187 protein-coding genes, 4 tRNA genes, 2 other RNA genes and 6 pseudogenes (1 of these 199 cut by a window edge) are annotated in these 230,686 nt (G+C 34.7%); 34 read left to right on the top strand and 165 right to left on the bottom strand.

Annotated features, from left to right (window positions below):
* Positions 1-44: 44 nt before the first annotated feature.
* The 8 genes from HMPREF1252_RS00775 to pheS all read right to left on the bottom strand — a co-directional run bounded on the left by HMPREF1252_RS00775 (position 45) and on the right by pheS (position 12,289).
* Entirely contained in the window at positions 45-1,139 is a 1,095-nt protein-coding gene (locus tag HMPREF1252_RS00775) for a M48 family metallopeptidase (protein ID WP_023059028.1), read from the bottom strand.
* Positions 1,136-1,900 carry a hypothetical protein gene (locus HMPREF1252_RS00780; protein WP_023059123.1) on the bottom strand — a complete coding sequence of 255 codons (765 nt, stop codon included), beginning with the start codon at positions 1,898-1,900 and terminating at the stop codon, positions 1,136-1,138. The genes HMPREF1252_RS00775 and HMPREF1252_RS00780 overlap by 4 nt, the downstream gene beginning before the upstream one ends.
* Positions 1,901-1,969: 69 nt before the next feature.
* Positions 1,970-3,679: an arginine--tRNA ligase gene (argS, locus tag HMPREF1252_RS00785; protein WP_023059024.1), complete on the bottom strand. Its 1,710-nt coding sequence runs from the start codon at positions 3,677-3,679 to the stop codon at positions 1,970-1,972.
* Positions 3,680-3,687: 8 nt separating this feature from the next.
* Positions 3,688-6,048: an endonuclease MutS2 gene (locus HMPREF1252_RS00790; protein ID WP_023059119.1), complete on the bottom strand. Its 2,361-nt coding sequence runs from the start codon at positions 6,046-6,048 to the stop codon at positions 3,688-3,690.
* Positions 6,045-8,345, bottom strand: a complete 2,301-nt coding sequence (locus tag HMPREF1252_RS00795; RefSeq protein ID WP_023059033.1) for a U32 family peptidase — start codon at positions 8,343-8,345, stop codon at positions 6,045-6,047. The genes HMPREF1252_RS00790 and HMPREF1252_RS00795 overlap by 4 nt, the downstream gene beginning before the upstream one ends.
* A complete protein-coding gene (zapA, locus tag HMPREF1252_RS00800) occupies positions 8,335-8,877 on the bottom strand; it encodes a cell division protein ZapA (RefSeq protein ID WP_008902495.1) in 543 nt (180 codons plus the stop codon). Before zapA ends, HMPREF1252_RS00795 begins: the two co-directional genes overlap by 11 nt.
* Complete coding sequence (gene pheT / locus HMPREF1252_RS00805) at positions 8,874-11,258, bottom strand: phenylalanine--tRNA ligase subunit beta (RefSeq protein ID WP_023059071.1); 2,385 nt, start codon at positions 11,256-11,258, stop codon at positions 8,874-8,876. The genes zapA and pheT overlap by 4 nt, the downstream gene beginning before the upstream one ends.
* 8 nt (positions 11,259-11,266) lie before the next feature.
* The gene (pheS, locus tag HMPREF1252_RS00810; RefSeq protein WP_023058988.1) at positions 11,267-12,289 is read right to left on the bottom strand and encodes a phenylalanine--tRNA ligase subunit alpha; all 1,023 of its coding nucleotides are present in this window, start codon (positions 12,287-12,289) and stop codon (positions 11,267-11,269) included.
* A gap of 71 nt (positions 12,290-12,360) precedes the next feature.
* On the opposite strand from pheS, the gene HMPREF1252_RS00815 reads away from it, so the two are divergent.
* Positions 12,361-12,867, top strand: a complete 507-nt coding sequence (locus HMPREF1252_RS00815; RefSeq protein ID WP_023059086.1) for a nucleoside 2-deoxyribosyltransferase — start codon at positions 12,361-12,363, stop codon at positions 12,865-12,867.
* A 69-nt stretch (positions 12,868-12,936) separates the two neighbouring features.
* Here the strand turns inward: HMPREF1252_RS00815 and HMPREF1252_RS00820 are convergent.
* A tRNA-Cys gene (locus HMPREF1252_RS00820) sits at positions 12,937-13,010 on the bottom strand.
* 63 nt (positions 13,011-13,073) lie between these two features.
* Positions 13,074-14,300, bottom strand: a complete 1,227-nt coding sequence (locus tag HMPREF1252_RS00825; protein ID WP_023059008.1) for an aminopeptidase — start codon at positions 14,298-14,300, stop codon at positions 13,074-13,076.
* Positions 14,301-14,374: 74 nt separating this feature from the next.
* On the opposite strand from HMPREF1252_RS00825, the gene deoD reads away from it, so the two are divergent.
* The 3 genes from deoD to HMPREF1252_RS00840 all read left to right on the top strand — a co-directional run bounded on the left by deoD (position 14,375) and on the right by HMPREF1252_RS00840 (position 15,770).
* Positions 14,375-15,082, top strand: coding sequence for a purine-nucleoside phosphorylase (gene deoD, locus HMPREF1252_RS00830; RefSeq protein WP_023058942.1), 708 nt, complete (start codon positions 14,375-14,377; stop codon positions 15,080-15,082).
* Positions 15,069-15,647: a ComEA family DNA-binding protein gene (locus tag HMPREF1252_RS00835; protein ID WP_023059057.1), complete on the top strand. Its 579-nt coding sequence runs from the start codon at positions 15,069-15,071 to the stop codon at positions 15,645-15,647. Before deoD ends, HMPREF1252_RS00835 begins: the two co-directional genes overlap by 14 nt.
* A 48-nt stretch (positions 15,648-15,695) precedes the next feature.
* Positions 15,696-15,770: transfer RNA gene (locus HMPREF1252_RS00840), tRNA-Trp, on the top strand.
* A gap of 185 nt (positions 15,771-15,955) precedes the next feature.
* Here HMPREF1252_RS00840 and HMPREF1252_RS00845 read toward each other — a convergent pair.
* The 16 genes and pseudogenes from HMPREF1252_RS00845 to polA all read right to left on the bottom strand — a co-directional run bounded on the left by HMPREF1252_RS00845 (position 15,956) and on the right by polA (position 44,457).
* Complete coding sequence (locus tag HMPREF1252_RS00845; protein WP_369756116.1) at positions 15,956-17,398, bottom strand: S-layer homology domain-containing protein; 1,443 nt, start codon at positions 17,396-17,398, stop codon at positions 15,956-15,958.
* Complete coding sequence (locus tag HMPREF1252_RS00850) at positions 17,343-22,823, bottom strand: S8 family serine peptidase (protein ID WP_023058979.1); 5,481 nt, start codon at positions 22,821-22,823, stop codon at positions 17,343-17,345. Before HMPREF1252_RS00850 ends, HMPREF1252_RS00845 begins: the two co-directional genes overlap by 56 nt.
* 25 nt (positions 22,824-22,848) lie before the next feature.
* Positions 22,849-23,898: an S-layer homology domain-containing protein gene (locus HMPREF1252_RS00855; RefSeq protein WP_023059121.1), complete on the bottom strand. Its 1,050-nt coding sequence runs from the start codon at positions 23,896-23,898 to the stop codon at positions 22,849-22,851.
* A 73-nt stretch (positions 23,899-23,971) separates the two neighbouring features.
* Positions 23,972-29,329, bottom strand: coding sequence for a leucine-rich repeat domain-containing protein (locus tag HMPREF1252_RS00860; protein ID WP_023059011.1), 5,358 nt, complete (start codon positions 29,327-29,329; stop codon positions 23,972-23,974).
* 372 nt (positions 29,330-29,701) lie between these two features.
* Positions 29,702-31,057: a thioether cross-link-forming SCIFF peptide maturase gene (gene scfB, locus HMPREF1252_RS00865; protein WP_023059009.1), complete on the bottom strand. Its 1,356-nt coding sequence runs from the start codon at positions 31,055-31,057 to the stop codon at positions 29,702-29,704.
* Between the two features lie 118 nt (positions 31,058-31,175).
* On the bottom strand, positions 31,176-32,528 hold the full coding sequence (locus tag HMPREF1252_RS00870; protein WP_023058997.1) for an MATE family efflux transporter: 1,353 nt from the start codon (positions 32,526-32,528) through the stop codon (positions 31,176-31,178).
* Positions 32,518-33,150 (bottom strand): P-II family nitrogen regulator, encoded by a 633-nt coding sequence (locus HMPREF1252_RS00875; RefSeq protein ID WP_023059093.1) that lies wholly within the window; start codon positions 33,148-33,150, stop codon positions 32,518-32,520. The genes HMPREF1252_RS00870 and HMPREF1252_RS00875 overlap by 11 nt, the downstream gene beginning before the upstream one ends.
* Positions 33,143-34,606 (bottom strand): DUF1538 domain-containing protein, encoded by a 1,464-nt coding sequence (locus HMPREF1252_RS00880; protein WP_023059020.1) that lies wholly within the window; start codon positions 34,604-34,606, stop codon positions 33,143-33,145. The genes HMPREF1252_RS00875 and HMPREF1252_RS00880 overlap by 8 nt, the downstream gene beginning before the upstream one ends.
* 1 nt (position 34,607) lies before the next feature.
* The gene (locus HMPREF1252_RS00885; RefSeq protein ID WP_023059118.1) at positions 34,608-35,318 is read right to left on the bottom strand and encodes a metallophosphoesterase; all 711 of its coding nucleotides are present in this window, start codon (positions 35,316-35,318) and stop codon (positions 34,608-34,610) included.
* On the bottom strand, positions 35,319-37,166 hold the full coding sequence (locus tag HMPREF1252_RS00890; RefSeq protein ID WP_023059080.1) for a polysaccharide deacetylase family protein: 1,848 nt from the start codon (positions 37,164-37,166) through the stop codon (positions 35,319-35,321). It lies immediately after the preceding gene.
* A 7-nt stretch (positions 37,167-37,173) separates the two neighbouring features.
* Complete coding sequence (locus tag HMPREF1252_RS00895; RefSeq protein ID WP_023059102.1) at positions 37,174-38,775, bottom strand: MBOAT family protein; 1,602 nt, start codon at positions 38,773-38,775, stop codon at positions 37,174-37,176.
* Positions 38,775-39,005, bottom strand: coding sequence for an acyl carrier protein (locus tag HMPREF1252_RS00900; protein WP_008902509.1), 231 nt, complete (start codon positions 39,003-39,005; stop codon positions 38,775-38,777). The genes HMPREF1252_RS00895 and HMPREF1252_RS00900 overlap by 1 nt, the downstream gene beginning before the upstream one ends.
* Before the next feature lie 2 nt (positions 39,006-39,007).
* Positions 39,008-39,772, bottom strand: coding sequence for an N-acetyltransferase (locus HMPREF1252_RS09135; protein WP_023059072.1), 765 nt, complete (start codon positions 39,770-39,772; stop codon positions 39,008-39,010).
* On the bottom strand, positions 39,750-41,234 hold the full coding sequence (locus HMPREF1252_RS00910) for an AMP-binding protein (protein WP_023059001.1): 1,485 nt from the start codon (positions 41,232-41,234) through the stop codon (positions 39,750-39,752). The genes HMPREF1252_RS09135 and HMPREF1252_RS00910 overlap by 23 nt, the downstream gene beginning before the upstream one ends.
* On the bottom strand, positions 41,231-41,824 hold the full coding sequence (coaE, locus tag HMPREF1252_RS00915) for a dephospho-CoA kinase (protein WP_023059059.1): 594 nt from the start codon (positions 41,822-41,824) through the stop codon (positions 41,231-41,233). The genes HMPREF1252_RS00910 and coaE overlap by 4 nt, the downstream gene beginning before the upstream one ends.
* Positions 41,811-44,457, bottom strand: a pseudogene (polA, locus tag HMPREF1252_RS00920) (DNA polymerase I). Before polA ends, coaE begins: the two are co-directional and overlap by 14 nt.
* Positions 44,458-44,557: 100 nt before the next feature.
* Between polA and HMPREF1252_RS00925 the strand changes: the two are divergent.
* Positions 44,558-44,644, top strand: a tRNA-Leu gene (locus HMPREF1252_RS00925).
* Positions 44,645-45,094: 450 nt separating this feature from the next.
* Positions 45,095-45,271, top strand: coding sequence for a hypothetical protein (locus HMPREF1252_RS09680; RefSeq protein WP_008902514.1), 177 nt, complete (start codon positions 45,095-45,097; stop codon positions 45,269-45,271).
* 120 nt (positions 45,272-45,391) lie between these two features.
* Here the strand turns inward: HMPREF1252_RS09680 and udk are convergent, their stop codons facing one another.
* The 12 genes from udk to HMPREF1252_RS00985 all read right to left on the bottom strand — a co-directional run bounded on the left by udk (position 45,392) and on the right by HMPREF1252_RS00985 (position 63,334).
* On the bottom strand, positions 45,392-46,021 hold the full coding sequence (gene udk, locus HMPREF1252_RS00930) for a uridine kinase (protein WP_008902515.1): 630 nt from the start codon (positions 46,019-46,021) through the stop codon (positions 45,392-45,394).
* Positions 46,018-47,244 (bottom strand): U32 family peptidase, encoded by a 1,227-nt coding sequence (locus HMPREF1252_RS00935; protein ID WP_023059054.1) that lies wholly within the window; start codon positions 47,242-47,244, stop codon positions 46,018-46,020. The genes udk and HMPREF1252_RS00935 overlap by 4 nt, the downstream gene beginning before the upstream one ends.
* Positions 47,231-47,884, bottom strand: coding sequence for an O-methyltransferase (locus tag HMPREF1252_RS00940; RefSeq protein WP_023059076.1), 654 nt, complete (start codon positions 47,882-47,884; stop codon positions 47,231-47,233). Before HMPREF1252_RS00940 ends, HMPREF1252_RS00935 begins: the two co-directional genes overlap by 14 nt.
* 26 nt (positions 47,885-47,910) lie before the next feature.
* Positions 47,911-49,575: a ribonuclease J gene (locus HMPREF1252_RS00945; RefSeq protein ID WP_023059050.1), complete on the bottom strand. Its 1,665-nt coding sequence runs from the start codon at positions 49,573-49,575 to the stop codon at positions 47,911-47,913.
* On the bottom strand, positions 49,565-50,032 hold the full coding sequence (locus tag HMPREF1252_RS00950; RefSeq protein ID WP_023059132.1) for a Fur family transcriptional regulator: 468 nt from the start codon (positions 50,030-50,032) through the stop codon (positions 49,565-49,567). The genes HMPREF1252_RS00945 and HMPREF1252_RS00950 overlap by 11 nt, the downstream gene beginning before the upstream one ends.
* On the bottom strand, positions 50,016-50,264 hold the full coding sequence (locus tag HMPREF1252_RS00955) for a DUF1292 domain-containing protein (protein ID WP_008902520.1): 249 nt from the start codon (positions 50,262-50,264) through the stop codon (positions 50,016-50,018). The genes HMPREF1252_RS00950 and HMPREF1252_RS00955 overlap by 17 nt, the downstream gene beginning before the upstream one ends.
* Positions 50,257-50,682 carry a Holliday junction resolvase RuvX gene (ruvX, locus tag HMPREF1252_RS00960; RefSeq protein WP_008902521.1) on the bottom strand — a complete coding sequence of 142 codons (426 nt, stop codon included), beginning with the start codon at positions 50,680-50,682 and terminating at the stop codon, positions 50,257-50,259. Before ruvX ends, HMPREF1252_RS00955 begins: the two co-directional genes overlap by 8 nt.
* Before the next feature lie 30 nt (positions 50,683-50,712).
* Positions 50,713-50,961 (bottom strand): IreB family regulatory phosphoprotein, encoded by a 249-nt coding sequence (locus HMPREF1252_RS00965; protein WP_023058959.1) that lies wholly within the window; start codon positions 50,959-50,961, stop codon positions 50,713-50,715.
* Between the two features lie 196 nt (positions 50,962-51,157).
* A complete protein-coding gene (locus HMPREF1252_RS09140) occupies positions 51,158-53,959 on the bottom strand; it encodes an S-layer homology domain-containing protein (RefSeq protein ID WP_023059004.1) in 2,802 nt (933 codons plus the stop codon).
* Positions 53,960-54,322: 363 nt separating this feature from the next.
* The gene (nifJ, locus tag HMPREF1252_RS00975; RefSeq protein WP_023058939.1) at positions 54,323-57,865 is read right to left on the bottom strand and encodes a pyruvate:ferredoxin (flavodoxin) oxidoreductase; all 3,543 of its coding nucleotides are present in this window, start codon (positions 57,863-57,865) and stop codon (positions 54,323-54,325) included.
* A 319-nt stretch (positions 57,866-58,184) separates the two neighbouring features.
* Positions 58,185-58,925 carry a class B sortase gene (gene srtB, locus HMPREF1252_RS00980; protein WP_023059063.1) on the bottom strand — a complete coding sequence of 247 codons (741 nt, stop codon included), beginning with the start codon at positions 58,923-58,925 and terminating at the stop codon, positions 58,185-58,187.
* A 20-nt stretch (positions 58,926-58,945) separates the two neighbouring features.
* Positions 58,946-63,334, bottom strand: a complete 4,389-nt coding sequence (locus tag HMPREF1252_RS00985) for an adhesin domain containing protein (protein WP_023058978.1) — start codon at positions 63,332-63,334, stop codon at positions 58,946-58,948.
* Between the two features lie 298 nt (positions 63,335-63,632).
* On the opposite strand from HMPREF1252_RS00985, the gene HMPREF1252_RS00990 reads away from it, so the two are divergent.
* From HMPREF1252_RS00990 to HMPREF1252_RS01015, 6 genes are all read left to right on the top strand, one after another.
* Positions 63,633-64,781, top strand: coding sequence for a TlpA disulfide reductase family protein (locus HMPREF1252_RS00990; protein WP_023059099.1), 1,149 nt, complete (start codon positions 63,633-63,635; stop codon positions 64,779-64,781).
* Between the two features lie 7 nt (positions 64,782-64,788).
* Positions 64,789-64,941, top strand: coding sequence for a CD1871A family CXXC motif-containing protein (locus tag HMPREF1252_RS09780; protein WP_036746696.1), 153 nt, complete (start codon positions 64,789-64,791; stop codon positions 64,939-64,941).
* An 88-nt stretch (positions 64,942-65,029) separates the two neighbouring features.
* Positions 65,030-65,824 (top strand): 4Fe-4S binding protein, encoded by a 795-nt coding sequence (locus HMPREF1252_RS01000; protein WP_369756119.1) that lies wholly within the window; start codon positions 65,030-65,032, stop codon positions 65,822-65,824.
* A 123-nt stretch (positions 65,825-65,947) separates the two neighbouring features.
* Complete coding sequence (locus HMPREF1252_RS01005) at positions 65,948-66,601, top strand: response regulator transcription factor (RefSeq protein WP_023059122.1); 654 nt, start codon at positions 65,948-65,950, stop codon at positions 66,599-66,601.
* Positions 66,598-67,914, top strand: a complete 1,317-nt coding sequence (locus HMPREF1252_RS01010; RefSeq protein ID WP_023059037.1) for a HAMP domain-containing sensor histidine kinase — start codon at positions 66,598-66,600, stop codon at positions 67,912-67,914. The genes HMPREF1252_RS01005 and HMPREF1252_RS01010 overlap by 4 nt, the downstream gene beginning before the upstream one ends.
* 10 nt (positions 67,915-67,924) lie before the next feature.
* The gene (locus tag HMPREF1252_RS01015) at positions 67,925-68,488 is read left to right on the top strand and encodes a hypothetical protein (protein ID WP_023058940.1); all 564 of its coding nucleotides are present in this window, start codon (positions 67,925-67,927) and stop codon (positions 68,486-68,488) included.
* A 328-nt stretch (positions 68,489-68,816) separates the two neighbouring features.
* Here the strand turns inward: HMPREF1252_RS01015 and HMPREF1252_RS10050 are convergent.
* From HMPREF1252_RS10050 to HMPREF1252_RS01075, 13 genes and pseudogenes are all read right to left on the bottom strand, one after another.
* Positions 68,817-68,879, bottom strand: a pseudogene (locus tag HMPREF1252_RS10050) (hypothetical protein); the annotation flags it as partial.
* Positions 68,851-69,255: pseudogene (locus tag HMPREF1252_RS01020) on the bottom strand (isochorismatase family protein); the annotation flags it as partial. The pseudogenes HMPREF1252_RS01020 and HMPREF1252_RS10050, both read right to left, overlap by 29 nt.
* Before the next feature lie 23 nt (positions 69,256-69,278).
* Positions 69,279-70,263 (bottom strand): annotated as a pseudogene (locus tag HMPREF1252_RS01025) (nucleotidyl transferase AbiEii/AbiGii toxin family protein).
* The gene (locus tag HMPREF1252_RS01030; protein ID WP_023059005.1) at positions 70,256-70,867 is read right to left on the bottom strand and encodes a DUF6088 family protein; all 612 of its coding nucleotides are present in this window, start codon (positions 70,865-70,867) and stop codon (positions 70,256-70,258) included. Before HMPREF1252_RS01030 ends, HMPREF1252_RS01025 begins: the two are co-directional and overlap by 8 nt.
* Positions 70,868-71,140: 273 nt before the next feature.
* Complete coding sequence (locus HMPREF1252_RS01035) at positions 71,141-71,947, bottom strand: CPBP family intramembrane glutamic endopeptidase (RefSeq protein ID WP_023058991.1); 807 nt, start codon at positions 71,945-71,947, stop codon at positions 71,141-71,143.
* 151 nt (positions 71,948-72,098) lie between these two features.
* Positions 72,099-73,019 (bottom strand): carbon-nitrogen hydrolase family protein, encoded by a 921-nt coding sequence (locus HMPREF1252_RS01040; protein WP_023059047.1) that lies wholly within the window; start codon positions 73,017-73,019, stop codon positions 72,099-72,101.
* 219 nt (positions 73,020-73,238) lie between these two features.
* Positions 73,239-73,790, bottom strand: a complete 552-nt coding sequence (locus tag HMPREF1252_RS01045; protein WP_008902539.1) for a hydrolase — start codon at positions 73,788-73,790, stop codon at positions 73,239-73,241.
* A complete protein-coding gene (locus HMPREF1252_RS01050; RefSeq protein ID WP_023058936.1) occupies positions 73,787-74,728 on the bottom strand; it encodes a PfkB family carbohydrate kinase in 942 nt (313 codons plus the stop codon). Before HMPREF1252_RS01050 ends, HMPREF1252_RS01045 begins: the two co-directional genes overlap by 4 nt.
* 10 nt (positions 74,729-74,738) lie before the next feature.
* A complete protein-coding gene (locus HMPREF1252_RS01055) occupies positions 74,739-76,418 on the bottom strand; it encodes a phospho-sugar mutase (RefSeq protein WP_023059077.1) in 1,680 nt (559 codons plus the stop codon).
* A gap of 9 nt (positions 76,419-76,427) precedes the next feature.
* Positions 76,428-76,895, bottom strand: a complete 468-nt coding sequence (ybaK, locus tag HMPREF1252_RS01060) for a Cys-tRNA(Pro) deacylase (protein WP_023058965.1) — start codon at positions 76,893-76,895, stop codon at positions 76,428-76,430.
* Between the two features lie 3 nt (positions 76,896-76,898).
* On the bottom strand, positions 76,899-77,702 hold the full coding sequence (locus HMPREF1252_RS01065) for a metal ABC transporter permease (protein WP_023059075.1): 804 nt from the start codon (positions 77,700-77,702) through the stop codon (positions 76,899-76,901).
* Complete coding sequence (locus HMPREF1252_RS01070) at positions 77,702-78,349, bottom strand: metal ABC transporter ATP-binding protein (RefSeq protein ID WP_023059092.1); 648 nt, start codon at positions 78,347-78,349, stop codon at positions 77,702-77,704. Before HMPREF1252_RS01070 ends, HMPREF1252_RS01065 begins: the two co-directional genes overlap by 1 nt.
* A gap of 36 nt (positions 78,350-78,385) precedes the next feature.
* Entirely contained in the window at positions 78,386-79,495 is a 1,110-nt protein-coding gene (locus HMPREF1252_RS01075; protein ID WP_023059073.1) for a metal ABC transporter solute-binding protein, Zn/Mn family, read from the bottom strand.
* 292 nt (positions 79,496-79,787) lie between these two features.
* Here HMPREF1252_RS01075 and rpmB point away from each other — a divergent pair, with 292 nt between their 5' ends.
* On the top strand, positions 79,788-79,979 hold the full coding sequence (gene rpmB / locus HMPREF1252_RS01080) for a 50S ribosomal protein L28 (RefSeq protein WP_008902546.1): 192 nt from the start codon (positions 79,788-79,790) through the stop codon (positions 79,977-79,979).
* A 157-nt stretch (positions 79,980-80,136) separates the two neighbouring features.
* Here the strand turns inward: rpmB and HMPREF1252_RS01085 are convergent, their stop codons facing one another.
* The 4 genes from HMPREF1252_RS01085 to spoVG all read right to left on the bottom strand — a co-directional run bounded on the left by HMPREF1252_RS01085 (position 80,137) and on the right by spoVG (position 84,804).
* Positions 80,137-80,625 (bottom strand): GNAT family acetyltransferase, encoded by a 489-nt coding sequence (locus HMPREF1252_RS01085; protein ID WP_023058968.1) that lies wholly within the window; start codon positions 80,623-80,625, stop codon positions 80,137-80,139.
* Between the two features lie 51 nt (positions 80,626-80,676).
* A complete protein-coding gene (locus HMPREF1252_RS01090; RefSeq protein WP_023059101.1) occupies positions 80,677-82,410 on the bottom strand; it encodes a [FeFe] hydrogenase, group A in 1,734 nt (577 codons plus the stop codon).
* Positions 82,404-84,236 carry an NAD(P)-binding protein gene (locus tag HMPREF1252_RS01095; protein WP_023058950.1) on the bottom strand — a complete coding sequence of 611 codons (1,833 nt, stop codon included), beginning with the start codon at positions 84,234-84,236 and terminating at the stop codon, positions 82,404-82,406. The genes HMPREF1252_RS01090 and HMPREF1252_RS01095 overlap by 7 nt, the downstream gene beginning before the upstream one ends.
* Positions 84,237-84,510: 274 nt before the next feature.
* Positions 84,511-84,804, bottom strand: coding sequence for a septation regulator SpoVG (gene spoVG, locus HMPREF1252_RS01100; RefSeq protein ID WP_008902550.1), 294 nt, complete (start codon positions 84,802-84,804; stop codon positions 84,511-84,513).
* A gap of 129 nt (positions 84,805-84,933) precedes the next feature.
* Between spoVG and murC the strand changes: the two genes are divergently transcribed.
* Together murC and HMPREF1252_RS01110 are read left to right on the top strand one after the other, a co-directional pair.
* Positions 84,934-86,322, top strand: coding sequence for a UDP-N-acetylmuramate--L-alanine ligase (gene murC, locus HMPREF1252_RS01105; RefSeq protein ID WP_023058956.1), 1,389 nt, complete (start codon positions 84,934-84,936; stop codon positions 86,320-86,322).
* 232 nt (positions 86,323-86,554) lie between these two features.
* A complete protein-coding gene (locus HMPREF1252_RS01110; protein WP_023059046.1) occupies positions 86,555-87,061 on the top strand; it encodes a rhodanese-like domain-containing protein in 507 nt (168 codons plus the stop codon).
* A gap of 163 nt (positions 87,062-87,224) precedes the next feature.
* On the opposite strand, the gene gatB is transcribed toward HMPREF1252_RS01110, so the two are convergent.
* The 8 genes from gatB to HMPREF1252_RS09145 all read right to left on the bottom strand — a co-directional run bounded on the left by gatB (position 87,225) and on the right by HMPREF1252_RS09145 (position 98,207).
* The gene (gene gatB, locus HMPREF1252_RS01115) at positions 87,225-88,655 is read right to left on the bottom strand and encodes an Asp-tRNA(Asn)/Glu-tRNA(Gln) amidotransferase subunit GatB (RefSeq protein WP_023058995.1); all 1,431 of its coding nucleotides are present in this window, start codon (positions 88,653-88,655) and stop codon (positions 87,225-87,227) included.
* A complete protein-coding gene (gene gatA, locus HMPREF1252_RS01120) occupies positions 88,645-90,060 on the bottom strand; it encodes an Asp-tRNA(Asn)/Glu-tRNA(Gln) amidotransferase subunit GatA (RefSeq protein WP_023059089.1) in 1,416 nt (471 codons plus the stop codon). The genes gatB and gatA overlap by 11 nt, the downstream gene beginning before the upstream one ends.
* A 7-nt stretch (positions 90,061-90,067) precedes the next feature.
* A complete protein-coding gene (gene gatC, locus HMPREF1252_RS01125) occupies positions 90,068-90,349 on the bottom strand; it encodes an Asp-tRNA(Asn)/Glu-tRNA(Gln) amidotransferase subunit GatC (RefSeq protein WP_023058993.1) in 282 nt (93 codons plus the stop codon).
* A complete protein-coding gene (ligA, locus tag HMPREF1252_RS01130; RefSeq protein ID WP_023058977.1) occupies positions 90,346-92,298 on the bottom strand; it encodes an NAD-dependent DNA ligase LigA in 1,953 nt (650 codons plus the stop codon). The genes gatC and ligA overlap by 4 nt, the downstream gene beginning before the upstream one ends.
* Complete coding sequence (locus tag HMPREF1252_RS01135; RefSeq protein WP_023059066.1) at positions 92,291-94,480, bottom strand: ATP-dependent helicase; 2,190 nt, start codon at positions 94,478-94,480, stop codon at positions 92,291-92,293. Before HMPREF1252_RS01135 ends, ligA begins: the two co-directional genes overlap by 8 nt.
* Positions 94,477-95,157 (bottom strand): ThiF family adenylyltransferase, encoded by a 681-nt coding sequence (locus HMPREF1252_RS01140; protein ID WP_023059007.1) that lies wholly within the window; start codon positions 95,155-95,157, stop codon positions 94,477-94,479. The genes HMPREF1252_RS01135 and HMPREF1252_RS01140 overlap by 4 nt, the downstream gene beginning before the upstream one ends.
* Positions 95,154-96,215 (bottom strand): S-layer homology domain-containing protein, encoded by a 1,062-nt coding sequence (locus tag HMPREF1252_RS01145; RefSeq protein WP_023059082.1) that lies wholly within the window; start codon positions 96,213-96,215, stop codon positions 95,154-95,156. Before HMPREF1252_RS01145 ends, HMPREF1252_RS01140 begins: the two co-directional genes overlap by 4 nt.
* 81 nt (positions 96,216-96,296) lie before the next feature.
* Positions 96,297-98,207, bottom strand: a complete 1,911-nt coding sequence (locus tag HMPREF1252_RS09145; RefSeq protein ID WP_023059070.1) for an S-layer homology domain-containing protein — start codon at positions 98,205-98,207, stop codon at positions 96,297-96,299.
* A 132-nt stretch (positions 98,208-98,339) separates the two neighbouring features.
* Here HMPREF1252_RS09145 and HMPREF1252_RS01155 point away from each other — a divergent pair, with 132 nt between their 5' ends.
* A complete protein-coding gene (locus tag HMPREF1252_RS01155) occupies positions 98,340-99,047 on the top strand; it encodes an NAD(P)-dependent oxidoreductase (RefSeq protein ID WP_023058955.1) in 708 nt (235 codons plus the stop codon).
* Between the two features lie 748 nt (positions 99,048-99,795).
* Here HMPREF1252_RS01155 and HMPREF1252_RS01160 read toward each other — a convergent pair.
* The 9 genes and pseudogenes from HMPREF1252_RS01160 to HMPREF1252_RS01200 all read right to left on the bottom strand — a co-directional run bounded on the left by HMPREF1252_RS01160 (position 99,796) and on the right by HMPREF1252_RS01200 (position 110,785).
* Positions 99,796-100,263 carry a hypothetical protein gene (locus tag HMPREF1252_RS01160; protein ID WP_023059083.1) on the bottom strand — a complete coding sequence of 156 codons (468 nt, stop codon included), beginning with the start codon at positions 100,261-100,263 and terminating at the stop codon, positions 99,796-99,798.
* 25 nt (positions 100,264-100,288) lie between these two features.
* Complete coding sequence (locus HMPREF1252_RS01165; RefSeq protein ID WP_023058966.1) at positions 100,289-103,309, bottom strand: type I restriction endonuclease subunit R; 3,021 nt, start codon at positions 103,307-103,309, stop codon at positions 100,289-100,291.
* A 12-nt stretch (positions 103,310-103,321) separates the two neighbouring features.
* Positions 103,322-105,160 carry a restriction endonuclease subunit S gene (locus HMPREF1252_RS09835; RefSeq protein ID WP_023059060.1) on the bottom strand — a complete coding sequence of 613 codons (1,839 nt, stop codon included), beginning with the start codon at positions 105,158-105,160 and terminating at the stop codon, positions 103,322-103,324.
* A complete protein-coding gene (locus HMPREF1252_RS01175) occupies positions 105,153-106,733 on the bottom strand; it encodes a type I restriction-modification system subunit M (protein ID WP_023059107.1) in 1,581 nt (526 codons plus the stop codon). The genes HMPREF1252_RS09835 and HMPREF1252_RS01175 overlap by 8 nt, the downstream gene beginning before the upstream one ends.
* Before the next feature lie 180 nt (positions 106,734-106,913).
* On the bottom strand, positions 106,914-107,450 hold the full coding sequence (locus HMPREF1252_RS01180; RefSeq protein WP_023059049.1) for a flavin reductase: 537 nt from the start codon (positions 107,448-107,450) through the stop codon (positions 106,914-106,916).
* A gap of 124 nt (positions 107,451-107,574) precedes the next feature.
* Positions 107,575-108,188: pseudogene (locus HMPREF1252_RS01185) on the bottom strand (class I SAM-dependent methyltransferase).
* A 448-nt stretch (positions 108,189-108,636) separates the two neighbouring features.
* Entirely contained in the window at positions 108,637-109,062 is a 426-nt protein-coding gene (locus tag HMPREF1252_RS01190) for a hypothetical protein (RefSeq protein WP_023059064.1), read from the bottom strand.
* Positions 109,063-109,216: 154 nt separating this feature from the next.
* Positions 109,217-109,831, bottom strand: coding sequence for a hypothetical protein (locus tag HMPREF1252_RS09155; protein ID WP_023059018.1), 615 nt, complete (start codon positions 109,829-109,831; stop codon positions 109,217-109,219).
* Between the two features lie 78 nt (positions 109,832-109,909).
* Complete coding sequence (locus HMPREF1252_RS01200; RefSeq protein WP_023059052.1) at positions 109,910-110,785, bottom strand: LysR family transcriptional regulator; 876 nt, start codon at positions 110,783-110,785, stop codon at positions 109,910-109,912.
* Between the two features lie 104 nt (positions 110,786-110,889).
* Here HMPREF1252_RS01200 and HMPREF1252_RS01205 point away from each other — a divergent pair, with 104 nt between their 5' ends.
* A complete protein-coding gene (locus HMPREF1252_RS01205; protein ID WP_023058994.1) occupies positions 110,890-111,924 on the top strand; it encodes a YeiH family protein in 1,035 nt (344 codons plus the stop codon).
* 439 nt (positions 111,925-112,363) lie between these two features.
* On the opposite strand, the gene HMPREF1252_RS01210 is transcribed toward HMPREF1252_RS01205, so the two are convergent.
* From HMPREF1252_RS01210 to HMPREF1252_RS01235, 6 genes and pseudogenes are all read right to left on the bottom strand, one after another.
* Positions 112,364-114,034, bottom strand: a complete 1,671-nt coding sequence (locus HMPREF1252_RS01210) for a retron Ec67 family RNA-directed DNA polymerase/endonuclease (protein WP_023059043.1) — start codon at positions 114,032-114,034, stop codon at positions 112,364-112,366.
* A 383-nt stretch (positions 114,035-114,417) separates the two neighbouring features.
* A pseudogene (locus HMPREF1252_RS01215) lies at positions 114,418-114,852 on the bottom strand (very short patch repair endonuclease).
* Positions 114,852-115,937, bottom strand: a complete 1,086-nt coding sequence (locus HMPREF1252_RS01220) for an HpaII family restriction endonuclease (RefSeq protein ID WP_023059035.1) — start codon at positions 115,935-115,937, stop codon at positions 114,852-114,854. The pseudogene HMPREF1252_RS01215 and the gene HMPREF1252_RS01220 overlap by 1 nt, the downstream one beginning before the upstream one ends.
* A 5-nt stretch (positions 115,938-115,942) precedes the next feature.
* On the bottom strand, positions 115,943-116,986 hold the full coding sequence (locus HMPREF1252_RS01225; RefSeq protein WP_023059084.1) for a DNA cytosine methyltransferase: 1,044 nt from the start codon (positions 116,984-116,986) through the stop codon (positions 115,943-115,945).
* A 6-nt stretch (positions 116,987-116,992) separates the two neighbouring features.
* Positions 116,993-117,208 carry a helix-turn-helix transcriptional regulator gene (locus HMPREF1252_RS01230; RefSeq protein ID WP_023059044.1) on the bottom strand — a complete coding sequence of 72 codons (216 nt, stop codon included), beginning with the start codon at positions 117,206-117,208 and terminating at the stop codon, positions 116,993-116,995.
* A gap of 445 nt (positions 117,209-117,653) precedes the next feature.
* Entirely contained in the window at positions 117,654-118,244 is a 591-nt protein-coding gene (locus tag HMPREF1252_RS01235) for a hypothetical protein (protein WP_023058974.1), read from the bottom strand.
* Positions 118,245-119,264: 1,020 nt separating this feature from the next.
* Between HMPREF1252_RS01235 and HMPREF1252_RS01245 the strand changes: the two genes are divergently transcribed.
* Positions 119,265-119,450 carry a hypothetical protein gene (locus HMPREF1252_RS01245; protein ID WP_238318178.1) on the top strand — a complete coding sequence of 62 codons (186 nt, stop codon included), beginning with the start codon at positions 119,265-119,267 and terminating at the stop codon, positions 119,448-119,450.
* 255 nt (positions 119,451-119,705) lie between these two features.
* Here HMPREF1252_RS01245 and guaA read toward each other — a convergent pair whose 3' ends face one another.
* Entirely contained in the window at positions 119,706-121,226 is a 1,521-nt protein-coding gene (gene guaA / locus HMPREF1252_RS01250; RefSeq protein ID WP_023058952.1) for a glutamine-hydrolyzing GMP synthase, read from the bottom strand.
* A gap of 349 nt (positions 121,227-121,575) precedes the next feature.
* Here guaA and secA point away from each other — a divergent pair, with 349 nt between their 5' ends.
* Genes secA through HMPREF1252_RS01265 form a run of 3 tightly spaced genes read left to right on the top strand, consistent with a single transcriptional unit; the run spans position 121,576 to position 126,786 of the window.
* Positions 121,576-124,314 carry a preprotein translocase subunit SecA gene (gene secA, locus HMPREF1252_RS01255; RefSeq protein WP_023059129.1) on the top strand — a complete coding sequence of 913 codons (2,739 nt, stop codon included), beginning with the start codon at positions 121,576-121,578 and terminating at the stop codon, positions 124,312-124,314.
* Positions 124,298-126,067 (top strand): bifunctional lysylphosphatidylglycerol flippase/synthetase MprF, encoded by a 1,770-nt coding sequence (locus HMPREF1252_RS09160; protein WP_023059027.1) that lies wholly within the window; start codon positions 124,298-124,300, stop codon positions 126,065-126,067. Before secA ends, HMPREF1252_RS09160 begins: the two co-directional genes overlap by 17 nt.
* On the top strand, positions 126,064-126,786 hold the full coding sequence (locus tag HMPREF1252_RS01265; RefSeq protein WP_023058957.1) for an alpha/beta fold hydrolase: 723 nt from the start codon (positions 126,064-126,066) through the stop codon (positions 126,784-126,786). Before HMPREF1252_RS09160 ends, HMPREF1252_RS01265 begins: the two co-directional genes overlap by 4 nt.
* Before the next feature lie 1,361 nt (positions 126,787-128,147).
* On the opposite strand, the gene HMPREF1252_RS01270 is transcribed toward HMPREF1252_RS01265, so the two are convergent.
* Genes HMPREF1252_RS01270 through HMPREF1252_RS01290 form a run of 5 tightly spaced genes read right to left on the bottom strand, consistent with a single transcriptional unit; the run spans position 128,148 to position 132,475 of the window.
* Positions 128,148-128,990, bottom strand: coding sequence for a YgcG family protein (locus tag HMPREF1252_RS01270; protein WP_051338873.1), 843 nt, complete (start codon positions 128,988-128,990; stop codon positions 128,148-128,150).
* Positions 128,977-129,558 (bottom strand): LemA family protein, encoded by a 582-nt coding sequence (locus tag HMPREF1252_RS01275; RefSeq protein ID WP_023059110.1) that lies wholly within the window; start codon positions 129,556-129,558, stop codon positions 128,977-128,979. Before HMPREF1252_RS01275 ends, HMPREF1252_RS01270 begins: the two co-directional genes overlap by 14 nt.
* Positions 129,559-129,568: 10 nt before the next feature.
* Complete coding sequence (gene thiI / locus HMPREF1252_RS01280; protein WP_023059067.1) at positions 129,569-130,735, bottom strand: tRNA uracil 4-sulfurtransferase ThiI; 1,167 nt, start codon at positions 130,733-130,735, stop codon at positions 129,569-129,571.
* The gene (locus HMPREF1252_RS01285; RefSeq protein WP_023059100.1) at positions 130,735-131,877 is read right to left on the bottom strand and encodes a cysteine desulfurase family protein; all 1,143 of its coding nucleotides are present in this window, start codon (positions 131,875-131,877) and stop codon (positions 130,735-130,737) included. The genes thiI and HMPREF1252_RS01285 overlap by 1 nt, the downstream gene beginning before the upstream one ends.
* A gap of 1 nt (position 131,878) precedes the next feature.
* The gene (locus HMPREF1252_RS01290; protein WP_023058949.1) at positions 131,879-132,475 is read right to left on the bottom strand and encodes an LUD domain-containing protein; all 597 of its coding nucleotides are present in this window, start codon (positions 132,473-132,475) and stop codon (positions 131,879-131,881) included.
* Positions 132,476-132,544: 69 nt separating this feature from the next.
* Between HMPREF1252_RS01290 and HMPREF1252_RS01295 the strand changes: the two genes are divergently transcribed.
* The gene (locus HMPREF1252_RS01295; protein ID WP_023059069.1) at positions 132,545-133,429 is read left to right on the top strand and encodes a ribonuclease H-like domain-containing protein; all 885 of its coding nucleotides are present in this window, start codon (positions 132,545-132,547) and stop codon (positions 133,427-133,429) included.
* Between the two features lie 47 nt (positions 133,430-133,476).
* On the opposite strand, the gene HMPREF1252_RS01300 is transcribed toward HMPREF1252_RS01295, so the two are convergent.
* The 42 genes from HMPREF1252_RS01300 to prfB form a co-directional block, all read right to left on the bottom strand.
* The gene (locus tag HMPREF1252_RS01300) at positions 133,477-134,670 is read right to left on the bottom strand and encodes an ABC transporter permease (RefSeq protein WP_023058953.1); all 1,194 of its coding nucleotides are present in this window, start codon (positions 134,668-134,670) and stop codon (positions 133,477-133,479) included.
* Complete coding sequence (locus tag HMPREF1252_RS01305; RefSeq protein ID WP_023058976.1) at positions 134,670-135,443, bottom strand: ABC transporter ATP-binding protein; 774 nt, start codon at positions 135,441-135,443, stop codon at positions 134,670-134,672. Before HMPREF1252_RS01305 ends, HMPREF1252_RS01300 begins: the two co-directional genes overlap by 1 nt.
* A gap of 43 nt (positions 135,444-135,486) precedes the next feature.
* A complete protein-coding gene (locus HMPREF1252_RS01310; RefSeq protein ID WP_051338874.1) occupies positions 135,487-136,242 on the bottom strand; it encodes a Nif3-like dinuclear metal center hexameric protein in 756 nt (251 codons plus the stop codon).
* Positions 136,205-136,891 carry a class I SAM-dependent methyltransferase gene (locus HMPREF1252_RS01315; RefSeq protein ID WP_023058971.1) on the bottom strand — a complete coding sequence of 229 codons (687 nt, stop codon included), beginning with the start codon at positions 136,889-136,891 and terminating at the stop codon, positions 136,205-136,207. The genes HMPREF1252_RS01310 and HMPREF1252_RS01315 overlap by 38 nt, the downstream gene beginning before the upstream one ends.
* Positions 136,888-137,994 carry an RNA polymerase sigma factor RpoD gene (gene rpoD / locus HMPREF1252_RS01320; protein WP_023058992.1) on the bottom strand — a complete coding sequence of 369 codons (1,107 nt, stop codon included), beginning with the start codon at positions 137,992-137,994 and terminating at the stop codon, positions 136,888-136,890. The genes HMPREF1252_RS01315 and rpoD overlap by 4 nt, the downstream gene beginning before the upstream one ends.
* A complete protein-coding gene (dnaG, locus tag HMPREF1252_RS01325) occupies positions 137,987-139,783 on the bottom strand; it encodes a DNA primase (protein WP_023058996.1) in 1,797 nt (598 codons plus the stop codon). The genes rpoD and dnaG overlap by 8 nt, the downstream gene beginning before the upstream one ends.
* Positions 139,773-140,795, bottom strand: a complete 1,023-nt coding sequence (locus HMPREF1252_RS01330) for a deoxyguanosinetriphosphate triphosphohydrolase (RefSeq protein WP_023059098.1) — start codon at positions 140,793-140,795, stop codon at positions 139,773-139,775. The genes dnaG and HMPREF1252_RS01330 overlap by 11 nt, the downstream gene beginning before the upstream one ends.
* Entirely contained in the window at positions 140,792-141,604 is an 813-nt protein-coding gene (locus HMPREF1252_RS01335) for a pyruvate, water dikinase regulatory protein (RefSeq protein WP_023059026.1), read from the bottom strand. The genes HMPREF1252_RS01330 and HMPREF1252_RS01335 overlap by 4 nt, the downstream gene beginning before the upstream one ends.
* A gap of 1 nt (position 141,605) precedes the next feature.
* Positions 141,606-142,223 carry a helix-turn-helix transcriptional regulator gene (locus HMPREF1252_RS01340; protein WP_023059088.1) on the bottom strand — a complete coding sequence of 206 codons (618 nt, stop codon included), beginning with the start codon at positions 142,221-142,223 and terminating at the stop codon, positions 141,606-141,608.
* 2 nt (positions 142,224-142,225) lie between these two features.
* A complete protein-coding gene (gene glyS / locus HMPREF1252_RS01345) occupies positions 142,226-144,292 on the bottom strand; it encodes a glycine--tRNA ligase subunit beta (RefSeq protein ID WP_023058972.1) in 2,067 nt (688 codons plus the stop codon).
* The gene (gene glyQ / locus HMPREF1252_RS01350) at positions 144,292-145,170 is read right to left on the bottom strand and encodes a glycine--tRNA ligase subunit alpha (RefSeq protein WP_008901842.1); all 879 of its coding nucleotides are present in this window, start codon (positions 145,168-145,170) and stop codon (positions 144,292-144,294) included. The genes glyS and glyQ overlap by 1 nt, the downstream gene beginning before the upstream one ends.
* Entirely contained in the window at positions 145,170-145,853 is a 684-nt protein-coding gene (recO, locus tag HMPREF1252_RS01355) for a DNA repair protein RecO (RefSeq protein WP_023059111.1), read from the bottom strand. Before recO ends, glyQ begins: the two co-directional genes overlap by 1 nt.
* Positions 145,850-146,731 (bottom strand): GTPase Era, encoded by an 882-nt coding sequence (gene era / locus HMPREF1252_RS01360; protein WP_023059048.1) that lies wholly within the window; start codon positions 146,729-146,731, stop codon positions 145,850-145,852. Before era ends, recO begins: the two co-directional genes overlap by 4 nt.
* Positions 146,724-147,122 (bottom strand): cytidine deaminase, encoded by a 399-nt coding sequence (cdd, locus tag HMPREF1252_RS01365; protein ID WP_008901839.1) that lies wholly within the window; start codon positions 147,120-147,122, stop codon positions 146,724-146,726. The genes era and cdd overlap by 8 nt, the downstream gene beginning before the upstream one ends.
* Before the next feature lie 7 nt (positions 147,123-147,129).
* Positions 147,130-147,837: a diacylglycerol kinase gene (locus HMPREF1252_RS01370; protein ID WP_008901838.1), complete on the bottom strand. Its 708-nt coding sequence runs from the start codon at positions 147,835-147,837 to the stop codon at positions 147,130-147,132.
* A gap of 1 nt (position 147,838) precedes the next feature.
* Complete coding sequence (gene ybeY / locus HMPREF1252_RS01375; RefSeq protein WP_023058951.1) at positions 147,839-148,273, bottom strand: rRNA maturation RNase YbeY; 435 nt, start codon at positions 148,271-148,273, stop codon at positions 147,839-147,841.
* Complete coding sequence (locus tag HMPREF1252_RS01380) at positions 148,270-149,292, bottom strand: PhoH family protein (protein ID WP_023059051.1); 1,023 nt, start codon at positions 149,290-149,292, stop codon at positions 148,270-148,272. The genes ybeY and HMPREF1252_RS01380 overlap by 4 nt, the downstream gene beginning before the upstream one ends.
* 174 nt (positions 149,293-149,466) lie before the next feature.
* The gene (locus tag HMPREF1252_RS01385) at positions 149,467-150,279 is read right to left on the bottom strand and encodes a nucleoside hydrolase (protein ID WP_023059029.1); all 813 of its coding nucleotides are present in this window, start codon (positions 150,277-150,279) and stop codon (positions 149,467-149,469) included.
* Entirely contained in the window at positions 150,260-151,177 is a 918-nt protein-coding gene (locus tag HMPREF1252_RS01390; protein ID WP_023058960.1) for an ABC transporter ATP-binding protein, read from the bottom strand. Before HMPREF1252_RS01390 ends, HMPREF1252_RS01385 begins: the two co-directional genes overlap by 20 nt.
* On the bottom strand, positions 151,165-151,956 hold the full coding sequence (locus HMPREF1252_RS01395; protein WP_036746699.1) for an ABC transporter permease: 792 nt from the start codon (positions 151,954-151,956) through the stop codon (positions 151,165-151,167). The genes HMPREF1252_RS01390 and HMPREF1252_RS01395 overlap by 13 nt, the downstream gene beginning before the upstream one ends.
* Positions 151,937-152,794 carry an ABC transporter permease gene (locus tag HMPREF1252_RS01400; protein WP_023059120.1) on the bottom strand — a complete coding sequence of 286 codons (858 nt, stop codon included), beginning with the start codon at positions 152,792-152,794 and terminating at the stop codon, positions 151,937-151,939. The genes HMPREF1252_RS01395 and HMPREF1252_RS01400 overlap by 20 nt, the downstream gene beginning before the upstream one ends.
* Complete coding sequence (locus HMPREF1252_RS01405) at positions 152,770-154,047, bottom strand: ABC transporter substrate-binding protein (protein ID WP_023059021.1); 1,278 nt, start codon at positions 154,045-154,047, stop codon at positions 152,770-152,772. The genes HMPREF1252_RS01400 and HMPREF1252_RS01405 overlap by 25 nt, the downstream gene beginning before the upstream one ends.
* 1 nt (position 154,048) lies before the next feature.
* Entirely contained in the window at positions 154,049-154,996 is a 948-nt protein-coding gene (locus tag HMPREF1252_RS01410) for a (Fe-S)-binding protein (protein WP_023059091.1), read from the bottom strand.
* Position 154,997: 1 nt separating this feature from the next.
* On the bottom strand, positions 154,998-155,678 hold the full coding sequence (locus HMPREF1252_RS01415; RefSeq protein ID WP_023059010.1) for a TIGR04283 family arsenosugar biosynthesis glycosyltransferase: 681 nt from the start codon (positions 155,676-155,678) through the stop codon (positions 154,998-155,000).
* Positions 155,675-156,358, bottom strand: a complete 684-nt coding sequence (locus HMPREF1252_RS01420) for a TVP38/TMEM64 family protein (RefSeq protein ID WP_036746701.1) — start codon at positions 156,356-156,358, stop codon at positions 155,675-155,677. Before HMPREF1252_RS01420 ends, HMPREF1252_RS01415 begins: the two co-directional genes overlap by 4 nt.
* Entirely contained in the window at positions 156,324-157,025 is a 702-nt protein-coding gene (locus HMPREF1252_RS01425; protein WP_023059125.1) for a TVP38/TMEM64 family protein, read from the bottom strand. Before HMPREF1252_RS01425 ends, HMPREF1252_RS01420 begins: the two co-directional genes overlap by 35 nt.
* Positions 157,022-158,467, bottom strand: a complete 1,446-nt coding sequence (locus HMPREF1252_RS01430) for a TIGR04282 family arsenosugar biosynthesis glycosyltransferase (protein WP_023058943.1) — start codon at positions 158,465-158,467, stop codon at positions 157,022-157,024. The genes HMPREF1252_RS01425 and HMPREF1252_RS01430 overlap by 4 nt, the downstream gene beginning before the upstream one ends.
* A 47-nt stretch (positions 158,468-158,514) precedes the next feature.
* Entirely contained in the window at positions 158,515-159,261 is a 747-nt protein-coding gene (locus HMPREF1252_RS01435; protein ID WP_023059062.1) for a rhodanese-like domain-containing protein, read from the bottom strand.
* A 257-nt stretch (positions 159,262-159,518) separates the two neighbouring features.
* Complete coding sequence (locus HMPREF1252_RS01440; protein ID WP_023059112.1) at positions 159,519-160,760, bottom strand: Zn-dependent hydrolase; 1,242 nt, start codon at positions 160,758-160,760, stop codon at positions 159,519-159,521.
* A gap of 210 nt (positions 160,761-160,970) precedes the next feature.
* Complete coding sequence (locus HMPREF1252_RS01445) at positions 160,971-161,411, bottom strand: hypothetical protein (protein ID WP_008901824.1); 441 nt, start codon at positions 161,409-161,411, stop codon at positions 160,971-160,973.
* 3 nt (positions 161,412-161,414) lie between these two features.
* Positions 161,415-161,894: a pantetheine-phosphate adenylyltransferase gene (gene coaD / locus HMPREF1252_RS01450; RefSeq protein ID WP_008901823.1), complete on the bottom strand. Its 480-nt coding sequence runs from the start codon at positions 161,892-161,894 to the stop codon at positions 161,415-161,417.
* On the bottom strand, positions 161,872-162,432 hold the full coding sequence (gene rsmD / locus HMPREF1252_RS01455) for a 16S rRNA (guanine(966)-N(2))-methyltransferase RsmD (protein ID WP_008901822.1): 561 nt from the start codon (positions 162,430-162,432) through the stop codon (positions 161,872-161,874). Before rsmD ends, coaD begins: the two co-directional genes overlap by 23 nt.
* Positions 162,433-162,472: 40 nt before the next feature.
* A complete protein-coding gene (recG, locus tag HMPREF1252_RS01460) occupies positions 162,473-164,485 on the bottom strand; it encodes an ATP-dependent DNA helicase RecG (RefSeq protein WP_023058999.1) in 2,013 nt (670 codons plus the stop codon).
* Positions 164,486-164,537: 52 nt separating this feature from the next.
* Positions 164,538-166,172 (bottom strand): DAK2 domain-containing protein, encoded by a 1,635-nt coding sequence (locus tag HMPREF1252_RS01465; protein WP_023059105.1) that lies wholly within the window; start codon positions 166,170-166,172, stop codon positions 164,538-164,540.
* Between the two features lie 9 nt (positions 166,173-166,181).
* Complete coding sequence (locus HMPREF1252_RS01470; RefSeq protein WP_023059036.1) at positions 166,182-166,535, bottom strand: Asp23/Gls24 family envelope stress response protein; 354 nt, start codon at positions 166,533-166,535, stop codon at positions 166,182-166,184.
* 163 nt (positions 166,536-166,698) lie between these two features.
* Positions 166,699-167,277, bottom strand: coding sequence for a DUF4342 domain-containing protein (locus tag HMPREF1252_RS01475; protein WP_023059019.1), 579 nt, complete (start codon positions 167,275-167,277; stop codon positions 166,699-166,701).
* Between the two features lie 124 nt (positions 167,278-167,401).
* Positions 167,402-168,058: a TrkA family potassium uptake protein gene (locus tag HMPREF1252_RS01480; protein WP_023059056.1), complete on the bottom strand. Its 657-nt coding sequence runs from the start codon at positions 168,056-168,058 to the stop codon at positions 167,402-167,404.
* A gap of 4 nt (positions 168,059-168,062) precedes the next feature.
* Entirely contained in the window at positions 168,063-169,400 is a 1,338-nt protein-coding gene (locus HMPREF1252_RS01485; protein ID WP_023059013.1) for a TrkH family potassium uptake protein, read from the bottom strand.
* A 40-nt stretch (positions 169,401-169,440) separates the two neighbouring features.
* A complete protein-coding gene (gene rplT, locus HMPREF1252_RS01490; protein WP_023059126.1) occupies positions 169,441-169,785 on the bottom strand; it encodes a 50S ribosomal protein L20 in 345 nt (114 codons plus the stop codon).
* 14 nt (positions 169,786-169,799) lie between these two features.
* Positions 169,800-169,991, bottom strand: a complete 192-nt coding sequence (gene rpmI / locus HMPREF1252_RS01495; RefSeq protein ID WP_008901814.1) for a 50S ribosomal protein L35 — start codon at positions 169,989-169,991, stop codon at positions 169,800-169,802.
* Positions 169,992-170,000: 9 nt separating this feature from the next.
* On the bottom strand, positions 170,001-170,555 hold the full coding sequence (infC, locus tag HMPREF1252_RS01500) for a translation initiation factor IF-3 (protein ID WP_008901813.1): 555 nt from the start codon (positions 170,553-170,555) through the stop codon (positions 170,001-170,003).
* 149 nt (positions 170,556-170,704) lie between these two features.
* Positions 170,705-171,811, bottom strand: a complete 1,107-nt coding sequence (gene prfB, locus HMPREF1252_RS01505; protein ID WP_023058982.1) for a peptide chain release factor 2 — start codon at positions 171,809-171,811, stop codon at positions 170,705-170,707.
* A gap of 315 nt (positions 171,812-172,126) precedes the next feature.
* On the opposite strand from prfB, the gene HMPREF1252_RS01510 reads away from it, so the two are divergent.
* The 5 genes from HMPREF1252_RS01510 to HMPREF1252_RS01530 are packed head-to-tail and all read left to right on the top strand — an operon-like array spanning position 172,127 to position 177,845.
* Positions 172,127-173,122: an ABC transporter ATP-binding protein gene (locus tag HMPREF1252_RS01510; RefSeq protein WP_023059039.1), complete on the top strand. Its 996-nt coding sequence runs from the start codon at positions 172,127-172,129 to the stop codon at positions 173,120-173,122.
* A 1-nt stretch (position 173,123) separates the two neighbouring features.
* The gene (locus HMPREF1252_RS01515; protein ID WP_008901810.1) at positions 173,124-174,062 is read left to right on the top strand and encodes an ATP-binding cassette domain-containing protein; all 939 of its coding nucleotides are present in this window, start codon (positions 173,124-173,126) and stop codon (positions 174,060-174,062) included.
* Positions 174,062-175,024, top strand: a complete 963-nt coding sequence (gene opp4B / locus HMPREF1252_RS01520) for an oligopeptide ABC transporter permease (RefSeq protein ID WP_008901809.1) — start codon at positions 174,062-174,064, stop codon at positions 175,022-175,024. The genes HMPREF1252_RS01515 and opp4B overlap by 1 nt, the downstream gene beginning before the upstream one ends.
* A gap of 12 nt (positions 175,025-175,036) precedes the next feature.
* On the top strand, positions 175,037-175,993 hold the full coding sequence (locus tag HMPREF1252_RS01525) for an ABC transporter permease (protein WP_023059042.1): 957 nt from the start codon (positions 175,037-175,039) through the stop codon (positions 175,991-175,993).
* A gap of 13 nt (positions 175,994-176,006) precedes the next feature.
* On the top strand, positions 176,007-177,845 hold the full coding sequence (locus tag HMPREF1252_RS01530) for an oligopeptide ABC transporter substrate-binding protein (protein ID WP_023059016.1): 1,839 nt from the start codon (positions 176,007-176,009) through the stop codon (positions 177,843-177,845).
* A 370-nt stretch (positions 177,846-178,215) separates the two neighbouring features.
* On the opposite strand, the gene HMPREF1252_RS01535 is transcribed toward HMPREF1252_RS01530, so the two are convergent.
* From HMPREF1252_RS01535 to HMPREF1252_RS01550, 4 genes are read right to left on the bottom strand one after another with little or no spacing between them, the layout of a single operon-like run.
* Complete coding sequence (locus tag HMPREF1252_RS01535; protein WP_023059085.1) at positions 178,216-180,039, bottom strand: ATP-binding protein; 1,824 nt, start codon at positions 180,037-180,039, stop codon at positions 178,216-178,218.
* Positions 180,036-180,977, bottom strand: a complete 942-nt coding sequence (locus tag HMPREF1252_RS01540) for a DNA double-strand break repair nuclease NurA (protein ID WP_023058986.1) — start codon at positions 180,975-180,977, stop codon at positions 180,036-180,038. Before HMPREF1252_RS01540 ends, HMPREF1252_RS01535 begins: the two co-directional genes overlap by 4 nt.
* The gene (gene rsmI / locus HMPREF1252_RS01545) at positions 180,970-181,770 is read right to left on the bottom strand and encodes a 16S rRNA (cytidine(1402)-2'-O)-methyltransferase (protein WP_023058970.1); all 801 of its coding nucleotides are present in this window, start codon (positions 181,768-181,770) and stop codon (positions 180,970-180,972) included. Before rsmI ends, HMPREF1252_RS01540 begins: the two co-directional genes overlap by 8 nt.
* Positions 181,767-182,456: a tRNA1(Val) (adenine(37)-N6)-methyltransferase gene (locus tag HMPREF1252_RS01550; protein WP_023059074.1), complete on the bottom strand. Its 690-nt coding sequence runs from the start codon at positions 182,454-182,456 to the stop codon at positions 181,767-181,769. The genes rsmI and HMPREF1252_RS01550 overlap by 4 nt, the downstream gene beginning before the upstream one ends.
* A 247-nt stretch (positions 182,457-182,703) precedes the next feature.
* Here HMPREF1252_RS01550 and HMPREF1252_RS01555 point away from each other — a divergent pair, with 247 nt between their 5' ends.
* Positions 182,704-182,874 carry a DUF362 domain-containing protein gene (locus tag HMPREF1252_RS01555; RefSeq protein WP_023059108.1) on the top strand — a complete coding sequence of 57 codons (171 nt, stop codon included), beginning with the start codon at positions 182,704-182,706 and terminating at the stop codon, positions 182,872-182,874.
* A gap of 145 nt (positions 182,875-183,019) precedes the next feature.
* Here the strand turns inward: HMPREF1252_RS01555 and brnQ are convergent, their stop codons facing one another.
* Positions 183,020-184,312, bottom strand: coding sequence for a branched-chain amino acid transport system II carrier protein (gene brnQ, locus HMPREF1252_RS01560; protein ID WP_023058945.1), 1,293 nt, complete (start codon positions 184,310-184,312; stop codon positions 183,020-183,022).
* 173 nt (positions 184,313-184,485) lie between these two features.
* On the opposite strand from brnQ, the gene HMPREF1252_RS01565 reads away from it, so the two are divergent.
* From HMPREF1252_RS01565 to ffs, 3 genes are all read left to right on the top strand, one after another.
* Positions 184,486-186,561 (top strand): Tex-like N-terminal domain-containing protein, encoded by a 2,076-nt coding sequence (locus HMPREF1252_RS01565; RefSeq protein WP_023059128.1) that lies wholly within the window; start codon positions 184,486-184,488, stop codon positions 186,559-186,561.
* A 69-nt stretch (positions 186,562-186,630) separates the two neighbouring features.
* Positions 186,631-186,720: transfer RNA gene (locus tag HMPREF1252_RS01570), tRNA-Ser, on the top strand.
* A gap of 2 nt (positions 186,721-186,722) precedes the next feature.
* Positions 186,723-186,988, top strand: an RNA gene (ffs, locus tag HMPREF1252_RS09450) — signal recognition particle sRNA large type.
* Between the two features lie 1,577 nt (positions 186,989-188,565).
* Here the strand turns inward: ffs and HMPREF1252_RS01580 are convergent.
* On the bottom strand, positions 188,566-189,426 hold the full coding sequence (locus HMPREF1252_RS01580) for a fumarylacetoacetate hydrolase family protein (RefSeq protein WP_023059038.1): 861 nt from the start codon (positions 189,424-189,426) through the stop codon (positions 188,566-188,568).
* Entirely contained in the window at positions 189,419-191,257 is a 1,839-nt protein-coding gene (gene ftsH / locus HMPREF1252_RS01585) for an ATP-dependent zinc metalloprotease FtsH (protein WP_036746704.1), read from the bottom strand. The genes HMPREF1252_RS01580 and ftsH overlap by 8 nt, the downstream gene beginning before the upstream one ends.
* 206 nt (positions 191,258-191,463) lie before the next feature.
* On the opposite strand from ftsH, the gene HMPREF1252_RS01590 reads away from it, so the two are divergent.
* A complete protein-coding gene (locus tag HMPREF1252_RS01590) occupies positions 191,464-192,795 on the top strand; it encodes a sodium-dependent transporter (RefSeq protein ID WP_036746705.1) in 1,332 nt (443 codons plus the stop codon).
* A 146-nt stretch (positions 192,796-192,941) separates the two neighbouring features.
* Positions 192,942-194,645 (top strand): zinc ribbon domain-containing protein, encoded by a 1,704-nt coding sequence (locus HMPREF1252_RS01595; protein ID WP_023058948.1) that lies wholly within the window; start codon positions 192,942-192,944, stop codon positions 194,643-194,645.
* 24 nt (positions 194,646-194,669) lie between these two features.
* Here HMPREF1252_RS01595 and HMPREF1252_RS01600 read toward each other — a convergent pair whose 3' ends face one another.
* Both HMPREF1252_RS01600 and HMPREF1252_RS01610 read right to left on the bottom strand, forming a co-directional pair.
* Positions 194,670-195,386, bottom strand: coding sequence for a type I pantothenate kinase (locus HMPREF1252_RS01600; protein WP_023058963.1), 717 nt, complete (start codon positions 195,384-195,386; stop codon positions 194,670-194,672).
* 889 nt (positions 195,387-196,275) lie between these two features.
* Entirely contained in the window at positions 196,276-196,875 is a 600-nt protein-coding gene (locus tag HMPREF1252_RS01610; RefSeq protein ID WP_023059094.1) for a glutathione S-transferase family protein, read from the bottom strand.
* 87 nt (positions 196,876-196,962) lie between these two features.
* Between HMPREF1252_RS01610 and HMPREF1252_RS09165 the strand changes: the two genes are divergently transcribed.
* Positions 196,963-198,081: a M50 family metallopeptidase gene (locus HMPREF1252_RS09165; RefSeq protein ID WP_023059030.1), complete on the top strand. Its 1,119-nt coding sequence runs from the start codon at positions 196,963-196,965 to the stop codon at positions 198,079-198,081.
* Between the two features lie 138 nt (positions 198,082-198,219).
* Here HMPREF1252_RS09165 and iadA read toward each other — a convergent pair whose 3' ends face one another.
* From iadA to HMPREF1252_RS01760, 30 genes are all read right to left on the bottom strand, one after another.
* Positions 198,220-199,347 (bottom strand): beta-aspartyl-peptidase, encoded by a 1,128-nt coding sequence (gene iadA, locus HMPREF1252_RS01620; protein ID WP_023058981.1) that lies wholly within the window; start codon positions 199,345-199,347, stop codon positions 198,220-198,222.
* The gene (gene nhaC / locus HMPREF1252_RS01625) at positions 199,347-200,786 is read right to left on the bottom strand and encodes a Na+/H+ antiporter NhaC (RefSeq protein WP_023059058.1); all 1,440 of its coding nucleotides are present in this window, start codon (positions 200,784-200,786) and stop codon (positions 199,347-199,349) included. The genes iadA and nhaC overlap by 1 nt, the downstream gene beginning before the upstream one ends.
* 1,123 nt (positions 200,787-201,909) lie before the next feature.
* Positions 201,910-203,583, bottom strand: a complete 1,674-nt coding sequence (locus HMPREF1252_RS01630) for an ABC transporter substrate-binding protein (protein WP_023058946.1) — start codon at positions 203,581-203,583, stop codon at positions 201,910-201,912.
* A gap of 10 nt (positions 203,584-203,593) precedes the next feature.
* Positions 203,594-204,568, bottom strand: a complete 975-nt coding sequence (locus HMPREF1252_RS01635) for an ABC transporter ATP-binding protein (protein WP_023059032.1) — start codon at positions 204,566-204,568, stop codon at positions 203,594-203,596.
* Positions 204,558-205,595, bottom strand: coding sequence for an ABC transporter ATP-binding protein (locus HMPREF1252_RS01640; protein WP_008902603.1), 1,038 nt, complete (start codon positions 205,593-205,595; stop codon positions 204,558-204,560). The genes HMPREF1252_RS01635 and HMPREF1252_RS01640 overlap by 11 nt, the downstream gene beginning before the upstream one ends.
* A gap of 12 nt (positions 205,596-205,607) precedes the next feature.
* Positions 205,608-206,633: an ABC transporter permease gene (locus tag HMPREF1252_RS01645; RefSeq protein ID WP_008902604.1), complete on the bottom strand. Its 1,026-nt coding sequence runs from the start codon at positions 206,631-206,633 to the stop codon at positions 205,608-205,610.
* A gap of 1 nt (position 206,634) precedes the next feature.
* Positions 206,635-207,564, bottom strand: a complete 930-nt coding sequence (locus HMPREF1252_RS01650) for an ABC transporter permease (protein WP_008902605.1) — start codon at positions 207,562-207,564, stop codon at positions 206,635-206,637.
* A gap of 400 nt (positions 207,565-207,964) precedes the next feature.
* Positions 207,965-208,585 (bottom strand): V-type ATP synthase subunit D, encoded by a 621-nt coding sequence (locus tag HMPREF1252_RS01655; RefSeq protein ID WP_008902606.1) that lies wholly within the window; start codon positions 208,583-208,585, stop codon positions 207,965-207,967.
* 16 nt (positions 208,586-208,601) lie between these two features.
* Positions 208,602-210,041 carry a V-type ATP synthase subunit B gene (locus tag HMPREF1252_RS01660; RefSeq protein ID WP_023059017.1) on the bottom strand — a complete coding sequence of 480 codons (1,440 nt, stop codon included), beginning with the start codon at positions 210,039-210,041 and terminating at the stop codon, positions 208,602-208,604.
* The gene (locus HMPREF1252_RS01665) at positions 210,042-211,811 is read right to left on the bottom strand and encodes a V-type ATP synthase subunit A (RefSeq protein ID WP_023058937.1); all 1,770 of its coding nucleotides are present in this window, start codon (positions 211,809-211,811) and stop codon (positions 210,042-210,044) included.
* An 8-nt stretch (positions 211,812-211,819) separates the two neighbouring features.
* Positions 211,820-212,428, bottom strand: a complete 609-nt coding sequence (locus HMPREF1252_RS01670; protein ID WP_023058989.1) for a hypothetical protein — start codon at positions 212,426-212,428, stop codon at positions 211,820-211,822.
* Positions 212,429-212,438: 10 nt separating this feature from the next.
* Positions 212,439-212,744, bottom strand: coding sequence for a V-type ATP synthase subunit F (locus HMPREF1252_RS01675; protein ID WP_008902610.1), 306 nt, complete (start codon positions 212,742-212,744; stop codon positions 212,439-212,441).
* Positions 212,744-213,163 carry an ATP synthase subunit C gene (locus HMPREF1252_RS01680; RefSeq protein WP_023059025.1) on the bottom strand — a complete coding sequence of 140 codons (420 nt, stop codon included), beginning with the start codon at positions 213,161-213,163 and terminating at the stop codon, positions 212,744-212,746. The genes HMPREF1252_RS01675 and HMPREF1252_RS01680 overlap by 1 nt, the downstream gene beginning before the upstream one ends.
* Positions 213,163-215,094 (bottom strand): V-type ATP synthase subunit I, encoded by a 1,932-nt coding sequence (locus HMPREF1252_RS01685; protein ID WP_023059055.1) that lies wholly within the window; start codon positions 215,092-215,094, stop codon positions 213,163-213,165. Before HMPREF1252_RS01685 ends, HMPREF1252_RS01680 begins: the two co-directional genes overlap by 1 nt.
* Positions 215,085-216,116, bottom strand: coding sequence for a V-type ATPase subunit (locus HMPREF1252_RS01690; RefSeq protein WP_008902613.1), 1,032 nt, complete (start codon positions 216,114-216,116; stop codon positions 215,085-215,087). The genes HMPREF1252_RS01685 and HMPREF1252_RS01690 overlap by 10 nt, the downstream gene beginning before the upstream one ends.
* 2 nt (positions 216,117-216,118) lie before the next feature.
* Positions 216,119-216,433 carry a hypothetical protein gene (locus HMPREF1252_RS01695; RefSeq protein WP_023059115.1) on the bottom strand — a complete coding sequence of 105 codons (315 nt, stop codon included), beginning with the start codon at positions 216,431-216,433 and terminating at the stop codon, positions 216,119-216,121.
* A 173-nt stretch (positions 216,434-216,606) separates the two neighbouring features.
* Positions 216,607-218,931, bottom strand: a complete 2,325-nt coding sequence (ppsA, locus tag HMPREF1252_RS01700; protein ID WP_023058962.1) for a phosphoenolpyruvate synthase — start codon at positions 218,929-218,931, stop codon at positions 216,607-216,609.
* Positions 218,932-218,981: 50 nt separating this feature from the next.
* A complete protein-coding gene (locus HMPREF1252_RS01705) occupies positions 218,982-219,521 on the bottom strand; it encodes a class IV adenylate cyclase (RefSeq protein ID WP_023059096.1) in 540 nt (179 codons plus the stop codon).
* Positions 219,512-220,192, bottom strand: coding sequence for a metallophosphoesterase (locus tag HMPREF1252_RS01710; RefSeq protein WP_023059078.1), 681 nt, complete (start codon positions 220,190-220,192; stop codon positions 219,512-219,514). Before HMPREF1252_RS01710 ends, HMPREF1252_RS01705 begins: the two co-directional genes overlap by 10 nt.
* Complete coding sequence (locus tag HMPREF1252_RS01715; RefSeq protein ID WP_023058967.1) at positions 220,189-222,474, bottom strand: ATP-binding protein; 2,286 nt, start codon at positions 222,472-222,474, stop codon at positions 220,189-220,191. The genes HMPREF1252_RS01710 and HMPREF1252_RS01715 overlap by 4 nt, the downstream gene beginning before the upstream one ends.
* A complete protein-coding gene (locus HMPREF1252_RS09170) occupies positions 222,464-223,474 on the bottom strand; it encodes a DNA repair exonuclease (RefSeq protein ID WP_023059116.1) in 1,011 nt (336 codons plus the stop codon). The genes HMPREF1252_RS01715 and HMPREF1252_RS09170 overlap by 11 nt, the downstream gene beginning before the upstream one ends.
* 40 nt (positions 223,475-223,514) lie before the next feature.
* Positions 223,515-223,691: a PspC domain-containing protein gene (locus HMPREF1252_RS01725; RefSeq protein ID WP_023059006.1), complete on the bottom strand. Its 177-nt coding sequence runs from the start codon at positions 223,689-223,691 to the stop codon at positions 223,515-223,517.
* Between the two features lie 77 nt (positions 223,692-223,768).
* On the bottom strand, positions 223,769-224,881 hold the full coding sequence (locus tag HMPREF1252_RS01730) for a C40 family peptidase (protein WP_023059053.1): 1,113 nt from the start codon (positions 224,879-224,881) through the stop codon (positions 223,769-223,771).
* 143 nt (positions 224,882-225,024) lie between these two features.
* Positions 225,025-225,354, bottom strand: an RNA gene (gene rnpB, locus HMPREF1252_RS09180) — RNase P RNA component class A.
* Positions 225,355-225,590: 236 nt separating this feature from the next.
* On the bottom strand, positions 225,591-226,166 hold the full coding sequence (locus tag HMPREF1252_RS01735; protein ID WP_023058938.1) for a hypothetical protein: 576 nt from the start codon (positions 226,164-226,166) through the stop codon (positions 225,591-225,593).
* A gap of 1 nt (position 226,167) precedes the next feature.
* Entirely contained in the window at positions 226,168-227,334 is a 1,167-nt protein-coding gene (locus tag HMPREF1252_RS01740) for a S41 family peptidase (RefSeq protein WP_023059109.1), read from the bottom strand.
* Positions 227,335-227,342: 8 nt separating this feature from the next.
* The gene (locus tag HMPREF1252_RS01745) at positions 227,343-228,521 is read right to left on the bottom strand and encodes a murein hydrolase activator EnvC (protein WP_023058944.1); all 1,179 of its coding nucleotides are present in this window, start codon (positions 228,519-228,521) and stop codon (positions 227,343-227,345) included.
* A gap of 1 nt (position 228,522) precedes the next feature.
* Entirely contained in the window at positions 228,523-229,419 is an 897-nt protein-coding gene (ftsX, locus tag HMPREF1252_RS01750; protein ID WP_023058987.1) for a permease-like cell division protein FtsX, read from the bottom strand.
* Entirely contained in the window at positions 229,406-230,092 is a 687-nt protein-coding gene (ftsE, locus tag HMPREF1252_RS01755; RefSeq protein ID WP_023058961.1) for a cell division ATP-binding protein FtsE, read from the bottom strand. Before ftsE ends, ftsX begins: the two co-directional genes overlap by 14 nt.
* A 169-nt stretch (positions 230,093-230,261) precedes the next feature.
* Positions 230,262-230,686: the end of a heavy metal translocating P-type ATPase gene (locus HMPREF1252_RS01760; RefSeq protein WP_023059127.1), read on the bottom strand. Its footprint extends 1,651 nt past the window's final position; only the last 425 of its 2,076 coding nucleotides appear in the window; its start codon lies beyond the right edge, outside the window — the gene reads right to left on this strand; its stop codon occupies positions 230,262-230,264.

Consider the following 230,686-nt stretch of genomic DNA (forward strand, 5'->3'; position numbering starts at 1 on the left):
AGATTTTGTAAAGCAAATTTAAATTTTATTTTTTTCGGTGATATTTATAGACTTTCTATATATTTATACAGTTCTTCTGAAGGCTTAATTGCATATGCTTCTTTTAATAGTTCTCTAGCTTCTTCAAGTTTATTTAAATTGACATAGATTACTCCCAAATTATATTTTAGATTGTAACTTGTGTTATTATTTTCTATACCTTCTTCTAACATATAGGAAGCTTCTTTATATTTATTTAAATTTACTAGGCATATTGCAAGACTGTTGTAATAGTCTTCTCTATTCTTATTTAGGCTAATGGCTTTTTTATATTCTTCTATTGCAAGCTCTATTCTTCCTGTGGATTGATATACAAATCCTCTTAAGAAATTCAGATAACTCTGATCTACATAGTAAATACTCACATTTTTTAGGGCTTCTTCTGCTTTGTCAAAGTCTGAATAGTTTATATATGTTTCTGCAATTTCAACATTTGAATAGTCACTTATATCTTCTATTTCTCTTCTCAAAGTATTTTTAAGCTCTTCATCTTCTACTAAATCTCCACTTTCTAAAGACTTTTCAAAGTACATTTTGCTCTTTAGATAATTTCCGATTGCCTTGTTGATAACCCCAAGCCTGTAGTTTGAATATGGAATAATCTTCTTGTCTTCTATTTTTTCATAATTTACCAAAAGATTTTTTATTATTTCAGATTGGTCTTCTTCTTTTAAATTTTTTCTATGCTCATCTAAGTAATTTTCTAGATAGATTAGTTTGTTATATTCTATTTCATCGTCTGAAATTCCAAGTCCAACAAATGAGTTCAAATAGATGTATTTGTCCAGACTATCCTCTACTTTTAATGTGTTTGTAATTACAAATGATTTTATATCTTTAATTATGGCTTCAAGGATTTCTTTGTAATTATCCTTGTATTTAAATTCTGTATCGCATCCTAAGACATAGATAATTCCTTTGGATATTAAATCAGCTCTCACTCCGATATCATTTTTTTCTATGGCAAGCTTCTTAATATCATCGACCATTATAGGAAGTGGAACTTCTTTTAAAAATTTAAAGCCTTCTACAGTTGTGTCTTCCTTTAATTCGACAAAGCCTATATTGTTTAATCTCTTTTTTATTTCTTTTTCTATCATATTATTCCCTGAAACTTTCTTTTTCTTATCGATGACCCACGGAGCATCTTGTACATATGATATCTAAATATTGCAAAGGCTGAAAGTATTACTTCAAATATAAGTATCCTTCCAATTCTTGCTGGATCTAAACCCATGCTTAGAAAACTATTTATTGAATTTCCTATGTTTTGTAAAAGCAAATTGTCTGAAAAATAAAAGTTATTTGTTCCGACCAATATTTTTTCTAAACCAAAAATAACTATCGCCGTAGGTACTATCCAATGTATGAAGTTTTCTTTCATAAATACTAATGCTTCTTGAAATGCAGAGATTCCATTGTCTCCTTCTACATATATTCCCTCTGATACTGAAGAAAATACTACATTTATAATTATTCCTAATACTATATCCAACTTGCCAAGTGTATTTATTCCCATTAAAAGATAATCTAGTATTATTAATACGAAAAATACTGAATAAACTTGGTAAAAATATCTTCCAAAAGAGCCAGGCAAACTTTTTAAATTTATTCTTTTGTAGATTATTCCATCTTCTAACATCTGAAAATAAGATGATATGAGTAGTGCATATCCCACAGGTCTTACAAATCCAATTAGTAAGTTACCTCCTGCAAAACTTATCTTTAGACTAAGATAACTAAATACTTCTATTAATAGAAAGTAAATCGGCGTTAATATTATGAGAAAAGGACAATCTTTTATGGATTTTATGGTTTTGCTGATGCTAATTTTATATACGGATAATATATCTTCTAACATAAATCCTCCTTATTTATTTCTATAGAAAAAAGGAACTTTTAAGTCCCTTTTTATTTTTCTTATTATTTTTTACATCTTCTCAGGTGCTTCTATACCAAGTAGTCTTAGACCTTCTGATATGACATTCTTAACTGAATAGCATAGCATAAGCCTTGTATTCTTAAGTTTTTCATCTTCTACATTGATGGTTACTTGGTTGTAGTACTTGTTGAAATCTTTTGCAAGTTCTACCACGTACCTACTAATAAAGAATGGTTCATATTTTTCTTTTGCATCTTCTACAACTTCTGTAAATTTGTAGAGATTTCTCAAAATATTTATTTCCATTTCGTTATTAAGTAGTGAAGAGTCTACTTCTTTATTAATATCGAAACCACCTTTTTCAAGAAGTGAACATATTCTAGCGTGGGCATATTGAACATAAGGTCCGCTTTCCCCTTCAAATGATAAGGTCTTATCCCAATCAAATGTGTAGTCTTTTATTCTTTGATTGAATAGTTCTTGGAATTTTATAGCTCCAATTCCGACTTGTTTTGCAAGTTCTTCCTTGTTTGCTATTTTTACTCCACTGGTTTCTTCTCTTTCGTTTAAGATTTCCATTATCTTTTCGATGGCTTTGTTTAGTACGTCTATTAAATATACAACCCTTCCCTGTCTTGTGGAAAGTTTGCCATCTGCTAAGTTTATCATTCCGAATGCTACGTGGGTTACTTCGTCATACCAGTCGTATTGCATTTCTTTTAGAACCGCTTTTAATTGTTTGAAGTGTAAGTTTTGTTCTGTTGCTACTACATATATATTTTTTTCTGGATGGTATGTTTCGTGTCTGTATTCTGCTGCTGCAATATCCCTCGTTATATAAATGGTAGATCCGTCAGATTTTAGGATTAGAGCTGGTGGCAGATTATATTTTTCTAAATCTACAATTTTCGCTCCTTCAGAGTCTTTTAGTATTCCTAGTTTTTCCATTCTTTCTACTTGTTTCATCATTTTATCTGAATAGAAAGACTCTCCATTGTAGGAATCGAATTTTATTCCGAGTAAATCGTAGACGATGTTGAATTCTTTTAGTGATATTTCTCTAATCCAAGTCCATATTTTAACTGCATCTTCATCACCTTTTTCAAGGCTTGCAAAGTAATGTCTGCATTCTTCTTTTATTTCTTCGTTTTGGTCAGCTTCTGTGTTAACTCTTACATATAGTTTTAATAGTTCTGGAATCGGATTCTTTTCAATCTCTTCTATATTTCCCCAATTTTTAATTGCATAGATTAGCATTCCAAATTGAGTTCCATAATCTCCTAAGTGGTTGATTGATACGACATTGTATCCTAAGAATTTGTGAATTCTCTTTAAACTATCTCCTATGATGGTGCTTCTTATGTGTCCTATATGAAATGGCTTCGCAATATTAGGGCTTGAATATTCAACTATTACGGTCTTACCTTCTCCAAGTTTGGATTTTCCATAATTTTCTTTTTCCTTTGAAATTTCTTCAACAACGGTCTTAGCTAACGCTTCTTTATTTGTAAAGAAGTTGATATAAGCGCCCTTACTTTCTACTTTTTCAAAGTATTCTGACTTTATACTTGCTGCCATTTCTTCAGCAATCATGTTTGGATTTTTTCTAAATATTTTAGCTAGAGAAAATACCGGGAATGCATAGTCTCCCATTTCATATGATGGTGGGATTTCAATTTGCATTAGAATATCTTCTTTGGTCATGCTTTCTATTTTATCTGATAATATCTTGGCTATTTCTTCTTTGAAATCTATCATTATTTACCTCACTTAAATGTAACTACCGTTACTCCGTTTCCGCCTTCGTTGTAACTTGCGTCATCAAAAGATTTTATATATTTATTCTTTTTAAAGTCCGCTCTTAATTTTTCTCTTAGAACCATAGTTCCTTTTCCATGTATTATTCTAACAGATTTTAGCCCAGAAAGATAACTGTCATCTAAAAACTTATCTACTTCTACCTTTGCGTCATCGAAATTTCTACCTCTAACATCTATTTCTGTGGTTGCTGTTCTAGATTTATGTTTAATGATGTTCTTTGTAGATGATTTACTTGACTCTTCATCATCTATTCGGATTATGGCTTCTTTCTTAACCTTCATCTTCATCATTCCCGCTTGAACTAGCACATCTCCATTTGAATCTGGTAGTTCGAGAACTGTTCCCTTTGCATTTAGTGACGCAATCATTACAGTTTCTCCAGGTTTTATATTTTCTGCAGGATTTTTAACTGCTTCTATGAGTATTTTATCTTTTTTAGATGCTTTGTTTAGATTTTCTCTTATTAGATCTTGAGATTCTTGTAATCTTCTCGCTTGGTCTTTTGAAACTTCTGAAACTACATCCTTTATTTCTGAAAGGGCAAGTTCTGACTCTTCTTTTGCACGATTTATTATCTGTCTTGCTTCTCTTCTAGCTTTTTCAAGAATATCTTCTCGCTTTTCCTTCATGGATGAGAGCTCTTCTTCCAATCTTTTGTTCTGCTTTTCTAAATCTATTTTATATAACTCTGCTTCTGAACGATGCTTTTCAATTTCCCATCTGTCTTTTTCAATATTTTCTAGAACTTTTTCAAATTCAATGCTATCTTGGGACATTTGTTTCTTAGCATCTTCTATTATATCATCCCTAAGTCCTAACCTTTTTGAAATTAAAAATGCATTACTCTTGCCAGGTATTCCTATTATTAATCTATAGGTTGGTCTAAGTGTATCCACATCGAATTCCATGGAGGCATTTTGAACGCCTTCAGTGGTTAATGCATAGGTTTTAAGTTGATTGTAGTGAGTTGTAGAGATGCATCTTATCTTTCTTTCAAGCATAAAATCCATTATGGATCTTGCTAGAGCAGCTCCTTCTGTTGGATCTGTTCCCGCTCCAAGTTCATCGAAAAGAACTAGGCTTCTTTCATCAGCGTTTTCTAAAATATTTACAATATTTACCATGTGAGAGCTAAATGTTGAAAGGGATTGCTCAATGGATTGTTCGTCTCCAATATCAGAAAATATCTTGTCAAAGATTCCAACCTGAGATCCTTCTTCTGCAGGGATAAAAAGTCCGTACTGAGCCATCAGGTTTAGAAGTCCAACAGTTTTTAAGGTTACAGTCTTACCACCTGTGTTTGGTCCGGTTATAATAAGGGATGTGAACTCTTTACCTAAACTAATATCTATCGGCACAACTTCATTCTTTTTAAGAAGTGGATGCCTTGCCTTGTATAGTTTTAAAGATAAATCGTTATTTATTTTCGGTTTTGTAGCTTCCATCTCAAAGGCAAGCTTTGCTTTTGCAAATATAAAGTCGAGTCTAGATAAGATATCTTGATTCCCTTTTATTTGCAGCGAATAATCTGACACATATGCAGATAATTCCGCAAGTATCCTTTCGATTTCTTCTCTTTCTTCAATCTCTAGAGTCTTAAGCTCATTATTTAGATTTACAACGGCTATCGGTTCAATATATGCAGTTTGTCCCGTGGCACTCATATCGTGAACTAGACCCTTAATTTTATTTTTATTTTCTGATTTAACAGGAATTACATACCTTCCCTCACGCATGGTGACTATATTATCTTGTAAGTACTTGGAGCCGGAGTTCACTATTGAGTCGAGTTTCTCTCTAATCTGTTTGTTCTTAACAAAGATATTTCTTCTAATCTGTCTAAGTTTTGGACTTGCAGAATCAGAGATTTCCTCTTCGGATATTATACATTCACTTATTCTGTCTTCGATCTGTTTAGATGTAAATAATAGAGATGCCATGTCCTCTATTATTTCATGGCTTTTGCCCTCATCGTCTTCTTCCTCGATATATTTTTTAAGAAGTCTTGAAACCCTTAAAAAATCTGCAACATTTAATAGACTTCTCGCTCCTAGAGTTCCTCCAAGATCTAGCCTTGCTGTCGCTTCCTTTATATCGTGTATGCCAAAAAGAGGAGGAGCGCCTTTTTTATCAATTATATCTACTGCTTCATCCGTCTCTTTAAGCCTATTATTTATCTCCGTTTCTGAAATAGATATATCTGTTGAGTCTGCTACTTCTCTTCCAAGATCAGATTCACATTTTGTTTTCAGGTTTTCTAAAATTTTATCAAATTCAAGGGTTTTTATTGCTCTTAGCTCTTTCATAATATTCCTCTATTGTAATGTCCTCTCGTTGCAACTATCTCTCTATTTTTGAAAAAATCTTTTAAGTCGTTAAAATCATTTTCTCTAAAGGCGTTAAGTACCATTTCCATAGTTTCTCTATCCTCTGTTGTCTGTACTATCCTTCTTCTATCTATAAAATTTACTAAATTTTTATTGTCATATAAAAGTGGGTGAGAATTATAGATTATTGTCCTTCTATTTTCTCTTCTAAATCCAAAATCTTCTCCCATCGAATCTCGCAGGTAATGAAGTCCATTTCTTCTGCACTTTTCACAGTTTAAATTATCTTTACAATTTAATTCAATGGAAATCGGACAGTGTTCCATCACCATTACATTTAAATATCCGTAAACTATGGACTCTAAATTTCCACTTAGTTTCTTCCTAATTTCTTTTATCTGACTTAAATTTAGTTCGTTCGAAAGACTAATGCAGTCCGCCTGTTTTAAAAAGAATTCTCCCGAAAGAGAGTTGAAAATATTAAAAGAACTATCCAAAGTCAGTGGAATCTCTAAGTCTTTAAAAATTTCAAGTTGACCTAAATTGTTAAGTAGTAGTCCTTCCGGTCTATATTTTTCAATATTTTCTTTTGCTTTTTCTAATTCATCGTCAGTTAAAATTTGCGGCAATTTAATATATTTCTTTGTGTTTTTAAAAGAATATAAAGATAACTTTTCTATATCTTTAAGTGGAAGATATACAATTTCTACTCCGTCTAAATTTAGTCCATCCAAAACTTCTAAATCATTTATTTCTAGAGTCAGTCCAGTATCTGAAGTCTTTCTCTTTTCATATTTAAATTCGTAAGGAGTTTTTTCACTGTTCTTATATAAAAATAATTCTTCAAGATTCTTTATAGCGCCTCTTCTCGCTTCGTTTAAACCACTTACAGGAACAAAAGATTCTCCATCAGTGATAATTTCTATATCTTTTTCATTTCTCAAGAAAAAGTCGGTATCATTTATTTTTTCAAATGATTTTCTTATGTTTTCAATTGATATAGGCATGTTCTTAGCTTTTTCAACTAAGTTTTCAGAAGTATATCCCGCTGTTTTTCCAAGAGATTTCGCTATAACTTTTATCGGATTTCCAACATTTATGTCAATTTTAAATTCAATTGGCAGCTTGTAAATATTTTCAATCTCTTTATCTATATTTTCTTCAAGCTCTCTTGAGTAGGTCCTTCTGATGTCAGAGTTTTCTTCTACTTCAAAAGGAAGTTTGATTTTATTTTTGCCTATCTTTAAATCTTCATTAATGGTAAATCCTTTGAACTTACCATTTTTTAGATTAAATTCAATTCCATCTCCAGATTTTAGTTCTCTATCCAAGATCATGGTTCCGTTTTTAAATCGTCCTACCACCACACCTCTGTTGTCCGGTCTATCGTAGGACATAAGGCTTCTTCCAAAATCTTTAAATCCAAGTCCTTTTGTAAATTTCCTATTAAATAACTGTTCTACATTTTCTATATCCGATTTTTTAAGAGCATTATCTAGTTTTTTCCTATAAGCATGGACCACTTCATAGGCATACTCAGGCCTTTTCATACGACCTTCGATTTTAAATGAATTAACACCAGCCTTTATAAGTTCATCGATGGTATCAAAACTCATAAGATCCCTTGGTGAAAGAAAATATTTTTTATCAGAAAATACAGTCTTATCAGGATTTAAAATTTCATAAGGCTTTCTACAAGCTTGGGCGCAGGCACCTCTGTTTCCTGATCTTCCTCCGATGAGTGAGCTCATGGTGCATTGTCCAGAATAGGAGATGCAAAGTGCTCCATGGATGAAGTGTTCTATATCGACTCCAAGTTTAGAAACCTTTTTAATGGTGTCCGTGCCAACTTCACGAGCCATGACCACTCTTTCAAATCCAAGTTCTTTTACATACTTAGCTCCGTAGTAATTGTTTATAGTCATCTGCGTAGATGCGTGGACTTCTAAATCCTCATACATTTTTGACAATATAAACCCTAAAGCAGGGTCTTGAACTATTACTCCATGGCACCCTGCTTTATTTAAAAAATCTATATATTCAAAAAATTCATCTAATTCGCCATCAGAAATTAAAATATTGGTGGTTACAAATATCTTAACTCCTCTCATCCTGGCAAGTTTTACAGCTTCTACTATATCTTCATCAGAAAAATTAACCGCAGAAGCCCTAGCAGAAAATCTTCTACCTCCAAGATAGATTGCATCACAGCCTGCATTTATGGATGCGATAAGTGAATCCATCTTACCTGCAGGCGCCAGTAACTCAATCTTCATTGGTTAAGTTCTCAATTCTTCTTGAAAGTTCGATTATTTGTTTTTGGTTTTCGTAAATGGTATCGTGTAGCTTCTTCTTGCTCTTTTCTTGGTTTTCTAAATCTTCTTTTAAAAGTTTAATGTCTAATTTCTTTTGGTTTATATCAGAAATCAAGTTTTTATTTTCTTCTTTAAGAGCATTTATTTCGTCTGCTAATTCTCTATTCTTCTTAAACTCAGCTCTATACTTTTCAGTAGCTTCATTGTTTGATTTCTTAGATTCTTCAAGCTCTTCAATGACGCCCATAAGTTTCTTTTCATCTTTTGAGATATTTTGAACTTCATTTAAAATCTTTTTATTCTTTTCAGCTCTGTCTAAAACATTTAACGAAGCTAGAAGAACTGCTTGCATCTGATTTAATCTGTAGTTGTTTCTCTTTACCTCTTTTATATTTTTATCTAATTCGCCAGCTAAAGATCTGATATATTTTTCATCCTCGTTCCCAACGACGTAGAAATTCATATCATCAATAACTACTTTTATTTTTTTCATTTTCCGCTCCTAAGTTTACCATCAAATTGTTTTTCAATTTCTTCCACAACTTTTTCAGAGACTTTTTCTACTTCTTGGTCTGTTAATGTTCTGTCTTCTGCTCTAAAAGTTAAGCTAAATGCAATTGACTTCTTGTCATCATCTATTCCTTCGCCAGTGTAAACATCGAATACTTTGAAATCTTCTAGAAGTTCGCTTCCGTTTTCTCTAGCTACTTCTTCGAGTTGTCCTGCATCTATGTCTCTATCGATTACAAATGCGAAGTCTCTCTTCATTGCAGGGAATTTTGGAAGTGGTTTGTATACTCTATTGTCAGAAGCAAGTTCTACAATTTTGTCGAAGTTAAGTTCTCCAACTAGACATCTATTCTTGATGCCAAAGTTTTTAAGAACTATTGGGTTTACTTCACCAAATGATCCCAAGTAGATTTCACCAGCGTATAAATCACACGCTCTACCTGGATGTAGGTATGGCACTTCTGTTCTTATAAATTTAAGATCTTCAATTGATAGACTCCAAAGAATGTTTACTATCATATCTTTTAAATCGTAGAAATCACCATGGTTATAGCTTCCAATGCAGAGTTTCAAAACTTCTTTTGGTAAGCTTCCTTCTTGTTTAATAAATGTGTTTCCAAATTCAAAACCGCTGCATACTTCGTTTGATCTTGAATAGTTTTTGTAGAGAATTTCAAGCATATTGGAGATTAATGTGGTTCTCATAACCGAGTATTCTTCTCCAAGTGGATTTAAAATCTTGATAAAGTCTAGTAGGTCTGATCCTTCTTCCAAGTTTAACTTGTCAAATACAGATGGACTTATAAAACTGTATGACATAAATTCGCTATATCCATATGCTTTTAAAATTTCTTTTACTTTGATTTCAAGATTTCTAAATCTAGGTCTGTCACCTTTTGTAAGTCCGCCGAAAAGTGGTTTTGGTTCTATATTTTCAAATCCATAAAGCCTTGCAACTTCTTCAAATAAGTCAGCTTCGATTTCAAGGTCTCCTCTATATGGAGGTACTTTGGCAACTAGACCACCTTCTACAGTCTTAGTTTCAATCATAAGTCTATTTAAAATATTTTCAATCTCTTCTATTGTGAATTCATGACCGATTAGAGAGTTTGCCTTTTCAAGTCTAAGTTTAATTTCTTTTTCCTTCGGTTCTTCTTTAAGGGTATCGTAGTTTCCTCCGACGATATTTGCAGCGCCGATTTCTTCTGCAAGGGCAGCCACTCTATTCACTGCGATCTTAGGAAGTGTTATGTCTACACCTTTTTCAAATCTTGCAGATGCTTCTGTTCTAAGTCCAAGTCTCTTTGAGGTAAGTCTTATGGATCTCTTTTCGAAACTTGCGCCTTCAAGTAGAACCCTCTTAGTATCCTTAGTAACTTCGGAGTCGAATCCTCCCATTACTCCAGCTACTCCTAGAACTCTAGATCTATCTGTAATTACAATATCTTCAGCAGTTAGAGATCTTTCTTCTTCGTCAAGAGTCTTTATAATTTCGCCGTCTTTTGCATCTCTAACGATGATATTTCCATCTAGTTTGTCTAAATCATATGCGTGAAGCGGTTGACCGTATTCAAGCATTACAAAATTTGTAAGGTCTACAATATTGTTTACAGGTCTAACTCCTGCAAGCATCAAGTAGTTCTTTATCCATTGTGGTGAATCTTCGATTTTTACATCCGTTAAAACCTTGGTGTAGAATCTACTACATTTTTTAGTTTCAACTACGGTTTCGCCGATAAAATCTGTTATATTTTCAGTTTCATTTTTAAATTCAATCTTTGGTTCAATAAGTGGTAGATCAAATGTAGCAGCAGTCTCTCTGCTCATTCCAATAATTGAAAGACAGTCTGGTCTATTTGGAGTTATTTCAATATCTAAGACTTCATCATTTAAATCTAGGATATCTTTTACATCTGCGCCGATCTTAGTATCAGAAGAGAAGATATAGATTCCGTCCCTAGCTTCTTTTGGAATAACTGATTGAGCATATCCTAGTTCTTCAAGAGAACAAAGCATACCGTTTGATTCTACTCCTCTAAGCTCTCCCTTCTTAATATGAACGTCATTTGCAAGAGTTGAGCCATCGAGAGCAACTGGCACTACTGCACCTTCAAATACGTTTGGAGCTCCAGTTACTATTTGTAGAGTTTCGTTTCCTACATCAATTTTACAAACTACAAGTTTATCCGCATCTGGATGTTTTGTAATTTCAACTATCTTTCCCACTACCACCTTTTCTATATCTTCTGCGAAGTTATTTATAGATTCAACGTGGGATCCTGTAGATGAAAGTTTGTTTGCTATTTCTATCGGTTTTTTATTTATATTTACATAATTTTTTAGCCATTTAATTGGTAGTAACATAGTTCCTCCTAAAATTGTTTTAAAAATTTGATGTCGTTGTCAAACATCAGTCTAATATCTTTTATTCCGTACTTAACCATGGCAATTCTGTCGATACCCATACCAAAGGCAAATCCTTGGTACTCTTCTGGATCGATTCCACAGTTTCTAAGCACGTTTGGATGAACCATACCACAACCTAGAAGTTCCATACTCCATCCAGTTCCGCCACATACTTCGCAGCCGTCGCCATGACAGTTTGTACAAGTTACATCCACTTCAAGGCTAGGTTCTGTAAATGGAAAATAGTGTGGTCTAAATCTAGTCTTAATATCATCTCCAAATAATTCCTTTACGAATAGGTTAAGGGTGTGAGTTAAGTTTGCTATGGAGATATTCTTGTCAACGATAAGCCCTTCCATTTGATGGAACATCGGACTATGGGTTGCATCTACTTCATCTGGTCTAAAAACTCTACCGGTACAAACCATTCTTATCGGTGCTCCATGTTCTTTCATAGCACGAATTTGTACAGGAGATGTTTGAGTTCTAAGTAATTTTTCTGCATCTAGATAGAATGTATCTGACATATCTCTAGATGGATGGTCTGCTGGAGAATTCAAAAGGTCGAAGTTATTTTCTACTGTTTCTACTTCAGGACCGTCATAAACTGTAAAGCCCATTCTAATAAATAGTGATTCTAGTTCTTCAAGAGTTTGAATAAGTGGATGAGAATGACCTACATCTCTAGTTTCTTTTTTTAGAGTTATGTCGATTCTCTCTTCTACTAATCTTTTTTGTAATTCAAAGTTTTCTAAATCAGTCTTCTTCTTTTCTAATTCACTTTCTATAGCTTCTCTAACTTCGTTGGCTATAGCACCCATAACAGGTCTTTCTTCTTTGGAAAGCTTGCCCATTTCTCTTAAAACTAGGGTTAGTTCTCCTTTTTTTCCTAAGTATGTTACTCTAATTTTATCCAACTCTTTTAGATCATTCGATAAATTAATTTCTTCTAATGCTTGTTTTTTTATATTTAAAAGCTTATCTTTCATGACTTCCTCCAATTTTTCTGTTAAAATTAATTATAGCAAATTACCAATTTCTTTTCAATTAGGAGGGATTTATGAAAGGATATTTAGCAAGCCATTTTTTCAATGAAGGTATGTTTCTATGGACAGAAAATCTCGCAAAGATTATTAGAGATGAAACTGGACTAGATTTATATGTTCCACAAGAAAATGGAGAGATAAATGATAAGAAAAATAATGACGATATAATAACAGACATTAAAATTTCTCAAGCCGACACTGCCAAACTTAAAGAATCAAATATTCTTATAGCTTGTCTCGATGGCCTTACCATTGACGATGGAGTTGCTGCAGAGATTATGGCACATGGAGTTATGAGAGAATTTGAAATGGAACAAGGAATAGATTTTCCAAGACTAATAATAGGAATCATAACGGACATGAGATATCTTGGTACCGGTGAAAATAAATTATACAGAAATCTTATGGTTGTTGGAAAAGTTAAAGAACACGGTCATCTACTGGTAGGTTATCCAAAGGATCCAACATATTTAAAAGAGCTTGTAAAAATAATAAATGATTTTATAAAAGAAAATAATTGATGAGAAGCCTCATATGAGGCTTAATTTTTTTGAATTTTTAGCATAAAAAAAGACCCGATTAACGGGTCATGGAGGCGACAACCAGATTTGAACTGGTGATAAAGGTGTTGCAGACCTGTGCCTTACCACTTGGCTATGTCGCCATAACATAAGTTATTTTAACATAGATTTTAAAATCTGACAAGCCTCTCATTTAATTATTTATCTTAAATTACAAAATCTCCATCTTTAAAGATTTGCATTTCTGTTCCGTCTTCTTTTATTCCAACGATGCTTGTAGTAGCGTCTCCCACCATAAAGTCAACGTGGATAAGTGAATCATTTACTCCAGCTTCAAGAAGTTCTTCTTCGCTCATATCTTCATTTCCTTCTAGGCAAGTTGGATAAGCTGCCCCTAGTGCAAAGTGGCAGGAAGCATTTTCATCAAATAGAGTTTCATAGAACAAAATATTGGTCATGGAAATTGGTGAATGGTATGGAACTAGTGCAACTTCACCAAGTCTTCTTGCTCCTTCGTCCATATCAAGCATATCTTTTAAGATTTCATAACCTTCTTCAGCTCCGAAGTCTACAACTTTTCCTTCTTCAAATTTAAACCAGAAATTGTCGATTATATTTCCATTATAGCTAAGAGGTTTTGTAGCATAGACTATTCCGTCCACACCCATTCTGTGAGGAAGTGAAAATACTTCTTCTGTTGGAATATTTGCAACGAAATTTTCTCCGTCCTTGTTAATTTCATCTCCGCCAGTGAAGATATATCCATTTGGAAGTTTAACGTGAAGATCAGTTCCCTTTTCTGAAGTGTAGTGAAGCTCTTTTAATTTGGCTTCATTTAAAATTTTTGAATGTTTCTTCATGGTGGCTATATGTTCATCCCAGTTTGCAATAGGATCTCCACTTGAGATTCTAGAAACTTCAAATATCTTTTCCCAAAGTTTATCTACTGCATCTTCATCATCTGGAAATACCATATCAGCCCATTTAGGAACAGATGCACCGATTACACACCAAGAATTATTATTCGCCATTATAAGATCAGAAGTTTCTTTAAATGCTTTTGATCTTGCAATCATGCTTGCATTTAATTTTTCTGGGTCAACTCCCTTTAATGAGTTTGGATCGTTTGATATTACTGATAGGAATTTATATTTATTGCCAACCATGTACTTTTGTTTGTCGATTAAGTATTGTGGAATTTCCTTTAGACATTCGATAGGAGTTCTTTCATAACCAATTCTTCCTATTTCGTCATCGTTCCATTCAACATTTACTTTATGTGCTCCAAAATCATATGCTGCTTCAACTAGCATCTTAGCAAATTCTCTAGCAGCTATGGAAATTTTGATTACAACACTGTCTCCTTCAACAACGTTTAAACCTTTTTTCATAACTACTTCTGCGTATTTTTTTAAATTTTCCGTGTTTTTCATATTTCACCTCATAAATATTATAACATCTTGTAAAATATATTTCACTGTCTTACAATGTAGCTAGGAGGTAGATTATGACACCACATATTAGAGCAAAAGAAAATGAATTTGCAAAGACGGTCCTCATGCCTGGCGACCCTCTTCGTGCAAAATATATCGCAGAAAACTTTTTAGATAATGTTGTCCTTGTAAATGATGTTAGAAATATGCTTGGCTACACTGGAGAATATAAAGGCAAAAAGATTTCTGTAATGGGTTCTGGAATGGGAATGCCATCCATTGGTATCTATTCTTATGAGCTTATAAAATTCTACGGAGTTAAAAATATTGTAAGGGTTGGATCCTGCGGAGCAATAAATGAAGATTTAAATCTCTATGATATCATCCTTGCAAATGGAGCTTCCACCAATTCTAATTTTCAATCAACTTATAAACTAAATGGAATTCATAGCGCAACCGCATCCTTTGAACTTCTTCTTTCCGCATATAAATCCTGCGAAAAGTTAGGAGTTAAACCTCATGTAGGAAATGTACTATCTTCAGATATTTTCTACCATGATGATCCAAACGATTGGAAGAATTGGCAAAAGATGGGAGTTCTTGCAATAGAAATGGAAGCTCATGCACTTTATTTAAATTGCAACCGTCTTGGCGCAAATGGACTTACCATTCTAACAGTTTCAGATAGCTTAGTTACTGGCGAAGAAACTACCGCTACCGAGAGAGAAAGATCCTTCAACCAAATGATTGAAGTTGCACTTAATATGGATGAAGCTTACTAAGTTTGAAATTATAATTATTATTCTTATCCTTGGGCTAGGAGCACTATTCCTAACCAAGGATAATCTTTCATTGGATAATGTTCCTAAGATAGAAAGTTTAAGAAAGAATAAGGATTATAAAGATAAAAATGATAAAAATGAAAATGAAAACGAAAGTGACTTTGATGAAGGCGAAATCGAAGTCCATATAGATGGCAGAGTAAAAAATCCTGGCGTCTATAAAATAAAAAAAGGAACTAGACTAAAGGATTTGATTGATGAAGCTGGCGGTCTCTTGGACGATGCGAAGACTTCAAACCTAAATCTTGCTAGAAAGTTAAAAGACGAAGAGAAGATTACGATTAAATCCTATCTCGATAAGGATGAGGAAGATTCTAAAATAAATATCAACACCGCTTCAAAAGATATGCTCACCTCCATCCCGGGAGTTGGAAGTAAAATGGCGGACAAAATAATTAAATATAGACAGGAACACCCATTTAATACAATTGAAGATCTCTTAAATATAACAGGCATCGGCAAGAAAAAATTTGAAGAAATTAAACTTTATATAACTACAGATTAAGTCTTGATATTTATTCCAATATTTGTTAATATATAATTTGTCAGTTATAGGGGTATAGTTCAGTGGTAGAACACTGGTCTCCAAAACCAGGTGCCGTGGGTTCAAATCCTGCTACCCCTGCCAAGCCACCATTGGGTGGCTTTTTTTTTATGTCCATTTTTTATCTAGCTAATTTTTCAGTTTTACATATATAAAACTTACAAATAATTTTTTTCAACTTTTATTTTTGTTAGAAAAATATTTAGATTTTTAATTAATCTTTATCTGCAATAAAAAAAGGAATGAGCATTAACCCATTCCTTTAGATTTTAATTAGCTGCCTTTTGAATATCCTTGTAAGCCCAGTGATTTTCTGGTAAGTCACCGAAAACTTTTCTAGATTCTTTTGTAGGAATATCAAAAGCGCGGTTTATCATTGCTATAATTTCAGCACGAGTTACTATTTTATCTCCGCCGAAAGTTCCGTCACTATAACCAACTACAATGCCCGCTTCCTTAGCTGCACCTGCATAACCTGCGTACCATTCATTTGCTTTCACATCTTTAAAATTTCCTACCTTTGGTGTAAGTCCTTTTAATTTTGCAATCATGGTAACTGCTTGTGCTCTAGTTACACCTTCATTTGGACGATAGTTATCGTCTCCATAACCTGTAATTATTCCTGCGTTAACTAGAGTTTTGAAACTATCGAAATACCAATCGCTAGTTTTTATGTCGTTAAATCTATTTACTAAACTGTCATTAACTTTTACAAATTTAGCTAGCATAGTTGCTATTTCAGCACGAACAACTTTTTGATCTGGTCTGAAACTACCATCTGGATAACCTTTAACAAAAGCTTCCTTCGGAACATTTACTGTGAACTTTTGCACAGAGTTTACTTTTTCTTCTTTCTTTTCTATTGGTTTAGTTGAAGTATTATTACTTCTACCAATATTTGTATATGTGTTCCATATATAGGAAGGTCTATTTGGTTCAGATTTTGGAGCTGGACTTGGTGTTGGTACTGGACTTGGTTTTGGTGCTGGACTTGGCTCTGGTTTAGCAACCTCTTCCTTAAGTCCATTAACTGCATTTTCTAGTGCTTTTTGCGCATTTTTAATGGCATCTTTGTCGTTTCCATTCAAGACTTCTTTAGCTGATTTTATTTTTTCTTCTACAGCTTTTTTGCTGTCAGCAGTGTATTCTTTGCCGTCAGTTAGTCTTGCTTCTGCTGATTTAACTGCTTTTTGAAGAGCTTCTTTTGCTTCTTTAAGTTCAGTGTCTTCTTGTGGTACAACTTTCTTTTCTTCAAGTTTATTTACTGCTTCTTCTAGTTCTTTTTGTGCATTTTTAATGGCAGTTTTGTCCTTTCCGTCCAAGACTTCTTTAGCTGATCTTATTTTTTCTTCTACGGCTTTTTTGCTGTCAGCAGTGTATTCTTTGCCGTCAGTTAGTCTTGCTTCTGCAGCTTTAATGGCTTTCGTTAAAGCATCTTTTGCTGCTTTTAGTTCTTTTGCTAGTTTTTCTTTTTCGTCTTTTGCTGCTTTATTGTCTGTATCTTTTGCTTTTGCAGCTGCTACAGCACTTTCTACTCCAGCTTTGTCTGTTGCATTATCTACTCGTTTTATAAATGGTGCTTTTTCTTCGTTGCTTAGGTTTTCTAAGTTGCCGATGGTTTCTTTGGCTGCTTCTTTTGTTCTTTTAATTCTTTTGCTAATTTTCTTTTTCGTCTTTTGCTGCTTTATTGTCTGTATCTTTTGCTTTTGCAGCTGCTACAGCACTTTCTACTCCAGCTTTGTCTGTTGCATTATCTACTCGTTTTATAAATGGTGCTTTTTCTTCGTTGCTTAGGTTTTCTAAGTTGCCGATGGTTTCTTTGGCTGCTTCTTTTGCTTCTTTTAGTTTAGTATCTTCTTCAGACTCTCCTATTGGTTTCATTTTACTAATGTCATACCTTAAACGCATAGGATCTCTGTGGGCTCCTGGTGTAGTTCCAATTAGATATTCCACTTTAATAAAATGTTCTGGTATTATTTCATTACCCATGCTAATGGTAATAGAGGTTAAATCGCCATTATTATCATAAACTTTGTCAATAAGTGGCATTGTATCTATAAGTCCGGCTTCATCAGAACTAGCATACAAGATATCTTTTAGATGACCTTCTGTGCTGCCAAATCTTAATACCTGACAATAAAGAACTACATCATAATGTACTCTGCCATTTTTAAATGTTTTCTTAATCACTTTTGCAGGAGACTTAAATACTCCAGCTGCCATTGATTCCTGTTCTTTAGATGCATGAAGAGCTTTGAAAGAAAGTTCGAATTCTTCCGTTTTAGTAGGCGCTTCTTCTAATCGCTTTTCTAAATTTCCAACGGTTTCTTTTAGCTGTCTTCTTCCATATTGTAGTGTACCTAGACTTGAATTTTCATCATTTGCAATTTCTTGAGCTCTTTTTAAGAATTCTTGGAATGTATGCCAGCTTTCAACTGTGTAATCCTCTTCTTGTAATTTAAGAGCTTCTGCAATTTCTAATTTCAAAGCTTCACGTTCATCTTGTATTAATTTTTTCTCAGTAAATTCAAGATTTTCCATAGCTTCGTTTAATTCTTTTGCTGCTTTATTTACAGAATCTTGTGAAGGGAATGTAAGTTCCAAAATTTCACGAGCTGTATCTACTGCAAGCTCTAAACGATGATAAGTTTTTTGAGTATAATCATCCTTATTATAATTTACTTTTTCAAATTTATCTATCGCATCTTGTAAAGCCTTCTTATCTACTAAAGGTTTATTATCTTTTCTCTTCAAATCATCAATAGCAAAATTCAAATCATCTTTTCTGATATCTATTAAGTCTTGATTTATTTCATTGTCAGGCTTATTGAGTATTTCTTTGGCTTTTTTTAAGGCATCACTTACTTCTTTCCAAGTATCTTCGGTATAATCATCTGCATTTAAAGCTTCTGCACGTGATATGGCTTCTTTTAACTCAGAGAAGTCATATTTAGATTCACCTTTTTTGCGAAGTTTACTCAATCCTTCATTTAAGTTGTTACAAACCTTATCTACGTCATCTTGAGTTGCCTTTTCATTTAGTAGAGTTTGCTCTGCCATAGGCAAGTAAATATCTATATATCTCCAGTTACGTTGATCTTCTTCACTTTCTGTTTCGTATAGAGATTTGTTTTCTAAAGCTTCACGAGCCTTTGCAACTAATTCACGAAGTTTATTCTTGTCTATATAATTTGGATCTATATGATCAAGTTTAGTTAAGGTCACACTCATAGCTGTTGCATTGCGATTAGCTTTCCATTTTTTATATCTTTCTGCAAGTCCAAAATAACCGTCTTCCATATCTAGAAGTTCTATGTTTGAAGGAATAAATTTTATATTAACTTTCTTTTCATTTTGTCCAGGTTCGAAATCTATATATTGTGTAGTTCTGTCTACATCTAAACCCGTAAGTTTTAGACGAAGTCTACCGTTATATCCTTTTCTATTCAGCTTTACTGTTATATCTTTGGATAAAATCTTATCAATTTTTATTTGTTTTGTCACCATACTTGAAGCCCCAACAGTAAAATCTTCTCCATCTTCAACTAATGCATAGTAGCCATCTTCAATGCCTTTTATTTCAATGGTATAGTTTCCCTTTGGTAATTTAACTAATACCTGTCCAGGCTTCTTAGCATCTACAATAAACTCTTGACCTTCCACATCTTTGTTTTTAATTACAAGGGTAGCATTGGTACTGTAAACATTGTTTACACTTATAAAAACATCTGTGGTTTCTACAGTTTCAAATCTAACTTCTAGCTCTTTTACTGTATCTTCATTTTTTATTTCAAACTCTCTTACTCTATCTCCTATTAATTTGTAGTTACCATCTTTTAAATTAATAACCAAATTATATTTTCCTGGAGTTAAGTTGTTTGGATCTACTATGTGCCCATCTAGTGTTTGAATGGTAAAATCATATGCTTCACTTGGAACTGTATCATTACCTGCAAGAGCTTTGATTCTCACACCTCTTTCACTGCCTGTACGAACACCCTTTTCCAATGGATATTTTATATCATTACGAGCTTGGTCATTAATTTCAACCTCATAATCTTTAAGATTAATATCCTTTATATCAAAGACATACTTTCCATCAAGTATTTGTGGTTTAATGGTTTCCTTACCTTTTTTAAGTAGAACAGATAAAATGCCTGATCCATTTTCTTCAATAGATTCAATGGTGTAGGTCTTCTTATCTTCACTAAAGTAAGCTTTTGTAACCCTTGGATAAACTCTATCCATAATGATTGGAAACTCTAATAATTGGCTATCGTCACCGATTTTTTTGCCTGCAGCAGCAACTTTTACTGTCATTTTATAGTTTCCATCTGGAAGAGGTTTGCTATTTAAATCATTACCATTCCATTGCCAATGTGGTTTAGTGGTCATCATATTTTCTGCAAACATATTTCCCATTCTAGGATCCACAAAGAAGTTCTTCACTCCATGGTCTTCTGGATTGTTGCTGTAGTAAACTTTATCTCCAGCTTCATTTACAATAGTTAGTTCAACTCCACCAAAGTTTCTTAAAAAAGTTGCCATAAATATAGCCTTATCACATCTGCCGTCACCATTTGGTGAGAATGCAATTTTATTTTTATCGAAATGTGGATTTGCCTTTGTTGAATCTGCTTGTGTTCCAAGAACTATCAAATTCTTTTCGATTTCTCCACCAATATTTGTGCCATAATAATCGTCATCTTTGCCCATGTTGTAGTAGTATGATCTCTTACCTTCTTTTACTAAATCATAGAGAGATTTTTCTGCTACTTCTAGTTTGTCAAAAGATCCATAAAATCCTACAAATGGTGCTGATAAATTAACTCCACCATTTTCTTTACAGAATACGAAGCCTTCTAAGAAAAATCCATTTTTCATAGCTTCTTCTAATTTAGCTTTATCTGTGATAGGAAGTTCTATAGTTACATCCTTAGTTCCATTTGGTCCTACTACTATGTTTTGTGGCTCACTTTCAGAAATTTTTGAAGGTTTTAAAATAATCTTTCCACCTTCGACTTTATCTGTATTTAAAACACCATAACATTCATAGGTCTTGGTATCATTTCCAAGGTTTACGATTTTGAAATTTACTGTAACTTTATCTCCGCTTAATGATTTTCCTAAATTGATAGAGGTTAATCCGTTTGAACCTTCTATATAGGCAGTTGCTTTTATAGCCCTGTCCACTTTCATTAGACCAGAACCTTGTTGACGAGGAGATGCATAGGCACCTGAATCTTCATATTTATAAGGTTCTGCTGTAGACATTAAAAGTTTTTTAATTAAATTATATTTTGCTTCTCCATCGTAGCTTGGATAATCTTTTTCCACACGATTTTTTACTAAAGCAACACCAGCTGCAACATGTGGTGCCGCCATCGAAGTACCATCCATTACACCATATTGGTTGTCATTTAATGCAGATAAAATTCCTCCACCAGGAGCAGCAATATCCGGTTTTAAATTTCCATTTGGTGTTAATCCCCAAGAAGAAAACTCTGAAGGTTGTCCGCCATTTTCACTTTTACCAAAGACAAATTCGTCATTGAAACGAACTTTGCAATTTATTCTACCCTTTAAGTAAAGACCGTCTTCTCTATTTACAAATGCACATGGGATAGTTGTTCCCGGTGCTTCCACTTGAATAAGTGGCATATTAGGTTCATTGTCATAAATAATAACACCAGCATATCCTCTAGCTTTAGCATTATTTATCTTTTCTGAAAAAGATAGTGGATCTCCACTAATAGGTCCTGGTTCTCCACGTTCTATTAGGGCGTAGGTTGAATCATTTCCATCTTCAGTAAAATCTTGTTTTCTACCATAACCGCAGTCTTTTAAACTTACCCATTGATCTGTAACTTTTGCATTGGCTGTAGGCTGGAAACTTAAAATTCTATCGTCTCCATCAATTTGTATTCCCTTCTTAGCAACTTCCATATTTTGAATAGATGCTACAGAAAGAGAATTGGGACTTACAGATGGGTCTGCCAACATACCTATATCAGGGTTTTCTGCTTTAGGTTTTTCATTTAAACCTGGTGAATAGCCAAAAAATCCGTTATTTCCAGCTGCAATAGCAACTAGAATTCCCGCTTGTTTTGCATTTTCAAGTGCAGTTACTGTATTTGGAAATACATAGTCTTCTGTACCTGCCGGAGATCCTATACTTATATTCATAGAATCTACACCAAGTTTAATCGCATCATCAATTGCCTTTGTGTATATTTCTGCTGATGTTCCATTTCCGAACATACCGCCACCAAATACACGCATAAACACAATTTGTGCCTCAGGTGCAACACCTTGTATCTTTTTACTATTACCAGCTACAATCCCTGACACGTGCATACCATGACTCATTGGATCAAATTCTTTTATAGAAGTTGATTTATTCGCATAGTTATAACCAAATGGAACCTTTGAATTGAAATATTGTCCTCTTGCAATATCTAAATCATCTATTAGTTTCTTAACTTCTGATTCACTTTTAAATTTTCCGCTATTGCTATCTGTTAACTTCATGCATTCATGATATGGATCTAATCCTGAGTCAATAACAGCAATCACGCTCCCCTTTCCAGCATAATTTTTTTCCCATGCCTTGGTTGCTTCTACCATTTTATTGGAAGATGCATCCATTGTAGTGTAGGTTGAACGAGGCATGATTGGTTTTTTAGGGGCCTTGAAAATTTGAGATATTTCTACAGATTCAACATCTTCCATATTTTTAATGGTATCTATATATTGGCGTTCTACTTCCATGGCAAGTCCAACGTATGCCACGTCGTAGGTTTCTACTACTTTGTAATTAATTCCTAATTTTTTTAAGGATTCATAAAAAGTTTCACGAGCTGCACGAGCATATAAAACTTTCTCATGTATTTTTTCTTGTGTTGTTAATTCTTTTGCCTCTACTGATTTAATCCCTGTTCTTTTTTCTTGTTTTCTTTCTTTTAGAGCTACAAGAAGTGTAATTACTTCAGATGGATCTTTAACATCACTTGAAGCAGCTTTCGCCGCCCCATTTGGAGCGGCTGCAAAGCCTTGATCAATAATTCCTGAAAAAAGTAAAAGAATACTTAAAACTACAGGAAGAATCGATCTTTTAAATTTAATTTCTCTACTCATTTTATGAGCATCCTCTCTTTCTCAATCAATTAGCTGCCTTTTGAATATCCTTGTAAGCCCAGTGATTTTCTGGCAAGTCACTGAAAACTTTTCTAGATTCTTTTGAAGGAATATCAAAGGCGCGGTTTATCATTGCTATAATTTCAGCACGAGTTACTATTTTATCTCCGCCGAAAGTTCCGTCACTATAACCAACTACAATGCCCGCTTCCTTAGCTGCACCTGCATAACCTGCGTACCATTCATTTGCTTTCACATCTTTAAAATTTCCTACCTTTGGTGTAAGTCCTTTTAATTTTGCAATCATGGTAACTGCTTGTGCTCTAGTTACACCTTCATTTGGACGATAGTTATCGTCTCCATAACCTGTAATTATTCCTGCGTTAACAAGAGTTTTGAAACTATCGAAATACCAATCGCTAGTTTTTATGTCGTTAAATCTATTTACTAAACTGTCATTAACTTTTACAAATTGAGCAAGCATAGTTGCTATTTCAGCACGAACAACTTTTTGATCTGGTCTGAAACTACCATCTGGATAACCTTTAACAAAAGCTTCCTTCGGAACATTTACTGTGAACTTTTGCACAGAGTTTACTTTTTCTTCTTTCTTTTCTATTGGTTTAGTTGAAGTATTATTACTTCTACCAATATTTGTATATGTGTTCCAAATATATGAAGGTCTGCTTGGTTCAGATTTTGGTACTGGACTTGGTGTTGGTGCTGGACTTGGTGTTGGTGCAGGGCTTGGCTCTGGTTTAGCAACCTCTTCCTTAAGTCCATTAACTGCATTTTCAAGTGCTTTTTGTACATTTTTAATTGCATCTTTGTCGTTTCCATTCAAGACTTCTTTAGCTAATTGTATTTTTTCTAATACCGTTTTTTTAGTTTCAGCAGTGTATTCTTTGCCGTCATTTAGTCTTGCTTCTGCTGATTTAACTGCTTTTTGAAGACCTTCTTTTGCTTCTTTAAGTTCAGTGTCTTCTTGTGGTACAACTTTCTTTTCTTCAAGTTTATTTACTGCTTCTTCTAGTGTCTTTTTGTGCATTTTTAATTGCATCTTTGTCCTTTCCATTCAAGACTTCTTTAGCTGTATTGTATTTTTCTAATACCGTTTTTTAGTTTCTTCAGTATATTTTTTCCGTCAGTTAGTCTTGCTTCTGCTGATTTAACTGCTTTTTGAAGAGCTTCTTTTGCTTCTTTAAGTTCAGTGTCCTCTTGTGGTACAACTTTTTTTCTTCAAGTTTATTTACTGCTTCTTCTAATGCTTTTTGTGCATTTTTAATTGCATCTTTGTCCTTTCCATTCAAGACTTCTTTAGCGGATTGTATTTTTTCTAATACCGCTTTTTTAGTTTCAGCTGTATATTCTTTGCCATCTTTTAGTCTTGCTTCTGCTGCTATAACTGCCTTTTGAAGAGCTTCTTTTGCTTCTTTAAGTTCAGTGTCTTCTTGTGGTACAACTTTCTTTTCTGGAGTTTTGAAGTCTACAAAGTAACTAAATGTAGTTTCAAAATTATTCTTTGATAACATCAAACGACGAGTCAATCTATAGTTTGCATTAGGATCAAGTGCCACATTGATTTCCATATTCAAACTATCTAAAGGATCTATCTCAGATAATATGCCGTTGTGTCCTTCATTCTTTATGAATTCTTCATGGACCACTGTTTTTTTATTAGATTCAACTTTTTCAATAATATTTTGAATCTTCCAATCCCAACCATCTTTATCTAAGACTTGCGCTATTCCAAGTTGGTCGTTTCCAGTACGAACTTTATATTTATTGTAAATTTTGCTTTTTACAAATTCTTTAAATTCGTTAGGATTCTTAAAGAATTTCCAATCGTTAATATCTCCTATGTTCCAGTAGAATAGTTGAAGCATATCTAATTCTTGACTTACTTTTACTTTTCCATCTGTATAGTTTGCTTGAGCATTTATTGCACTTCTTTGTGGTTGGTAATAGTTGTCATGAGTATCTTTAATAGTAACCCCCGCTTTCTTAATGATTTCCAATTCATCATCTGTCAAAGTTGGTTTTAAGTAGTTACAAGATACATCAAACTTGTTAAATCTTACCCTTTGACCGCTAGCTTTTTCTGCTATTTTTGCGAAAGGTACTTCCTTCAAAAGATTTCCCTTTACGATTAAGTTAGGATACTTAGTCGGGAATTTATTAGCATTTTCTGCAAGTCTTAACCATAGACTTTCTGGCAAGGATTCAATTTCGTTATTTGCAACATCCAATGTTGTTAAACCTTCCAATTTATCAAAGCTATTAGGAAGAGTTTTAAGCTTGTTATTGTTTGCAGTAATTTCTTCCAATTGTCTATAATTTGCAAAGACATCCGGAAGTGCATTAATCTCATTCTTATTAATGACAATTTTCTTCAAACGTTTAGCTGTTTCAGGCATTACTCCATCCAGACTTGTAAGTTTATTTTCGTATAGGAAGATACTTTCTAGCTTAGTTGCATTTCTTAAAAATCCTTCTGGCAATTTTTCAATGCCATTATTAGCAATATCTATTTCTTTCAAGTTCTTGTTATTTTTCAGTAATTGTGGATCTAAATCTTTTAATTTATTTCCAGACATCCATAAGGTTGAAAGATTTTCGTTCTTATCAAAAATTCCCTTAGGAAGAGTTTCAAGTTTATTTCCATAAATATTAATATGGGTGATACTTGTCATCTTATCAAATAGTCCTGCAGGTATTTCTGTAATATCATTACTTGAAAGTTCAATTCCAGTTACTCCAGATCCAAGATCTTTTAGCATTGAAATATCTGGTGTTTTCGCAATTTTTTCTCCGGAAAGATCTAGACGACCTGTCGCTTTACTTAATTCTTCAGGTGATAATTTACCATCATTATTTAAATCCTTAACTCCAGCTGCTAGAAGTTTAAGAGTTAAGTTGTCTAAATTTTTCTTTTTTTCTGCTTCTGGATCCTTAGCATCTTCATATCCTTCAAACCCTTTTTTGATTGGAGCTTTGAAGTGTATGTCGGCCTTGCTATAATTATCAAATTGACTGATTTGATCTCTCTTGCCGCCCATGATATCTACTAGAACTGCAATCTTTTGAACTTTGTCTAAATCTTTAACTTCAAAAGTAAATATTGCTTGACCATCTTGTAAGCCTTCTTTATTTCTTGAGCCTGATTTAAATTCATCACCTAACTTCATAGCTAAATCTAACATATTATTTTCATTTGATTTTGCTTTTAGAGATAAAAACATCTTGCCATCTTTAACTTCTAATAAACCACGATTTCCAAAGAAACCTGAGATCATCTCGAATTCTTCATTTTGTCCTTCTCTAGTTGGTGTGAAGTAAATAGTATATTTTCCTTCTGGAAGTTTATCATTCAAATCAAAATTATCTGTCTTGGCAGGTGCTTCATCTACCTTTCTGTTTTCCCATTCACTTCCATCGGAGAAGATGACTTTTATATGGGGATTTTCGCCTGCATTTTTAATTGCATTTATTAACTGTTCCCCATTTCCTTCATAGGTGTTAACTTCAAAGTTATCAGTAGATCTAGTCCAATAACCGCATACATTTTCAATAGCTTCTCCACCGTTTACGAAAAACTTAGCTTCTTTAATTGCTTTCGCAAGAGCTTTTTGTTCTTCAACGTCATTGGATTTAACATTTTTTAAACTAATCTTTAAAGATTTAGTTCCATAACTTGTTTCTTCATACTTAACTTCTTTAATTACAAAGCGTTCATTTAGTTTTCTTGTATCTTCTATTTCTTTTACTCCAGAAGTTACAAAGTAGTAGCTAAACTTATCCACTTCAAAGACAATTTTTTCACCATCAACCTTCACTCCTTGTACAAGTTCAGGAGCAGATGTGCCGTCTTTGTCATAATGATAAACCTTTAGCGAATCTTTTTCGTGATTTCCTAGAGGCAATGTTATTTTTACTTTGCAAGTAGGTTGTTGTTTTTCATTTTCTGATATAAAGCTTATATCATAAACAGTTATATTTTTAGCTTTTGATGTAACATCTTTTACAGCTTCATTTTCATTTACAAATGTATCTTTTTCAACTGCTGAAACTTTCATTTCTGTGTTTTCTTTAAAAGCTTTTGCAGGAAATTCAGCCTTAACTGTAGTTGCGCTATCGGTTCTTGTTTCCAACTTATCGCTTATAATTGCATAGGTTGTAAATGTATTTGTGTCGCATTTAACTTCATTATCTTCAATTGTAGGTGTAATTTTATCAGCACCTGTTTGGATTTGATCATCATCATCTTCATATGAATAAGCTTGGTATAGTGCCAGACTTGATTTTTCATGATCACCTACAGGAAATATTAGTTTTACATTTTTAATAGTTCTTTGATCTATGCCATTATTTACAAAAGAAACTTTATATGCAGTGAAGTTGTCCGCATCTTTTATTTCTTTTGGAGCATTTTTGTAGATTTCAAAAAACTTATCTTTTCCGATTTTTTCTACTTTAAATTCAGTTCCCTCTTTAAATACATCGGACATGTATTCAGCCTTTACTCCTGTTGCATTATCTACTTTTGTAATAAGCTTAGGAGATTCTGGTTGAGGTTTTGAAGCGTTTGGATCTTCTACCGGTTTTATGTTTACAGTTTTTGTAGCAATCGTATCGTCGCTATATGTGATTTCTACCTTGATTTCACTTTTCCCATAAAGTGCCTTTCCAATTTCTTCTGCATTTGAGATGTAGTGGTCTGTAACCATGCTGTATCCGAAGGTAGATTTATCGAATTCTACTCCGTTTATCTTAATTTTATTTATTTCATTTCCAACTTCTTTTGCTTTTTGAGGAGAGCTGAAAACTAATTCAAATTGTGGAGAGGATCCATTGATGCTAAAAATAATATCTTCAATTGTATACTCATCCTTCTTGCCGGTTTCAGGTGCCGGAGTTTCGTGTCCGCTTTCGCCAGGTTTGTTATCCCATACGGAGCCGTCGGAGAAGGTGACCACAATATGAGGATCTTCTCCTGCATTTTTTAACGCCTCTCCTAAAGCTGGTCCACCATATTCACTGGTAGAATAAGCTTCAAAACATTCAGTTAAGCCGCGCGTGATATAACCTTGAACGTTAGTTATAGGCGTGCCATTATTCACTTTGAAGCTGGCGTCCTTCATTGCTTCTTCCAACGCCACGCTTTCTGCTGAATCAGATTTAGGTGGTAAGTTTTTAAAGAAAATTTTAGGCGAGCTGTAGTCGTATTCCTTTTTCCAATTTTTAGTGAAACCGATATGGTCGATTTGGAAACGCTTAGCCAGGGTATTTTCATTGCCCGTTTCCGGCTCTTGTTTTTTGTCTTGGTCGGAGATATATTTTTTAACATCGAATTTAATTTCCTTTGGAGCTACATAACCAGCTTGAGTGTAGATTATTTTATTGCCATCTTTAAATCCAATTTCGATTTTGTGAGCCTTGTTGTCTAATAACTTAAGTCCTGTCATCGCAAATTCGAGTTTTCCATTGAATAAAGTTAAATCTCTCGTATCTTTTTTTGCATCGATAAATAAATTTGTAAAACCTTGTCTTAAATCATTTCCTTGATTATCGTCTACAAGAATGTAACGAATATTTAAGAAGTATTTGTTATACCATTCTTCTTGAGGCGTATCGCTGGAAATTTCAAGAGCATTGCCTAGTTTTTCTGGCGTTCCTACACCTGTTATTTCTAAACCCTTTGCCATTCCACCTGTATTTTCTTGGGTGAGTTTTGCATTGGGAGCTGGCTCATTGGTTTCATTGACATAACCATCTTCCGTCTTTACAACTTCCGACCCGTCCTTCATAATGATTTTAAATTCGTGGGCTGGTTTATTGTCGAAGTTGTCAACAATGGCCTTTGCATCTTTTATTTTATCCCAGGTGCAAAAAATTCCGTTATACCAGAGAAGGTTTGGATAATTGTCGCTTCCTATGCGGTTTAGAATCTTTCCGTCGATTACTACCCTTTCAACATTGTTTTTTAATAAGTAATTTAATGCTCCTCCATCAAGAGTATTGTATTCGTATGATAAACTCACACCTACATATGTTCCTTTAGGGTCTGTTGAGGATGTACCTTTTACAATAGCTGTGATTGTTAATCCATCAGCCATTTTTTCAATTTTATTATTTTGGATACTTCCTCTATAAAGTTTATAGCCATTAGATACAATCTCAATAGGATTGTTCTTTAAAACTAGTACATGGTTCTCAATAATGACCTTTCCATCTTCTGTTCGAAATTTGTAATTTGCTTCGCCAGTAGTGGTGCCTTCTTTATAGTAATATTGTTTGTTTAATTTTATGGAATTTATATTTTCCATCCATTGTTCTTGTTCCTCAGTAGGCTCATTATTTTCAAATTTTATCTCTAAGTCTCCTGAAGAAAAATCAAAATCAATTCCTTGGGGTACTTCTTTTTGTCCATTTGCATAAGTATTCCTAAATGGAATTGATGTAATTAACAGACAAAACGCTAATAGTAACGCCAAATGTCTCTTCATTTATTTTTCCTCCTTTAAAATATATAACACTAAAATGATAGCGTTTATCACTATTTTAGATAAAAAGATAAGACTTATCAATTTATTTTAAAATTTATTTTTGTTAATCAGGGTTAACTTTCTGGCAAAAATTACAATATTTTAAACTTTAAAACTAGTTTTTATCAGCCTTTGAGGAAAAATTAATCATGGTTACCCTCAAATCAATTTCAGTAAAAATTTAAAAAGTATAAAATTTATATAAGATTTTTTTCATTATCTTAAATAATTTTTTATGTGCAGTAATATTTATTTTCTTTAATTACCATACGTAAAGCACAAAATGTTGATTTTAAATTTTTGCATAAAAAAAAAGAGGCTTTCGCCTCTTGATTATTCGTTCATTTCATTTGCTAGTACAGATATTGCACACTCGATTCTCTTCTTTTCCATTTCGCAGAGAATTTCATATGGTTCTTTGATTGTTCCGTTTGAATAGTAGTTATTTGCGTGGCATCCTCCAGAACAATAGTATCTCGCCCAACATGAATAGCATTTTTCTTTTGTAAATACATTTGAACTTTTAAATTCATTTCTTAATTTTTCATTCTTAATTCCTGTTTTTACATTTCCCATTAAGAATTCTTCTTCCCCAACGAATTGGTGACATGGATAGATATCTCCTGTAGGTGTTACTGCAATATATTCTGATCCTGCTCCACATCCTACTGTTCTTTTAATTACACAAGGTCCTTGGGTTAAATCAATCATGTAGTGGAAGAATAGAAAATCTTTGTTCATCTTTCTAACTTCTAGGTAGTACTTGCTCATCTTTTCATATTCTTCTAGAATTTTATCCAAGTGTTCTTCTCTTATTGCGTAATCTTCTTTTGGATCTGTTACTACTGGTTCAATAGAAGTCTTCATAAATCCTTGTTCGTAGAAATCTTTCAAATCTTCACCGAAATCCAAGTTTTTATTTGTAAATGTTCCTCTGATATAGTAGTCCTTGTCCCCTCTACCTTCGATTAGCTTTTTAAACTTAGGCACGATTATGTCATATGATCCCTTTCCATTTATAGTTGGTCTCATATCGTCATTTATTTTTTTTCTTCCGTCGATTGATAGAACCACGTTTGACATGTGTTCGTTTAAGAATTCATTTATTTCGTCGTTTAAAAGCATGCCATTTGTGGTTAGAGTCCATCTGAAATTCTTGCCATATTCTTTTTGTCTTTCGTCACCATATTCTACAAGTTTTTTTACAAGATTGAAATTCATAAGCGGCTCTCCACCGAAGAAGTCCACTTCTAAGTTTCTTCTATTCCCAGAATTTTCTAGTAGAAAATCTATGGCTGCCTTTCCAGTTTCTAAATCCATTAGAAGTCTTTCCCCATGGAAGTCCCCTTGGCTTGCGAAACAGTACTTGCATCTAAGGTTGCAGTCATGGGACACGTGAAGGCACATAGCTTTTATAATATTTTGCGGATTGTATACTGCCTTCATAAGTCTAGGATCTTCTGTAAAAAGCATTCCCTCTTTTTCAAGCTCTTTTATTTCATTTAGAGCTGTAACAATATCTTCTCTTTTAAATTTATCTGAATATTTCTTTATTATTTCTTCTTCAGTTAAATTCTTTACATCATCTATAATCGTATAAACTACTTCTTCTACAAGATGCACTGAACCACTAGCAATATCTAGTACTACATATGCATCATTTAGATAAAATTTATGAATTGTATCCATCTTTCTCCCTCATTTGTTGTTAAAAAAAGGGCTTTAAGCCCTCATTTAAAATTATACCAGTCTCGATTATATCACTTGTTAAAATTGATGTAAACGAAAAGTTAATATAAGCTGATTATCAAATTTTAATTTCTACCCATTGTCCTTTTTTAAATCTAGTGGACATAAATACATATCTAGATGCTTGATCGGATAAAACTCCTATCCATATGCCCATAAGTCCCATACTAAGTGGAATTGTAAGGACATAGGTGACGATGGTCCTTATAAATGTTACAGATATAAGTGATGCGAATAATGTATATTTTACATCTCCACCAGCGCGGAGGCATCCTGCATAAATTATTTGAGAAATCTGCGCCATAACTATTATGGTTACAAATCTTGAAATTAATACTCCGTATTCAAGAACAGTTTCGTCTGTAAAGAATAATTTAAATATTTCCTTTCCAAACACAAGTAGTATCAAAGAAAGTGTAACAGATATTCCAAAACCTATTCTTTGACAGATGTGTCCGTATAGTTTTGCATCTTCTTTTCTGCCTGCCCCAAGTGACGATCCTGCAAGGGCAACTGCAGCTACTTGCATACCGTCTGCAAAGGCAAACCCAATTGATAGAAGTTGCATCCCTACATTGTGAGCTGCGAAGGCATCGGTACCAAGTCTCGCCGCTATAAGTGAAGTGGCAAGAAAACCTACCCTCATAGCATTCATTTCTAAAAACATATTTATTCCAAAATTTGCAATTGATTTTGCAGTTTTAAATGTAGGTTTTATTTTGTTTTTAATTATATAGTCAATTCTAACAAAAGAACTCTTCACAAATAGACTTCTTATGCTCATTATCATTGCCACAACCGTTCCTAGAACAGTTGCAATGGCAGCACCTTTTACTCCAAGGGCTGGAAAGCCATAATTTCCACCAATTAAAAGATAGTTGAATACAACATTTACTAAGTTCGAAACTAGATTCGTAGTAAAAGCTATCTTTGTATTTCCTGATCCTCTCTGAGCAGCGTTTATTGTCATAGAGATTATACTAAAGATTGAAAATCCCATGACTATGTCTAAATATTCTTTTGCAATTTGATGTGTGTCCGCATTACTTCCTGAAATCCTAATTATAGGGTCGCTATATTTTAGGATTAGTCCTGTAATAAAGATACATAGTATTATTGATGCGAAAAGAGCGGTTAATAGAGTCTCGTTGGCCGATTTCTTATTTTTTTCGCCGTACCTTCTCGCAACTATCGCTGACACAGCAACACAGATTGAAAAGAATGTGGTAAGTCCTATGAATTTTGGTTGAGTGGTAAGTCCTACTGCAGAAACTGCAGATGTACCTAATGTCGATACCATCAGTGTATCTACAAGTCCTGTCAGAGCAATGAAGAAACTTTCGAGAACGGCTGGCCAGGCAGTCTTAATCGCTCTTTTGTAGTAACTTATTTCGCTTTTTTTAACCTTCAAAAAGTCCTGTAACTTTATTTACATCAAGAGTAAATAAAATTCCAGCTCCCGGTTTTTCTATTTCCATTTCTTCTACAATGGCTTTAGTAATTGGTTCCACTTGTGACTCTAAAACAAGTGACATTACCATTTCTTTTTCCGGTTCTATAATTAAATTAAATAGCGAACTTTTTTCGTGAACTCCAGATCCTCTTCCGTGGAAAATGGTCGCTCCATTAGCTCCATTCTTCGTTGCTATATCTATGACATCTTCACCATTTCCTCTTTCAACTATGACAAATAGTGCTTTGTAATTTGAATTCATAACTTCTCCTTCTTTAAGTTCTATATGCGTTCCTTTTAACATTTCTATATCAGAAGTGTAACAATAACCCTTGTGCTTTTCGAAAAACTTCTTTGAGATTTCATGAATCGGTTTTTCCAATCCCTTGTTAAGAATAATAAGAAGTGCTTCATTTCTCTCTTCATTAAATCCAAGAGTAGTTAGGATTTTATTTTGGCTATAGGTTGTGGTAAGCATAATCGTTCCACCAGTTATTCCAATATTTTTAGCCTCTTGTAGTAATTTGGAAGCATCTCCATTTTTAATTATTGCTGTATAAAAAACATAGTTATTAAGCATCAATACCCTCCTTCTTGGATTTTAATTTAAATAATAAACCCAAAATCGAAATAGAAATTATAGGCATCATGGCAACCATGGCTATAATTCCAAAACCATCTATCAATATATCTGCTCCTTCAATCATGGATGAAGCCCCTTGAGAAAATGCTAATAAAAATGTGGCTGTCATCGGACCTGAGGCAACTCCTCCAGAGTCAAATCCAATACCTACGAAAATATTTGGAATTAAGTATGAAAGAATCATTGCAATTGAAAAACCTGGAACCAAGAACATCCAAAGTTTTATGCTACTACTTAGAATCCTAACCATGGATAGACATACTGCAAGGGCAACTCCTATGGAAAGTGCAACTACAATCATCTTCCTTGGAATACTACCAGCAGTTACATCTTCAACTTGGTGAGAAAGGATATACACTGCAGGTTCTGCAAGCACTACTACCATCCCTAGTACAAAACCTATTACAGGTAGAAGTTTATAATTATTTGCTGCGATAGAAGATCCTATCTGTCTAGCAACGGACATAAATCCCGAGTTAACACCACCCATGAAAAGAACAAGTCCAATAAAAGTATATAAAAGTCCTTTTAAAATTCTTCTATACTCTCTCTTTCTTAATTTAAAGAATAATTTATTTGTTATTAAAAATAATAATGCAACTGGAATGATGGCTATTGCAGTATCTTTAGCAGCGTGTTTAAATTCTACAATGTAATTTGCAATACCTGTTGCGTGGGCAACTTCTGTGATCTCTCCACCTTCAACATGCCCTGTAAAAAGTCCAAGCATTATTACTGCAAAGATTGGTCCAGCGGAACAGATGCCGAGAAGTCCAAACGAATCTTCTGCAGATTTTTCAGAGCCCTTCATCTTCGATACCCCAAGTCCTATTGCGAGGATAAATGGAGTGGTCATAGCTCCCGTGGTTGCACCTGATGCATCAAAAGCTATCCCCGTGAACTCTTCCATTGTGAATATAAGAAGAATAAATATTGCTCCGTAGAGAAAAGTAAATGTCTTTGCAATAGAAATTTCTTTTAATATTCTATAAAAACCTAGAGCAAGCATAATACCTACTCCAGAGCTTACAGATAGAACTATTAAATTCTTTGTAAGGGCGCCATTTGTTACATTTTGAATTTGAAAACCTAAAATCATAAGATCCGGTTCTGCAACTGTTATTAAAAACCCTAAAAATAGTCCCGCAAGTACTATTAATATGAGTGTTTTAAAATTTGCTACAAAAACTCCCAAATGGTTACCTATTTCTTCTACGCCCATTTCAGCCCCGAATAAAAATATTGCCAGACCGAAAATAATTAAAACTGCTCCTATTAAAAAGCTTATTAAATCATTTGTACTTAAATCTACAATTGTAAATGAAAGTGCCAACACAATTAAGACTATGGGAATTACAGAAAAGGAAGATTCTTTTATCTTATCTTTAAACATACTACCTCCTTGAAATTCTCGTTACCTTAGACCTATTAAAAATTCTAATAGGAAGTCTTTCTCCTATACCACTATCGATATAGAATAAATTATTATCTATTTCATATAAACCTTTTTGATTCTTGGGAAATATATTTTTATCATGATCAATTATCGCACCCACAAAAGGAATTCTAATTTGACCTCCATGGGTGTGACCGCAAATTCTTAAATCATAGCCCACTATATTTTCACAGTGGATTGGGAAATGATCTGCAAATATGCTATATTTATAATCTTCTCTTACTTTTGATATATCAACATTAGAAATTAGAGTGTTTCCTATTATTATATAGGAACCATCTAGAACTTCCACATTATATTTCTGCAAAAGCTCCAAAATTTCAAAGTAATTTTTATTTTCCAATTCGTGATTGCCACTTACAAAGATGACTTTCTTCGAATTTTCTGAAACTACTTCTAAAAATTTAGCAAGCCTAGAAAAATTATCTGTATTTCTATTTACCAAATCTCCTGTCAGGATTACCACATCGATACTATCTTTAGATAAAATATTTTTAAGTCTCTTTAAATTTACAAAAATACCCGAATGATAGTCGCTAATTTGGTAGATATTTAAACCCAGTTTAAAATCCAAATGTTCCACATAGGTAAAGCTAATTTCATAAAGAAGATAAAAAATCAAAAGTAAAAATACTACTACATAGATCATTTACTTGCCTTCGAGTAAATTTATAGTGTCTTGATAAGTTCTATGATCTGTCATATTGAATCTTCCCATACCAAGTCCTGATTGACGAAGACCTTTTAGAAGATAATTTTGATGTTCTTCAGTTAAAAATGTAAATCTATAATCGTTTTCTGAAAGTATAACCGCAGTTAAGTCAGAATAATATCCGCCAGGATATGCAAATGCCTTGGTCTTAGAAAAAATACTCTTCATAGCATCTTCTTCTAGAAATACATCCCTTCTAAAAGCATCCACAAAACTAAAATCATCTTCTCCTTCTAGTGGGATGGCAAAATTTCTAACCGGTTTTTCTTCTTCTAATTCGGTTGATTGATGCATGTCGAAGCTGTGGGATCCAAACTCAAGCACATCCATCGCATCTTTAGCTTCATCGATAGAAAAATGTGGAATTATAGGGTGATTCGTCTCTTTATAGGTGTCTTTTCCTATGGAACTTCCAATGGGAAATACCACCGCATTAAATCCATTTTCTTTTAGAATATTATATGCAAATTCCGTATTTGATCTATAACCATCATCCATGGTTATTAGTACAGCTTTGTCTGGAAGATTCTTGCCTTGTCTAATAAAATTATCTAAATCTTTTAAAGTTACAGTGCTATATCCTGCATCTTTTATAGCCTTTATTTGAGTTTTAAAATTTTCGTAAGAAATTGTATCTCCGCCATCTCCCACTTCTGCAAAATGATGGTACATAAATACAGGCAGCCTCTTCTCTGAATCTCTGTTTATTTGAAGATCGCTGTTGTACCTCTTCATAACATCTTTATAGGTTCCGTTTGTCCCAACATGTATTCCAAAATTTTTAGGTACATAGTAGTCATTTACGTAATTTTTTTCATCACCATAGATATATGAAAGCATCATCCTTCCTACATCATTTCTAAAGTGAGTTCTATCGTAAAAATATCTCGCATCGTAGGATACACTGGTCTTACAAAAATCGTAGTAATCTGTTACTTCTGCGAGTCTTTTGTAAAATTCTTCTACTTCTGCCTTGTCATAGAATTTAAAATCTTCGTGGTACATAGGAACTACTAAGACTTTTAAATCTATATTTTTTTCTTTACAAATGTCTACAATCTCTTCCATAGATTTTATAAATTCATCAATATATCCAAGGTTTGGATGATCCCCAAAATCATAGTTGAACTGATGGTAGATCTCTCTATTTTTATATTCTTCGAGGTTTGAAATAGGTTCTATATCTCTTAGAGATTTGTCATAAGAACCATCTAGTACATTAAAAACTGTATAGGATTGTTGCAAGAATTTATGTTCCCTAGATGATTTTAATTTGTCTAAACCATAGTTTGGGTTTGCCAATAGATATTTTGCATAAAACTTAACTGGATTTGTACCGTCAAGCTCATAATGCATGGCATTATTCATGGTGTCATTTCCCACGTTGTAGTAACATGCAGATGTAAGGCCAATCGGCATAATTATATTCTCTACATCATAGTGTTTCACCAGCCACTTAACAGTATTTACTGAGTCGAGCATATCCGCCCCATAGTAAAAAGTATTGTAGAAATCTTTTCCAGTGTATTTTTTTAGATCTTCACTTGGAAAAGAGCTTGCTCCAGATGCTCCCACTATAAAACTACTATATTTTAAATTTTTATTTTTCTTTAGATATTCGACTTTTGCGATTCTTGGATTTTGAGTCATATCGTAGGAGAACCAATCGAAATACTTGTCCTTAAATAATCCAAAGGGAGAAGTATAATAATTTAGTCCTGCGATTGCCACGAGCAAAATAACTACAATCAAGACAAAAGTCTTTACAAATTTTTTTGAATTCATCATTCACCTAGTACTGTCTATATATAAATTCCGTGCTCACATATGAGTTTTGATAGAATACTCCAATAAATAAAAATAATACTATTACAATTATAAAAATATAATTTATAAGTTTAGATTTCCTTTCTAAGTAGGATTTAAGATCAAATCCAATTTCAGCAAGATAATCACAGATTAAAAGTAAAGTAACTCCCAAGATTATCCTTAAATAGTCATACTTAGTAAGACTAAATGATCTAAATACTTCTAAATTAATTCCATTTAAATTGAAGTTAGAAAAACTATACTTAATCATCCTAAGAGCAACTAAAAATCCAGATGCTCTCGTGAAAAATCTGCCTATACAAACTAGAATATTTGTCCTTAAAATCATAAATATCCTGTATAATTTGCCATCTTTTATACCGAGTTTTGCCTTAGTATTTATAAAAAACTCTTCTAAAATCAAACTTATAGTTATTATAGTTCCATTCCAAATACCAAAGGCAATGTACTTAAATCCTGCTCCATGCCAGATTCCAACTATAAAGTAGATTAAAAATGTGGAGACACTTAGAGACAAGAATTTACCATACTTAGCTCCAAGATGTTTTCTTCCAAATTTATTTAATTTAAACATCGGCTTTGAAAAATTGACAGGATAGAATACATAATCTTTGAGCCAAGTTCCAAGGGTAATGTGCCACCTTCTCCAAAAGTCTGCAATGGATGTTGCAAAGAATGGTTGCTTAAAGTTAATGGATAGTTCAACTCCAAAAAGCTTTGAAACACCTCTAACTATATCGATTCCCCCAGAAAAGTCTGTGTAAATCTGTATCCCATAAAAAAGTACAGATAAGAATACAAATGCTCCAGAATATCCTGTGTACTCAGAAAATACTGAATTGACGATTACAGAAATTCTATTTGAAATCTCTACCTTCTTAAATAAACCAAAGGCGATTAAAATTATTCCATCTCTTAGATTGTCATAGTCTAAGTCTGGGATTTTAAATAAATCGTCTTTTAGCAGGTTCCATCTACCTATTGGACCTTGGACGATTTGCGGAAAATAGCTTACAAAAAGTGCAAATTTAAATGGATTTTTCTCCGCCTCAAATTTATTCCTATAAACATCTATTAAATATCCAGTAGCCTGAAAAATAAAAAAAGATATACCTAGCGGCTGAAGTATATTTAATAGTTTTGTATTAATTTCCTCTCTATAAAGAAAATTAAGAGTACCAAATTTATTTGAAATAAGTCCGATAATGGAATAGAAATATGCACTGTATTTAAATACTGAAAGCATCAGAAAGTTTAAAATAAGCGCAAAAACGAGTACCCTCTTCTTTTTCTTTTCGAGTAATTCTTTTTTATTTTTTCTTATATCTCTATCTAAATTCGATAGATCTTTTATGTTCCTATTTGTCCTATCTATTAAGATTCCGCTTATGTAGACGGAGCTGGTTGTGATTATAAGATATACAATATTTATAGGTTCATTTAAAAAATAAAATGCATAGGAAGCTACTAATAGTAACACCCATGCACACTTTCTAAATATTGTATAGTATAGACATACCAATAGTGTAACAAATACAAAGAACTGTGGTGAAACTATAGACATTAGTATTCTAATTTTTCCTTTATAAGTTCGCAGATTGAATCAACAGTTTCAAAGTTTTCTTCACTTACATCTTCTACTCCGATTTCAACGCCAAATTCTTCGTTAATTTCAAGCACCAAGTTTACAATGTCAAATGAATCCAAAATTCCATCATCAAGTAGTTTTACATCGTCACTATATTCAAAATCTGGAACTAGATCCATTAATATTTCAATAACTTTATCTTTCATATCTATCTCCTATAAATAATTGATTTTATATTTTTTTCTACAAATCCTAATGATTTATAAAAAGAAATCGCCTCTTCATTATCTTCGTTTACAAAGAGTTCAATTCTATTATATCCTATTTTATGACCATAACTACATAGTTTTTCAATAAGTTTCTTGCCAATTCCCTGTCTTCTGTATTTTTTTAAAACAGAAATGTGATTTATGATTAATGATCTCTTAGAACCCACTTTAAATTCTATAAAGCCTTTTAAATTATTTTCTTCTACTATCCCTAGAATTTCCTCGTTTTTTATGGAAATTATAAGCTCATCAATCGTCGGAACGCAGCCGTAGTACCTATCAAAACTTGAAACTATTTCATCATGTACTTCATTTAAATAACTTTCATCTAGTAATTTTACCTCTTCTGAAAAACTATCTTCAATTTTTAGCTCCATTTGAGTTCTCTTTAAAGCTTCTTTAAATCCTAGAGCATTTAAAATTCCAACGCCTTTTTCATCAAATCTTTTAAATGTGTATTCCAAAACTAAATCTTCATTAAAATCTAATTCTATAGAATCATCTCTTAATAAAAATCCGTCGGCAATATAGAATCCATCTCTCTTAAGTAAAATCAAATAGTTTTCTCTATCTTCTAATAAGTATAGACTATCTAAATTTTTCTCGTAATCAGCCTTATTCTTCATAGAAGTGGTGAAATATCTTAGGTCAAACCTTTTATTTAAGATTTCATCTAACTCATCAATTGCCTTTATTTTTTTCATAAATAGTTCTAAGCTCATTTCTATCTATCTTTCCATTTCTATTCTTGGGAAGTTTTTCTAAATGTACTATTTCATTTGGAAACATATACTTAGGTATTCTATCCCTTAAAAATACAATTATATTTCTTCTTTTTATCTCTTCTCCAGAATAGAAAAACACAATCTTTTCATCATCAAAGTCGTAGATACACGCTCCTTCTTCAATTTCCTCCATAGAAGATAAAGAAGCTTCTATCTCTCCAAGTTCTATTCTACTACCCATATGTTTAATTTGGTCATCGCTTCTAGAAAGAAATACGAGCTCTCCTCTTTCGTTATACTTTGCAATATCTCCAGTTCTGTAAACTATATCCCTAAAGAAATCCTGTCTTGGGTCTTGGATAAAAGCAGATTTAGTTCTTTCTTTATCACGATAGTATCCACAGGAAATCTTCGAACCTCTTACGACGATCTCGCCCTTTTCACTGCTTTCTTTTAAATCTTCATCCACCAAGAAAACTTCCATGTTTGGAATGGACTTTCCTATAGGGATTATCTCGTCATCACTGAGTTTTCTATCGACAACATAGTAGGCGCAGTCCACCGTAGTTTCAGATGGTCCATAGAGATTTACAAATTTTGCATCCACCTTGTCCATTAGGTAATTTAATTTTGAAGTTTGGAAACTTTCCCCTGCAAATGAAATTTTATTTACATATTTTAGATTATTTTTTTCTAAAACCTTTGAATTTACGAGTATATTTAGAGCACTTACTGCCCATAAAAGCACATTTACTCTGTTTTCATTTAAAAATTCAACCAAATTTATAGGAAGTGCAAAGAACTTTTGTGGGATTACTACGAGTTTTACACCGCAGGCTCCAAATAGAAATACATCCTTCATAGCTCCATCGAAATAAAACGGACTTTGACAGCCGAGGACGTCTTTTTCATCTATCTCAAATGTCTCCTTCAAGAATTTCACTAGTTCAAGGGTTTGGCTGTGATTTATAAGTACGCCTTTAGGCTCGCCAGTGCTTCCAGATGTCCATATGAGGTAACAAGGGTCTATGTCTATATGACTATCTCTAATCCTCTTTAATATCTCATCATCCGCGCTGAAACTCCCTCTAGTGTCTATGGTTTCAAAATCAGAGAATACACCATCTTCATTAACAGATAGATATGCCACAGGTTTTGCTCTTTCAGTCATCATCTCAAGTCTCTTCTTTGGTGTTTTAGAATCCACCGGCATGAAAAAATTGCCAGAGTACATAGCCGCATAAAATCCCACCAAAGAATATATGCTTCTATCAGATTCCACTGCCACGGCTCTATTTTTAAATCCAAGCCTTGCGATTTTCGTGCCAAGTTCTCTTGCTCTCTTTACAAAATCTCCTATGGTCATACTCTCATTTTCATCCACAAGTACTACTTTACTAGGATTTTTATTTCTATTTTCTTCAAGTAAATCTAATATCATTTCAATCTCTCTAACGCTTTTAATACATTTTCTCTAAGGCTTTCTAAGCCATCGTTGTTTTCTACTACATAATCAGCTAAGTTTCTTTTTTCTTCTATGGAAATTTGAGAATCAATGATCCTTTGTGCTTCTGCCTTACTTATATTGTCCCTTTCCATAAGTCTTTTTAGTTGTATACTAGGCTTGGAATATACAACCCATACTTCGTCATAATTTAATCCGTAAAGTTTCGCTTCATCTAAGGTTTCAAAAAGAAGTGGCACATCTAAAAAATTAATTTCGCCGTCCTTAATTCTTGAAAGTATGGTTTCATAAATCGTCCTGTGCATAATTGTGTTTAAAATCTTCAGTTTTTCTTCATCTTTAAATACTATATTCCTTACATAGCTGCGATTTAACTTGCCACCTAGAGTCGCATCGTCTCCGAAAAATTTCCTAATTTCGTCTAGGATATCTTCTCTTTCTGCAACTTCCCTTGCAACTAAATCTGAATCTATAACACTATATCCCAAATCTCTTAAAATATTTGAGACTTGGGATTTCCCTGTTGCTATGGAACCAGTTATGCCGATTATTTTACATGGTTTCATACATACTCTTACCAGTATCTAGTGATACTTTTAATGGAACATTTAATTTAACCGCATTTTCCATTATATCCTTCATCAATTCTTCTACCACTTCCAGCTCGTCATTAACTGCATCTACCACAAGTTCGTCATGGATGGTTAGAATTAGTTTAGATTTCAAATTTCTCTTCTTAATTTCACCATACACTTTAACCATTGCAATCTTAATAATATCTGCAGCAGAACCTTGTATAGGAGTGTTAAGTGCAATTCTTTCTCCAAAGGATCTAATGTTGAAATTCTTTGCAGAAAGTTCTGGAATATATCTTCTTCTGTTGAAAATCGTCTTTACATAGCCCTGTTTCTTTCCAGTTTCGATTTCATAGTCCATGTATTCTTTAACTTTTTTGAAATTATCAAAGTATCCGTCGATATATTCTTTTGCAAGTTCTCTAGTAATTCCAAGTTGCCTTGAAAGTCCGAAGTCAGAAATTCCATATACAATTCCGAAGTTAACTGCCTTTGCTCTAGATCTTAAAAGGTCTGTAACATCTTCTTTATCCACGTGGAAAACTTCTGATGCTGTCTTGGTGTGGATGTCCATTCCATGCTCAAATGCTTCAATCATCCTTGGGTCTTTTGAAAGACTCGCTAGAACCCTAAGTTCAATTTGACTGTAGTCGCAATCCACCAATGTTGAATCTTCACTTGCCAAGAATGCTCCCCTTATGAGTCTTCCCTCTTCAGATCTAATAGGAATATTTTGTAGATTTGGCTCAGTAGAACTGATCCTTCCAGTAGAAGTTCCAGTTTGATTAAATCTCGAATGAATTCTGCCAGTCTTTTCATTTATAAGGGCTTTTAATCCATCGATGTAGGTATTTTTAAGTTTTGTAAGCTTTCTATATTCCAAAATATTTTCTATAATAGGACTTTCGTCGACCAATTTTTCTAGTACGTCTTGCGCAGTTGAATATCCGGTCTTTGTCTTCTTTATCACAGGAAGTCTAAGTTTATCAAATAAAATTTCTCCCAGCTGTTTTGTGGAATTTATATTGAACTCTTCTCCAGAAATTTCAAAGATTGAACTAGTTAGATTTTCAATTCTATCATCTAAGTTTTTACCTATATCATCAAGTACACTAACTTCAGTCTTAATGCCTGTTAGCTCCATATAGGCTAGAACTTCAAGTAGTGGAAGTTCTATTTCTCTATATAAATCAACCATTTCAAGTTCTTCTAGCTTATCCATTTGGATCTCTTTTAATTTAAAACTTCCATTTAAAATAAATGAAAAATATTTGAATAGTTCATCTTTTTCTAAATCTGAGTAGGATTTCTTCTTTACGCCCTTTCCAAGTAGAGCCTCTTCGTCTTTATAGGAGCCTAAATCATACTTAGAAATAATATTTTGAAATTCAAAACTTGATGCAGTTGAATCGAGAAGATATTCTACAATCATAGAGTCGTAGGTCAAATTCTTCAAATCTATTTTATTTGAAAGTAGTATTATGACATCTTCTTTTGCATCATAACCAATCTTTTCTATCTTTTCATCTTCAAATAAAGCTCTTATATCTTCTACGATATCTTTGCTATATTCATAGAAAGAAGTCACGACTCCATCTGATAGACCGATGTAGGTTGGATCTACTCCCTCGTAGATCTTGCCATCTGTTATAAATTTAAATCCCATAAGTTTAGATTTTTTAATCTTATCAATCATCGAATTTAAATCTATAACTTCATATTTAGTAAGTTCAGTCACATCTACCTTTTCGATTTCAGGCACTTTGTCTGTGTCAAGCCTAGCTAAAAGTGTTTTGAAATCCAGTTCCGAATATAGTTTATAGAGTTCTTCGAAGTTATATTCCTCTTTCTTAAAATCATCTAGTTTATAATCTAGAGGAACTGTAGTGACAATAGTTCCAAGCTTCTTGCTCATAAATGCTTGTGATTTGTTCTCGGTCAAGTTTTCGTTTAACTTCTTGCCGCTTACTTCATCTAAATTTTGGTATAAATTTTCTATATTTTTATATTCTTTTATTAACTTAATTCCAGTCTTTTCTCCCACTCCAGGCACTCCAGGAATATTATCGGAAGAATCGCCCATAAGAGCCTTTAAATCTATAAATTCTTCTGGAGTAAGTCCGTATTCATCATATAGATATTTTGGAGTCACTTCAAGAAGTTCAGTGATCCCTTTTTTAGTTAAAAGCACAGTAGACTTATCGTCAACCAATTGAAAATAATCCTTGTCACCAGTTAAAAGATAACTTTCAAAATCATTCTTCGCTGCAAGTTTTGAAATAGTTCCAGCGATGTCGTCCGCTTCATATACCGGTGAGTCAAGAGTCTTTATATTCATAAGTTTTAAAATATCCATAATGTATGGCCACTGTTGCATAAGTTCGCTCGGAGTCTTCTTTCTAGTGCCTTTGTAATCCTTGTAAAGTTCATGTCTAAATGTACGACCTTTCTTGTCGAAGCACACAGCAACATGGGTAGGATTTATATTATCTATTGCATTTTCAACCATCATCACAAAACCATATATGGCGTTTGTATACATTCCCTTTTTATTTTTAAAGTGGAAGAGCATAAAAAGCTCTAAAGAAAAGTGATGATCCGTCTATAATTAGTATTTTATTCATAATACACCTCTAGTATATTATAGCATAGTAGAGTTAATAGAAGAACACAGCCACCTTATTATTGCAATATATAAAAAAAAGTGTTATTATTATAAAGCAAGCCGAAATGGCGGAACTGGCAGACGCGCGAGACTCAAAATCTCGTGGTGGCAACATCGTGTGGGTTCAAGTCCCACTTTCGGCACCAAAATTTTTTGAGCATTGTAATTTCAACATTTGCAGTGCATCAAACTAAAAAAAGTTGGCTACCTGTTGGCTACCCAATTCATATTTATTTAAAAATATAACCGCATTAGCGGTTTTTTATTTTTCATTTTTTTCTTTATTTATTAATTTATTTTTAAAATTTTTACAGCCTGATTTTTATAATTCCATTAAAATAATTCCACAATTTCAAATTATCAATTACAATTCAAATTTTAATAAATTTATTTTGTCTGTCAAAGGTTTTTGAACGGTTGGTGAAAATCCGGTGAAAACGCTAAAAATGCACAAAATATTTATAAAATTTTTTGAAGTTTTTTGTATTTTGTGATTGGAGTCACAGAATTAACAATCAATATCATTTATACTTAGTTTGAAGTTAAGAAATAAGACTTAAAAAGTCAGCAATAAATAAAATTACGGAGGTACACAAATGAGATTTTTTTCTAAAAACAATTCAAACGATATTAAAAACGAAAGAAGCCTAGATAGAGTTAACAGATCATATTTCTTTAGCACAAAGGAATTCTCTTACAACGCTTCATTAAATACAGAATACAAAAACACACTTGCAGATTCAATCTGGAGTGTTAACAGAAGAAATATTTAATTACCTTAATAAACTAATTTTGTCCATTAAAAAGATCTTGCATATCGCAGGATCTTTTTTATTACAATTTTACTTACATAAAAAAAAGAGGTCTTCACCTCTTTAATTCTTATATTATATTTAATTCTGTTCATTTTTTAAAATTTGTTTAATCTTTGTGTGGATTAAATCTATTGCTACCGTGTTATAACCGCCTTCCAGGATTATTATATCCGCATACCTTTTTGATGGCTCAACGAATTGTATATGAGCTGGTCTTACTGTGCTCATATATTGAAGTATTACCGAGTCGAGGCTTCTGCCTCTATCCTTCATGTCACGAAGAATTCTTCTTATTATTCTAACATCTGCATCTGTATCTACAAATACTTTGATATCTAGTAGATCTCTTATTTCTTTTTCAGCTAGTATTAGTATTCCTTCTAGTATGATTACATCCTTTGGTTCAACTCTTTTCGTTTCTTCTGTTCTATTGTGAATTGAAAAATCATAGACAGGTTTTTCTATTGCTTTTCCTGCTATCAAATCTTTTAACTGTGATACCAATAGTTCGTTATCAAAAGCAAATGGATGATCGTAGTTCGTCTTTACTCTCTCTTCAAATGGTAGGTTGGATTGGTCCTTGTAGTAAGAGTCCTGTTCTATTATAGTTACATCTTTTTCATCTATAAGTTTAATAAGTTCTTTGGTTATGGTACTCTTACCAGACCCAGTTCCTCCTGCAATTCCAATTATAACTGGTTTTTTCATGACTGAGATTTTCTCCTTATCATATATTTTTCTTCTACAGGTTCTATCGTTTTAAATTTATATATTTGTAGAGCCTTGTTGGCAACGTCTATGACATTGTCATCTTCGTCATACATTTCTTCTATTGTTTGAGTAAAATGTTTCCTCCCAGGTCCGAAGATTTCTACTTCTTCTCCAGGAAATATTCTATTTTTTTGTACTACTGTTGCGATTTTAGTATCTTCATCGTAATCAGTCACCACACCCACATAGTCATATCCGCGAATATATGAATTATCTGTGTAGACTTGTGAATCTTCCTTAGCCTTTCCATAGAAAAATCCCGTAGTCCAATCTCTGTGACTGACCTTTTTTAATTCTTCTTCATAGTATGGGTCGAATTTATAATTTTTCGGATCTCTATAATATTCATCTATCGCCATTCTATAAGATCTTATGGTGGTTGCTAAATAGTAGTCGCTCTTTACTCTTCCTTCTATCTTAAGGGATGCAATTCCCGCTTCGATAAGTTCGTCCAAGTGGGCTATCATGTTAAGATCCTTGGAGTTCATGATAAATGTACCTTCATCATGTTCTTCTATTGGGAAATATTCTCCTGGTCTCTTCTCTTCAACAAGATAATATTTATACCTACAAGGTTGGGCACAGTCTCCCATATTTGCATCTCTTCCTGTCATATAGTTTGAAAGTAGACATCTTCCTGAATAGGACATACACATTGCTCCATGGCAAAATGTTTCGATTTCTATTCCTTCAGTGTTCTTTACAATCTCTCTTATCTCTTCTAGAGAAAGTTCCCTTGCAAGGACCACTCTTTTAGCGCCTTGTGCCTTCCAGAAATTAACAGTCTGACTATTTGTCACAGATCCTTGAGTGGATATGTGTATATCTAGCTTAGGTGCAGCAGCCTTAACTAGAGAAAACATACCTGGATCGGAAATTATAACCGCATCCACTCCTGCATCTTCTAGTTCCTTCGCATACTCTTCAATGCCTATTATATCATTATTGTGAGGCACAATATTTAGAGTTACGTGGACATGAGCGCCCCTTTCGTGAGCGTATTCCACTCCCTCTCTTATCTCTTCTATAGAGAAATTCTTAGATGCCTTTCTAAGTCCAAAGGAGCTTCCTCCTAGGTAAACCGCATCGGCACCATAATCTATTGCGGTTTTTAATTTATTTAAATCCCCTGCTGGGGCTAAAAGTTCAATCTTCTTCAAATTTCCTCCTTATTAGTAGAGCTCCATCTCCAATAGGAACAATACTAGAGTAAAACCTTTCATCATCTTTTATATCTTTCAAAAATTTTCTAAGTCTTTTAACTATGGTTATCTTTCTTCTCTTTACCAAATCCTGATTTGCAATCATCCCTCTGAAAAGTACATTGTCACAGACGATTATTCCATCTCTATTTAAAAGTTTTATCGCTTCGTCAAAATACTTTTCGTACTGCCCTTTAGCAGCATCTATGAAAATAAAATCGAATCTTTCTTTGCATTCTAAGAGATATTCATAGGCATCAGAATGGACAATATTTATTTTGTTTTCTAGTCCAGATTTCTTTATATTTTCACTTGCGATTTTTACCATATCCTCGTTTATTTCAACTGTTACTAGATTTTCTACAAAGTCATTCATAGAAAAAGATATGGCTGAATAACCAATTGCAGTTCCAAGTTCCAAAATTTTCTTAGGTTTTGTAGTATTTATAAGAAAATTATAAAACTCTTCGCACTCTTCTTCAATTATTGGAACATGGTTTTTCTCTGCATAATCTCTAAGTTCAGCTAAAAGATCTGATTTAGTTTTATAAAGACTTCTTAGATAGTCTTCAATATATTCGTAGCTAACTTTGCTCATAAATTTAGGGACAAAAATGTCCCTCCTCAAATTTCCATTATAATAGGTAAGATCATCGGATTTCTCTTGGTTCTATGGTACAAGAATCCTCTTAAATCTTCCCTTATATTTGTCTTAAGCGTTGACCAGTCTGAAATAGATTTTCTGTCGCATTTGTCTAGAGTCTTCTTAACCATATCTCTAGCTTCGTCCATTAAATCTACAGACTCTCTCACATACACAAATCCTCTAGATATAATATCTGGACCGCTTACAACTTTTCCTTCTTGTTTAGAAATAGTAATTACTACTACTATAAGTCCATCTTCTGAAAGATGCTTTCTATCACGTAGAACGATATTTCCAACGTCACCGATTCCAAGTCCATCTACCAATGTATTTCCAGAAGGTACGCTTCCAGTAATAGCAGCAGATTTCTTGTTAAATTCAAGAACATCTCCATTTTCAAGGATAAATATATCTGAAGGATCAGTACCCATTTGAGTGGCAAGTTCAGCGTGTTTTAAAAGATGTCTAACTTCACCATGGGCCGGCACAAAGTACTTAGGCTTAATAAGTGAAAGCATCATCTTTAACTCCTCTTGACAAGCATGACCACTCACGTGAATTTCAGAAAGCGCTTCATAGATAACCTTAGATCCAGTTTCCATAAGCTTATTTATAACTTTTGCAACTGAATTTTCGTTTCCAGGAATAGGCGTTGCAGATAGAATGATAACATCTTCTGAAGTTGCCTGAATCTTTCTATGTTCACCAAATGCAATTCTCGTTAGAGCACTCATAGGTTCTCCTTGAGATCCCGTTGTGATAACCACTGTCTCCTCTGGCTTATATTTCTTCATTTGGTTAATATCTATAATTGTGTTTTTCTTTACATCTACATATCCAAGTCTTCTTGCAGTGTCCATCATAGTTTCCATAGATCTTCCAGAAAGTACAACTTTTCTACCAAATTTTTCGGCAGAGTTTATAATCTGTTGAACCCTGTGGACATTGGATGCAAATGTAGCTATGATGATTCTGTTATTCATACAGCTTTGGAAAATTCTATTAAATGTCTCTCCAACATTGGATTCACTCATGGTGTATCCCTTACGAAGGACGTTTGTAGATTCTCCAACCATAGCAAGCACACCTTCTTTTCCTATTTCACCAAGACGAGTAAGGTCAATTGGTTCTCCAGAAATAGGTGTGAAGTCAACTTTGAAGTCTCCAGTTACAAATACATTCCCTATTGGACTCTTTATATAAATGGATGATGAATCAGGAATAGAGTGGTTAACCCTTACCCATTCAACTTCAAATTTGCCAAGTTTGATTCTATCTCCTTGGTTTACAACCTTTAAGCAAGATAGTGGTATTCTGTGTTCTTTTAATTTGTTTTCTAATAAACCCATGGTAAGAGGTGTTCCGTAGATCGGAATATCAAGCTCTTTCAATAGGTATGGAACAGCTCCTATGTGGTCTTCGTGACCATGAGTTAGAACTAGTCCCTTTATTTTATTTTTGTTGTTTATTAAATATGTGAAATCTGGAATTACTATATCTATTCCAAGCATTTCATCTTCTGGAAAGGTAAGCCCGCAGTCAACGATAATAATTGAATCTCTGTATTCGACTACAGTCATATTCTTTCCTATTTCATGCAGACCTCCTAATGGTATTATTTTTAATTTGTTGTTATTTTGCATTGATTTTATTCTCCTGTAATTTTTCATAGCAATCTTTGCAATAACCCGTGAATTTCAATTGATGGTCTACTATTTTAAATCTTTCGTTTTTTTCTACTTCATTTTCAAGTTCATCAAGAAGGTCAATCTTAACCTCTTGAACCTTGCCACATTTTAGGCAGATTAAATGGTGGTGAGTATGCTCTTTGTCGTTTAATTTAATCTCATACCTGGTAACATTGTCGCCGAAATTAATTTGGTTAATAAGTCCAATTTCATAGAAAAGTTGAACAGTTCTATAAACAGTTGCAATTCCAATGCTACTGTCTATCTTTGAAACATCGTGGAACACCTCTTCGGTCGTTAGATGTTTTTCTTTGTTATGGATAAACGAATTGTAAACGAGTACCCTTTGATTGGTGAACTTATAACCGTTTTCTTTTAATTTTTTCTTTACGTATTCAGTGTTTAAATCCATTTTCATTTCCCTTCTCCGTTAGTTCTTCGTAAGCTTCGATAGCTTCTTTTAGCTCAGCATCCCCGATACCTTCCAGATACTCTCCGTCCTTGTCCTCTTTGATTCTTAAAATATAGGTGGACTGACCATCCAAAGATTCAAGTACTGCATAAGCCTTGTTGTCGATTTCAAATTTACCAACTATTTCGAACTCAACTTCATTTCCATTTTCATCAAAAAATTTTTCAGTCATTATCGTTATTCATCCTATCTATATAAGTCTGCAAAATAATAGATGCAGCTAATTGATCGATATACTTCTTTCTATTTTCTCGTCTGACATTTGACTGAATCAGAGTTCTTTCCGCCTCAATAGAAGTAAACCTCTCATCTTGAAATATCACTTCAACTCCAAATTTTGGAGTGAGTTTCCTTGCAAATTTCCTTATTCTTTTGCTCATAACCGTATCGCTACCATCCATATTTATAGGCACACCAACCACAACCGTTCCAATATTATAGTCATTTAAAATACCTTCGATCTCTTCATAGGCTTTGTCGTTGGATGTTCTCCTGATGGTTACGAGGTTACTTGCGATAGTACATGTTGTGTCGCTAATAGAAACACCGATGTACTTGTCCCCTACATCAAGTCCCAAAAATCTATTCATAATTATAAAATATAGATGTGAAGATCACATCTATTTCAAATAGCTATTTAGAAGTTCTTCAAGAAGTTCGTCTCTTTCAACCTCTTGAATGGTAGCCCTAGCATTGTTGTGGCCTGTAATATATGTTGGATCTCCAGAAAGAATATATCCAATGATTTGATCAGTAGGATTATATCCCTTATCTTTAAGAGCATCATATACAGTTTTTAAAATGCTTTTAATTCTTTCAGTTTCTAAATCTTGCTTTTGAAAGACTTGAGTTTCGTGATTCTTATTCATAATCTTCCTCCATAACCCATTATACCACATTTTGAGATAATTTACACAATATTGATAATACTTTCATTTAAAAATTTTATTTATTATAGACATAGCAAAATTTTCATAAAAGCTTGCTTTATAAGTCGCTCAATTTTATAAAATTAAAACCCTCCTTACACTTTAATAAGGAGGGTTTTTGAAAATATTTTAATATTTATTTAATTAGCATCCAGTCTTCTTTTATTTTTCCGCTTTCTCTTCTCATATAATCATGAGTGTTTGTGGCTTCGACCATATCATTATATCCCCAAAAATCAGGAGTAAGATCAACGAATCTCTTTAAATCAGATGGGTTTTTACATTTTCTAAGTGAATGTTCATCATAATTTCTATCAAACATATTGTTTAAAATTACTGCTACTTCACATCTTGTTATTTCATTATCCGGTCTAAATGTTCCATCTGGATAGCCTGTGATTCTTCCCGCTTTATATTCGCTTCCTATTGGACGCTCTGCCCAATGGTTAATTATATCTTGGAATGGTGCAGATCCTTCTGGCTTATTGTCAAACATAGCAATCATTTGAGTAAGTTCAGCTCTGGTTATGGAAGCATCTGGTTTAAATGTTCCATCTGGATAACCTTTCATTATTCCTTTTTCAACTACCGCATTTATAGCTTTGTTATACCATGCACTTGGAGTATCTGGAAAGTTTGGTTTTGTTTCTGAAGCTTTAGATTCTATTTCAAGTAATCTTGCTACCATCGCTGCGGCTTCTGCCCTTTTAATTTTTCCATTTGGTCTTACTGTTTCATCTGGATATCCAAAGATATATGCCTTATGTCTAGAAGTAAAATCTGTTGGATAATAATAAAGTTCAGTTTTAGAAGATCCTTTCTTTGCAAATTTCTTTGCAAATATATATAAATTTCCTTTGACTTTGTAGGTTTCGTTATCTATATATTTTTCCCCGCTCAAGTCAGCCTTGCTGTTCCAATTTGGTAATGCTTGGCTTGGGTTAGGTAGCTTTGTACTTGCGTAAGTCAAGATTTTAACATCCCGTTCTTTGATAATAGCGCCCGCTTTTTCTTTTATGAATTCTTCCCAGTTGTAAGGATTGCGATATTCCATGAATACATATTCGCTTAATTTGCTTGTGTAAACCGGTTCTGCGAATAAACCTTTTGCCACGTCGTTCCCGTCATAAATCGTGGTTGTTACTGGATTTAGGTAGTTCACGTCATAATTATTTAGGATACTTCGCACATTGGTCCATGTTTTGTCCGATTGCTCAATTGCCAATTTACCTTCCAGTGAACTTTGTTTAAACTTCAAGTCCTTGAAGTCTTTGTAATTTTTCGGCGGATTGTAAAATCCATAACCGGCTCTGTTACCATTAAATACAACATTATCATTAACTTTCAGCATTTTATAAGCATGATAGGAATACTCAATGCCCCTGACAGGTTTCGGATCTTTATAAACTAACTCCTGAGGGTCTGAATAAATTTCTAAAAACTCTAAATTTTTGGTTTCATCTACAACTTCGTTCTTTTCATCTTCTGCAGGATTTTCCATTGATCCCGGACCGGAATAAGGCAGATACTTTTTAACCGGGAAAGTATAATATATCGCTCCTCCAAGTCTTGATGCGTAGTTATTTATAAACTGACTGTCATCGATATCAAGTTTACTTCCGACACATCTGATTGCCCCGCCACTGACAGTTGTAGCTTTTGCACTACCGCCGCCCATGAGTAAATAATCTTTTGATTCGCTTAAATTTTCATCTGCTCTATTATTTTTAAACTCGGTATTTCTCACTTTAACATCATGATAGAAACCTATATTTATCGCTCCTGCCATGACTGCTTCGTTATTTATAAATTTAGAGTTTTGAATAATAACATCATCAACTGGCATAAATTTCGGAACTTCCTGCGCCTGTCTCATACTTGGCGTAAAGCCGGCTAATTTCGCTGGACGATGTGACGGAGTAATAAATCTAATCGCTCCGCTATCTTTGCCCTTATTACCTATGAACTGGCAATTATATATATTTAATTTTCTAATGGGTTCATTTCCCCAAAGAAACACTGAAGTCACTTCAATGGCGCCGTCATCCTGCCCTTTGTTGTTGATACAATTAACATTTTTAATCGTAGCGTCCTCTATAAAATTTAATTTAAACGCTCCGGATGAACTACCTTCATTCTCTTTAAATGATCCATCTTCCATAGTCAATTTATCTAAAAAGCTTAAATCTAAACAGTCGCCCTTGTTGTTACTGAAATGAGTGTTTTTAATTTCTGCAAGACCACCTGCAAAAATCATGACATTGGTCTCAATATTATTTGAAATCTCGCAGTTCTCAACGATATTATTACAACGATAACTCCAGATTAATAAAGGGTTATCGTGTGGATTATTCTCCTCTTTAGTATTATCTATAATCTTACAATTGTGCATGGCAAAATTTATCCACTCAGTTTTAATGACATTAAGAGTATATCGACTCTTAAAATTTCTTATTTCGCAACCGTCCAATGCCAGCTTTGCTTTATCGGGTGGAAGCTTGTAATCATCGCTGTAATACGGGTTGTCATCTGAAAATTCATAATTTATAAAGCCATTTTTTTGACCGTTTCCGTCGATGGTTAAATTATTAATATTTATTGTGTTGGGTCCATTTTGGGTATCTACCGTTATCATAAATCTTTCGGTAAAGCTTGCAGATGGCTTAATCTTAACGCTTTTATCTTTACCTGTAATCGTAAAGTCATTTTTAATATTTAGCTCTTTTGATAATTCCAAATCATCATTTAGTGTCAAAGTATAAGCTTTGTCATCATCAATGGCATTTATAGCTTCGGTAAGACTATCCGCATCATTAAATCCGACGCTCGTTTCGCCTGTACTTAGTATGTACTTATCTTCTTGTGCCATAGCTTCATTAAATGGCAATACTGCGATGAGCAATAATAGTATAAATAGAAAATAAAATCTTCTGTTCATTCCAAACTCCTTTTTTTATTTTTGATTTATAAATAACTTTTCATATAAGTATTTATTCATACTTATAATATCATATATTTTAACGCTTTAAAAGAATTTTGTTAAAATTATATTTATTAATTGCGATATTTTAAATAATTAATTATTAAACTTATTGTATTTAATTGGCTTTAAGATAATACATGTATAAAAATATAATAATTAATATGTTTTTCAAAAATTACAATAAATAATTTCAAAGTTTTAAAATCTATTTATAATTTATTCCATAAAAAAATCTGTTGGGTATTTTATTTCCCAACAGATTTTTTACAGGATTTTATATGTAAAAAAGGGACTATTTCTAGTCCCTTAATTTTTATATTATTCTTCTACTGGATGGTAGTTTGAATGCATACGAACATAGTTTTCGTATCTATCTTTTGCATCTTGTTCTGCTCTTTCGTAAAGAACTTCTGCTCTTTCAGGGAATTTCTTCTTAAGTGAAGTGTATCTTACTTCTCCGTCTAGGAATTCTCTGTAAGGTCTTGTTGGTTCTTTAGAGTCTAGAGTGAATGGATTCTTACCTTCAGCTTTAAGTTCAGGATTGTATCTATATAGGTGCCAGTAACCAGTTTCTACTGCTTTCTTTTCTTCTTCTATAGATACGCCCATTCCTTTTCTGATTCCGTGGTTGATACATGGTGCGTATGCGATTATTAGTGATGGTCCTTTGTAAGCTTCTGCTTCTCTTATTGCTTTAAGTGCATGGTTCTTGTCTGCTCCAATTGCAATTTGTGCTACGTAGATATATCCGTATGTTGTAGCCATTAGTCCTAGGTCTTTCTTCTTGATTTCTTTACCTGCTGCTGCGAATTGTGCTACTGCTGCTGTAGGTGTTGATTTAGAAGATTGTCCACCAGTGTTAGAGTAAACTTCTGTATCTACTACCATTACGTTGATGTCTTCTCCAGAAGCTAGTACATGGTCAAGTCCACCATATCCGATGTCGTATGCCCATCCGTCTCCACCGAAGATCCATTGTGATTTCTTGATTAGGAATCTTTCCATTTCTCTTAGGTCTTCAACGATTTCTTCTGCTTCTCCTGTGAATGATTTTTCAAGAACTTTTAAAACTTTAGCTGCTGCTGCTTTTGAAGTTTTGTATTCGTCCATTCCTTCAATCCATTCTTTGAAGACTTCATTTGCTTCTGTATCTACTCCAAGTTCAATGAATTTTTCCATTAGAACTTTTATTCTATCTCTTGATTGTGTTTGAGATACTGCCATACCATATCCGTATTCAGCGTTGTCTTCGAATAGAGAGTTAGCCCATGATGGTCCTCTTCCGCAAGAGTCTGTGCAATATGGCATAGATGGTGCTGATCCACCCCAGATTGAAGTACATCCTGTTGCGTTTGCGATGCTCATTCTGTCTCCAAATAGTTGAGTGATTAGCTTGATATATGGTGTTTCTCCACATCCTGCGCATGCTCCAGAGAATTCTAGATGAGGTGCGAAGAATTGTGAGTTTTTAACGTTGTTTGGTTCGAAAACTTCTTGTTTTGAAGTAACTGTTGCTGCGAAGTCCCAGTTAGCTGCTTGTGCTTCCAAATCTTCTTCAAATGGAATCATTACAAGTGCTTTTTCTTTTGCTGGACATACTTGAGCACAGTTACCACATCCTGTACAGTCTAGTGGAGAGATTTGAATTCTGTATTCGAAATCTGATGCTCCCTTACCGATTCCCTTCTTAGTTTCGAATGTTTTTGGTGCATTATTCTTTTCTTCTTCGTTTAGTAGGAATGGTCTTATAACTGCGTGTGGACATACGAATGAACATTGGTTACATTGGATACAGTTTTCAATCTTCCAATGAGGAATGTCTACTGCGATACCACGTTTTTCGAATTTAGAAGTTCCTGCTGGGAATGTACCATCTTCCATTCCAACGAATGCAGATACAGGAAGTAGGTTACCTTCTTGTCTGTTTACAGGGATTAGAATGTTGTTTATGAAATCGCTAGCGCCTTCAATCCTATGTGCGCCTTCAGCTTCTGCAGATTTCCAAGATTCTGGAACTTCTACAACGTGAAGTGCTTCCACCCCTTGATCTACTGCTTTGTAGTTCATGTTTACAATTTCGTCGCCCTTAGCGCCGTAATCTTTAACGATAGCTTCTTTTAGAAGTTTTGTAGCTTGTTCCATTGGAAGTACTTCTGAAAGTTTGAAGAATGCTGATTGCATAACCATGTTGGTTCTTCCGCCTAGTCCAATTTCTGCTGCTATCTTAGTTGCGTTTATTGTGTAGAATTTGATGTCGTTTTCTGCAATATATTTCTTAAGTGATCCTGGTAGGTGAGTTTCTAGTTCTTCATCTGACCAAGTTGTGTTCATTAGGAATGTTCCACCACGTTTTAATCCACGAAGTAAGTTGTATTGGTAAACGTAGGATTGTTTTGAACATGAAATGAAGTCCATTTCACTTAATAGGTATGTTGAAGTGATTCTGTTAGTACCGAATCTTAAGTGTGACATAGTAACCCCACCTGACTTCTTAGAGTCATAGTCGAAGTAACCTTGTGCATACATGTCAGTGTTATCACCGATTATCTTGATTGCAGATTTGTTTGCTCCAACAGTTCCGTCAGATCCGAATCCCCAGAATTTACATCTGATAGTTCCAGCTGGTTCTGTTGAGATAACTTCGTCGATAGGTAGTGATAGATGAGTTACATCATCATCGATACCGATTGTGAAGTTATGTCTTGGTTTTTCTGCGTCAAGGTGTTTAAATACTGCAAGGATTTGTGATGGGTTGGTGTCTTTTGAACCAAGTCCGTATCTTCCTCCGCAGATTTCTGGTTTGTTTGCTTCGTCGTAGTAAATATCTCTAACGTCTAGGTAAAGTGGTTCTCCAATAGATCCCTTTTCTTTTGTTCTGTCTAGAACTGCAATCTTCTTAACAGTCTTAGGCATTGCATTTAAGAAATGTTCTTTAGAGAATGGTCTGTAAAGATGAACTTTTAGTAGACCAACTTTTTCACCTTTGTCCATTAGGTAATCTACAACTTCTTCTATACATTCAGTAACTGAACCCATAGCAACGATTACTTTTTCAGCATCTTCTGCTCCGTAGTAGTTAAATAGTCCGTATTTTCTACCGGTTAGTTCTGAAATCTTTTCTAAGTAATTTTCAGTAATTCCAACTACATCGTTGTAGTATTTGTTTGAAGCTTCTACTTCTTGGAAGTAAATATCAGGGTTTTGAGCAGTACCACGAACTTGTGGGCTTGTTGGGTTAAGAGCTCTATCTCTGAATTCTTTGATAGCTTTTTTGTCTACTAATTTCTTAAGATCATCATAGTCAAGTACTTCGATTTTTTGAATTTCGTGAGAAGTTCTAAATCCGTCGAAGAAGTGACAGAATGGAACTCTAGATTTGATTGCTGCTAAGTGAGCAACTCCACCTAAATCCATAGCTTCTTGAACTGATCCAGATGCAAGTAGTGCAAATCCTGATGCTCTAGCTGCCATAACGTCTTGGTGGTCACCGAAGATTGATAGTGCGTGTGAAGCAAGAGCTCTTGCTGCTACGTGGAATACTCCTGGTAGAAGTTCCCCTGCGATCTTGTACATATTTGGAAGCATTAGAAGTAGACCTTGTGAAGCAGTGTAAGTAGATGTAAGTGATCCTGCTTGAAGTGCTCCGTGAACAGCTCCTGCTGCTCCACCTTCTGATTGAAGTTCTTTAACTAAAACTTCTTGACCAAATATATTCTTTCTTCCTTGAGCTGCCCATGCATCAATGTGTTCAGCCATTGGTGAAGATGGTGTAATCGGATAGATACATGAAACATCAGAAAACGCATAAGCTACGTGAGCTGCTGCTTCGTTTCCATCCATAGTTTTGAAATGTTTAACCATTTAAACCTCCTAAATTTAATACCTGTTACTAGATAATAGTTTTACATAAAACGACCATTGTCATTTCAGATATAACTATTATATAACTAAAATAAATGTTAAACTGTGATATTTATCACACGAATTGATAATCAGCTTATCAATCTCACATTGTTACCTATTATTCTATCACAAAAATTTAACTTTGACAGTATTATTAATTTTTTATGATACATAGGTTCTATTAAAAATATTAATCCTTTATAAATTTACTTAATCTTTTTCTATTAAATTAATTATATTTAAATTTGAATAAAAAAATAGACCCGAAGGTCTAAATTTATTTTTGTAGTACAGCTTGCACTGCCATTCTATCGTCTATATCTGAACAAGTGGACAGAGTAAGAAATTTTTCTCCAAATTTTGGAAGATCACTATTTATAATATTCTTCTTTTCTATTCGAGATAATAACTCTTTCCACTCATTCTCATCATAGCTAGTTGATCTATAATTTTCATAGGCATCCGCATCGTATACGGCAAAAATTTTATAGATAAATCTTCCGTTTAAAGTATCTACGATTATATAAGGATTATCCTCCAGGTATGAAGGGTCTCTATATTTATTCAAAGAATTAAAAACATGACCAGATCTGACATTGTGTCCATAGAGAATAGTATTTTGATCAGAGAAGTCATTTGAATTTCTCGCATCCATAAACACAGCGCCGAAAGGATGATAAGCTCCAGTGTAATCATGGTCAAGGTAGAATGAATTGTCATTCCCCTTAACAATAGGAAAATCTAAATCCAAATTTTTTATATATATTCTTCCAATGACATCTGGATAAGATTTGTGAAGTGACTCCACAAATTCTCTACCTGCCTTTATCTCTTTATCTAAAGCATCATCAGAATTATCAGAAATACTATTAGTAATTTCTTCCAACCTTGAAGAATAATCCACCTTTAATTTGTCGTAAGAATTGTTATCCATTTGATAATTATAGATTTTATAACCAGACCAAGCTATGATTATAACAAGGAGGAACTGAATTATACTTATTAACTTTTTCTTCAATTTAACCCTCCTCATTTTTATTATTTTTCGTCTTCTTTTTTCCTTCTTTGTAAAAATGCTAGCGCTGAAGCAGCAAGACCAGCAATGCCTGCATATCCATCGATTCCAGCATCATAAGTCTTAGGTGCTTTTGCATAATCGTTTATATTTGTATTAGATTTAGCTTTTTTACCTTTAATAGTTTCAGAATCTTTGTTTTTAGAAACATAATATTCGCCAAGTTCTTCTGGTGATTTTTCATCTTCACTAGATTTTTCAAGTTTATCTGAAGATGCTCCACTTGGATTACTTTTAGTTTCACTAGATTTTTCTTGTTCAGATTCTTTATCTGATTTATCTTGTTCAGCATTTCCTGGTTCTTTATTTTCAGAATTTGAAGAATTATTGTCTTTTTTATTAGGTTTGTTATTGTCAGATTGTTCTCCTGGATTTACATTCTCATTAGGTTTATTATGATTTTCTCCACCAAAATTTTCTTCACTAGATTTTCCTGGTTTGTTATCTTCTGGTTTTTCTGGTTCAACGGGTGCCGGACACATCTTATCGTTTGGTTTTGTGCCTACTTTAATAATTTTCTTAACAGGTTTTTTAGTAATTTCTTCTTTTCTCTTGTCTTCTATTTCTTTACTGTTTTCGATGACGATAGTCGTTTCTTTTTCGCCATTTTCCCCTTCTTGTTCAACCTTGTGAGTACCCGCATCCATTGTATTGTCTTCAATGATTTCTACTTCAAATGGAATATTAGACTTCACTTTCACTTCACCAGTTGTCTTAGAACCATATTCATAAACCGCCTTAGTTGGCTCAGTTCTTTCTACCTTGGTTTCAAGCTTGCCAGTTTCCTTGTTGAAAGTAGTTGTGACAGTAACCTTACCTGGAGTACCTTCTTTTATTTTCTTAACTTCTCCAGCCTTTAGTTCAGGATTGTGTTTGTACTCAGTTTCGTGTGGAATTGGTTCTTCCTTCATAACTGGTTTGATACCAACTTTTACAACTCTCTTAACAGGATCTTTTGTTACTTTATTAGTTACGAGTTTCTTTTGGTCTTTATCATAAGAAGTTGTTATAGTAACCTTGCCATTTTCACCTGGAGTTACTTCTTCTTCCTTGCCCATTTCTTCATTTTCATCATAGATGTATTCTGTTTCAAATGGCTTTTCAACTTCTTTGACAATTGGTTTGATACCAATCTTAATTACCTTATCTACAGGGTCTTTAGTTGTTTTAAATTCGCCTTCTTTATTTTCAGTTACTTTTCCATCTTTGATTACAAGAGTATTTGTTCTTTCTTGTTCTCCTGGTTCTCCACCAGTTTCTTCTCTTTGGCCAGCTTCTAGATTTTCATCATACACGTATTTTGTTTCGAAAGGAAGTTCTTTCTTTTCTTTTATCTCGTGAGTACCGTAATTTGTACCTTCACCAACTAAGACAACTGCATTTCTAGCTTTTTTAATAACTTTTGGCGCAGAAGTATCAGTTACCTCAGAGTTTTCTATAGTAAGGGTTACTTCTTGTTCTCCCTTTTCTCCCCTTAATTCATTTCCTTTATCATCAGTAGCGTATTTCCATTCACCCTTCTTTAGTCTTGGGTCTTTTCTAACTTCTACTTCAAATGGGAGTTCTTCTGTGTAGGTGTGTTTACCTTTTGTACCTGATGCTACAAATTGTACTTCTGTTTTCTTTGTGCCAGCTTCAACCTTATTTCCTTCTGCGTCTTCTTCGTAGTAGTGGGCTGTTACTGGGACATTTAGTAGGGCACCGTCTATTGACTTGCCTTCTTCAGCATTTGGTACAGTTGCTGTAACCTTACCACTTGTTTCATCTATTGTTACATTCCAAGTATTGCCCTTATCATCTGTGTAGGTTGGTGAATCTAAGGTGTATTTACCTGGTCTTCTGTTGTATTTATCTTCTGTATTTAAGATAACATCTGAAGAAAGCTTATCTCCTGACTTACCTGCCTTGGCATTATAACGTGCCGTCATATTGGCCTTTTCTTCGATTACGAAGTAGGCATTGGCTTCTTCGGTGATATCTTTTCCCGGCTTTTGTTCATCTGCATAGTGGGCAATTACAGGTACTGTAAGCTTTTCCCCACCGTCAAAGGCTTTAGGGTCTACAGGCTTGGCAGTAACCTTACCTGTTGTTTCATCAACTTTTACAGTCCATTTATTTCCCTTATCATCTGTAGCTAGCTTGTTACCAGCTTCATCAGTTTCCAGAGTATCCGGAAGCGTATAGTGGTTCGGTTTTATTCTCTTAGTATCTTGTGGAACTGTTGCCTCTGATGTTTGCTCATTGACCGGGTAGTTTACTTGAGCGTCGTATTCCGGCTTGATATAAGTCGACTCTTTAACTACAAAGTGGAAATAGTGGAGGTCTTTAGATCCGTTTGTGTAGGTGTATTCTACAGGAACGGCGATAAAGTCTCCGGCTTTGGCGGATTTGGGTGGTTTGACTGTAAATTTAGAAATATCATGTGCGTCAACTTCTAACTTCCACTGATCTTCTTCTGCCTTCCCTTTGTTTTCGCGATTAATAAAGTCCATGATAATCCTACCAGCAGCTTCTCCATTTTTATCTGCTTCATTCATCTCATCCGCAGTCTTATCATTTTTACTTGGGTTCGCTGGCGTAAACATTTGAACTGTAAAATCCTCGCCCGGATTTACATTTAAATAAGTTCTACCTTCTGTAGCCTTGCCGTCTTCATCTTCGAAGGACTGATTATAGTATCTTGTATCGTCAAGGTTTAGCTTGAATCCACCTACAAGGTTATAGTGGTCGTAGCGGTCGATACCTTGTTTATCTATTGTGACATTTTTTCCCTTATGGTTGATGTCGGCAGTACCGGCTTCTGAGCCTGTGTATGTTCCTTTTTCACCAAATTCGTCTGGTATTTCTGCTATGGTTTTAAATTCTTCTGCTGTTCTTGGACGGACAAAGAATTTGACATCTAGATTTTGAAGGGCCTTATAGTCAGGCGTATTGAAGATGGAGTCTTCATTGACGACAGTCTTGCCATTTTCGTCCTTCTTTAGGGCTCCTTCCGGCATCTTAATGTGGATATTGCCATTGTCGCCAATATAGGCACTTGCTCCTGGAACAATCGCTCCTGTAATAGGGTTATAGACTTGACCTACTAGTCTATCCTTGGCGTTTGCGTCAATATTGTCTACCTTAACACCCGTGTCAATGTCTTGGCCTTGGACAAATACCTTTTCATTGTATTCGCCGCTTAGCTTCATAAGCTCTAGCTTGTCATTTTCATTAGGCCATGGGTTGACCTTGTAGCCTAAAGCGAAGTTACCACCAAAAAACTTAACTCTTGGGTTATCTTGAGTGTAATTGTCTTTCATACCGAAAGATGTGGAGGAGTTATCCTTGTTATTTATATGCTTTAAGGTTTCTTCACTGGCCTCATAGTTCAAATTTCTTTGTGACCTAGAAGCCGCAATTCCTGTATTTTCATTTGGCTTATAGGTTACATCAGGAGATTCAGGAGTTAACTTATCTCCTTCACTCATCATTTTCTTGTTTCCTTTATCAACAGGTAAATTACCAGAATCCGTAACATAAATCTTAGTATAGGTTCTTTGACCAGTCTTCTTGTCTATGGTAATTTGGTAACCATATTCAGTCTTACTTGGTGAAGTCTTTGATGGGTTTTTAATATTGAATTCTAAACCATCTTTCACTTCTCCCTGATCAGTCACAGGACTCTCTTGATTTGTATCTCCCGGTTGTAGGTCGGTTTCCCTATAACGTTCGCTACCACTATAGTCTTTTATATTTTTTTCATCTTCATCATAATTTGGGTCGTCTGCTTTTTGAAGATTTTTATCTCCTTCAGTTTGAGTTCCATCTTCTACCGCTTCACTGTTTTGACCAGTTTGTTGACCTTCTGGAATTTTTTCCTCTGATGTTTGAAGATCTTCATTTACTGCTGATTTTTCGCCGTCTTGTGTATTTGTGTCTTTAGATTCAGATTTTTCTTCTTTATTTTCTACAGTAAACTTATCTTCATTTAAAACCTTTACAATTTCTTTATCATTTTCTTTTGAATTTTTATTTATAGATTCATTTTCTTCTACTATATTTGCAGAAGATCTACTTGTGCTTGTAGCTTCTAATCCTTCTTGGTTAGAAACTGCTTCTACTTTTTGTATAGCATATTCTTCATCTTTTTTGTCATCTCTCCTAGACAAAACCTCTCCTACTATTTCAGTTCTTGGTGCGCTAGTTGCTCCAACACTTACTTCTTTTGCGTAACCCACTCCAGGTATTAGTACTATTGCTCCTAAGAACACAGGTACTAAACCTACGCTTAGTTTACGCATACCGTATTTTGGTTTTGTATTTGCGGATTTTTCTTTTTTCTTATCCACAACGTCTTTTAATCTTTCCATTTTCTCATCCTTTCTTTTCATCATGTCAATAAATTTTAAATTTTAAATCTTAAAATTTTGCGTGCAACGTTTAATTGTTACCCGACATTTTAAAGAAATTAACATAAATTTTCGAAAAACGCTAACTGTTTAACTTGAAGATGGGGGTTTTTTCAAGTATTTTCGCCTATAAAAATTTTTTTAAAAAAATATTTTGCCATTTCATAAACGTTTCATAATTTACCTATAGAATTGATTTATAAGCTATTGGGAAATAGATTTTATCCCGACAGATTACTTTTAAATTTTAGGAGGAAATATGAAAAAGAATTTACTTAAAACATTATCTCTTGTACTTACTATTTGTTTAAGTTTAAGTACAGTTGGTTGCCAAAAGAAAGATGGCAATGCAAAAAATAACAAAGAAATAAAAACTAATGAATCTGGTATGTCTTTTGAAGCTAATCAAAAAGACAATAACGAAACTTTCAAGCCTGCTGACTACTGTCTACAACCTAAGGACGAATACACCTACGAATTTCTAGGTCTTAAGTTCAAGTTAAACGACAAGATTCTAGAAGGTATGAAGAACAAAGATATTGGAATGCTAGATGACCAAAGTCCTATTGACCAAGATTTAAAGTATGCCATGTTAACTTTTAGTTCTCTTACTGAAGAACAAAAGAATGCAGAAATAAATAAGATGGGCGAAGGTTATGTTGAATGGCAAAACGGCCTTGAAAGAATCGGAACTCTTGGTATGTTCAAGAAAGGCACTTCCGAAGATGAAATTTCTAAAATTACTAAGTGTGATACTCACAAAAATCTAGGAACTTCTTCTGACGGAGAATTCGAATACTACCTAAGCACAAATAAAGCTAGCAAATTTGCTGAAGAACTAGATAAGACTGAAGTAAATATTATTGATAAAAAAGCTAGACCTGAAAATGGTTTTGTCCTAGCTGAAAAGACTGATCTTGAAAACACAGTTCCATTTGGTGGAGAAGGTGTAACTGATCTAAGTAATATCGTAACTAAAGATATCGAAGGCAAAGAATTTTCTAAGGCTGATTTCGAAAAATACGACCTAACCATGGTAAATGTATTTGCAACCTGGTGTACTGCTTGCGTTAAAGAAATCCCTGATCTAGTTAAACTTCAAGAAGAAATGAAGTCTAAAGGCGTTAATATCGTTGGAATCGTAACTGATACTGTAGATGATAACGGAGAAAATAAAGACGCAATCGAAAAATCAAAACTAATTCACGAAAAAACTAAAGCAAACTATCCATTCCTAATGCCTGATAAGACTAACTTCAATGGAAGACTTAACGGCATCCAAGCTCTACCAGAAACTTTCTTCGTAGATAAGAATGGAAAGATTGTTGGAGAAACTTATTCTGGTTCTCACAATTTCAATGACTGGAAAGAAATCGTTGAAAAAGAACTTGCAAATTTAAATAAATAAAATAAATATAATGAAAAAGATAATTAAAAGTCGCTACTTTACTCTTCTCCTTCTTGTAACGAGTGTGGCTATGACCTACTACGGATACCAAAATGGAGAAGTTAAAGTAGTGCTTGAAAAAGCCATAAGAATTTGTATGGAGTGTATCGGCATTGGATAATATTAAAACAGAAAAAAAGTTTAAATCCAAAAAAGAAATCTATAAGACTAGAGACAATTTTAGACATTGTTTTCAATTTCTCTGGTTTATGATCACCAATTCATTCTTTGAAGGATTTAAAACTGGAAAAATATATACTGGAAAACTAAAACAGCTTTGCGTTCCCGGCATGAACTGCTATTCATGTCCGGGAGCCAAAGGCTCCTGTCCCATCGGTTCTCTCCAAGCGGTAATAGGAAATTCAAATTATAAGTTTAGCTACTATGTAGTTGGTTTTCTATTCTTCATAGGAGCACTCATGGGTAGGTTTGTCTGCGGGTGGCTATGCCCCTTCGGACTAATCCAAGATCTACTCTACAAAATTCCTGGATTTAAAAAGATTAAAACTTTTAAATACGATAAATATTTAAGAAGATTGAAATATTTCATACTAATTGTATTTGTCATAATTCTACCCCTATTCCTAGTGGATGTACTTGGCCAAGGCTCACCATACTTCTGTAAGCTCATATGCCCTGTCGGCATGTTGGAAGGTGGAATCCCTCTAGTACTTCTAAATAAAACTATGAGGTCTGCCATTGGATTTTTATACTATTGGAAAGGCGCTATACTTATTGGTACCATCCTACTTTCAATAATAGTCTATAGACCTTTCTGCAAGTACATCTGCCCACTAGGAGCAATCTATTCACTTTTCAATCCAATCTCTATGTTTAGATATAGACTGGACAAGGACAAATGTATAAATTGTGGCAAATGTGCAAGAGTTTGCCAAATGAATGTAAATCCAGTTGAAAATTGCAATAGTTTAGAATGTATAAGATGTGCAAGGTGTAAGAATGCATGCCCTGTACACGCAATTGATTATAGTTTTAAAAACTAAGTATAAAAAAAGATGTTAACATAAAAGAATCATGGTTATAACTATGGTTCTTTTTTTATACATATCAAAATCCACACAATTAATCTGTTTTTTAGTATAATAATTATAAGTAAAGGAGGTATTATGAAAATATTAGTAGTTGAAGATGACCGTACCATAAGAGAAGGTATAAGTGAATATTTGAGCGAATTTAACTATACTGTCCTAGAGGCGAAGGATGGAAAAGAAGCATTACAAAAGTTTGGTCCATCTATAAATCTAGTCATTTTAGATATTCAAATACCTTTTATAAATGGACTTGAAGTCTTAAAAGAAATCAGGAAAACGAGCAATCTTCCAGTGCTTATGCTCACTGCATTTAACGACGAAGAATACAAAATAGATGCCTTTACAAATTTGGCAGACGGATATATGGAGAAGCCATTTTCTCTACCGGTTTTAAAAGCGAGAATCGACTCACTGATTAAGAAAAGTTACAAAGATGTAGAGCTCTTTGAATACAAAGACACAGAGGTAAACTTCACCAGCTACACAGCAAAGGTAGACGGTAAAAGTATAGACGTAAACGCCAAGGAACTAGAAATACTAAGATGTCTACTTGATAACGAAGGAAGAGCGCTTACAAGGTCTCAAATCATAGATAGTGTTTGGAAAGAAACGGAAGAGATCCCATTTGACAGAGTCATAGACGTATATGTAAAAGAGCTTAGAAAAAAACTAAAACTCGATTGCATAGTAACCATTCGAAATGTGGGATATAAATTGGAGAGAATATGAAAAATATAAAGATATTTCCAAAGATGTTCATACAGATTTTTTCAGTTCTTGGAACTATAACCATCCTAACTCACCTGCTTGTGTTCTTTATATTTCCAAAGACCTACTTAGAAACTAGAAAAGAAGAAATCTATACGAGAGCCAACGAAATTTCTGCCAGCATGGAAGGTAGAAAGATAGAAAATATAGAAGAAGCTTTAAAACTATACTCTGAAAGCAGTGAAATAAAAGCCTATGTAAAATCTAAAGAAAACGAAAATGAAATCCCGGTTGGAGATATAAATATTGATCTAGAGGGCTCAAACAACTCTCTAATTCTCGAAGAAAGAGAGATCAGCCTCGATACAGGAGAAAAGGTTGAGTTGCAATTCATATCTTCAAAAGATATGCAGAAAGAGGCGAAGAATCTGAGTTTTAAATTTCTTCCCTATTCCCTATCCGCTTCAATTCTATTTTCAGCGATAGTTTCACTAATCTATGCGAGGATGATTAAAAATAATATACAAGAGATAAAAAATGTCACAGACAAGATGATGGAGCTAAATCGTCAGGTCAGACTAAAGGTGGACTCAAAAGATGAAATGGGGCAGCTTAAAGAGCAGATAAATACTCTCTACTCCACACTTTTAAAATCCATCGACGATGTAGAAATAAAAAATTCAGAAATTCTAAAGCTTGAAAAATTAAAATACGACTTCTTGAAGGGATCCTCCCACGAACTCAAAACTCCACTTGCAAGTCTTAAGATAATCCTTGAAAACATGAAGTACAAAATTGGAAAATACAAGGACAGAGACCATTATATCGATGAATGCATAGAAATTGCCGATGAACTCTCTCAAAATATTTCTCAAATACTCACCGTTTCATCTTTAGAAAATTTAAAGGACGATGAAGAAGAAGTAAAGGTTTCTGAAATCTTGGATGGAGTTTTAAATAAGTATGAACTCATGGCCAACCAAAAACATATTAGTATAAAAAATAATATTTCCGAAGAAAAAATATATATTGGAAGGACCGCCCTTCGAATAATACTATCCAATTTAATTTCCAATGCAGTTAAATATTCCGACGAATATGGTAGTATAAATATAGGATCAGAAAAAGGATATATATACATCGAAAACACTTATAAAAATAAAAGTAGTATCGATATAGATAAAATCTTTGATGTAAATTTTGATCTAAGTAAGAAGAATAGCAATGGACTGGGGCTCTATATAGTTAGTAGTCTTCTTAAAAACTACAAGATTAAGTATAGAGCAACCCAAGGCGATTCAAGTTTTAAATTTGAAATAGAGTTAAATAGATAAGGAGAAAAAAATGTTTATATTAGAATTATACCAAAATGGAATAAGCACAGAGCTAGGACTATTTGACACCATAGAAGAAGGAAGAAAATTTGTATCTCAACTTAAAGGATACAAATTTGAAGAGATAGACGGATTTGAATACGAAACTATAAAGCTAGATTCAATCTCTGACTATATGGAACTAGAAATAAATGGCAACATAGTACCACTAACTAAGTTTATGTTTACAGAAGATGGCGATGTAGAAGTATATTGGAAAGAAATTCCAAACCTATCTAAAAAAGGAAAAGGAATCTTAGAAGGTGCAACGAGAGTAGATGCCTACACAGTAGCAAATTCAGATTTAAGAGAATATATCGAAGCGAGAGAAAATAATTATTTAGAAGTAAAGAAAAATCTAGAAAAGAAAGGCTACCAAGTAGAAAGAGCCTACTTCGGATCAGAAGACGGAGAAGCAATCCTATATAGAAAAAAAGATTCAGAAGATTGGCACTTCTTAACCCATATGGACCCAGAATTCACAGAAGAATTCGATTTAGATGAATGTTTAGAAATGGTAGAAGAAGATAAATAATTATTTAAAGGCTATGAGAATTAACTCATAGCCTTATAATCTTTTTCTATTTCAAAAAATCTAAATCTATCCGGAACTAATCTTAATCTACCATTTCGCTTATGGATAAGAGTTCACATTAATGGGGTCAGGTCAATTTTGCAGACAATGTCTGGCAAATTGGATATCATAAATATTACCTTTAAATCCATCGATTGCTAAATGCCTATTTTGACATTATTTTTAATTCACTCTCTCTCATTATCAAATCCATTAAAATACTCTTCAGTATATAAAACCTGAACTTCTCCGGACCAATTAAGTATTGAACCGATAAAATCATTAATATCTAATCCGGGCATTTCATAAATTTCTTCATCTCCAAATGTTCCCGAAGCATCTTCAATAAAAATAGTTTCATAGCCTCTGTCGGAACATATAATGCTCGAAAATAAACAACAATACTCCGTATTGAAACCGCAAATATAAACTTTAGACACTTCATTGTCTTTTAAAACTTGGGCAAGATTGGTTTTATAAAACGGATTACATGACGTCTTTTCAAGCACATAATCTCCCAATCCTAGAAGTTCTTCGCAGATTTCCACATCATCGGAGCCTTTAAAATATGGGCTGTCGATATCATTCGAAAGATGCTTGAATAATATTACAACATCATTATTCTTTTTGAAATCATCAATTAGAATTTTAATATTATTTAGCGTATCAGAAAAATCTTTTTTCTTTAATATCCCCTTTTGTACATCCAATACTATTAGTGCATTCATTATAATCTCCTTAATTTTACTTATTACTTATTAATTTCTTTTTCTAGTTCTTGAAGAACTTTTATAATCTCTTCAAACTTTGGATATTCTCCATATATCATTTCTGACATAGCCTTATAATCTTTTTCTATTTCAGAAAATCGGTACTCTCTTGGAACTAACTTCAATTTGCCAATTAATGCATCTTCATACCTAGCCCACTTTCTAGGGTAGAATTTCATCTTAAATTCAGTCACTTTTTTTAGTAATTCTTTATCCTCTAAGGCTTTGTTTTTAAAATCTGAATTTGCTATTTTATATAGGTCATAAAAGTGTCTTGCATACCTATGTGGCATAGAAGAAGATTCTGGTCTATTCGCTTCATGATGAAGTATAGTTGCCTTTTCCCAAAAGGTTCTCTCTGCTGAGACTGTTCTTATATTAGTTTTTTCTTTAAATACATTTGGATATGCTTCACTAATTATTGGTGAAATTTTAACTCTAATTGCAGGTGTCCATGCTGCAAGGCTTCCTATTTCAAGCCTTATATTTTGTGTCAAATAGTTAGATTCAAAAATTTTAGGATATTTACATAGAATTGTTTGTGGGTTTATTGTATCTATTGAAAATTCAAAATCAAAATTCTTTAAATCTTGTTCTAAAACTTTTAAAAATTCATCTTTTAAAAATTCTTCTGTTTTTTCGTTAACTTCTTTATTGAATTTATCTTGCTTGGTATTTGACCTTTCTAACCATGGTTCTCTTTCTTCATATCCTAATACTCTCCAGTCTAAGATTAGATCTATATCATAAGACAAATCTTTCTATCAGTCCAAAACATTTAGAAAGTGATGTGCCACCTTTAAAGGTAAAATATTCCTTCCATTTATTTTCATTAAATAAATAGTCTAAGATAAAAGTAACCCAATAGTCTTTTTCAATAACTGCTTCAGATATATTTTTCTTTCTGGCTGTATTTACTATTAAAACTCTTAAGTCTTCTTTGTTTTCCACATAAAACTTATTCATTTTTGTCCTCAGAAATTTCTCTTATTACTTCATATATCCATGATGGCGCTGATTTTGATTCATTCATTAAGTCTGTTCTTTCTTTTTCAGTTAAGCTTTCTCTTATCTTTTGTATAACTTCGTTAGTTATATTTTCTTTGCCCAAAGACTTAATTGCTTGAATAACTGTCGCTGTCTTTAGGGACATATTGGCAATTTCTCCTGGATTTACTTTTTTAAATTCTAAAACCATATCCCCAATTTTATATTCCTTATATCTTCCACTAGATATATATTTATAGTGAGTTGGTACTTGTGTGGATAGTCCTAATAAGTTTAAGGCTGTGCTACTATATGGTGCAATATTCCAATTATATTTTCTTGCTATGGCAAGTGCTAACTCGTGAATTGATACTGCTTCGTACTCTCCAATTAATTCACTGTATCTTGGATTGTAATAAAAGCCATCAATGACACGCTTAATTTTTCTTTCATTAACCATTCTATTCAATGTCTTTCTAGCAGTTTCATAAGAAGCAATATCTAAAAAGTCATTAGCAAAAAATACTTTATGTGAGTCAAAATCATTTATTTTATCTGATATTTTTTCTGTATATGAACTCATTACAATCCTCCTTTGTCCCAAATATCATATCATATCTGGGACAAAGGTTCAATTGCACTTAAATTTCATATCCTTTTTTATTACTTCCTTGGATAAGATAATGTATTATGGGATACGATATCTTTATTTAGTCTTTCGTATATATTTTTCATGTATGGTTCATCATCTCATTGCATTTATCAACAAACAAGTTTACATTTTATTTGTTAAATTATTTGAGCATGAAAAACCACCTTAGTGACGATTAAGGTGGTTTCTTTTATTTTATTATTTTTAAATAGTTTTTTTATTTAGATTTTTAAGCGAATATAATCCTATTGATATTAATGCTACATAAATTACTATTCCAATTGGGCTTAGTCCCTGGTCTAGTATCGGCACCATCACCAACGAATTGTTTACAGCGTGAACGATGATTGGAGCTTTGATCGACCTTTCCATGTGGTAAACATATGCGAGGACCAGTCCCATAAAAAATGTATTCGGAGTCTGCAAAATATTGAAATGGTAAATTCCAAAAACTAACGCCGTCAAAAATATTGTCATCTTCAGAGAGGTTTCTTTCTTCAATTCCTCAAATAAAACTCCCCTGAAAAGTATCTCTTCAACTATTGGTGCTCCAAAAACAACTGCAAAAATAATTATTATTCCGTCCAAAGGTCCATTTACTTTAAATACACTTTCCATTAGATCGTTGGCAGATTTTAAAAGTTCAGAGCCGGCAAATACTTTAGTTATTATATTTGTAAACATAATTCCAAAACCGACAGTGCCTAGTCCAACTCCTACTAATTTAATCGGTTTGTCGATCTTTCCCATTTGGATATATCTTCTATTTAATTTAGCAACAAAAGCTTTGTTCCTCTTTTTTATAAAAAATGTTAAAATAATCATCTTCAAAATTTGTCCAGCTAGAATTCCATAGGCTGCAAAATCTTTAGAATTTAGTATGTTGCCAGTTTTAATATTAGAAATAAATCCAGGAACAAGCAATCCTACAATTGCATCTATAAATATATTAAAAATTAAAAATCCTATGATTATTAGAAATGCTTTTATAAATCTTTTAGTTTTTTCCATATCTTTCCCTCCTTTTGTAAAACTTTCTCTTATAAACCATTATAATAGATACCTATATGAAAAAACCACCTTTACGGTGGCTTTCGCTGTTAGTATGGAATTTTTATTTTATTAAATTTTGAACTCACAAATATAATTTAGAATACAAGAATTATTTATCGTTTACTTTAAGTTCAAGTACATCAGGACGAGCATAGTGACCGATAGCGTCATGTTCCATTTTGCAAGCAGAAACCAAACTCATATCAAGCTCTGCATAAATAATCGTTTCTTCATCCCACACAGGCTCTGTCAAATAATGTCCATAAGGATCAATTATACAGCTTCCACCTCTACATACAAATTCTGGAAGTTTAGTTACAACATCGTACTCACACAAGTCAGAAGGATATGAACTGCGTCTGATAATCATATCTGCATTTACAAAGAAACATTTGCCCTCGATTGCAATATGTTGAATGGTAGCTTGCCACTCAGGATTGTCATTAGTGTTAGGTGAAATATAAATGGTAATACCTTTTTGGTAAAGTGCCACACGAGCAAGGGGCATATAGCTTTCCCAACAAATCATGCTACCTATTGGACCCCATGGTGTTTCAGTTATAGGGAAATAGTCCTTATTTGCATCTCCCCACACTACACGTTCAGAGCCAGTTGGTTTTAATTTTCTGTGTACTTTATATGATCCATCTGGTTCAAAAATAACATTGCTATTGTAGAGCGTTCCGCTTACGGCATCTCTCTCAGAAAAACCAATGCTGATATAAGCTCCTATTTTTTTCGCTTTCTCTGAAAGTTGTTGGAACTCAGTATCTCCAACTACAATGGAAGCATCGTAGTATCTCTTCCAATCCTTACGACCATCCTCATTTCGTTTCCCAACGCTAAATCCGAAATTCATACCAACAGGATATCCTGGAATAAATAGTTCCGGAAAAACAATTAATTCTGAATTTTGGCTAGCAGCTTCATCAATATATTGAAGCGCCTTTTCAAGGGATGCACTTTTATTAAACATAACTGGTTCCGCTTGTACTAATGCGATTTTACAAGTGTTTTCGATATTTTTCATACCAGTAACTTCACTCCTCATATAATTAAAATTTGTTACACTAACATAATATCACAGCATTTTTCTGTTTACAATAAACTAATTTATTGTGCTTACATTAGGATTAATTCTGTAACTAGCATCCTTTTATTCCCTGTCTTTGTAGTTTGTTTTTTCTTCAATATTTTTAAGCATGAAAAAACCACCTTTGCGGTGGCTTTTGCTGTTAGTATGGAAATTTTATTTTATTAAATTTTGTACTTTTTTAAATTCATCAGAGCCTGCTTTTTTAAGTAGGTCGAATAGTACTGTTTCTGTGGTAGTTATAACACAGCCTAGTTCTCTTAAGTTTTTAAGTGCATTTTTGTAATTTAGTTTTGCTCTAGATCCTACTGCATCACTTACGATGAATACTTCATATCCTGCTTCTATCATATCTCTTGCGGTTTGGAATACGCAGATATGAGTTTCAATCCCTGTTATGATTACTTGTTTTATTCCTTGTTTTTCAAATTCAGCTTTGAAATTTTCGTCCTTCATGCAGGAGAAATAAGATTTTTCAAGTTCTATTGAATCTCCAAGTGGCTTTCTTATTTCTGCATTCATTGGTCCAAGTCCCTTTGGATATTGGAGGGTGATTACATTTTTCATGCCCATTATTTCAGATGCTTTTGCTAGTATTATATTATTTTTTAGTACGTCATCTTTGTTAAATATGGCTGCTAGTAGTTTGTCTTGGATATCTATGAATAGAAATCCAGCCTTATCTCTTTCTAATTCAAATCTTTTCAATTTAGCCTCCTTAGTACAACTTTGTTCATTATCTCTTTAATATCGCTCATATCCACATCGTTTTCGCTTTTATAGTTTTTAAATGCGGATATTGCAAATGCAAGTTTTAATGTGGTGTCTAAACTATATTTTTTACTAAGTCCAAGGGCAAGTCCTGTGAGCATTAGATTTTTATCCAATGTTGATACTTCCATTCCTTCTATGGAAAGTTTATAGGATTCATCTTTGCTTACAAATACTGCAGACACTCTACCTAGTGCTACTACCATTTCGTAAATATTTAGCTTAGGTTGTAGTGATCTTACTACGTCTTTGTCGTAGCTAATTGGATCTCCTGTTAATTTTTGCAGTTGAGTCTTGTCGATTACTAGTCCCTTGATCTTTGTATTTTTTATAAGTACTTCATCTCTAAAGGATGCTACTACTTCTTTCTTATTATTTTCTGCAATTATCGCTACATTTTCGTAGAAGTCAGACTCTAAATTTAAATTGTCCGTTTCATTTAGCACGAGAATTCCATCTTCTTTTGAAATTTCGTTGATTCTTGAAAGTATTTCTGTCTCCGTTGCTGAAGTCATCCTAGGAGTTTTTGAGATGATGTCGAACGATTTGTTTTCTTCATCTTCTACTTCTCCATCTTTATTCTCACAGTTTATTGTAACTTTAACCTGTTCAACGGATTCGTCCAATAATTTTACAATGTCTGTATCTATTCTTAAATTTTCAAGATATTCCCTGATTATTTTTCCATTTTCTAAGCCTAGACAGGTCAAAACCTTGGAATTTTCTCCAAGTTTTTTAAGGGTCATCGCTGATGTAACCCCTGTTGTACCTATGCTTCTACTGGTAGTTTGAGCGGTATTTTCTCTATCTCTTGTAAATCCATCGAGGCTATATTCTTTTATGAGCCTTGGATTAAAGTCACAAAAACAAATCATATTTTCTCCTTTACTCTACACTTAAAAGTGTACTTTCTACAACTTTTGCAATTTTAGAAACTTTGTCCCTTGACTCTATTCTATCATTACTTTTCGCATAGATGTATAGTTTTATTTTTGGTTCAGTTCCAGATGGTCTGACTGCGAACCAAGACCCGTCTTCCAATTTGTAGATAAGCACATTGGAGCTTGGATTTCCATTGAATCCATGGAGGTAGTCATTTACTTCTCTTACTTTGATGTCGCCAAATTCTTTAAACTCTGTCTTTCTGAAGTAATCCATCATCCTTCCAATTCTCTTTTGGCCTTCGATTCCTTCCAGAACTATACTCTTTAGATATTCTGTGTAGTATCCATATTCTCTAAACATTTTTTCTAGAACTTCGTATAGAGTTAGTCCTTGTTTTTTATAGTATGCCGCCATTTCACAGATGAGCATGGAGATAATCACTCCGTCCTTGTCCCTTACATGGTTGCCATATACATATCCTATGGATTCTTCATATCCGAATATAAAGTCGTGTTCCTTGGTTTTATCCCAAATATTTGGGAGGTTACAGATATTTTTAAATCCTGTCAAAGTTTCAAAAGTTTCAACGCCAAATGATTTTGCAATTTTCTCTGACATATCTCCTGTCACTATGGATTTTACGATTGCACCTTTTTGTGAAATTTTATTCTTTTCTTTAAGTCCACTTAAGATGTAGTAAGTTAGCATTGAACCTATTTGGTTCCCATTAAAAGCGTAGTAACCACCTTCGTACTTGCCAAGCATAGCAACTCTGTCACAGTCTGGGTCAGTTGCAAAGACAAGTTCTGCATCAGTCTTTTCCCCAAGAGCTACCGCATATTTAAATGCAGCTACATCTTCCGGGTTCGGATATCCAACTGTGGTGAAGTCTGGATCCGGATTTTCTTGTTCAGGTACAACTTCCACATTTTTAAATCCACGCACTTGTAGCACATGTCTTACCGGTTTGTTTCCAGTTCCGTTAAGTGGTGTGTATACGATTTTGATACCTAAATCTAGTTCGTCATCGTCGTGGATTCTTCTCTTTAGAGTTTCTTCGAAGTAGGATTCGTCCAAGTCATGTTTTAAAACTTCTACCAATCCAGATTTTTTTGCTTCTTCTAGGCTTGGTAAATCTTCTATATTATAGGTAGATTCTTTAATATTATTTTGAATTTCACTTGCGATATCGTCTAGGATTTGAGATCCTTCGTCCCAATAGACTTTGTATCCATTATAAATTTTTGGATTGTGGGAAGCAGTTATAACTATTCCCGCTTGTGTTTTTAAGTATCTAACCGCATAGGATAGCATAGGAGTTGGTCTAATTCCATCGAATATATAACATTTAACTCCCATACTTGCAAATACTCTTGCAGCAATTTCTGTAAATTCTTTGGACTTATGTCTTACGTCATGGGCAATTACAACGCCTTTTTCCTTGCCGCCTTCTCTTGCAAGTACAGTCTTCGCTAAGCCTTTTGTGGCTCTTGCGATTACGTATTCGTTCATTCTATTGGTTCCAAGTCCAAGGATTCCTCTTAGTCCTGCTGTACCAAATTCCAAATCTTTATAAAATCTATCATTGATTTCAGAGTCTTTTAAATTTTTTAGTTCTTCTCTTTCACTTTCATTTAAAAAACTAGAGTTAATCCATTCTTCATAAGTTTTTCTATACATTTTATCCCTCTATTCTTTGATTAAGTCGCAGAACTTAGCATTTACAAGACTTGCTAAATCCTTTGGGTTTATAATTATCTGTTCTCCAATATGACCTGCAGATACGTAGAACTCTTCCAAATTTTCCGCATCCTTATGGATAAATGTCGGAAATAATTTCTTCATGCCAACGGGAGAGCATCCTCCGTGGATGTATCCTGTTAGTGGCAAGAGGTTCTTTGCCTTTAACATTTCTATTTTCTTGACTCCACAGGCTTTTGCAGCCTTTTTAAGATCCAAATTATCGTCACTTGGAATTACAAATACAAAATTTAAATCTCCAGATTCAGTTACCAAGGTTTTATAGACCATCTTAGTGTCTACTCCAAGCTTTTCCGCTGCGTCTACTCCACTTAAAGCTTCGTCCGGATCATAGGAACTGGTTCTGTAATTAATTTTGTGACTGTCTAATATTCTCATTACATTTGTTTTTTTCATTAATTATTTACCCCATTTTTTATTATTCAAAAGAATTACCACCACTAGAGTTATGACTCCAAGTAGGACAATGGTTCCACCTGGCTTAAGTCCAAGGTAGAAGGATAGAAAAAGTCCAGTTATGGTAAAAAATATTCCAAATAAAGATGACATAACCGTCGTCTTAAAATATGATTTTTCAAATTGCATAGCACAGGCAACCGGAAGAATCATAAGGGAACTGATTATTAAAATCCCAACGGTTCTTGCAGATAGTGAAACTGTAAGTGCAACCAAAATCATAAATATTAAATTGATACGGTCCACTGGAACTCCACTTATTTTAGCAGAATTTTCGTCGAATGATATATATAGTAGATCTCTATAAAAATATACAAATAAAAGTAGTACCACCGCTGATACAAAGATTACTATCCACATCTCTTCATCTGTTATTGCAACTATTGAACCAAATAAAAACGATTCAAAATTTGTCCTCGTCTTTACAAATCCAGTTAATAATGCAGCAAGACCTATTCCTGTACTCATGGTGATAGAAGTGGACAGGTCTGCATATCCTGGAAGTTTTTTACGAATAATTTCTATAAAAATTGCTGAAAATACGCAGAGCACTATGCTCATAAGTAGTGGCTGAAAACTCATTACAGATCCTAGCATAACGCCTGCAAGTGCCACGTGGCTCATGGCGTCTCCTATGATGGACATCTTTTTGTTTACTACCACCACACCCATAAGCGGAATAATAAGGCTTATGATGCATCCAACTATCAACGCTTTCACCATGTAAGGATAAGAAAATATTTCCATCATAGCCTCCTTATCTTCTTTTCACTAAGTTCAAAAGTTTTATTTAAGTATTTTGAAACATCTCTAAGTTCGTGGGTTATTACCAAGATTGTTTTATCATGAGCAGCATTTAGATGGTGAAGGAGCTCATAGAGACTTCTTCTAGAGTTTTCATCAACTCCATTTGTCGGCTCATCTAAAATTAAAAATTTTGTATTTTTAACGAGAGCCTTGGCAATTAGAACCCTCTGTCTCTGTCCTCCACTTAGTTTTGAATAGAGAGTTTCATATTCTTCTTCCATTCCAACTTGGGAAAGTGCATATAGAATTGAATCTTTTATCTCTGGTGAAACTTTTTTAAATCCCCTAAGCCTGTCATAAAATGCAAGACTTACTAATTCTCCAACGGTGATTGGAAATTCCCTTGTGGTTCCTATTTGAAGTTGAGGAACGTATCCTATATCTGTGGATTCTATTCCAGTAGTATAAATTTTACCAGAATCTGGTTCTAATTCCTTCAAAATAAGTTTCATAAGAGTGGATTTTCCCGAACCATTTCGACCTATTAAGGCTGCGAAATCTCCCTTTTCAATTTCTAAATTTACATCGTCTAGAATAATATCTCTTTCATAGGCGAATGTTAAGTTTTCTATCTTAAGTATACTCATAATAAAATGGGAAGTCTAAGACTTCCCCTCCTTTTTCTAATTTAATGCTTCTTCAAGATTCTTTAGATTATCTCTCATTATTGAGAAGTAATCTACACCTTTATTCATGTCGTCTTCACTAATTCCTTCGATTGGATTTAAAGTTCTTACTTCTGCACCAGTTTCTTTTGAAATAGTTTCAACTATTTTCGGATTCATAGCTTCTTCTGTAAATATAATCTTAATGCCTTTTTCTTTTACAAGTTCGATTATTTCTTTTATAGTCTTAGCATCTGGTTCAGATTCAGCCATAACTCCTTCGATTCCCTTTTGAGTTAGTCCATATTCATTACATAGATACCCAAAAGCCTCATGGCTTACTACAATTTCGTTGGATTTGATATTTGCAAGTCCATCTTTGTATTCGCTGTCTAGTTTAGTAAGTTCATCTGTATATTTTTTAAGATTTTCTTCGTAGAAATCTTTGTTTTCTTCATCAAGAGCAACTACTGCTTCTGTAATGTTTTTAAGCATTATTTGAGCATTTTTTGGACTTAACCATACGTGTGGATCATTTGGTCCATGGTGATGATGGTGATGTCCGTGTTCATGTTCATCGTGGTTGTGATTATTTTCGTTATGATTTCCATTGTCATGATTGTGATTGTCATGATTATGATTGTTGTGGTTATTGTGGTTATGATTGTTGTGATTGTGGTCTTCGCCTTCATGATTGTGATCATGATCTTCATCTTCGTGGTCGTGATCGTGTTCTTCGTGGTTAGCTAAAAGATTTACGCCTTCAGATGCTTCAACGAATTTGATGTCCTTATTGATTGCTGATTTTACTTTATCTATATAGGATTCAAGTCCAGCTCCATTGTATATGAAAAGATCTGCATTTGTAATGTTTTTCATATCTTCTGCAGATGGTTCAAAGTCATGGGCGCTTTGGTTGCCTGATTCTAGGTAGACTACGTTCATCTTATCTCCAACGATTTTCTTTGTAAAATCATAGATTGGATAGATGGTTGTGTAGATGGTTTTAGTAGTTCCATCACTTGTTTCGTTTGATGCGCTATTTGTAGTTTTATTATTTGATTTGCAGCCTACAAGAAGTACACTTAGCGCAAGTACTACTGCAAAATATTTCTTAATGCTATTCATATTTCCTCCTGTATTATCATTAAAAAATTTGAGTTCATTTTTTTAAAATTTTTCTAAATGATATTTAGTTGAACATCGGTGCATAAATACATATGTCCAGGTATTCATAAATAATAATGAATCTCATAATCTATATATTACCACTTATTAAAATTTTTTCAAATATTATTTTTTCTGGACAATTTTTAAAAAAAAGTATATAATCTATTGGTACATTATGAGCTGAAAAATTTGCAATTATATATTAAACTGTGTTAAAATATAGAGTGCAATTAAGAATGGAGGTGGCACTATGGCAAAAAAATGTGAAATCTGTGGAAAACAAAGAGTATTTGGTAATACAATATCTTTCTCACATAAAAGAGGTAATAGATCTTGGGCTCCAAACCTAAGAAGAGTAAGAGCCGTTGTTAACGGAACTACAAAAAGAATCGACGTTTGTACTAGATGCTTAAGAAGCGGAAAGGTAGAAAGAGCACTTTAAGGCTTCCTATTTAATAGAAGCCTTTTTTTAAACCTTCTTTTGGGAGGTTTTTTTATTGCATATATGAAAAGCCCCCAAAAATTTTTTGGAGGCTTTTTTTAAACTTATATTAATTTATTTTTTTACTTTTTATTATTTAAGTTTTAAATTTTATTTTTTATTTTTTTGAAATCTTTTGGAACGCTTCCCTTGGGCTTCCATCATCTATTTTAATTACACCACAATAGGTAAATCCATTTTCTCTTATCTTATCAAGCATCTTATGGTTGTTCTTGTGTGTGTCTATTCTTAAGTTTTCAAATTTTTCTTCAGAAAACTTTATAATTTCTGACATAATTCCTCTAGCTTTTCCAGAGCTTGCCACTCTATGCAAGGTCGCATAAGGCTCATCATTTAACCATTTGCCATCTATTTCAAGATAGGTTTTATCTTCTCCATATATAAGTGCAAATGCACCCACAATTTCATCAAAATCTACTACCTTGTAGAGATTTTTATTTTCTATATCCCTTTCCAAAGTTTCTTTAGATGGTTTGTTATCTCCCCACTGGGTTTTGTTTCCGCTATTTTTCATAAATTCTCTAGCTTCTCTATATATTTCTAGAAGTTTATCAAGATCCGTTTTTTTCGCTAATTCTATTTTCATAATTTCTCCATGTAAATAAATTGTACCCAGGATTTCTCCTGGGTAATTATTTTAGTTATTTATTTTATGTTCTGTATGAAGTAACATGTGAGCCTTAAATGATAGTGGTTTACCTAGGTATTCATCATAGAGTTTCTTTATATCTGGATTGTCATGGGAACATCTATATTCGTAATTGTCATCTAGTTTATAAAGTTTCTTTCCTCTTTCAAAGGCTTTTTCTTGTCCATCGTGGATAATCTGTCCACCGCCACCTACGCAGCCTCCAGGACATGCCATAACTTCTACAAAGTCATAGTTTGCTTCGCCTTTGTCAATTCTTTCTAGTAGCTCTCTAGTGTTTCCTAGTCCACTTACTACCGCTGTTCTTACCTTTACTCCATCTATATCGAATTCAGATTCTCTGATTCCGCTACCATCTTTAGAACCGTCATTTCTAACTCTTAGGAATGCATCGTTTGGAGGATTTTCTCCTTTCAATGTGAAGTATGCAGTTCTTAGCGCTGCTTCCATAACTCCACCGGTTGCTCCGAAGATTACTCCTGCTCCAGTTCCATCTTCCATCGGATTGTCGCTAGGTATATTTTCTAGATTAGAAACATTTATATGAGCTGATTTAATCATCCTTGTCAATTCTCTAGTGGTTATTACTATATCAGTTTCATGACCCGCAAATTCTCCATAGTACATATCCATTTCTCTTTCAGCCTTCTTAGCCACACATGGCATTACTGAAATTGCAACTATATCGTTAGGATTCTTGCCAATCTTTTCTGCAAAGTAGGATTTCATTACTGCGCCAAACATTTGTTGTGGTGATTTTGCAGTTGAAAGACTGCTTAGCATATGTGGAAATTCTGTCTTTACAAATCTTACCCAACCAGGGCAGCATGATGTAAACATTGGTCTTTCCTTTAAGTCTCCAGCTGTGAATCTTTCTAAGAATTCGCTTGCTTCTTCCATAATGGTTAGGTCCGCACCGAATACTGTATCGAATACGTAGTCTGCTCCCATCTTTTTAAGGGCGTCAAAAATCTTTCCAACTGGTGCTTCTTCTTCAGATAGTCCCATTTGTTCTGCCCAGGATGCACGTACTGCTGGTGCAACTTGCACTACTACAGTCTTGGTTTCATCTTCAAGGGCGTTCCATGCTTTTTCAGTGTCGTCTCTTTCTGATAGAGCTCCTACTGGACAGTGGGTTATACATTGACCGCAAAGTGAACAGTTTGCATCTTCTATCTTTCTTCCACCAGTTACGTTTACTGTAGTTCTAGCTCCAGTTCCTTCTAGTCCCCATACATTTAAACTTTGCATCTTGTCGCAGACTTGGATACATCTCATACATTTGATACATCTTGTTGAATCACGAATAAGTGGGAAGTTGTTGTTCCATTCTTGTTTTTCTAGATGTTCTTCATATGGAATTTCTCTAATGTTTAAATCATAGGTTAAATCTTGAAGTGAACAGTTTTGATTTCTTGCACAGGACACACATTTATTGGAGTGTTGTGAAAGAAGTAGTTCCACTGTAGTCTTTCTATGAGATCTTACCTTTTTAGAGTTTGTTTTAACTTCCATACCTTCAAGTACAACGTTGTTACATGAAGTTATAAGTTTATCTTTTCCATCTACTTCAACTACACATATTCTACATGCAGCTATTTCATTTAAATCTTTTAAATAACAGAGTCTTGGAATGTGAATTCCTACAGATTCTGCAGCTTCCATAATAGTAGTTTGTTCAGGAACAGATACTTTTTTTCCGTCAATAGTTAAGTTTACCATCTATGTTCCCTGCCTCCTTTAAATACGCCGTATCCAAAGTGGTCACAACGAAGACATCTAGATGCTTCTTGTAATCCTTCTGATAGGGTCATACAGTTTTCTACTCCTTCGAAGTCGCAGACTCTTTCACTGCTATCTCTTTCAGTCATATTTACTCTTGCACATGGGCTCTTGTCCTCAATTCCTATTTCCGGAATATCAATATCCACAGAGATTATGTGGTGATATCCAAGGTAGGAGTCGATGTTTGCCGCTACAACTTTGGCAGCTGCGATAGCCTTTATAACAGAAGCAGGTCCTGAAGTACAGTCCCCTCCAGCAAATACGCCAGGGAATTCTTCTATTGCTCCTGTTGAATCGGTGACAAATCTTCCCCATTTAACTGGAAATCCCAAATCTTCAAAATACTTAGTTTCAATATTTTGTCCGATTGCAACTATAAGGTATTCACAACGGATGAATTGATCTTCTTCTCCAGTTGGTTTTATACTTGCTCTTCCGTCTTTTATATTACTAATCATCTGTGGTGTTACCCAAAGACCTTTTAGTTTTCCTTCTTCGTCAAATTCTAGTTTTGAAGGAGCCTTCAAAGTTACAAGTTCTATACCTTCAGATACTGCACCTTCGATTTCTCCAGGTAGGGCTGTCATATCTGCAACTCTTCTTCTGTAAACTATAGAAACTTTTTCTGCTCCAAGTCTCTTAGCAGTTCTAACTGCGTCCATAGACACGTTACCACCACCGACAACAGCAACATGTTTTCCAGTTAGGTCGATCTTTTCTCCAACTCCAACGGCTCTTAAAAATTCTACTGCAGATACTATATTTTCAGCAGCTTCTCCTTCAAGTCCTAGTTTTTTATCGGTACTTGCACCTACAGTTATAAGCACTGCGTCATATTCTTTTTGTAGATCTTCTATACTTAAATCAACGCCAATCTTAACTCCGTGAATTACTTTTACACCAGTCTTAAGAATAGCATTTATATCTTCATCGAGTCTTTCTTTTGGAAGTCTGTAATTTGGAATACCATATCTAAGCATACCGCCAAGTTCTGGTAGCATTTCGTAAACTACAGTACTATGTCCCATAAGTTGTAAGTAGTATGCAGCGCTTAGTCCTCCTGGACCTCCGCCTAGGATTGCAATTCTCTTGCCAGTGGATGGCGCACATTCTGGTGGATCTACAAATCCAGCGTAATCCGCTGCCATTCTCTTTAGACCTCTTATATTTATGGCATCATCCATCATGTTTCTTCTACATTTTTCTTCACATGGATGTTCGCAAATAAATCCGCATGTAGTTGGGAAAGGGTTATCCTTTCTAATAAGCCTAACCGCATCCGCAAATCTTTGTTCCCTTATAAGTGCAATATAACCTGGAACGTCTACCCTAGCTGGGCAAAGTGCCACACAAGGAACTGGTTGAGCATATGTGAAATTACATCTTCCATGAAGAATATGTTCTTCGTAATCATCTCTAAATCCGATAAGTCCTTTGTAAACCATATTGGCCGCTTCGTAACCTATTGCGCAGTCAGATGATTCCATAGCTGTAAGTGCTGTCTGTTCTATAACATCAAGTGTTTCCAAAGTAGCATTGCCATCTAGTACATCTTTTATTAATTTTGCAAGTTGTGCTAGACCAACTCTACAAGGAACACATTTTCCGCAAGTTTGCGCATGGCATAACTCTACAAAAACTCTAGCCATATCCACTGGACATAGTCCCGGTGGTGAAGATTCGATTCTTCTTTCCAAGTCTTTATAAAGACTATCCATTACTATATTCGCTTGTTTAGGCGAAATTATTTCTAAACGGCTCATAAAACTCCCCCTTATGTATCTAATATAATTATAACATATATCGGAATATAAACAAGGAATATATTTTCCTTGTTATCAATTTAACAGAATACTAAGCGTGTAAAGCTTGATTCCATCATAATTAAATTTTTAACAAAATCTTTTGAAATGATAATGTTTATTAAAGATTTATTAATTATGTAATATATATTGAATGTGGTAACTTTTTGCACTTTAAATTGTGTGTAAAAATACATAAAAAAAGAAGCACCCATCGGTACTTCTAATTCTGCACTTATTCTTCAGTGCCTTCTGAAGTTTCAGCTTCGTCTTCTTCAGGTAGCTCTTCATATCTTTCGAAGATAATCTTTTCAATTGCACTTCTTGCTTCTTGGTTAATTGGATGAGCAATATCTCTAAATTCTCCATTAGAAAGTTTTCTAGAAGGCATTGCAATAAATAATGAGCTATCACCTTGAATTACTTTAATGTCATGGACAACAAATGCATCATCAAAAGTAACTGATGCCACTGCTCTTAGGTTTCCTACTCCATGAATTTTTCTAATTCTTACATCTGTAATGTTCATAATGTCACCACCTTGTCATTTATATCTTTATTATAGTACATCGTAATAAAAAAAACTACTATAAAATAGAATTTTGTATATAAAATTTAAATTTCTTTATGTTATAATTTAACAAGACGGAGGAATTACATGTTTATTTTTAATATAGATGAGAAAAAATACAAAAAAATACATTTCATAGGAATCGGTGGTATTTCTATGAGCGGTTTGGCAGAAATTTTAAACGAATCAGGATATAGTGTATCTGGTTCAGATGCAAATAAAAGTGATCTCTTAACTAAACTTGCAAACGATGGCATCGATATACATATCGGCCACAAAAAAGAAAATATTGATGGTGCAGATCTTGTGATCTATACAGATGCTATTTCCCTTGACAATGAAGAGCTTAGAGAAGCTATTAAACAAAAGATAGATATAGTTGACAGAGCTTCTTTTTTAGGTGCTCTTATGAAAAATTACAAAATTTCCATGGCGATTTCTGGTACACACGGTAAAACTTCTACTACTTCAATGGTTTCTGAAATTATAAGAAATCTTCCTGAGAGACCGACTATTCTACTCGGTGGTAAACTGGACGATATAAATGGAAATGTGCTAGTTGGCAATAGAGAAATCATGCTTACTGAAGCATGTGAGTACAAAGCAAATGTACTTAAGTACTTCCCAACCACTGCAGTTATCTTAAATATTGACGAAGACCATTTGGATTATTTCGACAATATGGAACATATAGTAAACACTTTTAAGGGATATGCCGACAATCTACAACCAGGATCTACTCTAATTTTAAATATAGACGATCCATACGTGAGAGAACTTCAAAATAGAGATAACACGACTGTTGTTACATTTGGAGTTGAAAATGACGCAGACTACACTGCAAAAAATATTAAATTCTGCGAAGATGGATACCCTGAATACGACCTTTACTACAAAGGATCTCTAATTGGCAAGGTTATTCTATCAGTACTTGGAATTCACAATATCAAGAATTCCCTTGCAGCTATTGCCTGCGCTCACGAAAATAATATTTCATTCAAAGACGCAATCGACGGAATTCATTCTTACAAAGGTGTTCATAGAAGGCTCGAGTTCAAAGGAATGTTTGGAGGTGCAAAGGTGTTTGATGACTATGCTCACCATCCTACAGAAATCCTCGCTTCCCTTCACGCGATCAAAAGAGGCTGCGAAAGAAATCTATACTGTATCTTCCAACCTCATACCTTCACAAGGACCAAGATTCTACTAGATAGTTTTTCAAAATCTTTTAGCGAAGCTGACTACACCATTATCACAGATATCTATGCCGCTCGTGAAAAAGATTACGGAGATATCCACTCCAAAACTCTTGTGGATGCGATAAATCAAAATAAGGACAAGGCTCTCTATATAGAAACATTCAGAGATATAGTTAAATTCTTAAAGGACAATCTTCGCCCTGGAGACACTGTAGTCACCATGGGTGCAGGAGATGTTTATAAAATCGGAGAGATGCTTCTAGAAGAAGAAAAATAATTTTAAATTTAAGGAGGTTTAACCTCCTTTTATTTTTTATTATTTCAAGAATATTTTCTAATTTTTTAATTCATTTTTTTAAAACTTTTTGATTTTTATATTTTTCTTTGGTATACCAATATTTTTTAAGAATTAAATATTTAGCTTTAAAATAATATTTTAAAATTTTAACCATTTTGTAATCGTATTATTTTATTAAACTTGTTATAATAAATAAAAACGGAGGTTAATTATGAATAATTTTAAAAAAGCAGCAGTAGCTCTTTCTCTTGCAACAATCCTTACTGGATGTGGCGGAGCAAAAGGACCTGGAACTGCAAAAGATGGAAACGAAGCTAAGATTGAAACAGCTTCTATGAAACTTGTTACTTCAGTTGAATCAGCAAACTATAAATTAGTTTCAACTGAAGAACTAAAGAACTGGATTGATAACAAGGAAGATATGATAGTAGTAGACACTATGCCTGCTGATAGCTACAACAAAAACAGAATTCCTGGAGCAGTTAACGCTGAACTTCCTGTTAAGATGGAAGATGTAACTCCAGAACAAAGAGAAGCTTTTGTTAAGGCTCTTGGAGAAGACAAAGACAAAAAAATCGTTATTTACTGCGGTTTCGTTGGATGCGAAAGATCTCACGTAGGTGGACTTATTGCTGAAGAAGAAGGATTCACAAATGTTTACAGACAACCAGGTGGAATCATCGCTTGGATTGACGCTGGATACACAACAGAAAAATAATTAAATTAAATTAAACCCTAAAGCTATTTAGCCTTAGGGTTTTTGTTTGTTCTGAAAAATTATTTGAATTTGCAAAATTTTAATTTGTGATGCATGGTAAATAAAAACCCCTCCATCCTTATTCTAGATTTTGGGGCTCAGTTCAAAATAACTATGGTTATCTTTACATATTTTTTAATTTTTCTTCTATTATTTTATTTACCATTTGTGGATTTGCCTTGCCCTTTGATGCTTTCATTACTTGTCCTACTAAGAATCCAAAGGCTCTGTTCTTTCCATTCTTTATATCTTCAATAGATTGTGGATTTTCTTCTAGTACTTTTACTACAAGCTCTTCGATAAGTGAGTCGTCTTCTATTTGCACTAGTCCTTGTTCTTTAATTATATCTAGTGGTTTTTTATTTTCTTCAAACATCGCTCTTAGGACTTTTTTGCCGGCGTTGTTATTTATCTTTCCAGATTTTATTTCTTTTAATAGTGTTTTTAAATCTTCAACTTCAAACGGAGTTTCAAATTTATTATCTCCAGTTAAGTCAACTCTTCTTAAAACTTCTGTCATCATCCAGTTTGACGCCATGTTATAATCATCAAAGTCTCTTACCAATTCTTCATAATAGTTTGCAAGTTCTATGGTTGATGTCAATACTCCTGCATCGTATTCTGGAAGTTTGTATTCTTCTATAAATCTTTGTTTCTTAACATCTGGCAATTCTGGCATTTCAGATTTTATCTTTTCGATGTATTCATCACTTATCACCACTGGAGGTAAATCTCCTTCTGGTGCAAATCTATAGTCTGCCACAGTCAACTTTTGTCTCATTAGAATGGTTTCATTCTTTTGATCGTCCCATCTTCTAGTGGTTCTGATTTCAGATTTTCCAGTTTCAAGTAAGTCGATATGTCTTTTTACTTCAAAGTCTATCGCCTTTTCTACTCCTCTAAATGAGTTAAGGTTTTTAACTTCTGTTACTGCAGTCTTCTTCCCAGTGTCTAAATCTTTTATATTTACATTTACGTCGCATCTTAGAGATCCTTCTTCCATCTTGCAGTCAGAGATTCCAAGGTATACTATTGTTGCCTTTAATTTTTCCAAAAATTCTCTCGCTTCTTTTCCAGAAGAAATATCTGGTTTAGATACGATTTCTATAAGTGGAACTCCACATCTGTTGTAATCCATAAATGTGTTTTCTTCCATGTGCATGGATTTACCAGTGTCTTCTTCCATTTGTATCTTCATAAGTCCTACCTTCTTAGGATTTCCGTCATCACCTTCGATTTCGATGTATCCGTCATAGCAGATTGCCATATCGTCTTGGGTGATTTGGAAACCTTTGGTAAGGTCAGGATAGAAGTAATTTTTTCTATCGAATTTTGAAAATTTTCTGATTTCGCAGTTAAGTGCATGACCTGCCATAACAGTGTATCTAACTACATTTTCGTTAAGAACTGGAAGTCCTCCAGGAAGTCCAAGGCATACTGGACAAGTCAAAGTATTTGGTTCTTTTCCATAGGCATTTTCGCAGGAGCAAAAAGCTTTTGTCTTAGTTTGAAGCTCCACGTGGATTTCAAGACCTACAATTGTTTTATAGTTCATTTTTACTCCTTTCAAATAAATATGCTGAATTTAAAATTTCATTGTCCTTCATTCTTCTTCCGGTAAATTGGATTCCCACGCTTAGTCCGTCCTTCTTGTTCATTGGAACTGATAGTGATGGACATCCTGCCATGTTTGCTGGAATTGTAAACATGTCCGCCTTGTATATTTCTACCGGTGTCATTTGTGAGTCAAGTTTAATTGGAAGAATTGGTGATGTTGGAGAAAGGATAAACATATTGTCTTCTAGAACTTTATCCATTTCAGATTTTATAAGTCCTCTTACCTTAAGTGCCTTGTAGTAATAATCTTCCGCAAGGTCCAGTGAAAGTATTTGAGTTCCAATCATGATTCTTTTCTTTACTTCTTGTCCGAAGCCTTCGCCTCTAGTCTTCTTGAACATTTCTTCGATGGTTTCGTAGTCATCTGTGGTTCTCTTTCCATAGATGATTCCATCAAATCTCGCCATGTTGGAAGAAATCTCGCCATTTACTAAGATATGGTAAGTTTCGATTACATTCTTTAGATATTTCATGTCCACATAGTTTATCTTTGCGCCGAGATCTTCAAGTATTTCTATTGCAGTTTTAAATTCATTTTCAATTCTCTCATCATCAAGATCCAAGTAAACTTTTGGAATTGCAATATTTTTTCCTTTTAAATAATTTGAATCTAGTTTGTAGAAGTCTACTTCATCTATGGATTTATTTTCTATAGAAGTTGCGTCCTTTATGCTTCTTCCCTTCAATGCTTTTAGTAAAATCGTAGCATCTTCTACGGTCTTACCCATGGTTCCTGGACTGTCAAATGTGTTTGCCATGGTTGAGATTCCATATCTTGAAATAGTTCCATAGGTTGGTTTTATTCCAACGATACCGCAGTAAGATGCAGGTTGTCTAGTAGATCCACCTGTGTCTGTACCAACTGATACCACAGCCATTTCTCCAGCTACAGATGCTGCAGATCCTCCTGATGATCCTCCAGGGATAAGAGTCTTATCAAGTGGATTTTTGGTAGCTCCATAATATGAAGATCTGGTGGTAGCTCCCATTGCAAACTCATCCATGTTTACTTTTCCAAGGATAAGTCCTCCTGCTTCCAAAACTTTTTTAGTAACGTCTGCGTCGTATGGAGATTCATAATTCTCTAGAATCTTTGAACCGCATGTAAGTCTTACATCTTTTACAGAGATATTGTCCTTTAGAGAAAGTGGAATTCCAGATAGAAGTCCATCTTTGTTTAGATTTTTCTTTGCAAGTTCAAAAGTCTTCGTGATGTAAGCATTTATTTCTCCATCTTCTTTTTCTATATTTTCAATATAGCTATTTAAAACTTCTTCCTTTGTGAAGTCGCCTTTTTTATAGCCATCTTGAAGTTCTTTTATTCCTAATTTTGTAAGTTCCATAACTACCTCAATCTACAAATTTAAGTATTTCAAAGTATCCATACTTTTCAACTTCTGTGTTCTTAAGAGCTTCTTCCTTAGGAAGAGATTCTCCTACTTCGTCCGGTCTAAAATTATTTTTAATATCATTTACTTGAAATACGCCTTCTACATTTTCAGTATCTATCTTCGCAATATTGTCGATTAATTTCATCGTATCAACGAAGTCAGATTCGAAGTTCTTAAGTTCTTCATCAGTAAATGAAATATTGGCTATGTCAGCAATATGCTTTATATCTTCAAGCTTCATTTTTCCTCCTCGTATGTTTTCTCATCTATTATTTTAATCCCAAGTTCCCTCGCTTTATCAGCTTTGGAACCTGCGTTTTCTCCTATTATAACGAGATCCGTATTCTTTGAAACAGATCCTACCACCTCTGCCCCAAGGGAGAGAAGTTCTTTTTCTATTTCTTTTCTCGGTCTAGAAAGTTTGCCCGTTAAGACTATCTTAAGTCCTGCAAAATTACTATTTGAATCTTTTGCTAGATCTATAAATTTAGGTTTTATTCCATGATCAAGAAGTTTTTTAATTGAATCTTTAATCCTTTCATCATGGAAAAATTCATAAATTTCGTGGGCTGTTATAGGTCCCACATCATCAATGCTCACCAGTTCTTCTTCAGTTGCATTCATAAGTCCTTCTAGACTTTTGAAATGGTCCGCCAAATCTCTTGCAGCCTTTATGCCCACATTATGAATTCCAAGGGCATACACGAAGTTCGAAAGATTTACGTCCTTTGATTTTTCCAACTGTTCAAGAAGATTGTCGGATTTTTTATCCTTAAATCCTTCCAAACTCATCAAATCTTCTTTCGTAATATCGTAAAGGTCAGAAACTTCTTTTATATCAAAGTCAGAAATTAAAACCGCTGCAGTTTTATCTGAGAGACCTTCTATATTCATAGCATCTCTACTTGCGAAATGCACGATTCTTCCAATTAACTGTGGCAAACATGAAAGTGTATTTGGACAGAAGATATGAACTCCATCCTTATAAAGTTCTGAACCGCAGTATGGACAATGGGTTGGAAGTTTTATTTCCTCTGTCTTTTCGTCGGAAGGAACTGCTCCAAGTATCTCAGGGATAACATCGTTTGACCTTCTAAGTAGGACTCTACTTCCAAGTCTAAGTTTTTTTCTTTGGATGTCGTCAAAATTATTTAAGGTCGCCCTTTGAATGGTAACTCCGCCTATTTCTACCGGCTCTAAGATTGCCGATGGAGTTACCTTTGCAGTTCTACCTACATTCCAAATTACATCGAGAAGCTTCGTTGTGACTTCTTTGGCTTCATACTTATAAGCAACTGCCCAACGAGGAAATTTGTTGGTGTATCCTAGTTTTTCTCTAAGCGAATAGTCATCCACCTTAATAGTTGCCCCGTCAATTAAAACATCCAGAGAGTCTCTCATCTCTTCGATTTTATTTATACATTCTATTGCTTCGTCTATATTTTTCACATGGTAGTAGATCGGATTTACTTTGAATTTCTGTTCTCTTAAAAATTCTTTCATCTCCGTATCTGTTTTAAATTCTCTACCTTCGATGTAGCCAACATTGTAGAAGTATGCGTCGAGATTTCTCTTTCTCGTCACCTTTGGATCTAAATTTCTAAGGGCCCCTGCCGCTGCATTTCTAGGATTTTTTAAGACTTCTTCAGCAGTTTCGTTGTATTTATTAAAGGCTTTAAAAGGCATAAGCCCTTCCCCTTGCACTTCAAATAATCCTTTGTATTCAATACTTAGTGGCACAGAATTTATGGTCTTCACCTGAGGAAGAATCTCTTCTCCTATGAGACCATTACCCCTTGTACTTGCATTTTCAAGAATTCCATTATTGTATGTCAAATTAATTGTAAGACCGTCGAATTTTAGTTCCACCACATAATCTATATCTTTAACTCCAGGAAGAAGTCTCATATTTCTCTCTTCCCAAGCGCGAAGTTCGTCAAAGGATTGTGCCTTATCCATAGAATACAGAGGACTCAGGTGGGTATGTTTTACAAATCCTGTTAAAAGTTCACCGCCGACTCTATTGGTCGGGCTGTCCGGTCTAATATATCCAGTTTCTTTTTCTAATTTTACAAGTTCATCGTAGAGCCTGTCGTATTCAACATCTGCTACCAGAGGTTCATCTAAGGTGTAGTAGTGGTAGCTGTATTTATTCAAAAGCTCAACTAATTCATCTATTCTCTTATTCATTTAAACTCTCCAATGGCGCGTGGGATTTCATAAGTCTTTTGATATTTCCGTTGTCAAAAGCTACTACCAATTCTTCGTCATCATCTTTTTTAGTTACGGATACGATCATTCCCTGTCCAAAAATCCTGTGTTTAACCTTGTCTCCGATGGAGAAATCCTTGGAGGTGTTGAGTTTTTGCTCCGCCTTCTTTTCCCTTTGACTGCGGAAATTTTTAGAGATGGAGTTCATTCTATTTATCTTGCTCTTTCTGTCGTAGTCAATTCTAAGTTCGCTATCTACAGTATCTAAATATTCGATACTTCCCATCTCTTCTATAAACCTAGATGGCTTGTTGTAGGTCGGTTGACCGTAACTATTTCTACTCTTGCATGAACTTACAAAGAGTTGTTCCTTTGCTCTAGTTATTGCAACATAGGCAAGTCTTCTCTCCTCTTCCACTTCGTCATCTTCATCCATGGATCTTCCTGATGGGAAGACTCTCTCTTCCATTCCAACCAAGAATACCACTTTGAACTCAAGACCCTTTGCTCCATGGACAGTCATAAGGCTTACTCCGCCTGTATCTTCCGATTTATCCACATCGGATAGTAGACTTAGGGAAGATAGATATTCTTCCAAGTTCGGCTCTTCATAATTCTTTTCGTATTCGTAGCTGGAATTTATAAGTTCTTCTATATTTTCAATTCTACTTCTAGATTCAACCGTATTTTCTTTTTCTAAATCTTCAATATATCCGGACTCTCTGCAAACTTCTTCGATAAATTCATGAATCGTAATGCTGTCCTTTTTTTCTCTCAGATTTTCTATAATCTCTACAAATTTTTTAATATTCTTAGATGCTCTGATATTTAAATTGTATTCATCTAAATTTTTAATTATTTCATACATGGTCTTGCCAGAGTCTATCGCTGCCTTGCGGATAGATTCTACAGTTTGGTCTCCGATTCCACGTCTAGGAGTGTTAATAATCCTTGCAAGGGATACTTCGTCATCGGTGTTTACGATGAACTGCATATAGGAAATTATATCTTTCACTTCTTTTCTATCATAGAATTTAAGTCCGCCAACTACTCTATATGCGATGCCAGCCCTCATAAGATGCTCTTCAAAACCTCTCGATTGGGCGTTGGTTCTATATAGAATTGCCATATCCTCAAAAGGATAGTCCCTGTGAAGATCATCAATCTTTTCTATTACACATTTTTCTTCGTCAAAGGAAGATGAATATATTTTATATTTAACAGTTTCTCCACCTTGGGAGCTGGTCCACAGATTCTTTTTGTACTTTGTCGGATTGTTTGCAATGAGGCTGTTTGCAGCATCTAGAATATTCTTCGTGGAACGATAATTCTGTTCCAGAAGCACTACCTTTGCATTTTTAAAATCCTTTTCGAAATTTAAAATATTTGAGATATCTGCCCCACGCCAAGCATAGATACTTTGGTCATTGTCTCCTACCACTGTTAGATTTGGATTTTCTCTACAAATCAGTCTTACCATTTCGTACTGAGATTTGTTGGTGTCTTGATATTCATCGACAAAGACGTATTCAAATCTATCCCTGTAATAGTTCTTAACTTCTTCGTGATTTTGTAGAAGCTCCACAGATTTTAAAATAAGATCGTCGAAGTCTAGTGCATTGTTCTTCTTCAGTTCCTTTTCATATTCGTAGTAGATTTCCTTTGTGATTCTCTCTGAATATATGGATTCTGAAAGCACATCCTCCACACGACCTCCGCTATTCTTAATAGAAGAAATCTTGGCTTGAATGGTGCGAGGTTTATAACTTTCTGCACTGAGATCCATCCTCTTTATAATATCTTTTACCACCGTCTGTTGATCCTTGGTGTCATAGATGGTGAAGTTTCTATCGTAACCAAGCCTATCTATATCTCTGCGCAAAATTCTAACGGCGATAGAGTGAAATGTGCCGATCCACATGTTGAAATCGGTGTGAATGAGCCTCTCGACCCTCGTCTTCATTTCATTTGCCGCTTTATTTGTAAAAGTTATCGCCAAAATCTTGGAAGGATAGACTTTCTTCTCTTCCATTAAGTATGCAATTTTCTTCGTAACTACAGAGGTCTTACCTGAGCCCGCTCCAGCAAGCACAAGTACTGGTCCTTCTGTGGTGGTCACCGCTTCTCTCTGTCTATCGTTTAGTCCTTCCAGTAAATTCATATAAGCTCCCTTACTATTTTAGATCCGATAAAAAGTCCTGCCGCAGGAGGCACGAATGGCGTTGAGCCAGGAGTCCTCTTGTCTTCGCACAGATTTTTCGGTTCTTCCTTTGAATAGCAAACATCTATGTCAATCTTTTCTTCTTTTAATAATCTCCTCATCTTGCGAGCGAGGGGATCCATGCTGGTCTTAGAAATTTTTGTAATTTCAATCTTAGATGGATCGAGTTTGTTTCCCATACCCATGGAAGAAATAATCTTAATCCCAAGTGCATGAGAATTTTTGATGAGAAGTAGCTTCGCCGCTACATCATCTATTGCATCCACCACATAGTCGTAGGATTTTAAATCTATTTCCCCTGCAGTCTCTTCGCTGTACCTAATCGGATATTTTTCTATAATCGCTTCCGGATTTATATCCAAGATTCGTTTTTCAAATGCGTCTACTTTTTTCATTCCAACAGAAGAGTTGGTAGCAATGATCTGTCTATTGATATTGGTTAGAGAAATATCGTCGAAGTCTACGATTCCAATCCTTCCGATTCCACATCTAGCAAGGGATTCGACCACATATCCGCCGACACCTCCAACGCCAAATACAATTACAGACCTATTTTTTAAAACCTCTAACGCTTCTCTTCCTATAACTTTTTCTGTTCTCTCTCTATAATCTGTCATTTAAGTTCAATCCTAGATATTGAATCTCCTGTGAGCATAATCTTTAAATTAACTATGCCAGTTAGATTCTTGTCAAAGTAGTATGAGAATTCTGTAGGCACCTTGTTGTTTTCAAGATTTTTAAATGTAATAACATATCCATTTCCTGCTGCAACAGATCCAACCACTTCACATCTTGTAACAACGTCTTCAGTTTGGAAATCCCTATCTACAATTGTGTAGGATTTTGCAACATCATTTGTAATATTTAATTTAACAGTAGCTCCAACTATATCCTCTTTAATTTCAAACCCAAGTTTATAATCCTTTTCCACTCCAAGAACATCTAGGGTTATAACTTCAATATCGTATCCCTTTACCTTTCCTACTACTTCCAAGTTTTCATCTTGTTTAGCAGAATTATATTGTTCCTTGTAGTTTAGAGCCTTCTTCATGATTACAGCCATCTCAGCACGACGAATATGTTTTTCACCGTTGAAGCATCCGTCAGAACCATTCTTGTCAAAAATTCCAAAACTTACAAGTCCTGGCAAATATTTAAGTGCCTCTTTATTTATTTTATTTAAATCTTTGTAATTTAAAAGAGAAATATCTCCAGACTTGTCGCTTTCAAAAGCTCTTCCGAAAAGTGCGGCAATAGTTCCCCTAGTTGGATACTTCTTACCATTTATAAGTCCTTTTTTCACAGCTGCTTCTATTGTATTTAAAGTAATAGTTCCGATTTGAAGATTGTAGCTTACAGCCCCGATAGCCCAAGCAGGAATATTGTACTTAGTTAGATCATAAGTCTCATTATTTTTAACAGTTCCGATCTTAAGCGACTCGATAATCTTTAATGTTTCCAAAAATGAAACTGCCCTTTGTGGTTTAAAAGTCCCATCATCATATCCGGCTAAAAGATTCTTTTCAGTCAAATATTCCACGTATTCATTCGCCCAGCCGTATCCACTGTTCTTCATATCTGAAAATGACTTCGCATCTATCCCCTGTACCAAAGTTATAGCTGAAAGTCCAATTATAAAAAATTTCTTCATAAGTTTCTTCATTGATTTTTCCATAAAAACCTCCATGATTATTATAACACAAAGGATAAAAAAATCCCCTTTCCTCAATTGGAAAGGGGTTAAATTTTTAAAATTTTATTTTATATAACCATATCCATAGCCGTTGTTATAGTTTACTATCATTATTGGTCTAATATTATTACTTGAATCAAATTCAACAATAAAAGTATAACTTTGTCTAAAGTATCCATTGTCTGGTAAGTTAAGTCCTGTTACGTCAAATTTTTGTCCTCTTAGATTATATGATTGACGTCCTGCAATATACCTAGAATCTGTAATTTCAAATCTCTTGGTATTATTTGTGTTTACAAGATCATTTCTTAATTCTGCAGTCACACGATACACTGAATCATTTGTAGTGTTATTGCTATAGTTTTTTATTGAAGTTGCATAGTAGCCATTGTTTTCAACTAATACTGTATCGCCTCTACTTAATCTGTTTAGGTAGTATTGACCGTTTATATATGAATTGTTAGCTATATCAAAACTTAAAGGTCTATCAGTAGCACCTTCTTTAATAGTTATACCAGTGATATTGTACTTGCTATCTGTTTTGATCTCTGAGATTGTACCAAATACAACATTGTTTCCTACAATATTCCTCTTATCGCCGATAAATCTATAGTTAGTATAAGCATTTATGGTGTTTCCTACCTTTAGATTATCTATTGTAGAATTCTTTAAATTGTTATCAAGTCTTACATAGAATTTGTAATCCTTACCATCCTTAAGGGTAACTGTGATTTCTTTTAGTAATTTATAAGCATCAACAGATCCGATTTCCTTAAGAACTCCACTAATTTGTCCATTCTTAGGAGTAACTACCATCTTAGTTAAATATCCTTGTGCGTCTAGATTAAATTCAACCATGTCCCCTTCCTTTACATAAGAAAGTGGAGATGAAATTCCTAGGATAGTTATATCAGGGTTAGTTCCCAAAGTATAATTAAATTCCTTAGAAGTTGAAATACTATCAGATGCCTTTAGATCAATTGAAGAACTATTATTTGTGTATTTAATCTTTACTTGATTTGAATAAACCCCAGAAATATATCCAATGTATTGAGTAACTACGTCTTTTATAGTTACTTCGGTAGCAGTTCCATGAACTCCATCGCCAATACCCTTTTGATATTTAACTTCTACTTCTTGTCCTTCTTTAAGTTTTGTAGCATCAGCCAAAGTACCATTGATGGTGAATTTTGTATTTCCATTGTATTCAAAACTCATAGTGTTGGTACCATCTTTGATGATAAATCTGTTTAGATTGTTAGTTGATGATGCAAGGATTACATTACCCTTAGCAGTAGCAACTTGTACCTTAGATTTGTAATCATAAGCTGCCTTAGTGATGATAGCAATCTCTGCACGACGGATCGCATTTCTACCGTTGAAGTTTCCATTTGATCCTGTAGCTGCAAATATCCCAGCCTTAACAAGAGATGATAGATATTGTTTCTTTTCAGTCGCAAGATCAGAAATATCTTTGTGCTTTAAGTTAGAAACATCAGAATTTTTTCCAAGACCTAGAGCCTTTGCATAGAACACAGCAATATCTTCTCTTGCAGGATATGACTTAGAACCAGGTCCTATTTGATCATATTTCTTCGCACTTTGAAGCTGTCCCATAGTAATAACATTGTTTTGAAGACAGATTGCAGCAGCATCAATTGCCCAAGTGTCCATTCCTAGATTTATTAAATCTTTTCCATAAGTATTAGTTGCCTTAGTAACTTCGTCACTACTTGGGTTTATAATACCCTTAAGTAAGCTAAGAGTTTGAGGAAGACTTACTAAATTTTCTGGTTTGTAAGTTCCATCATTAAAACCTGCAATAATATTTTTGTTGCTTAACTCATCTATAGCTGAGTATGCCCATTTATATGTCCCTGTTGAAGCAACATCCGAAAACTGTTTAGCAAAGCTATATGTAGGTAGCATTGCAACAGCAAGTGATAATGCTAAAATACGTTTTGATTTTTTCATATTATACCTCCAATGAGTATATTATATCACAGTTTATTAATATACATTTATTACAAATTTATTTCATTGTTTACAAAATGGCTTAGTTAAGTATAAAATAGATGTGAGTAGATAAAGAAAGGATGGGATTATATGAGATACATACCCGTTTCATTAGATACAAAAGATAAAAATGTTCTAGTGCTAGGTGGAGGAGTCTTGGTGCTAGAAACAATCAAGAAACTACTCCTTACAGAAGTTCATGCAATCTATATCATTGCGTCAGAAATATTACCAGACATCACCAAATTGGAAGAAGAAAATCCAGAAAGAATAAAAATAAAGATCATGGACATAGACGAAAACTTTAGATTCTTTGGCTACGATATGGTCATCATAGGCACATACAATTTAAATCTAAACAACGCACTAGAAAATAGAGCGCTAAACTCAAATCTAGCATACCAAAGACTCGACATCAAATCAGAATCAAGCTTCATAATCGATGACTTCTACAATGTAGGCGACATATCTCTATCAGTTTCCCGCACCTCAAGTCTACCAGAAATCGAAGAAGAATTCTCCAAAGATTTAAAAGACCTAGTAAGTGACTACAACGAAGACAAAATAAATCTTCTAAAACAAATAAGAACCAATTTGATTAGAAAGAATGCAAAAGACATCGAAAAGACAATTGAAAAACTCTACAAAGACGACACAGTAAATCTAAGAGAATATCTAAACTCTGACATAGAAGAACAAGAAGAAATAAAAGAAGAAAAAGATTTGAATAAAGAAGCATCAGAAAAAAATTTAGAACTAGAAGCAAAAGACGATTTAGATAAAGAAGAAAATAAATAAATAAAGAAAAAAAGCTGGCATTGAAAGTCAGCTTTTTTTATGCAATGAATTAAAATTAAAAAATTTCTTTTTAATTTTAGTAATTTTCCCAATTTCAACTATAGCGGAAGCAACCTGCTTCCATCGACACTGGTACTAAACTATTGCCCCTTAGGCGAAGCCGTGAAACAATCCCACACTTTGTCATCCTGAGCGAGGAAATTTATTTCCGAGTCGGCAGTCGAGTTCTGCAAATCAGCCTTCATTTCATTCGGCTTCTTTGGAACTCTTTGCACAAGACCTGCTACGAAATCAAAGATTTCGGCTAGGGCTTCGAAGGATCTGACCTATATTTAACCTATCTTTGCCAAAAAAATATTATGGTATCTCCCAACTGCGGTCACCCATACTTCACCCCACCATGGTTATACCCGTTCGACTCACTACGTTCGCTCAGGGTGACTGTATTCATCTATTTTCTTAGAAATTTTTCATTTCTTCTTTGGTATGACCGGAGGAATGTCGTCATCCTGAGCGAGGAAATTTATTTCCGAGTCGAAGGATCTGACCTATATTTAACCCATCTTTACCAAAAAAAATATTACAATAGTCCTCCCAAATGCGGTCACCCTGATCGAAAGAGCCGAAAGGCTCTGTAGTCGAACGGGTATAACCTCCGAGGGCCTAACCTTTACAAATGAAATCCAAAAACCTACTCTCACCCACAAAAAATAACGCCTACACAAAGTAAGCGTTATTATAATTAAAATTATGAATTTCTAACATCACTTAAATAATCTCGAAACTTTATAATCTCGTCTCTATTAAATCTCAAATTTATAAAATTATCCGTAAGCCCGTCATGCCAAAAGTATATTCTCCACTCTAGATAGATATCCTCTATTTCATAGCCAGGAGCAACATAGGTATACTTCGGGTCTTCACGCAAATCTTTTTGAGGATGCAAAATAAAACAAAAATCCGGCTCAATGCAAAGCATCTCAAAAATATCTGAAAATTTATTTTCAAGAAGAAGAAGAGTTAGATTCTTTTCAAGCTCATCAACCTCACTAGAAAGTAGAAGTTCATCATCTTCAACATAATAATTTAGCCAATCTCTAGAAGTTAAAGAAAAATCACACCTGCACCAATCACTAAAATCATCGCGATTACCTAGCTTATAGTTTCTGATATTTAATTTTACATCAATTCCTTTTATTTTTATTTCAAAACTCATTTTAACTCTCGTAATTAAAAATCTTTTAAATTCCTACAAATACTTCCACAATTTTTCTGATTTTATCCAGTACAGATTCTTTCTTCTTTTCTCTAGCTCCTTGCCTACGGGAAGTCGGTGGGATTAGTCCGTCGAGTTCATCTCCTGCAGACTCAACGTAACCTCTGCTTATAGCTTTTTCAATGAAGCGGTTAGATCCATCCTTCAACTTTTCTTCTTCTACAATTCTTTCGATGTTTTTTTCTTTTTCTTTCCTTGCAAATGCGTAGAAAGATTCCAAAATATCATCTGTATTTTTAAGTTCAGATAGTCTCGTATGATTTATAAAATCCATAACCAGTCCTTCTTTTGCTCTCGTGCCAAGACTGGATCTTATAACTCTTCTTACCTCTGCCTTTAGACTTTCTATATCGTTATTTTCTTTAGATTTTTCAAGAATTAGCGCTAAGATATAGTCCAAATTTATTTCGTCAGTCTTTAGAAGATCAATTTGGAATTCCACATCTGAGAAATCTATTCCAGTTTCACCTTCTGTCGATCTTGATTTCCTCAAAGAATTTTCTCTTATATCCACATAGACACTTCTCATATCTTGCATAAGTCTATCGGAAATTATATTGTCAAAGTTTTCGAACTCATCGAAGTTCTTTAAAATATTTTCTGCTTTTAAAAGTTCGCCAAATAGCTGTGCAAATTCTTTTTTGTCAGCATCTAGGACTATTTCTGTAGGATCAGGGAATTTCGCTACGATTTCTTCGCAAATATCTAAATAACCTTTGGTGATTTTGCCGGTTTCTTCATCGGTGAATCCATGCATATAATCATCATAGCTCTTTTCCAAGATGATATTCACACTATTTTCATCGCCGAAAGTTTTAATAGCATCCTGCGTCGCCTTTTCCAAATCTCTAAAACAAACTATGTTTCCAAAGGACTTAACCTTGTTTAAAATTCTATTTGTTCTCGAAAAAGCTTGGATAAGACCATGATATCTAAGGTTTTTATCTACAAACAAAGTATTTAAAGTTGGCGCATCAAATCCGGTTAAAAACATCCCCACTACGATTACTAAATCTATTTCCTTGTTCTTAACTTTTAAAGAAAGATCCTTGTAATAGTTTTGGAAGTCACTTCCTTCTGTAGAAAAATTGGTTTTAAAATATCCGTTGTAATCTTCTATAACCTTGTCCAAAAATTCTTTGCCAGTAAGTTCCATTGCAGAGGGATCGAAATTTTCCTCTGTTATTTCTCCAATAGCAGATTGTTCTTCATTAGGAGCAAAACTAAAAATCGTCCCAACCTTTAATCTCTTCTCTTCTGGAAGAGATGCTTGTTGTCTTGCAAACTCTTCGTAGTATAGTTTCGCAGCATCTATACTCTGTACAGCAAACATGGCATTAAAACCATTTATTCTTCTATGTTTTAAATCGTAATATTCATTTCTGTGAGTCTTCGTGTCAAATACTCTTAAAATATACTTGGTAATCTCTGCGATTCTCTCTGGATGTAGGAGCATCTTATTTTCAATCTTCTTTAGCTCACGCTCATCCTCTTCCATCTCAGCAGATTTGAATTTCGGAGTGATATTGTTGTAATCAACCTTGAATTTCAAAACCTTGCCGTCTCTAATCGCATCTGTGATTACATAAGAATGGAGCTGAGCTCCAAATATACCAGCAGTAGTCTCTCCATTTAGAGAATTTTCCGCAAATATAGGAGTGCCAGTAAAACCAAATTGGTAGTATTTTTTAAAAGATTTCCTTATATTTTTCTGAGCATCTCCAAATTGTGAACGGTGACACTCATCATAAATAAGCACACATTGCTTGTTATAGATTTCATGACTCGGATACTTCTTTACAAATTCATTTAGCTTTTGAATAGTTGTCACAACTATTCTATTGTCCGATTTTTCGATAGAGCGTTTAAGCTCCTTGGTATCCTTGCTTCCATTTACACTGTCCGGTTGAAATCTCTGATATTCTTTCATAGTTTGGTAGTCCAAATCTTTTCTATCAACTACGAAGAATACCTTATCTATAAAATCTAAATCAGTAGCAAGCCTAGCAGCCTTAAAAGAAGTTAGAGTCTTGCCAGAACCAGTGGTGTGCCAAATAAATCCACCAGCCTCTGCTCTGCCGAACTTCTTTGCTTCATAACTAGATTTTATCTTCCATAAGATTCTTTCAGTTGCAGCGATTTGATAAGGTCTCATGATGAGAAGAGTATCGCTAACATCAAAGACACAGTACTTAGTAAGCACCTCTAAAAGAACTCGCTTTTCAAAAAATGTTTTCGTGAAATCTTCTAAATCGCAGATGACTTTATTCTTTGCATCCGCCCAATCACAAGTAAATTCATAATTATCTTTATTCTTTGCAGTAGTGTTTGCAAAGTATTTTGTATAAGTTCCATTTGAAATTACAAAAATCTGTACAAACTTGTATAAAGATTTGTCACTGTTAAAACTTTCTTTGCTGTATTTGTGAATTTGATAAAAAGCATCATACAAACTCACTCCTCTTCTTTTAAGCTCAATATGCACAAGAGGAAGACCATTTACAAGAATAGTTACATCATAGCGATTGCTATGAGTTCCCTTTTGTGCAAATTGGTTTAGAACTTGAAGATAATTGTTAAATATGTTTTTCTTATCAATGATCTTTATATTTTTAAGAGTTCCATCGTCAAAAGTGAAATCGTAGATGTAGTTTTCTTGAATCTTTCTAGTTTTTTCGATCATTCCATCGTTAGGAGCATCCAAGTATTCAGTTAAAAATCTATTCCATTCAGAATCAGAAAAAGTAACGCCATTTAATCTTTCAATCTGAGCCTTTACATTTCTATACATTTCCTCTTTGGATTTAAACTTCACATGCTCGTAGCCTTGGGAAACTAAATTTTCAATAAGTTTCCTTTCGAGATCCGCTTCACTCTGGTATCCAGGATCCCTAACATCCAAATCTTTTTTATAATTAGCAAGGATAATCCCGTTAGGCATCTCTGCAATAGTAGATGTATTATAATTTACAATTATATCGGACATAATAACTCCTTTCTATCTAGGAAAATCTAAAAGTTTCTCTCTGTAGTACTCATATTGTTTCTGTCTTAGCTCAATTTCTTTAGGTAATCCTTCGTTAATATCGTTTATTAAACTATCGAACTTATCAAGAATAGAAACCACATACTCTTGAACATAAAGTGGTGGGACTAAAATAGGATAATTTTGCAAAATATCTTTATTGAGCCCGCCCCTACTTCCATCTCCTGAAGATGATTCTCTTAATTTAATATATTGTCCCTCTAAGTAATAATATAAATAATCATTAATTATTTTTTCTTTAGGAACTAAAGTTGCTAATGATTGATTTGTGCAAAGATTTATTTTTACCCTTGCAACCAGACCTCTAGTTTTACCTTGTCCTGCTAAAGCTATCACTGTAGAATTTGATGGAACCATAGTTGCACTTGAATTATCATAACCTTTTTTCGTTATGAATTCATTTGTATTATAAATAGTTTTTTTATTTACTTCTCCACTACTCATCCATGGTATATTACCATTTTCCCAATATTCTTTTTTTCTTTTAGTTGGTGTGCCTCCTAAAATAATATTTGTAACATCCTTAAGCTTTTTTAAATTGACTTTATCTAAATTCGTTCCTACAATATCGCAAGCTTCTTTTATCACGGTAAAGTAGCTACTAGCTATTAATACTTGACTTGACTTGACTTGTATCATATTTTCATCAAATGTCAAGAGTTTTTCTCTGTAAAATTCATATTGTTTCTGTCTCTGTTCTATTTCTTGTGGCAACAAACCTTTAGTTTCAGAAACTAAAAATTGAAATTTATCTAGGATTTCTACAATTATGTTTTGTATCAATATATTCGGTAATGGGAATTTTATATTTTTAACCATATCACTAGTTAGTGATGGAATACCAGTATTGACATAGTTAAATTTGTATTGTTGTAAAAAATAGTACAAAAACTTAACATTTAATTCCTCATTTTTAGGAATTAAGCAAAGCAATCTAACTATTGGATAATAAGGTTCGTTTCTTAAACTCACATAACCAATCGTTCCTCTTGCAGATATTGTAACACTATCTTCAAAAACTTTTGCTGTATCTGTATATCCATATAATGAATTTTCATCAGTGCCATTGCTATATATTGGAATTTTATATTTTTCATTTTTAACTTTTGAATAGTTATTTTTCGGTACATCAGATCCAACTATTATATTTACTAAATCTTGTAGTTTAAAATAATGTAATTTTCTAAATATATCATTTTTATAAAAATCCTTTGTAAATCTAGTAAGATAATCTTCGCTTAAAAGTTCGTCTCTATAATACTCATACTGTTTAACTCGAGCTTGTAACTCAGCCTGTAACTCAACCTGTAACTCAGTTACACATTTTGTAAATTTATCAAGTGTTTTTACAATTTTTTCTTGAGTTTCTATTGGTGGAATTGGTATTTCAAAATTTTCAATCATAGGTTTTCTGATAGATTTTACAGTTGCAGAAACAGCAAACTTAGTAATGTATTTTTTGAAATTTTGTTTCATATAATGATAAACGAATCTAGTATTTATTTTTTGATCAGTTATATGAATTCTATAAGCTCTTTGATGCAACGCATATTTTCCTATAACATAATGAAATACCTCTCCTATGCCTCCTTCACCCGGTATAATAATTGCAGTTTCGTCAAATTCATAGGTTTTAATTTTTTTTATATCTTTAGATCTAACATAAAAAGGATATTCGCCACTCTCATCTTGTTCATTAGTATTAGATTTACCAGTTCCTATTTCTGAAACATCCCCAAGTCTCTTCCACTCTACCTTTTCACCTTTTAATAGTTCATCTATCTTACTCATCTTCAAGCTCCTTTACTATTTCATTTATAGAAGCTCTTAGTTCGTCTATCTTCTTTACCGTCTCTTCGATTTCTCTATTTAAGACTACTATGTCTATCTTTTCTCTGGTGTCCTCTTTTTCTACATAGGTTGACACTGATAGGTTGTAATCATTTTCTACTATTTCTTCTACCGGCACATATCTTGAAAAATATTCTTTCTCTTCTCTATTTCTAAATTCTTCTACTATTGTATCGATATTTTTCTGTTCCAAGATATTGTTGTTGGTTTCTTTTTTAAATTCCTTGCTTGCGTCTATAAATAGTATTTTATTTTCTGTTTTATTCTTAGCCATGACAAGTATGCATGTGGCTATAGATGTTCCAAAGAATAAATTTTCCGGTAATTGTATTACGCAGTCGATGAAGTTGTTGTCTACGAGGTACTGTCTAATGTTTTTTTCTGCGCCTTTTCTATAAAATATTCCCGGAAAACATACGATTGCTGCTCTTCCCTTGCTAGATAGATACGCCAGTGAATGTAGTATAAATGCGTAGTCCGCATATGATTTCGGTGCCAATCTACCTGCTGGTGCAAATCTCTCATCTGTAATTAGAGTTGGATCTGCATCTCCTATCCATTTTATTGAGTATGGTGGGTTGGAAACTATTGCATCGAACGGTTTTTCATCCTTATGTTGCGGTTGAAGTAATGTATCCCCTCTCTTTATGGAGAAGTTGTTGTAGTTTACGTTGTGAAGGAACATGTTCATACGAGCTAGGTTGAAATTGGTCATATTTATTTCTTGACCGAAAAATCCTTCGTCTATGATATGCTCTTCGAATTGTTTTTTCATCTGTAAAAGCAATGACCCGCTCCCGCATGTAGGGTCGTATACCTTGTTAATACTGGTTTTGCCGTCCATTACAATCCTTGCCAACAGTTTTGAAACTGTCTGTGGCGTGAAGAATTCTCCTCCGGACTTGCCTGCGTTGCTTGCGTAGTTTGAGATTAAATATTCGTATGCGTCGCCGAATGCATCTATGTCATTCTTTTGAAATTCTCCGAAGTTTATCTCTGCTATTCCTGTTAAAATATCTGCCAGTCTTTTATTTTTTTCAGGAACATTTCCTCCGAGTCTGTTGCTCTTGGTATCCACATCTTCAAACAGTCCTTTTATGTCGTCTTCTGATGGATATCCCACTGCACTTCCTTCTATGGCTTTGAATATATTTGCAAGATCTGTGTTTAGATTTTCGTTGGTTCTTGCACCTTTACAAACATTTACAAAAAGCTCACTTGGTAAGATAAAAAATCCCTTGTCTTCTACTGTTCCTGGTCTGAAATCTCTCTCTGCTTCTTCGTCTGAGAGATCTGCATAATCAAAGTCTAGATCTCCTGCTTCATGCTCTGCACTGTTGAAAAATTCTGTTATATTTTCGGAAATAAATCTATAGAATAAAATTCCGAGTATGTACTGTTTGAAATCCCAACCATCGACAGCTCCTCTTACATTGTCTGCAATCGCCCATATCTTTCTATGTAACTCTGCCCTTTGCAATGATTCATTGTTCTGATTTTCTAAATTTGACATATCTTACCTCACTTTATTAAATAATTTCAAAAAAAGTTAAAAATTTTATTATATCATAATTATAACACTATAGAATTATTTATCTAGTTTTATGCTATTATGTGAAAATATTTTTTTATCTAAATAAGTTTTTTGCAACAAAAAAGCACCTAACAATGTCAAGTGCTTATATGTTTTCTCTTATCTCTTATCCACCACGTCTATTATTTCTCCTACGAACACTATATGCGGTTGCCAGCCTCCTTTGAAATCTGGATAGATTTTTGGCATTGAGGCGTAGTATTCTTTTACTTTCGGTGCGAGGTTTTCTTTTGAAAATTGGTGTTGGTAGAGTTTTTTACATAGAAATGTTAAGTTTGCTTCTTTAAATGTTACACTCTCTCCCATTTGAATTGGTGTTAGTCCTGCTGCTTCGTCCTTGTTGCCTTCCCTTCCTGAATGGGATCCCATGTATCCCAAGGCTTTTTTATAATTTTTCGGATAAAAACTTACGGTGAATGTGTCAGAATTATTTAAAAATTCGCTGGTGTACCTCGCTGGATGGATGTAAACTGTCACGATTAGCAAACTTTTATTTCCATCGCCCCAGATATTTCCAAGGCTTCCCCAACTGATTGTGCAGCTGTTGTGGTGCTCCATCGTTCCTGCTGTGACAAGTCCCCAATCTTTGTCAAACATTTCAAATATTTTGTAGTCTTTTGTTTTAAAGTTTTCCATGTGTTGCTCCTGTTTTTTTTATTATTTTGTATATACCCGAGTTGATTTTATTTTCACTCTACTCTACTGAGACCATACCTATAAAAGAAAAACACCTACTTTTGCAGATGTTTTCGTGAGTTTTTTATAATTTCCTAGCCAAAAATGCTAGATGATATTTCTCGTTCAGTTGATATTCGCATTTAAAACCAATCTTAGTCAATGTTTCTGTGAGATATTCAGGAGAATATACTTCAAAATCTAGCATATCCGCCCATTTTTTTATATTTTTATGTTCTCTATATGCTCCTTCATTGCATATTAAAAACTGACCACCTTTAACTAAAACCCGATGAATTTCCCTAAAAGATACTTCTATATTCTTCCAAAAATAAATGGTTTCAAAGGCTGTAACTATATTTATGGATCCATCTTCAAAAGGTAACTTAGCCACATCTGCTTCAATAATTTTACACCTGCCATCTCTTATAGCTTCGCTATTTACTGAGCTTGCGATATCGACACTTGTTTTAGAATAGTCCATTCCATATACTTTTTTAGCCTTCGTTAAAAAATATTGAACATTACGTCCACCGCCGCATCCTAGATCTAAAACTACATCTGAGGGTTTAATTTGTAAGAATGATCTTCCCCATTTCGCCAATTTTTCGTGACCCATGTTCATTCCTTTGACCATAAATCGACCGCCAAAATTATTTTTTGGTTTTTTTACTATTTTCTAAAAAAATTTTTTAACATTTCGCTCTCCTATTAATAACTGTTATCAATGTTATTTTATCACAATTTTTTATTGTAAAATTAATGTATTTTTGAAAAGTTTTAAATGAAATTCAATGTAATTTTTAAATGCTATCCGGATAGCATCTGTTTTTATTTTTTGGTTGAGATACTTCGACTCGCAACGCTTACTCAGTATGACAAGAGGAAAGGATGCTCATAAGTATGACAAGGGGGAAGGATGCTCATAAGTATGACAAGGGGGAAGGATGCTCGTATGTATGATAGTCGGTAGAGTTATCATCGTGAGTATGAAAGTCGGATGAATTATGCTAAGTCACTTTGAACTAATTTAGATCTCTTTTGGTTTTATATTTTCTAATGCTATCCGGATAGCACCAATTCTTTTCTTTATGCTTTGAATAACTTCAATTTTTTTCATGCTATCCGGATAGCGTGATAATCATTATTAATTATCCTTAAACATATTCATTCCCGTTTCTTTATTATAAACTTGAACAAATGTGGTCCCATATGCTTCAATCGTAACTTTTAATTCATCTTTATCATTTTCTTTCATATCAATTGTATTTATTTCGTCAAATTTAACAAATTTTAATATTGGGCTTGTGCCTAAAAATATGTTGATTCCCTTTTCTGTAAATCCTTGGAAAAATACAGATGTGTAGAACATCATCGTCGCTATTAATGCTATTAAGTATCCGATTACGGTGTTATCGAATCTATAACATAGGTAGCTTCCAACGATCAATAGCGCTACAACCCCTATCATTTCCTTAGATTTTTTCTTAACTTCAAGTATATTTTTTCTTTTGTGCTTGTAATTTATTATTGTCGGTACTAGAAACATTATAAGTACAAGTATTTTTATCAAATAACTTCCCTCCTGTAAATTATTCATTTGATAAATTGAAGTTTTTATTAATTTTTATTATAGCATAATTATGTTTTTTAATATTAGTCTGCTCAACAAAAAAGGATAAGCAAGTCGCCTATCCTATAGTTTAAATATTTATTTTTCTCGTAATTTATTTATAAATCCAAGTCTCTGTCTTTTCTACAAATCCATTGACAAATTTATTCTTGAGCCTCATTGCAATGGGATCTACATCGTCAGCCTCAAATACAATCGTCTCATATTTACAGAAGAGAGCATGACAAAGGGCAAGCAAAAAATCGTCTCCTGCACTAGTCTCTTCACAGAGTACATAAGCTATTTCATTATCCTCTACAAAGGCAAAATTTTTCTCATCAACAAAATAAACTTCATTTGGTAAAATTTCCACAAATTCTTCAAAGCTCGCTGTCAATGGATTAATCGCCTGATGCATTTTTTTGTAATGATTATAATAATTCCAAGAAAACTCACGATTTTTAACTGTCGTCATAATTTTCGTATCACTTGGTACAATTTTCAAATCTGAAGAATAAAATTCACATGAATAACAAGTACGCACAAGCTTAAAACCATTTTGCAAAATAAAATTCCTCTTTAAATCATCCTTGTCCTCCAGCATAATCTGAAGAGGTGCACCGAATTTATCAGCAATTGCACGAAAAGATAGCATCGGGCTTATGTCTCCATTTTCAAAATCAATATAAATATTTTTATTGTGAAAATCATTTCTATGAGTCGTTAACATATATTCTCCTCTAATAAAAAAATAAAACTATATTTTTCTTTACCTATCTTAGCCTAACCTAGTACTATGAAATTTTTTCTAATAAAAAGCTTCAGCTATTTGTAAATACAAATCAGTAAATATTGAATTTTTTCTGGCAACAAGGGATAAATCATGAACTAGATTGAAATCTTCTAGGTCCACAACCATGAGAACACCTTCTTCTAGTTCTTTTTTTACACAAGATTCAAAAATAAAACTTATGCCACAATCTGACCTGAGCATTTCTACTATGGAACGCATATTATTTATTTCTATGATATTTGCAAAATCTTTCGTATCAATATTGTCCATGCTTAGAAAATTTTTTAATATAGCTAAGGTACCAGATCCGTCTTCTCTAATAATAATTCTTTCATCTAATAAGTCTGTTAGCTTTTTTACTTGTTTTTTAAACTTGTGGTCCTTGTGGCTGATGCAAACAATCCTATCGCTTTTGTATTTTTTTATGAAATAATCACTAGATTTTATAAATCCCTCTATAATGGCAAAGTCTATCCTCCCACTATCAATATCACTTAAAATCTCATCCGTATTTTCATAATAAATATGGAAATCACAAGAAGGTTTTTCTTTAATCAAGGCTATAAGCTTATCCAATATTAGATATTCTCCAACCGACCTAGTAAAACCCAAGGAAATTTTTTCACTCTTAGCTTTTTTCTCAGTTAATATCATCTTCAACTTATCTTGATCATTTGACATAGAAAGCAAAGCAGATTTTAGAATCTTGCCCTCATCTGTTAGACACAAATTCCTCTTACTTCTATAAAAAAGTTTACAATTGTAATAGGTTTCTAGATATTTAATATGAGTAGATATGGCTGGCTGTGTTATATTAAGGCTTTCAGCAGCCCTTGTAAAATTCATATATTTACATACTTCCAAAAAACTTTCTATTCTAAAATCTAACATAGTATCCTCCACATATATCATAATAAATTTTTATCATATAGTAAATAATTATAATTTTACATTATATTTATTTATTATATAATAAAAAAGTGAAAGGAGAATATATGATAAAATCTATAGAAAAAAATATAAAAGGGATTATTCTCTGCCTTATAATTGCAATAATATCCCAGATAATCGGCAAAAAAATCCCACTAGTAGGCCCAGCAGTCTTTGGTATTCTATTTGGAATGATTCTAGGTCAAATTATAAAAGACAAAAAACCTTATATGGGTGGTGTGAGATTTACATCAAAGAAAATCCTTCAATATGCTGTAATCCTCCTTGGGTTTGGTCTTGATCTTGGAATTGTTTTAAAAACTGGTAGACAATCACTTCCAATCATCATATCTACCATATCAACATCACTTATAATCGCATACCTAGCCTACAGAACTGGGCTCATAAAAGGAAATATTGCAACACTTGTTGGTGTTGGATCATCAATTTGTGGAGGCTCTGCAATTGCAGCTGCCGCTCCAGTTATAGATGCAGATGAAGATGAAATAGCCCAAGCCATATCTGTTATATTCTTTTTTAATATCTTAGCTGCTATTTTATTTCCAAGCCTAGGTCGTATGATTGGATTTTCTACTACCGATGGTCATGCCTTTGGTATATTTGCAGGATCTGCTGTTAATGATACCTCATCAGTTACAGCATGCGCATCAACATGGGATACAATATTTAATCTAGGTAGCCAGACACTTGACAAGGCTGTAACAGTAAAATTGACTAGAACCCTAGCAATAATTCCAATATGCTTAGGACTAGCCTTCATTAGGATGAGAAACGCTGAGCAAGAAGCTAATAAAAAAATATCTATAATACAAATTTTCCCATTCTTTATAATCTACTTCATCCTTGCAAGTTTGATTACAACCATAGCCCTAGCCAAAGGAGTAAATATTGAATTTTTCAAACCCTTTAAGGAATTATCCAAATTTTTTATTGTAATGGCAATGTCAGCTATTGGTTTTAATAGTGATATAGTAAAACTATTAAAATCAGGAGCTAAGCCACTAGCCTTAGGAGGAGTGTGCTTTATATCAATCACATCCATAACCCTAATACTAGAAAAAGTTCTAGACATCTTATAATCTTTTAGAAACTGACTCCAAAAGTTAGCAATAAAACATTTTATTGTCGCATTATTTATTTGCTAAATCATGTACAATATCTACGCGCAAAAAGACCGCAGCTTGAAACTACGGTCTTATTTTTTCTCCTCATGTAAACCACTTGGAACTATTATTCAGTTTATTCTTTTTTACTTTCAGTACGATTTGAGTACCAGTAGCCATTTTTCATTCTCCTTATAGCTTGTAATTAAGCCATTTTAAAAAATTTTGCGATTACTCCCATTCGATATGTCAATTGATTTCATTTTGTATAAATGGCGTAAAATCAGGGCTTTTATTATCAAATTTAGACTTATTATCCAATTTATTTCTGTTTATCTGATTTTTTGCAAGCATATTGCAAGCACGGATATTAATTTTATACTATCCCTATATATCACACTTCATTTAATAAATTTTATATTAAGCTATCTATTGAATCTAAGATTGGCAAAAAATTACTAAAATCAACTTCATTGTAATGTTCCATAATATACACTGAAAATATATGTTTCCCAAAATATTTTTCAGAATCATCTTCTTCATTTCTACAGAATTTTTTTCCATTAATAATTACATTTAAAACCTCTTTTTGATATAAATCTTCGATTTCACACTCCTCTAAACCATTAGCAAGTGGAATTGTCTGCAAAAATAAGTTGGCTTTTAATTGTTTAAAAATTTGTCCATCATCCATCTTAACATCTGAATATGTTAAAAATTTCTTTAGCGGTCTATCACTTTTTTGTTCATTATCAAATAATAGAATCACAGGATTAACTTTATTTGAAGACTCAGCTTGGTTCTTCTTTTTCATATATTCATATATGTTTTCATAATTATTTTTTCCACTATAAAAGTTCCAAATATTTTTCATGGTATCAGCGCCATCACCTGAAATACCTAAAAAATAATTTAATCGTTTTGTTTTATTTAGAAAATATACCTTGAAGTCATATTCCCCATCTGCAACCTTAGTAATAAAATTTGGATATCTATCACAATACTTCATTAACGCAGACTTAATATGCAAAATATCTGTTTTCCCTTCTGTCACTATAGTTGGTTTATTTGGTCTAAAAAAATACTTGTAAAATAAAAAATACTGATATTGCTTTTCTCTGGCATTCAAACCTGAAATAAATTTCTTATTTGTTTTTTTCTTTGTTGTTCGATACTCTAATTTATTGTTTAACCAATCTAATTGATTTATAAAAGAGAACCGTCCTTCCAATTGATTTATGGTTCCATCTTTTCCATCTATTAGAAAACTATTCGTTTTATACAGTTGATTAGCCATAGCTCTAGTATTTTTTATAAATTTTTGACTAGCATTTATTTTATTATTTACAGTTAATCCAGTCACTTCTTGTTTTGAAGAACAGTATTCTAATCTAGTTTTATTTTGATTTATTTCAAACCCATTCTTTCCAAGAAGATCTGATAACTCTTGTATAAAATTAAGATATTCTTTTTCAAACACTTTGTTATTAGTAGAAAAACTCATATCATCAGCATATCTTGTATAATTCAATCTATATTCTTTTGCTAATGCTAAAATTTGGATATCCACAATATTAAAAATCAAATTTGAAATTATAGGAGAAGTTGGTGCTCCTTGAGGTAATTTTCCCTTATAGCAAACTAACTGTGCAATTATTGTAGCTATTTCTTTCGAAAACATAAATTCTCGACTTTTATAGAAATAACCCTGCACTCTTCCAAAATTAAAAGACGAAAAGAAATCTGAAATATCTACATTCAATAAATATTTTTTATTTTTATGCCTATAAGCATTTGTTATTATACTTTTATTCTTTTCAAAACCATGAGATACATTTGTTTTTATTCCGTTTTGAGTCATATAGTCACTATGCATTTGATACAACTTTTCGCTTAATTTTCTTTGAATCCATTTTAGCTTATCTTTAGGTGTATCAATAACTCTAGATTCCCCATTTTTCTTCGGAATCTCAAATGATACATATGAATTTTCTATTCCTGTTTTATACAACACATAAGTAATCTCTTTAAGATCAACACTTATCAATCTAGCTAATTCTTTTCGTGCAATTTTATAATCATTCATAACAATAACAAAGCGTGTGGTTACTCTTTATGTCAAATTCATACAAAAATCATATATAAATAAAAAGGAATTGACGAGCGAGACAAACAGACCTCACATTTAAATCAACGCTTGCGAAACACAAGCAAAAACTCTAACCACACGCTATTCTTAGAATACCTCCTTTTTTCAGATTTGGCAACAATTCTTTATTATAGTAACTAAAAAATATTCTTATTCAATGTATAAATCAATTTAAGTAATATTGTATTATATTTCTTCTATCAATTAAAATTCTTAGTTGCTTAAGAATACCTTATAAAAATCATACAACGCAAAAGTAATTTGAAATTTATATCAGCATAATCCTCTCATTTATTATCAATTTATAATGATTTACCTCTTTATATGTAATTCGTAATTGCATATAAGATATTACAAAAGTGTTTTTCTAAAAAATCCTCATCTTTCATCATCTGTTTAATTTCGCAACCCCAAACAACAATTACTTTAATGCACATCCTTTCAAGTTTGCTGTAGTTTTGCTTATCTCTTTCAACATTCCCTTCCAATTTCTTTTTCAAAAAATCATGATTATTCTTAGGGATGGATGAATACCTGCAATTTTCATGCATGTGCCGAAAGCAACCGTTTACAAAAATAGCAACTTTGTATTTAGGAATATATAAATCAGGACTTCCAGGCAACTCCTTATAGTTTAATCTATATCTGAACCCCTTATATCACAGAAGTTTTCTCAGGAAAACTTCAGGTTTTGTACTTTTACTTTTCACTCTTGCCATATTTTGACTTCTGGTCATGGGCTTCTTTTTCTTCATTATCTGAATCTCACCTGCAAATTTAAGTTAATAAAATCTTCCCCGTTCTCACTATATATTTCTCCAAAACCATGCCTTGAAGTGGATGCCGTTTCATATTTTGTGTTCTTCAATAAGTATTCTTCAAAGTAATTTCTGTTGTATATATGATATGCAAGAACATTGCCTTCCTTTGTAACTACAATGTATCCTCCTGTAGCCTCATCTAAACCGTCCCAAACTGTAGCAGGCTTCATGCCCAATGCTACAGCTGTCAGGAATTTCTTGAACTTATACTTATAAGCATTTACATTACCGTAGTTCATAGGATTTTCACGTTCAAGTTTTGTAACCATATCATCACAATTGCTGATTCCGTCTTTATAAAAGTATAAAAGAGTTTCGGCTATAATTCTGTCCATATTGCTGTCAATCAATACTAAATTATCGCTAAAAGTCTGATTATTCATTTTCCAATATTTCAATTGTCCGTTTTCGTCAATTATTTTATTGATACGCCCTCTGACATCCGTGTGATTTTTACCTGCCGATACGATATATATTTCATTTGCTTCTCGAACCAGGTCGGGATAACTGTGGATGATTTTATAAATAAAGTTTGTGGTTTTCCCTGCATTTAACAGAGTAGGGGAAGAACCCAATTCTGATTTTATTGAAAACCCTACCGTAGGGCTGTATCCAGTGTTTATATCGATTATTTTAATTGTGATATCACTTTTGTCCGTCGCAGGTGCCGACAGCTTATAACACAAAATTTTATCCATAAAATTCTGCGTTTTTTCTACTGAAAATGCTCCTTTTGAAGCTTTACTGTTAATTTCGTTCAATAGATATTCAGATTCTGTTTCAAATTCTGTTGAAGGCAACTCTTTTACTTTTGATCCGTTAATATATATTGATATTATTTCTCCAGCGGTATATTCTTTAATTTCACCTTTGTTTTCTTCTCTAATTATTCTAATAATAGGAAAATATACATCCTCCAATTTATTCAATTCACTGTCGGCTGCATATATCTTTCCGTCAGCCAAAAGTCTTAACAAAACATATATTTCCGACCATTCTCCTTTATTCCCTGTAAGCATTAACACTACCTCCATGCAAACTCTAATTGTTCATAATATTCTTTATCTTGAAAAATATCTTCAATTGTAACACCTTCCAATTGCTTTTTAATATTTTTCGCAATTGCTTTTATTACAGGAACAGTTACTGAATTTCCAAATTGTTTATAAAGATGAGTATCAGCAACAACAAGTTTAAAATCATCTGGGAAACCTTGTAGTCGTGCCCATTCTCTAGGTGTCATTTTCCTAATATATTCTCTATTTATTCTTCCTTTTATGTGAGTTACAGGTTTAAAATCAGTTAATCTCTTGTCTATTATTAAGTTTCTTTCTCTTCCCATTCCGCCACATACTATAGCTCCAGCAATGGAATTTACATCTCTTATTTCAAATCCAAAACCATTTCCCTTTGCTTTGTGTCTTTGCTTATGTTTCCTTAAAGATTCAAGATAAACATCAGACAAATAATATTTAGGAGAAGTCTCTTTTTCTTCCATAATATCAGCTATAACTTTAGTATCGTCAGTTTTTTCTGGAAATATAAATTTATTTGGGGATATATCTTCTCTAAATGCAACTATATATATTCTTTCTCTATTTTGTGGAACTCCAAAATCTTTACTATTGATAACTTTGTAAAAAACTCTATAACCCAAATCATTTAATGTTTTTTTAATAATTTTAAATGTTTTACCTCTGTCATGATTTACCAGGTTTTTTACATTTTCACAAAAAACAACTTTAGGTTTATGAAACTCCACTATTCTTGCTACATCGAAAAATAAAGTACCTCTTGTATCTTCAAAACCTTTTTTTTGACCAGCTAACGAAAATGCTTGGCAAGGAAATCCAGCTAATAAAATATCATGGATAGGTATATCAATTTCATCGATTTGTGTTATATCCCCAAAAATTTTAGGTTTTTCTCCAAAATTAGCTATATATGTTTCTTGAGCTTTCTTATCCCATTCAGATACAAAAACTGTTTCTATATCATTACCAAATGCTTGATCAAAACCAAGCCTAATTCCACCTATTCCAGCAAATAGATCTATTGATTTATACATTGTTAATCACCTACAATACTCTACTATATCTTCAACTTTACACTCAAGAACATAACAAATCTTTGCTATAGTTTCTAAGTCAATTCTTTTAACTTTATTATTACAATAAGAATTAAGTTGTGTCCTTTGAAGATTTGCTTCTTTTTCCAATTTGTTTTTGCTTATATTTTTTTCTTCTAAAACCTGGTCTATTTTAAAAATAATTTTCCCAAAGTTTTGCATAAATTTCTCTCCCTTGTCATTTTAAAAATCGGCAGTTCATTTGAATATATTATATCATATTTTAAAAACTTCTTACAGGTATAAGATTTATAACAACGATAAATAAATAAATAAATAAATATATATATATATATTTAAACATTTTTTGTGATTTTTTTATCTTACTTAAAAAAATACACATAATTAATATCTGACATACATCTTGTTGTCCAGATTTAATAAGCCTTTCCAATCATTTTTATTAATATTTCTTACTTTTAGTAAAAACAAATCTATTTATACTTAGGATTATAAATCAGTCTATGAAATGATATAAACTCAAGATTCTATGTTTCTCAATATTAATCACAAAACCAAATTTTTAAAAAAAATACCATATATGAACACTATCTCGACTTGAAATTCAGCTGATATGTTTTGAACTAGTCTATCAATCAATCTTTCATTAATATTGTTTTAGAAACTCTAATAAAAGAGCTTCGCTATCCTTTCCATCATTTATTAAAATATCTCGTATTATTTCTAATTTTAAACCTTGACCACTTATAACATTCTCTGAATCATATGGACCATGGATATCTCCACTTGTAGGGATTTCCACTTCATTTATCCACCAATTTTCAATTTTTCTATAAATTTCAATTACTTCTACTAGATATTTTACCTCATCATCACTAAAGCCTTCACTCAAGCATAACATCAGTTCATGAACAATCTTATTTCTAAATTTTCTTAATTTATTAAAAGATAAATAATTTTCATATGAAACAGCGCCAACCGTAATAAACCACTTAAAAGATGCATTCTCTATATGATCATCAAGTTTTCTGACATTTTCTTTATACTCTTCTGACTCATGAACGATAATATTCCCATCTTTAAATTCTGTATGATTGCAAAAAAAAGATTTTGGCAAATCTATTAATGAATCTTTCAAGTACTCATAGTACAAAACATATAAAGATGCAAAATGAATATTAGACTTTAACCTTTTTTCATCCAACACATTTAAAATCTCTTCATAACCTCTTTCCATAAAAATCTCCTCAGGGCACAGCCATAATAAATAATATAGAACAGATATTATTCAACTCTACCTTATACTTTACTTACAATATTATTCTTCAGTTTCAAAATTAGCCAATATTTATTATATAACAGAATCATGATAGCATAATTGACAACTCATACAATTACAATGGTAAGTAAAATTATGATTTACAGAATGTCATTCCCTAATCCCATTCTTCTTTTCCAAACGTACAATATATCCCAAACCATTCAAAATACTAGGTTCTATTTTTTATAGTACCAATAAATCTTACTAATTATAGGACGTTTTCAAATTTTTAGTCCCGTCCCAGCCCCAGTACCAGAAAAAAATAATTATTTATAGCTATTCTATATAAATGCACAAATACATCTAGCCAATAATAAAAATAAAACTATGCCAAATATTCTCATTTGAATTTCTGCTTTTCATTATTCAAAAAATCTCAAAAAACAATATTTTTTATAAAAGTAATTAGGTTACTAAATCTAAAACTATTTAAAAAAAAATATTATAGTAAACGGGTATATTTTTATTAAAAAATACTTACACGTAATGGTTCCATTTAATACGCGTTTCAAAATAAAGAACAAGTTTAATAAAGATAGCAGAGTAAAGATTGCCAGTAACCATATAAAAATCTTGTTGGTAATTTTTGAAAATGTATTCATCGTTGTTCCAACGTCCCAACCAGTGTATTGGGAACTATTCAGAATTGCAAAACCATATAACGGTATAAAAAATAATAAAAATAAAATTATTCTATCAATATATTTTTCTGCTGTTTTATATCTCATAATCCCCTCTCCTAATAAAATTTTAATAGCCAACATTTAAAAAAACATCTTCTATAAATGTAATTATTGTATCATAAAAATTTTCACTTTTGCAAAAATATGTAATAAAGTCTCTTGTAATAATTCAAATATATAAAATAGCCATAATGATCATGAACCTAATTCTATTTTTGAAATAATGCATATAATTTTTGATTATGAAAAAGACATGAAGTTTAGACCGTTGGCAGATGATGGAGAAATTACTGGACTTTTATCAAATGATGTTGACTTCAATAATTTTCTTATAGAATGGAATGAGATGAGAAAAAAGCATTACAACGATGAAATAACAGACGAAGAATTTGAAGATTGGAAGCTATCTTATCCCAAAAAATCAAGATTTTTAAAATAAGTATATGTATACAAAAAGACCGCAGTTTTAAACTACGGTCTTATTTTTTTGTCCAAATGTAAACCACTTGGAACTATTATTTAGTTTATTCTTTTTAGCTTCCAGTACCATTTGAGTACCAGTAGCCATTTTTCATTCTCTATATAGCTTGTAATTAAGCCATTTTAGAAAATTTTGCGATTACCGAAAATCGCAGTTTCACTGCTCTTCGCGCTCTGCGCTATTTTTCGGGTAAAACTCCCACACAGGGGAGTTTTACTCCCATTCAATGGTTGCTGGTGGTTTACTTGTGATATCGTAGACTATTCTATTTATATGTTCTACTTCGTTTACTATTCTCACTGAGATTTTATCTAGTACTTCGTATGGGATGCGTGCCCAGTCTGCTGTCATGAAGTCGGTGGTATTTACTGCTCTTAGTGCCAATGTGTAGTCGTAGGTTCTGAAGTCGCCCATTACTCCTACGGATCTATTGTTGGTTAGGACTGCGAAGTATTGGTTTGGATGGTTTTCTAATTTTGCTTTTCCTATTTCTTCTCTAAAGATATAGTCTGCGTCTCTTAGAATGTCTAATTTTTCTTTGGTTACTTCTCCTATTACTCTTATTCCTAGTCCTGGTCCTGGGAATGGTTGTCTATTTACTAAGTATTCTGGTAGGTCTAATTCTCTTCCTAGTCTTCTTACTTCGTCTTTAAATAACATGCGTAGTGGTTCTATTATTTCTTTGAAATCTACAAAGTCTGGTAGTCCGCCGACGTTGTGGTGACTTTTTATTACTGCTGCGTCCCCTATTCCTGATTCGATGATGTCTGGGTAGATGGTTCCTTGTGCTAAGAAGTCTACTGATCCGATCTTCTTGCCTTCTTCTTCGAATACTCTTATGAATTCTTCGCCGATTGCTTTTCTCTTTTCTTCTGGATCTACTACGCCTTTTAGTCTTTCTAAGAATCTCTTTTCTGCGTCTACTCTTATGAAGTGCATGCCGCTATCTTTGAATGCTGCTTCTACTTCGTCTCCTTCGTTCTTTCTCATTAGTCCGTGGTCTACGAAGATACAGGTTAGTTGTTCGCCTACTGCTTTTGAAAGGAGTGCTGCTACTACTGATGAGTCTACTCCTCCGGATAGTGCTAAAAGTACTTTTTTGTCGCCGACTTTTTCTTTTATTTCTTTTAGTTGTTTTTCTGCGTAGTTCTTCATGGTCCAGTTTGGTTTTGCTTCGCAGATGTTAAATAAAAAGTTTTCTAGCATCTTGAGTCCATGCTCTGTGTGATTTACTTCTGGATGGTATTGCATTCCGTAGAGTTTTCTTTCTACATTTGCCATGGCTGCTATTTTGGTGTTCTTTGTTCCTGCTATTTTTTCAAATCCATCTGGTAGTTCTACTACTTGGTCAATATGGCTCATCCATGTTATTTGGTCTTCCTCTAGGTCTTTAAATAGTTTTGAAGAATTATCTACCTTGGTTTCTGTCTTTCCAAATTCTTTTTCTTTTCCCTTTACTACTTTTCCGCCCAATGTCTGCGCCATTATTTGCATTCCGTAGCATAGTCCTAGTACTGGGATTCCTAGTTCATATATTTCTTTTTCTATTTTCGGTGCGTTTTCTAGGTATACTGAGTTTGGTCCGCCGGTAAATATTATTCCTTCTGGTTTTAATTCTTTCGCTTTTTCAAGTGCTTTTGTATATGGAACTACTTCGCAGTACACGTTCATGTCTCTTACTCTTCTTGCGATTAGTTGATTGTACTGTCCTCCAAAGTCTGCTATTATTATCATTTACACCCTCCTATTAATTATATATATTATAATTGTTTTTTATGCTTCTTTTCAAGCTTAAAGATTGGAATATACTTATTTGATTTTTTATTTTATATTTTCCTATAAATTTTAAAATTTTACAAGATAAAATAAAAAACACTTTGATTTATTTTCAATTAACTTATTTATCTATTTATAAAAAATTTATATCTATTTTGAACTCAATTTTTTTATTTTCATGGAATATTTATAAAATTTTATTGAAAGATGTGTTATTTTCAAAGATTTTAGAATTTTTTAAGTGTTTTTTTATCTATTTAGGTATATAATAGATAGGAATGATTATAAACCGAGAAAGGATGGTTTAATGGGACTATTTGATATGATTTTTGGATCATATAGTGATAAAGAAATTAAAAAAATTCAACCACTTGTTGATAAAGTATTAGCTCTTGAACCTAAATTTGCTAAATTTAGTGATGCAGAGCTTAAGAATAATACTGAAGAATTTAAAAAGAGACATAGAAATGGCGAATCTCTAGACGATTTACTTCCAGAAGCTTTTGCGAATATTCGTGAAGCTGCTTGGAGAGTGCTTGGTATGAAGCACTTCCCTGTACAAATTATTGGTGGGATTATTCTTCACCAAGGTAGAATCGCGGAAATGAGAACTGGTGAAGGTAAGACTTTGGTTGCTACTCTTCCTGCTTACTTAAATGCTATTTCTGAAAAAGGTGTACACGTTGTAACTGTCAACGACTACCTTGCTAGCCGTGATAAGCTTTGGATGGGTAAGGTCTATGAATTTCTAGGTCTTAGCGTTGGATGTATTATCCACGGTCTTTCTCCTGAAGAGAGAAAAATTGCTTACAATGCTGATATTACTTACGGTACTAACAACGAATTTGGATTCGACTACCTAAGAGACAATATGGTTATCTACAAGGAAGAGATGGTTCAAAGACCTCTTAACTACTGTATCGTCGACGAAGTTGACTCAATTCTTATCGATGAGGCTAGGACCCCACTTATTATTTCTGGTCGTGGCGACGAAAGTACCGATCTATATGTAAAGGCTCGTGACTTCGTAAATACTCTTAGCCATAGGGTTAAGACTGAAGAAGAAAGCAGCTTTGAGAGATTTAACCGTACCTTCGAAGAAGAAACTGTTGACTATGTTGTAAATGAAAAAGACAAGACTTCTACTCTTACTGACAAGGGTATTTCAAAGGCTGAAAAATATTTCGGCGTAGATAATCTTACAGACCTTGACAATATGGAACTTCAACATCATATAAACCAAGCTCTAAAGGCTCAAGGTAATATGAAAAAGGACATCGACTATGTTGTTAAAGATGGCGAAATTATAATCGTTGATGAATTTACCGGTCGTTTGATGTTTGGTCGTAGATATTCTGAAGGTCTACACCAAGCTATCGAAGCTAAAGAAGGTTTAAATGTTCAAGCTGAGTCCAAGACTCTTGCTACTATTACCTTCCAAAACTACTTTAGAATGTATAGAAAACTTGCTGGTATGACTGGTACCGCTATGACTGAAGAAGGCGAATTTAGAGATATCTACCACATAGACGTTGTAGAAATCCCTACTAACAAACCTGTTATAAGAGTGGACGCCAACGATTCTATCTACAAATCTGAAGACGCTAAGTTTAAAGCTGTTACTAGAGAAATCGAAGAATGTCACGCTAAGGGTCAACCGGTTCTAGTGGGTACTATTTCTATCGAAAAATCTGAAGAGCTTTCAAAATATTTAAAGAGAGCTGGCATTAAACACAATGTATTAAACGCTAAGAACCACGAACAAGAATCAGAAATCGTTGCTCAAGCTGGTCGTTTTGGTGCGGTAACTATCGCTACTAACATGGCTGGTCGTGGTACGGATATCGTGCTTGGTGGTAACCCAGAGTTCATGGCTAAGAACCAAATGAAGAAGGAAGGTTTGGAAGAAGAAATTCTAAACCAAGTTGACACCTACAATGAAACTGATAACGCTGAAGTTCTAGAAGCTAGAAAGAAATATCAAGAATTAGTAAAAAAATATAAAGAAGAAACAGATAAGGAAGCTGAAGAAGTAAAGGCTGCCGGCGGTCTACACATAATCGGTACCGAAAGACACGAATCTAGACGTATCGACAACCAACTTAGAGGACGTTCTGGACGTCAAGGAGACCCTGGTTCTTCAAGATTCTATATTTCTGCAGACGACGATTTGATCAGACTTTTCGCTGGTGATAGATTTAAAAACACCATGGAAAGAATCGACGCTCCTGAAGATGAACCGATAGAATCTAAACTTCTAACTAAACTTATTGAATCTGCTCAAAGAAAAGTAGAAGGTAACAACTTCTCAATTCGTAAGAATGTCCTACAATATGACGACGTTATGAATAAACAAAGGGAAGTTATCTACAAAGAACGTAGAAAAGTTCTTGAAGGTGAAGATATCCACGCAGATATAGAGGCTATGATAGATAGCATCATCGAAAAGAATATCCAATTCTACAACAAGATGGATCACAACAACAAGCACTACCTAGATATGGAAGGAATTGTAAACTTCGTTACAAATATCTTTGGATTTGAAAAGAATTTCTTAGATGGATACAATGGAAATTCTGTAGAAGATTTAATCTCATATGTTGAAGATCTAGCTGCTAAGAAATATACAGAAAAAGAAGCAGAGTTTACACCTGATAAATTTAGAGAAATAGAAAGAGTCGTTCTTCTACAAGTAGTTGACCAAAAATGGATGGATCACATCGACGCAATGGATCAACTAAGAACTGGTATTGGACTTCGTGCAGTAGGTCAAGTAGACCCAGTGCGTGCCTATGCTCAAGAAGGATTCGACATGTTCGAAGAAATGAACGAATCTATAAAAGAAGACACTGTAAAGATGCTATTCCACATCTACAACCCTGAAAAAGTACAAAGAGTTAGAGTGGCAAAAGAAGTAGAAACTGTAGATCCTGATTCAGGAAAACAAAAACCTTATGAAAGAAAAACTAAAAAAGTAGGAAGAAACGATCCATGCCCATGTGGAAGCGGAAAGAAGTATAAAAACTGCTGTGGCAAAAACATTTAATGAGAAAAGACCTGTAAAAGGTCTTTCTTTTAATAGAAAAAACTACAACAAATACTTTCTGTACTCTGCATTTGTGCTACTTTTTTTAGTTTCATTTCAACTAATTTTTTCAAGCGCAGTCTACACAGTCAAGTTTCTGCATGGAAAAGACAAAGAATATTTAAAGGACATATTCAATCTTTCAAGGTTTATATTCTTTGCCCTATCCACACTTAACTTTATAATCTTCTTCGACCTTGTAAAGAAGAAGAGGTACGCATATCTACTAGAACTATTCTCCCTATTCTTGCTCATTTGCCTTAGAATAATTAGGCACGGCATCCTGGGAAAATATCTAGTACCAATCTATCTCTATATATTTATCGTGCTCTATCTAAACAACGGATACTTCACAGTAAATGTAGTGGGATTTAAAAGAAAATCGTTTATTAGAAGTCTCTTGGCAACACTTACAATTATATTTACTCAATCCATAATACTTGTGGTATTTACATCCAAGAGATTTAATCTTCATCTACCTATTGAAGAAATATTAAAAAATGCTTTCTACGGGATATTTGGAATCAGCACCTTGGACATCTACCTACCGAAAAACATATTCCTTAGATACCAATCCACCATTTGGCTGCAACTGATTTTTGCACTGATCGTATTTCTTGCAATAGCGCTAAAGCCAATTTTTGAAAAATCTTACAACACAAATATCGACGATGTAAAGAGTTTCATCATAGAAAATGGAAAAAACCCTCTCTCCTACTTGATTTTGGAAGAAGATAAAAATATCTTCTACTCAGAAAGAGTTAGAGGTCTCGTAGGATACAAAATCGTAAATGGAGTATTTGTAATCCTTGGAGATATAGTAGTTGAAGAAGGTGGAGAAAATATCTTCATAGAAGAACTACTTGAATTTTGTAAGTATCAAAAGCTTGAAATATTATTTCTAAACTCAACTGGAGAATATAAAAAGGAACTTCTCTCCCTTGGGCTACACCAAGCAAAGTATGGCGAAGACTGTATCTTTACCCTCGACGAATACGACCTAAAGGGCAAAAGAGCACAAAAGATTAGAACAGCCATCAATAAATCTAAGAAGCTCGGCGTGGAAGTTCACGAATATAAAATAGAAGAAGGACGAGACGAATTTATAGAAAATTCCTTTAGAGAAATCACCGATGCATGGATAAAAAATAAGGGATCCATGATGATGGAATTCACTGTCGGCTCAATGAATCTTGAAGCTCCCGAAAACCGCAGATACTTTTACAGCATATTGGACGGAGTTATAATAGCGTTTGTAGTATTTGTCCCTTATGACAATAGAAAAGGCTACATCGCAGATATCACAAGACGCCGGGAAGGAGCACCACAAGGAGCAATCGAATCTATAATCTACGACGGATTCATGACCCTTAAAGAAGAAGGAGCAGAAGAAGGAAATATGGGACTGTGCCCTCTTTACAATGTGGTGGATGACTTCTCTGGATTTAATGAAAAGTTTTTAAACGAAATCTACGAAAGATTTTCAAAGTTTTATAACTTCAAAGCACTTCGCCATTCAAAGGAAAAATATGGACCAACCACTTGGAAGAACAGATACCTTTACTACAGCGGCAAGAATTTCTTCAAAATTTTAACCGCTATAGTCCTCTGCCACTTCCCTAAAAATATGTGGAAGTACGTGTCCACACAGATATTGGATTTTGTAAAAGATAAGATAAGCACTGAAAGGTCAACAAAAGATGATCTCCAATGAAAGAAATAGAAAATAAAAAATTAAAAAGCGATAAAATTTTAATAAATTATGTGGATGAAGGAAGCGGAACAACACTTCTCTTCCTCCACGGAAACCTAGTGTCCCACCACTATTTCAAAAAAGAAATCCTAGAATTTAAAGATAGATATAGAGTAGTGGCGCCGGACACGAGGGGTCATGGACAATCCAGCTTCGGAAGTGGACCAGTTAACTTAGATACACTATCCGATGATTTACACATGCTTATAAAAAGCCTTGGACTAAAAGATATTGTCTTGATTGGACATTCTGACGGAGCAAACATCGCACTAAAATATCTAACCAAGTACGACGATGTCATCGGAGCAGTAAGTCTATCTGGAAATATATCTCCGAAGGGGCTATTTAGGATTCCATATCTTTTCTTTGAAATGAGGAGAAAAATAACCCATTTCTTGGGAAGATTTAACAAAAAATATATGGAAAGATCCATCTTACTTTCGCTAATCACAGAAAGTAAAAATATTTCTATGAAGGATCTTAAAAAGATAAAAGTGCCGGTTTTATACATCGTTGGAAGCAAGGATATAATAGACATCGACCATACCAATAAAATGGTAGCAAATACACCCAAGGGAAGTCTGTATGTGGCAAAAGGCGTCGGTCACCACGTGCTAAAGAACTATCTTCCAGCGGAGAAATTAATCGAAGAATTTGTAAATACACTAATAGAAAAATAATCCATACTGGTAACAGTGTGGATTTCTTTTAAATGCATGTCTGAATAAAATTATGGACTCAATTTGATAAATTTTTCCTATAAATCCGGTCACCCTGAGCGAAGATGACGAAGTCAGCGAAGTCGAATGGGTATAACCTTGGTGGGGTTAAGTATGTGTGACTGAATTTATATATTTTCTGTAAAATCATAAAAATAATCTAATGCTGAATATACATACTATGTAAAATCACCCAAAGTCACATTAATCGCTGCACTTAATCCATGTCTTTGTGGAAATCATGGTTCAAAAAAATCTTATGGAGTACAGTCACCCAATAAGAACTCGCCTGCTTCTCAGAATGACCAGTGGTGGAAGAGATTTTTAATATTTTTTTGTCTTAGATAGGTTAAATATAGGTCAGATCCTTCGACTTCAAAGGCTAACGCCTTTTCCGCTCAGGATGACCAGTTGGAATGGTTGACGCTCTATTAGCATTAATTACTTGCAAAGTTTATTGTAGCCTTCGGCTGTGGAAGCAAGATGCTTCCGCTACGAGGGATAAATCAAAATTTACACTTTCGTACGGCTTCGCCTGATTTTTCTTTATTCTATGCAAAATTAAAAGTCCACATACGGATTTAACACCATTTAAATTCCAGAGAATATAATCTTTAAACTTTTCTACGACCCACTTATGCAACTTACGTGATTTTCCATGAGGCGTTAAAAAATTTGGGCGTCTGAGCGTAGCGAGTTCCCAAATTTTAGCCGAAATGTGAAAATCACTTCCCTGATAATGCGAGGTGGGCAGAGGGAGCTCGAGGGGGATGGGAGGAAACTGCGAGTCTCGTTCGCAAAACCGTAGGTTTTATCGGCGAGACGTTAATTTCCTCCCTCTCCCTCGTAAAAGAAAATTGGAAGGAGAAAGAATAGGGTTTGGTTATGCGTAGGATATTTATTTACATATATTATAATCTTTGAAATTATTTCATTTGCAAGGACTTGACCATTGGAGGTTATACCCATTCGACTACGACGGCAGAGCCGTCTCCGCTCAGGGTGACTGTAGTTTGGAGGATACTGTAGCGTCGAAGCCCTAGCCGAAATCTGTGATTTCGGTGCAGGTCTCGTGAAAAGAGTTCCAAAGAAGCCGAACAAAGTGAAGGCTGATTTGCAGAACTCGACTGCTCGTCTGAGGGAAAATAATTTAGTATGACATCTTAAGGAATGCAGTCACCCTGAGCGAAGATGACGAAGTCATCGAAGTCGAACGGGTATAACCTTGGTAAAGTCAAGTATGGATGACAGTGCCTTAGATATTTATTTTAATTTCACATCAAAAAAACCAGAGGTCATGCCTCTGGTCATTTTTTTATTTTTTACCAAGAGCCGGAGCTTCCTCCGCCGCCTGTTGATCCTCCTCCACCGGAGAATCCTCCAAAGCCACCGCCGGAGCTTCCGCTGCTTCCACCGAAGCCGCCTCCTCCGAAAAATCCTCCGAAGCCGCCTCCGAAGTCGTCATCATCATAGAAAATATTTCTTCTATATCTTCTCCTATACTTTCTCCTTCTATTGTTGGTTGAAAGTATTATTAGGATGATGATTACAAACATTATTATTCTTATAGGGCTTATATCCGAATCTTCGTCATCTGGTGAGAATGATGCCGGCACTGATCTTTCTATTTCTATGTCGTACTCTTGTTTATATTTTTCTAGTACTTCGTTATAGATTTCAAGGATTCCTTCTTCGTAAGCTTCCTTGTTCTCTCCTGTTCTATCTCCTGGTGGAAATAGTTTGGATGCGTTACGCCTTATGGTATCTGCTACCGCATCTGGTACCCAACCTTCTGTCCTATATCCAGGCATGATGGTTAAGCTTCCTTCTGGGATGGATAGTAGAATTAGAAGTCCGTTATTTTCTTTGTTTCCAAATTTCCATTTGTCGAAAATTTTTACACCATAGGAGTTGCCGTCATATCCTTGAAGTGATTTTACTATCATCACTCCTATTTGCGCTCCGGTCTTCTTTTCCAAGTCGTAGTTTGTTTCGTTGATGTACTCAATTGATGTCTCTGATAGGATTCCCATTTCATCATATACATATCCTTTTGCATCCTTTGGATCTGGCACCCACACGTCTTTTTCTGCAAAGGTGCTCATGGTTAGAGACATCAAAAGTATTATTGAAAGGATGATTCTTTTCATTTTATTTTTTATCAAAATCTACTTGTGGATTTTCCATATCGCTTGCTGATACTTCAAAGTATGACTTAGGTGAGAATCCTAAGATTGAAGCTACAATATTGGTTGGAAATCTCTTTACATCTTTGTTAAATTCTGTAACTGCGCTATTGTATCTTTCTCTTTCTGTAGCGATTCTATTTTCTGTGCCTTCCAGTTGCGCTTGTAGGTTTAAGAATCCTTCGTTAGCTTTTAGCTCTGGATATGCTTCTACCACTACATTTATATCGCCGATTGCCTTTGTAAGTTCTGTGTTTGCTTCTGATAATTCTTCCGGGGTCTTTGCACTTTGAACTTTTGATCTTGCTTCTGTGATCTTGGTTAGTGTTTCTTCTTCGTGGTTTGCGTAACCTTTAACAGTGTTTACTAAGTTTGGTATAAGGTCTGCACGTCTTTTTACCACGTTTTCTACTTGAGCATACTTGCCATCTACTTCTGCTTCTAGGGTTACTAATCTATTGTAATTCTTAACGAGTATTCCCCCGATAACTGCTACCAATGCTATTATGATTAGTAGTGAGCCACCTATCTTTCCTTGTCTTTTCATTTTTTTCCTCCTAGTCAATGTTAATTATGGTCATATTTTCTATTGCTTCTTCAACTAATTTATCGATGTCCAAGCCTTCTTCTGATTTTTCCATAATTTCTATGGTTGGTTTTAGAAGTGGATGCTTAGGTAAGAACACTGTGCAACAATCTTCGAATGGAAGGATTGATGTTTCATAGGTTCCTATTCTCTTAGATATTTCTATGATGTCAACCTTGTCCATTCCGATTAGTGGTCTAAATACCAATCTGTCTGTAATTGCATCGGTGCAGGCTAGTCCTTCTATAGTTTGGGAAGCAACTTGTCCGAGATTTTCTCCGGTTATAATTGATTTATACCCGTTTTTTGCTGAGATACTCTCTGCGATCCTCATCATAAACCTTCTTGATAGGACGGTCATCTGAGATTCGTGGCAGTGTTTGTTGATTTCTTTCTGAATTGGAAGGATGTTTACTGAATAAATCTTCATCGGTCCTGAGTAGGAGCTTACTATTTCTCCAAGTTTTATTACTTTTTCTTCTGCCCTCTTAGATGTGAATGGGAATGAATGGAAGTGAAGAGCGTCCACCTTCACGCCACGCTTCGCCATCATGTAACCTGCCACCGGGCTGTCTATTCCTCCTGATAAAAGAAGTAGTCCTGTGCCGTTGGTGCCAAGAGGTAGTCCTCCATGTCCTCTAAATTTTTCTGTATACACATAGGCATCTTGTCTTATGTCCACATAGACATAGAAGTCCGGATTATGCACATCAACTTTTACATCGAAATTTTTTAGAACAGTTTCTCCTATGACGCGGCTAAATTCCATGCTGGTCATTGGAAATTTCTTGTCTGCTCTCTTCGTTTCTCCTTTAAATGTTTTGAAATCATTCTTTTCCAGAGTTTCTCTCGTTATTTCTTTTATCGCTTCTCTTATTTCGTCTTCGTCTTTACCAACTTTTATACATGGACTTAGGTACACAATCCCAAATACGTGGGACACCCTTTTTATTATTCTATCCATGTTTTCTTTTTCGCATTCGATATATACTTTTCCAATATCTTGGTAAATCTTTTTATATTCTATATCGTGGAGAGATCTTACAACTTGCTTTATAAGTGCGTCGATAAAACTTCCCCTATTTTTCCCTTTTAAAACCAACTCTCCCAATGAGAGTCCTACTGCATATTTAAACATTATCTTTCCATCACTCCTCTGACTTCCTTCACCGAATAAATAAGTTTTTCTATAAATTCGTCTATATCTTTTTCATCTATATCTTTACATATGCAAATTCTGATTGTGCCTTCCATTAGATTTTCTGGAAGTCCTATTCCCTGCAAAACCGCAGATTTTTCTGTGCCATTACTGTTACAAGCTGATGCTGTGCTTATAAATATATCAAATTCTTCTAAGTAGTGAAGAATTACCTCTCCCCTGGTGCCTTCTATGGAAACACTGGTAATATATGGGCTTCCATCTTCACCATTTACTTGGTAGCGGTCTAAATTTTCTTCCAACTTTTTAAGTAAGTACGCCTTAATATTTTTTGCATGGGCGTATTCTTTTTCGAAATCTTCTAGTTCACAGTCGATTGCAACTTTAAAGCCTGCTATTCCCGGCATATTTTCTGTTCCTGAACGGACATCTTTTTCCTGTCCTCCGCCATAAACTATTGAAGGGATTGCCACCGCATTCTTTATATACAAAGCTCCTGTTCCCTTTGGTCCATATACTTTGTGTGAGCTCATTGCATAACTGTCACAGCCAAGTTCCTTCACATCTACAGGAATTTTGCAAAGAGCTTGGACTCCGTCCACATGGACAAAAGTATTAGGATTTATTTCTTTTACAATCTTTACGATTTCTTTTATATCTTGGATAGTTCCTAGTTCGCTATTTACTTGGGCAAGGGCTACCACCGCCGTGTTATCATTTACTTCTTTTTTAAGTTCAGAAATCAAGACTTTGCCCTTTGGATCTACGGGAAGTAGCACCACTTCATAACCGAGATCTCTGTAGCGAAGAAATAATTTTCTAAGAGAAGAATGTTCTATGGTTGTAGTGATTATCTTTTTAAATCTCTTATTCTTTTCTATAAAACCTTGTACTGCAATATTGTTGCTTTCAGTTCCGCCAGAGGTGAAGAATATTTCCTTTGGATTTGCATGGATGAATTTTGCAAGACTCGCCCTTGCACCTTCTCTGATCTTTTCAGCATCCATTCCCATTCTATGAAGTGAGGAAGGATTTCCAAAATCAGATGTAAGCATCTTCACCATCATATCCACCACTTCTGGTCTCGGTTTTGTAGTTGCACAATTATCTAAATAAATCAATTTAATACCCCAAATCTTCGTTAATTAAAAACACATATGTATCTTGGAATTTAGGTCCATGTTTAAGAGTTAGCTCCATAATATTCGTATCTTCTTGTCTATCGAAGTCAAGTCTCATGTTCTTCTTTAGGCTCTCTAGTTCCATTCTCTTGAAATTTTGTGGTTGAGCGATTATCAAAGATCTATTAAATCCTGAGTTTACATCGGTTACAACCTTATTTCTTCCAACGAAGAAGAATACTTTTTTCTTGCCAAAGGTAACAGCACTTATTCTATTTCCATAGTAATCCACCATAAGAATCTGTCCGTCCTCAGTTACTGCATTTGCAGAAGTCACGAAGAAATCTGCCATATGTGATTTCATCATGCTGCTTTGGTAGTCCCTGTCCAACCAGTGCATGGACACGTCTGCTCCTTTTTCTTTTAAAGAATTATATATATCAAGCTCTTCAAGAGTTACAGATCCTGCAACTGCCACAGTTCTGCCTGGCTTTATAAAGTTCATGAAGTAATCTCTTGCCTCTGCTCCAGTTTCAAATATTTCAGAAATAAATCCGTTCTTCATCAGACTATTTCTAGTTCTCACTAAATTTATCATTGCTTCCCCTTTCTAAATAACCTAGTATCAATTATAATTTAAATAAGAAAATATTTAAAGTGGGTAATTATGAAAGTATTTGAGACTATTAACGAAAAAAATAATAAATATGACGATTTTGTTTTCATGGATATTGAGACCACAGGACTCACACATCAAAATCCCATCGTATCCATCACCGTTTCCGACGGCGTAAAAATAGTGACTACTGTCATCGAAGATCTAAAGGATGAGCAGGAACTTATCTCAGATTTTATAGAAAAATATAATGGATGCAACTTTATTACATACAATGGCGAATCCTTCGACCTTCCTTTTATAAGACAGAGGGCGAAGTATTATAATATGGAATTTGAATACGAATCCACGGACCTCTACAAGTATTTCAACAGGTACAGGCACCTCTTCCCTATGAAGTCCTTAAGACAGATTGAAGTTGAAAAGTATTTTAATTTAGATCGTGGAGAGGATATATCAGGTGCGGAAGTGGTTGAACTTTTTAGAAATTATCTCACATCAAAGGACAAAAAGAATCTGGATATTATTGGACACCACAATCTTAAAGATGTAGAAGGTCTTGTGTACCTCTACGAAAATAGATTTTTGATTCATAGAGAAAATAGGATTACTTTCGGCGAAGATTATCTCGAAATAAGAGATATAGATCTCGACCATGACACACTTAAAATCTCAGGAGTTACCACTTTTCCTGATATGTTTTTAAATTCAAAGGACTACCTGCTAAATATACAGGATGGTGAGTTTTTCTTAGATATCTACACAAAGAGCGGAAAATATTCCAAGAATTTAATCTGCAACTATGTTCTAAAAAGGGATTTCCCCGTTGAAGTAAGCGACCTTAAATCACCAGAAGAAGTTGTAATTTTAAATTTGAAATCCATCGAAATGTATAATTTAAAATCTGTAGTAAGTTACATTTGCAAAGACTTATAATAAAATAAACATTAAAAAACCCATTCAACTGCGAATGGGTTAAATTTTTATGCGTTAAACATTATTTTTTCGCTTCCAAACATCTTGGCAACGATGAATGAGAATACTAGTCCAATTAGTACGTTTGAGCCCACTGAATAGATAAGATTTAAAGTATCTAATTCAGAAACTATAGAGCGACCTATTGCAAGGCAGCTTCCATAGATTGGAATCAAGAATTTAATTGGAGATGCTTCTCCCGTTGAGGTCATGGTCAAAACTCCTGCAACTATGACAATAATATAAAGTGGAGCTATATATGTGCCCGCTTCCTTTGCATTCTTTGCATAGGTTGCAATTATAGAAATCATCGCCACCATTAGAAATGCCATTGAAAGCATGATAAGTGCAATCTGTCCAAACTGAGTAAATGTAAATTTCACAGTAGCATCTTGACCAAAGGACATGGCTTTTGGCATTACGATTGACATTGAAATCACATAGGCAATCGAAGATATCATGGAGATTATCGTAAGTCCGATTAATTTTCCAAGGACTATGTCCGTTCTCTTTATAGGTGCAAGAAGAAGGCTCGCCATGGTTCCCCTTTCTTTTTCTCCTGTAAATGTGTCGATTGAAAGACCCATGATGGAGCTATAGAGCATGATAACTATAAAATATGGAAGCATCATAGATAGTGCCTTGCCAGACATCTTTTCTTCTTTGAAAATCTGTCCATCTACATCCTTATTAATGGTGAATACTTCTAATATTTTTTCGTCTCCTATTCTTTCTTTTATAATATTTTTCTTTATACCTTCATCGAATAGGGACTCAAGTTTTTTATAAGCCATATCGGAATTGTCTTCTGAAGGGTTGTAGAAAATATTTATATTCGGGATATTTTCTCTATCATAGTTTTCGATTTTTTGTCTGAAATCAGATGGAATTTCTACTATCGCATCTATCTCTCCATTTTTAAGCTTCTCTTTTAGATTTTCCATCTCCCCATCTTTTATACTCTCGATGGTCATGGTTTCAGAAATGCTTCCAAGATCTGCCTTTGTCTTTTCATCTAAATTAGAGAAATACACGAGAGATTTGTGGGTTTTCATATCGTCCACCATATTGTTCATGGTCTTACCCATTAATGAAAATATGATTATCATCATAAGTGGCGGCATAATGAACATCCCAAAAATCATTTTTTTATCGCCGAAGACTCTTCTTAGTTCTTTCTTAAGTATTATCATCATTCCCATTAGTCTTCTCCTTTTTCATTTGAATAAAGTTTAAAAAATGCTTCTTCCAAATCTTTTGCATCAGTCTTTTCTACCACTTCGTCAATAGTTCCATGAAACACAAGTTTACCATCGATTATAATTCCGATTCTGTCGCAGACTTTTTCCGCTTCAGTCATATTGTGGGTGGACATGATGATGGTTTTATTTTCTGATTTAAGTTCTTTTATATAATCAAGTACAGATTTTGCAGTTATAATATCAAGACCGGATGTCGGTTCGTCGAAAATTATTATTTCTGGATTGTGCATAAGGCTCACCGCAATGGCAGCTTTTTGCTTCATCCCTGTTGAAAGTTCTTCGATCTTCTTGTGTTTAAAATCATCTATTCCAAAGTATGAAAATAATTTTTCTTTTCTCTCTTTTATTGTTGATTTTGGAACATTTCTAAGTTCGCCGAAGAAATCAAAGAGATAGTCCGGTGTGAAGTTTGGATCGAGTTTTATTTCTGAAGTTAAAAATCCAATCTTTTCTCTTACCTTTTCTCCGTCTCTTACAGTGTCTAGTCCGTTTACTTCTACAGTGCCAGAAGTTGGCTTAAGAAGTGTGGAGATGATTCTTAGGGTTGTGGTCTTGCCGGCACCGTTGGTTCCTAGAATCCCAAATATTTCCCCTTCTTTGATATTTAAATTAATATTATTTACAGCGATTTTTTCGCTGTCCTTAGTCTTTAGTTCTTTCTTCATCTTCTTAGTCAGTTTGAAGATCTTCGTAAGATTTTTTATTTCTATCATAAGCACCTCTCAGTCTTATATTTATATTTTTCTCATTTTTATATTATATATAAAACTTAAAATTTGTGTCAATTATTTCCACATCTATTGTAAATTTTTCTTCCAAAAGCTCTTTTAACTTATCTAATACAAATTTTTCTGAACCGTAATGGGTAAGATCCACTAGAGAAATATTCTCTTCATAGGCTCTCTGTCCGTCGTGGTGCTTCACATCTCCGGTTATATACATATTAAGACCTCTGGATACTACCTCTTCGAAGTAACTCATACCAGAACCTCCTACGATTGCAAGTTTATCAACTGGAACTTTTTTACCGTAGAAGATTGCTCCGAGAGCATTTAATCTCTCGTAGATTTCATCTCCAATATTATTTTCTAGGACGTATCCAATGGTTGTTGAATCTGTCATGGCAAAGTTTTCTATTATTGGAAGTCCAAGAGCTTCTGCCAATGCGACGTTTACACCTTTATCTGAAACGTCAAGGCTCGTGTGGGATGAATAAACGGAAATTTTATTTTCTATAAGTTTAATTATATTTTTCCCGAGGTAGCTATCTTCGTCTATTCTCTTTATGCCTGTAAATATCATCGGATGGTGGGATATAATTAGTTTTGCTCCACTTTCTACTGCGTAATCAATAACTTTATCCGTTATGTCCATACATAGGATGACCTTTTCTGTTTCGTTTTTTATCCTGACTTGGTAACCGGAATTGTCCCATTCTTCCTGGTACTGTTCCGGAGCAATCTTTCTTATATATTCAATTATTTTTTCTGTACTTGTCATTGATTTTTTCATAATAATTCACTTCTTTTTTCAGTTCTATATATCTCTTAAGGGCTCTTTTACCCTGTTTTAGTCCTTTCATTATGGAAAGATTTGCATCTTTTAAATACTCTACAAATAAAAATGCCTCTTCTTGATTTTTTCTAAGAGCCTGGATTGGGATTTTAAGTTCAATTTCATTTGGAACTTCTCTTATATTTCCATCGTATTCTGCGACGATTATCTCGAAGTATCTGTCATCTTCGAAAACCACATCTTCGTCAATTATTTCATATCCGTTTTCAAATAGGTATTTTCTAAGTTCTCTTGCACCTTGCATCGGTTGCAGGATGAGTCTAACATTTTTAGAAATTTCTGATGCGGAAAGTATCTCTCCGATCAAGACTCCTCCCATGCCAGCTATTACTACAGTTTCGATTCCATCTTCCGGATTTAAAACCTCCATGCCATCTCCGAGCCTTGCGTCCAGTTCTATATTTTTTTCTTTTGCTAAATCTATTGCCTTTTGAAGGGATGGCTTTGAAATATCTGCAGCTATGGCATAGTCTACGATTTTATTTTCAATTAGAAAAATAGGCACAAGACCGTGATCTGTGCCTATGTCAGCCATTCTCTTTCCCTTTATATGGCTAGATATTTTATTTAATCTTTTAGAAATCATTCCAAATAATCCTTTAACTTTCTACTTCTGCTTGGGTGGCGAAGTTTTCTAAGTGCTTTTGCTTCAATCTGTCTTATTCTTTCTCTTGTGACATCGAATTCTTTGCCCACTTCTTCAAGAGTTCTATTTCTTCCGTCTTCAAGTCCAAATCTTAGGGTCAAGACTTTCTTTTCTCTATCTGTAAGAGTGTCAAGGACATCTCCAAGTTGTTCTCTTAGAAGTGTAAATGTTGCAGCGTCCTGTGGTGATTGGATTTCTTCATCAGGGATGAAATCTCCAAGATGAGAGTCTTCTTCTTCACCGATTGGTGTTTCTAAAGATACTGGTTCTTGTGCAATCTTTTGAATTTCACGAACTCTTTCCACATCTATGTTCATCTCTTCTGCAATTTCTTCTGGAGATGGATCTCTACCTAGATCTTGCACCAATTGTCTTTGAATTCTAACAAGTTTATTTATGGTTTCCACCATGTGAACAGGAATCCTTATGGTTCTTGCTTGGTCTGCTATGGCTCTTGTGATGGCTTGTCTAATCCACCAGGTTGCATAGGTTGAGAATTTAAATCCCTTCGTGTAGTCGAATTTGTCTACCGCTTTCATAAGTCCAAGGTTACCTTCTTGAATCAAGTCAAGAAAACTCATTCCTCTTCCCACGTATCTTTTGGCGATGGATACTACAAGTCTTAGGTTCGCTTCAGCAAGCTCTCTTGCAGCTTCCCTATCTCCATTTTCCATTCTCTTTGCGATGACCACTTCTTCATCCGCTGTTAATAGAGGAATTTTACCGATTTCCTTTAAGTACATTCTCACAGGATCGTCTACACTTATTCCCTTTGGAACGGACAAATCTTCTTTAGACACGTCGATCTTATCATCATCTTCATCGTCACCTATCTCTTCATCCAATAGTTCGATGCCTTTTTTTTCAAATTCTTTATACAATGAATCAATTTCATCACTTTCCATAGGAATTTCATCTAGAGCATCAACTATTTCTTCATAGGTTAGATTTCCCTTTTTCTTTCCTGTCTTCATGAGAGAATCTACTATGGAGTCTTTAGACATAGATTGATCTTCATCTTCAAAATCTAAATGATCAGTCATTTTTCATTCCTCCTTTAAGTTTTTGGTTTAAATCTATAATAATTTCTGATAATTCTTTCAATTTTTCTTTGTAATTTGGCTCATTTCTATCTAATTTTTCCAATTTTGATAGAGTCGATTTTAAATCTTCTTGTAGCTTACTCTTTATAATAGTCTTTGCAAGTTCTTCTATGATTCTATCTGGATATTCGTGGAAGACTTCAATTTCTTTTATAATTCTGTAGGAAGTCTCTGTTATCTTTCCATTTTCTTTTAGATTTTCAAGTGGATCTTTTGCACTTTTTTCATAGGCTTCTTCCAAAGATTTTATGACCTCTACTTCATTTTTTTCGAGGTATTCTTCTAGGTTTAAGTACTTTTTAATTATCTTTATATAATTTTCGTCAGCTGCTGCATAAGCCATAAGTTGGTATTTTGATTTTTTAAAACCATTTTGTATATTTTTAGCTACCGGTTTTGTAGTTTGTCTACTATTTTTTAAATTAAATTCCCTATTTCTTTCTCTCTTGTCCTCGTAATTTTGTTTATTTCTGTTTATATAGTTTATAATTGCAGATCTCGTAACTTTGTAATCTTTTGAGAGTCTGTCGATTTCAAGATCCCTTTCAATAGGATTTTTTATTGTAGCGACGAGTTTTGCTGATTCAACCAAGAATCCTGTCATCCCTTCTGTGGTACTTATGTCGAAGTTTTTCTTTAGATCTTCGATTAAGTATTCAAAATAGTTTGTCGCTTCAGATAAGGTCACTTCGAAGTTGAATGCTCCATATTTTTTTAAATATTCGTCTGGATCAAGCCCTTCAGGAAGTCTTATAATCTTTGGATTTACTCCAACGGATCTCAAGATTCCAATAGCGCGCTTCGTCGCTCTTATACCTGCCTCATCTCCATCGTAGCAGATGTATACATCTTTGCCGAACTTTTTTACAAGTTCTGCCTGCTCTGGAGTAAGTGCTGTACCTAGACTTGCTACACTATACTTTATACCACTTTTGTAGAGAGAAATAACATCCATGTAGCCTTCTACGAGAATAATTCTACTTCTATCCAAATTTTTTACTATATTTTGGTTGTAGAGATTTCTCCCCTTATGAAAGACAACTGTATCTGTGCTATTTAAATATTTTGGCATGGAGTCGTCCATTACTCTTCCACCAAAGGCGATTACCCTTCGTCTTAAATCGATAATTGGAAACATAATTCGATTTCTAAATCTATCGAAATACTTTCCATTTTGTGATTTAGAAACCAGGTTGTACTCTACTAATTCCTCTTCGTTATATCCGTTGGACTTCATATAGTTAAGCAAATTGTTCCAGCTATCTTCTGCAAAGCCAAGTCCATAGGCAGTAATAACTTCTGGTCCTATTTCTCTTCTCTCTAAGTATTCAAGGGCCATCTTATTTTTCTTTAGATTTTGCATATAAAATTTTGCCGCAAGCACATTGGCATCGTAGCATCTCGTAATTTTATCGAGTTTCTTTTTGTCTATTTTTTCTTCGCTAAGTTCGATATTATATTTCTCTGCTAAGAATTTTACCGCTTCTATAAAAGATAAATGCTCAATCTTCATAATAAATGTGATTACATCGCCGCCGGCACTGCAACCGAAACATTTAAATATTTGCTTCGATTCTGATACGGAAAATGAAGGGGTTTTTTCAGAATGAAAAGGGCACAATCCCATGTAGTTTGAGCCCTTTTTCTTTAAATCTACATATTCACTTATAACATCTACGATACTTGATTTTTGGCGTATTTCATCCAAAACTCTGTCGTCAATTCTCATCTCTACTATCCCATCCTTTAGGAATGCATATCTCTCTGAACACATGGATGGCGAAGGTATCTGTCATGCCCGCTATATAGTCTGCCACTATTTCGTCCTCTGTGTGTTCAATATTTGCATACAAACTTAGATGTTCTTTCGGTATTCTATATAAATCTTCTTTGTAAAAATTGTAGAGATATGTAAGTATTCTATCTACTTTCGTATCTTCTACTTTTACATTTTTATCAAGGTAGACCCTATCAAACATAAATTTTCTAAGGTTCATCGTCGCTTCATAAATTTCCGGCTCCATTTCGATTATTTCTTCGCCGTAGGATTTATTTATGATTGAGCTGATCATGGTGCCAATTCTTTCTGAGTGGGTGCTACCGAGTAATTCTATTTCTTCTTTTGGAAGGTCCTCTTCTCTTAAAATTCCCGCCCTAATAGCATCATCTATATCGTGGTTGATATAGGCGATTCTATCTGCGAATTTAATTATTTTTCCTTCCAAGGTGGATGCCATTCTGTCTCCGGTGTGATGAAGGATTCCATCTAACACATCTTCTGTTAGATTTAGTCCTCTTCTCTTCTCTCCTGTTTCAAGGAAATCTACCACCCTTATGGATTGTTCATTGTGGCGAAATCCACCTGGTTTAAGTCTATTTAAAACAGTCTCTCCACTATGACCAAATGGAGTATGACCTAGGTCGTGGCCCAAGGCTATCGCTTCTACCAAATCTTCATTTAGTTCAAGTGCCCTTGCAATGGTCCTTGCAATCTGTTGCACTTCCAATGTATGGGTGAGTCTGGTTCTAAAGTGGTCTCTGCCCGGACTGATAAAGACCTGGGTCTTGTGTTTTAATCTTCTAAAAGATTTTGAATGGATGATTCTATCCCTATCCCTTTGGTAGCTGGTTCTGATTTTACAATCTTCTTCAGCGTACTTTCTCTTCGCATCCTTTGAATGGCATGCGTAGGGTTTTAAAATTTTATATTCAAGAATCTCCCTATTTTCTCTTATATTCATAGTCCTACACTTTTCATATGATCGAGCACTATCTCCGCAGTTTCTTCTATTGCCTTATCAGTTACGTCTATAACTACACAGCCAAGTTTTCTCATGACTTCATCTGCGTACATAAGCTCTTCTCTGATTCTTTCTATATCAGCATATTTCGCGCCTTGAGAAAGTCCCAGTGATCTAAGCCTTTCTTCTCTTATGGAAATAAGTTTTCTCGGTCTACATGTAAGTCCGATTACCCTATTTACATCCTTGTCATAAACTTCTTGTGGTACTGGTACTTCTGGAACCAATGGAATGTTTGCGACTTTATAATTTTTATTTGCAAGGTACATTGAAAGCGGAGTCTTAGAAGTTCTAGAGATACCTACTAGGCATATGTCAGCTTTCTTAGCGCCCCTAGGATCCTTGCCGTCATCATACTTAACCGCAAATTCAATTGCCTCCACTTTTTTGAAATAATTTTCGTCAAGACGCCTTATAAGTCCAGGTTCTCTAAGTGGAGGATGTCCCAATGCCTTTTCAAATTCATAGAGTGGCTCTCCCATTACATCTATAAGATGGATGCCGAGTTCCTTTCCCTTCATTTGAATGTAGTCCCTAGTTTCTTGAACTACATTGGTATACACAACCACCGCTTTTTTACATCTGGAAGCCATTTCCATAATCGGTTTTATTTGTTCGACACTATTGTGGTATGGAAATCTTCTGATTTCGTAGTCTGTAGTTTCAAACTGTTTTACAGATGCTTTAGCAATTAGTTCTCCTGTCTCTCCAACTGAGTCGGAGATTACGAATATTGAAATATTAGGCATATTAATCTTCCTTAGTCTTAGATAATTCTATAAATACATTAAGCGCGTTGGTCTTGGTCCATCTTCCAACTACTTTTAAATGTTGATTTATAACTGGAATGGCGTCCACATCATGATCATATAAAATTTGAGCCGCTTCTTTTACAGTTGCCCTAGGGCTTACGGTAAACACATTTGGCATTCTAGTCATGATCACTGAAACGGGAGTGGTTTCTATATCCATCTTCGTCATGGTGGCTCTTAATAAATCTTTTCTGCTTACTACGCCGATTAATTTTGATTTGCTCGTTACGAATATAGTTCCGATATCTGATGCAAATAGTTCTACTATCGCATCGTTTATGCTATCTTCTTCGTCTAAAATTGCTGAGGTGGACATATAGTCCTTTACCAACATCTTTTGAAGTTTATTGTTTATAGATTGGGTGTCCACATCTCCTCTGAAGTAATAACCATACTTAGGTCTTGCACCTAAAATATTTAACATCACGAGGATGGAAAGATCAGGTCTTATGGTCGCCCTTGAAAGTCCCAATCTTTCAGCAATTTCGTCGCCTATTATAGGTTCTCCCTCTTTTACTATTTCAATTATTTCTTCTTGTCTCTTGGTTAGTTCCATATTTATTCCTTAATAGATTCTATGTTCACTACTCTTTCTACAAGGCTATCGATTAAATGTAGTAGTGCTAAACGGTTATTTCTTACATTTTCATCATCTACAAGCACCATACAGCTATCGAAGAATTTATCTATAAATGGTACTAATGGATTTAAAGCAAGTAATGCTTCTTCATATTTCTTGTCGTTTATCAAGGTTTCTACATCTGGTCTTATGGATTCAAATCTATTATAGAGTTCTTTTTCTGAAGGATCTTCAAATCTTTCTTCGGCAACTTCCCCTTCTTCATACTTGGTTGCAAGGTTATGAACTCTAGTTAGTGCGTCTACAAGTTCTGTTCTATCTTCTTTAAAGAATTCATTTAGTTTTATCGCTTTGTCAATGGTTTCAATTACGGTTCCATCAGATGCAATTACTCCTTGGATGATATCGTATCTAATATTCATATCTTCAAGAATATTTTTGATTCTAGCTCTGAAATAGTCTAGGATTTTTTCTTTAACTTCTTCGTAGTTGAAGGTTAGGTTATTTTCTTGAACATAGGTGTATAGAGCGTGGTCAACTATATCGCTTAGAGATAGATCCCAGTTCTTATCCTTTAGAATATTTACAACTCCGATTGAAAGTCTTCTTAGGGCAAATGGGTCTTGTGATCCAGTTGGAATTAGACCTATTGCAAATAGTCCTACTATTGTGTCGATCTTGTCTGCTAGCGCAAGGATTGAACCGATAGTTGTCTCTGGAAGTTCATCTCCTGCAAATCTAGGTAGGTATTGTTCGAAGATTGCTTGGCTTACTAGAGGTTTTTCTCCTTGAAGTTTTGAATAGATTGAGCCGATGGTTCCTTGAAGTTCTGTAAATTCTGTAACCATCTTGGTAGTTAAGTCTGCTTTAGAAAGTTCTGCCGCTCTCTTTAAATCTACTAGAGATTCGTCTGCAACTTCTAATTTTTCTCCAATTTCACGAGAAAGTTTATCTATTCTTAGAGATTTATCATACATTGTGCCAAGTTTATCTTGGAACATAAGACCTTTTAGATTTTCATTTAGATCTTCTAATTTGGTTTTGATATCTTCGTTGTAGAAGAATTTTGCGTCTTCAAGTCTCGCTCCTAGGACTTTTTCATTTCCTTTAGACACTATTTCTTTTTTGTAATCAGTTCCATTTCTAACGGTTATGAAGTATGGAAGTAGATCTCCGTCTTCGTTGTATACAGGGATGTAGCGAAGGTGATCTCTCATTGGTGTGGTTATTACTTCCGCTGGAAGTTCTAGATATTCTTCCTTTACATTTCCAGTAATAGGAGTTGGATATTCGTTGATATAGGTAAGTTCATCTAGTAGATCCTTATCTTCTTTTATTTCTCCACCTAGAGCTTTCGCTTCTTTCTTTGCATTTATTTTTATAATTTCAAGTCTCTTCTTTTGATCTAGGATTACATAGTTTTCTTCAAGAAGTTTTTCGTAATTGTCTACGTGGTCAATTTCAATGTGAGAGCTTCCTAAGAATCTATGACCTCTAGTTACATTACCAACCGGGATTCCTTCGAAAGGAAATTCTACAACTTCACTATCTAGCATGCTGACAACCCATCTAATAGGTCTTGCAAATTTAAGATTCTTACCGCCCCATTTCATATTCTTAGGGAAGGTTATACCTTTTATTAGACTTGGGATTTCTACCTTTAGAATTTCTTCTGACTTTTCACCTTTTTTGTGAACTTGTCCGTATACGTATTCGGTTCCCTTTAAGTCTTTTATTTCGATATCTTCTAGTTTTAAATTCTTAGATTTTAAAAATCCTTCTAGTGGTTTTGTAGGGTTTCCATCTTCATCAAAGGCGATCTTCTTTGCAGGACCCTTTACTTCTTCGTTTATATCTCTTTGGAATTCTTCTATGCCATCTATAAAAAGAGTAAGTCTTCTAGGTGTTGCATAGGTTCTTATATCTTTATAATCAATTAGATTGTCTCTTAAAAATTTATCTGCCTTATCTCTTATTTGAATGAGTGCAAGGTCTACATATCTTGCTGGCAACTCTTCCATTCCAATTTCAAGTAAATAATTCATTATTTGTCACCTCTGTTTAAAAGTGGATAGCCAAGTTCTTCTCTCTGTTTCAAGAATGTTTCCGCAACTTTTCTCGCCCTATTTCTAACTCTTGCAATATAGGATGTTCTTTCTGATACTGAAAGTGCTCCCCTTGAGTCAAGAAGGTTAAAAGTGTGTGAGCATTTAAGTGTGTAGTCGTATGCTGGAAGCACAAGTCCTAGTTCGATTATTCTTTCAGATTCTTTTTCATATACGTCGAAGAGATGTTTAAGCATATCTACATCCGCATCTTCAAATCCATACTTGGATTGTTCATACTCTGCCATTTTGAAAATATCTCCGTACTTAATATTTTCGTTCCATTGAATTTCGTAAACTGAATCCACATTTTGTAAGTACATTGCAATTCTTTCAAGACCATAGGTAAGCTCTGCTGATTCAAGATCACAGTTTATTCCTCCTACTTGTTGGAAGTAGGTAAATTGTGTAACTTCCATTCCATCAAGCCATACTTCCCAACCAAGTCCCCATGCTCCTAGGGTAGGTGATTCCCAGTTGTCTTCTACGAATCTAATGTCGTGGATGCTGGTGTCAATTCCTATCGCTTCAAGAGATCCAAGATATTGTTCTTGTACATCTTCTGGAGATGGTTTTAAGATTACTTGTAGTTGGTGATGTTGATATAGTCTATTTGGATTTTCTCCATATCTTCCGTCTGCTGGTCTTCTAGATGGTTCTACGTATACTGTTCTCCATGGTTCTGGTCCAAGGGATCTTAAAAATGTGTGAGGGTTCATAGTTCCTGCACCTTTTTCTATGTCGTAAGGCTCCATTATGATTGCTCCTCTTTCCATCCAGTAGCTTGTCAAATTCTTAATTAAATCTTGAAAATACATTATTCCTCCCTAATTAACTCCAATGAGTTTATTTGTCTTAAATCTAGACAGTATTTTACATATTCTATAATTATGTGAAAGATCTTCCTTTCGAAATCTTTCTTTTGAAACTCAAATTCTAAATCTTTGTACATCAAGAGATTTAGATATTCTACTTCTTCGTCATTTAATTCATAGTACTTAGAAGAATTTTCTAAATTAGGTGTAAGTCCGCCCCCATCTACTAAAAAGTATCTTCCATTCATGGATGGTCTAAAACCTATAAAGGAAATATATTTTAGTAGAAGCTGCATGGTTCTCACCCTTGCAGTAGAATCTTTAAGTGTTTCTAAGTATTTTTTTAAAAGTAGGTAAGCATTCTTGTTTTCTATCTCTTCCATATTGCTTTTTAAGTAGATTTCTAATACTAAATTTGCATATGAAAGTTTTACAAGGCTCTGTCTTAGGTGCAAGTTTGAAGATAGTATATTTGCACTCTTAATGTAGTAGAAGACCCCTGATTTTGAAATGGTATATTCATTTACAAAGAACACCTGTGAAGAGCTCGTGACTTTTGAACTTCTCTTAAGCGCTCCCTTTGCATAGATGGTCACAAGACCCGCGTCAAGGGTGTACACTTTTAAAGCTTTGGAGCTTTCTCCAGCGTTCCTCTCCGATAGAACTATACCTTCTGTCCTAATCATAGGTAGCCATGCCCTTTTAATCTGGTTTCGTTATCCCTCCAGTTTTTATCAACCTTAACCCAAATTCTTAGATCTACCTTTGTCATAAGTAAGTCCATGAGATCGTGTCTCGCTTGGGTGCCAATCTTTTGAAGCATGGTGCCATTCTTGCCAATGATTATCCCCTTGTGATTATCTCTTTCCACATAAATCGTAGCAATGATATTGGTCCTGTCTTCTAGTTCTTCCATCTTTTCTATTTCAACAGCCACCCCATGAGGTACTTCTTCTTGCAAAAACCTAAGTGCTTTTTCTCTTATTATTTCTGCAACTATAAACTTCATAGGTCTGTCGGTTACATATTCGTCTGTGTAGTACTTCGGTCCTTCTGGAAGATTATTCTTAACAGTGTCTAGGTAGATTTCTGTGCCATCTCCTTCTCTTGCAGAGATTGGTATGACATCTAGAAAATCCATCTCCTTCGAATACATTTCTATTAAACGAAGTATATCTTCTTTAGGAATACTGTCGATTTTATTTATAAGTAGGATTACTTTTTTGTCTTTTATCTTCTTTAATTTTTCTATAATAGCCCTGTCCTGTTTTCCAATTATTTTAGAAGTATCCACGATGTATGTGATTAGGTCCACATCTTCTAAGGCTGAGCTAGATTCTCTTAGCATGTAGTCTCCCAGTTCATTTCTTGGGGTCTGCATCCCAGGTGTATCGAGAAATATTATTTGACTATCGTCGTCGCTATATATTAAGTTTATTTTATTTCTCGTGGTTTGAGCCTTGTCAGAAACTGCAAGGATTCTCATGCCGATTAGTCTATTTAAAAGCGTCGATTTGCCTACATTTGGTCTGCCAATCACCGCTATATATCCCGATTTAAACATTATTTAATTCCTCCGGTCCAAAACTATGGGGAAGTATCTCTTCCAGCGTAAACTTTCTATAATCCTCTGTCGAGTTTGCAATTATAATTTCTGGGTCCTTCGAAAATTCTCGAATTACCTGTCTACAAACCCCACATGGGAAGGTGTCTTTATTATCTCCTGTTATGACAATCTTTTTAATCTCTCTATGACCTTCCGAGACTGCTTTGAAAATTGCAACCCTCTCCGCACAAATAGTCGGTGAATAGGAGACGATTTCTATATTTCCACCTTGGTACACAGAACCGTCTTCCATCTCAACTGCACAACCAACGTTGAACTTTGAGTATGGAGTGTAGGTCATCTTTTCCTTTGCATCTAAGGCAAGTTCTATTAGTTTTTTAATTTCCATATGCACCTCACGTAAATAGTTTAAATACAAAGATTGCAACAGAGATTCCAACTATCGCTCCTGCAACTGCTTCCGATTTTCTGTGGACTCCAGTTTCAACTCTACTTTCTGCTACCAGTAGTGCAAGTCCCAATGCACATGTGGTTATCACAGTTTTTTGTGCCACTAGAGATATCACTGTGGCAGCACAAAAGGCAATTGATGTATGTCCTGAAACTGCTCCCCCTTGGAAGTATGATCCTCCATTCTTCTTCGCCATAAGGTACTTGCCTCCGATGGTTAGAATGAGGACTATAATCACCGCAACCAGTGCCAGATGGTCTGGAGAATTTTTAATCTTTACAAGGGCAATCTGTCCTATATTTGAGATCTTGTTGTAAAAGAGTAAGTATGCAACCACCACTGCATTTAGTGATGCAATCATAACCGCTCCTGCAGAGACGTCCTTTACATACTTTGCAATCGGATTGTAGTCAGTAACCACCAGGTCCACCGTTCTTTCGATGGCTGTGTTTATAAGTTCAAGGACTATTACAAGTGTAATCGCAAATAATAGGATGAGAAATTCCATCTTAGTTAAGTCAAAGAACAGAGAAATTATAATCGTTCCAAGACAGGCAAGCCAATGAAATTTCATATTTCTTTCAGTTGTAAGTGCGGAGATTATCCCCTGCACCGCATAGTTAAAAGATGAAATAAAGCTACTATTTTTCATATTATCTACTAATTTCTAATTTTTCCATAACCCTATCTTCCACTGCTCTCATCTCTTTTTTGTCCTCTTCTTCCTCGTGGTCAAATCCCATTAGGTGAAGGGTTGAGTGCACAGTTAAATAGGAAATCTCTCTCTTCTCGCTGTGTCCATATTCCTTTGCCTGTTCGATAACCTTATTTATATTTATGACTATATCGCCAAGCATGTTTGTAAATTCATCGTCCATAGGAAAAGAAAGTACATCGGTAGTTCTATCTACCCCTCTATAATCCCTGTTTAGTTCGTGGATTTCTTCGTCGCCAACAAACGAAACGGAAACTTCGTAGTCCTCTGTAAACTCTATCTCTTTTAAGGCAGCTTCGATAGATTTCTCTACAATATTTTCTATCTCTTCATCGATTTTTATTAAATCCTGTCTATTGTCGAAATAAATCATCTTTCTTTCCTTCTGTTTGATGTTGTATCTTTTTTACTATCTTTATTTTCTTTGTTTTGTTTATTTTCCCATCTGTCGTAGGCATCGATTATCCTTTGAACTAGTGGATGTCTTACGATGTCGTTTCTATCAAGTTTAACTATTTCGATTCCCTTTACATCCTTTAGGATTCTCATAACTGTCTTAAGTCCAGAGGATTTGCCCTTTGGAAGGTCGATTTGAGTGATGTCTCCTGTGATTATTGCCTTCGAACCATAACCGAGTCTAGTTAGAAACATCTTCATCTGTTCGTTGGTGGTGTTTTGTGCCTCGTCAAGAATTACATAGGATGAATCGAGAGTCCTACCTCTCATGTATGCTAGAGGAGCTACTTCGATCAAACCTTTTTCAACGTACCTGGTGTAGTTTTCGTGTCCCATAATTTCAAATAGCGCATCGTAGAGAGGTCTAAGGTATGGATCGACTTTCATCTGTAAATCTCCAGGCAAAAATCCTAGAGATTCTCCAGCTTCTACTGCAGGTCTTGTAAGGATGATTCTGTTTACTTCCTTATTTTTAAATGCCTTTACAGCCATCGCCATCGCCAGGTAGGTCTTACCAGTTCCGGCAGGACCAACTCCGAATACAATGTCGTTGTCCTTCATGGCATCCACATATTTTTTCTGTCCCAAAGTCTTTGAACGGATCGGTTTACCCATAGCAGTGTGGACGATAACATCGTTTAGAAGTTCTGTCATCGGCTTCATCTCGCCTTGTTTTATAAGAGCTATGGAATATTCAACGTCCTTTTTTTCCAAAGATTTCTGTCTGATTATTAATTCCTTTAGATTTTCGATTAGAAGAGCCGCATTTTCTGTAGCAATTTCGTCGCCGTATATTTCTAAGAGATCTTCTTTCACGATTATTTTAACTCCCATAGAGCTCTCAATGAGCTTATGGTATTCATCTAAATTACCAAAAAGTGTATTTAAAATATTTGTGTCTGAAATCGGCACAATTTTACATTGATTTTCTTTCAAGTAATAACCTCCATATCCTATATATTGTACCATATTTATTATTTAAAAGCTATTTTATATTTATTAATGCTATGTTATATATTTTGAATTTTTTTATTAATTTAAAATTTATTTTTTTAATTTCCACATAAAAAAAGCACGATCTCTCGTGCAAATTTTAAAATAATCTTTTATTTAATTGTTTTCAATGGTGCTTACTATATAGTCCATTGCGTCCACCGTATCTTTTAATCTAGGGATGAGGATTTCCTTGTCCTCTCCTTCTTCCAAGTATCCGGTCATCATATTTTCTCCAAGTCTTATCTTTCTCTTCTCTATTTCAAAAAATTCTGGATTGGTTACATATAGCGCAGTTAGTGCATCCCATATTACCAGTTCTTCTTCTTGATATTTTACTTCGAACTCTGCCTTCCAGCGACGCATATGTGAATCGAGATACCTCATATATTTTGAAATATACTCTCCGTCCTTTACTTTGTACTTCTTTTCGATACAATTATTGCCTGTAATTATTACAGGTTTTTCGATTCTTTTAAGGACATAGTTGGTGGCAAGAAAATCTACGGACATATTGAGCTCATCCATTACCATTCCTTTGAAATATAGTGGAGATGTGATGCCTCCCATTTGCACAAATTCAGTAAGATTTTTCGTATCCATTCCAAGGGCTAGAGCCTTCATAGTATTTGTCGTGGAGCCCAGTGAGATTAAACTTACCTTTTCTCTTTCAACGATTTCTTTTATAAATTTTGCAGCATCGTAGGAATATATTCCTCCTTTTTTAAGAGGAATTTCTATTCCAAGATCTTTATTCATCATAACGGTTGAGTTGTATGTGTCGTCTTCGTTGCTATTGCCAAATGTGGTGGTTATTCCCACTACTTCCATATCCTTGTGGCTCAGTAGAAAAAATAATGCAAAAGCGTCGTCTATGTCACAGCCCCTCACATTTATGGTGTTGTCAAAATCAACAAGTACTTTTTTCATAAGTTCTCCTCTTTATTTCTAAATCTACTTCGTCTCCGAGATTATATTCATCGCTACTATATGCAATATATTTTCCGATTTCGTATCTATACTCTCCATTTACAAAACTTTTTCTATCGATACTATATTCGCTTCCCGGTTTTATTTCTATATCTTCCTTCTTTAAAAAGTAATCGTCAAAGACATTTTCTTTATATAGAAATTCTGCAACTTCTTTACAACTTGGATGCTCATAGAGTTCTTTTGGAGTTCCTATTCCAATTATTTTGCCCTCTTGCATTACGATAACCCTATCTGAATACATAGAAGCTTCTTCGATGCTATGGGTTACGAAAAGTGTAGAGATCTTTAGATCTTTTAGAATTTCAAAGGTGGATTTTCTCACCCTGTCTCTAAGTATTTCATCTAGACTTGAAAATGGTTCATCGAGAAGTAGCATCTTCGGTTCATTTATAAGTGATCTTATAAGTGCGACCCTCTGTTTTTCCCCTCCTGATAAATCTTTTGGGTAGGCGTTTTTTCTATGATTTAGGTCAACTAAGTCCAAAAAGTATTCTACCTTTTTAAATATTTCATCCTTCTTCATCTTTTTTGCCCTTGGACCAAATGCCACATTGTCCCACACTGTGAGATGTGGAAATAGTTCAAAGTTTTGAAACATCATAAGGGTGTTTCGCTTTTCTGGCGGCAAATTTAAGAGATTTTCTCCCGCCACTGTTATACTTCCGCCATCCTCTTCAAGTATTCCGCAAATAATTCTAAGAAGTGTAGATTTTCCCGTACCCGATGGTCCCACTATGGAGATAGTTTCCCCTTCGTTTATATCAAAGGAAATATCTTTTAATATCATTCTATCTCCATAGGATTTTGTAATATTTCTAAGTTCTATATATGCCATTTATTGCTCCTTATAATTATTTTTGAAATGAGTTCTATTCCAAGGATAAATAGTACATTTAAAAGAATAAATATTATACTCATCACAGCTGTTATACTCCTATCTTTTACCACCATAAATGGAAACGAAAGTAGAGTAAATGTGTTTACCATTCCTATTCCAAGTACCAAGGTCAAATAATATTGGGAGAAGGAAAGGATAAATCCCATGATGATGGATGTCTTTATAAATGAAAACATATGAACGAGTATGGAATTTACCGTCGCTTTTAATTCCGACGCTCCTAGGATTCTCGCTTGATTGTAGAGATCCTCATCGAAACTTTCAAATCCTGGTATCATAATCCAAACTGAATATGGAATTATATACACTATGTGCACAAGAATTATCGCAGGGATCTTACCTGCCATTCCAAGTTTTATAAATATTAGTTGAAGCCCAATTCCAATGGATGTTGCAGATACCACCATCGGTAGAAATACCACCGCCATAAGAAGTTTTTTAAACTTTCTATTGGTGCTTATTCTCCTTGCTACAAAGTAACTTAAAAATGTTGCTATAAATGTGGAGATGGTCCCTATTACCATAGAGTTTATGATTGAATTTAAAAGATTTCTGTCTACTTTTAAATATTCGATTGCCCTTGTTGAAAATGTACCGCCAAAGATCACAGGATATGGATAACTCTCTCGAAACACTCCCAAGGTTAGAGTAATCGCCGTGTAGCAAAGTAGAAATATTAAAATATTTACAAATGTCTTAGATAAAGTCTTCATCATCTTTAAACTCCAACATCAAAAATACAATTACCGTAATTATTCCAATGAGCCCAAGAATTACGTTGTAAGCCAAGGAATATGGTTTGTAGATAAAATCATTTTGTGTAAATTCTATATAGGATTTCACCGCCAGTGCGCGAGGTGCTGTCGGTCCAATTAGGTAAGGAACTTCATAGGATGACATGGAAAATGTAAATAGTATTAAAAGCACTTTTAATAGAGAGGATTTTACCCTCTTGTAGTAGATGTGGTAGAAGGCATAACTTTCTGTTGCTCCCAAATTCCTAGCTGCACTAAACTGTTCCATTCCGATTTTATTAATTCCATTTAAGAATACCACCGCCGCAAATGGCGCTCCTTTAAAAATATACACAAGGATAATTCCTATTGCACTCTTCGTATAAAATAGCGAAACGAACTTATGCGGACTATCTATTATTCCTATATTTGCAAGTATTCTTGAAAATAATCCTGCTTCGGAAAATAGATTTAAAAGTATTACCACCACAATCATATGTGGTATTATCATAGGAATATTTAAGCTAAAGGAAGACTTTTTCTTATAAAAATATATTCCATATGCCATAAATAGTCCGATTATTACCGCCAAGATAGATGAAACTGCAGCGAATTTAAATGTGAAAAAAAGAGAATTTAAAAATCCTTTGGAAGTTAAAATCTCTCTGTAGTACTTGGTTGTAAATTCACTTATCCCTATTTCTTTGTAAAATCCAAATGATATAATAATAGATTTTATAAAACCGCCGAGAATCACCACAGCGATTAGTGCGATTCCCGGCAGGTATGATAAATCTAATTTAGTACGTTTTCTTCCCATATCTTTTCAATTAATGGTACTAGTTGTGCCGGCATTTCCGGTACTTTCTTAGAGTCAAGTTCGTTGTAAGGGATGGTTGCTTCCCCGATATTTATTGAATCATAAAGTTTCTTTTGATCGTCAGTTAATTTGTCGTAGCTTACTACTGGTAGATCTCCAAGCACTGCTGGGTCAGCCTTTTCAATTTGATTTTCCGGTGCTAGGATTTCATTTATAAATACCATTGCTGCGTCTTTATTTGGACTCATCTTAGAAATTGCAAGGAAGTGGGTGTTTCCTATATTTCCTTTGTCAAACACAAATGATCTAGTGGTTGCCGGTGCTTTTTTATCGTTAATCATCATTGATGCTTGGTTTGGATTGTAGCTCATTGCCATTGCAACTTCTCCGTCAGAGAACATATTTGTAAGGGTTGGGTTGTCTGATGGATATGTCTTGCCTTCCTTCCATAGGTATGGTTTAAGTTCGTTTAGATAGTCGATGGTTGGTTTCATCATTTCTGCAAGTTTATCTTGTGTAAGATTCTTGTCCATGAATTGTTCGTAGCCTTGTAGATCTGACATAATTTGTCTAACGAATACTGAACCTGTGAAGTCAGGTAGAGCTGCGTAGGTTAATTTGCCTGGGTTTGCTTTTGATACTTCTAGAAGTTCTTCCGCATTCTTAGGTGGGTTTGGAATTACTGCACTGTCGTAAACGAATACGAATTGTGCCTTTCCATATGGAGCTTCTAGTCCTTCAGTTGGTTCGCCAAAGTCATATTTCACATCTGCAGATTCTCCATCTACATAGTCTTTGAAGTTTGGAAGTTTGTCAGTAAATGGTCCGAATAAGAAATCTTGTTTCTTAGCTGCTGCGAAGTTTTCTCCATTGATCCAGATAACGTCGATTGAACCATCTTTGCCTGCGTTCTTTTCGTTTAGAAGAAGATTGTTGATTTCGTCGATGTCCATTGGAACTCTGTTCACTGTAATGTCGTATTTTTCCTTCATCTTTGGTGCGATGGAGTTGTCGATCCAATTGTTTCTCTTTTCATCTCCACCCCATCCATAGAAGTTAACGGTCTTTCCTTTTGCAGATTCTAAAGCTTCTTCAAAAGTCATATCTGCTGCGTCTTTTACAGTTTCAGTTTGTTCTTTATTATTTTTATTTGCCGCGTTATTTTGTGGTTTTTCAGACTTGCCACAACCTACCAATAAAAATACCGTTAACATAAATACTGATAATTTTCTTAGTAAGTTCTTGTTAAACATACTACCTCCTGTGTTTTTTAAATTTATATTTCATTACGTTCTTTGCGAACTCTTCTGAAGGTTCTTCTTCGACTTCAAGTATCTCTGTCAAAAAGTTCTTCACATTTTTCCTCTTGTACCCATTGTGAAAAATCCCCGCACAGGAAGAACAATAGGTATAGATATTTTCCTTATCCAAGGAGTTCATCTTTTCTTTCCATCTATCCACAACATCCCCCTCCTGCTTTATGGCACCTCCTCCGAGGCCACAGCAGCCGATGGATTTAAATGGTTCTGCATAATCTTTTGCAAAATACTTTATATCTTCGAAGATCTCCCTTGAATATCTGTCGGAGCATGGGAAAAATACATTTGCACTCTCGTCGATTTTCTTTCCAACTCCAATTTCTCTTAAATATTCATAGACGGAGATAACTTCTGCATAGATCTTGCCCTTTAAAAAGTGGTAGCAGTTTGGACATAGACAGATTATTCTCTCTACACTTTGAGATTTTAGATTCTTCTCCAATATTTCAAGGGGCGCTTCTCCACCCATATCATGGGTAGGTCTCTTGCAGCAATCCACAGAGAAATCCGCTCCATGTTCATATCCAATTTCAATTATCTTTTCACTGGTTTTAGGTAAAAATCCTGGATAGTTACATCCTAAAAATATTAGATCTTTAGATTTTTTCTTACCGATGTTTCGAAGTTTATAATTGTTCTTCATAAACTTTACGAATTTAAGTCCCTTCGAATTTTTTCTCCTCATAAAGAGAGAGATTTCTTTTCCATCTAAATCCATAGGGCACACGTCATTGCACTTGCCACAGAGAAAACAGGAGTATCTAAGGTCCGGTCTATTTGCAAAATCCGAAAGATCCATGCCGTACTTTGATAAAAAGTCGCAAGCCTTGGTGCATCTCTTACAATGTATGCAATTTTCTTTCGTTTTCTCTAGTACATTCATCTTAGCTCCTATATAATTTCTCTATTTTTTCTGCACAGGCGTAGATGTCTCCACCTGTTCTCGCTTTTCTATACATCTCTTGGTATTCTTGCATCTTAAATAATGTCTTCAAAGGTCCACCCTTTATAAATCTTCTCGAAGATGTGGTGATCTTACTTTCAAGAAGCTTTGGATAGATACCCATTTCTTTTAAGGTGAGAGAGAGTTCATAATCCTCCATAAGTGAAAGAGGTTTAAATCCTCCTATCTTTTCAAAGAGTTCCCGCTTTATAAATATTCCTTGATCACCGAAGGCTATGTGCCTGTATTTTACTCGGAAGTTGGAACCCCACTCAATGGATTTTAAAAAGAGTGAAGTCGGTTCAAACTTAAGCCTAAAACATCCAAAATCACAATCTTCTTCTATTAGTTCAAGTACTTCTTCTCTTGAGATTTTGCTATCTGCGTGGAGAAAAAGAATTATGTCGTTTTTAAGTTCCTTCGCACCCTCATTCATCTGATTGGATCTGTACCTGGTTTTCTGAATCTTTTTAAAATTTATTTTTTCATAGGTTTTATCCGTAGAATATCCATCAGAAAACACAATATCACAAAGATCAGAAAATCTAGAGATCATATCCTGTGTTCTATCTATGATTTTTTCTTCGTTATAGGTTGGTATGACTATACCAAGTTTTTTCATTTCTTCTCCTCTTTTAAGAATAGCTTAGAAATTATCGCCGATATTATTACCAAAGAAATTAAAAATAATATTGAATAGATAAATTCTTTTGATCCCGGATTTAGGACAGCTTCTCCAAAATAATTAAACACCAATACCCCTGGAATTACCCCCGCAAACGTAGTAAGAAGGTAGTAAAAAAAGTTTATCTCGGTAATTCCAGAGATATAGTTCACCACATTGTAGCTAAATATCGGGCTAAGTCTTATGATAAATAAAACTAAAGACAAAACCTTTTGATTGTCACTATATAGTGCAGAAGATAGCTTCTCAATCATATGGTTATTGACGAAATTTCTTACAAAATCCTTTAAGAGAAATCTTCCCATGTAGTACATAATTGGCGTATTTAAAACCACACCAATCATCGTATATAGAGATCCTTTCCAAATTCCAAATAGTGCTCCTCCAACTAGGACGATTATTATCACCGGAAAGAAAAATACCGGAAGAATTGTAAATATAAGGATATAAAAGAGCGCCGCCACATGTCCATTTGAATCTACAAATGATTTTATATCTTCAAAGGAGAATTTCCTAACTACAAATATAGAAATGAGTGCAATCAAGATCATAATTGTAATCTTAATTGCATTCATGCGTCTATCATTTAATTTTATTTCGTTCTGTTTGTTTGTCATTGTAAATTTTTCTAGCCACGTAGATAATAATTGAAGCTGCGAATAGAATCAAAAGCCCTACCATTAGAGCTTGTGCTCCTCCGGTCAAGCTTCCACCTGCATAGGAATAAACTATTGTCGCTGGAAGTTGTCCTAGACCTGTTGCAAGGAAGAATCCCCAGAAGTCCATTGAGGTTAATCCTGCAGCGTAGGATACTGCGTCAAATGGTATAAATGGAAGAAGTCTCGCCACCATGATTGCATATTTTCCATATTTTTTGAAAAATTCTTCTATCGCTACTAGAACTCCTTCTGATGCAAATTTCCTAACTACGTCTCTACCCAAGATTCTAGCAATAAAGAAGCACATAGCAGCTCCTACCATTGCACTTGACCAGGATAGTAACGCTCCCTTTGCCCATCCCCAAATCATCGCATTGGATAGGGTGATGAAAAATGCTGGAATCGGCGAAATAAGTGATTGAAGTAGCATTAGTAAGAATGAAACTACAACCGCATATACTCCAAATCCTCTTATATATTCCGCAACTCCATTAATATCAACTTTTGTAAGCACTCTTATGGATTCATTTACTTCTCTGTTTACAGATGGAACGAAGAAGTAAACTGCAAAGAATATTCCAATTATAATTAGAAGTATTATTCTATTTCTGTTTTCTTTTTTCATAAATCCTCCTTATAAAGTTTCTTTAACATATCTAAAAAATCTACTGAGAGATATTCTTTTATCTTTTTCTCTGTATCTAAATTTTTAATCGCTCTATCTTTGCTATATTCAACCATCGCCATGGAACACCAGGTAACTCCCCTCAGAGAATTAAACATCAAGTATTTATAGAATTTTCTTCTGTCCACAGGTCTATATTTTTCGTATTCATCTAAGAAATCTAGCATCTCTTCTTCACTTAGGATTGTGTCAGTCTTCCAATAGGTGGTGGTAGGCACCAAGAAGTGTGCCAGATCCTGCTCCGCTTCTCCGATGATTGGCTTCTCCCAGTCGATGACCACACTTTTATCTCCAATTATAAAATTGTGGTTATTTAGTTCCGTATTTATAATTGAAGGGTTTGAAATCTCTTCATCCATGTTGGAAGTTTCAAGAATTCTAAAGAGTTCGTCAATTCTCTTTTCGATTTCTAAATCTTTTTGGTCGAAGCTTTTGTAATGGGAGTACATGGAGATAAATTCGTCGTGCATCGCCTTAAACGGTCTATCCGCCACGATTAAGTCTGATTCTTCTGTATCGAGACTATGAATGGAAGATAGAAGTTTTGCCGCAATTTTTAGATCTTTTTTATAGTCGAGGGGTCTGCCCTCATAATATTTCATAATTAAATAAGGTTTTTTGAGCCAAAAAGAATCTTCGATATAATCAATCGGCTCTGGAGTAACTTTTGATTTTTCTAAAAATTTAAGAGCGTCATATTCATACTTGAGCTGGCGAGATCCAAGGTGCATTTGGGAACCGAGGTTTACCCTTATAACTTTATCCTTAGATAGAAAGTTTAGATTGTACTCCCCTTGACCTAGGACTTTTAGCTCATTATCTCCCACTTCAAGTCTTACGAGATCAACATACTCATCTATATCCAGAATTTTTTCAGTCAAATAGTAACTAAGTCCAAAACTTTCAATCCTCTTTATGGTATTTTGTAAGACTTCGCCATTTGAATAGGTGATGTCCGAAAAAATATCGTAGTATTTTCGCATTCCAACTAGTCCGTATCCACCGTCATAGGTAGGAGCAAGCACCACATCGTAGTCGTTTAGTTTGTCCAGACATTTTTTTATTTTTGTAGAATCTAGACCGATAAGATCTGAACCCAAAAGCACAACCTTGTCTCTATTTTTAAGTTCAGATTTAATTGCGTTACCCATCTTTTCTCCTAAACCATCTCCACTTTGTGGAATTAAATATTTTTTATCTATATCCTCTGGAAGTTTACCGCTAAAATATATTTTATATTCATCACACGTATTTTTAATTTCTCGATACTGATTTTCTATTAACTTGTACGAAATAGATAAAATCTCCTCATCTTTTAAATATGGAGATAGTCTGGTTTTCGTCTGACCTAGCTCTGGTGTTCTTGTAAAAAAAATAATCATAATACAAAAAAATGGCTTTGGAGTAATCCCCAAAGCCTAATAATTAGTTATTTTACCAATTCGTATCCGTCGTATTCTTTTGTTCCGTCATACGCATTGTAAACTTCATGTCCTTCTTTAGCTAGTTCATCAGCTACTTGCCATGATCTATTGCCTGAATAACAGTAAGTTAAGAATGGTTTGTCAGTTGGGAAACTCTTAATATCATCCATGTAAGTGTCAACTGTTGTATGGATTGCGCCTTCAATGTGTCCTTCGTTGTAATCTTTTTCATCTCTTACGTCAATGATTGTATAGTTTCCAGATTTTGCCATTTCATTGAACTGTGGTCCAAGAACTGTAGCAGCCTTAGTCATAGTTGTGTATGAAAAGTCTTTTACGCCTTGAGCGTTAGCAACTTTTGTAAATCCATTGTCAACTAGGATTTGTGCAGCTTCAGAAGATTTTTTACCAGTATTGCAAACTGTTACAACATCTTTATCTTTGTAAGATTCTATTTCAGAAAGTCTGTCTTTTAATTCATCAACTGGAATGTTGATAGCGTGTTTAACGTGACCTTCGTTGTATTGATCAACTGGTCTAACATCGATAACTAAGTATTTTTCTTTAGCCTTGTTATCTTCTTCAATCTTATCTAGTTCTTCTCCTGCCATTTCAGTATAGGCAACTTTGTTTTCTGTAGCAGCCCCTGCATTTTGTTTATTTGCGCCTTGGTTAGCTGGTTTATCATTTGAACATCCAGCTAATAGTGCTAGAGAAAGTGCTACAACTGAAAATAATTTTATATTTTTCAAAATATCCTCCTTTTATAAATGCGAAAATTTTTTATAAAAATAAAAAGCATTTATGTTCTCACTGTTTATTAGTTTAACATTATGTTTCGCTATTTGCAATAGTTTATTATGAAAGTTGTGTTAAATATAAATCACGATAATTTCGTTACATTTGGTGAAACTTATAAAATATTAAAATTATTTTAACAAATTATCAGGATTGAATTTAAAAAATCGGCATAAGAGTCCTATGCCGAAAAATAAAATATTTATATTATTTAGTTTGCTAGAGCTATTAGAGTTGCTAGAAGAACATTGGCTCCCTTTTCAATATCTGCAAAATCGGTGTCTTCATTTGGATTGTGACTTATGCCGTCCTTTGAAGGAACAAAAATCATCCCTACCTTGCACAGGTCTGAAAGTATCATGCAGTCATGGACCGCTCCACTGTGCATAATTCTATTTTTATAATTAAACTCATCCACCTTTTCTTTTATTGTAGAAACTATTTCATCATCCAAAGTAACTGACTTGGAGGATCCTACAAGTTCGATGGAATAATCTATATTTCTTTCCTTTTTCACTCTTTCGAGAACTTCTTTTAAATGGTCAGAAGTTTTGTCGATTCCATTTTGGTCTATATCTCTTATATCCACATTGAATACAACTTTGCCATTTATAACGTTTGAAGCGCATGGATAGCAATTTAGCTTACCTACTGTTGCAACGGTGGTTGGATTTACATTTTCTTTTGCAAATCTTTCCATTTCCAAAATTATTTCAGCAGCTGCAGCTAGAGGATCCTTTCTGTAGATCATTGGAGTTGCTCCAGCGTGGTTTGCCACACCATTTATTGTTACTTCAAATGTATTCATTCCAGAAATTGCATTTACGACTCCAATTTCAAGATTTTCTCTATCTAGAACCGCTCCCTGCTCCACGTGAAGCTCAATAACCGCATATGCCTCGCCCTTTTTAAGTCTATCTCTTTCAATGGTGCTTATACTTAGTCCAAAATCCTCCATCACCTTTCTTGCAGTTCTTCCGTCAGAAGCTGTAAGTCTATCCAGTTCATCCACTCCTACCTTGCCTGCAAGAAGTTTAGAACCAAGAGTTGTTGAACCGAAGTTAGATCCTTCTTCTTCAGCATAGATTATAAATTCGATAGGTTTTTTCAGAGTTACATTTTCTTCTACGATTCTTCTCATAGATTCTAATGCACAGATAGATCCTGTCAAACCATCGAATCTTCCTCCATTTGGAACTGTATCGATATGAGATCCCGTTAGAATTGAAGACTCATTTAAGTTAGCTGGATACTTCGCTCTTATATTTCCTACGCCATCGATTTTATAATTTACTCCAAGCTTATCTAGCTCAGATAGTATGTAATCCCTTGTCTTTCTGTCTTCTTTGGAATAGCTAAGTCTGGTGCATCCCTCACCTTCAGTAGCAGTTATGGAGTTTATATAGTCCATATCTCTTTTTATTCTCTCTAAGTCTACCAATATCTTTTTCATAAAATCTCCTTATTATTAGTTTTATAGTTTACCTATGTAAATAATTATAGCATAAATTTATTTAATCCATGTTAGGCATTTTTATAATTTTAAATGCTCTATGTAGAGCATGAAAATATTTTTATTTTAAATGCTATCCGGATAGCGTGATAATTATTATTAATTTTATTTTATACTAAAACAAAAATTACAAATAAAAAAGGAACTTAGTTATCCTCTAAGTTCCTGTCTGTTTGAATTTATTGTTTTGATTATTTCTGTAAGATTTGTTTGTGTTCTTTCTAGTAATTCATCTGCATAGTCACGAGCTCCTTCTCTAATTTGAGTGGATTCTCTTTGTGCTGAGCTTAGAATTTCTTCTGCTCTTTCATTTGCCTTAAGAACAAGTTCATCTTCTCTTATCATTTCTTCTGCGTGAGCTCTTGCTGCTGCCATGATTCTGTCAGCTTCTTCATGTGCTCCTGTGATGATTTGTTCTCTGTCTGTTGAAATCTTTTGTGCTTCTTTGATTTCTGATGGAAGTTCTGCCTTTATATCTCTTATTATTTCTAGAACTTCTTCTTTTTCTACTACAGTCTTTCCTGTTAGAGGAATACTGCTTGCTGTTTGGATAAGTTGTTCTAACTCATCTACCAATTCCATTAGTGTCATCTGCTACCTCCCAATTAATTTTTCTTTCATAGCGTCTCCTACTATATCTGGCACAAATAAACTTAAATCCCCATCAAACATCGCCACTTCCTTTGCAAGGGTTGAACTTACAAATGTGTTCTTGTTCGATGATAGTAGAAATACTGTTTCTAAACCTTCATAGTAGTGCATATTTGCCATTGCTAATATATATTCACTTTCATAGTCAGAAGCTGTCCTTATGCCTCTTATGATTACTTTACAGTTATTTTCTTTTGCATAATCTGCAAGTAGTCCTGTAAATGAATCTATTGTTACTCCGTCAAGGTCCTTTGTCACTTCTTCTAGAAGTTCCATCCTCTCCTCTACTGTGAAGAGTCCATGTTTCTTGACATTGTTTAGGACTGCGACTGTCACTTCTCCGAAAATATTTCTGGCACGTTTTATTATATCTATATGCCCATTCGTTACCGGATCAAAACTACCGGCATATATTGCTTTCATCTGGCACTCCCAATACTGCTATGGATGTAGATCCATACTTCTTTTCTTTAAGTACTTCATAGCCTGTAAAGTCTATTCTACTTCCATACCTATATTCTACCACTAGCAATCCATCTTTTTTAAGTAAGTTTCTTTCAAGTATTATCGCTAATGTATGACGATACTTTTGCAGTTCGTCAAATGGTGGATCCATGTAGATGATGTCAAATCTATCCTCTGTGGTCTTTAAATATTTTTTATAGTCCATATTTATGACTTTTGCACCTTCATTTAGCTTCGTGTGCTTTAGATTTTCTCTTGTAACTTTTAGTGATTCGCTACAAGTATCTACAAAGACACAGCTTTTTGCTCCTCTAGATAGAAATTCTATACCATTTCCTCCAGATCCGCAAAATATATCCAGCGCTTCTTTGTCGTGAAAATATTGACCAATAATATTAAATACAGATTCTTTTACTCTGTCTGCTGTAGGTCTTACATCCATTCCTTCAACGGACACAAGACGCATACCCTTTGCTATTCCTGATATTACTCTCATAGTCCTCCAATTATTACTATTTTAACACATTATCAATAATCTAACAATTAAACTTTCTAGAAATTAGTCTATCTACGCTTATTTTTAGTTGAAGATGCTCTGGTTTTATAAAATCCGGGTCATCTCTATATATATTTTTAGCTTCTAGGGCAGCGTATTTTAAAATCATTTTGTCTTTTATCGGGTTTGCCAAGATAAATCCCATAAATCCTGATTGTCTTACTCCGAATATATCTCCCGAGCCACGAAGTTCCAAATCTTTTTTCGAAATATAGAATCCATCTGTGGATTCGACCATTACCTTCATCCTCATGGAGGCTATTTCAGATTCAGATTTATTATATAGTATGCAGTAACCTTGGTGAGTTCCTCTTCCAACTCTTCCCCTTAACTGATGGAGTTGAGAGAGTCCAAATCTCTCCGCATTTACCACCATCATCACCGTTGCGTTTGGCACATTTACTCCGACTTCAACTACTGTGGTAGATACCAAAACATTTATTTTATTCTTCTCAAAGTCTTCCATCTGTCTGTCCTTCTCATCAGGCTTCATCTGACCATGAAGAAGACCAACATTATAATCTTTGAAATATTTTTTGATCTCTTTATAGACTTTCTTAACAGAATTTAAATCGAGCATCTCGTTTTCGTCGATCATAGGACAGATTATATACGCCTGTCTTCCTTCTTTCAACTCTTTTTCTATAAATTCAAGAGCTTTTAAAAGTCCATTTTCATTTATGGTTGCAGTTTGAATCTTGAGCCTTCCCGCCGGTGGTGTGTCGATGGTAGAAACTTGAAGATCTTGGTACATTACAAGTGCAAGTGTCCTAGGTATCGGGGTTGCAGTCATGACAATGGTATGGACTCCCTTGTCAGAAAGATTTTTTCTCTGCAAAACTCCGAATCTATGTTGCTCGTCCACTATACTTATGCCGAGATTTTTAAATTCTACATTTTCCGATATAAGCGCGTGGGTTCCGACAATCATGTCAACTTTTCCAGATTTTAAATCTTCTAGAACCTCATCTTTTTGTGATTTCTTCATTGAGCCGATAAGAAGTGCTACATTTATTCCAAGTTTATCAAAAGTATTTTTAAATGAATTGTAGTGCTGGGTCGCCAAGATTTCTGTCGGTGCCATGATTGCAGATTGAAATCCATTTTTGTAGAATAGATACATTATTGCCATTGCAACAACAGTTTTACCTGAACCTACGTCCCCTTGGATAAGCCTGTCTACCCTGTAGCCGCTCTTTAAATCTCCCTTTACTTCTTCGATTACTTTCATCTGTGAATCGGTTAGGGTAAATGGTAATGTTTTTAGAAATTCTTCTATTTCAAATTCTATAAGTTTTATGTCCGTCTCTTCCCTATCTTTTTTGATTGTAGATAGGGCTAGAAGATAGGTTAAAATTTCGTAGAATGAATATGAGTTTCTTGCGTTTCCGTAAGTTTTTTGAGATTTCGGTCTGTGTAGCTCTCTCATGGTCTTATCCATGTCGTAGAGCTTGTACTTTTCCAAAATTTCTTCTGGAATGACATTTTTCCAAGTATATTCTTTTAGCACTTGGTCTGTTAATTTTATAAGTTCTTTGTTATTTATATCCTTCGACTGTTGATAGACGGGAATAATACTTCCTAGTACCTTTTTTCTCTTTACATTTTCAAATTTTGGCGAGGTCATGGTGAGATTATTTCCAAACCTTGACACCTTGCCATAGAAGTAGAACTGTTCTCCTTTTAAAAATTTCGAAGATAGGAAGTTTTGATTAAAGAAAGAAATCTTTAGATTAAATCCATCTGTTACGATTACATCAAGTCTTTTGAGTCTGCCGTGATAGTGAGGGACCACCTGCACAACTTCTGCTTTAATGGTCGCAAACTCCCCTTCCACCAAATCTTTTATCGGATTCATATTGGTTGAGTCTATAAATCTAATAGGGAAATATTCCGCAAGATCTGAAATTGTTTCAAGGCCCATTGCTTCCAAGTAGGATTTTTTCTTAGGACCCACTCCATTTAAAGTATCTAGTTTATCGAATAGCTTCATCCATTACTCCAATTCCAAAAAATTTTTAAAAAAATAAGCAGATTAAATCTGCCTATTCTACTGATAAGATGTAATAGTATAGTGGTTGCGCTCCTCTTACGAACACCACATCCAATTCATCGTATGTTTCTTCTAGCTTATCCATTAGATTTTCTGTATCTTCTTCTTCAAGTCCATTTCCATAGTATAGAGTTATGACAGAAGATTCGTCGTCCACCATTTTTTCGATGAGTTTTTCAGTTACTTCATCTAAATCATCACCAAAGGATTCGATTTCTTTTCCGGTAAGGCCAATTATTTGATCTTTTTTGATTTGAGAACCATTTGAAGTGGTATCTCTAACAGCATAGGTTACAGATCCAGTCTTAATATGATTTAATTCTTCTTTCATATTTTCTATATTTTCTTCTGGATCTTTTTCTTCATCAAGTACAAATAACGCTCCTATACCTTGTGGAACGGATTTAGTTTCTACTACATACACATCCTTGTCTGATAGTTCCTTAGCTTGGTTAGCAGCAAGAATTATGTTTGAGTTGTTTGGAAGAAGTATTATGTGATCGGCATTTAAACTATCAATTGCCTTTAAGAAATCTTCTGTAGAAGGATTCATGGTTTGTCCTCCTTCAATTATATAGTCAACATTTAGTGAGTTGAAGACTTCGTTTATTCCTTCTCCCATGGAAACAGAAACTATGGCATATTTTTTCTTTATATTGCTCTTTCTAGCTTTTTCTACTTCAGCTTCATCGAAGAGAGTTTCCTTGTGTTGGTACCTCATGTTATCGATCTTTATATCTTGAAGTTGACCAAGTTCTACCGCGTATTCTAGTGCTCTACCAGGATTATTTGTGTGAACGTGAACTTTTATAACTCCAGTTCCTGCTCCACCTACTACTAGTAGACAATCTCCTAGCGGCATCAATTTATTTTTTAATTCATCTGTATCGTCAATATCTGTTCTTATAACAAATTCTGTACAGTAACCGAATTCCAAATCTTTGTCGTAATCGTCAAAAGAAATTTCTTTCTGCTCTTTCTTTTTAAGCTCTTCATCTTCTCCTGCAACTTCGATTACTTCTCCCCTTAGAGCTCTAAGCGCTCCTTCGAAAAGATATACAAGACCAGCTCCACCAGAGTCAACCACTCCTGCTTCTTTCAATACAGGAAGTTTTTCTGGAGTTCTTTCCAAAGATTCTTTAGAAGCCTTAACAATATCTTCCATAAAATCTAAAATATTTTCGTACTTGCTATAATTTTTCATAGCAAAATCAGCTGTCTCTCTACCTACAGTTAGGATTGTACCTTCAGTAGGTTTCATTACAGCTTTATAGGTTGTGTCTGATGCAGATTTCAAAGCCTTTGCAAAATCTTTGTTAGTTATAACTTTTTTATCTTTAAGCCCTTCGGCAAAACCTCTTAAAAATTGGGATAAAATTACCCCTGAGTTTCCTCTGGCTCCCATAAGAGAACCACGAGAAGCCGCAAGAGCTACTTCATAAACGTCATCAGATTGTAGTTCGTTAACCTGCTTTAAGGCAGATTTAGATGTAAGACCCATGTTAGTACCAGTGTCCCCGTCAGGAACAGGAAAGACATTAAGGGTATTTACATGGTCCTTGTTCATTAAAAGAAAATTCACCGCGCCATTAATACATGACTTAAGTGAAATATTTTTATTAGTCATACATACCTCTTATTTAATTCTTATTCCTTCAACTATAACCTCAACATTGTAAGGTTCAATACCAGTTAAATCTTTGATATAGAACTTAACATTGTCGATTACATTTTCTCCAACAGTAGATATTCTTACTCCATATTCTAATACTACGTGGATTTCTATCATTAATTTATCGTCTTCAGTTAAAACTTTTATTCCTTTAGAAATATTTTCAAATTTTAGTAGTTCCAAAAGTCCATCAGTTGCACTTTTAGAAGCCATGCCTACTATGCCGTAGGATTTCATAGCGGCCATCCCTGCTATGGTTGCGATTACATTGTTTTCAATTACTACAGCACCTTTTTCACTATTTATGATTGCTGGCATAAGCTCACCTCCAATTACATCTATTATATCAGAATAGTAGCAGTATTATCAACAAATACTCTAATCTTGTTACATGAAGCACTTTTTTTAAAATTTTTCACTAATAATTTTTTCTAAACAATAAAAAAAGTAGCTACCAGTTAGTAGCTACTAAAAAATAATTTTATTTATCTTCTTCGTCTTCATCTATGATAGTTTGTTCTTCTTCGCCATCTGATGAATCATTTTTACTTGATTTAGTCTTGCTTTTAATATATTCTTCTACGTCGATGCTTGTTCCATCTTCCATCATGATTAGGAATTTATATGAATTTGAATAAGCTACACCAAGTCCTAAAACTGCCGCAATCGGTGCTGCAATAGCTGCAACTATTGATGCAGTAAGAGATAGTTGAAGTACAGTTTCTCCATTCTTTTCGATAAGTAATTTTCTAGCGTTTCCTTTTCTAAAGATTTCTTTTATCGCTTCGATTATATCTTCTACGCTTCCTTGTAAATTTCCAAAAGTTTTGCTTGCAGACTTTGTAAATTTATCTTGAAAATCTTTGAATACTTCTTCTGCTTCACTTTCAAATTCACTATCATTATGTTCTTTATCAAATTTTCTAAATTGTTTTCTTTCCTTTATAAGTTCTATAGCGCGATCCACATCTCCATCTGCGTCGATAAGCGCTATTCTTACATCGCTAAATTCTGCTCCAGTCATATTTATAACGTAGTCGATTGCTTCTAATGTAATCATTATTATCACCTCTTTTATAAGTTTACCCGATTTTTTACTTGATAATCAAATTTTAAACAATCATAATTTTAAAATTTTTGTGAAAAAAAAGATCTTAAATGATGCATCTAAGATCTTAAAATTATTAACTAGTTATTTTTTCGATGTCTTTTAAATCTTCATCCTTGCCTAGTAGCACTAGCACATCTCCTTCTTGAAGAGCTGAATCCGGATGAGGATCTATTTGTATATCATCATTTCCGCGTTCTATTGCAAGAACTGTAACTTTGTACTTATTTCTAACATTTAGTTGTTTCAAAGTCTTACCTATCCAAGTAACTGGACATAAAAATTCTGCAATTGAATAGTCTGGAGAAAGTTGTATGAAGTCCATCAAGTTGGATGCGCTTAAATTGTGTGCAACTCTCACGCCCATATCTCTTTCTGGAAATATTATTTTGTCTGCTCCCAATTTTTTAAGTATAAGAGCCTGTCTATTGCTAGTAGATTTCGCTACTATATACTCAATTCCCGCCTCTTTTGCAAGGACTGTGGACATGATTGCAGCCTCGAAATTGGTTCCTATTGCAACTACCGCCGCATCGAAATTTTTAAGTCCCATTTCGCTTGTGGCATTCTCATCCATCACGTCACATTGTATCGCCGTGGTTACGTAATCTGCAATTTCCTCTATGGAATCCATATTTATATCCACAATCATTACTTCGTTTCCAAGTTCAGAAAGTGTCTTCGCAACAGAAGATCCAAACTTTCCACAACCAAATACTATATATGATTTCATTTTATCACCCTACCAATATTTTCCCTGATGCGTACTTAATACTAGATGGCTTCGTCTTCATAAGACCTACCGCAAGTGTTGTAGGTCCAACTCTTCCTATAAACATCGTAAATGCAAGGATTACTTTTGAAATGTCAGACAGATGAGGAGTTATTCCTCTAGTCATACCTACGGTTCCAAATGCACTTACAGATTCAAATAATATATCCAAAAATTCAAACCTGTCATGCTCTATAATAGCAACAGCCATCGTAACAGTAATGACAAGGGAGATGCAGACAATGGTTATTGCAAGCGCCCTAAGTATTACTTCTTTATCTATCTTTCTATTAAATATAACTATATCATGCTCTCCTCTAACCATTCCTATGGTGGAAAAAACCATAACTGCAAATGTTGTGGTCTTTAGCCCACCGGCTGTAGATGCAGGACTTCCTCCAATAAACATTAGAAAAATGTATATAATTGCCGTCGCATCGTGAACTTGTCCTATATCTATGGAATTAAATCCAGCGGTTCTAGTAACTGTTGATTGGAAAAAAGAAGCTAGCACCTTGTGTCCAAAACCAAATTCTCCAATGCTTAGAGAATTGTTATACTCTATTAAAAGCGTTGCAATTGTCCCTGCAAATAATAAAAGTGCAGATACTGTGATTACAACTTTTGAATGTACCTTCAACTTTCTAAAACTTCCTGCATTATAAATATCCATGTAGACTAAAAATCCAAGTCCTCCCAGGATAACTAGACCACATATAATCATATTTATATAGATATCTCCACTATATGACACAATTGAATCTCCAAAGAGATCAAATCCCGCATTACAAAATGCTGATATCGCATGAAATATAGAATACCAAACTCCAGTTTTAAATCCATATTTTGGAATTAGAGAAAAACTTAAAAGCAAAGCTCCAGTAAATTCAATTAAAAATGTAATCTTCGTAACGTATATAACCCATTTTACTATTCCAGACATGGAGGTTATATTAAGTTGCTCCTTCACAAGAAGTCTCTGTTGTAGGGATATCTTCCTACCAAGTAGGACTGTTGCAATTGAAAATAAAGTAATTGTCCCTAGACCACCTATTTGAATTAGAGTTATGATTACAACTTTTCCAAACATCGTCCATTGTGTTGCTGTGTTTGCTACTACAAGTCCCGTTACTGCAGTGGCAGAGCTTGCTGTGAAGAATGCATTTACAAAACCTACAGAGTTTCCATCCACAGATGCAATGGGAAGGCTTAGAAGTGTTGCACCAATTAAGATTACTATTAAGAATGACATCCCTAAAAACAAAGGAGCATTCTTAACTATTTTCTCGTATATTTTCGTCATAATATTTTTTAAAAAAAATAAGTTCCCACAAGGGGAACTCTTAGTTTTTAGCTAATTCAACAAGCTTTGCAAAGCCTTGTGGATCATTTATAGCAATTTCAGAAAGCATCTTTCTGTTGATTTCTACTTCATGTTTTTTAAGTCCAGCGATGAATTTTGAATAACTCATTCCATTTTGTCTGCAAGCTGCATTGATTCTTGTGATCCAAAGTTGTCTGAAGTCTCTCTTTCTTTGCTTTCTACCGAAGAATTGGTAGTTAAGAGATTTCATAACAGCTTGGTTAGCTGGTCTAAATAATTTAGATTTTGCTCCAAAATATCCTTTGGCTTGTTTTAATATTTTTTTATGTCTTTTCTTAGCGTTAACGCCTCTTTTAACTCTCATTTCTACCTCCTATATTAAGGAATCATGTGATCAATTCTTCTTTGATCGCCTTTAGATACTACTGCTGATTTTCTTAATTTTCTTTTTCTCTTAGATGTCTTCTTTCCTGTAAGATGACCTTTAAATGCAAAAAATCTCTTTATTTTTCCAGAGCCAGTTCTCTTAAATCTCTTCGCTGACGCTCTATGGGTTTTCATCTTAGCCATATTATCCTCCTATTGTTCCTTTTCATTCTTTGGATTTAGAAACATAACCATGCTTCTACCTTCCATCTTTGGTTTTTTATCTACTACACCATTGTCGGATATGAGTTCGACAAAGTTATCTAGAACTTCACGTCCTAATTCTGTATGTCCAAGCTCTCGCCCTCTAAAACGAACAGAAACTTTAACCCTATCTCCTCTTTTTAAAAAACCAATAGTTTGATTAGCCTTTGTTCTTAAATCATGATCTTCGATACTTGGTGTAAATCTGATTTCTTTTATACTAATCACCTTTTGTTTTTTCTTTGATTCTTTTTCCCTTTTAATAAGTTCGTATCTGTACTTTCCATAGTCCATGATACGACAAACAGGTGGTTTAGCCTGTGGCGCAATCTTAACTAGATCAAGCCTCTTTTCAATTGCTAAATCAAGAGCATGTCTTCTTGAGACAACTCCTATTTGTTCTCCATCTTCGTCGATAAGTCTTACTTCCTGTTCTCTAATAGCTTCGTTGATTTGAAGTTCTTTAATAATTGTAGCACCTCCATAAATTAAAAAAGCGGGCAAAAAGCCCGCAAAAATATCTCGATAATTTTTACCTTAAACCTCCATCGGCGTAAGGTGAGAGTGCGAGCTCTACTTTCAATACTGGTCCATTCTATCAGTTAGTTTTTATTTTGTCAACATATTTATAAATAAAATATCAAATATTTTTATTATTTTACCTTAGATTGTAAATATGCGTTTATAAAAGGATCTAAATTTCCATCCATAACAGACTCCACATCACCAACTTCTTCGTTTGTTCTGTGATCTTTTACCATTGTATATGGTTGGAAAACATAGGATCTTATCTGACTTCCCCAAGCTATTTGCGAATAGTTGCCAGATAGATCTTCTATAGCTTCCTTCTGTTCTTCTTGAGCAAGAGATATAAGTTTTGCTTTTAGAAGTTTCATAGCAGTCTCTCTGTTTTGAATTTGACTTCTTTCATTTTGACATTGAACTACTACTCCCGTTGGAATGTGAGTTATTCTTACGGCAGAGTCTGTTGTATTTACGTGTTGTCCGCCTGCTCCCGAAGATCTGTATGTGTCAATCTTTAAATCCTCTGGCTTTATATCTACATCTTCAACATCTTCAAGTTCTGGATAGACATCCACAGAAGAAAATGATGTGTGTCTTCTCTTATTTGAATCGAAAGGAGAAATTCTAACGAGTCTGTGAACGCCCTTTTCTCCTTTTAAATATCCGTAGCAGGAGTCTCCTTTTATAAGTAGAGTTGCAGATTTGATTCCAGCTTCATCTTCTTTTTGTAGGTCCAAAATCTCTGCAGAAAATCCTTTCTGTTCACAGTATCTCGTATACATTCTAAGAAGCATCGATGCCCAGTCTTGTGCTTCGGTTCCACCTGCTCCCGCATGGATCTGTAGAATTACATCGTTGTCGTCATATTTGTCATTTAAAAGTGTAGCAATCTTGAAATCTTCTGCATGCTTTTCAAGTTTTGTAAGATCATCTTTGAAATCTTTGTAGCTTGAATAGTCTCCTTCCATTTCCATAATTTCAAGAAGATCTTTTAAAGAAGAAATTTCATCTGTTAAGCTTTTTAAGTTTTCAATCTTTCTATTATAATGATTAAATTCTTTTATAGTTTTTTGAGCAGACTCTGTATCGTCCCAGAAACCTTCTTCCATTTGTTTATCATTTAAGTCTCTAAGTCTTGCCTTCATTCCATCTATATCCATAGATTCTATAAGAGAATTTACCATACTTTCTATTTCATCTAATTTTGTTTTATCTAAATAAACATTCTGTTCCATCATTACCTCCGTTATAACTAATTATATTTTATACAAAAAAATTGTTTTTCTCAAACCATTTTGTGAAAATTAGAAGAAATACAAATTTAAAATACATAGGTAATCTATTGCATACTATAAATATGGAGATTTTGTTACATTCCATGAAACTTTTATTGCTTTATGAAAAGATTTTCATTATAATGATTACTATAAGGTTAGAAATTCTATGTGAATTTTCTTTCATAGTTTTTAAGATAAAATTTTAAAAACTTTATTTACCATACATAATTATGGTATAATAAACACAACTTAAAAAAAGAATGGAGTAATTAAATGGACAAAGAAGTTTTACTTGAGATGAAAGACCTACATACGGCTTTCAGAATCAAAGACGACTACTACGATGCCGTAGACGATGTTAATTTGTCCTTGTATCCAGATGAAGTTTTAGCGATAGTTGGAGAATCAGGATGTGGTAAATCCACTCTTGCTACAACTATAATGGGACTTCACGATTTTAATTACACTAGAGTATCTGGTGAAGTTATTTTCGAAGGTGAAAATATTCTGGAATACGACGAGGATAAATACAATGAAATCCGTGGTGGAAAAATCGGTATGATTTTCCAAGACCCACTATCTGCTCTTAATCCGCTTCAAAGAATTGAAGATCAAATCGAAGAAGCCCTTATCTATCACACTGATATGACTAAAGAGCAAAGAATGGCTAGAGTAGAAGAGCTTTTAACCAGAGTTGGAATTGAAAATCCAAAGAGAATAATGAGGCAATATCCTCACGAACTTTCTGGTGGTATGAGACAAAGAGTTATTATCTCTATAGCTCTTGCATGTAAGCCTAAGATTATGATAGCTGACGAACCTACAACAGCTCTTGACGTAACTATTCAAGCACAAATACTAGACCTTATGCTTGATATACAAAAAGAAATGCACGCAGGTATTATACTTATCACCCACGACCTTGGTGTCGTAGCGCAAATGGCAGACAGAGTTGCTGTAATGTATGCTGGAGAAATTGTAGAACTTGCAAATGTAAATGAATTATTTAAAAATCCTTTACATCCATATACAAGATCTCTTCTAAATTCTATCCCTCAAAAGGATTCAGAAAACGAAGAACTACACGTTATTCAAGGTATGGTTCCTTCACTAGTAAATCTACCTCGTACAGGATGTAGATTTGCACCTAGAATTCCTTGGGTTCCAGAAAGCGAACATGAAGAGATTACACAGCTTCACGAAGCTGAACCAGGACACTTTGTAAGATGTACATGCTACAAACATTTTAAATTTGATTACGAGGTGTAATATGGCTTTAATAGAAATAAAAGATTTAAAGGTTCACTACCCTATTCGTGGTGGATTTTTCAATAAAATTATAGACTATGTATATGCTGTTGACGGCGTAAACATGACTATAGACGAAGGTAAGACTATTGGACTTATCGGAGAATCAGGATCTGGTAAATCTACAATTGGTAAAACCATTGTAGGTCTTGAACATGTTACATCAGGAGAAATCCTATACAATGGACATGACGTAACTAAGAAATCAGTTAGAAAGTCTATCCACTATAACAAAGACGTTCAAATGATCTTCCAAGACTCAATGAGTTCACTAGACCCTAGAAAAAGAGTTATCGATATTATAGGAGAACCTATTAGAAACTTCGAAAACTTAAATAAAGAAGAAGAATTTGAAAGAGTTCTAGAACTACTTGCAATTGTAGGTATGGCTAAAGAAGCAATATACAAGTACCCTCACGAATTCTCTGGTGGTCAAAGACAAAGAATCGGGGTTGCAAGATCAGTTGCTTGTTATCCAAAACTAATAATTGCAGACGAACCAGTTTCAGCACTTGACCTTTCAGTACAAGCTCAAGTACTAAACTACATGAAGAAAATTCAAAAAGATTTCAATCTAACATATATATTCATCTCCCACGACTTAGGAGTTGTAAGACATATGTGTGACTACATCTATATAATGCACAGAGGTAGATTCGTAGAAGCAGGAACAAGAGAAGATATTTATAACAATCCAAAACATATTTACACAAGAAAACTTATCGCTTCTATTCCTGACACTGACCCTACATTAAAAGAAGAACTTAAACGCCAAAGAGACGAAGTAGAAAAAGAATATGATGAAAAATATGATCTTTACTATGATAGCAATAATAAGGTATATCCATTGACACAAATTTCTGATACTCACTTTGTCGCACTTAAAGGAGGAGAGAAATAATGTGGAAAACAGTCTTACGTAGAGTGCTTCTAATGATCCCTCAATTATTTATATTGAGTTTATTAATCTTCATCATGGCTAAACAAATGCCAGGAGACGCACTTACTGGATCAATTGGTGGAAATGTTAAACCAGAAGTACTAGAACAAATCAGACGTGAATCTGGATGGTATGACCCATGGTATCAACAATATTGGAGATGGATTTCAAAAGCTGTACAAGGCGACTTCGGAAAATCATTCCAATATAAGCAACCTGTAACTAGAGTAATCGGTGCAAGAGCTGCAAACACATTTGCATTAGCACTATTTGCAACTGTTCTAAGTTATATAATTGCTCTTCCATTAGGAATTAAAGCTGGTAGAAACCCAGGATCTAAGTTTGATAAAGGAGTTATTCTATATAACTTCATTTCATACGCAATGCCATCATTTGTACTATACCTATTTACACTTTTACTATTTGGTTATGTACTTAAATGGTTACCAACAATGGGTTCTGTAGATCCTCACATAGCCAAAGGCACATTTGCATACTTCTTAAATAGAATGAAGCACCTTATCATGCCTGCGGGATGCATAGCTGTACTTTCAACAACTGGTACTATCCAATATCTAAGAAACGAAATCATAGACGCTAAGACACAAGACTATGTTAAGACAGCTAGATCAAAGGGTGTACCTATGAAAAAAGTATATTCACATCATATATTTAGGAACTCTCTTCTACCAATAGCAGCATTCTTCGGATTCCAAATCACTGGTCTTCTTGGAGGATCAATGATTGCAGAAAGAATATTCAACTATCCTGGTATGGGTAACTTATTTATAGATGCCATACTACTTCGTGACTATTCTGTTGTAAATGCGTTAGTAATGCTATATGGATTTTTAAACTTACTTGGTTCACTACTTTCTGATATCATCATGAGTATCGTTGACCCAAGAATAAGAATAGAATAGGAGGCTACCATCATGGATAAAAACAAAAAAGAGATAGCTCCTAATGAAGCAAAAGAATCAAAAGCAATAGATATGAAGAAACTCGAAGAAGGAAAAATGGAAAACCCAATGGGTTTCAAAGTTATCCTTAGAGAGTTTGAAAAAGATAAAGTTGCAACAGTTGCATTTTGGCTAATCGTAGCATTCTTATCTTTTATAATTATCACATCATTCTTCATTTCAGAAGATTTAATCGTAAAAGTAGATATATTTGAAAAATACGCAAGACCATCTAGCGGAAGCTTCTGGACTTGGTTTGGAAAAGACTCCGGTGGACGTAGTGTAATGGCTCTTACAATAGTAGGTGCTCGTAACTCAGTTCTTATCGGATTCGGTGTAACAGTTATAACAACTTTTGTAGGACTTTTCGTAGGTCTTATGGTTGGATATTATGGAGGCAAATTTGACTCTGTAGTGATGAGAATTGTAGACTTTATATCACTTCTACCAGTTCTTATGATAATTATTGTACTTGTAACAATGATTAAAAACTTCTCAGCTATGAGCTTAATTTTAATAATGTCAGCTTTCTACTGGATAGGAACTGCAAGACTTGTAAGATCTAAAGCCCTATCAGAAAGTAGACGTGACTATGTAAATGCATCTAAGACTATGGGAACATCCGACCTTAAGATTATGTACGGTGGAATACTTCCAAACATTTCATCAATCCTTATAGTTGACTCAACTCTAGCCCTTGCAGGAAACATCGGTATTGAAACCTCACTTTCATTCTTAGGTTTCGGACTACCAGCTAACGTTCCTTCACTAGGTACACTTATAGCCCTTGCAAGTAAGCCAGAAATCATACAAGATAAACCTTATGTATGGGTACCTGCATCATTAACAATATTGTTTTTGATGTTATGTATAAATTATGTCGGACAAGCACTGCGCCGTGCATCTGACGCAAGACAAAGATTAGGATGACAGGAGGTAAGTAATGAAAAATATCCTAAAAAAAGTCTCACTACTTTTAGCATTTGCTATTATTCTTACTGCTTGCGGTAATGGTGGAGCAAATAAAGCTAACGGCAACAAAGCCAATGCAGGAGACGCACAACAAGAAGGATCAAAGCCAAATATGGAAGCTGTTATCGACAATGACGGAGACGTAATTGATGCAGCTGACGACACATTAAGAGTAGCTCTTATTTCTGACTCTACTTTTAAGGGAGTACTAAACGGAGTACTAGCTCAAGATGATCTTGACTTTAACATCTTAGGTTATACTATGAACGGTGCTTCAGCAGGTGGACCTAACTTCGAAATGAACCAAAATCCAAAAGATGAAGTTCCAGTAAGATGGACATTTGATGCAAAAGCAAAAACTGCTACTGCAGAAATCAATCCTAAGTTCAAATGGAACAATGGTGACCAAGTAACTACTGATGATATCATCAAAATGTACGAAATTGTATGTAACAAAGACTACATCATGGACTCTAAATCAGTAAGATTTGACGAAGACACTCAAAACGTAGTTGGAGCAATCGAATACAACAAAGGCGAAGCTGATCATATCTCAGGACTTGAAAAAGTTGACGATTCTAAACTTATCGTTCACTTTAAAGAATTCTACCCTTCAATCCTTTGGGGTGGCGGACTTCAATTTGAATATGTAAACGCAAAACAATACGAAGGTGTTGCTATGAAAGACGTTGCTGGTTGCGACGCTCTTAGAAAGAACCCTCTTTCATACGGACCTTACTATGTAACTAATATAGTTCCTGGTGAATCTGTTACTTTCAAAGCTAACGAACACTACATCTGGGGAGCTCCAAAAATCAAAAACCTTGAAATCAGAGTTCTTCCATCAGCTCAAGCTGTAGCTTCTATGAAAGCTGGAGAATTCGATATTTACCTAGGACCTGGTAACGACATCTACGGAGACGTTAAAGATCTATCTAACGTTAAAACTGTTGGTGTACCAAGACTTTCTTGGAACTACCTAGGATTCAAACTTGGTAAATGGGATGCTGATCAAGGAAAAGTTATATATGATCCAAACTGCAAGATGGCTGACCCAGTTTTAAGACAAGCAATGGGACATGCTATTGATAACGATTCAATCGGACAAAAATTCTTCAACGGATTATCTTACTTCGCAAACTCTCCAATCCCACCAGCATTTGGACAAATCTATGACCCATCTGTAAAGGGATGCTACTTTGACATGGATCTTGCTAAGAAACTTCTTGATGACGCAGGATACAAAGATACTGACGGAGACGGATTCAGAGAAACTCCAGATGGAAAACCTCTAGTAATCAACTTCGCTCACATGGCAGGTGGAGAAACAGCTGAACCACTATCTCAATACTATATGCAACAATGGAAAGAAATTGGTCTTAACGTAAAACTTTACGGCGACAGACTAATGGACTTCAACGTATTCTATGATAAGATCGACGAAGACGATCCTGAAATCGATGCATTCATGGCTGGATGGAACACTGGATCTAACCCAGACCCATCAGGATTCTTCGGAGAAGGAGCTAAGTTTAACTTACCAAGATACACTTCTCCAAAAATGCAAGAAGTTCTTAAGAAGATCGCATCTAACGAAGCTTTAGATGAAGAATTCAGAACAAATGCATACAAAGAATTCCAAAAGATCGCTATGGAAGAAGTTCCATACATTCCAACAAGATTCTCAACTGACTGGATTGTAATCAACAACAGAGTTAAACACTTTGACTACAGACCATACGTTGAAGGAGAACACTTCGGACTATACAGTATAGAAGTAACTTCAAAAGACAGAGCAGTAGCTCAATAACAAATTGGCGCTTAAAAAACCTCTCAAATGAGAGGTTTTTTTTATGCCTATTTTATTTGAAATGTGAAATGAAATCCAAGTAAGATTTTTATTTTTTAATTTATTATTTATTTTTTGTGTTTACAAACCATTTTTAAATTGAAGTCTTTTTATTTGTTTTTCATCGCTAAAGATATACGGAACTCAGGTCTAACCGGTGCGGTTACAAGTTACAAATAAAAAACGAGGTTGCCCTCGCCTTTTATATTTTGTCCTATAAATTTGTATTTCTATTTCGATTTTATATCTTTTATTTATCTTTTATTTTATTTTTTACTTCTGTCGTTGTCGTTAATATATCGTCTTTACATTTTATTCTATCCAAGAAAATTTAATTTTCTTTTCTTAAATACTTATCCCCTAGGAAGCCTTTTTCTCTTACTACAAGTCCTGATTCTTCTAGCCTTTCTAGAATCCCCTTTAAATCTTCTACCGATAAATCGTATCCCTTAGATGCAGATATATTTTTCGCTGTCATCATGAGATTTGTCTCTTCTATTGGAAGATAGTCCTCCACTATTTTAAATTCATCTTCCCTGAGTTTATTTCTCATAGTCTTTAACTCGTCAAATGGATTTTCTTTGTGTGGGCTTGTTGTGTCCGCCTTTCTAATTCTCACATACTGGGTCCTTCCTAATTCTGCTGATGATACGAATACATCTCCTGTGGTTAAGTATGGAAGTCTTTTAGATTCTTCTGGGCTGATATCCGTTTCAGAACGAATGGTATCTATATCCTGTGCCCTTACGGTTCTAAATATAAATTTTGTATTAAGCTGTGCGGTTATAGTTTCATCCAGCAAGGTCGGCCTTTGGGTTGCAAGCACAAGAAAGACTCCGTACTTTCTACCCTCTTGAGAGATTTCTCGAAGCACTGATTTGGTTGGTGATGGGATTGCCTTCGGTGCGAAGTTATGGGCTTCATCGGTAACTATTATAAATGGTACGAAATAATCTGCATTTCCTCCCACTGAAAGTGAGTCCTTGTAATCACGTCTTAATCTATATGTCTTATTTAAAAGATAGGTACTAAATGTATTTATAAGTTTTGTTGAGCCTTGTACCACTACAAGTTTTCCTTCCATTAGTGAATTTAATAGAAGATCTATATTTCTATTGAAGATGCCTTGGTTTATAAGTTGTTTTAATCTCCAGCCGATACCTCTAAGGGACATTATATTTACTTTTCTTTCGTACTTATTTAGTAAATCTTCTAGGTGCACATAGTGGGACAATTCTTCCCCGCTTGCCATTTCGATTTCTTTTTGAATGCTATCCCTTCCAAGGTCGATAGCTTCAATTAAATTGTCAATGAGAGCCTCTAAGCCTTCTGCAGTACCGCCTTTTCTATGGATGATATCAACAGTCGCCTCCATGGATTCTGTTAAATCTGATACGGCTGAGAGCATTATCTTAAGCTCCATTCCGTTTATTTCGCTAAACTGCACGCCAATATCTCTTCCCACCATAAATTTATTGTACTTATCTTTGAAATCGTAATTGGAACTGTCGCCAAATTCCATTTCATAGTGCGGATCTAGAACTATGGTTGGGATTTTTTTCTTCATAAGTTCTTCTAGAAGCACCCTTAGTCCGAAACTCTTACCTGATCCGGAGCCACCGAATATTCCTATGTGAGGGTATTCGTGCATGGAATTTATATTTAAAATAAATGGCACGTCTTTTTGTGGTTCTGTCTTTTCTTCTTCAAAAGTTTCCAGTACTCCTTTTAGTTCCTCATCCATTTCGTCATACAAAACTTCTGTGTTCTTTATGATTCCAATGGTAAGTCCCTTTTCCCTCGATGTCTTCGCAATGATCGGCTTTAGTTCTTCAAAGGACGGGATATTTACATCAGAGCCTGTTAGCACTGGATACTTCGCTTCCTTTAAGAGTCGTACCTTTGCGATGTAGATTGTATCTTCTGATAGGTCGTATCCCAAACTCTTAAGACTTATGAGAACCGAGCTATCCACGAAATCTCCGCCTATATCCAGTGGTATAAATCTATTGTAGGTCTGAGCCTCCACCACTTCTCCGAGAAGCCTGCCCTGTGCTTCATCGTCTATGGCAAGAAACTCATTCATCCTGAAGTTTCTCTCCTTGCTGCCTACATAAAATGTATTGTTAGTGGTTATTCCAACTACTTTTATCATTTCATACTCCTTTTATCTCTTTCACTTACGAAAAATCTTTCGTAGTAACCTCTGTCCAAGTTATCTTTTAAAAGAGATTCCATCATTATATTGGTTATCTTAACTTCGCTATCGACTATATCTAAAAAGTATGGCACTCCTCTGGAATTTTCTGGCGTCAATGTGTAGACTAAGGATGCAATGCCTGTGAGTTCCGTCTTATTTCTATTGTACACATCTATTCCAATTACTCCAGGATAGGTGGAGCTTCGCAAAAATGCTGAGGTTAAACTGTAGCTAAACTTTTTATTTACACTATTATTTATAAGTAGTGCCTCGCCTTTTTGTAAAATTCCAAACATAAGCTCTCTGTCATAATAAAACTCATCCCAGTCAAAGGATCTTCTGATGTAATCGGTCTTTACATCCTTGACCACTCCAAATAGAACTATGTCCTTCTCATCCACTATTTCCAAAAGCTCTTCGAACTTGTCCTTCGCATCTAAGTTGTACCTAATTAGTCCTCCGTCCATCATAATATATTTTGGATTTAGCTTCATTATGGACTCAATTGCGCAGTTAAGCTCAATCTCAGCGAGTCTCTTCTTCATATTGTTTTCTTCTTCCAAGGTGTTTTGTAGTAGTGGTGTAAATATTTCGTTTACCACCACAGATTCCTTGTCAAAACGAAGTCCCAATGCCCTATAAAGTTCTATATAATGGGGAAAGTTTCCTCCGGATTTGTTGTAGGAGCCATCTATTCCAACTAGATTTTTAAATTTTACAATTTTCTTTTCGTCTAGCTTTGGAAGTTCGACAATTTCTCCAGTGTGCTCCACGAGTTTTTTTCTAAATTCATCCCTATCCTGTGAAAATATTTTTCGATACCTGTCTTCCAAGATTTTTCCGACGCTTTTAATCTCGTTTCTTAGAGATTCTAATTCTACTCCCTTATTCATCTTCTAAACTCACCTTGTACACATCGTTTTTCTTTAGACCAAACTCCTTCGCCACTTCCTTAATCGCCTGACTCATCTTCATTCCAGTAGCCACTTTCTTTTCAAGTTCAGCCTTTATATTTACTTCTACCTCTTCTTCTTCGTAACCATCCGCCACAATTACAAACTCACCTTTAAGGGTTAAGTCCATCTCTAAAATTTCGTCGATACTTCCCCTTATATGTTCTTCAAACATCTTTGTAAGTTCCCTAGAAATGGAAATCTCTCTACTTCCAAAGACTTCTCTCATATCCTCCAAGGTTTCCAAAATTCTGTGTGGTGCTTCGTAAAATATTATCGGAAACTTGAGTTCTTTTAAATCTTCCAATTCTTTTAATCTCTTGGACCTTTTGGAATCTAAAAATCCGTAGAAGAAGAAATGGTCCGTTGAAAATCCTGAGTATAGTAGTGCAAGTATGGACGCTGTGCTTCCCGGTAGAACTTCAAATTTTATGTCCCTGTCGATTAGTTCTTTCATAAGGATAAATCCTGGGTCGGAGATGCCCGGCATCCCTGCGTCAGAGATGATCGCTATATCGTTCTTCTCTGAAAGTTCTATAAGTTCGTCCACCTTCTGTCTTTCGTTGAACTTGTGGTAGGCGATAAGTCTTTTTTTTATATCAAAATTATTCAAAAGTTTTATGGAATTTCTCGTATCCTCGCAGCAGATAATATCCACTGACTTTAAAACATTTAATGTCCTAAGGGTTATATCTTCCAAATTTCCAATTGGAGTTGGGCAAAAATAAATCATTTCATAACCTCATTTCTGTAAACGGCTCTAAATTCTTCAGTCATTTCTCCGTCTTCGTACATATAGAAGTCCGGTAGCACTTCCAAATTATATCCACCGCCGAGCCTAATATCTAGTAGCATTATATTTGACTTAGATGATATGTCCTTCTTTATAAATTTAATTCTCTTGATGTAGAGATTTAACTCTTTTAGATAGACCGCTATCTCTTGAAGACGAAGGCTTGGAAATACCATGTACATCCTTCCCCCATACTTTAAATATTTTGAGAGGGCCTTTATAAATATGTAGATGTCCTCTGTGTGACGCTCCCTACCTTCTGAAACTTCCATGGCAGTTCTATCGGTGAAGTAAGGTGGATTGGTGATGATGGTGTCGAAGTATCCAGAGTATCCTTCCAAATTTTCTATCTTGGAGTTAACTACCTTTATATTTTTTAAATTATTTAGTTCGATGGTTCTATTTAAATTGTCTGTGTAGATCTCTTCCATATCCACAGAGACCACTTCCCTTGCCCTATTTAATACGCGAAGGCTTAGGATTCCATTGCCACATCCTGCATCCAATACCTTCCCCTTTACATTTGCAAATGAACTTAGGATTAGGGAATCCGTCGTATATTTAAATCTATCGTCCCTTTGAAATATTTCTATATCCGTTCCCGGTACATAATCTTTTTTATCCATAACTCTATTTTATCATAGAAAAAATTATTTTTTTTAAATGAATCTTAGTTAAATTTTAGATAATCTCATTATCATTTAGAATTTGATTATAATCACACAAGCGGAATATTTTCGCTATAAATGGCTATATTTCAATATCATAGCGATTTACTAGGTTTATTAATTTTGAAAATAGCAGTTGATAAAACTATTTTCTAGTGTTATACTAAAGACAGTAAAAGGTATAAAATTTTATGGAGGTGCTATAATGGCTCATATTATTACAGATGCATGCATCGCTTGTGGCGCATGTCAACCAGAATGTCCTGTAAACTGTATTTCTGAAGGTGCAATCTACGAAATCGATCAAGATCAATGTATCGATTGTGGCGCTTGCTCATCAGTATGCCCTACAGGAGCAGCTCAACCAGAAGCTTAATATTTATTTAAAAATAGGACTTAGGTCCTATTTTTTTATGGAGCAAATAAGATATTTAAAAAATAAATTTATACAACCAAAATTTTTCAAAAAATAAAAAAGGTAGTGTGGCAGAATAATTATCTTTCTGCAACACCACCTTTTTTTATGCGGTTTGTTTTTTTCCTTTGTATATTATATTAAATATTATCGCCAACACCACAACTGGCACTACCCAAGAAAATACCACAAGTGATTTTGGTAGGATATCTTCTAAAGGTTTAAATATATCTATATTTCCAAATATTGAATTTAAAATCGTGTTTACTGCAGGAATCAGTGATCCTATTATGGATCCGATTACGATTCCCCTCTTACCTAGGTGTTCGATAAATGTGTTTAAAAATATGATAACTATGGCAGTTGGATATAGAGCAACAAGAATCGGTGCTGAGATTGCAACTATATTGTCTACTCCCCTTACAGATGTGATAGCTGCAAATACTGATGATATGAGTATGATCACATTGTAGGATATTTTATTTTTAAATAGTGAGCTGAAATATTCTCCTACATAGGCAGTAAGCCCGATTGCAGTAGTTAGACATGCAAGAGCCATAGAAAGTGAAAGGGCGATATTTCCAAATTTTCCTAGAAGTCTTTCCGTTAAATGGATAAGCATCTCTGTTCTTCCTAGATCTGAAATACCTTCTCCACTGGCAGATGCTCCTATGAACACAAGACCGATGTAGATAACTGATAGACCTACTCCTGCTATTATGGCAGATTTGATGGTCATGCCTAGGATTTCCTTTTTATCGCTGTAGCCTTTCGTTACGAAATCGTCATAGATTATTCTCGCAAAGATCAGTGCTGCAAGAGCGTCCATTGTTTGGTATCCCTCTTCAAATCCAATTCCAAATGCACCTACGATTCCCTTATCTATCGGTGTTCCAATCGGATGTATAAATCCTTTAAAGATGATAATTCCAAGAACTATTAAAAGTGCCGGTGTCAAGAATCTTCCCAAGTTGCTAACTACTTTTGAAGGTCTGTAAACAAACAAAAGCACAAGGATAAAAAATATTGTACTTGAAAGTACTGGAGATAGATTCGGCATAAGTCCTTTGGAGATTACTTCGTAGGTGGTCGCCGCCGTCCTAGGAATCGCAAGTCCAGGTCCGATAGCGAGGACTGTAACGGTGGAGAATATCTGTCCAAAGGTTGGATTTACTATTCTTGACGCTTCGAGGATGCTGCCTCCAGCCTTCATAGAAGCGATGGCTCCCATCATAACCAGACCAACCCCAGCGGTTATAAATCCAATCATTGAAGGGATAAATGCCTTACCCATTGCCTCTCCGAGGGCAGGTGCAAAAAGCAGGTTTCCTGCTCCGAAAAACATTGAGAATAATGCAAATCCACTGATAATTATATTTTTATTTCTATTTTTATTCATACTAACTCCCCCGTTGTCATTAATATTTAAATATTTTACCACATAAAAGTATAGAATTAAACTAAATATTAAAATATTATGGAAATTATCCTAAAATTTGGTTTTTACAACGGGTAATTTAAATTATTTTGATATATCTTTCACATATGTTAAAATATAAAAAGAGGTGAAGAATGAGTATTATAACGAAATTATCAAAGGAACTCAATATAGATGAGAAGAAACTTATCCCCACCATCGAACTTCTAGATGGCGGCGATTCAGTTCCATTTATTTCCAGATATAGAAAAGAAGTAACCGGCGGACTAACCGACGAAGAGCTTAGAAATCTTCTAAAGAGACTTACATATCTTAGAAATTTGGAAGCGAGAAAAGAAGAGATCAAATCCTTAATAGACGGCCAAGGAAAGCTTACAGAAGAACTAGTAGCTGAGATAGACGCAGCAGATGTACTATCTGCCCTAGAAGACATCTACAGACCTTACAAGCCTAAGAGAAACACCAGAGGTAGCATCGCAAGAGAAAGAGGCTACGAAGTCTTTGCAAACATGATTGCAGAAGAAAAAAATTTAGAAGAAATACTAGAAGCTATAAAGAATTTTAAAATAGAACATCCAGAAGACGAACTAGAAGTGGAAGAAATCCTCCAAGGAGCAAAGGACATCGAAGCAGAAAATATCTCCGACTCTAGCAAGATAAGAGAGATGATCAAGAAGATCGTGTGGAGATTCTCTAGCCTAAAGACCACGAAAAAAGAAGAAAATCATGTCTATGAAATGTACTATGACTTCGAAGAAAAGATAAAGGATTTAAAATTCCACAACACCCTCGCAATCAATCGTGGTGAAAAAGACGATGTGTTAAAAGTTGAAATGGTAAGCCCAATGGATATCATCATTTCAAATATCAAATCCACCTACATCAATTCCCACACATTGGAAGAACTAAAGACAGAAATCATCGAAGACTCACTAAAGAGATTGATCATGCCATCAATAGAAAGAGAAATCAGAAGCGACTTAACCCAACTAGCAGAGACAGCATCCATAGAACTCTTCGGCGAAAATCTACACAATCTACTTATGATAAGACCACTTAAAGATAAGAATGTGTTGGCACTAGACCCTGGAATCAGAACCGGAACCAAAGCGTCAGCAGTAGATAAACTAGGAAACTTCAAAGAACACGACGTACTCTTCATAGCAGGGGCAAAAGGCGACAAGACCCAAGTTGAAAAGAAACTAATGGGACTTATAAATAGAAATGACATCGACGTCATCGCCATAGGCAACGGAACCGCATCGAGGGAAGTAGAATCATTCGTAGCAGACTTCGTAAGAGAAAACGAACTAAACGTGTCCTGGACCATCGTAAGTGAAGCAGGCGCATCCATCTACTCCGCATCAGAAGAAGCCACAGAAGAATTCCCTGACCTAGATGTAACCGTAAGAGGCGCAATCTCCATCGGACGAAGACTCCAAGATCCACTAGCAGAACTAGTTAAAATCGAACCAAAACACATAGGAGTTGGACAGTACCAACACGATCTAAACGAAAAGAACCTAGACATGAAACTTCACGACGTGGTGGAAACCTGCGTAAACACAGTAGGAGTTAACTTAAACACAGCATCCGTACCACTACTTAAATACGTCAGCGGAATCAACAACACCGTAGCAACAAATATCGTAAAATATAGAAACGAAGTAGGCAGATTCAACAGCAGAAAAGACTTAAAAAATATAAAGGGACTAGGACCAAAAGCATTTGAACAATCAGCAGGATTTCTAAGAATCCTAGACGGAGAAGAAATCCTCGACTCCACAGCAGTCCATCCAGAATCCTACGAAATCGCAAAGAAACTAAAAGGCACAGAAGAAGCCACAGAAGAACTCGCAAAAGAACTAGGAGTTGGACTATTCACCCTAAGAGATATCTTAGAAGAACTCAAAAAACCAGGTAGAGACCCTAGAGAAGACCTAGATGAAGTATTCTTAAAATCAGACATACTAACCATCGAAGACTTAAAAATCGGAGACGTACTAAAAGGCACAGTCAGAAACGTAGTCGACTTCGGATGTTTCGTAGACATAGGACTCCATTCAGAAGGACTCATCCATATCTCCAACCTGTCAAAAGGATTTGTAAAGCATCCAAAAGATATAGTAAGCGTCGGAGATATAGTAAACGTAGAAGTCATCTCCATCGACATAAAAAGAGAAAGAGTTGGACTAAAAAAACTTAAATAAAGGATTAAGAGCAAGGGTAAAACCTTGCTTTTTTTTAAATATTCAAGTATAATATAAGTCTGTAAGCATGCAGGGATGACCGAGTGGCTGAAGGTGCACGCCTGGAAAGCGTGTATACGAGAAATTGTATCGAGGGTTCAAATCCCTCTCCCTGCGCCATGCCATGCTAGATGGGAAATTAGCGATGTCCTGTAACCTGCAATTCGCTACAGCAGGATTGAATTCCTCTTGGAGGATTGTTTAATCGGTAGACTGCCCCATGAAAGCGGTGTTGAAACTTGGGTCTCACGCAACAGGAGCTTATGAACCGTGTCAGGTCTTGACGGAAGCAGCACTAAGTAAGATATTCTGTGTGCCGTGAGGGTGCCTGGGTGGAGCTGGCTCCATGGGTACCGTATTGATTAGCCTTTCAATAAGAGGTGCATGGCTACATATTAGAAACCGTACATTAAGTACGGTTTTTTTATTTTTTGTAGAGATTATAAAAAACTCTTACAACTGCAGTCACCCTTATAGATCGTCATCACGCCCACATGGTCATCCTGAGCGAACGAAGTGAGTCGAAGGATCTGACCTATATTTAACCTATTTATTCCAAAAAATATAATAAAATACCTACCCAACTGCAGTCACCCTTATAGAACGTCATCACGCCTACATGGTCATCCTGAGCGAACGAAGTGAGTCGAAGGATCTGACCTATATTTAACCTATCTATTCCAAAAAAATATAATAAAATACCTACCAACTGCAGTCACCCTGAGAGGCAGTCGAGTTCTGCAAATCAGACTCCATTTCATTCGTCTTCTTTGGAACTCTTTGCACGAGACCTGCTACGAAATCAAAGATTTCGGCTAGGGCTTCGAACGGGTATAACCTCCGCAGGTCAAGTCTATGTAAGTGAAACAATCCGTACATAACCACACCATAGGAGAGATCCTTCGACTCCAAAGGCTACCGCCTTTTCCGCTCAGGATAACCATGTGGAGGAGTGGACCCCACTATGGTGACTGTCTTCCCTAAGGTTTTCTCAATAGAGCCTCTCGGCTGTGGAAGCAGATTGCTTCCGCTACGAAAATAAATCTCTTATAAGTTTTCTCTAAAAATAAATTCAGAACATTCCTCCGATCTATCCCATAGAATCCTTATTCACAATCCCATTACTGAGAAAACCTAAGCCACTACAAGTGATTTTTGCTTTCGGCGTTAAGAAATTTTCCACTGTCTGAGCGTAGCGAGTTTGGAAAATTTTAGCCGAATAAAAAAAATCGCTACCAAAATCTCCTAATGCGAGGTGGGTAGAGGGAGCTCGAGGGAGAAGGGAGGAAACTGCGAGTCTCGAAGAGAAAACCGTAGGTTTTTTCGAGAGACGTTAATTGCGTTAAAGCCCTAGCCGAAATCTTTGATTTCGTAGCAGGTCTTATGCAAAGAGTTCCAAAGAAGCCGAGCATTGCGAAGGCTGATTTGCAGAACTCAACTGCCATACTCCCTCGTAAAAAAGATTTGAAGAAAAAAGAATAGGTTTTGGTTATGTATAGGATATTTAATATTTTACTTTTTTGTATTAAGTAGGTTAAATATAGGTCAGATCCTTCGACTTCGGCGGTTGAAACCGCCTTCGCTCAGGATGACTAGTTGCTGTAGCTGTCTCTCGATTGGTGTTAATCATCTTTATAGTTTAAGACTTCACGCCATTCGGCTGTGGAACCTAGAAGGTTCCGCTACGGGTGCGAATATAAATATAGGTTGTTGTACGCCTGACGGCTGAGGAAGAAGAATTTAGTATTTAGGTTAATGGAAGCAGGTTGCTTCCGCTACGGATGCAGTTACCTGGACTTAACCTGCGGAGGTTATACCCGTTCGACTCACTTCGTTCGCTCAGGGTGACTGCAATTGGGAGAACTTTGTAGCCTATCTGCTGTTGAAGCTGGTTGCTTCCGCTACGAACCAAAAACTTATTCACAAAAAAAAGAACCTTGATTAAGGTTCTTTTAAAATCATTTTCTATTTTATATAGTTTACTAATCTACCTATCTTTTCTATTTCTATCTCTACTTTATCTCCCGATTTTAAATATTTCGGTGGATTAAATCCTGCGCCCACTCCTGATGGTGTTCCTGTTAAGATTATATCTCCTGGGAATAGTGTCATACCCATGGATAGGTCTACGAGGATTTTTTCTATGTCAAAGATAAATCTACTGGTGTTTGAATCTTGTCTTAGTTCTCCGTTGACCCAGGTCTTTAAGGATAGATTTTCCACTTCTCTCTTGGAGAGTTCTTTTACGATTGGGCCCATTGCTAGAAATCTATCTAGGCTCTTGCCCTTGGTCCATTGTCCAAATTTCGTCTGTAATTCTCTTGCGGAAAAGTCATTTGCCACTGTAAATCCCAAGATATTTTCCCATACTTCGTAGTGTTTTAAATCTTTGCACTTATTCTTTATTATAAGCGCCAGTTCCCCTTCGTAATCAGCGCATTGTGTCGGTGCTTCTTCTATGTTTAGGGTGTCTCCTGTTCCTATGATCCTGTCTATATTCTTGGTAAAAAATATGGGTGACTTTGGGATTTCATCTCCAAGTTCTTTTATTTCTACTGCGTGGTCCAGGTAATTTTTGCCGACACAAAATATTCCCCTTCTCGGGTTTTCTATCGGAGGCAAGATTTTTACTTCTTTTATTGATTTTCTCTCTATTCTATAGATGGTTTCTATTTTGTTAAGTTTACTTCTTTGAAGTTCGTCCATTTCTATAAATTTAATGAGACTGTCCTGTCCGTAGAGTCCGCCTAAATCATAGATAAATTCTCCATCCAGTATGCCGAAGCTCTTCTCTCCATTGGATTCGTAGGATATATAATCACTCATATTTTTTCAAAATCTCCATAAATTCTTCGCCGGTTATGGTTTCTCTTGTCAATAGGTAGTTTGCTATTTCGTGAAGTGCGTTTATATTTTCTTTTAGTATGTCTATCGCTTTCATGTGGGCTGCTTCTATGAGTTTCTTAACCGCTAGGTCGATGTCGTAGGCTGTCTTATCGCTTACGGTCATAGTTGCATCTCCACCGAGATATCTGTTATTTACTTCTGCCATTGCCACAAATCCAAATTCTTCGCTCATTCCAAATCTTGTTATCATGGATTTTGCGATCTTGGTTGCTTGTTCGATGTCGTTACTTGCTCCTGTGGTTGCTACTCCAAAGATGAGTTCTTCTGCGGAGCGTCCTCCTGTCAAGGTTACGATCTTGTTGAAGAGTTCGTCTTTTGACATTAGGAATTTCTCTTCTTCGTCCACCTGCATGGTGTATCCCAATGCTCCCGATGTACGAGGAACTATGGTTATCTTGTGTACCGGTGCGGAGTTACTTTGTTTTGCTGCTACTAGTGCATGACCAACTTCGTGGTAGGAAATTATTTCCTTTTCCTTTGAAGATATAACTGCATTCTTTCTTTCGTATCCTGCTAGCACAACTTCCACAGATTCTTCTATATCTTTTTGAGTCATGGCAGTTCTACCTTGCCTTACAGCTCTTAGTGCCGCTTCGTTAATCATGTTGGCAAGGTCTGCTCCAGATGCGCCTGCTGTTGCAAGGGCAATCTGTTTGTAGTCGATGCTTGCTTCTCTTCTCACCTTCTTGGCATGAAGTTTTAAGATTTTTTCTCTTCCCACTAAGTCTGGAAGTTCCACTGGTATTCTTCTGTCGAATCTTCCTGGTCTTAGTAGTGCTGGGTCTAGTGAGTCTGGTCTATTTGTCGCCGCAAGGATTACTACTCCAAGTTTGGAATCGAATCCATCCATCTCTGATAGAAGTTGGTTAAGGGTTTGTTCTCTTTCGTCGTTGCCAGAGAATCCTGCTCCGTCCCTCTTCTTACCAATGGTGTCGATTTCGTCGATAAACACGATACAAGGAGCTTTTTCTTGGGCTTGTTTAAATAGATCTCTTACCTTTGCAGCACCAAGTCCTACGAACATCTCTACGAATTCAGAACCTGATATGGAGAAGAATGGTACATTTGCTTCCCCTGCCACTGCTTGAGCAAGGAGTGTCTTACCTGTTCCAGGAGGTCCTACTAGTAGAGCTCCCTTTGGAAGTTTCGCTCCGATATCTGTATATTTCTTTGGAGAGTGTAGGAAGTCTACCAATTCTTTCAAGGCTTCCTTGGCTTCATCTTGTCCTTCCACATTGTCGAAGGTTATTCCGTCTGTGCTCTTTACATATATTTTTGCGTTGCTCTTACCGAAACTCATCGGACCTACTCCACCATCGCCGAATTTTTTAAATAGAGTTCGAGATAGGAGTTGTCCCATGACTACAAATAGCACCACCATGGAAACCATGTAGATTATATTTCCAAGTATAGGATTTAGTTGCGCCGGGAATACTCTGTCCGTCTTAGCTCCAGACTCTATAAGTCTGTTTGCAAGGAATGGATCTTCCATTCTGATGGTTTTGTTGATGACATTTTTCCCATCTGTCTTTAGGGTGAAGTTGATTTCTCTATCTTTGACTTCAACTTCCTTTACCTTTTCATCTTTTAAGTATCTCGCAAATGTAACGTAGTCTACATTATTTATCTTCTCCTCTTGTGGACCATTGAAGTAAGGTCTTATGAAAAGAGGAACGGCAAGTATTGCTACTACCGCGATTATATAGTAGGCAAGTTTAAACTTGTTTACTCTGTTGTCTTTTTTGATAATATCACCTCATTTAGTATTTATTATATTTTACCTTATTTTACCTTTATATGCTATGAAATTTATTTAAAATATTTTTCACTTTAAATATACCCAAAATAATTCCATTTGAATAGAGGTGATTTAGGTGGTATAATAGTCTTTAAATTATTTTAATTCATTAACTAATAAAAGGGGTGAAAGAGGAAGGGTTAGCCCAACCTAAAAAAATGACAGAAAAAAATAAGAAGAGAGATTCATTTAGAAGTCAATGGGGATTCATCCTCGCATGTATCGGCTCGGCTGTGGGCATGGGAAATATTTGGATGTTTCCAATTAGAGTTCACAAGTTCGGCGGATTTACATTTTTAATTCCATATATATTTTTTGTAATCGTAATTGGATATTCAGGAATAATAGAAGAGATGGCTCTCGGTCGTGGACTTAAATCCGGTCCGAGGGGTGCATTTTTAAAAGCGACACAGATGCGTGGCTCTAATATCGGTAAGTACATAGGACTTATCCCTGTTGTAGGTTCCTTTGCAATTGCAATTGGATACACCGTTGTAGTAGGATGGATCATCAGATTTTTAGTAGGATCAATTACCGGATCCATGATAGACGCACCGGACTCAGGAGCATACTTCGGTGCCATTGCAGGTCCATATGGTTCACTTATTTGGCATGCAGTTGCAATCATAATCTGTATCGTAATCATGTCCTACGGAATCGGCTCTGGAATAGAAAAAGTTAACAAGGTAATGATGCCGGCATTTTTTCTATTCTTCATAATACTTGCCATAAAAGTTGCTATGCTTTCCGGATCAGCAGAAGGATATAGATTTTTATTCTCTCCAGATTTTTCTGAACTTAAAGATCCGCAAATTTGGGTCTACGGACTGGGACAAGCATTCTTCTCCCTATCACTAGCAGGCTCTGGAACTGTAGTCTACGGTTCATACCTAAGTGACGAAGATAATATTCCATATTCTGCAAAGTGGACGGCGACATTTGATACTATCGCGGCAATGCTTGCAGCCATGGTAATAATCCCTGCAATCTACGCATTTCAAGTGGAAGCTGCAGGTGGACCACCACTTATGTTTATCATCATGCCATCCATATTTAAATCCATGGTGGGAGGCAGAATATTCTCAGTGATCTTCTTTATCGCTGTGCTTTTCGCAGGAATAAGTTCTCTTATAAACCTATATGAAACTCCAGTTGAAATGCTAGAAGAAAGATTTGGCATTGGTAGAAAGACCGCAACTACGATTATATTAATTATAGGTTTTGTAGTTGGAATTGGAATCGAAAACGGCGATGTACTAGGCGCATGGATGGATGCTGTATCAATCTATGTCATACCACTAGGTGCACTTCTTGCAGCCATCATCTTTGGATGGGTACTCGATAAAGAATTTTCAATTAGAGAAATATTTAAAGGAACAGGCAGAAAAATTGGAGAAAACGAACTTATCTACACATGGATTAAGTATGTCTACGTGGGCATCTCCCTAGCTGTTTACCTAATCGGAATATTCTGGGGTGCAATAGGCTAAAAATTTAAAATTAATTTTTAAGAATAGGTTCGCCTATTCTTTTTTTGAAATTCTATAAGATTTAATTAAAAAATCTGCACAGTTCATTTTATTTTAGTGAATAAATGTGACTTTGTGTTATAATATTTTAAAAGGGGTGTGATAATTTGTTTTGCCCAAACTGCGGAAATAAAGTAGATCCGAAGGACAATTACTGTAAGATTTGCGGAAAAAATCTGAAAAATGTAAAAGTAAAAATCGTATCTGAGGACAATGGCATAGATAATATTGGGGATCCTAAAGACAAAACAATCGTTTTTAAGCCCATTAAAAATATAGATTCCATTGAAAATACAAAAGAGCTTAAAGAAATTATTAAACAGGTCGATGAGACTGTAAAAAATAATATCGAAAACTTTACAAAGGCTTCTGAAAAGACCTTGGCTGAAGAAAAGAAACTTCGCGAAGAGATAGACAGAAAACTTAAAGCTTCAGAAGAGGAAGCTAAGAAAAAAGCAGAATCTGAAAAGGCTAAAAAAGAAGAAAAAATCGAAGAAACTGCAAAATCTAAAAGTTCTAAAGAATCTAAGCCAAAAGAATTAAATAAAGATTTAGAAAATGAACCTAAGAAGAAATCCAAATCTCTAAAAGAAAGATTTATGGATTTTATCAACGAAGAAGATGAATTTTCTATATTTGAAAAATCTCCAAACAAGGAAGACATCAATATGACTTTGACCGATATTACACCGGTTAATATCGAAGATACTATGTCCATTCCAAAGGCTGAGATAGAAGCTAGACTTAAAGAAGCGGAAAAATCAGAAGATTCTACTAAGGATAATAAAGATAATTTCAATAAAGCTGAATCTGTAAAGAAAGAATCTAAGACTGAGCCAAAGTCTGAAAAAACTGAAAAAACTGAAAAAACTGAAAAAATAGAAAAGGTAGATAAAAAAGGTTCAAAGGTTCAAAAAGACACTAGAGATTTCAGAGAAATAAAGAGATCTGAAATTGAAGAAAAATCTAAAAAAGAATCACAAGAAACTAAAGAAGAAAAAATCGAAGAGGAAGATTTAAAACACATCTCTTCAAAGGAATTTTTCGATGAAGTTAACCGCGCCTTAAAGGAAAATCCAGATATTTATGTAGAAGATGAAAAGAAAGAAAAATCTCTATTCTCCTTCTTCAAATCTTCTAAATCAGATAAAAAAAATAAGCCTAAGGAAAAAAAGGTTAAAACTATAAAAAAGGACGCTTCTAAAAAAGAACTTCATATTAATAAAGAAGAAGCAAAGGAAGCCATCGAAAATATAGATGATAAGGCTAAGGGATTTCTATTTAAACTTGAAAATAGACTAAACTTCAACGACAAAGGACTAAGAAATGGAATAATAGGTATAGTTTATCTACTAAATGTGCTTGCGGTTATGCTTGCAGTGCGCAAGGTATCCATCGCAATCTTTGTACTACCACTTCTTAGAATTCTTCTAACCCTTGCAGAACACTACTATCCACTAGATATTGCAACAAATAAGGTTTCTTTTGTAACGGATCAAGAGGAAGTGAACCAAAAATCATTCGTCAACTGGGCAGTATGCCAAGTACTTGTGTTTGTGCTCTATATAATTAACCCAATCGGCGGAATATTCCACTTCACAATCCTTGAATCCATCACACCGGGAATACTACCAACCATTATCCTATTCCTTGTAACCACATTTATAGCTACAAGTCTCTACAAAGATAGAATAGGAAAAGATAAGATAGATTTCATCGGATGGTACCTAGTGCCATTTATCCTATTTGAAATGCTCATGAAGATACTATTTCTATTGGTGGATTTCTTAACCAGATCATTTCTAATATAAAAATAAAAGAGGTCAACTGACCTCTTATTTTTTTACCTTTTCAATACTTATAATCTCATGATTAGAATCGAAATTTACCACATAATCGGATAGAGATTTCGTCGGCTCTATAAATTTCACATCGTTTAAATCGTTGATACCATCCCAGTATTTCTTAGATTCCCTTTCAATATCTTCATCACTCATGCTCTTAAAAGGATAGAAGAAATTATTTTCGTCATGGCACTCATCAATGTGAAAATGCACTCGCTTTAAGTACCAGTTCCAAGTATTTTCCTTGTCCGTATCAAGAAAGAAAACTAAATCGTAAAAATCTTGGAATGAAACCTCGTCCTTGTTGTTATAAAAAATATTTACACCTTCCACGATATTTATATCGCATACCTCGTAGGTTTGAAACTCGTCCAAAATATCGTAGGTGGTGTGGGAATAAACGGGATGCTCTACATTCTTATTATTTTTAATATTTAAAAGAGCATCTCTAAACTTGTCCGAATCATAACTCTTTGGAAAACCACGAGGGTCCTCAATCTTTTTAGATTCTAAATCCCTGTTGCTGTAGAGAAAATGGTCGGTGGATAGAATATTTGAAGAGTATCCATTTTCTTCTAATAGATCGTGAAGCTCTCCTGCAAAGGTGCTCTTGCCTATGGAAACCCGTCCGGTCACACCGATTATTATTGGTCTTTTTTTGATATTTTTAATGATATTTAGAATTTCTTCTTGACTCTTAATGTTCAAAACAATCTCCTTTGTTTTATTATAATTTGAAAAGTTATGTTTAAAGAAAAATTAGAAAAGATTTATTTTTGTAGCGGAAGCTACCAGCTTCCATTAACCTAAATACTAAATTCTTTTTAATCAGGCGAAGCTATCCCCGTAGCGGAAGCATTTTGCTTCCACAGCCGAGAGGCTCTGCACAGGCAAACTCTTTTGATTTATAGAATTTCTAAAGGTCTGTCCTTATGTATTGTCATCCTGAGGGGCAGTCGAGTTCAACAAATCAGCCTGCACTTCGCTTGGCTTATTTGGAACTCTTTGCACGAGACCTGCAACGAAATCAAAGATTTCGGCTAGGGCTTCGACGCTACAATATCCTCCCAACTACAGTCACCCTGAGCGGAAGAGCCGCTAGGCTCTGAAGTCGAATGGGTATAAGCTATATTTAACCTAATCTTGTCAAATAATTCACCCATTCTTAACCTCACCAGGGTTATACCCGTTCGACTCGGAAATAAATTTCCTCGCTCAGGGTGACAGCCTTCATCGAGAAAACTATTAGAATACCCACATAACTGCATTGTAGCGGAAAAATTTTGCTTCCACAGCCGGGCAGTCGAGTTTTGCAAATCAGCCTTCGCAATGCTCGGCTTCTTTGGAACTCCTTGCACGAGACCTGCAGCAATCTTCCCAACTACAGTCACCCTGAGCGGAAGAGCCGCTAGGCTCTGAAGTCGAATGGGTATAAGCTATATTTAACCTAGTCTAGGCAAATAATTCAACCATTCTTAACCTCACCAGGGTTAGATCCTTCGACTCGGAAATAAATTTCCTCGCTCAGGATGACTGGTGTGGGTGTTTCGATTTCTCATTCGGGATTATGATATTCATCTAGAAAACTATTAAAATTCTATCCCCTGTATGCAATCTTAACCGCTTCATCCTTTTCCAAATTTTCTACAAATCTTTTCACATTTGGATAATCTTTCCAGGACTTTTCAAAATCGTCGGTCCATCTCACCATTACATAGGCATACGCATCAAGTACGCTCCTCTTATTATTATAGAGATAATCCTTCCCTTCAAGCAAATTATCCAAGCTTTTCATCGCATTATCTATCGAAATATATGCTGCTTTCAAAACATTTTCTATGGAAGTCTCATCTGTTGCAACGGTAAATCTTTCCGGTACATAGTATGGACCAAAAGCTGAATGGAATCCATTTAAAAACGAAGAAAGTTTGTTGTACTTAAGCTCCTCTAATAAACCTTCATCAGCGCCTAAGTTCTTTTCTCTATGTGTGTCTGCTATATATTTTAAAATAGCAGTGTTTTCTGTTAATATCTTTCCGTCTCCAATATCTAGCGCTGGCACAGTTCCAGCTGGGTTTATCTTTCTATATTCTTCAGATTTTGTCTCTGCTTTCTCCACTTCGTAATCTGCACCCACCCATTCTAAAGCAATCCAGCTTGCTATGGAGCAACTCTTCGGCGTATAATATAGTTTCATGGGACCTCCTAATATTATAATTTAATTTATCTTTAGATACATACCCATGGAAAAATTATTTAATCGTTTTCACATAAAAGGAGAAATATGAAGAGAAAAACATTAGAAAATATATTTACAATAGTAGCATTTTTAGTTGCAGCATTTTTTATAGGATTCGCCTCCGGGCAGATAGTAAGCTACGCAAAGGAATTTATAGTTTTAGAAAGTGTACTTCTCAACAATATCTTTTGGTTTGCGGTGGTATTTTTATCAATCTACTTAGTAGTCATGATCCACATAATCTTCCACGAAGCTGGTCACATGATCGGAGGACTTCTAACTAGCTATAGATTTTTATACTTTCGAATAGGCTCTACTACCCTTGTAAGAACGGATAGCGGATTTAAGATTAGAAAGTTAACAGTCCCAGGCACAGGTGGACAGTGCATTATGGTTCCACCAGAGATGAAAGACGGCGATTATCCTGTGGTAATATATAATCTCGGAGGAGGACTTATGAATATAATACTTTCATTAGTAGCTGTAATCATCATTAAAACCTATAGCCTAAATCCAGTGGCTCTAGGATTTTTAGAAATATTTGCAATAGTAGGAATCTACATTGGAATAGGAAACCTAGTTCCACTTAAAGTTATAAATAATGACGGAGCAAATATCTTTTACTTGAAAAATGATTTAGAAGAAAGAATAGCTCTCCATAAAATTTTAAACGACGAAGAGGATATAATAAATTGCAAGGAAGTCGAAGAGACTAGCTTGAATATCGACGAAGCAGATCTTTCCAAGACATTTATCCAAGGGATATTTATAAATAGGATGGAAGACAGATTCTACAAAATGGAGTTTGAAGAAGCGAAATACCTCGACGAAAAGCTTCTCGCGAAAGCAAAAATGAATATGACCTTTGAATTTATGGTCAAGACAACTCTATCCACCATCTACTTAATTGAAGGAAGTGTGGAGCAGGCAGAAGAGTTATTGAAAGATAAGAGCTTAAAGAAGTATTTAAAAAATAAATACGTGCTCCATGTAGAAATCCTAAACTACGCAAAAGAGAGGATTTTGGAAGGAAAAGATGGTAAGAAATTTATAAAAAGAATAGAGAAAATGAAAGATAAGTATATTTATCCTTCACATATGAAAGCCGCATTTGAGATAATGGATAAGATCGATGAAGTGGCGGATAAAAAATCGATTGAATAAAAATGGAATGGGAGACCATTCCTTTTTTATTGGCCTCTCATAAATCTACAAAATTATTTTATAAAATTTCAAAATTATAATAATTTAATAAACAAACAAAAAAGACGACATCTCTGTCGCCTTTATCTTTAATTAATTTTATTCGTAGGTTCCTTTTTTTAATAACTTTTTGTCCTTCATCATCACTTGACCTTCGGAGATGACTGTTTCGATTTCCAAATCGTCATTTAATGCAACTAGATTTGCAAGATATCCTTCTTTTACATATCCCACTTCTCTATCAAGTTTCAAAACTTTAGCTACATTTGATGTGAATGGTTTGATTGCGTCTTCTAATTTTTCTCCTGACTCTACTATTTCTTTTATTGCTTTGATGCCTGTGTCAACCGGTGAATATCCAATTTCTACAAGATTTCCTTCTTTGTCATAGTTTGACCAAGATCCGAATCCGTCTGATGAGTATGTGATTCTATCTAGCACATTTCTTTCTTTTGCCTTTTGATATGCTTTTGCATCGGTTAATTTTCTACTCATGCCAGATGTTATGTCGATGTATCCGCCTCTTTCCGCAAAATCAAGCGCTTCTTCAAATAGTTTGTCGTCCCTATTTACGTGGGTTGGTCTAAAGATTGTAATCGGTAGGTTGGAATGCTCTAGTGCGTCATTTATTTGACCAAATAGGAATTTTCCTCCACCCATGTGGATGGTTACATGACCGCTCTTGCCAGAAATCATCCCCGCTACTCTTGCTTCTGCTCCAATTCTTTGAAGCTCTTTGTAGTCAAGGCATGAATCTCTATGGTCGTTTGCAGCAATCTTAACCCCGATTAGTTGATCTATAAATACGATATCAGTCTTAACTGATCCGGTGATGGTTGGGCTTGGATATGCATAAGAACCTGTAAGTGAGTAGGTTTTTATTCCTTCTTTGGTAAGAGCTAGTGATTTTGCCACTAGATTTTCTACGCTTCTCGTTTCTGAATCGGTGCCAAGAAGTCCAACTACTGTTGTGATTCCTGCTTCGATTAATTTTGAAAGTCCTAGTTCTGGAACTCTCGTGTTAAATCCACCTTCTCCACCACCACCGGTGATGTGAATGTGTTGGTCTATAAGTCCAGGGATGATGGTCTTGCCAGCTGCATCATATCTTTCATCAACTGGATAGTTGCAGCTACCTTCGAATATTTTTTCGATTTTCCCGCCGGCAACTAATATATTTTTTAGACCTTCTTCCCCGACAATCTTAGCATTTTCTATTAAAAACATTATTTTTCACCCATTTCTTGTAAAAACTTTTCTTTTTCTTCTTCCGTTATCTTAGTAATTCCTATACCCGTTAATGCTAAAATTATAGCAAATACGATTCCCATGTAGTTAAGCACTGCCCATGGTAAGTATGACAAAGTTTCTACGCCTAAAGTCGCTGCCATGTATGCTCCTGCTGCTGACCAAGGGATAAGTGGAACTAGTACAGTACCTGAGTCTTCAAGTGTTCTTGAAAGGTTCTTAGGATGTAGATTTCTTTCTAGATAAATCTTGCTAAATAGTTCTCCTGGAATTAGGATTGAAAGGTATGAGTTACCTGTTACAAAGGCAACTGTGAAGCAAGATGCGATAGTTGAAATGATAACTCCAAATGTGGTCTTCACTCTCTTTAGAATTGCTTCTAGAACTACATCAAGCATGCCTGATGTGGACATGATCCCTGCAAATCCCATAGAACAGAATACAAGTACCGTGGTGGTAGTCATAGATACTGCTCCACCTCTATTGATTAATGTGGTTATATCTTTTAAGATTTCTCCGTCGAAGTTTGTCATAGTTACGTTGAATCCGTTGATCATAGAGATAAATCCATTCTTAAGTGTAAATCCTTGAACAAATACTCCTATAACTACAGATACTAGTGAGTTCACAACCATGGTTGGAAGAGTTGGAAATTTTAAAACTGATCCAATAAGCATGATAACTACAGGAAGTAGTAAAAGTATGCTCCAGTGATATATTCCTGATAGTTGTCCTTGAATTATATTTACTGATTCTATAGTCACTGTTGATGATTTAGTAGATAGACCTACGATTAAGTAAACTGCAAGGGAAACTATTGCTGCTGGAACTGTGGTATAGAGCATGTGTTTTATATGTTCATATAGTTCTGAGCCGGCTGCAAGTGGTGCCAAGTTAGTGGTGTCAGAAAATGGTGATAATTTATCTCCAAAGTATGACCCTGCTACTACAGCTCCTGCTGTAATAGGAAGGCTCATTCCAAGTCCTTGAGCAATACCCATGATTGCAACCCCGATAGTACCTGCAGATCCCCAAGATGTACCTGTAACAGTGGATAGAACTGCCGTAATTAAAAATGCAGAAATATAAATAAATCTTGGATTGATTAGATCAACTCCGTAGTAGATTATCATAGGTACTGTACCTGAAAACATCCAAGATCCGATAAGTAAACCTACTGACCACAAGATAAGTGTAGCTGGAAGTGCTGATGCAATCTTCTCGATGATCCCTTTTTGTAATTCTTCCCAAGTGTAGCCGAGTCTCATTGCGATTATCGCTGCAAAACTAGCACAGATTAGAATAATAGGTTCCGCTCTTAGCTTGAAAATACCCACTCCTACTGTAAGAAGAATAATCATTACAGCTAGTGGTGATACTGCTTGCAAAGTAGTTGGTTTAAGTTTTTTATTTTCCATAATACCCTCCTGTAAAAAATTTTTAAACTAGTCTATATTATATAATTTAAACTTAGTGTGCGTCAATATGTTATAAAGATGAAGTGCAGGTGTTTTTAAGTTGAATGTTAGAAAAAATAAAAATTTCTTAGAACTAATTAGGTTTGAATTAGGATTTAATTTTGTGTTTATGTTTTGTATAAAAAATTATTTTTTAGGTAATGGGTGTTGTGATTGAAAAGATATTAATATAGAATTAAAAATTAATACAGTCGCACTTAAAGGCATTCGAGTTCTACAAATCAAACTTCATTTCATTCGTCTTCTTTGGAAATGCACAAGACCTGCAACAATATTCCCAACTACAGTCACCCTGAGCGAAGATGGCGTAGCCATCGTAGTCGAACGGGTATAACCTCTGAAGACCAAGTATTTGCAAATGTAATGATTTCAAAATTATAACAAATGTAAATAAATATCCTACACTTCTTTAAAATACATTCTTTCTTCTTCAAATCTTTTTTTACGAGGGAGAGGGAGGGAATTAACGTCTCTCGAAAAAACCTGCGGTTTTCTCTTCGAGACTCGCAGTTTCCTCCCTTCTCCCTCGAGCTCCCTCTACCCACCTCGCATTGGGGAGGTTTTGGTTGTGATTTTTTTATTCGGCTAAAATTTTCCAAACTCGCTACGCTCAGACAGTGGAAAATTTCTTAACGCCGAAAGCAAAAATCACATATGGTGGTGATGGATTGTATCAGTAGAAGTCATTAAGTAAGGATTCTATGGAATAGGTCGTAGGAAAATTCTAAATTTGCTATTAAAGGAACTTTAGAAATGAGGTATTTTGTAGCGGAAGCATCTTGCTTCCACAGCCGAGAGGCTTTGCAAATTAAACTTAATTAATTTTGCTAAATTTCGTGAGGTCCACACCCCACCACTAGTCATCCTGATCGAAGACGGTGGAGGTTATCCGGAACCGCCGGAGCAGAATTGGTGTAACCCTGGTGTGGTTATGTTTGGATGATTGCACTTTCAAAAATATCTTTTTATACATTTACATTTTTATTTTTACTCTAACTAAAAATTTACACAAAAAAAGAGACTTTTTACAGTCTCTTTCTTTAATATTTTTTACTTCTATTTTTTAGAATCCTGTTGCTGATTTAAAGAAGAAGTATCCTAGTGGTGTGTAGTAGATTCCTTTGATGTTTGGTTTTGCCATATAAGAGTTGGTGTAGAAGTATAGTGGTGCTACTACTGAGTCTTCTCCTATTAGGATGTCTTCTGCTTTATGCATGTTTTCCATTCTTTCTTTTTGGTCTGAGGTTGCTTTTGCTGCTTTTACTAGTTCGTCGAATTTTGAATTCTTGTATTGTGCGTCGTTGTTTCCGCCACCGGTCATCCACATATCTATAAATGACATTGGATCGTTATAGTCTGCTATCCATCCGTGTCTTGCTATGTTGAAGTTTCCTTGTTTTCTTTCTGTTAAGAATACGTTCCAGTCTTGATTTTGAAGTGTTACTTGTACGCCAAGTTTTTCTTGCCACATATTTTGTAGTGCTTCTGCTATCGCTTTATGACTTTCCATTGTGTTGTATAGATATTCTATTTGTGGGAAGCCTTCTCCGTTTGGATATCCTGCTTCTTCCATTAACTTTTTAGCTTCTTCTACATTCTTATCGTAGTCTTCAGGCTTAACTGAGTAGTAGTCTCCTCCAGTGGTTCTGAAGTCTTTTCCTTCTGCTCCGTCTGCGTCATATACTCCTGCTGGTACGTATCCTGTTGCTGGTTGTTCTCCTTTTCCTGTAACTTGTTTAACGATGAAATCTCTATCTATTACTAGTGAGAATGCTTTTCTTACTCTAGCATCATCAAATGGTGGTTTTTCTGTGTTGAAACATACAAAGTAAGTTCCTACTTGTGGTAGTACTTTTAGTTCTTTTGTTTCTAGAAGTTTTTGTATTTCTTCTTGTGGTACTGAGTTTATAAAGTCCAAATCTCCTGATCTATATGATGCGTAGATTGCGTTTTGATCGTCTTGTAAGTGGAAGTTTAATTTTTCTGCTGTTACTGATCCTGCATCATAGTATTCTTCGTTCTTAGTTAGTATTAGTTGAGAGTTGTGATCCCATTTTTCTAGTTTGTAAGGTCCATTACTTACTAGTGTATCTGCGCTAGTTGTCCATGTTTCTTTAGCTACTACGTCTTCTCTTACTGGCATTACTGCTGGGAATGCACAGATTTCTTCGAAGTATGGGCATTTTACTCTTAGGTTAACTACAAATGTCTTGTCATCTGGTGCTGATATGTCTAGCTTCTTGTCTTCGCTGTCATATCCTTTTACCATGTCTAGCATGTATTCGTAGTCTGCTCCTGTGTCTGGGCTAACTAGTCTGTTCCATGTATATACAAAGTCGCCTGCGGTTACTGGTTTTCCGTCTGACCATTTTGCATCTCTTAGGTGGAATGTCCATGTTAATCCATCGTCACTTACGTCCCAAGATTCTGCTATACCTGGTTTAAGTACTGCGTTTCCTTGTCCGTCGTCATCCCATCTAATTAGTGATTCAAATAGGTGTGATTCTATGATAGCTCCATCAACTGATGTATTTAGTTGTGGGTCTATGGTTTCTGGTTCTGATGCTATGTTTAGATCTAGAACTCCGTCTACTTTTCCTGGTTCAAATTCTGATACGGCTGTATCGCCATTTCCTTTTTCTGCGTTTTGGTTTGCAGGCTTACTGCCTCCACCACATGCTGTTAAAAGCATGGTAAATGCTAATGCTAAGATTAATAGTTTTGATTTTTTTAACATTTTTTTCCTCCTAAACGTTGTGGCAACTTACAAAGTGACCATCTTCTAATTCTCTTATTTGTGGTTCTACTTGACTGCATTTTTCCGTCGCGTACTGGCATCTTTCATGGAACCTACATCCAGTCGGCGGATTTATAGGAGATGGTATCTCTCCTTGTAGTTTTATTCTGGATTTCTGTCTAGTTACTTCTGGATCTGGTACTGGGATTGCTGATAGCAAAGATTTTGTATACGGATGTAGAGGATTTTCATAGAGTCTTTGTGCATCTACTAGCTCGACTAATTTTCCAAGATACATAACTCCTATTCTGTCAGAGATATGTTTTACTACTGAAAGGTCGTGAGCTATAAATAGATAGGTTAGACCTAGTTCATTTTGCATATCCTCAAGCATGTTTACTATTTGGGCTTGGATGGATACGTCTAATGCTGAAATCGGCTCATCACATACTATGAACTCTGGCTCTACTGCAAGTGCTCTTGCTATCCCAATTCTCTGTTGTTGACCTCCAGAAAACTCATGTGGATATCTATTTGAATGTTCCTCATTAAGTCCTACTTTTTTAATCAGTTCTTTTATTCTTTCATTTCTATTTTTTTGGCAAAGTCCATGTATATCCAGTGCTTCTCCTATGATTTCCCTTACAGTCATCCTTGGATCTAGGGATGCGGATGGATCTTGGAAGATGATTTGCATCTTTCTTCTATATGGATACATGTCCTTTTTTATATTTTTTTCACTGTCGTAGATCACTTCGCCGTCATAGACTATTCTTCCGCTAGTCGGTTCGTGAAGTCTTAGGATAGTTCTTCCAAGTGTGGTCTTTCCACATCCAGATTCTCCAACTAGTCCCAATGTCTCCCCTTTTTTAATGAATAGGGATACATCGTCTACAGCTTTTACTTTTGCTTTTCCACTAAAGGCTGAGTTTACATCGAAATGTTTTACTAAATGGTCTATTTCTACTAGTTTTTTATCTTCCATGTACTGCCTCCTTTACGTGTAAGAAACATTTTGATTTGTGATCTTCTGATATATTTATCATCGGTGGTTCTTTTCTCAAGCAGATGTTCATACAATGGTCGCATCTATTTGAGAATCCACATCCTTCCGGTGGATTTAACATGTCTACCGGAGTTCCTTCGATGGATTTTAATCTTTCATTTTCCTTCGAGTCAATTCTTGGCATTGAACCAAGTAGACCCTTTGTATATGGATGTTGTGGGTTGTAGAATATTTCTTCTACGGTTCCCTTTTCAACAATCTTACCTGCATACATTACGCATACCGTATCACAAATTTGTGCAACTACCGCCAAGTTGTGAGTGATAAAGATTACACTCATCTTGGTCTTTTCTTGAATCTTTTTGATAAGTTCAAGGATTTGTGCTTGAATAGTTACATCCAGCGCCGTAGTCGGTTCATCAGCAATAAGTATGTCTGGTTCACAAATAAGTCCCATACCTATCATGACCCTTTGACGCATACCTCCTGACAATTCGTGAGGATACTGTTTCATACGCCTTTCTGGGTTTGAAATTCCGACTAGTTCAAGTATGTTAACCGCCTTGTCGTAGGCTTCTTTCTTAGAAATATTACTATGAACTAGGACAGCTTCCATAAGTTGGTTTCCAATTGTATAGACTGGATTTAGACAAGTCATCGGATTTTGGAAGATCATGGAGCACTTAGCTCCTCTGAAATTTCTCATCTGTTTTTTGTCATAGTCTAGAACATTTTCTCCTTTGTAGAGGATTTTTCCACCCTTTACCTTGCCCGGACTTTGTAGAAGTCCCATAATCGCATATGATTCAACGGATTTACCTGATCCTGATTCTCCAACTATTCCCATGATTTCATTTTCGTGTAAGGTGTAGCTAATCTTGTCCACCGCTTGTACCTCTCCTACTGGCGTGTAGAAAGATACTTGCAGGTCTTCAACCTTTAATATTTCTTTTCTATCTTCTATCTTTAATTCTTTATTTAATTCTGTGTTCATTTCTGTATTCATTGTTCACCTACTCTACTTTTTAAGTCTTGGGTCCAGTGCATCACGTAAGCCGTCTGAAAATAAGTTAAGTGATAGTATCATAAGACTTAGGATTAATGATGGAATAATTAGCCTATATGCGTAGGAATATATACCTCCCAGAGCATCTGCTGCCATAGCACCAAGAGACGTCATTGGAGCTGAAACCCCTATTCCTAAGAAGGATAGGAATGATTCCAGAAATATCGCTGACGGAATTTGCATGGCTGTCATTACGATTATCTGTCCTATGCAGTTAGGAAACAAGTGTCTCCAGATAATTCTCTTTCTAGATCCACCTAGAGCTTCCACTGCAGTGATAAATTCTTGTTTCTTAAGCATAAGAACCTGACCTCTTATCATCCTCGCCATTCCGACCCAGTATAGAAGTCCAAAGGCTATAAATATAGATATAAGCGCAGGACCAAGGACTGCAATCTTCTTGGCAAACTCTGAATTGGAACTGTTTACAAAGTCCTTTAAAGGGGTTGATATCCCGATTGAAAGTAGAATTACTACAAGTACATCAGGAATTGAGTATATAAGATCTAGAAATCTCATCATAAGAGCATCTACTTTTCCGCCGAAGTATCCAGAAACCGCTCCATATATAGAACCTATGAAAAGTACGATAAGTGAAGCGAAAACTCCAACTATAAGGGAAACCCTGGTACCATACATAGTCCTTACCATGATATCTCTTCCTAGTTTGTCGGTTCCAAAAGGATACCTAGCACATGGAAATAAATTTTCGTCTCCTCTAAATTGAGTGGTGTAATCCCCTTCCACAAATAGTGGTCCGATGAAAGCAAATATGACAACCACCACGATAAACATAAGAGCCACCATGGCGATCTTGTTTGCTTTTAACCTTCTCATCGCATCCTTAAAATAGGAGGTAGAAGGAGCTTTAGTCATGAAATTTTCCTTTTGTTCAACTGACGCAAGATCAAAGTCGTTTTCAGTGAAGTTATATTCATCAAGATTTAGTTTTTTGTTAAGATTGAAAAAATTTTCCATTCTAAGCCCCTTTCGTTAAGTCAATTCTTGGATCTATAAATCTATATAGAATGTCAACTACCATGTTCATAAAAACAACCAAGGTCGCAAATAATAATGTGGTAGCCATAATAATCGGATAATCTCTATTTAAAACTGAGTTTACAAAATATCTGCCCATACCTTGTACTGAAAATACAGATTCAACAACCATAGATCCTGTAATAATACCAGCAGTAAGTGGTCCTAAGTAGGTAAGTACAGGTATAAAAGCATTCTTAAGAGCGTGTTTAAAAAGAATCTTAGACTCGGAAACACCCTTTGAACGAGCCGTCCTGATGTAGTCTTGACCAATGGCATCAAGCATGGAAGACCTAGACAGCCTAGCGATATAACACATAGAGTAAAATCCTAGAGCAAACACCGGCATAAAGTAGGATTTGATTCCTACAAGCCCCATAGTTGGAAGCAGCTTCAGCTTAACTCCAAATAGTAGAAGCAGAAGCGTCGCAACTACGAATCCAGGAGCAGAAATACCAATGGTGGTCAACACCCGCAGGATTGAATCAACGGGTTTACCTCTGTTATATGCAGCGAGACAACCTAGAGGAACCCCAACTAATGTTGCCCATGTAAGTGCAAGAAGTCCGAGTTTGGCACTGGTTGGAAACATCTCTTTTATGATGTCAATAACAGGCCTATTCTTTTGCATTTTTAAAGAAACTCCAAAATCTCCTTTAAGAGCATTTAATATAAAATTTTTGAGCTGAACCATCTTAGGTTGATCTAGCCCGTACTTTTTATTTAGAGCAGCCAGAACTTCCGGTGATTGGGATTTTTCACTGGCAAAAGGGCTTCCTGGAGCTAAGTCCATAAGAACAAAAGTGATAATACTTACGAGAAGAATAACCCCAATTGCCTGTAATATTCTTTTAAAAATGTACTTTATCATGTTAACCTCCTAATATAGTTATGTATTATATACTTTAACTTGGTAAATTGCAAGTGTTAAAAAGTAAACAATCAAACGGCTAATTCTCGCGAAAAATATGTATAGTAAGCGATTGATATCGCATTCCTAAAAATGAATACAAAAAAAATAATTCAAAAAAAGTTTTGTAATTTTTTTAAATTTTGCGATTTAAAGAGATAAATGATAATAGTTACTATTTATTTAATGATTTTTTTAATAAATGATAATGTTCGATTAGAAAAATTTTCTACATAAAATAAATTTTGTTAGGAGAAATTTGTAGTCAAAATAATATCTGGTTGTACTATAAGTTTTGCATAAAAAAATAGAGCCATCTGGCTCTAAGTTTCAAATCTTTAAATTTTTTTATTTTTTTCTTTTATTTTCTATTCTTCTTATCTTTTACTTTTTTTAGTCTAAAGAAATCTTCTCTTTCCTTTTCTTGCAAGATATTTTCGATTTCTTTTACTATCTTTGTGTACTTCGGAATCTGTATTTTGTCCAAGGCATTGGCTCTCTTTTGTGTCTTTTTTATTTCTTGGGCAAGTTTAAATACTGAGTTTTCCACTTCTGCTAGTTCGTAGATCAAGTACTTCACTCCGTGGAGGTCGATACTTGCTTCGTCGAAGGCAGATGTAGTTCTATGGAAAGAATATTCTGCTCGTCTTTCTTTTTCTTCGTACTTAACCTTTGGAAGTTCTACTCCCATGACGGATCTGAATTTTACTTCGTAGTCGTCTTCTATTGGCACTGCTTTTGATACTTCAAAAATTGATTCTGTTCCCATTGTGATAGTTGCATCTTCTAGTGCTCTATAGGTCTTGGCAAATTCTACTACTATTTTATTCTGTATTTCCGCTGCCTTTTTGTTTAGATCCATCATCTCTTTTATAAGGACGGTCCGTTTTTTATCCAGTAGGTCGTAGCCTTTTTTCGCAAATTCCAAGGACGCTTTTGTCTGTAAAAGATTTGCTTTTGTAGGTATTACTTTGGTTGCCATTTTATCCTACCTTCTACTATTTATTGTCTTTACTTGGTGTCTCTACTTCTTCGTGAGTTTCTTTATTATCTTCTACTTTTCTAGTTAAATATTTCTTCTTTAGTTCTGGATCTATTCTATCTAGGCTTTCTTCTGGCAATATCTTTAAAAGTTCCCATCCTAGATCCAATGTTTCTTCTATATTTCTATTTTCATCGAATCTTTGGCGTAGGAATTTCTTTTCGAATTCGTCTCCAAAGTCTAGGATTTTCTTATCTGAATCGGATAGATCTTCTCTACCGATTATTTGTGAGAGGGCTCTTACTTCTTGCACCTTTGAGTAGGATGCAAAGAGTTGTGATGATAGGTCCGCATGATCTTCTCTCGTGTATCCTTCTCCTATTCCGTCCTTCATTAGTCTTGATAGTGATGGCAAGACGTTGATAGGAGGATAAATTCCTGAGCCGTGAAGATCTCTTGAAAGTACGATTTGTCCTTCTGTTATATATCCTGTAAGGTCTGGGATTGGGTGGGTGATATCATCATTTGGCATGGTTAGTATCGGTATAAGTGTTACTGATCCATCTATTCCCTTTATCATTCCCGCTCTTTCATATAGCATAGCAAGGTCTGAGTAGAGATGGCCTGGGTATCCTTTTCTAGATGGAACTTCTTCCCTTGATGAAGATACTTCTCTTAGGGCTTCTCCGTAGGATGTTATGTCTGTCATGATTACTAGCACGTGCTTATTACATTCATATGCCAAGTATTCTGCACAGGTTAGGGCACATTTAGGAACGATAAGTCTTTCCATTATTGGATCGTCTGCGTAGTTTACATACATAACTACATTTTCTGATACTCCTGCGTTGTTGAATTCTTCGCGGAAGTAATCTGCTTCGTCATGTTTAACTCCTATGGCTGCAAATACTATGGCGAAGTTATCTTCTCCACTTGCATTTGAGATTTTTGCCTGTCTTACGATTTGCGCTGCAAGTTCATTATGTGGTAGTCCTGAACCAGAAAATATCGGTAACTTTTGTCCACGGATTAGCGTCATTAGTGCATCTATGGCTGAGATTCCCGTTTGGATAAAGTTTCTTGGATATAGTCTTGCAACTGGGTTTATCGGTCTTCCGTTTACGTTGTAGAATTTATCTGCGTAGATTTCTCCACCTTTATCTATTGGTCTTCCAAGTCCGTCGAAAACTCTTCCTAGGACTTCATCTGTTAGTGGTATTTCAAATGGCCTTGCTTCAAAGGTTACTTCCATGTTCTTTGTGGAACTTCCTAGAAGGTCACCGAAGACCTGGATAGTTGCCTTGTCTTCATCTACCTTTACTACAGTTCCCACCATGGATTTCTTGCCATCCCTAGTCTTTATTTCAACTACTTCATCGTAGGAGACATGATGAAGGTTCGAAAGTTCAATTAGTGAGCCTTCTATTTTATCTAGTAATAAATAATTCTTTTTCATCTATTCACCTACATTTTCATCTATTAATCTTCTATAAAATTCTTTGATTTCGTTATTTATTTCTACTATTTTTGATAGGTCGTCGTTTGGTACGTCGTACTTCATGTTTATAACCTTACCGTAGAGGGCGTCATTTTTAATTTGTGAAATTGGAATCTGTTTTTCTACTGCTTCATTTCCAAGTTCAAAAAGTAGATCTATGGTCTTTAGCATTTCAAACTGTTTTTCAAGTGGCACATAGGTGTCCGTTGGGTTAAAAGCATTTTGTTGCAAGAATCCAACTTTTATTACTCTACAGATTTCTAGCACGAGTCTTTGATCATCTGGAAGCACGTCTTCTCCAACGAGCATTACTATTTCATTTAGTTTTGCTTCTTTGTGAAGTAAGTCTAAGAATTTTGCTCTAAGTTCTGGTAGATCTCCGTCCAGATTCATGTCGTAGTAATTCTTAAGCATCTTTACATAGCCTGAGTAAGAGTTCATCCAGTTTATGGCTGGATAGTGTCTTGAGTAGGCAAGTTCTTTATCAAGTGCCAAGAATACATTTACGAATCTCTTGGTATTTTCTGTTACTGGTTCGGAGAAATCTCCTCCTGCAGGGCTTACTGCTCCTATAAGTGTAACTGAGCCTTCATTATTTGAAAGAGTTTCCGCGTATCCTGCCCTTTCATAGAATTCTGCAATTCTAGATGGTAGGTATGCTGGATATCCTTCTTCCGCTGGCATCTCTTCAAGTCTACCTGAGATTTCACGAAGTGCTTCTGCCCATCTTGATGTGGAGTCTCCCATTAGTGCAACGTGGTATCCTTGGTCTCTGAAGTATTCGGCAATGGTTACACCTGTGTAGATGGATGCTTCCCTCGCTGCTACCGGCATGTTGGATGTGTTTGCAATAAGAATTGTCCTATCCATTAGCGGTTTATTGGTGTGTGGGTCGATTAGTTTTGGGAAGTCTTCTAGTACTTCTGTCATTTCGTTTCCACGTTCGCCGCAGCCGATGTAGACGATGATATCCGCGTCGCAATACTTAGCAATTTGGTGTTGGGTCATGGTCTTGCCTGTACCGAATCCACCTGGTACCGCTGTGGTTCCACCCTTTGCAATTGGGAAGAATACATCGAATACCCTTTGTCCAGTTACAAGTAGTCTATCGATTGGTAGTCTATTTTTAACAGGTCTTGGAATTCTAACTGGCCATTCTTGATACATCTTAACTCCATGTACTACGCCGTCTTCGTCTTCCACTTCCAAAAGTTCTGTTTCTATATTATATTTGCCTTCTGGAACTATTGAGGTAATCTTACCTTTTACGTCTATTGGAATTAGTAGTCTGTGGGTGATGATTTCAGTTTCTTTTACTGTTCCAAAAATCATTCCACCTTCTACCATATCTCCTACCTTAACTTCAAATTTTACATCCCAAAGTTTTTCTTCATCTAGGGATATAAGACCGATTCCTTCTGGCATGAAGTTGCCGTGTTCATCTTTTATCTTTTGTAGCGGTCTTTCGATCCCGTCAAACATATTTGAGATAAGTCCAGGTCCTAGCTTAACTGAAAGTGGTGCTCCAGTAGGTATTATCTTTTCATCTCTTTTAAGTCCGGAGGTTTCTTCGTAGACTTGCACGGTTCCCAAATCTTTTTCGATGGTTATGACTTCGCCGATAAGTTTCTTTTCACCGACTACAACCATCTCTCTCATTTTGAAATCCGCCATATTCTTTCCAACTACTACCGGACCATTTATTGATTTAATTAATCCTTCTTTCAAAATATCACCTAACCTTTGAGTGCAAAGTGAAGCATCTTGCCTATTTCGTATCTATTATCATCGAGAATTTTGTAAAGGGATTTGTCGATGCTATATGTCATTTCTTCGTCAAGAATTATAAATCCACCGAGTTTTTTTGGATCTAATGAGACAAAATTTAGTTTGATTCCCTTTTCCCTTGCCAAATCTTCCAAAGATTTTTTAAGTTCTACATCCACATCTAGAACGTGAACGATGTAGCTGCCTTCTTGTAGATTGTCCAAAAGTTTTTTAAATCTATTAATCTGTTCATCGTTGTAGGAATCTTCCTTTACATAAGATTTTATCTTTTCATAGACTCCATCGATTAGAAGACCTACGAGTTCATCAGCCTTTTCAAGCTTCTTGATTCTCTTCATTTCGTTGGCTTTGCCAATCATTTCATACTTCTTTTCATTGGCTAGGTAGATTCTTCTATCTATGAGTTCTTTCTTCATATCTTGAAGTTCTTTTTTCTTTTTTTGTAGGGTGGATTCTATCTCTTCTTTGGTGGCTTCGATCCTCGCTTCACAATCTTTTTCTCTTTCCAAATACACGATTTTATTAAAGATCGCAATTTTATTTTCAAGTAAAATCATATTTCCCCCTTTAGAGCTTTATTCCTACGGATTCTTTGATATACCTTAGGATAAAGTCCTTGTCTTCGATTCCCTTAGGCCCAGGAATAGTTACTACAAGAGGAAGAGTGCCGCTTAATTTCTTTGCTATGACTTCTTCTTTAATTTCATTGAAGTCTCTCTCCGTTAGAATTATTATTCCAATGGAATCATCATCTTTATATTTTTTGAAATTTGTACGTAGCTCTTCTACATCTTTGCAAAATTTGCCGTCTATTCCAGATAACCTAAGTCCTGTGGTCACATCTCTATTTCTAGAAATCACAAGAGATTTCATTATAGTCTACCTAGAATCATAATTGAGATGATAAGTCCGTAGATGGCAATACCTTCTGCAAGACCTAGGAAAATCATAGTTTTACCAAGTATTTTAGAGTCTTCTGATACTGCTCCGATGGCAGATGAACCTACGTTTGCTACTGCAACGCCAGCTCCTAGAGATGCAAGTCCTGTTGAAAGTCCTGCTGCTATAAATCCAAGTCCTTGTGATGATCCGCCTTCAGTTTGTGCGCTTACAAATCCTGGTACAAGGGTGAATACTGTCATAAACATAAGTGGTAAGAAAAATACCATGTTGAATTTTAAAAACATACGAAGTTTCTTTTCATCTACAGAAGTTCCTTTGTACATGTAGTAAACTCCTGTTGCGATAGTTGAAAGCACAAATATAAGTGCTATGATTATTATTTTTTCCATTATTTATCCTCCAAACGTATTGTTGTTGGGACGAATTCATATCCGTCTCCTGTGTAATATTTACTAAACATTTCGTAGTATTCAAGTCTTAGACTTTGAATGAATACTATAAGTCCTTCTAGACCTATTATTATAATATTTCCTACTATAAGTGAGATGACATTCGCACTAGTGGTGCCTATCATCTGTCCAATGGTTTTAAATGCGATGAATAGTCCGACGTGGTTTATGGCAAATGCTCCAACCCTTATGAATGAAATTATATTTGAAACTACACTCAGTATGGTTTCAAGTAGTCCAAACACAGCTCCTATATAGTACCCATCTTCTGTCTCAATCTTTTTCTTTGTTATAGCTGACATGATTACTTTTGAAAGTATCATTGCAAGTAGTGAGACTCCAATGATTGCGATACATAGTTTTGTCGGAACGATGTTTACATTTAAAACTTTCGATGCTGCTAAATTTACAAAACTTAAGAATACGAGAAATCCTGCTAGACCTTCCTTGCCTAAGAAGGCTTCTTCATACTCTTTATTCGTTATTTTATTTATGAATCCAAGGGCATAAGATATTATTAAAAATACGATCCCCACACCTATGGCTGCTCCAAGGGTGGTGTTTATATTTTCAAATGGTCTTATTAGAATTGGCTTTATTAAGTCTTCCATTCCAAATACGGATCCGTATAGAAGACCGAAGATTGCTGAGCTAAGTCCCAGGCGTTTTAAAAGTCCTCCAAAGCCTTTGTTCTTCTTAGATAAAAATATTCCCCCTAAGAAAAATACTGCCCCTTGTCCAAAATCACCAAACATCGCTCCATAAAGTAGCATGTAGGTAATTGCAAATAATGGGGTCGGGTCTTTTTCCGTATAGCTTGGAACCCCATACATGTTTACTAAAAGTTCAAAGGGCTTAAAAAAATTTGAGTTTCTAAGTTTAGTCGGTGGTTTGATGCCCTGTTCTATAGGATCTTTAAAACTTATAAGTAGTCCATCGTACTTGGATAAGATCTTTTCGATGCTTTCCTTATCCCTTAGACTCACCCAACCTGATAGGTAGAAATACTTATTAGATTTTGCCATAAATCTCTTTACATCTTCTATGTTTTCTGAAATCAGCATGGATGTTATGGCGGTTTCTACTTTTTCTCTATTGCTCTTTAAGAAACTGTCCCTGTATTCTAGGATTTCTTTTTCTTCTTTTCTTAAAGCTTCCTTTTCTGATTCGAAATTTTCTAGGATTTCTTTTGCTGTCCCTTTGTACCTTCCTAGGATTTCTACATCTTCCCAATTTAGACTCTTTAAGATTCTATCTATTTCCTTATCAACTTCCTTTGGAAAGATTGCAAGATATACTTCACCTTCATCAATGGTTGCAGTGTGAAATATCATCGCAAGAATATTTCCATAGTTTTTCTTTAATCTAAATCTAGCTTCCTTATCAAGGATTCCAAACCTTACCTTAAAATATTTTAAATCAGAAAGTTTGGATAGATCTATGTTTACATTTTTAAAATAGTCGTAGTTTTCTTCTATTCCATCTATGACTTTCAAATCCTCTCTGATTTCTTTTAATCTTTTGGATTTGTACTTGATTTCATCATAGAATGCTTCGTAGTCTACTCCCATATCTATCCTGTCGTAGTCAACCTTTAGATCCTTTATGCCAAAGAACTCTTCCATCTCTTTTGCCTTTTCTATGGTTACATTTAGCATTGAGTCCCTTTCAAAAGGCGCTATATGATTTAGTTCTATAGCTCGCTCAAGGTTGTTTTCATTTTCAAGATTGAAAGTAAAGGCGTTGTTGTCGATTTGATTTTGTGAGTTTATGATGCTTACTGCACCAGTCTTTAGAATATCTACGACCACACTCTCCATTACTTCCAGTGGAGCGACCACATTCATTATTCTCATTTTTTCTACAGCCAAGTCAATTCACTTCCTTTATAGCTTCTTACCAAGTAGTTTAGAGTTTCTCCTGGAGATAGATTAAATCTAGTTGCCTCCATAATTCCTCTTATATCTTTAACTTCAAAGTCCAGGATGTACATAAATGCTGCGAACTTTGAAAAATCAAAGAAGTCTCTCTTAAATACTTCTCTACATGTGTAGTAGAGAAATCTTGAACTTCTTCTGTCCAGGTAGATATCCTGAGATTCACCCTGGAATAGAAATTCATAATGGGAATTTAAAATATATGGAACAAACTCTTTTTCTATATCCATGTATACCATTTCTCTAAGTCTATCGAAGTTAAAAACTTTTCCTCCGATTACCGCAAAATTTAATAGTTCCTCAGGCATTAACCCATAGTACTTAATTCCACGATATATCCAAGTTATATTTAAGAGATCAATCTTAACTCCTAGAACTTCATCCACTTTTTGCTTCTCAGCTTTTGAAAATGTATTTGAAATTTCAACTAGCTGTTGATAGTAGAGCTTGTCCAGGTTCATCTCCATATAAAAAAGCACTACATCCTCCGCATCGTCTACGTATTGGCGCAGAACTTTGTAGTACTTGGTGCCTTTTAACTTTTCAACAAAAGTTTTTATCGTGTCATTTTCTTCTATTAAATTATCGGAATTTAGAACTATCAGTCTATCTTTTAAACTTCTTCTGCCATCCTTTGTCTTTAAATACCTAAGGACTCTTTTTATATCATCTATTTCAAATTCAGAAATAGCTGCATTTACAAAGTTTAAGTAATTTCCTTTGTAGTAGTGTCTTAGCTTAGTCAAAAGATCTAGCTTGTAAAGATCCAGCTTTCTTTCTGCTTCGTAGGAATCTTCATAACCGTCGAAGTAGGATGATAGCTTTGTGTTTTCTTTTAGATAGGTGATTATTTCAGAAACGGTTTGAAATCTAGACATGCTTATATAGTCCCTATCAGTTAAAAATTCAGAAGTCATCTTGCTCATTTTAGCTGATACTGCATTGAAATCTCCCATTTCTATCCCTTCAATATAAATTTTTTAAATGCTTCTTCTACCAGTTCATCTTTTTGAAGTTTAAAATTTTCATCAATCTTTGAAAGTTCATTTTGAATTTCGTCTTTTCTCTTCTTCACTTCTTCTTCAGCAGATGCCATGATCTCAGAAAATTTAAGAGAAGCTTCGTCCTTTGCTTCTTTTGTAACTTCACTTTCCATTTGAGAGAGTTTCTTTTGAAGATCTTCTTTCATGGAATTTATCTTTGCGTCAGTTTCTTCCATGACGGTCTTGGTTCTCTCTTCTATGTCTAAGATGCTGTTAATAGTATCTTTCATGCCATTCCCTCTTTCCTATAATAATATACTCCTAAAAAAAATATATACAAGGAATATCTTACCGTAATTTTCAGTAATACTATATTTTTATTTTACCCATTTTTTATTTTATTAGTAACAAGTATTAAAATTAAATTAAAAAGAGTCCGTCGCCGAACTCTTTAAATTTTTTATTATAGTGATCTTATTTTGTTTAAAATAAGTTTTTGTTCTACTGAGGCTATTAGTCTTCTTGTGTATTCAACTGTATCTGGGTTTACAGAGATAGATGTGATTCCACATTCTACTAAGAATTCTGCAAGTTCAGGATATTGAGATGGACCTTGTCCACAGATTGAGCAGGTCTTGCCTTTTTTGTTGCAAGCTTCGATAAGTGTCTTAAGGGCTGCCTTTACAGATGGATTTCTTTCATCGAAGTAACCCATGTTATTTAGTACTCCGTTGTCCCTGTCTGCTCCCATTATAAGTTGAGTTAAGTCGTTTGATCCTATTGAGAATCCGTCTACTAATTCTGCAAATTCTTCTGCTCTAAATACTACTGCAGGTACTTCTGCCATGATCCATATCTTAAGTCCATCTGATTGTCTTAGTCCTTCTTCAGCCATGATCGCTTTAACTGTTCTAAGTTCATCTGGAGTTCTTACGAAAGGAAGCATAACTATTACATTGTGTAGTCCGTATTCTTCACGCACTCTCTTTATAGCTTTACATTCTAGTCTAAATCCTTCTTCGTATTCTGGAGAAATATATCTGGATACTCCTCTCCAACCAATCATAGGATTTTGTTCTATCGGTTCTACTTCGTCTCCGCCTTTTAATCCTCTGAATTCGTTGGTTCTGAAGTCGCTCATTCTAACTACCACATTTCTTGGGAAGATAGCTGTTGCTACTTTTGAAATTCCTTCAGAAAGTTTGTCTATCATAAGATTTCCACGACCGGTTTTGAGTAGGTACATTGGATGTTCACCAATCATATTTGTGAATATAAATTCAGTTCTCATTAAACCAATTCCGTCAAAGGATAGGTCTTTGTACTTATTCGCAAGATCTGGTTCACCAAGGTTCATGTAAATTTTTGTTGCTGTGATTGGTGGATTGTATGCTGTAACAGTTTGAGTTTTTTCAGTAGATTTTTCTTCTACTTTTACTTCTTCGTTTAGAACATTTCCTTTATATACTATTCCTCTAGTTGCATCCACTGTAACTTCTATTCCATCTTTAAGAACCTGTGTTGCATTCTTTGCTCCAACTATACATGGAATTTGTAGTTCACGAGATACGATTGCTGCGTGGCAAGTCCTTCCACCTTCGTCTGTAACTACGGCTCTAGCCTTTTTCATAGCTGGTACCATGTCAGGATTTGTCATTTCAGTTACAAGGATATCTCCTTCTTCAACTTGAGAGATTTCTGTTAAATTCTTAATATTTTTAACTATTCCACGTCCGATTCCAGGGCTTGCTGGAAGTCCCTTGCAAAGTGGAATTAATTTTTCTTCTTTTTCTTCTCCACCAATGGTTGTTATTGGTCTTGATTGTAGGAAATAAAAATCTCCTGTATCTTTGTCAAACGCCCATTCAGTGTCTTGAACTGAACCGTAAATATTTTCTATCTTTAGACCCATTTCGATGAGTTTATTTAGTTCTTCTCTAGTTAGAGATTCAGCTTCAACTGCATCTTTTCCAAGATAGTCTTCAACGTTTACTACTTCTGTTCCAACACCAACTTCCTTCTTAACTACCATTGATAGTTTAGAAGCGACGTGTTTTTCTTTGATTTCTTTTGTTTTTTTGTCGATTATATATTCGTCTGGAGTTACTGTTCCGCTTACCACCGCTTCACCAAGTCCCCAGGATGAATTGATCATCATCTCATCTGTACTCTTGTTGATTGGATTTGCTGTGAACATTACACCAGCTTTTTTAGCATTTACCATCTTTTGAACTACTGCAGAAAGTAGCACGTCAAAATGATCGAAATGTTGTTTTTCTCTGTAATAAATTGCTCTACCGGTCCATAGTGATGCCCAACACATCTTAACATGATTTACGAGTTCTTTTTCTCCTCTTATGTGTAGGTAGGTATCTTGTTGACCAGCAAAGGATGCATCTGGTAGATCTTCAGCGGTTGCTGAACTTCTAACAGCTACTTCTGGATCTGTCATATTTATAGATTTTGAAAAATCTAAATATGATTTTTTAATTTCTTCTTCAAGTTCTGGAAGTATTGGGGCTTCCATAATCTTTTGTCTAATTTCTTTAGATACGTCGTTTAGCTGTTCTACATCGTCCACATTTAGTGATTCGATTAAAAATGTAATTACTTCGTCAAGTTCAGCATAATGTATAAAATCTTTGTAGGCTCCTGCGGTTACGCAAAATCCTGGAGGAACTGGCAATCCATTTCCAGTCATTTCGCCTAGGTTTGCTCCCTTTCCACCTACTACTGGTAGATCATCTTTTTTGATCTCGTTAAAAAATTTAATATATTTGTAAGACATCCTCAGCCTCCTCTTTCAATATTATTATAACACAAAAAAAATCTATTGCACTAGTCTTTTATTTTTTCGATTAACTCCTTGATGGAAAGTGTGGATACAAATTCATCCTTTATGTTTAGTTCTTTTAAAAGTTCATCTAATTTATTTTTATCTTCTACTTCAATTTCTAAATAAGGATATGGAAGCACAGATTTTTCATGGGTATCAAAATCAAATCTCGCCCCTTTGTAAGTGTAGGATCTTCTATTTTTCTTAGTACTATCAAAACTGTCGTAATCAAGCAGTTTAAGCGTTTCAATCATGGGTTCCAGTTCATTTATTACGACTGTATGCTCAACGCTTTTTCTAAGATTATTATCTTTTATCCTCTCTTTAAAGGTCAGTTCAATCTCATCTTCGTTTCTTTCTACAAAGTGGGTTTTCCTAATTCTAAAGTATCCTGTGCTACTTTTAATTGGATGTGATTTTGAATTTATAAGTATATTTACTTGGTCTTCTTCACCAAGATATATGCCACCATTATTTTTCAAATATGTTTCAATATTTTCTAAATCTGCCCCAATTATTTTTACTTCTTGCTCTAGTCCCATATCTTTTTTACCTCGAAATTTATAAAGTCAGATGAAACGCAGATGACTTCCATTCCATCGAAATTACCTTCCACCACTTCCCTATGTCCTTCGCCGTGAAGATGTCCGTAGAGAAGAACCTCCGCCTTATATTCCAATGCAATCTTACCAAAATCATTTAGATTTTTATTTCCATCAAATGGCGGATAGTGAAGAAGGACGATCTTTCTTCCTGCTTTTGAACTTTCTATTGAGTTTCTAAGCCTTCCCATCTCTCTTAAATATATGTTTTCCATATCGGATTTGTATTCGGAGCTGGATTTGTCCATCCAACCCCTAGTTCCGCATATGCCTATGCCTTTATATTCGTAGGAAGTGTTATTTAAAAATATTGTTTTCTTAAGTTGTAGTGCATTTAATTTGCTCATGGAGCTCCACCAATAGTCGTGATTGCCCTTGGTGATGATCTTGGTCCCAGGCAAAGAGTCGATTATTTCTAAATCACGCCTTGCATCTTCTAGTTTAAGTCCCCAGGAAATATCTCCCGGCAACAAGACTAAGTCATCTTCTTTTATATTCTTATTCCATGAGTCAAATATTTTTTTATCGTGGCCTATCCAATTTTCACCGAATATATCCATCGGTTTTTCGCCACTGGAGTCTAAGTGTAGGTCTGCTATTGCGTAGATCATTTTTCTAGCCTCAATATATTTATTTTCATTTCATCCGCAACTTTTAGGTCCCTTGTTGAGGATGTGAAGTAAAGCACCTGGCGATCTTCTGAGATTTTTCTAAGAAGTTTCATAGTGGTTCTAGCTCTTCTATCATCGAATGTAAGTAACGCATCATCCATGATTAGAGGAATCTTTTCTTCGCTTATGATTTCAATTAGAGCAAGTCTAAATGAAAGGTAGAGCTGACCGATGGTGCCTGTGCTTAGGTTTTTCTCATCGATTGTAATGCCTAGATCTCTTGATTTTACTGAGAGGTTCAAATCGTCATCTATCATTACGTATTCGTACTTGTCTTCTGTTATTTCTCTAAAATAAAGAGAAGTCTTTTCGATTATCTTAGGTAGGTTGTCCTCTTTGTTTTCAAGCATAACCCTAAGAAGTGTTGATTTTGAAAGTTCCAGTGCTTCTCTTTCGAAATTTAAATCTTCCATGGAGCCTCGAAGGTCTTCGATCTCTCCTTCAATCTCCTGGATTCTGTTTAAATTTAGATCCAAGTTTTGAATATTTATTTCGTTTTTGGAGATATTTAGTTCAACTTCTCTCTTTTCTTTTCTCAATGTTTCGAAATCAAAGTCTGTACTTACCACTTCTCTATTTAAATCTTCAAATTTCTTTCCATTTAGATGAAATTCTATTGCTCTGTTAAGTTCTCTTATTCTATTATTTACAGATTCTTCTGTGGCTGAGTTTTTGAACTTTTCACGAAGTTCATCAAGGTTTGAAACCTCTTCCATTCTAAGATTATTATCTAGTTCTGATTGAAGTTTATCTCTTAATTCTTTAAGTCTATTTAATTTTTCTAGATTGTCTTCATAATTTTTGTCTCTAAGAGATTTTTTATAATCATTGATGCTTTCGTCTCTCATTAGATTTATTAAAGTATCTTCAAGCTCTGATGTCTTCACAGAATATTTTGAAGATAGGGCTGAGAAAAGAGTATCCATCTCTCTTTTTTCAATGGTTTTATCTTGAGATAGTCTTCTCAAAGCGTCCATTCTCGAGATCAGCGAACGAATGAGTCCATGGTTTACCCTAAATTTAACTATTCTTAAATGAAAATAGAAAGCTATTGGCAGAAGTAAAATTAATAGATAGTAAATTTTAAATTTAAAAGAAGCTACAGCAATTCCAATAGATATAACCCCTAGAATTACAAATAGTAGGTAGAGGAATTTTTCCTTTATTTTTAAATTTTCTACGTCATGGGCTATATTTGCAATCTCTCTTGAGTAGTTCCTGCTGTTTAACTCCTGTAATCTATTTAAACTTTTGCGGAGATTTTCGTAGTCTCTCTTGACGCTACTGGTAAGTGTTTCGACTTTTTTCTGTTTCAGTTCTAGATTTACTTCGTCAATCTCGCTAAATACTCTCTTAAGTCTATCATTTAAATCCAAAAGTTTTTCGTAACGATGGATGTCTAGATTTTTAAGTTCTCTAATCCTTTCGATTTCTTTTTTAAGTCTTTCAACTTCCTTGTAGGTTTCGTATTCAGATTTTTTGTTGCAAAGAACTAACTCTTCATCCAATGATTTATTTCTTTTGTAGAGATCTTCTAAGTCTTTTAGGTAGGAATTATACTTTTCAGATTTTTCATCAAGCTCTAGTTTCTCTTTTAAAAGTCTATCCACCTTTACTTGAAGAGCACCAAGTTTAGAGCTTTTTAAACTCTCATTTCCAAGAGATTTTATTCTAGAATCCATCTCCTTTAATGCAACTGAAGTGGATCTAGATATATCCATGGTGCTACTAACTTCTAGAATAAGGTCTCTTAACTCTGTTCTAAGACTCTCAACCAGTGCGATGGCATCCGACTCTACAAAAAATGTGGATTTGAATATGGATGAGCTCATGCCAATGAACTTGGCTCCCGGTTGTTTGATTCTGGAGTACTTGTTAAATTCAATATCGTCTGAGATATCTTCTGAATCTGTTAAATTTAGTACCTTTACATTTTCTGAGGCAAAATCTCTTTCGATTCTAAAATCTTTTTCATCGGTAAATTCTATGTTCGCGTGATATTCTCCTCTTAAAAGAGGCCTATAATTTTCAAATTTATCGTCATAGAGCCTTCTCTTTATAGAATCTTTTGAAAATCCATAGAAAAGTCCATAGATTGCTGATTCCATAGTAGATTTACCCGCTTCGTTTTCTCCATAGATGAAGTTGAAGCCATCTTCAAAATCTAAAGTCTCGTTATTAAATTTTCCAAATGATTTAAGTTCAATCTTTTTAAATTTCATTATAATCACCCAGAAGTTCCAATCCGATTTCTATTGCCCTTCTTTCCAATGGTTTATCAAGACTTAACTTTTCCAAGTACTTACCTAAGAAATTATCTTGATTTCCCTCTATAATCTCTTCTAGGTTCACCTTCATCTCCATTTGATCAGAAAAAACGATATTTGGAAATCTTTCATTTAGAGTTTCGAAGAAATACTTAGGATTTTCCGCCTTGCCCATAAGTTCGATGCGAACTACATCTTCATCACTAAACTTAGAAATTCTATCTATAAGTTTATAAAGTTCAACACCCGTCACATCTATCTTTTCATTTACAACATTTCTACGATTGGATTTTATCTTTTCAAGAATTATATTTTTATCCACAATATTTACAAGATTATAAGTTCTATCTCCTGTTTCAGAAAAGCTAAGACCTTCTGGACTTCCTGAATAGTAGACGTTTTTTGCAGGTTCACAGCTCTTGTGAATATGGCCCAAGAAAACGAAATCGTACCTTGATATGTCTTCCTTTGTAAAACTAAAATATTTATCCATGTCTTCATAGGAACCATGAATCATAAGTATATTCGTAAAATTATGGTCTAAATTAATATTTAAATCGATTTTTGGATCAGAGTCTCTGTCCCAGGAAAATCCGTAGAACCTCGTATCTTCAAATTCAAAATAATCTAGACTATTTCCAAAAATATATACGTTTTCTGGAATATCTACTATGTCTAGAACTTCTCTATCTACGATGAAGTCGTGGTTTCCAAAGCAGAGTAAGACTCTTGCACTTGTGCTTGCCAATGTTTGGAAGAATCTCTTGAGGTCAGAAAGAGTAAAGAACTCCCTTTCGTATAGATCTCCACATAGAAGCAGAAAGTCCACATCGTTTGAAGCTTTTACAATATTTTCAAAAGTGATCCAAAGATCTTCTTGTCTTAGTTTCTTATCAAAATTTATATTATTAAAGGATTTTTTTAAATGTAAATCCCCAGTGTGTATTAGTTTCATATTACTCCTTATATTTTCATAAAAAAAGGAGCCTAGCTCCTTATTCTAATGGTAAAAGTAATGCTGCAATGATGTATACCCATAGGCTCATGCCGCCAAATAAAAATAAAAGCACGGTTATAAGTCTAACTGTAGAGGAATCTATATTAAATGTTTCAGCAATACCTCCGCATACTCCAGCAAATACTCTATCTGTTGATGATCTGTGTAAGTTCATAATTTTCCTCCTTTTATAAGTAAATTATACCCTAAAAATAAAAAAATCCTAGATTCCTAGGATTTAATTTGTCTATGTTATTTTGCTATTCTAGTTGCGTTTACATAACGAGTTCCATAGTACTTTTCGTTAAGTGAACTAATTACAACTTTTTTCTGACCTGATGAAGCATGCACAAATTTACCTTCACCAATGTACATTCCTACGTGAGAAACTTGATTTGAAGATGTGGTAGCAAAGAATACTAAGTCTCCTGCAACTAAATCTTCTTTTGCAATTTGTGTACCAAATCCTGAAAGTTCACGAGAACTTCTTGGCATATTTATTCCAAATGTATTCTTGTAAATGTCATACATAAGACCTGAGCAGTCATATGATCCGTTTCCAGCTGTACCATATACATATGGAGTATCAAGCTTAGTTAGAGCTATTGCTACAGCCTTGTTAGCCATGTCAGATGCCTTGCCATCTTTGAAAGTTACTATACCGTCAAATTGGTTTGTGCTTCCTTTCTTAGCTATTTCTTCTAATTCTGCTTCATCTTCTTGGATACTTTCTTCAGTGAAGTTTAAAGTTTCACCTGTTTTGATATCTATAACTGCAGGGCTTAGATTGTAAAGTTTACCATTTACATTTATAGCAAAGAATTTATTTCTATAATCTACAAGATTTACTTTATCTCCAGCTTTTAAATCGATACTTCCATCTTTTGATGTAGCCTTAGCTTTTGTCTTTAAAGTAGCTACAGTTACATTTTCTTTAGAAGTTTCTTCTTTTAATGTAAGCGCTGATTTAGAAACACTGCCTTTAAAATTGTCTTGTGTTTGTACAAGCACAGTGTTTTCGTCAGTTGAAATTACAGTTACAACTTCGCCAACGAATAGGTTTCTTAAGATATTACCAGAAGCGTCCTTAAGTGTAGTTGGATTTTTAACTGTATATGTAGTTATATCTTTTTCAGTTATTAATACTTTGTCCTTTGGAACAGTTACTCTAGCTGGTCCTTTTTTAACTAGGTATCCACCTTCAACTTCTTGTAAGATTTCTGCCTTTTCTTCTAGTTCAAAGTATATTTTATTACCTGAATAGGTAGTCTGAACATGTTCATTTATGAAAACTCCAGTATCGCGTGCTCCAAGAGCTGCTGCCAAGCATAATGTCAATGCTGCGACAGTTGTTTTTTTATTCATAACTTAATATATTCACTCCTTAAATTATTTCACTGTTCATAGTATAACAAAGCGGTAACAAAAAATCAATAAAAAGTTACAAAATAGTTAAGAAATTTTAATAATCTCTTAACTATTAAGTAAATATGTATTGACAGAATCATCTGTCAAGTAAATCTATAAGCTGCGTTCTGTTTATTCGATCATCTATCTAGACCAACTGTTACCAATTGGTTCAAGCGACCTACCATTCCCGGAAAGCGCGAGCAACGCTTTTTACTCCTACTTGGTCTTGCTCCGAGTGGGGTTTACATAGCAGGTATATCTCTATACCTCTGGTGAGCTCTTACCTCACCTTTCCACCCTTACCACGTGTGTGGCGGTATATCTCTGTTGCACTAGCCTTAGAGTCGCCTCCACCGGTCTCTCACCGGCACCCTTGCTCTGTGGAGCGCAGACTTTCCTCAGTTTCCTGCGATCGATGGATTTACTCTTAAAATTTTATCAGATAGAAATTTTATTTTCAATATTTTGTAACCTTTTAGAAGATTTTTTTGAGTTTCTACAATTTTTATAGATTTTTTTGTCCTTAAATATTATTTTTATTAAGGAATTTCCCCTTACTTATATTTTCTATAAAAATATTTTCTACTATTTAATTAAAAAAATTGAAAATTAAAATTTAAATTTAACTATAAAAAAAGCAGGGTCTCCCCTGCAATATTTTTATTCATCTCATTGAAACTGGTTTATCCAAGATTTCTTTCATAACCACAGCTTCTCTTAGATGTTCTAGTCTTATATCTTCATCTGATTCTTCCATCAAGTCGCCATAAAAACTGTCCTCTTCTATGGTCTTGTAATCTTTTATATCTTCATTTAATGAACCCTTGTAGTCTTTTTCGTAGTCGACCACTCCACTGGTAAGGTCCTGTGGTTTTAGATCTTCAGGTTTCATATTATCCTTAGATTTTACTTCTAAGTCAGTGTCTTTCTTTACAATGCTCTTTTTCTTTTTATTTTTAAGTCCTAATGCTTCTCCCAAGGAATTGAAAGATTCCCTTTGATAGTTCGTCTTAATCTCTGCGTGTTTGTTGGATTCTTCTTCAATCTCCTTAGTTATTTCTTTTAGAATATCTTTAAAAGAGTTTTTTCTCTCTTCTTGATCTTTCTTTATTTTATCGATGGAAGTTTTGTCTTTATCTTTACCAGTTAAATTTTTTTTATTGTTCTTCGCCCTATTTAGTCCAGCCTCAAGAACGTTTGAGATTATAATTGTTAGGAGAAATGCTAAAATAGGTCTCATACTACACTTCTTTCTTTAAAACTTCTATGGCTTTTTGAAGTTGTGTGTCTTGCTTCAAGAATTCATAGCCGATTCCTTTTACATTTTCTTTTAATTTTACTTCTATGTCTGGTTTTATTCCTATTTTATGGATATTTTCTCCAGATGGTGTGAAGTATTCTGATGTGGTAAGTTTAACTCCTGTGCCGTCTTGGAATGGAAATACTGTTTGTACGATTCCTTTACCAAAACTCTTAGCTCCTACAAGTTTTCCTCTCTTGAAATCTTTTATCGCTCCAGAAAGTATCTCTGATGCTGAGGCTGATCCTTCATTTATAAGGACTACTATTGGTTTGTCATATTGGTCCTTATCTGATTTATATTCGAATACTATTTTGTGGTTTTTATCCTTTGCTGAGACTATGGTGCCTTCTGGTAGGAGCATATCCGCTACCTTTACTACTGAGGATACTGTGCCTCCTGGATTTCCTCTTAAGTCAAGGATTAGTCCCTTTACATTTTCTTTTTTTAATTTATCTAGGTGAGTTTTAAATTCTTCGTCTGTGTGATCATTAAATTGTATGATTCCAATATATCCTAGATTTTCTATTTTGTGAGAGATTACGGTTTCTATTTTGATTTCATCTCTTTCTACATCCATCTCCAAAGTCTTCTTTGTAGATGGTCTGTAAATAGTTAGGTGAACCTTGCTTCCCTTTTCTCCTTTTATTATCTTTATTGCGTCCTTCATTTCGTCGCCTGTAAATGGTTTGCCATTTACTTTTACGACGATATCCTTTGGTTTTATTCCAGCTTTATCTGCAGGAGTTCCTTTAATCGGACTTACTACTTCTATTTGATTGTTTTCATTCTTAAATACTGTAAATCCTATTCCGTAGAAGGAGCCTGTTGTTTCTTGGTTCATTTCCTTTAGATCTTCTTCTGTTAAGTATTCTGAATATGGATCTTTTAGAGCTGCAACCATTCCCTTGAGTTCGCCATCCCTTAGGTCTTCGTCCTTTACTTCATAGAGATAGTCCTTCTTTATTTTGTTTTCTACGAGTTTTAGCTTCAAGAATTTTTCTTGATCTTCCGCTCCGAGGAAGTTCTTGGTGACAAAACCAAAGGTTATAATATTGGTTCCTATTATTAGTAGAACTACTAGTACAAATTTTAGAAATTTTTTCATATTTTCTCCTATACAAAGTTAAGTGGATTTTGTGGAGTTCCATTCACTCTTACTTCAAAATGTAGGTGAGGACCTGTTGAAAGTCCTGTGGAGCCAACTAATCCAACCACTTGTCCCTTGTCAACCCTATCTCCTTGTCTAACTTTTATTACAGATAGATGGGCGTATACTGTTACTGTGCTTCCATGATCTACCATTACTACATTTCCATATGATCCAAGGGTCCTAGCCATTAATACTGTTCCCTTAGCTGCAGAAAGTGCAGGTGTTCCAGTTGGAGCTGGTATATCAATACCGGTATGCATCTTCGTATATCCTAGGATTGGATGCTTCATCATTCCAAATCCACGAGAAAGTCTAGTGTGACCTGGTACAGGCCATCCAAGTGATGCTCCCGCTCTAGTGGTGATGTTCATCCTTTGAGATGTACTTTCTCTTGCTTCAGCAGATTGTATTTCTTTTTTTAGGTTTGCTATTTCTTTATCTAAGCTTGCCCAAAGTGCTTCAGATGCTTCATACTCTTGTTTGTACTTTTCAACATCTTTTAATAATGATTTCATGTACCTGCTTTTGTTTTCAGAAGCAATAGCAAGTTTGCCCCTTTGTACTTCCAATGCTCTCTTGCTGTTATCCAGCTCTTGGTGAGCAACTACTAGTTTTTCTTTGGCTTCTTTGATTTGGGTTATTTGAAAATCTACATAATCAATCATCTTTTTGTCAGATTCTGCAATTCTCTTCGCCATTTCTATATTGTTTAGCAGATCTTCTATGGATTTAGAGTTCATAACAACTTCTAAGTATCCAACTCTGCCGTTCATATAGGATGCTCTCATCCTTTCACCAAATTCATCCTGTACAGCATCCAGGTTTTTGTTAGCTTCGTCAAGTTTCTTTTCATTAGCTGCGATTTCTACGTTTAAAACATCCATCTTTTGATTTAAATCGAAGATTGAATTATCGTATTTTGAAATTTCCGCATCTAGCTTTTCAATTTCTTTTTCAACATTTGAAGCTTCTGCATTTTTCTTCTTAACTTTTTCTTTGGTTTCTTTTAATTTCTGTTCAATTTTAGTCTTTTGATCTATTTTGCTATCTCGCTTCTTCTTTAATTCTTTTGTGCTTGCAAAAACCGATGTTACAAGCAAGCTAAAAGAAAGAAAAAATACTGCAAATCTTTTAAATTTCATTTTACACGTCCAAGAATTTCTTAGTTGAGAAAAGTGAACCTAGGTAGCCTACACATACTCCTATTGCTAAGAACATAATAAATATGTCTATGTTTATAAATTTAGGATTTAGTATAAATAGGTCCATTTTCATCAGTTCAATCATAAACTTATCGTAAATTATTCCATATCCCTTGTAGATTGCAAAGTAGGATATGCAAGCTCCAAAGACTCCGAAGAGACATCCTTCTATTAGGAATGGTCCTCTTATATATGAGTCGGTTGCTCCAAGGTACTTCATGATGGAGATTTCTCTTTTTCTATTGGATACTGCAATTTTAATGGTGTTGTTTATAATTACCACAGATACAAATACTAGGATGGAAACTATTCCAAGCCCTAGGATTTTGATTCCTCTTTCCACACTTAGCATCTTGTTTATGATGTCTCCGTGGAAATTATATGATTCTATTCCATCTTCATCCTTTATATCATCTATTATGGTTTCAGATTCTTCTAATGAATCCATGACTACCACAAGGGATGCAGGGAATACATTTCTCTTTAGAGAGTCAAGGACATAGCCCTTACCTTCTAATGATTCCCTGTACTGTTCCTTTGCTTCTTCCTTAGAAACATAGGAAATATTCTTTACATTTTCATGTTCAGCTATTTCTGAAATCAGTTCATTTATTCGGTCTTCTTTAATATCATCATTTAAATAAAATATAACCTTGTCTATCTTGCCTGTGGTTTGGTATACCAATGAGTTTACATTTAACACAGAAAGAAATACCATTCCAAATAGGATTAGCATCGCCGCTATGGATACGGTAGAAGCTATAGCCATGGCTTTATTTCTCCACATTCCTTTGAATGCGTCCTTTAGTACATTTATAAACTGTCTAAACTTCTTCATAGTAACCTCCACTTTCTATATCTGAGATTACTCTACCTTCGTTAAGTGTGATTACACGCTTCTTCATACTGTCTACGATTTGTTGAGCGTGGGTCGCCATTATTATAGTGGTGCCTTGTTTATTTATATTTTCAAGGGTCTTCATAATTTCAAATGCTGTTTCAATGTCCAAGTTTCCTGTAGGTTCGTCACAAACAAGGATTGGAGCTTCGTTTACAATCGCTCTTGCTATTGAAACTCTTTGGGATTCGCCACCGGATAGTTCGTCTGGTTTTGAATGTTCTTTGCCAGAAAGACCGACTAATTCAATCGCTCTTGTTACTTTTTCTTTGATATTTTTCTTTGAATATCCTCTTATTTCCAAGGCGTAAGCAACATTTTCGTACACTGTCTTATTAGGAATAAGTCTAAAGTCTTGGAAAACTACAGAAATTCCCCTGCGTAATTCAGGAATTTTAGATTTTCTAAGCTTAGTTATATCTTTTCCATCTATTAAAATTTTCCCTCTTGACGCTTGAAGTTCTCTGATAAGAAGCTTGATCATGGTGGATTTTCCTGCTCCGGAAGATCCAACTAAGAATACAAAGTCTCCCTCAGGTATATTCAAGTTTATATTTTGTAGGGCTAATGATCCATTCGGATACTCTTTAAATACATTTTCAAATACTATCATAAATTCTCCTCACTAAACATTATATAGTAAATTGCCGATTTTGTTTAGTTTTATTTTAAAAACTATGATTTGACAATAGTTTCAGTTTATTATATCAATCTTTTGACACAAAAGAAAACACCCGCCTAGGCAGGTGCTCTTATAAATTTTTTAATGATAATTTTATTGTTTAGTTTAATTTTGGTTTTAATGCTCTAAGGGCATTTAGTACCGCAAGTAGTGCTACCCCAACATCAGCGAAGACTCCAAGCCAGATGGATGCATAACCAAGTCCTGCAAGTCCAAGTACTAGAACCTTGACTGCAAATGCCAAAATTATATTTTGATTTACAATATTTACAGTGTTTCTAGAAATCTTAATTCCGTCTATTATCTTATTTAAATTGTCTTTTAAGATAACTATGTCTGAAGCTTCAACAGCTATATCTGATCCGCTCATTCCCATCGAAATTCCAATGTCTGACACTGCGATAACAGGACTGTCATTTACTCCGTCGCCTACGAATGAGATAAGTTTCTTTTCTCTTTCCTTGATCTTTATAAGTTCTGCTACCTTATCTTCCGGAAGTAATCCTCCAATTGCATGGTCGATTC

This window comes from Peptoniphilus sp. BV3AC2 (assembly GCF_000478945.1).
GTDB lineage: Bacteria > Bacillota > Clostridia > Tissierellales > Peptoniphilaceae > Peptoniphilus_B > Peptoniphilus_B duerdenii.

Excerpts from the sequence above, each read along its gene's own strand:
- HMPREF1252_RS00775 (WP_023059028.1), bottom strand. The coding sequence starts at position 1,139 with ATGATAGAAAAAGAAATAAAAAAGAGATTAAACAATATAGGCTTTGTC.
- HMPREF1252_RS00780 (WP_023059123.1), bottom strand. The coding sequence starts at position 1,900 with ATGTTAGAAGATATATTATCCGTATATAAAATTAGCATCAGCAAAACC.
- argS (WP_023059024.1), bottom strand. The coding sequence starts at position 3,679 with ATGATAGATTTCAAAGAAGAAATAGCCAAGATATTATCAGATAAAATA.
- HMPREF1252_RS00790 (WP_023059119.1), bottom strand. The coding sequence starts at position 6,048 with ATGAAAGAGCTAAGAGCAATAAAAACCCTTGAATTTGATAAAATTTTA.
- HMPREF1252_RS00795 (WP_023059033.1), bottom strand. The coding sequence starts at position 8,345 with ATGAAGATTGAGTTACTGGCGCCTGCAGGTAAGATGGATTCACTTATC.
- zapA (WP_008902495.1), bottom strand. The coding sequence starts at position 8,877 with ATGAAAAAAATAAAAGTAGTTATTGATGATATGAATTTCTACGTCGTT.
- pheT (WP_023059071.1), bottom strand. The coding sequence starts at position 11,258 with ATGTTACTACCAATTAAATGGCTAAAAAATTATGTAAATATAAATAAA.
- pheS (WP_023058988.1), bottom strand. The coding sequence starts at position 12,289 with ATGAAAGATAAGCTTTTAAATATAAAAAAACAAGCATTAGAAGAAATT.
- HMPREF1252_RS00815 (WP_023059086.1), top strand. The coding sequence starts at position 12,361 with ATGAAAGGATATTTAGCAAGCCATTTTTTCAATGAAGGTATGTTTCTA.
- HMPREF1252_RS00825 (WP_023059008.1), bottom strand. The coding sequence starts at position 14,300 with ATGAAAAACACGGAAAATTTAAAAAAATACGCAGAAGTAGTTATGAAA.
- deoD (WP_023058942.1), top strand. The coding sequence starts at position 14,375 with ATGACACCACATATTAGAGCAAAAGAAAATGAATTTGCAAAGACGGTC.
- HMPREF1252_RS00835 (WP_023059057.1), top strand. The coding sequence starts at position 15,069 with ATGAAGCTTACTAAGTTTGAAATTATAATTATTATTCTTATCCTTGGG.
- HMPREF1252_RS00850 (WP_023058979.1), bottom strand. The coding sequence starts at position 22,823 with ATGAGTAGAGAAATTAAATTTAAAAGATCGATTCTTCCTGTAGTTTTA.
- HMPREF1252_RS00855 (WP_023059121.1), bottom strand. The coding sequence starts at position 23,898 with ATGGAAAGGACAAAGATGCAATTAAAAATGCACAAAAAGACACTAGAA.
- HMPREF1252_RS00860 (WP_023059011.1), bottom strand. The coding sequence starts at position 29,329 with ATGAAGAGACATTTGGCGTTACTATTAGCGTTTTGTCTGTTAATTACA.
- scfB (WP_023059009.1), bottom strand. The coding sequence starts at position 31,057 with ATGGATACAATTCATAAATTTTATCTAAATGATGCATATGTAGTACTA.
- HMPREF1252_RS00875 (WP_023059093.1), bottom strand. The coding sequence starts at position 33,150 with ATGCTTAATAACTATGTTTTTTATACAGCAATAATTAAAAATGGAGAT.
- HMPREF1252_RS00880 (WP_023059020.1), bottom strand. The coding sequence starts at position 34,606 with ATGTTTAAAGATAAGATAAAAGAATCTTCCTTTTCTGTAATTCCCATA.
- HMPREF1252_RS00885 (WP_023059118.1), bottom strand. The coding sequence starts at position 35,318 with ATGATCTATGTAGTAGTATTTTTACTTTTGATTTTTTATCTTCTTTAT.
- HMPREF1252_RS00890 (WP_023059080.1), bottom strand. The coding sequence starts at position 37,166 with ATGAATTCAAAAAAATTTGTAAAGACTTTTGTCTTGATTGTAGTTATT.
- HMPREF1252_RS00895 (WP_023059102.1), bottom strand. The coding sequence starts at position 38,775 with ATGTCTATAGTTTCACCACAGTTCTTTGTATTTGTTACACTATTGGTA.
- HMPREF1252_RS00900 (WP_008902509.1), bottom strand. The coding sequence starts at position 39,005 with ATGAAAGATAAAGTTATTGAAATATTAATGGATCTAGTTCCAGATTTT.
- HMPREF1252_RS09135 (WP_023059072.1), bottom strand. The coding sequence starts at position 39,772 with ATGAAAAAAATAAAGGCAATTGATGAGTTAGATGAAATCTTAAATAAA.
- HMPREF1252_RS00910 (WP_023059001.1), bottom strand. The coding sequence starts at position 41,234 with ATGATATTAGATTTACTTGAAGAAAATAGAAATAAAAATCCTAGTAAA.
- coaE (WP_023059059.1), bottom strand. The coding sequence starts at position 41,824 with ATGAAACCATGTAAAATAATCGGCATAACTGGTTCCATAGCAACAGGG.
- HMPREF1252_RS09680 (WP_008902514.1), top strand. The coding sequence starts at position 45,095 with ATGAGATTTTTTTCTAAAAACAATTCAAACGATATTAAAAACGAAAGA.
- udk (WP_008902515.1), bottom strand. The coding sequence starts at position 46,021 with ATGAAAAAACCAGTTATAATTGGAATTGCAGGAGGAACTGGGTCTGGT.
- HMPREF1252_RS00940 (WP_023059076.1), bottom strand. The coding sequence starts at position 47,884 with ATGAGCAAAGTTAGCTACGAATATATTGAAGACTATCTAAGAAGTCTT.
- HMPREF1252_RS00945 (WP_023059050.1), bottom strand. The coding sequence starts at position 49,575 with ATGCAAAATAACAACAAATTAAAAATAATACCATTAGGAGGTCTGCAT.
- HMPREF1252_RS00950 (WP_023059132.1), bottom strand. The coding sequence starts at position 50,032 with ATGGATTTAAACACTGAATACGTAAAGAAAAAATTAAAAGAAAACGGT.
- HMPREF1252_RS00955 (WP_008902520.1), bottom strand. The coding sequence starts at position 50,264 with ATGACTGAAAAATTTTTTGATGAAAATGGAAATGAAGTTGAGTTCGAA.
- ruvX (WP_008902521.1), bottom strand. The coding sequence starts at position 50,682 with ATGAATAGATTTTTGGGACTTGATGTAGGGGACAAGTACATCGGTGTT.
- HMPREF1252_RS00965 (WP_023058959.1), bottom strand. The coding sequence starts at position 50,961 with ATGAATAAGAATCACGAAACTCAAGTCTTTCAAAAGCAAGATTTAGAA.
- HMPREF1252_RS09140 (WP_023059004.1), bottom strand. The coding sequence starts at position 53,959 with ATGAACAGAAGATTTTATTTTCTATTTATACTATTATTGCTCATCGCA.
- nifJ (WP_023058939.1), bottom strand. The coding sequence starts at position 57,865 with ATGGTTAAACATTTCAAAACTATGGATGGAAACGAAGCAGCAGCTCAC.
- HMPREF1252_RS00985 (WP_023058978.1), bottom strand. The coding sequence starts at position 63,334 with ATGGAAAGATTAAAAGACGTTGTGGATAAGAAAAAAGAAAAATCCGCA.
- HMPREF1252_RS00990 (WP_023059099.1), top strand. The coding sequence starts at position 63,633 with ATGAAAAAGAATTTACTTAAAACATTATCTCTTGTACTTACTATTTGT.
- HMPREF1252_RS01000 (WP_369756119.1), top strand. The coding sequence starts at position 65,030 with ATGATCACCAATTCATTCTTTGAAGGATTTAAAACTGGAAAAATATAT.
- HMPREF1252_RS01005 (WP_023059122.1), top strand. The coding sequence starts at position 65,948 with ATGAAAATATTAGTAGTTGAAGATGACCGTACCATAAGAGAAGGTATA.
- HMPREF1252_RS01010 (WP_023059037.1), top strand. The coding sequence starts at position 66,598 with ATGAAAAATATAAAGATATTTCCAAAGATGTTCATACAGATTTTTTCA.
- HMPREF1252_RS01015 (WP_023058940.1), top strand. The coding sequence starts at position 67,925 with ATGTTTATATTAGAATTATACCAAAATGGAATAAGCACAGAGCTAGGA.
- HMPREF1252_RS01030 (WP_023059005.1), bottom strand. The coding sequence starts at position 70,867 with ATGAGTTCATATACAGAAAAAATATCAGATAAAATAAATGATTTTGAC.
- HMPREF1252_RS01035 (WP_023058991.1), bottom strand. The coding sequence starts at position 71,947 with ATGGAAAAAACTAAAAGATTTATAAAAGCATTTCTAATAATCATAGGA.
- HMPREF1252_RS01040 (WP_023059047.1), bottom strand. The coding sequence starts at position 73,019 with ATGAAAAATATCGAAAACACTTGTAAAATCGCATTAGTACAAGCGGAA.
- HMPREF1252_RS01050 (WP_023058936.1), bottom strand. The coding sequence starts at position 74,728 with ATGATTTGTTTTTGTGACTTTAATCCAAGGCTCATAAAAGAATATAGC.
- HMPREF1252_RS01055 (WP_023059077.1), bottom strand. The coding sequence starts at position 76,418 with ATGTATAGAAAAACTTATGAAGAATGGATTAACTCTAGTTTTTTAAAT.
- ybaK (WP_023058965.1), bottom strand. The coding sequence starts at position 76,895 with ATGAAAAAAACAAATGTAATGAGAATATTAGACAGTCACAAAATTAAT.
- HMPREF1252_RS01065 (WP_023059075.1), bottom strand. The coding sequence starts at position 77,702 with ATGGAAATATTTTCTTATCCTTACATGGTGAAAGCGTTGATAGTTGGA.
- HMPREF1252_RS01070 (WP_023059092.1), bottom strand. The coding sequence starts at position 78,349 with ATGAGTATACTTAAGATAGAAAACTTAACATTCGCCTATGAAAGAGAT.
- HMPREF1252_RS01075 (WP_023059073.1), bottom strand. The coding sequence starts at position 79,495 with ATGAATAGCATTAAGAAATATTTTGCAGTAGTACTTGCGCTAAGTGTA.
- rpmB (WP_008902546.1), top strand. The coding sequence starts at position 79,788 with ATGGCAAAAAAATGTGAAATCTGTGGAAAACAAAGAGTATTTGGTAAT.
- HMPREF1252_RS01085 (WP_023058968.1), bottom strand. The coding sequence starts at position 80,625 with ATGAAAATAGAATTAGCGAAAAAAACGGATCTTGATAAACTTCTAGAA.
- HMPREF1252_RS01090 (WP_023059101.1), bottom strand. The coding sequence starts at position 82,410 with ATGGTAAACTTAACTATTGACGGAAAAAAAGTATCTGTTCCTGAACAA.
- HMPREF1252_RS01095 (WP_023058950.1), bottom strand. The coding sequence starts at position 84,236 with ATGAGCCGTTTAGAAATAATTTCGCCTAAACAAGCGAATATAGTAATG.
- spoVG (WP_008902550.1), bottom strand. The coding sequence starts at position 84,804 with ATGAACATTACAGATGTAAGAATTAGAAAAATTCATGGAGTAGGAAAC.
- murC (WP_023058956.1), top strand. The coding sequence starts at position 84,934 with ATGTTTATTTTTAATATAGATGAGAAAAAATACAAAAAAATACATTTC.
- HMPREF1252_RS01110 (WP_023059046.1), top strand. The coding sequence starts at position 86,555 with ATGAATAATTTTAAAAAAGCAGCAGTAGCTCTTTCTCTTGCAACAATC.
- gatB (WP_023058995.1), bottom strand. The coding sequence starts at position 88,655 with ATGAACTATAAAACAATTGTAGGTCTTGAAATCCACGTGGAGCTTCAA.
- gatA (WP_023059089.1), bottom strand. The coding sequence starts at position 90,060 with ATGGAACTTACAAAATTAGGAATAAAAGAACTTCAAGATGGCTATAAA.
- gatC (WP_023058993.1), bottom strand. The coding sequence starts at position 90,349 with ATGAAGCTTGAAGATATAAAGCATATTGCTGACATAGCCAATATTTCA.
- ligA (WP_023058977.1), bottom strand. The coding sequence starts at position 92,298 with ATGAATAAGAGAATAGATGAATTAGTTGAGCTTTTGAATAAATACAGC.
- HMPREF1252_RS01135 (WP_023059066.1), bottom strand. The coding sequence starts at position 94,480 with ATGAATTTACTGGAAGGACTAAACGATAGACAGAGAGAAGCGGTGACC.
- HMPREF1252_RS01140 (WP_023059007.1), bottom strand. The coding sequence starts at position 95,157 with ATGACAGATTATAGAGAGAGAACAGAAAAAGTTATAGGAAGAGAAGCG.
- HMPREF1252_RS01145 (WP_023059082.1), bottom strand. The coding sequence starts at position 96,215 with ATGGAAAAATCAATGAAGAAACTTATGAAGAAATTTTTTATAATTGGA.
- HMPREF1252_RS09145 (WP_023059070.1), bottom strand. The coding sequence starts at position 98,207 with ATGAAAAAATCAAAACGTATTTTAGCATTATCACTTGCTGTTGCAATG.
- HMPREF1252_RS01155 (WP_023058955.1), top strand. The coding sequence starts at position 98,340 with ATGAGATACATACCCGTTTCATTAGATACAAAAGATAAAAATGTTCTA.
- HMPREF1252_RS01160 (WP_023059083.1), bottom strand. The coding sequence starts at position 100,263 with ATGAGTTTTGAAATAAAAATAAAAGGAATTGATGTAAAATTAAATATC.
- HMPREF1252_RS01165 (WP_023058966.1), bottom strand. The coding sequence starts at position 103,309 with ATGTCCGATATAATTGTAAATTATAATACATCTACTATTGCAGAGATG.
- HMPREF1252_RS09835 (WP_023059060.1), bottom strand. The coding sequence starts at position 105,160 with ATGAGTAAGATAGATGAACTATTAAAAGGTGAAAAGGTAGAGTGGAAG.
- HMPREF1252_RS01175 (WP_023059107.1), bottom strand. The coding sequence starts at position 106,733 with ATGTCAAATTTAGAAAATCAGAACAATGAATCATTGCAAAGGGCAGAG.
- HMPREF1252_RS01180 (WP_023059049.1), bottom strand. The coding sequence starts at position 107,450 with ATGGAAAACTTTAAAACAAAAGACTACAAAATATTTGAAATGTTTGAC.
- HMPREF1252_RS09155 (WP_023059018.1), bottom strand. The coding sequence starts at position 109,831 with ATGTTAACGACTCATAGAAATGATTTTCACAATAAAAATATTTATATT.
- HMPREF1252_RS01200 (WP_023059052.1), bottom strand. The coding sequence starts at position 110,785 with ATGTTAGATTTTAGAATAGAAAGTTTTTTGGAAGTATGTAAATATATG.
- HMPREF1252_RS01205 (WP_023058994.1), top strand. The coding sequence starts at position 110,890 with ATGATAAAATCTATAGAAAAAAATATAAAAGGGATTATTCTCTGCCTT.
- HMPREF1252_RS01210 (WP_023059043.1), bottom strand. The coding sequence starts at position 114,034 with ATGAATGATTATAAAATTGCACGAAAAGAATTAGCTAGATTGATAAGT.
- HMPREF1252_RS01220 (WP_023059035.1), bottom strand. The coding sequence starts at position 115,937 with ATGCTTACAGGGAATAAAGGAGAATGGTCGGAAATATATGTTTTGTTA.
- HMPREF1252_RS01225 (WP_023059084.1), bottom strand. The coding sequence starts at position 116,986 with ATGTATAAATCAATAGATCTATTTGCTGGAATAGGTGGAATTAGGCTT.
- HMPREF1252_RS01230 (WP_023059044.1), bottom strand. The coding sequence starts at position 117,208 with ATGCAAAACTTTGGGAAAATTATTTTTAAAATAGACCAGGTTTTAGAA.
- HMPREF1252_RS01235 (WP_023058974.1), bottom strand. The coding sequence starts at position 118,244 with ATGGAAAGAGGTTATGAAGAGATTTTAAATGTGTTGGATGAAAAAAGG.
- HMPREF1252_RS01245 (WP_238318178.1), top strand. The coding sequence starts at position 119,265 with ATGAAGTTTAGACCGTTGGCAGATGATGGAGAAATTACTGGACTTTTA.
- guaA (WP_023058952.1), bottom strand. The coding sequence starts at position 121,226 with ATGATAATAATAGCAGACTTTGGAGGACAGTACAATCAACTAATCGCA.
- secA (WP_023059129.1), top strand. The coding sequence starts at position 121,576 with ATGGGACTATTTGATATGATTTTTGGATCATATAGTGATAAAGAAATT.
- HMPREF1252_RS01265 (WP_023058957.1), top strand. The coding sequence starts at position 126,064 with ATGAAAGAAATAGAAAATAAAAAATTAAAAAGCGATAAAATTTTAATA.
- HMPREF1252_RS01275 (WP_023059110.1), bottom strand. The coding sequence starts at position 129,558 with ATGAAAAGACAAGGAAAGATAGGTGGCTCACTACTAATCATAATAGCA.
- thiI (WP_023059067.1), bottom strand. The coding sequence starts at position 130,735 with ATGTTTAAATATGCAGTAGGACTCTCATTGGGAGAGTTGGTTTTAAAA.
- HMPREF1252_RS01290 (WP_023058949.1), bottom strand. The coding sequence starts at position 132,475 with ATGATAAATTTAGTGAGAACTAGAAATAGTCTGATGAAGAACGGATTT.
- HMPREF1252_RS01295 (WP_023059069.1), top strand. The coding sequence starts at position 132,545 with ATGAAAGTATTTGAGACTATTAACGAAAAAAATAATAAATATGACGAT.
- HMPREF1252_RS01300 (WP_023058953.1), bottom strand. The coding sequence starts at position 134,670 with ATGGGAATGATGATAATACTTAAGAAAGAACTAAGAAGAGTCTTCGGC.
- HMPREF1252_RS01305 (WP_023058976.1), bottom strand. The coding sequence starts at position 135,443 with ATGATAGAAATAAAAAATCTTACGAAGATCTTCAAACTGACTAAGAAG.
- HMPREF1252_RS01310 (WP_051338874.1), bottom strand. The coding sequence starts at position 136,242 with ATGAAAAAATCAATGACAAGTACAGAAAAAATAATTGAATATATAAGA.
- HMPREF1252_RS01315 (WP_023058971.1), bottom strand. The coding sequence starts at position 136,891 with ATGATTTCTAAAAGATTAAATAAAATATCTAGCCATATAAAGGGAAAG.
- rpoD (WP_023058992.1), bottom strand. The coding sequence starts at position 137,994 with ATGACTGATCATTTAGATTTTGAAGATGAAGATCAATCTATGTCTAAA.
- dnaG (WP_023058996.1), bottom strand. The coding sequence starts at position 139,783 with ATGAGAATTGACGACAGAGTTTTGGATGAAATACGCCAAAAATCAAGT.
- HMPREF1252_RS01330 (WP_023059098.1), bottom strand. The coding sequence starts at position 140,795 with ATGAATATAAGAGAAAATAGGGAGATTCTTGAATATAAAATTTTAAAA.
- HMPREF1252_RS01335 (WP_023059026.1), bottom strand. The coding sequence starts at position 141,604 with ATGCCTAATATTTCAATATTCGTAATCTCCGACTCAGTTGGAGAGACA.
- HMPREF1252_RS01340 (WP_023059088.1), bottom strand. The coding sequence starts at position 142,223 with ATGGAACTAACCAAGAGACAAGAAGAAATAATTGAAATAGTAAAAGAG.
- glyS (WP_023058972.1), bottom strand. The coding sequence starts at position 144,292 with ATGAATTATTTACTTGAAATTGGAATGGAAGAGTTGCCAGCAAGATAT.
- glyQ (WP_008901842.1), bottom strand. The coding sequence starts at position 145,170 with ATGTATTTTCAAGATTTAATTAAGAATTTGACAAGCTACTGGATGGAA.
- recO (WP_023059111.1), bottom strand. The coding sequence starts at position 145,853 with ATGATTAGGACAGAAGGTATAGTTCTATCGGAGAGGAACGCTGGAGAA.
- era (WP_023059048.1), bottom strand. The coding sequence starts at position 146,731 with ATGTTTAAATCGGGATATATAGCGGTGATTGGCAGACCAAATGTAGGC.
- cdd (WP_008901839.1), bottom strand. The coding sequence starts at position 147,122 with ATGGAAATTAAAAAACTAATAGAACTTGCCTTAGATGCAAAGGAAAAG.
- HMPREF1252_RS01370 (WP_008901838.1), bottom strand. The coding sequence starts at position 147,837 with ATGAAAAATAGTAGCTTTATTTCATCTTTTAACTATGCGGTGCAGGGG.
- ybeY (WP_023058951.1), bottom strand. The coding sequence starts at position 148,273 with ATGATTTATTTCGACAATAGACAGGATTTAATAAAAATCGATGAAGAG.
- HMPREF1252_RS01385 (WP_023059029.1), bottom strand. The coding sequence starts at position 150,279 with ATGAAAAAAGTACTTGTTGATTTTGACAACACCATAAATGTGAGGGGC.
- HMPREF1252_RS01390 (WP_023058960.1), bottom strand. The coding sequence starts at position 151,177 with ATGGCATATATAGAACTTAGAAATATTACAAAATCCTATGGAGATAGA.
- HMPREF1252_RS01395 (WP_036746699.1), bottom strand. The coding sequence starts at position 151,956 with ATGATGAAGACTTTATCTAAGACATTTGTAAATATTTTAATATTTCTA.
- HMPREF1252_RS01400 (WP_023059120.1), bottom strand. The coding sequence starts at position 152,794 with ATGGGAAGAAAACGTACTAAATTAGATTTATCATACCTGCCGGGAATC.
- HMPREF1252_RS01405 (WP_023059021.1), bottom strand. The coding sequence starts at position 154,047 with ATGTTTAACAAGAACTTACTAAGAAAATTATCAGTATTTATGTTAACG.
- HMPREF1252_RS01410 (WP_023059091.1), bottom strand. The coding sequence starts at position 154,996 with ATGAATGTACTAGAGAAAACGAAAGAAAATTGCATACATTGTAAGAGA.
- HMPREF1252_RS01415 (WP_023059010.1), bottom strand. The coding sequence starts at position 155,678 with ATGAAAAAACTTGGTATAGTCATACCAACCTATAACGAAGAAAAAATC.
- HMPREF1252_RS01420 (WP_036746701.1), bottom strand. The coding sequence starts at position 156,358 with ATGACAAACAAACAGAACGAAATAAAATTAAATGATAGACGCATGAAT.
- HMPREF1252_RS01425 (WP_023059125.1), bottom strand. The coding sequence starts at position 157,025 with ATGAAAAAAGAAAACAGAAATAGAATAATACTTCTAATTATAATTGGA.
- HMPREF1252_RS01430 (WP_023058943.1), bottom strand. The coding sequence starts at position 158,467 with ATGATTATTTTTTTTACAAGAACACCAGAGCTAGGTCAGACGAAAACC.
- HMPREF1252_RS01440 (WP_023059112.1), bottom strand. The coding sequence starts at position 160,760 with ATGAAAAAGATATTGGTAGACTTAGAGAGAATAAAAAGAGATATGGAC.
- HMPREF1252_RS01445 (WP_008901824.1), bottom strand. The coding sequence starts at position 161,411 with ATGACACTAATGGAATTGGTAGATGAGTTAGAACAACTTATCCAAACA.
- coaD (WP_008901823.1), bottom strand. The coding sequence starts at position 161,894 with ATGAAAGCAATATATGCCGGTAGTTTTGATCCGGTAACGAATGGGCAT.
- rsmD (WP_008901822.1), bottom strand. The coding sequence starts at position 162,432 with ATGAGAGTAATATCAGGAATAGCAAAGGGTATGCGTCTTGTGTCCGTT.
- recG (WP_023058999.1), bottom strand. The coding sequence starts at position 164,485 with ATGAAGCTATTCGATAAACTAGATACTTTAAATGGAGTGGGTCCTAAG.
- HMPREF1252_RS01465 (WP_023059105.1), bottom strand. The coding sequence starts at position 166,172 with ATGACTAATAAAAATATTTCACTTAAGTCATGTATTAATGGCGCGGTG.
- HMPREF1252_RS01470 (WP_023059036.1), bottom strand. The coding sequence starts at position 166,535 with ATGCCAGCAATCATAAATAGTGAAAAAGGTGCTGTAGTAATTGAAAAC.
- HMPREF1252_RS01475 (WP_023059019.1), bottom strand. The coding sequence starts at position 167,277 with ATGATTACATTAGAAGCAATCGACTACGTTATAAATATGACTGGAGCA.
- HMPREF1252_RS01480 (WP_023059056.1), bottom strand. The coding sequence starts at position 168,058 with ATGAAATCATATATAGTATTTGGTTGTGGAAAGTTTGGATCTTCTGTT.
- HMPREF1252_RS01485 (WP_023059013.1), bottom strand. The coding sequence starts at position 169,400 with ATGACGAAAATATACGAGAAAATAGTTAAGAATGCTCCTTTGTTTTTA.
- rplT (WP_023059126.1), bottom strand. The coding sequence starts at position 169,785 with ATGAGAGTTAAAAGAGGCGTTAACGCTAAGAAAAGACATAAAAAAATA.
- rpmI (WP_008901814.1), bottom strand. The coding sequence starts at position 169,991 with ATGGCTAAGATGAAAACCCATAGAGCGTCAGCGAAGAGATTTAAGAGA.
- prfB (WP_023058982.1), bottom strand. The coding sequence starts at position 171,811 with ATGGAACAGAATGTTTATTTAGATAAAACAAAATTAGATGAAATAGAA.
- HMPREF1252_RS01510 (WP_023059039.1), top strand. The coding sequence starts at position 172,127 with ATGGACAAAGAAGTTTTACTTGAGATGAAAGACCTACATACGGCTTTC.
- HMPREF1252_RS01515 (WP_008901810.1), top strand. The coding sequence starts at position 173,124 with ATGGCTTTAATAGAAATAAAAGATTTAAAGGTTCACTACCCTATTCGT.
- opp4B (WP_008901809.1), top strand. The coding sequence starts at position 174,062 with ATGTGGAAAACAGTCTTACGTAGAGTGCTTCTAATGATCCCTCAATTA.
- HMPREF1252_RS01525 (WP_023059042.1), top strand. The coding sequence starts at position 175,037 with ATGGATAAAAACAAAAAAGAGATAGCTCCTAATGAAGCAAAAGAATCA.
- HMPREF1252_RS01530 (WP_023059016.1), top strand. The coding sequence starts at position 176,007 with ATGAAAAATATCCTAAAAAAAGTCTCACTACTTTTAGCATTTGCTATT.
- HMPREF1252_RS01535 (WP_023059085.1), bottom strand. The coding sequence starts at position 180,039 with ATGATAAAAGTAGTTGGAATAACCACTAACAATACATTTTATGTAGGC.
- HMPREF1252_RS01540 (WP_023058986.1), bottom strand. The coding sequence starts at position 180,977 with ATGAATAAGGGAGTAGAATTAGAATCTCTAAGAAACGAGATTAAAAGC.
- rsmI (WP_023058970.1), bottom strand. The coding sequence starts at position 181,770 with ATGATTTATTTTTGCCCAACTCCAATTGGAAATTTGGAAGATATAACC.
- HMPREF1252_RS01550 (WP_023059074.1), bottom strand. The coding sequence starts at position 182,456 with ATGGATAAAAAAGATTATGTACCGGGAACGGATATAGAAATATTTCAA.
- HMPREF1252_RS01555 (WP_023059108.1), top strand. The coding sequence starts at position 182,704 with ATGGCTCATATTATTACAGATGCATGCATCGCTTGTGGCGCATGTCAA.
- brnQ (WP_023058945.1), bottom strand. The coding sequence starts at position 184,312 with ATGAATAAAAATAGAAATAAAAATATAATTATCAGTGGATTTGCATTA.
- HMPREF1252_RS01565 (WP_023059128.1), top strand. The coding sequence starts at position 184,486 with ATGAGTATTATAACGAAATTATCAAAGGAACTCAATATAGATGAGAAG.
- HMPREF1252_RS01580 (WP_023059038.1), bottom strand. The coding sequence starts at position 189,426 with ATGAGTGATTATATATCCTACGAATCCAATGGAGAGAAGAGCTTCGGC.
- HMPREF1252_RS01590 (WP_036746705.1), top strand. The coding sequence starts at position 191,464 with ATGACAGAAAAAAATAAGAAGAGAGATTCATTTAGAAGTCAATGGGGA.
- HMPREF1252_RS01610 (WP_023059094.1), bottom strand. The coding sequence starts at position 196,875 with ATGAAACTATATTATACGCCGAAGAGTTGCTCCATAGCAAGCTGGATT.
- HMPREF1252_RS09165 (WP_023059030.1), top strand. The coding sequence starts at position 196,963 with ATGAAGAGAAAAACATTAGAAAATATATTTACAATAGTAGCATTTTTA.
- iadA (WP_023058981.1), bottom strand. The coding sequence starts at position 199,347 with ATGTTTTTAATAGAAAATGCTAAGATTGTCGGGGAAGAAGGTCTAAAA.
- nhaC (WP_023059058.1), bottom strand. The coding sequence starts at position 200,786 with ATGGAAAATAAAAAACTTAAACCAACTACTTTGCAAGCAGTATCACCA.
- HMPREF1252_RS01630 (WP_023058946.1), bottom strand. The coding sequence starts at position 203,583 with ATGTTAAAAAAATCAAAACTATTAATCTTAGCATTAGCATTTACCATG.
- HMPREF1252_RS01635 (WP_023059032.1), bottom strand. The coding sequence starts at position 204,568 with ATGGAAGATAAAAAACTAGTAGAAATAGACCATTTAGTAAAACATTTC.
- HMPREF1252_RS01640 (WP_008902603.1), bottom strand. The coding sequence starts at position 205,595 with ATGAATACAGAAATGAACACAGAATTAAATAAAGAATTAAAGATAGAA.
- HMPREF1252_RS01645 (WP_008902604.1), bottom strand. The coding sequence starts at position 206,633 with ATGGAAAATTTTTTCAATCTTAACAAAAAACTAAATCTTGATGAATAT.
- HMPREF1252_RS01650 (WP_008902605.1), bottom strand. The coding sequence starts at position 207,564 with ATGATAAAGTACATTTTTAAAAGAATATTACAGGCAATTGGGGTTATT.
- HMPREF1252_RS01655 (WP_008902606.1), bottom strand. The coding sequence starts at position 208,585 with ATGGCAACCAAAGTAATACCTACAAAAGCAAATCTTTTACAGACAAAA.
- HMPREF1252_RS01660 (WP_023059017.1), bottom strand. The coding sequence starts at position 210,041 with ATGAAAAAGAATTATTTATTACTAGATAAAATAGAAGGCTCACTAATT.
- HMPREF1252_RS01670 (WP_023058989.1), bottom strand. The coding sequence starts at position 212,428 with ATGATTTTACTTGAAAATAAAATTGCGATCTTTAATAAAATCGTGTAT.
- HMPREF1252_RS01675 (WP_008902610.1), bottom strand. The coding sequence starts at position 212,744 with ATGAAATCTCTTGTGATTTCTAGAAATAGAGATGTGACCACAGGACTT.
- HMPREF1252_RS01680 (WP_023059025.1), bottom strand. The coding sequence starts at position 213,163 with ATGGAAAAAATAATAATCATAGCACTTATATTTGTGCTTTCAACTATC.
- HMPREF1252_RS01690 (WP_008902613.1), bottom strand. The coding sequence starts at position 216,116 with ATGGGAGATTTCAATGCAGTATCAGCTAAAATGAGCAAGATGACTTCT.
- HMPREF1252_RS01695 (WP_023059115.1), bottom strand. The coding sequence starts at position 216,433 with ATGAAAGATACTATTAACAGCATCTTAGACATAGAAGAGAGAACCAAG.
- ppsA (WP_023058962.1), bottom strand. The coding sequence starts at position 218,931 with ATGTCTTACAAATATATTAAATTTTTTAACGAGATCAAAAAAGATGAT.
- HMPREF1252_RS01705 (WP_023059096.1), bottom strand. The coding sequence starts at position 219,521 with ATGGGACTAGAGCAAGAAGTAAAAATAATTGGGGCAGATTTAGAAAAT.
- HMPREF1252_RS01710 (WP_023059078.1), bottom strand. The coding sequence starts at position 220,192 with ATGATCTACGCAATAGCAGACCTACACTTAGACTCCAGTGGCGAAAAA.
- HMPREF1252_RS01715 (WP_023058967.1), bottom strand. The coding sequence starts at position 222,474 with ATGAAATTTAAAAAGATTGAACTTAAATCATTTGGAAAATTTAATAAC.
- HMPREF1252_RS09170 (WP_023059116.1), bottom strand. The coding sequence starts at position 223,474 with ATGAAACTAATACACACTGGGGATTTACATTTAAAAAAATCCTTTAAT.
- HMPREF1252_RS01725 (WP_023059006.1), bottom strand. The coding sequence starts at position 223,691 with ATGAACTTACACAGATCATCAACAGATAGAGTATTTGCTGGAGTATGC.
- HMPREF1252_RS01730 (WP_023059053.1), bottom strand. The coding sequence starts at position 224,881 with ATGAATAAAAAAACAACTGTCGCAGCATTGACATTATGCTTGGCAGCA.
- HMPREF1252_RS01735 (WP_023058938.1), bottom strand. The coding sequence starts at position 226,166 with ATGAGACCTATTTTAGCATTTCTCCTAACAATTATAATCTCAAACGTT.
- HMPREF1252_RS01740 (WP_023059109.1), bottom strand. The coding sequence starts at position 227,334 with ATGAAAAAATTTCTAAAATTTGTACTAGTAGTTCTACTAATAATAGGA.
- HMPREF1252_RS01745 (WP_023058944.1), bottom strand. The coding sequence starts at position 228,521 with ATGAAATTTAAAAGATTTGCAGTATTTTTTCTTTCTTTTAGCTTGCTT.
- ftsX (WP_023058987.1), bottom strand. The coding sequence starts at position 229,419 with ATGAAGAAGTTTAGACAGTTTATAAATGTACTAAAGGACGCATTCAAA.
- ftsE (WP_023058961.1), bottom strand. The coding sequence starts at position 230,092 with ATGATAGTATTTGAAAATGTATTTAAAGAGTATCCGAATGGATCATTA.